Annotated in this window: 236 protein-coding genes and 1 tRNA gene; 154 read left to right on the top strand and 83 right to left on the bottom strand. The window is 39.7% G+C overall.

Annotation, left to right across the window (positions count from 1 at the left end; genetic code table 11):
- Positions 1–91: 91 nt before the first annotated feature.
- The 17 genes from WMZ97_RS04035 to WMZ97_RS03955 all read left to right on the top strand — a co-directional run bounded on the left by WMZ97_RS04035 (position 92) and on the right by WMZ97_RS03955 (position 18,280).
- The gene (locus tag WMZ97_RS04035) at positions 92–661 is read left to right on the top strand and encodes a class I SAM-dependent methyltransferase (RefSeq protein ID WP_343270773.1); all 570 of its coding nucleotides are present in this window, start codon (positions 92–94) and stop codon (positions 659–661) included.
- 21 nt (positions 662–682) lie between these two features.
- Positions 683–1,066, top strand: coding sequence for a DUF302 domain-containing protein (locus WMZ97_RS04030; RefSeq protein ID WP_343270772.1), 384 nt, complete (start codon positions 683–685; stop codon positions 1,064–1,066).
- A gap of 30 nt (positions 1,067–1,096) precedes the next feature.
- Positions 1,097–1,396 carry a rhodanese-like domain-containing protein gene (locus tag WMZ97_RS04025; protein WP_343270771.1) on the top strand — a complete coding sequence of 100 codons (300 nt, stop codon included), beginning with the start codon at positions 1,097–1,099 and terminating at the stop codon, positions 1,394–1,396.
- 146 nt (positions 1,397–1,542) lie between these two features.
- Complete coding sequence (locus WMZ97_RS04020) at positions 1,543–2,187, top strand: hypothetical protein (RefSeq protein WP_343270770.1); 645 nt, start codon at positions 1,543–1,545, stop codon at positions 2,185–2,187.
- 1 nt (position 2,188) lies between these two features.
- Positions 2,189–2,947, top strand: a complete 759-nt coding sequence (locus WMZ97_RS04015) for a cytochrome c biogenesis CcdA family protein (protein WP_343270769.1) — start codon at positions 2,189–2,191, stop codon at positions 2,945–2,947.
- 18 nt (positions 2,948–2,965) lie between these two features.
- The gene (locus tag WMZ97_RS04010) at positions 2,966–3,553 is read left to right on the top strand and encodes a TlpA family protein disulfide reductase (RefSeq protein WP_343270768.1); all 588 of its coding nucleotides are present in this window, start codon (positions 2,966–2,968) and stop codon (positions 3,551–3,553) included.
- A 22-nt stretch (positions 3,554–3,575) separates the two neighbouring features.
- The gene (locus tag WMZ97_RS04005; protein WP_343270767.1) at positions 3,576–4,223 is read left to right on the top strand and encodes a redoxin domain-containing protein; all 648 of its coding nucleotides are present in this window, start codon (positions 3,576–3,578) and stop codon (positions 4,221–4,223) included.
- 37 nt (positions 4,224–4,260) lie between these two features.
- A complete protein-coding gene (locus WMZ97_RS04000) occupies positions 4,261–4,944 on the top strand; it encodes a response regulator transcription factor (protein WP_343270766.1) in 684 nt (227 codons plus the stop codon).
- Entirely contained in the window at positions 4,937–6,022 is a 1,086-nt protein-coding gene (locus WMZ97_RS03995) for a sensor histidine kinase (RefSeq protein ID WP_343270798.1), read from the top strand. The genes WMZ97_RS04000 and WMZ97_RS03995 overlap by 8 nt, the downstream gene beginning before the upstream one ends.
- 338 nt (positions 6,023–6,360) lie before the next feature.
- Positions 6,361–7,563, top strand: a complete 1,203-nt coding sequence (locus WMZ97_RS03990) for a putative glycoside hydrolase (RefSeq protein WP_343270765.1) — start codon at positions 6,361–6,363, stop codon at positions 7,561–7,563.
- A gap of 406 nt (positions 7,564–7,969) precedes the next feature.
- Entirely contained in the window at positions 7,970–8,548 is a 579-nt protein-coding gene (locus WMZ97_RS03985) for a GNAT family N-acetyltransferase (protein WP_343270764.1), read from the top strand.
- A 266-nt stretch (positions 8,549–8,814) separates the two neighbouring features.
- The gene (gene spxA / locus WMZ97_RS03980; protein WP_343270763.1) at positions 8,815–9,210 is read left to right on the top strand and encodes a transcriptional regulator SpxA; all 396 of its coding nucleotides are present in this window, start codon (positions 8,815–8,817) and stop codon (positions 9,208–9,210) included.
- Between the two features lie 416 nt (positions 9,211–9,626).
- Positions 9,627–10,316, top strand: coding sequence for an adaptor protein MecA (gene mecA, locus WMZ97_RS03975; RefSeq protein WP_343270762.1), 690 nt, complete (start codon positions 9,627–9,629; stop codon positions 10,314–10,316).
- 557 nt (positions 10,317–10,873) lie between these two features.
- Positions 10,874–12,064 carry a competence protein CoiA gene (locus WMZ97_RS03970; protein WP_343270761.1) on the top strand — a complete coding sequence of 397 codons (1,191 nt, stop codon included), beginning with the start codon at positions 10,874–10,876 and terminating at the stop codon, positions 12,062–12,064.
- Between the two features lie 129 nt (positions 12,065–12,193).
- Entirely contained in the window at positions 12,194–14,032 is a 1,839-nt protein-coding gene (gene pepF / locus WMZ97_RS03965; RefSeq protein WP_343270760.1) for an oligoendopeptidase F, read from the top strand.
- A gap of 740 nt (positions 14,033–14,772) precedes the next feature.
- On the top strand, positions 14,773–16,224 hold the full coding sequence (locus tag WMZ97_RS03960; protein WP_343270759.1) for a DHA2 family efflux MFS transporter permease subunit: 1,452 nt from the start codon (positions 14,773–14,775) through the stop codon (positions 16,222–16,224).
- A gap of 592 nt (positions 16,225–16,816) precedes the next feature.
- Entirely contained in the window at positions 16,817–18,280 is a 1,464-nt protein-coding gene (locus WMZ97_RS03955) for a nicotinate phosphoribosyltransferase (protein WP_343270758.1), read from the top strand.
- 47 nt (positions 18,281–18,327) lie between these two features.
- On the opposite strand, the gene WMZ97_RS03950 is transcribed toward WMZ97_RS03955, so the two are convergent.
- From WMZ97_RS03950 to WMZ97_RS03940, 3 genes are all read right to left on the bottom strand, one after another.
- A complete protein-coding gene (locus WMZ97_RS03950) occupies positions 18,328–19,224 on the bottom strand; it encodes a ClpXP adapter SpxH family protein (protein ID WP_343270757.1) in 897 nt (298 codons plus the stop codon).
- A 426-nt stretch (positions 19,225–19,650) separates the two neighbouring features.
- Positions 19,651–20,031 carry a globin domain-containing protein gene (locus tag WMZ97_RS03945; protein ID WP_343270756.1) on the bottom strand — a complete coding sequence of 127 codons (381 nt, stop codon included), beginning with the start codon at positions 20,029–20,031 and terminating at the stop codon, positions 19,651–19,653.
- 89 nt (positions 20,032–20,120) lie between these two features.
- Positions 20,121–20,705, bottom strand: a complete 585-nt coding sequence (locus WMZ97_RS03940) for a CYTH domain-containing protein (RefSeq protein WP_343270755.1) — start codon at positions 20,703–20,705, stop codon at positions 20,121–20,123.
- A 177-nt stretch (positions 20,706–20,882) separates the two neighbouring features.
- Between WMZ97_RS03940 and WMZ97_RS03935 the strand changes: the two genes are divergently transcribed.
- Genes WMZ97_RS03935 through WMZ97_RS03925 form a run of 3 tightly spaced genes read left to right on the top strand, consistent with a single transcriptional unit; the run spans position 20,883 to position 23,249 of the window.
- Positions 20,883–21,491, top strand: a complete 609-nt coding sequence (locus WMZ97_RS03935; RefSeq protein ID WP_343270754.1) for a GTP pyrophosphokinase — start codon at positions 20,883–20,885, stop codon at positions 21,489–21,491.
- Positions 21,492–21,551: 60 nt separating this feature from the next.
- A complete protein-coding gene (locus WMZ97_RS03930) occupies positions 21,552–22,361 on the top strand; it encodes an NAD kinase (protein WP_343270753.1) in 810 nt (269 codons plus the stop codon).
- A gap of 12 nt (positions 22,362–22,373) precedes the next feature.
- A complete protein-coding gene (locus WMZ97_RS03925) occupies positions 22,374–23,249 on the top strand; it encodes an RluA family pseudouridine synthase (RefSeq protein WP_405027653.1) in 876 nt (291 codons plus the stop codon).
- On the opposite strand, the gene prpE is transcribed toward WMZ97_RS03925, so the two are convergent.
- Positions 23,239–23,982 (bottom strand): bis(5'-nucleosyl)-tetraphosphatase PrpE, encoded by a 744-nt coding sequence (prpE, locus tag WMZ97_RS03920; protein WP_343270751.1) that lies wholly within the window; start codon positions 23,980–23,982, stop codon positions 23,239–23,241. The two genes, WMZ97_RS03925 and prpE, sit on opposite strands and share 11 nt — an antisense overlap.
- A 1,028-nt stretch (positions 23,983–25,010) precedes the next feature.
- A complete protein-coding gene (locus tag WMZ97_RS03915) occupies positions 25,011–26,186 on the bottom strand; it encodes an FtsW/RodA/SpoVE family cell cycle protein (protein WP_343270750.1) in 1,176 nt (391 codons plus the stop codon).
- Positions 26,187–26,375: 189 nt separating this feature from the next.
- Between WMZ97_RS03915 and mgtE the strand changes: the two genes are divergently transcribed.
- Positions 26,376–27,734 (top strand): magnesium transporter, encoded by a 1,359-nt coding sequence (gene mgtE, locus WMZ97_RS03910; RefSeq protein ID WP_343270749.1) that lies wholly within the window; start codon positions 26,376–26,378, stop codon positions 27,732–27,734.
- 133 nt (positions 27,735–27,867) lie between these two features.
- Positions 27,868–28,395: a CotO family spore coat protein gene (locus tag WMZ97_RS03905; protein WP_343270748.1), complete on the top strand. Its 528-nt coding sequence runs from the start codon at positions 27,868–27,870 to the stop codon at positions 28,393–28,395.
- 132 nt (positions 28,396–28,527) lie between these two features.
- On the opposite strand, the gene WMZ97_RS03900 is transcribed toward WMZ97_RS03905, so the two are convergent.
- A complete protein-coding gene (locus tag WMZ97_RS03900; RefSeq protein WP_343270747.1) occupies positions 28,528–29,034 on the bottom strand; it encodes a CotY/CotZ family spore coat protein in 507 nt (168 codons plus the stop codon).
- Positions 29,035–29,248: 214 nt separating this feature from the next.
- On the opposite strand from WMZ97_RS03900, the gene WMZ97_RS03895 reads away from it, so the two are divergent.
- The 3 genes from WMZ97_RS03895 to WMZ97_RS03885 all read left to right on the top strand — a co-directional run bounded on the left by WMZ97_RS03895 (position 29,249) and on the right by WMZ97_RS03885 (position 30,153).
- A complete protein-coding gene (locus WMZ97_RS03895) occupies positions 29,249–29,494 on the top strand; it encodes a hypothetical protein (protein ID WP_343270746.1) in 246 nt (81 codons plus the stop codon).
- A 78-nt stretch (positions 29,495–29,572) separates the two neighbouring features.
- A complete protein-coding gene (locus WMZ97_RS03890; RefSeq protein ID WP_343270745.1) occupies positions 29,573–29,782 on the top strand; it encodes a hypothetical protein in 210 nt (69 codons plus the stop codon).
- 107 nt (positions 29,783–29,889) lie between these two features.
- Complete coding sequence (locus WMZ97_RS03885; protein ID WP_343270744.1) at positions 29,890–30,153, top strand: hypothetical protein; 264 nt, start codon at positions 29,890–29,892, stop codon at positions 30,151–30,153.
- A gap of 54 nt (positions 30,154–30,207) precedes the next feature.
- Here the strand turns inward: WMZ97_RS03885 and WMZ97_RS03880 are convergent, their stop codons facing one another.
- The 3 genes from WMZ97_RS03880 to WMZ97_RS03870 all read right to left on the bottom strand — a co-directional run bounded on the left by WMZ97_RS03880 (position 30,208) and on the right by WMZ97_RS03870 (position 32,013).
- The gene (locus WMZ97_RS03880; protein WP_343270743.1) at positions 30,208–30,645 is read right to left on the bottom strand and encodes a GNAT family N-acetyltransferase; all 438 of its coding nucleotides are present in this window, start codon (positions 30,643–30,645) and stop codon (positions 30,208–30,210) included.
- A complete protein-coding gene (locus WMZ97_RS03875; protein WP_343270742.1) occupies positions 30,642–31,157 on the bottom strand; it encodes a YjcG family protein in 516 nt (171 codons plus the stop codon). The genes WMZ97_RS03880 and WMZ97_RS03875 overlap by 4 nt, the downstream gene beginning before the upstream one ends.
- A gap of 130 nt (positions 31,158–31,287) precedes the next feature.
- Positions 31,288–32,013 carry an alpha/beta hydrolase gene (locus WMZ97_RS03870; RefSeq protein ID WP_343270741.1) on the bottom strand — a complete coding sequence of 242 codons (726 nt, stop codon included), beginning with the start codon at positions 32,011–32,013 and terminating at the stop codon, positions 31,288–31,290.
- Between the two features lie 162 nt (positions 32,014–32,175).
- Between WMZ97_RS03870 and WMZ97_RS03865 the strand changes: the two genes are divergently transcribed.
- The 3 genes from WMZ97_RS03865 (at position 32,176) to WMZ97_RS03855 (ending at position 34,115) form a co-directional block, all read left to right on the top strand.
- Positions 32,176–32,248: transfer RNA gene (locus WMZ97_RS03865), tRNA-Val, on the top strand.
- Positions 32,249–32,494: 246 nt separating this feature from the next.
- Positions 32,495–32,770, top strand: a complete 276-nt coding sequence (locus WMZ97_RS03860) for a hypothetical protein (RefSeq protein WP_343270740.1) — start codon at positions 32,495–32,497, stop codon at positions 32,768–32,770.
- Positions 32,771–33,278: 508 nt separating this feature from the next.
- Positions 33,279–34,115 (top strand): CPBP family intramembrane glutamic endopeptidase, encoded by an 837-nt coding sequence (locus tag WMZ97_RS03855; RefSeq protein WP_343270739.1) that lies wholly within the window; start codon positions 33,279–33,281, stop codon positions 34,113–34,115.
- 67 nt (positions 34,116–34,182) lie between these two features.
- On the opposite strand, the gene WMZ97_RS03850 is transcribed toward WMZ97_RS03855, so the two are convergent.
- Entirely contained in the window at positions 34,183–35,352 is a 1,170-nt protein-coding gene (locus WMZ97_RS03850; protein ID WP_343270738.1) for a YkvI family membrane protein, read from the bottom strand.
- 534 nt (positions 35,353–35,886) lie between these two features.
- On the opposite strand from WMZ97_RS03850, the gene WMZ97_RS03845 reads away from it, so the two are divergent.
- Both WMZ97_RS03845 and WMZ97_RS03840 read left to right on the top strand, forming a co-directional pair.
- Entirely contained in the window at positions 35,887–37,602 is a 1,716-nt protein-coding gene (locus WMZ97_RS03845; RefSeq protein WP_343270737.1) for an IS1634 family transposase, read from the top strand.
- 330 nt (positions 37,603–37,932) lie between these two features.
- On the top strand, positions 37,933–39,144 hold the full coding sequence (locus WMZ97_RS03840; protein WP_343270736.1) for a CynX/NimT family MFS transporter: 1,212 nt from the start codon (positions 37,933–37,935) through the stop codon (positions 39,142–39,144).
- A gap of 131 nt (positions 39,145–39,275) precedes the next feature.
- Here the strand turns inward: WMZ97_RS03840 and WMZ97_RS03835 are convergent, their stop codons facing one another.
- Positions 39,276–39,950, bottom strand: a complete 675-nt coding sequence (locus tag WMZ97_RS03835; protein WP_343270735.1) for a DUF421 domain-containing protein — start codon at positions 39,948–39,950, stop codon at positions 39,276–39,278.
- A 97-nt stretch (positions 39,951–40,047) separates the two neighbouring features.
- Here WMZ97_RS03835 and WMZ97_RS03830 point away from each other — a divergent pair, with 97 nt between their 5' ends.
- Positions 40,048–40,785, top strand: a complete 738-nt coding sequence (locus WMZ97_RS03830; RefSeq protein ID WP_343270734.1) for a CPBP family intramembrane glutamic endopeptidase — start codon at positions 40,048–40,050, stop codon at positions 40,783–40,785.
- A 91-nt stretch (positions 40,786–40,876) separates the two neighbouring features.
- Here WMZ97_RS03830 and WMZ97_RS21875 read toward each other — a convergent pair whose 3' ends face one another.
- The gene (locus WMZ97_RS21875; protein ID WP_405027651.1) at positions 40,877–41,191 is read right to left on the bottom strand and encodes a TIGR04104 family putative zinc finger protein; all 315 of its coding nucleotides are present in this window, start codon (positions 41,189–41,191) and stop codon (positions 40,877–40,879) included.
- A 249-nt stretch (positions 41,192–41,440) separates the two neighbouring features.
- Between WMZ97_RS21875 and WMZ97_RS03825 the strand changes: the two genes are divergently transcribed.
- Genes WMZ97_RS03825 through WMZ97_RS03815 form a run of 3 tightly spaced genes read left to right on the top strand, consistent with a single transcriptional unit; the run spans position 41,441 to position 44,321 of the window.
- Positions 41,441–42,157, top strand: coding sequence for a (Fe-S)-binding protein (locus WMZ97_RS03825; RefSeq protein WP_343270733.1), 717 nt, complete (start codon positions 41,441–41,443; stop codon positions 42,155–42,157).
- Positions 42,158–42,184: 27 nt separating this feature from the next.
- Entirely contained in the window at positions 42,185–43,603 is a 1,419-nt protein-coding gene (locus tag WMZ97_RS03820) for a LutB/LldF family L-lactate oxidation iron-sulfur protein (protein ID WP_343270732.1), read from the top strand.
- Between the two features lie 7 nt (positions 43,604–43,610).
- Positions 43,611–44,321, top strand: a complete 711-nt coding sequence (locus WMZ97_RS03815; protein ID WP_343270731.1) for a LutC/YkgG family protein — start codon at positions 43,611–43,613, stop codon at positions 44,319–44,321.
- Positions 44,322–44,382: 61 nt separating this feature from the next.
- Here WMZ97_RS03815 and WMZ97_RS03810 read toward each other — a convergent pair whose 3' ends face one another.
- A complete protein-coding gene (locus WMZ97_RS03810) occupies positions 44,383–44,673 on the bottom strand; it encodes a hypothetical protein (RefSeq protein ID WP_343270730.1) in 291 nt (96 codons plus the stop codon).
- A 272-nt stretch (positions 44,674–44,945) separates the two neighbouring features.
- On the opposite strand from WMZ97_RS03810, the gene WMZ97_RS03805 reads away from it, so the two are divergent.
- The 5 genes from WMZ97_RS03805 to WMZ97_RS03785 all read left to right on the top strand — a co-directional run bounded on the left by WMZ97_RS03805 (position 44,946) and on the right by WMZ97_RS03785 (position 48,562).
- Positions 44,946–45,740 (top strand): cytochrome c oxidase assembly protein, encoded by a 795-nt coding sequence (locus tag WMZ97_RS03805; RefSeq protein ID WP_343270729.1) that lies wholly within the window; start codon positions 44,946–44,948, stop codon positions 45,738–45,740.
- A 38-nt stretch (positions 45,741–45,778) separates the two neighbouring features.
- Positions 45,779–46,039, top strand: a complete 261-nt coding sequence (locus WMZ97_RS03800; protein WP_343270728.1) for a heavy-metal-associated domain-containing protein — start codon at positions 45,779–45,781, stop codon at positions 46,037–46,039.
- Positions 46,040–46,346: 307 nt separating this feature from the next.
- Positions 46,347–47,552 carry an MFS transporter gene (locus WMZ97_RS03795; RefSeq protein ID WP_343270727.1) on the top strand — a complete coding sequence of 402 codons (1,206 nt, stop codon included), beginning with the start codon at positions 46,347–46,349 and terminating at the stop codon, positions 47,550–47,552.
- A gap of 71 nt (positions 47,553–47,623) precedes the next feature.
- Positions 47,624–48,127 (top strand): metallophosphoesterase family protein, encoded by a 504-nt coding sequence (locus WMZ97_RS03790; protein WP_343270726.1) that lies wholly within the window; start codon positions 47,624–47,626, stop codon positions 48,125–48,127.
- A 117-nt stretch (positions 48,128–48,244) separates the two neighbouring features.
- Positions 48,245–48,562: a DUF3892 domain-containing protein gene (locus WMZ97_RS03785; protein WP_343270725.1), complete on the top strand. Its 318-nt coding sequence runs from the start codon at positions 48,245–48,247 to the stop codon at positions 48,560–48,562.
- Positions 48,563–48,712: 150 nt separating this feature from the next.
- Here the strand turns inward: WMZ97_RS03785 and WMZ97_RS03780 are convergent, their stop codons facing one another.
- Positions 48,713–49,093 (bottom strand): SLAP domain-containing protein, encoded by a 381-nt coding sequence (locus tag WMZ97_RS03780; protein WP_343270724.1) that lies wholly within the window; start codon positions 49,091–49,093, stop codon positions 48,713–48,715.
- A 103-nt stretch (positions 49,094–49,196) separates the two neighbouring features.
- Here WMZ97_RS03780 and WMZ97_RS03775 point away from each other — a divergent pair, with 103 nt between their 5' ends.
- On the top strand, positions 49,197–49,481 hold the full coding sequence (locus WMZ97_RS03775) for a lipase-like domain-containing protein (RefSeq protein ID WP_343270723.1): 285 nt from the start codon (positions 49,197–49,199) through the stop codon (positions 49,479–49,481).
- Here the strand turns inward: WMZ97_RS03775 and WMZ97_RS03770 are convergent.
- The 3 genes from WMZ97_RS03770 to WMZ97_RS03760 all read right to left on the bottom strand — a co-directional run bounded on the left by WMZ97_RS03770 (position 49,426) and on the right by WMZ97_RS03760 (position 51,672).
- Positions 49,426–49,710 (bottom strand): hypothetical protein, encoded by a 285-nt coding sequence (locus WMZ97_RS03770; protein WP_343270722.1) that lies wholly within the window; start codon positions 49,708–49,710, stop codon positions 49,426–49,428. The two genes, WMZ97_RS03775 and WMZ97_RS03770, sit on opposite strands and share 56 nt — an antisense overlap.
- A gap of 134 nt (positions 49,711–49,844) precedes the next feature.
- On the bottom strand, positions 49,845–50,828 hold the full coding sequence (gene guaC / locus WMZ97_RS03765) for a GMP reductase (protein WP_343270721.1): 984 nt from the start codon (positions 50,826–50,828) through the stop codon (positions 49,845–49,847).
- Positions 50,829–51,201: 373 nt separating this feature from the next.
- Positions 51,202–51,672, bottom strand: a complete 471-nt coding sequence (locus WMZ97_RS03760) for a hypothetical protein (RefSeq protein WP_343270720.1) — start codon at positions 51,670–51,672, stop codon at positions 51,202–51,204.
- A 150-nt stretch (positions 51,673–51,822) separates the two neighbouring features.
- Here WMZ97_RS03760 and WMZ97_RS03755 point away from each other — a divergent pair, with 150 nt between their 5' ends.
- The 6 genes from WMZ97_RS03755 (at position 51,823) to qoxD (ending at position 56,720) form a co-directional block, all read left to right on the top strand.
- Entirely contained in the window at positions 51,823–52,086 is a 264-nt protein-coding gene (locus WMZ97_RS03755; protein WP_343270719.1) for a YciI family protein, read from the top strand.
- Between the two features lie 87 nt (positions 52,087–52,173).
- Positions 52,174–52,326, top strand: coding sequence for a hypothetical protein (locus WMZ97_RS03750; RefSeq protein ID WP_343270718.1), 153 nt, complete (start codon positions 52,174–52,176; stop codon positions 52,324–52,326).
- 532 nt (positions 52,327–52,858) lie between these two features.
- Positions 52,859–53,815 carry a cytochrome aa3 quinol oxidase subunit II gene (gene qoxA, locus WMZ97_RS03745; protein ID WP_343270717.1) on the top strand — a complete coding sequence of 319 codons (957 nt, stop codon included), beginning with the start codon at positions 52,859–52,861 and terminating at the stop codon, positions 53,813–53,815.
- Positions 53,812–55,755 carry a cytochrome aa3 quinol oxidase subunit I gene (gene qoxB / locus WMZ97_RS03740; protein WP_343270716.1) on the top strand — a complete coding sequence of 648 codons (1,944 nt, stop codon included), beginning with the start codon at positions 53,812–53,814 and terminating at the stop codon, positions 55,753–55,755. Before qoxA ends, qoxB begins: the two co-directional genes overlap by 4 nt.
- Positions 55,748–56,353, top strand: coding sequence for a cytochrome aa3 quinol oxidase subunit III (gene qoxC / locus WMZ97_RS03735; protein ID WP_343270715.1), 606 nt, complete (start codon positions 55,748–55,750; stop codon positions 56,351–56,353). The genes qoxB and qoxC overlap by 8 nt, the downstream gene beginning before the upstream one ends.
- A 1-nt stretch (position 56,354) precedes the next feature.
- The gene (gene qoxD, locus WMZ97_RS03730) at positions 56,355–56,720 is read left to right on the top strand and encodes a cytochrome aa3 quinol oxidase subunit IV (RefSeq protein ID WP_343270714.1); all 366 of its coding nucleotides are present in this window, start codon (positions 56,355–56,357) and stop codon (positions 56,718–56,720) included.
- Positions 56,721–56,847: 127 nt separating this feature from the next.
- Here the strand turns inward: qoxD and WMZ97_RS03725 are convergent, their stop codons facing one another.
- Both WMZ97_RS03725 and WMZ97_RS03720 read right to left on the bottom strand, forming a co-directional pair.
- Complete coding sequence (locus WMZ97_RS03725) at positions 56,848–57,126, bottom strand: hypothetical protein (RefSeq protein ID WP_343270713.1); 279 nt, start codon at positions 57,124–57,126, stop codon at positions 56,848–56,850.
- A gap of 222 nt (positions 57,127–57,348) precedes the next feature.
- The gene (locus WMZ97_RS03720) at positions 57,349–58,935 is read right to left on the bottom strand and encodes a peptide chain release factor 3 (protein ID WP_343270712.1); all 1,587 of its coding nucleotides are present in this window, start codon (positions 58,933–58,935) and stop codon (positions 57,349–57,351) included.
- A 471-nt stretch (positions 58,936–59,406) separates the two neighbouring features.
- Here WMZ97_RS03720 and WMZ97_RS03715 point away from each other — a divergent pair, with 471 nt between their 5' ends.
- From WMZ97_RS03715 to WMZ97_RS03655, 13 genes are all read left to right on the top strand, one after another.
- Positions 59,407–60,885, top strand: a complete 1,479-nt coding sequence (locus tag WMZ97_RS03715; RefSeq protein ID WP_343270711.1) for a peptide MFS transporter — start codon at positions 59,407–59,409, stop codon at positions 60,883–60,885.
- A 332-nt stretch (positions 60,886–61,217) separates the two neighbouring features.
- Entirely contained in the window at positions 61,218–62,900 is a 1,683-nt protein-coding gene (locus WMZ97_RS03710) for a sigma-54 interaction domain-containing protein (RefSeq protein WP_343270710.1), read from the top strand.
- Positions 62,901–63,415: 515 nt separating this feature from the next.
- The gene (locus tag WMZ97_RS03705) at positions 63,416–64,315 is read left to right on the top strand and encodes an MBL fold metallo-hydrolase (protein ID WP_343270709.1); all 900 of its coding nucleotides are present in this window, start codon (positions 63,416–63,418) and stop codon (positions 64,313–64,315) included.
- A 244-nt stretch (positions 64,316–64,559) separates the two neighbouring features.
- Positions 64,560–65,726: an acyl-CoA dehydrogenase family protein gene (locus tag WMZ97_RS03700; protein WP_343270708.1), complete on the top strand. Its 1,167-nt coding sequence runs from the start codon at positions 64,560–64,562 to the stop codon at positions 65,724–65,726.
- Between the two features lie 67 nt (positions 65,727–65,793).
- Complete coding sequence (locus tag WMZ97_RS03695) at positions 65,794–66,933, top strand: acetyl-CoA acetyltransferase (RefSeq protein WP_343270707.1); 1,140 nt, start codon at positions 65,794–65,796, stop codon at positions 66,931–66,933.
- 4 nt (positions 66,934–66,937) lie between these two features.
- Entirely contained in the window at positions 66,938–67,336 is a 399-nt protein-coding gene (locus WMZ97_RS03690) for a Zn-ribbon domain-containing OB-fold protein (RefSeq protein WP_343270706.1), read from the top strand.
- Positions 67,337–67,487: 151 nt separating this feature from the next.
- Complete coding sequence (locus tag WMZ97_RS03685; RefSeq protein ID WP_343270797.1) at positions 67,488–68,684, top strand: MFS transporter; 1,197 nt, start codon at positions 67,488–67,490, stop codon at positions 68,682–68,684.
- 103 nt (positions 68,685–68,787) lie between these two features.
- Positions 68,788–70,338 carry a class I adenylate-forming enzyme family protein gene (locus tag WMZ97_RS03680; protein WP_343270705.1) on the top strand — a complete coding sequence of 517 codons (1,551 nt, stop codon included), beginning with the start codon at positions 68,788–68,790 and terminating at the stop codon, positions 70,336–70,338.
- Positions 70,339–70,377: 39 nt separating this feature from the next.
- Positions 70,378–71,721 (top strand): MFS transporter, encoded by a 1,344-nt coding sequence (locus WMZ97_RS03675; protein WP_343270704.1) that lies wholly within the window; start codon positions 70,378–70,380, stop codon positions 71,719–71,721.
- Between the two features lie 446 nt (positions 71,722–72,167).
- A complete protein-coding gene (locus tag WMZ97_RS03670; RefSeq protein ID WP_343270703.1) occupies positions 72,168–72,758 on the top strand; it encodes a TetR/AcrR family transcriptional regulator in 591 nt (196 codons plus the stop codon).
- A 60-nt stretch (positions 72,759–72,818) separates the two neighbouring features.
- Positions 72,819–73,805, top strand: coding sequence for an NAD(P)H-dependent flavin oxidoreductase (locus WMZ97_RS03665; protein ID WP_343270702.1), 987 nt, complete (start codon positions 72,819–72,821; stop codon positions 73,803–73,805).
- Between the two features lie 24 nt (positions 73,806–73,829).
- Positions 73,830–74,609, top strand: coding sequence for an enoyl-CoA hydratase/isomerase family protein (locus WMZ97_RS03660; RefSeq protein ID WP_343270701.1), 780 nt, complete (start codon positions 73,830–73,832; stop codon positions 74,607–74,609).
- A gap of 27 nt (positions 74,610–74,636) precedes the next feature.
- Positions 74,637–75,617: an MBL fold metallo-hydrolase gene (locus WMZ97_RS03655; protein ID WP_343270700.1), complete on the top strand. Its 981-nt coding sequence runs from the start codon at positions 74,637–74,639 to the stop codon at positions 75,615–75,617.
- 9 nt (positions 75,618–75,626) lie between these two features.
- Here WMZ97_RS03655 and WMZ97_RS03650 read toward each other — a convergent pair whose 3' ends face one another.
- Positions 75,627–76,496, bottom strand: a complete 870-nt coding sequence (locus WMZ97_RS03650; RefSeq protein WP_343270699.1) for a LysR family transcriptional regulator — start codon at positions 76,494–76,496, stop codon at positions 75,627–75,629.
- Positions 76,497–76,763: 267 nt separating this feature from the next.
- Between WMZ97_RS03650 and mmgD the strand changes: the two genes are divergently transcribed.
- The 5 genes from mmgD (at position 76,764) to WMZ97_RS03625 (ending at position 81,227) form a co-directional block, all read left to right on the top strand.
- Positions 76,764–77,897: a citrate synthase gene (gene mmgD / locus WMZ97_RS03645; RefSeq protein ID WP_343270698.1), complete on the top strand. Its 1,134-nt coding sequence runs from the start codon at positions 76,764–76,766 to the stop codon at positions 77,895–77,897.
- A 33-nt stretch (positions 77,898–77,930) separates the two neighbouring features.
- Positions 77,931–79,364, top strand: a complete 1,434-nt coding sequence (locus tag WMZ97_RS03640) for a bifunctional 2-methylcitrate dehydratase/aconitate hydratase (protein WP_343270697.1) — start codon at positions 77,931–77,933, stop codon at positions 79,362–79,364.
- 21 nt (positions 79,365–79,385) lie between these two features.
- A complete protein-coding gene (prpB, locus tag WMZ97_RS03635) occupies positions 79,386–80,291 on the top strand; it encodes a methylisocitrate lyase (protein ID WP_343270696.1) in 906 nt (301 codons plus the stop codon).
- Positions 80,292–80,498: 207 nt separating this feature from the next.
- The gene (locus tag WMZ97_RS03630; RefSeq protein ID WP_343270695.1) at positions 80,499–80,729 is read left to right on the top strand and encodes a YppG family protein; all 231 of its coding nucleotides are present in this window, start codon (positions 80,499–80,501) and stop codon (positions 80,727–80,729) included.
- Between the two features lie 54 nt (positions 80,730–80,783).
- Positions 80,784–81,227: a GNAT family N-acetyltransferase gene (locus tag WMZ97_RS03625; RefSeq protein ID WP_343270694.1), complete on the top strand. Its 444-nt coding sequence runs from the start codon at positions 80,784–80,786 to the stop codon at positions 81,225–81,227.
- A gap of 81 nt (positions 81,228–81,308) precedes the next feature.
- Here WMZ97_RS03625 and WMZ97_RS03620 read toward each other — a convergent pair whose 3' ends face one another.
- Positions 81,309–81,767, bottom strand: a complete 459-nt coding sequence (locus WMZ97_RS03620; RefSeq protein ID WP_343270693.1) for an Hsp20/alpha crystallin family protein — start codon at positions 81,765–81,767, stop codon at positions 81,309–81,311.
- 247 nt (positions 81,768–82,014) lie between these two features.
- Here WMZ97_RS03620 and ectA point away from each other — a divergent pair, with 247 nt between their 5' ends.
- From ectA to WMZ97_RS03605, 3 genes are read left to right on the top strand one after another with little or no spacing between them, the layout of a single operon-like run.
- On the top strand, positions 82,015–82,599 hold the full coding sequence (ectA, locus tag WMZ97_RS03615) for a diaminobutyrate acetyltransferase (protein WP_343270692.1): 585 nt from the start codon (positions 82,015–82,017) through the stop codon (positions 82,597–82,599).
- A 44-nt stretch (positions 82,600–82,643) separates the two neighbouring features.
- Positions 82,644–83,891, top strand: coding sequence for a diaminobutyrate--2-oxoglutarate transaminase (gene ectB, locus WMZ97_RS03610; protein ID WP_343270796.1), 1,248 nt, complete (start codon positions 82,644–82,646; stop codon positions 83,889–83,891).
- Positions 83,892–83,930: 39 nt separating this feature from the next.
- Positions 83,931–84,317: an ectoine synthase gene (locus tag WMZ97_RS03605; protein ID WP_343270691.1), complete on the top strand. Its 387-nt coding sequence runs from the start codon at positions 83,931–83,933 to the stop codon at positions 84,315–84,317.
- Between the two features lie 41 nt (positions 84,318–84,358).
- On the opposite strand, the gene WMZ97_RS03600 is transcribed toward WMZ97_RS03605, so the two are convergent.
- Positions 84,359–84,832, bottom strand: coding sequence for a hypothetical protein (locus tag WMZ97_RS03600; protein WP_343270690.1), 474 nt, complete (start codon positions 84,830–84,832; stop codon positions 84,359–84,361).
- Between the two features lie 6 nt (positions 84,833–84,838).
- Positions 84,839–85,627, bottom strand: coding sequence for a hypothetical protein (locus WMZ97_RS03595; protein ID WP_343270689.1), 789 nt, complete (start codon positions 85,625–85,627; stop codon positions 84,839–84,841).
- Positions 85,628–85,957: 330 nt separating this feature from the next.
- Here WMZ97_RS03595 and WMZ97_RS03590 point away from each other — a divergent pair, with 330 nt between their 5' ends.
- Together WMZ97_RS03590 and WMZ97_RS03585 are read left to right on the top strand one after the other, a co-directional pair.
- Positions 85,958–86,512 (top strand): CBO0543 family protein, encoded by a 555-nt coding sequence (locus WMZ97_RS03590; RefSeq protein ID WP_343270688.1) that lies wholly within the window; start codon positions 85,958–85,960, stop codon positions 86,510–86,512.
- A 127-nt stretch (positions 86,513–86,639) separates the two neighbouring features.
- Positions 86,640–87,236, top strand: a complete 597-nt coding sequence (locus WMZ97_RS03585; protein ID WP_343270687.1) for a DedA family protein — start codon at positions 86,640–86,642, stop codon at positions 87,234–87,236.
- Positions 87,237–87,430: 194 nt separating this feature from the next.
- On the opposite strand, the gene WMZ97_RS03580 is transcribed toward WMZ97_RS03585, so the two are convergent.
- The gene (locus WMZ97_RS03580; protein ID WP_343270686.1) at positions 87,431–88,210 is read right to left on the bottom strand and encodes a phosphatidylserine decarboxylase; all 780 of its coding nucleotides are present in this window, start codon (positions 88,208–88,210) and stop codon (positions 87,431–87,433) included.
- A 167-nt stretch (positions 88,211–88,377) separates the two neighbouring features.
- Between WMZ97_RS03580 and pssA the strand changes: the two genes are divergently transcribed.
- The gene (pssA, locus tag WMZ97_RS03575; protein WP_343270685.1) at positions 88,378–88,911 is read left to right on the top strand and encodes a CDP-diacylglycerol--serine O-phosphatidyltransferase; all 534 of its coding nucleotides are present in this window, start codon (positions 88,378–88,380) and stop codon (positions 88,909–88,911) included.
- Positions 88,912–89,178: 267 nt separating this feature from the next.
- Here pssA and WMZ97_RS03570 read toward each other — a convergent pair whose 3' ends face one another.
- Positions 89,179–90,042 carry an EamA family transporter gene (locus WMZ97_RS03570; RefSeq protein WP_343270684.1) on the bottom strand — a complete coding sequence of 288 codons (864 nt, stop codon included), beginning with the start codon at positions 90,040–90,042 and terminating at the stop codon, positions 89,179–89,181.
- Positions 90,043–90,161: 119 nt separating this feature from the next.
- Here WMZ97_RS03570 and WMZ97_RS03565 point away from each other — a divergent pair, with 119 nt between their 5' ends.
- On the top strand, positions 90,162–90,941 hold the full coding sequence (locus WMZ97_RS03565; RefSeq protein ID WP_343270683.1) for a 3-hydroxybutyrate dehydrogenase: 780 nt from the start codon (positions 90,162–90,164) through the stop codon (positions 90,939–90,941).
- A 223-nt stretch (positions 90,942–91,164) separates the two neighbouring features.
- Here the strand turns inward: WMZ97_RS03565 and WMZ97_RS03560 are convergent, their stop codons facing one another.
- Positions 91,165–91,581 (bottom strand): general stress protein, encoded by a 417-nt coding sequence (locus tag WMZ97_RS03560; protein ID WP_343270682.1) that lies wholly within the window; start codon positions 91,579–91,581, stop codon positions 91,165–91,167.
- Between the two features lie 142 nt (positions 91,582–91,723).
- Here WMZ97_RS03560 and WMZ97_RS03555 point away from each other — a divergent pair, with 142 nt between their 5' ends.
- Positions 91,724–92,518: an HAD family hydrolase gene (locus WMZ97_RS03555; protein ID WP_343270681.1), complete on the top strand. Its 795-nt coding sequence runs from the start codon at positions 91,724–91,726 to the stop codon at positions 92,516–92,518.
- Positions 92,519–92,602: 84 nt separating this feature from the next.
- Here WMZ97_RS03555 and WMZ97_RS03550 read toward each other — a convergent pair whose 3' ends face one another.
- Positions 92,603–93,187: a cupin domain-containing protein gene (locus WMZ97_RS03550; RefSeq protein ID WP_343270680.1), complete on the bottom strand. Its 585-nt coding sequence runs from the start codon at positions 93,185–93,187 to the stop codon at positions 92,603–92,605.
- A 143-nt stretch (positions 93,188–93,330) separates the two neighbouring features.
- A complete protein-coding gene (locus tag WMZ97_RS03545; RefSeq protein WP_343270679.1) occupies positions 93,331–94,632 on the bottom strand; it encodes a S8 family peptidase in 1,302 nt (433 codons plus the stop codon).
- A 314-nt stretch (positions 94,633–94,946) separates the two neighbouring features.
- Between WMZ97_RS03545 and WMZ97_RS03540 the strand changes: the two genes are divergently transcribed.
- On the top strand, positions 94,947–96,227 hold the full coding sequence (locus WMZ97_RS03540; protein ID WP_343270678.1) for a glycosyltransferase family 2 protein: 1,281 nt from the start codon (positions 94,947–94,949) through the stop codon (positions 96,225–96,227).
- Positions 96,228–96,495: 268 nt separating this feature from the next.
- On the opposite strand, the gene WMZ97_RS03535 is transcribed toward WMZ97_RS03540, so the two are convergent.
- The gene (locus WMZ97_RS03535; RefSeq protein WP_343270677.1) at positions 96,496–96,705 is read right to left on the bottom strand and encodes a hypothetical protein; all 210 of its coding nucleotides are present in this window, start codon (positions 96,703–96,705) and stop codon (positions 96,496–96,498) included.
- Positions 96,706–96,718: 13 nt separating this feature from the next.
- Positions 96,719–97,084 (bottom strand): DUF2642 domain-containing protein, encoded by a 366-nt coding sequence (locus WMZ97_RS03530; protein WP_343270676.1) that lies wholly within the window; start codon positions 97,082–97,084, stop codon positions 96,719–96,721.
- Positions 97,085–97,347: 263 nt separating this feature from the next.
- On the opposite strand from WMZ97_RS03530, the gene WMZ97_RS03525 reads away from it, so the two are divergent.
- The 7 genes from WMZ97_RS03525 to WMZ97_RS03495 all read left to right on the top strand — a co-directional run bounded on the left by WMZ97_RS03525 (position 97,348) and on the right by WMZ97_RS03495 (position 105,166).
- A complete protein-coding gene (locus WMZ97_RS03525; protein WP_343270675.1) occupies positions 97,348–97,575 on the top strand; it encodes a hypothetical protein in 228 nt (75 codons plus the stop codon).
- Positions 97,576–98,013: 438 nt separating this feature from the next.
- On the top strand, positions 98,014–98,415 hold the full coding sequence (locus WMZ97_RS03520; protein ID WP_343270795.1) for a spore coat protein: 402 nt from the start codon (positions 98,014–98,016) through the stop codon (positions 98,413–98,415).
- 365 nt (positions 98,416–98,780) lie between these two features.
- Positions 98,781–99,932, top strand: coding sequence for a sulfate adenylyltransferase (gene sat / locus WMZ97_RS03515; protein WP_343270674.1), 1,152 nt, complete (start codon positions 98,781–98,783; stop codon positions 99,930–99,932).
- Positions 99,933–99,989: 57 nt separating this feature from the next.
- A complete protein-coding gene (locus tag WMZ97_RS03510) occupies positions 99,990–101,768 on the top strand; it encodes an SLC13 family permease (RefSeq protein ID WP_343270673.1) in 1,779 nt (592 codons plus the stop codon).
- Positions 101,769–101,780: 12 nt separating this feature from the next.
- A complete protein-coding gene (cysC, locus tag WMZ97_RS03505; protein ID WP_343270672.1) occupies positions 101,781–102,383 on the top strand; it encodes an adenylyl-sulfate kinase in 603 nt (200 codons plus the stop codon).
- Positions 102,384–102,754: 371 nt separating this feature from the next.
- Entirely contained in the window at positions 102,755–103,732 is a 978-nt protein-coding gene (locus tag WMZ97_RS03500) for a nuclease-related domain-containing protein (protein ID WP_343270671.1), read from the top strand.
- A 441-nt stretch (positions 103,733–104,173) separates the two neighbouring features.
- Positions 104,174–105,166, top strand: a complete 993-nt coding sequence (locus WMZ97_RS03495; protein WP_343270670.1) for a polysaccharide biosynthesis protein — start codon at positions 104,174–104,176, stop codon at positions 105,164–105,166.
- Between the two features lie 79 nt (positions 105,167–105,245).
- Here WMZ97_RS03495 and WMZ97_RS03490 read toward each other — a convergent pair whose 3' ends face one another.
- The 3 genes from WMZ97_RS03490 to WMZ97_RS03480 form a co-directional block, all read right to left on the bottom strand.
- Positions 105,246–106,181, bottom strand: a complete 936-nt coding sequence (locus WMZ97_RS03490; RefSeq protein WP_343270669.1) for a glycosyltransferase — start codon at positions 106,179–106,181, stop codon at positions 105,246–105,248.
- Positions 106,182–106,245: 64 nt separating this feature from the next.
- Positions 106,246–106,983 carry a sulfotransferase domain-containing protein gene (locus WMZ97_RS03485; RefSeq protein ID WP_343270668.1) on the bottom strand — a complete coding sequence of 246 codons (738 nt, stop codon included), beginning with the start codon at positions 106,981–106,983 and terminating at the stop codon, positions 106,246–106,248.
- A 5-nt stretch (positions 106,984–106,988) separates the two neighbouring features.
- On the bottom strand, positions 106,989–108,131 hold the full coding sequence (locus WMZ97_RS03480; protein ID WP_343270667.1) for a polysaccharide biosynthesis C-terminal domain-containing protein: 1,143 nt from the start codon (positions 108,129–108,131) through the stop codon (positions 106,989–106,991).
- A 162-nt stretch (positions 108,132–108,293) separates the two neighbouring features.
- On the opposite strand from WMZ97_RS03480, the gene WMZ97_RS03475 reads away from it, so the two are divergent.
- Positions 108,294–109,394 carry a glycosyltransferase family 61 protein gene (locus tag WMZ97_RS03475; RefSeq protein ID WP_343270666.1) on the top strand — a complete coding sequence of 367 codons (1,101 nt, stop codon included), beginning with the start codon at positions 108,294–108,296 and terminating at the stop codon, positions 109,392–109,394.
- A gap of 230 nt (positions 109,395–109,624) precedes the next feature.
- Here WMZ97_RS03475 and WMZ97_RS03470 read toward each other — a convergent pair whose 3' ends face one another.
- The 3 genes from WMZ97_RS03470 to WMZ97_RS03460 all read right to left on the bottom strand — a co-directional run bounded on the left by WMZ97_RS03470 (position 109,625) and on the right by WMZ97_RS03460 (position 112,356).
- Complete coding sequence (locus WMZ97_RS03470; RefSeq protein WP_343270665.1) at positions 109,625–109,792, bottom strand: aspartyl-phosphate phosphatase Spo0E family protein; 168 nt, start codon at positions 109,790–109,792, stop codon at positions 109,625–109,627.
- 199 nt (positions 109,793–109,991) lie between these two features.
- Positions 109,992–111,524: a multicopper oxidase family protein gene (locus tag WMZ97_RS03465; protein WP_343270664.1), complete on the bottom strand. Its 1,533-nt coding sequence runs from the start codon at positions 111,522–111,524 to the stop codon at positions 109,992–109,994.
- A gap of 148 nt (positions 111,525–111,672) precedes the next feature.
- A complete protein-coding gene (locus tag WMZ97_RS03460) occupies positions 111,673–112,356 on the bottom strand; it encodes a hypothetical protein (RefSeq protein ID WP_343270663.1) in 684 nt (227 codons plus the stop codon).
- 312 nt (positions 112,357–112,668) lie between these two features.
- Between WMZ97_RS03460 and WMZ97_RS03455 the strand changes: the two genes are divergently transcribed.
- The 3 genes from WMZ97_RS03455 to dacB all read left to right on the top strand — a co-directional run bounded on the left by WMZ97_RS03455 (position 112,669) and on the right by dacB (position 117,135).
- Entirely contained in the window at positions 112,669–113,421 is a 753-nt protein-coding gene (locus tag WMZ97_RS03455; protein ID WP_343270662.1) for a gluconate 2-dehydrogenase subunit 3 family protein, read from the top strand.
- A 24-nt stretch (positions 113,422–113,445) separates the two neighbouring features.
- Complete coding sequence (locus WMZ97_RS03450) at positions 113,446–115,161, top strand: GMC family oxidoreductase (RefSeq protein WP_343270661.1); 1,716 nt, start codon at positions 113,446–113,448, stop codon at positions 115,159–115,161.
- Between the two features lie 573 nt (positions 115,162–115,734).
- Positions 115,735–117,135: a D-alanyl-D-alanine carboxypeptidase/D-alanyl-D-alanine endopeptidase gene (dacB, locus tag WMZ97_RS03445; protein WP_343270660.1), complete on the top strand. Its 1,401-nt coding sequence runs from the start codon at positions 115,735–115,737 to the stop codon at positions 117,133–117,135.
- 92 nt (positions 117,136–117,227) lie between these two features.
- Here dacB and WMZ97_RS03440 read toward each other — a convergent pair whose 3' ends face one another.
- Positions 117,228–117,542, bottom strand: coding sequence for a hypothetical protein (locus tag WMZ97_RS03440; RefSeq protein WP_343270659.1), 315 nt, complete (start codon positions 117,540–117,542; stop codon positions 117,228–117,230).
- 308 nt (positions 117,543–117,850) lie between these two features.
- Here WMZ97_RS03440 and WMZ97_RS03435 point away from each other — a divergent pair, with 308 nt between their 5' ends.
- Positions 117,851–118,489, top strand: a complete 639-nt coding sequence (locus WMZ97_RS03435) for a hypothetical protein (RefSeq protein WP_343270658.1) — start codon at positions 117,851–117,853, stop codon at positions 118,487–118,489.
- Between the two features lie 201 nt (positions 118,490–118,690).
- On the opposite strand, the gene WMZ97_RS03430 is transcribed toward WMZ97_RS03435, so the two are convergent.
- On the bottom strand, positions 118,691–118,870 hold the full coding sequence (locus WMZ97_RS03430; protein WP_343270657.1) for a hypothetical protein: 180 nt from the start codon (positions 118,868–118,870) through the stop codon (positions 118,691–118,693).
- A gap of 86 nt (positions 118,871–118,956) precedes the next feature.
- Here WMZ97_RS03430 and WMZ97_RS03425 point away from each other — a divergent pair, with 86 nt between their 5' ends.
- Positions 118,957–121,092 (top strand): type IA DNA topoisomerase, encoded by a 2,136-nt coding sequence (locus WMZ97_RS03425; protein ID WP_343270656.1) that lies wholly within the window; start codon positions 118,957–118,959, stop codon positions 121,090–121,092.
- A 181-nt stretch (positions 121,093–121,273) separates the two neighbouring features.
- Here WMZ97_RS03425 and uraA read toward each other — a convergent pair whose 3' ends face one another.
- Positions 121,274–122,554, bottom strand: a complete 1,281-nt coding sequence (uraA, locus tag WMZ97_RS03420) for a uracil permease (RefSeq protein ID WP_343270655.1) — start codon at positions 122,552–122,554, stop codon at positions 121,274–121,276.
- 565 nt (positions 122,555–123,119) lie between these two features.
- On the opposite strand from uraA, the gene WMZ97_RS03415 reads away from it, so the two are divergent.
- The 4 genes from WMZ97_RS03415 (at position 123,120) to WMZ97_RS03400 (ending at position 126,727) form a co-directional block, all read left to right on the top strand.
- Positions 123,120–123,710: a DeoR family transcriptional regulator gene (locus WMZ97_RS03415; RefSeq protein ID WP_343270654.1), complete on the top strand. Its 591-nt coding sequence runs from the start codon at positions 123,120–123,122 to the stop codon at positions 123,708–123,710.
- Between the two features lie 11 nt (positions 123,711–123,721).
- Positions 123,722–124,114 carry a FixH family protein gene (locus WMZ97_RS03410; protein ID WP_343270653.1) on the top strand — a complete coding sequence of 131 codons (393 nt, stop codon included), beginning with the start codon at positions 123,722–123,724 and terminating at the stop codon, positions 124,112–124,114.
- A 333-nt stretch (positions 124,115–124,447) separates the two neighbouring features.
- Positions 124,448–126,055: a copper resistance protein CopC gene (locus tag WMZ97_RS03405; RefSeq protein WP_343270652.1), complete on the top strand. Its 1,608-nt coding sequence runs from the start codon at positions 124,448–124,450 to the stop codon at positions 126,053–126,055.
- 39 nt (positions 126,056–126,094) lie between these two features.
- On the top strand, positions 126,095–126,727 hold the full coding sequence (locus WMZ97_RS03400) for a YcnI family copper-binding membrane protein (protein ID WP_343270651.1): 633 nt from the start codon (positions 126,095–126,097) through the stop codon (positions 126,725–126,727).
- 69 nt (positions 126,728–126,796) lie between these two features.
- Here the strand turns inward: WMZ97_RS03400 and WMZ97_RS03395 are convergent, their stop codons facing one another.
- Together WMZ97_RS03395 and WMZ97_RS03390 are read right to left on the bottom strand one after the other, a co-directional pair.
- Complete coding sequence (locus WMZ97_RS03395; RefSeq protein ID WP_343270650.1) at positions 126,797–127,747, bottom strand: cation diffusion facilitator family transporter; 951 nt, start codon at positions 127,745–127,747, stop codon at positions 126,797–126,799.
- 15 nt (positions 127,748–127,762) lie between these two features.
- The gene (locus WMZ97_RS03390) at positions 127,763–128,086 is read right to left on the bottom strand and encodes an ArsR/SmtB family transcription factor (protein ID WP_343270649.1); all 324 of its coding nucleotides are present in this window, start codon (positions 128,084–128,086) and stop codon (positions 127,763–127,765) included.
- A gap of 135 nt (positions 128,087–128,221) precedes the next feature.
- On the opposite strand from WMZ97_RS03390, the gene WMZ97_RS03385 reads away from it, so the two are divergent.
- On the top strand, positions 128,222–128,923 hold the full coding sequence (locus tag WMZ97_RS03385; RefSeq protein ID WP_343270648.1) for an SDR family oxidoreductase: 702 nt from the start codon (positions 128,222–128,224) through the stop codon (positions 128,921–128,923).
- A 24-nt stretch (positions 128,924–128,947) separates the two neighbouring features.
- Here the strand turns inward: WMZ97_RS03385 and WMZ97_RS03380 are convergent, their stop codons facing one another.
- Positions 128,948–129,619 carry a DNA-3-methyladenine glycosylase family protein gene (locus WMZ97_RS03380; RefSeq protein ID WP_343270647.1) on the bottom strand — a complete coding sequence of 224 codons (672 nt, stop codon included), beginning with the start codon at positions 129,617–129,619 and terminating at the stop codon, positions 128,948–128,950.
- Positions 129,620–129,818: 199 nt separating this feature from the next.
- Between WMZ97_RS03380 and WMZ97_RS03375 the strand changes: the two genes are divergently transcribed.
- From WMZ97_RS03375 to WMZ97_RS03360, 4 genes are all read left to right on the top strand, one after another.
- Positions 129,819–131,027, top strand: a complete 1,209-nt coding sequence (locus WMZ97_RS03375; RefSeq protein ID WP_343270646.1) for an NAD(P)/FAD-dependent oxidoreductase — start codon at positions 129,819–129,821, stop codon at positions 131,025–131,027.
- Between the two features lie 313 nt (positions 131,028–131,340).
- Positions 131,341–131,592, top strand: a complete 252-nt coding sequence (locus WMZ97_RS03370; protein ID WP_343270645.1) for a hypothetical protein — start codon at positions 131,341–131,343, stop codon at positions 131,590–131,592.
- Positions 131,593–131,693: 101 nt separating this feature from the next.
- Positions 131,694–132,545: a VanW family protein gene (locus WMZ97_RS03365; RefSeq protein ID WP_343270644.1), complete on the top strand. Its 852-nt coding sequence runs from the start codon at positions 131,694–131,696 to the stop codon at positions 132,543–132,545.
- Positions 132,546–132,700: 155 nt separating this feature from the next.
- Positions 132,701–133,819, top strand: a complete 1,119-nt coding sequence (locus tag WMZ97_RS03360; protein WP_343270643.1) for a tetratricopeptide repeat protein — start codon at positions 132,701–132,703, stop codon at positions 133,817–133,819.
- A 308-nt stretch (positions 133,820–134,127) separates the two neighbouring features.
- On the opposite strand, the gene WMZ97_RS03355 is transcribed toward WMZ97_RS03360, so the two are convergent.
- Positions 134,128–136,074 (bottom strand): aconitate hydratase, encoded by a 1,947-nt coding sequence (locus tag WMZ97_RS03355; protein ID WP_343270642.1) that lies wholly within the window; start codon positions 136,072–136,074, stop codon positions 134,128–134,130.
- 169 nt (positions 136,075–136,243) lie between these two features.
- Entirely contained in the window at positions 136,244–136,777 is a 534-nt protein-coding gene (locus WMZ97_RS03350) for a YceI family protein (RefSeq protein WP_343270794.1), read from the bottom strand.
- Between the two features lie 265 nt (positions 136,778–137,042).
- On the opposite strand from WMZ97_RS03350, the gene WMZ97_RS03345 reads away from it, so the two are divergent.
- The 10 genes from WMZ97_RS03345 (at position 137,043) to WMZ97_RS03300 (ending at position 146,119) form a co-directional block, all read left to right on the top strand.
- Entirely contained in the window at positions 137,043–138,023 is a 981-nt protein-coding gene (locus tag WMZ97_RS03345; protein WP_343270641.1) for a DUF2628 domain-containing protein, read from the top strand.
- Positions 138,024–138,044: 21 nt separating this feature from the next.
- Positions 138,045–138,500 carry a DUF6884 domain-containing protein gene (locus tag WMZ97_RS03340; protein WP_343270640.1) on the top strand — a complete coding sequence of 152 codons (456 nt, stop codon included), beginning with the start codon at positions 138,045–138,047 and terminating at the stop codon, positions 138,498–138,500.
- Between the two features lie 27 nt (positions 138,501–138,527).
- Positions 138,528–138,851 carry a hypothetical protein gene (locus WMZ97_RS03335; protein ID WP_343270639.1) on the top strand — a complete coding sequence of 108 codons (324 nt, stop codon included), beginning with the start codon at positions 138,528–138,530 and terminating at the stop codon, positions 138,849–138,851.
- Between the two features lie 35 nt (positions 138,852–138,886).
- Entirely contained in the window at positions 138,887–139,027 is a 141-nt protein-coding gene (locus WMZ97_RS03330; protein WP_343270799.1) for a hypothetical protein, read from the top strand.
- Positions 139,028–140,232: 1,205 nt separating this feature from the next.
- Positions 140,233–141,654 (top strand): hypothetical protein, encoded by a 1,422-nt coding sequence (locus WMZ97_RS03325; protein WP_343270638.1) that lies wholly within the window; start codon positions 140,233–140,235, stop codon positions 141,652–141,654.
- Positions 141,655–141,800: 146 nt separating this feature from the next.
- A complete protein-coding gene (locus tag WMZ97_RS03320) occupies positions 141,801–143,540 on the top strand; it encodes a carbon starvation CstA family protein (protein ID WP_343270793.1) in 1,740 nt (579 codons plus the stop codon).
- Between the two features lie 82 nt (positions 143,541–143,622).
- On the top strand, positions 143,623–143,880 hold the full coding sequence (locus tag WMZ97_RS03315) for a cory-CC-star protein (protein ID WP_343270637.1): 258 nt from the start codon (positions 143,623–143,625) through the stop codon (positions 143,878–143,880).
- 31 nt (positions 143,881–143,911) lie between these two features.
- Complete coding sequence (locus WMZ97_RS03310) at positions 143,912–144,826, top strand: ArsA family ATPase (RefSeq protein WP_343270636.1); 915 nt, start codon at positions 143,912–143,914, stop codon at positions 144,824–144,826.
- 65 nt (positions 144,827–144,891) lie between these two features.
- Positions 144,892–145,098, top strand: a complete 207-nt coding sequence (locus tag WMZ97_RS03305) for a glycerol-3-phosphate acyltransferase (protein WP_343270792.1) — start codon at positions 144,892–144,894, stop codon at positions 145,096–145,098.
- Between the two features lie 37 nt (positions 145,099–145,135).
- Positions 145,136–146,119: a zinc-binding dehydrogenase gene (locus WMZ97_RS03300; RefSeq protein ID WP_343270635.1), complete on the top strand. Its 984-nt coding sequence runs from the start codon at positions 145,136–145,138 to the stop codon at positions 146,117–146,119.
- A gap of 108 nt (positions 146,120–146,227) precedes the next feature.
- On the opposite strand, the gene WMZ97_RS03295 is transcribed toward WMZ97_RS03300, so the two are convergent.
- The gene (locus tag WMZ97_RS03295) at positions 146,228–146,734 is read right to left on the bottom strand and encodes a hypothetical protein (protein ID WP_343270634.1); all 507 of its coding nucleotides are present in this window, start codon (positions 146,732–146,734) and stop codon (positions 146,228–146,230) included.
- 33 nt (positions 146,735–146,767) lie between these two features.
- Positions 146,768–147,451, bottom strand: a complete 684-nt coding sequence (locus WMZ97_RS03290; RefSeq protein WP_343270633.1) for a CBO0543 family protein — start codon at positions 147,449–147,451, stop codon at positions 146,768–146,770.
- A gap of 177 nt (positions 147,452–147,628) precedes the next feature.
- Here WMZ97_RS03290 and WMZ97_RS03285 point away from each other — a divergent pair, with 177 nt between their 5' ends.
- Both WMZ97_RS03285 and WMZ97_RS03280 read left to right on the top strand, forming a co-directional pair.
- A complete protein-coding gene (locus tag WMZ97_RS03285; RefSeq protein WP_343270632.1) occupies positions 147,629–148,189 on the top strand; it encodes a CBO0543 family protein in 561 nt (186 codons plus the stop codon).
- Positions 148,190–148,417: 228 nt separating this feature from the next.
- Positions 148,418–148,546 carry a hypothetical protein gene (locus WMZ97_RS03280; protein ID WP_343270631.1) on the top strand — a complete coding sequence of 43 codons (129 nt, stop codon included), beginning with the start codon at positions 148,418–148,420 and terminating at the stop codon, positions 148,544–148,546.
- Positions 148,547–148,740: 194 nt separating this feature from the next.
- Here WMZ97_RS03280 and sda read toward each other — a convergent pair whose 3' ends face one another.
- The 10 genes from sda to WMZ97_RS03230 all read right to left on the bottom strand — a co-directional run bounded on the left by sda (position 148,741) and on the right by WMZ97_RS03230 (position 153,588).
- Complete coding sequence (gene sda / locus WMZ97_RS03275) at positions 148,741–148,896, bottom strand: sporulation histidine kinase inhibitor Sda (protein ID WP_343270630.1); 156 nt, start codon at positions 148,894–148,896, stop codon at positions 148,741–148,743.
- A 165-nt stretch (positions 148,897–149,061) separates the two neighbouring features.
- Positions 149,062–149,232: a hypothetical protein gene (locus WMZ97_RS03270; RefSeq protein WP_343270629.1), complete on the bottom strand. Its 171-nt coding sequence runs from the start codon at positions 149,230–149,232 to the stop codon at positions 149,062–149,064.
- A gap of 127 nt (positions 149,233–149,359) precedes the next feature.
- Positions 149,360–150,226: a DUF421 domain-containing protein gene (locus tag WMZ97_RS03265; protein WP_343270628.1), complete on the bottom strand. Its 867-nt coding sequence runs from the start codon at positions 150,224–150,226 to the stop codon at positions 149,360–149,362.
- 54 nt (positions 150,227–150,280) lie between these two features.
- The gene (locus tag WMZ97_RS03260; RefSeq protein WP_343270627.1) at positions 150,281–150,484 is read right to left on the bottom strand and encodes a DUF1657 domain-containing protein; all 204 of its coding nucleotides are present in this window, start codon (positions 150,482–150,484) and stop codon (positions 150,281–150,283) included.
- A 44-nt stretch (positions 150,485–150,528) separates the two neighbouring features.
- Entirely contained in the window at positions 150,529–150,879 is a 351-nt protein-coding gene (gene spoVAE, locus WMZ97_RS03255; RefSeq protein WP_343270626.1) for a stage V sporulation protein AE, read from the bottom strand.
- Positions 150,876–151,892, bottom strand: a complete 1,017-nt coding sequence (spoVAD, locus tag WMZ97_RS03250) for a stage V sporulation protein AD (RefSeq protein ID WP_343270625.1) — start codon at positions 151,890–151,892, stop codon at positions 150,876–150,878. The genes spoVAE and spoVAD overlap by 4 nt, the downstream gene beginning before the upstream one ends.
- Entirely contained in the window at positions 151,892–152,371 is a 480-nt protein-coding gene (gene spoVAC / locus WMZ97_RS03245; RefSeq protein ID WP_343270624.1) for a stage V sporulation protein AC, read from the bottom strand. The genes spoVAD and spoVAC overlap by 1 nt, the downstream gene beginning before the upstream one ends.
- Positions 152,372–152,438: 67 nt before the next feature.
- A complete protein-coding gene (locus WMZ97_RS03240; RefSeq protein ID WP_343270623.1) occupies positions 152,439–152,924 on the bottom strand; it encodes a hypothetical protein in 486 nt (161 codons plus the stop codon).
- 85 nt (positions 152,925–153,009) lie between these two features.
- Positions 153,010–153,213, bottom strand: coding sequence for a DUF1657 domain-containing protein (locus tag WMZ97_RS03235; RefSeq protein ID WP_343270622.1), 204 nt, complete (start codon positions 153,211–153,213; stop codon positions 153,010–153,012).
- Positions 153,214–153,438: 225 nt separating this feature from the next.
- Complete coding sequence (locus tag WMZ97_RS03230; RefSeq protein WP_343270621.1) at positions 153,439–153,588, bottom strand: hypothetical protein; 150 nt, start codon at positions 153,586–153,588, stop codon at positions 153,439–153,441.
- 284 nt (positions 153,589–153,872) lie between these two features.
- Here WMZ97_RS03230 and WMZ97_RS03225 point away from each other — a divergent pair, with 284 nt between their 5' ends.
- The 4 genes from WMZ97_RS03225 (at position 153,873) to WMZ97_RS03210 (ending at position 158,071) form a co-directional block, all read left to right on the top strand.
- Positions 153,873–155,135 carry a molybdopterin molybdotransferase MoeA gene (locus tag WMZ97_RS03225; protein ID WP_343270620.1) on the top strand — a complete coding sequence of 421 codons (1,263 nt, stop codon included), beginning with the start codon at positions 153,873–153,875 and terminating at the stop codon, positions 155,133–155,135.
- A 21-nt stretch (positions 155,136–155,156) separates the two neighbouring features.
- Complete coding sequence (moaA, locus tag WMZ97_RS03220) at positions 155,157–156,176, top strand: GTP 3',8-cyclase MoaA (protein ID WP_405027652.1); 1,020 nt, start codon at positions 155,157–155,159, stop codon at positions 156,174–156,176.
- Between the two features lie 30 nt (positions 156,177–156,206).
- Entirely contained in the window at positions 156,207–156,617 is a 411-nt protein-coding gene (locus WMZ97_RS03215; RefSeq protein ID WP_343270618.1) for a YwpF family protein, read from the top strand.
- Between the two features lie 194 nt (positions 156,618–156,811).
- A complete protein-coding gene (locus WMZ97_RS03210; protein ID WP_343270617.1) occupies positions 156,812–158,071 on the top strand; it encodes a cytochrome P450 in 1,260 nt (419 codons plus the stop codon).
- Positions 158,072–158,296: 225 nt separating this feature from the next.
- Here WMZ97_RS03210 and WMZ97_RS03205 read toward each other — a convergent pair whose 3' ends face one another.
- The 4 genes from WMZ97_RS03205 to WMZ97_RS03190 form a co-directional block, all read right to left on the bottom strand.
- Positions 158,297–158,923, bottom strand: coding sequence for a metal-dependent hydrolase (locus WMZ97_RS03205; RefSeq protein WP_343270616.1), 627 nt, complete (start codon positions 158,921–158,923; stop codon positions 158,297–158,299).
- A gap of 167 nt (positions 158,924–159,090) precedes the next feature.
- Positions 159,091–160,344: a CynX/NimT family MFS transporter gene (locus WMZ97_RS03200; RefSeq protein ID WP_343270615.1), complete on the bottom strand. Its 1,254-nt coding sequence runs from the start codon at positions 160,342–160,344 to the stop codon at positions 159,091–159,093.
- A 34-nt stretch (positions 160,345–160,378) separates the two neighbouring features.
- Positions 160,379–161,053, bottom strand: a complete 675-nt coding sequence (locus WMZ97_RS03195; protein ID WP_343270614.1) for a FadR/GntR family transcriptional regulator — start codon at positions 161,051–161,053, stop codon at positions 160,379–160,381.
- A gap of 307 nt (positions 161,054–161,360) precedes the next feature.
- Complete coding sequence (locus WMZ97_RS03190) at positions 161,361–162,584, bottom strand: MFS transporter (RefSeq protein WP_343270613.1); 1,224 nt, start codon at positions 162,582–162,584, stop codon at positions 161,361–161,363.
- Between the two features lie 291 nt (positions 162,585–162,875).
- Between WMZ97_RS03190 and WMZ97_RS03185 the strand changes: the two genes are divergently transcribed.
- The 8 genes from WMZ97_RS03185 (at position 162,876) to WMZ97_RS03150 (ending at position 169,900) form a co-directional block, all read left to right on the top strand.
- Positions 162,876–165,287, top strand: coding sequence for a Na+/H+ antiporter subunit A (locus tag WMZ97_RS03185; RefSeq protein ID WP_343270612.1), 2,412 nt, complete (start codon positions 162,876–162,878; stop codon positions 165,285–165,287).
- Positions 165,274–165,696 (top strand): Na(+)/H(+) antiporter subunit B, encoded by a 423-nt coding sequence (locus tag WMZ97_RS03180; RefSeq protein ID WP_343270611.1) that lies wholly within the window; start codon positions 165,274–165,276, stop codon positions 165,694–165,696. The genes WMZ97_RS03185 and WMZ97_RS03180 overlap by 14 nt, the downstream gene beginning before the upstream one ends.
- Positions 165,696–166,037, top strand: coding sequence for a Na(+)/H(+) antiporter subunit C (locus WMZ97_RS03175; protein ID WP_343270610.1), 342 nt, complete (start codon positions 165,696–165,698; stop codon positions 166,035–166,037). Before WMZ97_RS03180 ends, WMZ97_RS03175 begins: the two co-directional genes overlap by 1 nt.
- Positions 166,030–167,520 carry a Na+/H+ antiporter subunit D gene (locus tag WMZ97_RS03170; RefSeq protein ID WP_343270609.1) on the top strand — a complete coding sequence of 497 codons (1,491 nt, stop codon included), beginning with the start codon at positions 166,030–166,032 and terminating at the stop codon, positions 167,518–167,520. Before WMZ97_RS03175 ends, WMZ97_RS03170 begins: the two co-directional genes overlap by 8 nt.
- A 6-nt stretch (positions 167,521–167,526) precedes the next feature.
- Positions 167,527–168,009, top strand: coding sequence for a Na+/H+ antiporter subunit E (locus WMZ97_RS03165; protein ID WP_343270608.1), 483 nt, complete (start codon positions 167,527–167,529; stop codon positions 168,007–168,009).
- Positions 168,003–168,284: a monovalent cation/H+ antiporter complex subunit F gene (locus tag WMZ97_RS03160; RefSeq protein ID WP_343270607.1), complete on the top strand. Its 282-nt coding sequence runs from the start codon at positions 168,003–168,005 to the stop codon at positions 168,282–168,284. The genes WMZ97_RS03165 and WMZ97_RS03160 overlap by 7 nt, the downstream gene beginning before the upstream one ends.
- Positions 168,268–168,648, top strand: coding sequence for a monovalent cation/H(+) antiporter subunit G (gene mnhG, locus WMZ97_RS03155; RefSeq protein WP_343270606.1), 381 nt, complete (start codon positions 168,268–168,270; stop codon positions 168,646–168,648). The genes WMZ97_RS03160 and mnhG overlap by 17 nt, the downstream gene beginning before the upstream one ends.
- A gap of 202 nt (positions 168,649–168,850) precedes the next feature.
- A complete protein-coding gene (locus tag WMZ97_RS03150) occupies positions 168,851–169,900 on the top strand; it encodes a DUF1646 family protein (protein ID WP_343270605.1) in 1,050 nt (349 codons plus the stop codon).
- A 52-nt stretch (positions 169,901–169,952) separates the two neighbouring features.
- Here the strand turns inward: WMZ97_RS03150 and WMZ97_RS03145 are convergent, their stop codons facing one another.
- A complete protein-coding gene (locus WMZ97_RS03145; protein WP_343270604.1) occupies positions 169,953–170,795 on the bottom strand; it encodes an aldo/keto reductase in 843 nt (280 codons plus the stop codon).
- Positions 170,796–171,097: 302 nt separating this feature from the next.
- Between WMZ97_RS03145 and WMZ97_RS03140 the strand changes: the two genes are divergently transcribed.
- Positions 171,098–172,462: a TrkH family potassium uptake protein gene (locus WMZ97_RS03140; protein ID WP_343270603.1), complete on the top strand. Its 1,365-nt coding sequence runs from the start codon at positions 171,098–171,100 to the stop codon at positions 172,460–172,462.
- Positions 172,463–172,484: 22 nt separating this feature from the next.
- Positions 172,485–174,440: a sensor domain-containing protein gene (locus tag WMZ97_RS03135; protein ID WP_343270602.1), complete on the top strand. Its 1,956-nt coding sequence runs from the start codon at positions 172,485–172,487 to the stop codon at positions 174,438–174,440.
- 501 nt (positions 174,441–174,941) lie between these two features.
- Here WMZ97_RS03135 and WMZ97_RS03130 read toward each other — a convergent pair.
- On the bottom strand, positions 174,942–176,048 hold the full coding sequence (locus WMZ97_RS03130) for a M24 family metallopeptidase (protein WP_343270601.1): 1,107 nt from the start codon (positions 176,046–176,048) through the stop codon (positions 174,942–174,944).
- A gap of 233 nt (positions 176,049–176,281) precedes the next feature.
- Here WMZ97_RS03130 and rpoN point away from each other — a divergent pair, with 233 nt between their 5' ends.
- Entirely contained in the window at positions 176,282–177,586 is a 1,305-nt protein-coding gene (gene rpoN, locus WMZ97_RS03125) for an RNA polymerase factor sigma-54 (protein ID WP_343270600.1), read from the top strand.
- Between the two features lie 99 nt (positions 177,587–177,685).
- On the opposite strand, the gene WMZ97_RS03120 is transcribed toward rpoN, so the two are convergent.
- Both WMZ97_RS03120 and lepB read right to left on the bottom strand, forming a co-directional pair.
- Positions 177,686–177,871: a YjcZ family sporulation protein gene (locus WMZ97_RS03120; protein WP_343270599.1), complete on the bottom strand. Its 186-nt coding sequence runs from the start codon at positions 177,869–177,871 to the stop codon at positions 177,686–177,688.
- A 646-nt stretch (positions 177,872–178,517) separates the two neighbouring features.
- The gene (lepB, locus tag WMZ97_RS03115) at positions 178,518–179,051 is read right to left on the bottom strand and encodes a signal peptidase I (RefSeq protein WP_405027650.1); all 534 of its coding nucleotides are present in this window, start codon (positions 179,049–179,051) and stop codon (positions 178,518–178,520) included.
- 741 nt (positions 179,052–179,792) lie between these two features.
- On the opposite strand from lepB, the gene WMZ97_RS03110 reads away from it, so the two are divergent.
- Together WMZ97_RS03110 and WMZ97_RS03105 are read left to right on the top strand one after the other, a co-directional pair.
- Positions 179,793–179,969, top strand: a complete 177-nt coding sequence (locus WMZ97_RS03110) for an aspartyl-phosphate phosphatase Spo0E family protein (protein ID WP_343270597.1) — start codon at positions 179,793–179,795, stop codon at positions 179,967–179,969.
- Between the two features lie 397 nt (positions 179,970–180,366).
- The gene (locus WMZ97_RS03105; protein ID WP_343270596.1) at positions 180,367–180,525 is read left to right on the top strand and encodes an FbpB family small basic protein; all 159 of its coding nucleotides are present in this window, start codon (positions 180,367–180,369) and stop codon (positions 180,523–180,525) included.
- A gap of 288 nt (positions 180,526–180,813) precedes the next feature.
- On the opposite strand, the gene ric is transcribed toward WMZ97_RS03105, so the two are convergent.
- The 3 genes from ric to WMZ97_RS03090 form a co-directional block, all read right to left on the bottom strand.
- A complete protein-coding gene (gene ric / locus WMZ97_RS03100) occupies positions 180,814–181,506 on the bottom strand; it encodes an iron-sulfur cluster repair di-iron protein (protein WP_343270595.1) in 693 nt (230 codons plus the stop codon).
- A gap of 194 nt (positions 181,507–181,700) precedes the next feature.
- A complete protein-coding gene (locus tag WMZ97_RS03095) occupies positions 181,701–182,921 on the bottom strand; it encodes an MFS transporter (protein ID WP_405027649.1) in 1,221 nt (406 codons plus the stop codon).
- A gap of 182 nt (positions 182,922–183,103) precedes the next feature.
- Positions 183,104–183,919, bottom strand: a complete 816-nt coding sequence (locus tag WMZ97_RS03090) for a DMT family transporter (protein WP_343270593.1) — start codon at positions 183,917–183,919, stop codon at positions 183,104–183,106.
- 521 nt (positions 183,920–184,440) lie between these two features.
- Between WMZ97_RS03090 and WMZ97_RS03085 the strand changes: the two genes are divergently transcribed.
- The gene (locus tag WMZ97_RS03085; RefSeq protein WP_343270592.1) at positions 184,441–184,794 is read left to right on the top strand and encodes a hypothetical protein; all 354 of its coding nucleotides are present in this window, start codon (positions 184,441–184,443) and stop codon (positions 184,792–184,794) included.
- A gap of 46 nt (positions 184,795–184,840) precedes the next feature.
- On the opposite strand, the gene WMZ97_RS03080 is transcribed toward WMZ97_RS03085, so the two are convergent.
- The 5 genes from WMZ97_RS03080 to trhA form a co-directional block, all read right to left on the bottom strand.
- The gene (locus tag WMZ97_RS03080; RefSeq protein ID WP_343270591.1) at positions 184,841–185,056 is read right to left on the bottom strand and encodes a hypothetical protein; all 216 of its coding nucleotides are present in this window, start codon (positions 185,054–185,056) and stop codon (positions 184,841–184,843) included.
- 219 nt (positions 185,057–185,275) lie between these two features.
- Entirely contained in the window at positions 185,276–185,755 is a 480-nt protein-coding gene (locus WMZ97_RS03075) for a YkyB family protein (RefSeq protein WP_343270590.1), read from the bottom strand.
- A 152-nt stretch (positions 185,756–185,907) separates the two neighbouring features.
- Entirely contained in the window at positions 185,908–186,492 is a 585-nt protein-coding gene (locus WMZ97_RS03070; protein ID WP_343270589.1) for an SCO family protein, read from the bottom strand.
- A 98-nt stretch (positions 186,493–186,590) separates the two neighbouring features.
- Positions 186,591–187,448: a metallophosphoesterase gene (locus WMZ97_RS03065; RefSeq protein ID WP_343270588.1), complete on the bottom strand. Its 858-nt coding sequence runs from the start codon at positions 187,446–187,448 to the stop codon at positions 186,591–186,593.
- A gap of 282 nt (positions 187,449–187,730) precedes the next feature.
- Positions 187,731–188,366 carry a PAQR family membrane homeostasis protein TrhA gene (trhA, locus tag WMZ97_RS03060; protein WP_343270587.1) on the bottom strand — a complete coding sequence of 212 codons (636 nt, stop codon included), beginning with the start codon at positions 188,364–188,366 and terminating at the stop codon, positions 187,731–187,733.
- A gap of 230 nt (positions 188,367–188,596) precedes the next feature.
- Between trhA and cbpB the strand changes: the two genes are divergently transcribed.
- From cbpB to WMZ97_RS03045, 3 genes are all read left to right on the top strand, one after another.
- Positions 188,597–189,040, top strand: a complete 444-nt coding sequence (gene cbpB, locus WMZ97_RS03055; RefSeq protein WP_343270586.1) for a cyclic-di-AMP-binding protein CbpB — start codon at positions 188,597–188,599, stop codon at positions 189,038–189,040.
- Positions 189,041–189,108: 68 nt separating this feature from the next.
- Positions 189,109–190,605 (top strand): MDR family MFS transporter, encoded by a 1,497-nt coding sequence (locus WMZ97_RS03050; RefSeq protein WP_343270585.1) that lies wholly within the window; start codon positions 189,109–189,111, stop codon positions 190,603–190,605.
- A gap of 95 nt (positions 190,606–190,700) precedes the next feature.
- The gene (locus WMZ97_RS03045; protein WP_343270584.1) at positions 190,701–190,952 is read left to right on the top strand and encodes a YkuS family protein; all 252 of its coding nucleotides are present in this window, start codon (positions 190,701–190,703) and stop codon (positions 190,950–190,952) included.
- Between the two features lie 49 nt (positions 190,953–191,001).
- Here the strand turns inward: WMZ97_RS03045 and WMZ97_RS03040 are convergent, their stop codons facing one another.
- Positions 191,002–191,841, bottom strand: a complete 840-nt coding sequence (locus WMZ97_RS03040) for a mechanosensitive ion channel family protein (protein ID WP_343270583.1) — start codon at positions 191,839–191,841, stop codon at positions 191,002–191,004.
- A 302-nt stretch (positions 191,842–192,143) separates the two neighbouring features.
- Here WMZ97_RS03040 and WMZ97_RS03035 point away from each other — a divergent pair, with 302 nt between their 5' ends.
- The 5 genes from WMZ97_RS03035 to WMZ97_RS03015 all read left to right on the top strand — a co-directional run bounded on the left by WMZ97_RS03035 (position 192,144) and on the right by WMZ97_RS03015 (position 198,974).
- Positions 192,144–192,593: a TlpA family protein disulfide reductase gene (locus WMZ97_RS03035; protein WP_343270582.1), complete on the top strand. Its 450-nt coding sequence runs from the start codon at positions 192,144–192,146 to the stop codon at positions 192,591–192,593.
- Between the two features lie 187 nt (positions 192,594–192,780).
- Entirely contained in the window at positions 192,781–194,532 is a 1,752-nt protein-coding gene (locus WMZ97_RS03030) for an ABC transporter ATP-binding protein (RefSeq protein ID WP_343270581.1), read from the top strand.
- A gap of 16 nt (positions 194,533–194,548) precedes the next feature.
- Complete coding sequence (locus tag WMZ97_RS03025; RefSeq protein ID WP_343270580.1) at positions 194,549–196,390, top strand: ABC transporter ATP-binding protein; 1,842 nt, start codon at positions 194,549–194,551, stop codon at positions 196,388–196,390.
- A 102-nt stretch (positions 196,391–196,492) separates the two neighbouring features.
- Positions 196,493–197,158, top strand: a complete 666-nt coding sequence (locus tag WMZ97_RS03020) for a potassium channel family protein (protein ID WP_343270579.1) — start codon at positions 196,493–196,495, stop codon at positions 197,156–197,158.
- A 94-nt stretch (positions 197,159–197,252) separates the two neighbouring features.
- Positions 197,253–198,974: a pyruvate oxidase gene (locus WMZ97_RS03015; protein ID WP_343270578.1), complete on the top strand. Its 1,722-nt coding sequence runs from the start codon at positions 197,253–197,255 to the stop codon at positions 198,972–198,974.
- 764 nt (positions 198,975–199,738) lie between these two features.
- Here the strand turns inward: WMZ97_RS03015 and rnjA are convergent.
- From rnjA to def, 3 genes are all read right to left on the bottom strand, one after another.
- Positions 199,739–201,406: a ribonuclease J1 gene (gene rnjA, locus WMZ97_RS03010; RefSeq protein ID WP_343270577.1), complete on the bottom strand. Its 1,668-nt coding sequence runs from the start codon at positions 201,404–201,406 to the stop codon at positions 199,739–199,741.
- Positions 201,407–201,410: 4 nt separating this feature from the next.
- Positions 201,411–201,620 carry a DNA-dependent RNA polymerase subunit epsilon gene (locus WMZ97_RS03005; RefSeq protein WP_343270576.1) on the bottom strand — a complete coding sequence of 70 codons (210 nt, stop codon included), beginning with the start codon at positions 201,618–201,620 and terminating at the stop codon, positions 201,411–201,413.
- Positions 201,621–202,417: 797 nt separating this feature from the next.
- On the bottom strand, positions 202,418–202,969 hold the full coding sequence (gene def / locus WMZ97_RS03000; protein ID WP_343270575.1) for a peptide deformylase: 552 nt from the start codon (positions 202,967–202,969) through the stop codon (positions 202,418–202,420).
- A 233-nt stretch (positions 202,970–203,202) separates the two neighbouring features.
- Here def and WMZ97_RS02995 point away from each other — a divergent pair, with 233 nt between their 5' ends.
- The 5 genes from WMZ97_RS02995 (at position 203,203) to lpdA (ending at position 209,135) form a co-directional block, all read left to right on the top strand.
- Positions 203,203–203,901 (top strand): YkyA family protein, encoded by a 699-nt coding sequence (locus WMZ97_RS02995; protein WP_343270574.1) that lies wholly within the window; start codon positions 203,203–203,205, stop codon positions 203,899–203,901.
- A gap of 405 nt (positions 203,902–204,306) precedes the next feature.
- Positions 204,307–205,389, top strand: a complete 1,083-nt coding sequence (gene pdhA, locus WMZ97_RS02990) for a pyruvate dehydrogenase (acetyl-transferring) E1 component subunit alpha (RefSeq protein WP_343270573.1) — start codon at positions 204,307–204,309, stop codon at positions 205,387–205,389.
- Positions 205,390–205,392: 3 nt separating this feature from the next.
- Positions 205,393–206,370, top strand: a complete 978-nt coding sequence (locus WMZ97_RS02985; RefSeq protein WP_343270572.1) for an alpha-ketoacid dehydrogenase subunit beta — start codon at positions 205,393–205,395, stop codon at positions 206,368–206,370.
- Positions 206,371–206,394: 24 nt separating this feature from the next.
- On the top strand, positions 206,395–207,723 hold the full coding sequence (locus WMZ97_RS02980; protein WP_343270571.1) for a dihydrolipoamide acetyltransferase family protein: 1,329 nt from the start codon (positions 206,395–206,397) through the stop codon (positions 207,721–207,723).
- A gap of 5 nt (positions 207,724–207,728) precedes the next feature.
- Entirely contained in the window at positions 207,729–209,135 is a 1,407-nt protein-coding gene (lpdA, locus tag WMZ97_RS02975) for a dihydrolipoyl dehydrogenase (RefSeq protein ID WP_343270570.1), read from the top strand.
- A 303-nt stretch (positions 209,136–209,438) separates the two neighbouring features.
- Here the strand turns inward: lpdA and WMZ97_RS02970 are convergent, their stop codons facing one another.
- The gene (locus tag WMZ97_RS02970) at positions 209,439–210,965 is read right to left on the bottom strand and encodes a glycine betaine uptake BCCT transporter (RefSeq protein ID WP_343270569.1); all 1,527 of its coding nucleotides are present in this window, start codon (positions 210,963–210,965) and stop codon (positions 209,439–209,441) included.
- Between the two features lie 413 nt (positions 210,966–211,378).
- On the opposite strand from WMZ97_RS02970, the gene WMZ97_RS02965 reads away from it, so the two are divergent.
- The 4 genes from WMZ97_RS02965 to WMZ97_RS02950 all read left to right on the top strand — a co-directional run bounded on the left by WMZ97_RS02965 (position 211,379) and on the right by WMZ97_RS02950 (position 213,851).
- A complete protein-coding gene (locus WMZ97_RS02965) occupies positions 211,379–212,209 on the top strand; it encodes a polysaccharide deacetylase family protein (RefSeq protein ID WP_343270568.1) in 831 nt (276 codons plus the stop codon).
- 160 nt (positions 212,210–212,369) lie between these two features.
- Positions 212,370–212,477, top strand: a complete 108-nt coding sequence (locus tag WMZ97_RS02960) for a GapA-binding peptide SR1P (RefSeq protein ID WP_343270567.1) — start codon at positions 212,370–212,372, stop codon at positions 212,475–212,477.
- Between the two features lie 129 nt (positions 212,478–212,606).
- Positions 212,607–213,563, top strand: coding sequence for an NAD(P)H-dependent flavin oxidoreductase (locus WMZ97_RS02955; protein ID WP_343270566.1), 957 nt, complete (start codon positions 212,607–212,609; stop codon positions 213,561–213,563).
- A gap of 15 nt (positions 213,564–213,578) precedes the next feature.
- Entirely contained in the window at positions 213,579–213,851 is a 273-nt protein-coding gene (locus WMZ97_RS02950) for a UPF0223 family protein (protein ID WP_343270565.1), read from the top strand.
- 31 nt (positions 213,852–213,882) lie between these two features.
- Here the strand turns inward: WMZ97_RS02950 and WMZ97_RS02945 are convergent, their stop codons facing one another.
- On the bottom strand, positions 213,883–214,500 hold the full coding sequence (locus tag WMZ97_RS02945) for a DUF1054 domain-containing protein (RefSeq protein ID WP_343270564.1): 618 nt from the start codon (positions 214,498–214,500) through the stop codon (positions 213,883–213,885).
- Positions 214,501–214,714: 214 nt separating this feature from the next.
- On the opposite strand from WMZ97_RS02945, the gene WMZ97_RS02940 reads away from it, so the two are divergent.
- The gene (locus WMZ97_RS02940; protein ID WP_343270563.1) at positions 214,715–214,906 is read left to right on the top strand and encodes a hypothetical protein; all 192 of its coding nucleotides are present in this window, start codon (positions 214,715–214,717) and stop codon (positions 214,904–214,906) included.
- A gap of 149 nt (positions 214,907–215,055) precedes the next feature.
- On the top strand, positions 215,056–215,865 hold the full coding sequence (locus tag WMZ97_RS02935) for an inositol monophosphatase family protein (RefSeq protein WP_343270562.1): 810 nt from the start codon (positions 215,056–215,058) through the stop codon (positions 215,863–215,865).
- A gap of 7 nt (positions 215,866–215,872) precedes the next feature.
- Here the strand turns inward: WMZ97_RS02935 and WMZ97_RS02930 are convergent, their stop codons facing one another.
- Complete coding sequence (locus tag WMZ97_RS02930; protein WP_343270561.1) at positions 215,873–216,052, bottom strand: DUF5325 family protein; 180 nt, start codon at positions 216,050–216,052, stop codon at positions 215,873–215,875.
- 255 nt (positions 216,053–216,307) lie between these two features.
- Between WMZ97_RS02930 and WMZ97_RS02925 the strand changes: the two genes are divergently transcribed.
- On the top strand, positions 216,308–216,610 hold the full coding sequence (locus tag WMZ97_RS02925) for a YlaH-like family protein (RefSeq protein ID WP_343270560.1): 303 nt from the start codon (positions 216,308–216,310) through the stop codon (positions 216,608–216,610).
- Positions 216,611–216,704: 94 nt separating this feature from the next.
- Here WMZ97_RS02925 and WMZ97_RS02920 read toward each other — a convergent pair whose 3' ends face one another.
- The gene (locus tag WMZ97_RS02920; RefSeq protein WP_343270559.1) at positions 216,705–216,908 is read right to left on the bottom strand and encodes a YlaI family protein; all 204 of its coding nucleotides are present in this window, start codon (positions 216,906–216,908) and stop codon (positions 216,705–216,707) included.
- A gap of 251 nt (positions 216,909–217,159) precedes the next feature.
- Here WMZ97_RS02920 and WMZ97_RS02915 point away from each other — a divergent pair, with 251 nt between their 5' ends.
- Entirely contained in the window at positions 217,160–217,441 is a 282-nt protein-coding gene (locus WMZ97_RS02915) for a hypothetical protein (protein WP_343270558.1), read from the top strand.
- A 47-nt stretch (positions 217,442–217,488) separates the two neighbouring features.
- Here WMZ97_RS02915 and WMZ97_RS02910 read toward each other — a convergent pair whose 3' ends face one another.
- Positions 217,489–218,088: a YhcN/YlaJ family sporulation lipoprotein gene (locus WMZ97_RS02910; RefSeq protein WP_343270557.1), complete on the bottom strand. Its 600-nt coding sequence runs from the start codon at positions 218,086–218,088 to the stop codon at positions 217,489–217,491.
- A gap of 327 nt (positions 218,089–218,415) precedes the next feature.
- Positions 218,416–218,904, bottom strand: coding sequence for a hypothetical protein (locus WMZ97_RS02905; protein ID WP_343270556.1), 489 nt, complete (start codon positions 218,902–218,904; stop codon positions 218,416–218,418).
- A 154-nt stretch (positions 218,905–219,058) separates the two neighbouring features.
- On the opposite strand from WMZ97_RS02905, the gene WMZ97_RS02900 reads away from it, so the two are divergent.
- The 3 genes from WMZ97_RS02900 to pyc all read left to right on the top strand — a co-directional run bounded on the left by WMZ97_RS02900 (position 219,059) and on the right by pyc (position 224,150).
- The gene (locus tag WMZ97_RS02900) at positions 219,059–219,343 is read left to right on the top strand and encodes a YlaN family protein (RefSeq protein WP_343270555.1); all 285 of its coding nucleotides are present in this window, start codon (positions 219,059–219,061) and stop codon (positions 219,341–219,343) included.
- Between the two features lie 218 nt (positions 219,344–219,561).
- Positions 219,562–220,734, top strand: a complete 1,173-nt coding sequence (gene ftsW / locus WMZ97_RS02895; RefSeq protein WP_343270554.1) for a putative lipid II flippase FtsW — start codon at positions 219,562–219,564, stop codon at positions 220,732–220,734.
- Complete coding sequence (gene pyc / locus WMZ97_RS02890) at positions 220,722–224,150, top strand: pyruvate carboxylase (protein ID WP_343270553.1); 3,429 nt, start codon at positions 220,722–220,724, stop codon at positions 224,148–224,150. The genes ftsW and pyc overlap by 13 nt, the downstream gene beginning before the upstream one ends.
- A 40-nt stretch (positions 224,151–224,190) precedes the next feature.
- Here pyc and WMZ97_RS02885 read toward each other — a convergent pair whose 3' ends face one another.
- A complete protein-coding gene (locus WMZ97_RS02885; RefSeq protein ID WP_343270552.1) occupies positions 224,191–225,132 on the bottom strand; it encodes a COX15/CtaA family protein in 942 nt (313 codons plus the stop codon).
- Between the two features lie 569 nt (positions 225,133–225,701).
- Here WMZ97_RS02885 and cyoE point away from each other — a divergent pair.
- The 5 genes from cyoE (at position 225,702) to ctaF (ending at position 230,626) form a co-directional block, all read left to right on the top strand.
- Positions 225,702–226,643, top strand: a complete 942-nt coding sequence (cyoE, locus tag WMZ97_RS02880; protein WP_343270551.1) for a heme o synthase — start codon at positions 225,702–225,704, stop codon at positions 226,641–226,643.
- 77 nt (positions 226,644–226,720) lie between these two features.
- Complete coding sequence (gene coxB, locus WMZ97_RS02875; RefSeq protein WP_343270550.1) at positions 226,721–227,773, top strand: cytochrome c oxidase subunit II; 1,053 nt, start codon at positions 226,721–226,723, stop codon at positions 227,771–227,773.
- Positions 227,774–227,829: 56 nt separating this feature from the next.
- Positions 227,830–229,680 (top strand): cytochrome c oxidase subunit I, encoded by a 1,851-nt coding sequence (gene ctaD, locus WMZ97_RS02870; RefSeq protein WP_343270549.1) that lies wholly within the window; start codon positions 227,830–227,832, stop codon positions 229,678–229,680.
- Position 229,681: 1 nt separating this feature from the next.
- Positions 229,682–230,305, top strand: a complete 624-nt coding sequence (locus tag WMZ97_RS02865) for a cytochrome (ubi)quinol oxidase subunit III (protein WP_343270548.1) — start codon at positions 229,682–229,684, stop codon at positions 230,303–230,305.
- Positions 230,306–230,308: 3 nt separating this feature from the next.
- Complete coding sequence (ctaF, locus tag WMZ97_RS02860; protein WP_343270547.1) at positions 230,309–230,626, top strand: cytochrome c oxidase subunit IVB; 318 nt, start codon at positions 230,309–230,311, stop codon at positions 230,624–230,626.
- The last annotated feature ends 60 nt before the right edge of the window (positions 230,627–230,686 follow it).

Below are 230,686 nucleotides of genomic sequence, written 5' to 3'. Positions count from 1 at the left end.
GGGGTGCGATTTAATAACCAGGATAATGCAACCGATCAGCGCTGGACGATGGAGGCGCAGAAATTTATAATGGAAAGAAAGGGGGGCATGTATGAGTGATAAGCGATTTGATCCAAAGAAAGCAGCATCATTATTTAGGGATGAACGTAAAGAAATGTTACCGCCTGAAAAGATTATCAATCATTTACAAATAAATACACACGATAATGTGGCCGACCTTGGTGCAGGGAATGGCTATTTTGCTATCCCTATTGCCAAACGTACAAAGGGCAAGGTTTACGCAGTTGATGTCGAACCAAAAATGCTCGCGATGTTACAAGAAAACGCAACAAAAGAAGGTGTGGATAACATCGCGTATGTGGAGAGTAACCTGGATTATATTCAACTGGCTGATAATGCCGTAAATAAAATAATCATTGCTTTTGTCATGCATGAGGTACCTGATGTCAACCAGACCCTAAGTGAAATAAAACGGATTTTAGAACCAGATGGGCACATGCTTATACTTGATTGGGAAGCGGTTGAAACAGAATCCGGCCCACCGATTCATCATCGAATTTCATCCATTGAAATGAAAAAGATATTGGAGCAAAATGGTTTTACCGCTGTTTTTATCGACATTAATCCGGAAAATTACGGGGTACTGGCAGTCCCAAAATAAATGAGAAGGAGATGGATGATTATGTTTCATTATACAGTGGAAACAACAAAAACAATCCCGGAAGCTATTCAATCATTGGAAGACAGTTTAAAGCAAGAAAAATTTGGTGTGCTTTGGAAGTTGGATATCCAGGATACGTTAAAGTCAAAAGGGTTTGATTTTGATCCATCCTACCATATATTAGAGGTATGCAATCCGAACGAGGCGCATAATTTGTTAACGGAGAACAAATTGGTAGGGTACTTACTACCATGCAAAATAGTTGTCTATGATGATCAGGGCACGACAAAAATCGGAATGCCAAAGACAATAGCATTGATGCAGTTGACGGAAGACGAATCAGCTATCGAACAGGCAAAAAGCATCGAAAAACGATTGATTACATGCATTGATGCTGCGAAATAATGTCAATCTTTAAAAACGGAGGAAATGGAAATGAAAGAAATGACGACAAATGAATTAGCAGACAAAGTAAAAGCGAAAGAAGACATTGATATTATTGATGTGCGTGAAGATGAAGAGGTTGCACAGGGGAAAATACCCGGCGCACGTCATATTCCGTTAGGAGAACTACCTGACCGTCTTGTGGAACTTGATAAAGATAAACATCATTATCTGGTTTGCCGATCCGGTGGTCGAAGTGGCAGGGCGTGCCAATTTTTACAGGCAAAAGGCTATGACGTTACCAATGTAGCTGGCGGCATGCTCGATTGGAAAGATGAAGTGGAACTGTAACGGTTATATGGGGACAGTCTTCTATTACGCTAAGACGATAGCATGTAATAGGAGTCTGTCTTCATTTTTGTTCAATTTTCCACCTTTCATCAAATTTTCACATTCATGATGTAACGTATAAGGTAGGTTGAAATGGAGGAATGTGTATGGCAATAGCTAGTAAATTGATGACCATTGGCGTGGTTGTCTTCAGTTTGGCAATTGGCATTGTGACATTTTATATATTTAGTCAGGCGCCAAAGGATCAAAAAGGTCATTATATTGGGGAATTGGTTTCGCAAATGGTTAACTTTGTAATTTTTATGTGGATAGGAAAAGTCCTTTTGCATTTTTCTATTTTCGTTACCGATCCACTGGCAATATTAGCATACCCAAGTGATTCAAGCGCATTTTACTTTGCAGTTTTGTGCATTGCGTTTCTTCTGTTATATAAGTCCAGTAAACGCAAGATTGATATCTTAGGTGTGATTGGAGCCTTTTTACCAGTTTTTCTTATTGCATCCTTTACGTATTCGTTCATTCAACTTGTGTGGAACCATCATACATATGCATTTGGACAGCTTATACTACTAATGATTCTGGCTGCAGCATGGCTCGGCATGCCTGAACGTCTTTTGGTCAGGACACAAATCTTTCTTCTGTTAACAGGATGGACAGCAGGTGTGTTGCTTTTATATGTTTTTCAACCGTATGTAACTGTTTTTGGTTATATTGTGACGCCATGGTTTGTTGGTTTATTTTATATCATAAGTGTTGTGATCACTTTATGGAATCGGAAGGAGAGGGAATAACATGGGTGGAATTGAAACAGATACGATGTTGATTGTTGGCATGATGCTGGCGGTTGGTGCAGGTGCATTATCTTTTTTGTCACCATGCGTACTACCAATTTTCCCGGCATATTTATCGTATATTACTGGAGTGAGTGTGAAAGATTTGCAAGGCAAGCATGATGCAAAAATCCGGGGGAAATTACTAAGTCATGCTATCTTCTTCTTACTTGGGGTTTCTGTAGTATTTATCAGCTTGGGTGCGGGGGCATCGTTCTTAGGGAAATGGATACAGCAATTACTGATTGGTGAATCCGGTTTGTTTATTCAGCGGATTGCTGGTATTTTCATTATTGTGATGGGATTGTTTATTGGTGGGTGGCTAAATATCACTACCCTAATGAAAGAACGACGGTTTCACTATTCGAAAAAACCGGCTGGATATATCGGTACATTTTTTGTCGGGCTGGGGTTTGCGGCTGGATGGACGCCATGTATTGGACCTATATTTGGTTCAATACTTTTACTTGCAGCAAGCAATCCAGGCCAAGGAATGTTTTACACCATCATGTACGTTGTTGGTTTTGTTCTGCCATTTATTATTTTAACGTTCTTCCTTGGCTCCACAAGATGGATTGTTCGTCATAGCCAGGTGATTATGAAAATTGGGGCAGTAATTATGATTATTATGGGTCTCGTTTTGTTCTTTGGCCAAATGCCTCGTATTACGGAGTTTTTACTGGAGCTAGTGAAAGACACTTGGTTATCAAGATTAGGATAACAGCGGAGGGAAATATCTGTGAAGAAGTTAATTTTGATTATCATTATAGTAGGCATGGTCGGCTATGCTACCTATGAATTTATGAATTCCAGCTCGTCTAAAGAAGATATGGCCGATACGAACGGTGGCGCAATGATTACTTCGCCACCCGCCGATGAGGATAAAGCAAAGGAATCCGACCGTACCGGACTTTCTAAAGGAGATATGGCCCCTGATTTTGAATTGGAAACGTTGGATGGTAAGACGGTTCATTTATCTGACTTTAAGGGAGAGCGTGTACTGGTGAATTTTTGGGCAACCTGGTGTCCACCATGCCGGGCAGAAATCCCTGATTTAGAGAAACTTTATCAAAACAAGGATGTAACGATTTTAGCGACAAACTTAACGATGTCCGAGGAAAATGAGAATAAGGTTACCGATTTTGTAGATGAGTTTGGAATGTCTTTTCCCGTGTTAAAGGATTCTGATGGAGATGTTTCAGCAACCTATCAAGTGCAAGCATATCCGACCTCATACATGATTGATTCTAACGGTCGGATCCAGTTTATTCAACTTGGACCGATGAATTATGATCAAATGGTTCAAGAGTTAGAAAATATGAAGTAACTTTCATGAAAGAGGGGTATGAATGAAAAAAGCGATCATTATTGTTGTATTAGTTGGCATGTTTGGCTGGGCTGTGTACGATTTTGCGGGCCGGTCGAATGATACAACTAATTCAGAGCAAGAGCAAATAAATCATGAAGAAGAATCAGATCATACAAAGGCGGAGGATGATAACCATACCAACGGAGATGATGAGGGATCGGATTACAGAGTAGCGGACGATACGATCACCCCTGATAATGCGAAAGTTGGTTTGGAGCAAGGAGATGCTGCACCGGATTTTGAATTGCAAACACTAAACGGTGAAAAATCACGGCTGTCCGATTATCGTGGACAGCGCGTCTTGCTTAACTTTTGGGCGACTTGGTGCCCTCCATGCCGTGCTGAAATCCCTGATTTAGAGAAGTTTTATAAGAATAACGATGTGGTTGTCTTATCAGTTGATCTGACCGAAACCGAGTCAAATCTTGATGAAGTGAAAAACTTTGCTGACGAATTTGATATGACCTATCCGGTTCTGTTAGATGAGCATAGTAAAGTAGCTAGTGTGTATGGTATCCAGCCAATCCCTACATCGTACATGATTGACTCCGACGGTATTATCCAGAACAAGGCATTTGGTGCGCTAACCTACGACATGATGGTAGAAGGTTTGGAGAGGATGCAATAATGCCGGGTTTTTCGTACAATATGGGAGAGGTGATCAGGTGAAACAAACCATACTAGTTGTAGAAGATGATCGCATGATCCGGGAGCTTATTGTAATTTATTTAGAAAAAGCAGGTTTCGACGTGGTAGAAGCTGCTGATGGGGAATGTGCAAAAGAAATGTTTTTAACCCACCATCCATGCTTGTTAATACTGGATTTAATGCTGCCAAAAATAAGCGGTGAAATGCTTTGCAACTGGGTACGGGATCAAGAACGCAATGAAGTATCGATCATTATGGTATCAGCTAAAACGAATACAGCGGATAAAATTAATGGATTGAAGATTGGTGCGGATGATTACTTGACGAAACCATTTGACCCGGATGAGCTGGTTGCCCATGTTGAAGCAGTTTTGCGAAGGACGGGACAATATTGTCAAAAACTTGTCTCCAATGGGTTATGTATCAAACCGCGAAAAGGAGAAGTGGTGTTGTTTGATATGCCGCTTCATTTGACCAAGCATGAATTTAATCTGCTCTATTATTTTATGGAACATCCAAACACCGTCATCACCCGGGAAGATCTGATCCAACAACTCTATCCATATGTCGATAAAACGGTATTAGACCGAACGATAGATGCCCACATCAAGAAGCTCCGGCGAAAAATCGAGGATAACCCGGCTTCTCCTAAAAGGATTCAGACAGTTCGTGGAATGGGGTATAAATTTGTCCATGCATAAATTAAAAAAACGCTGGCTGCCAAGTAAGTTTTTATGGCGGTTAACATTAACAAATATTATTATTATCGCTTTTTTTATTGGGCTGAGCAGCTGGGCAATTTATAATACTGCCTGTTTTTTGGCTGATGGGATGGGGGCAATGAATCCTAATAAACAAAGCCAATTTGATTCGACTCTTTTTCAATATTTATGGATATTTAGTATATCAGCGATTTTTATTGGCAGTTTAATTCATTTCTATTTGACCAAGGAATTGATCCGTCCGATCCGTCAGCTCATCGAATCGACAAGGCGCATGAAGCAAGGTCAGTATCCTGATCCTATTCAGATAAAATATATGGATGAAACTGGCGAACTGGTTGGCCATTTTAATGATCTTGTTCAACAGTTGAAACATAATCAACAGCACCGGCAGAAGCTTGTATCTGATTTGTCGCATGAGATTCGCACGCCGCTGGCAAATTTAAATGGGTATTTAAGTGCCTTGAAAAATGGTGTGATTACTGGCGACCAACAGCTGTATCAATCTCTTTATGATGAAGTAACCAGGCTAACACACATGGTTGAACAACTTGATCAGCTGAAGGAATGGGACTACCGGGCACAACAAACATTTTCAGAAAAAGCATCAACCGATTTGGCTCTACTACTTGAGCAAACAGTGAACATGTTTCAATGGGCCTTGAAACGAGCCGGTATTAAGTGGGAAGTCCGAACCGTCAGCGGGATGGCAATGATTAATGACGAAGCAATCTCTCAGGTAATTAGTAACTTAATCGATAATTCGATTCGTTACTATGAGGGAAACGAGCCGATGGTGTTGAAGGGAGAACCGTATCAAACGGAATATAAGATTTCGGTCACAGGCCCCGGTAAAATAATCCCCGATGCAGACCAAGAACGAATCTTTGAACGTTTTTATCGTGTGGATTCGTCCCGCACGCGTGATACAGGTGGTACTGGACTCGGTCTTGCCATTGCTAAAGAAATTGTGGAACATCATAACGGTACCATTGGTATGCAATCAACCAGTCATGTTCATACATTTTGGTTTACCCTCCCTTTATCCTGCCGCTAATAAAGTGAAATGTCATTACGTTTAGTGGTTGGATGTTTTGTGTGTTTGGATTTTACAGGACTTTAATATGTAAACACGATTTAACAAACCATCATGGAAAACCCTCCCATGGTGTTATTTCCCTTCTCATAAATTCAATAATATAAGTATAAATGTGAAAATTTGTTGAAAGTTATTGTTAAGATAAAATTTTGGTTTGTCCTCAGAAAATTGGGGTGACGATTTAGGGTGCATAGCTTGCCAAAGCTTGACTAAAATCCTGAAAATCCATTCCAATTTACGGTAACTGTTCCTTATACTGGATATGATTATATGCTGAAAATAGGAGAATGATTTAAATGAGGAAAGGACATCTCATAGAACTCACATTTATTGGAATGCTCTTGTTTGGATTTGGGCTGCCACATACAAGCAGTGCTGAAGAGATGCAAACTGCTCATGCTCATGTCACCAATACAACCAGTATCCAACCGATTGATCCAAATAAACTTATCAATCGATTTATTTATAATGCCGGCTTTGATTTTACTTATCCCGATGCGGTTAGAGGTATTTATGTAACCGGACCGTCTGCTGGTGGAAGCAGGTTTAAATCCTTGGTCAAGTTGGTTGAAACTACGGATTTAAATACGATGGTCATCGATATCAAAGAAGACCATGGCAATATTACGTTTACCCCGGAAAAAGGATCGCCCTATGAAAAAGCAGCTAAAAATTACATTGACGATCCCAAGAAAATGCTGAAGTATCTGGAGGAAAAAGATATTTATCCCATCGCCAGGATTGTGGTGTTTAAAGATTCCGTTTTGGCAAAAGAGCACCCGGAATTATCATTCAAGGAAAATGGGAATGTTTGGACGAATGGCAAAGGGGAAGCGTTTGTCAATCCCTTTAAGAAAGAGGTATGGGAATACAATGTGGACCTTGCCAAACAGGCTTTAGCGTTTGGCTTTCAAGAAATACAATTTGATTATGTACGTTTCCCGGAAGGATTCGAGCATTATGATAAGAAGCTTCAATATAGTCAAGGGGAATATAAAAATCTTGATATGAAGAATGAAAAGCGTCGTGTCAAGGCTGTCACCGATTTTGTCAAATACGCAAAAAAAGAATTAGCGAACTACGATGCGAAGGTAGGAGTCGACATTTTTGGTTACTCAGCCACCATTGAAGAGGCGCCGGGAATTGGGCAGAACTTCACAAATATTGCCGACAATGTTGATGTCATATCGTCAATGATTTATCCAAGTCACTGGTCATCATATTTTGGCATTGACTTACCTGATAAGCATCCATATCAATTGGTTACATCATATGCGAAGGTAGAAAACGAGGTATTGGGCAAGCTGGCTAATCCGCCAATTTCAAGACCATGGATTCAAGATTTTGATGCACCTTGGCTTTATGATGGCGAACCAACCCATTATGGTAAAAGAGAGGTGGAAGCACAAATTAAGGCCTTGCAGGAAAATGGCATTAATGAATTTTTAGTCTGGAACGCGGGTAATTCGTACACAAAGAATGTGGATTATACGCCATAAAGGGCAACTTGATTTTTGGCGGGCGGGTTCCTTTCTCCTACTGAATCAAGAGGGCAAAGGCTAAAGTCGGAGGTCTGCGTTTTCGCTCCTTTTTGACCTGCATCCTGCATGACTTAACAGAATCGGGCCAAAAACATGACAGTTAACGCTTAATTATCTTTTTTGATTTTATCTCAACATCTTGAAGTAGGAGTGTTATTGCCCGATAAGCGAGGGATAAAAGTTATTTTACTGGTTAATGCAGCATGACGGCAGACGTAGTTTTAAAAAGTCGTTAATGGGTATACTATTGCAGGACATGAATTTTCCCCTGCATAATTATTCGTTTGTTTGGTCATTAGTAGTAAGTGGATTTAACAAATTGGCTAATCTTCGTTATAATAGATATATAAGAAAGGGTGGATTCATGAATTGGTATGAGAAGTTAAATAAATATTTTCCAATTGAGGAAATGAAATCGAAGGAACATATGGAATTGTTATTGCAGGAAAAGGCCGATGTGTATTATAAGGATGAAGGACCGTTCCATGTATTAATGTATGCCGAATTCGACACGTTTATTTTCATCGATTATCTGTGGGTTTCTGCTAAATCAAGAGGGCAGGGAATTGGACATAAGTTGATTGAAAAGCTGAAACAACAGAAGAAACCGATTATTTTGGAAGTGGAACCTGTTGATTATGAGGATTCCGATACCGAAAAGCGGCTCCGTTTTTATCAGCGGGAAGGATTTAACCATGCTCAATCAATTGGTTATAATCGTCGATCCCTGGCAACAAATGAAACCACACCAATGGAAATTTTATATTATTCTCCTGAGGGGGAAACAGAAGATATGATATATAAAGAAATGAAGCGAATGTATGAAGATATCCATACGTATAAGGATAAGGAGATATATGGAAAAGCATATCAGCCAGTGGATGAAGTATTAATTTATGATGAAGAGCGAGAATTCGACAATATATTTGATTCAATTGACTAGTGGGGACAGTATTTTAGTTTTGGCAGGTACCTAATTTCAAATACAATGTTTAATTGAAAATGATCTGGGGTATCTTATACATAAATATAAACATTTCGTGAACATTTGAATTGTAGCATATTTTTCTGACAAACCCCCTACCTTTCGCTTGACAATTGTAGTATACTGTACATATAGGTTTAATTAAACTTATTTTAATCTGATAAGTTATTCAATGTTTATGAAATAGCATGCATACATTTTTAAGAAATGAGGAGTGAAGTTTCATGGTAACACTTTATACCTCACCAAGTTGTACATCTTGCAGAAAAGCAAAATCATGGCTGGAGGAGCATGACATACCGTTTACGGAGCGAAACATTTTCTCAGAGCCATTATCATTGGATGAGATCAAAGAAATATTGCGTATGACTGAGGATGGAACGGATGAGATTATATCCACACGTTCAAAAGTTTTTCAGAAATTGGATGTCAATATTGATCAACTACCTATGAAAGATTTGTTTAAATTAATTCAATTAAATCCCGGACTGTTAAGGAGACCAATTATTTTGGATGAAAAGCGTCTCCAAGTTGGGTATAATGAAGATGAAATTCGTCGATTTTTACCACGAACAGTTCGTACCTTTCAATTACGTGAAGCCCAACGTATGGTAAATTGAATTATCGACAATCATAAAAGCGCAGATCCAGGTTTGTTGATCTGCGCTTTTATTCTCATTATAGACGGAGATAATAATGTCGCTCATTGGGAAGCGGCTTTTTCCTGTTTCAAAAAAATGCCAGTGACAAATGGGTTGAAATCGGTTATTATAATAAATTAATTCTAATTATAGGCATTTAAATTTTCAAAATGCACGGCTCTGTCATACAATGAAAATATAGATATAGATGAATGGTTCATGTAGTGTTGTACAGGGTAATAAGACAGTAACAAAGTGTCGGGTGAGGTGTCTCTTCCACCTAATAATTTGCCGCATTATCCATAGGTAAGCGATGCGAAGGAAGTAATGGAAAAACGAACCAGTTCGACGCCTTGAGCTCTGGATGTTTTTTCTTATAGAAGGGAGAGAAGGAAATGGAAATAGAGCGTATTAATGAAAATACGGTTAAATTCTATATTTCATATATTGATATTGAGGATCGCGGCTTTGAACGAGAGGAAATTTGGTATAATCGCGAACGCAGTGAACAATTATTTTGGCAAATGATGGATGAAGTGAATTATAAGGAAGATTTTAATGTGGATGGTCCACTGTGGATTCAGGTTCAAGCGCTTGAAAAAGGATTGGAAATTATCGTTACGAAGGCACAGGTCTCAAAAAGCGGTGACAGTATCGAACTTCCAGCCGAGAATGGTAAAACGATTGATTTATCAGCAGACGAGAAAATTGAAAATATACTGGATGAGAAGTTTGGAAAAAGCGGTAAGGAAGCAACAAAACAGGAACCCGAAGATGATGGCAACCTATCATTAATTGTCCGTTTTCGTGACTTTGAAGATGTTATCCAGCTCAGCCACTATTTCCAGGCTGCAGATGTCGGGATGGTGGAGAATAGCTTATACCACTATCATGATGCCTATTATTTATATATGGAATTTGACCAAGATGTGTTGGATGATGACGAACAAGAGGATTTGATTAGTCAGGTTCTTGAATTCGGCAATGATTCCGAGGTAACCGTTCATTTTCTGGAAGAATACGGAAAAGTAGTTTTCAAAAATGACACATTCAATCAGGTGAAATCATACTTCCCTGCCCACTAGTTCGTTGGGGTCAAATCATACAGAAAACCTGCAAAGACTTATTCTTTGCAGGTTTTATTTGCGAAAAGGGAATAACTTTAGTTGTCGCTATTTACTTAAACTGCGACGTAAAAAGGACGTTGATTTTTAAATACGAGTGCCGCTGCCGCCGTCCGGGATCGCTACGGGCGGATGCTTTCCACGGGCTCGCGATGAGTCTCCTCGATCGCAAAGAACGCTCACTGCGGGGTCTCATCGTCTTCGCTTTCCCGCTGGAGTCACCGCCCGTAGCGATCCCGGACTGGTTAGGCTATTTATAAAAAATTGCACACACCGTACCAGCGAAGTAAAAACACAGAGACTCCAGCCGCCCGCTAAAAAGCGTAGTGTTTTTCCGTAGTGGCAATTTAATCGCCATCTCATTTTACGTCGCAGTTTCCATCAACTACGAATCATTATAAAAAGATGTTGTCCGGATTTCTATTGCTAGGCAAAAATTCGTCAATTTTTTTAAAATGTTGCAGGATTTTATGACTTTGTGTCGAATGGAGTTATAGAGGGGGGGTGAATGTCGAAATATGTTACAAGCGAAAACAAATGATGGGAAGCTAATCACGCTTGCCACCCTGACAACGTCGGAAATTGCTGCATTAAAAACACGCAGGCAGTTCTATTGTCCGGTCTGCCAGGAACGAGTAGTTGTCAAAGCAGGTACAAAGATGGTTGCCCATTTTGCCCATCTTAAAAAAGAAAACTGTCCATCAAGTGAAGGAGGGGAAGGGGCCTATCATGCGAAAGGAAAGCTCATGCTGTTTGAATGGTTACAACGACTGCGGCTCGATGTTCAACTGGAAGCTTATCTGCCGGAAATCAAACAGCGGCCGGATTTGCTTATTACGATCGATCATAAACAAATAGCCGTGGAGTACCAATGTGCCAGAATTTCTGCCAAGGAGATACGCAAACGAAATATTGGCTATCAAAGACTTGGCATTCAGCCGATCTGGATTATTGGTGCAAATCATTTTCGCCGCCTGTCAAGGCATCATATCAAACTGGATCATTTCCAATGTCAGTTCCTTCATCAATTTACACCGCAATCTCCGTTAACCTGTTATTTCTTCTCACCAGACACACAAACATTGATTCGATTTCATGATATTTATATAACTGGAACACAGCAAGCCCTAGGAAAACTTCATTTCTGTAAACTGCGTAACATGAATTTTCTGGATCTGTTTTCTCAGGACCGGCTGTCGAAGCAGAAGCTTTATTCGCTGTGGGTGCGAGAAAAAAGCTATTTTCGTATGCGTCCACGAAATCAAATATCTAGGAAAGAACTGGCATGGCAGCAGTGGCTGTATCTGAAACGGACACATGCCGAATACTTGCCTTCCATCATTCATCTGCCGGTTTCAGCGCAATACCGCATGTATTCTCCGTTGTGGAATTGGCAAAGTCGTATTTGTCTAGAACTGCTGGAACCGTTACCAATTGGTGGACACATTTCCCACGTAACTTGTATGCATTTACTAAGGCAACATATAATATCTTCCGCTGATCTTCCGTTAACACATTCCGGTAGCGACCCCATACAGCAGTACCTCCTTCTTCTAACACAATTTCATCTTTTAAAACAAGAATCACTAGGTCATTTTACAAAACAGTCACACCTGAAATTTTACTCCAATGTAGAAGAAGCAATGAAAGGGGATAAAATGCTGCTGGACGTTCTGTCAGCAAAAAATACAGCCAAAATACAGGCATGAATCGGACAATATTCGTTATACTAATAGAGGAATTCACTTGTATGATGTTGAATTGGTTAAGTGGTGTCTTTAAAAGTGAGGAGAAATTGCAATTAGTCTCTGATTTTTTTAACATCTTCAATAAGGAAAATGAAGGAGGAAACACACGTGGCAAAAGCAACAAAAGCGTTACCGAAACGCAATGAGATTCCGGAAGAGCGAAAATGGAAGCTGGAGGATATTTTTGCAACGGACGACGATTGGGAACAGGAATTAAAACAACTGAAACAGGATATTCCAAAAATAACGGAGTTTCAAGGTAAGCTGGCAGAGTCTGCTCAAACCTTGTTTACCGTATTGAAAACGCAGGATGCCTTGTCGATGCGACTAGGAAAGTTATTTACATATGCCCATATGCGTTATGATGAGGATACTACCAATTCATTTTACCAGGCAATTAACCAAAAAGCGGAAAATGTACTAACCATCGCATCCAGTTCGATGAGTTATATTGTCCCGGAAATACTGGCAATTGATGAAGCAACGATACAGCAATTTTTGACAGAGAAAGAAGATTTGCAAGTATATAAACATACGCTGGACGAAATTTTGCGTCAACGTCCACATGTGTTAAGTCAAAAGGAAGAGGCTTTGCTTGCGGAGGCGGCGGAGCCAATGGACAATGCAACGCAGACGTTTAGCATGCTGAATAATGCGGATTTAACATTTCCGTCGATTACGAATGAGAAGGGTGAAGAGGTTGATTTAACGCATGGTCGATATGTTGGATTTTTAGAATCCAAGGATCGTCGTGTTCGAGAAGAAGCGTTTAAAAAGATGTATGAGACATACGGCAAGTTTATCCACACATTTGCTTCTACCTTAACCGGGACCGTTAAAACGAATAACTTTAGTGCAAAGGTCCGTCATTATGATTCGGCGAGACAAGAGGCACTGGACAGTAATAATATTGGGGAACAGGTGTATGAGAATTTGATTGAGGCTGTAAATGAAAAACTGCCGTTATTACACCGTTATGCAGCATTAAGGAAAAAGGTCCTTGGGCTTGATGAATTACACATGTATGATATGTATACACCGCTGATTCAAGATGTGGATATGGAGATTCCGTATGAAAAAGCTCAAGCCTATGTACTGGAAGGTTTGGCTCCACTCGGGGAAGAATATTTAAATATATTGAAAGAAGGCTACGAAAGCCGCTGGATTGATGTAGAAGAAAACAAAGGGAAACGCAGTGGTGCTTACTCCTCAGGTGCATATGGCACACACCCGTACATTTTATTGAATTGGCAGGATAGTGTCAACGACCTTTTTACACTGGCCCATGAATTAGGTCACTCGGTTCATAGTTATTATACAAGAAAATCGCAGCCTTTTCGCTATGGTAATTATTCCATTTTTGTTGCGGAGGTGGCATCAACGTGTAACGAGCAATTGTTGAATGAATATATGCTGAAATCCTTGGAGGATGAACAACAAAAGCTTTTCTTGTTAAATCACTTTTTGGAAGGTTTTCGCGGTACAGTCTTTCGTCAAACTATGTTTGCAGAATTTGAGCACGATATTCATGTCCGTATGCAAAATGGTGAGGCTCTAACGGCAGATAAGTTAACCGAAATATATTATGAATTAAACAAGAAATATTTTGGGGAAAATGTCGTCTCTGATAAAGAAATCGGGATGGAATGGGCTCGAATCCCCCATTTCTATATGGATTATTATGTCTACCAATATGCTACAGGGTATTCAGCAGCGACCGCGCTAGCTAATCAAATTTTATCCGGTGAAGATGGCGCAGTGGATCGTTATATCAATAAATTCCTAAAAGCAGGAAGCAGTGATTACCCAATTGAAGTATTGAAGCATGCTGGTGTGGACATGACCTCCAAACAGCCGATTTTAGATGCATTAGCAGTTTTTGAGGAGAAACTGACAGAGATGGAAAAGTTGCTTGATCATATGGAATAAAGAATAAGGTAGCCTGCACAGGATTATTCTAATAAACTGTTACAGTGTAACCTGCATCACATTAGTGGTGCGGGTTACACATATGCAAAGAGTCTATTCCCCTAACGTCGCATACCACGAAAAACATGTTTATGTGTAAAAGAAAAAATCGTTAAATAAAGGGATACGAACAGGGTAGGTAGGGAGATATAAATAGGAATTAATCGCATAAATCCTAACATATTAAGAAAAAAGGCGACAATCGTTAGAACTAAAAAGAAATAAGGTGTCATTTCTCTAATTGTCATCACCTCAAAAGTAGTATTGGTTCATTGTATGTTATCTAAGGAAAGGTTTATGAATGAATCTGTGACATTTTTGTGAATCAATGCACAAACTTCTTGAAAAGAGCTTGGACAGTTGCTATTATATAAATGTAAGATCAGTAACAAACAAAACCCCTTTGTTTGAACATGAACTTTCTCCCATCCCCCTTTGTAAGATACAAAGTGATGAAAATGAAGGATATGCGCTGCCCCGCATATCCTTCATTTTCTTTTTAGATGAATCATTATTCCAGATTAATTTCTTTTTTCCTGTGTTAGGATATAGCATGTTACTTTTTTTGTAGGAAGCGGAAACTGGAAATTTCATGTGCTACATTTGGAATGATTGTCATAGAACCCGTTAACAGTGGGATAAAAAGGTTTGTTGTGGAAAACATAAGGTAAATAAATATAAAAGGAGAAAGAAGGAGAAACATGGTTAATGATCAAGCAGCAGCACCATCCCCTCAAAATATTCAGAAAGCCCCAATCATGCTTGTATTAATTTCTGGGGCATTTGTCGCTATTTTAAATCAAACATTACTGGCAACAGCATTGCCTAAAATAATGCAGGATTTGCAGTTACAAGAGACGGTGGTGCAATGGCTGCAATCCATTTTTATGCTGGTAAACGGCATTATGATTCCGATTACTGCGTTTTTGATAGAACGATTTACGACGAGAAAGCTATTCTTGTTTGCGATGGGGATCTTTGGGCTCGGTACAATCATTTGTGCAATTGCACCTAATTTTTCATTTCTTATGGCAGGGCGGGTCGCTCAAGCTGCCGGTGCAGGAATTATTATGCCGCTGATGCAAACGATCCTATTTTTGATTTTCCCGATTGAAAAACGCGGAACGGCGATGGGAATGTTTGGCTTGGTTATTGCTTTTGCCCCGGCAATCGGCCCGACCTTATCGGGGTGGATGGTGGAGCAATTCCCATGGAGAAGTCTATTTTATATTGTGCTGCCGATTGTTATTCTTGATATTATTCTTGCTTATTTTGTACTTAAAAATGTCACTGAACAAAAAAAACCCAAGGTCGATGTTTTATCCATTACATTATCCACGCTAGGATTTGGTGGTCTGCTATATGGGTTCAGTACTGCGGGAAGTGAAGGTTGGTCCAGCATGCATGTGTTAATTTCCATGATCGTTGGTGCCATTGCGCTTGCGTTCTTTATCCTAAGACAGTTGAAATTGGCACAACCCATCCTTGAATTTCGTGTGTTTAAATACGCTACTTTCACCTTAACGACAGCACTTGGTATGGTTACCTTTATGGCCATGATTGGTGCCGCAGTTGTATTACCATTGCTCATGCAGACGATGCTTGGTTTTACTGCTTTTGAATCTGGGCTAGCGTTGTTACCAGGTGCCATCTTGATGGGGGTTATGAACCCGATCACAGGACGATTATTTGATAAGTTCGGAGCCAAATGGCTTGCTGTGACAGGTCTGACCATTTTAACTGTTACAACATTTATGTTTGCCGATTTATCGAGCGAGACGACTTTTGTCTACATTGCTACGGTAAATGGTATCCGGATGTTTGGTATATCTATGGTTATGATGCCGGTTACCACTGCAGGGTTGAACCAGCTGCCAGTGAATTTAATCCCGCATGGTACAGCGATGAATAATACAATGCGTCAAGTATCAGGGGCAATCGGAACAGCTCTTTTGGTCACCGTAATGGCTAACACCGCCATTCCTGAAGAAGGAGTGAATGGACTTGTCCATGGTGTAAATGTCTCATTTATTGTAGCGGGGATCTTTGCGGTCATCGCACTTATTATGGCTTTTTTTATTAAAAAAAAGAAGCCTTCTGCTAATGAGATACAGTCCGGTGCTAGTAAGAGAAAGCCTGTAACAGAAAGTTAACTTTAATTGTGCCACTAGACTCATTAGCATCCTCCAGGGCAACAATAAAAGGGACAGCAACTCCTTCATGAAAGGATTACTGTCCCTTTGATTTCATTAATGCGTGATCCAATATCAGTTAATAATGAATGTTCATGGCGATAATGACTCCAATAAAGAGAATGAGGGGTACAAACCACAAGATATCTCTGGTTTCCCTTTTTGCCACGTTACCTTTACCTTTCATTTCAAACATACCCCCTAAACCAAAAATATGTGAACGACTGGTTCAGCAAAGTATAATTTAACATGTTTTAGCTCCGATGACAACAGACAAAAAGCCATTTATTTAAATTCGAAATAATTTAATAATGATGATCTGAAGGATTAAGACTAGTTATTTCGGATGTGAATTTAACTTAATGTGCGTTATCAGCCTTACCTGTAAAATGATGGGATAAAAATTACTTGTTTTTTGTCATCGTGGGCGGTATGATTATTGGTAATATTTAAATCAAAAAATGTGTACAAAGTAGATGATTGGCCATAGGAGAATATTGAAACAAGCATACATAAACTTAACGTTTTTTCGCGTTTAGCAGGAGGTTTAACAATGACATACGAGGATGATGGGTTAGCACTTCATACGGATTTATACCAAATTAACATGGCAGAAACCTATTGGGGAGACAATATGCATAATCGAAGGGCAGTATTTGAACTGTATTTTCGTAAACTGCCATTTGACAATGGGTATGGTATATTTGCCGGACTGGAACGAATTATTGACTATATAAAAGGATTTCAATTCTATGAATCAGATTTAGCTTATTTGCGGGAATTAGGATACAGGGAAGATTTTATTGATTATTTACGAAGGATGCGTTTTAATGGAACCATAAAATCGCTTCGTGAAGGTGAAATTGTGTTTGGAAATGAACCCATCCTGAGAGTGGAAGCAAACCTTGCAGAAGCGCAGTTAATCGAAACAGCTTTGCTTAACATTGTGAACTATCAAACATTAATTGCAACAAAGGCATCACGTATGAAACAGATCGTTCAGGATCAGTCTATGATGGAATTTGGTACAAGAAGGGCACAGGAACTGGATGCTGCAATTTGGGGAACCCGTGCAGCTTTTATTGGTGGGTTCGATGCAACAAGTAATGTCAGAGCGGGGAAAATATTTGGAATCCCTGTTGCTGGTACACATGCTCATTCCATGGTACAAGCATACAGGGATGACTATCAGGCATTTAAAAAATATGCCGAGCGTCATCGGGACTGTGTGTTTCTGGTTGATACGTATGATACGTTACGATCCGGTGTGCCAAACGCCATCAAGGTGGCCAAGGAATTTGGTGATCGGATTAACTTTTTAGGCATTCGCTTGGACAGTGGTGATATGTCCTACTTATCAAAAGGTGCCAGAAAAATGCTGGATGAAGCCGGCTTTTTCGATGCCAAAATTTATGCCTCCAATAATTTGGATGAATCGACTATAATGAGCTTACAAGCCCAAGGGGCAAAAATCGATGTATGGGGTGTCGGGACAAAACTAATTACAGCTTATGATCAGCCTGCGTTAGGTGCTGTCTATAAATTGGTCGCAATTGAAAATGATAAAGGGAAAATGGATGATACGATTAAAATATCCGGAAATCCGGAAAAGGTTACGACCCCCGGTGAGAAAAAGCTTTATCGAATTATTAATACGACGAGTGACCATGCAGAAGGAGATTATATTACACTAGAGGAGGAAAATCCGAATGAGGAAGAAAGTCTAAACATGTTCCATCCCGTTCATACGTACGTCAGCAAGATCGTAACTGATTTTCATGCAGTTAACCTGCATCATGATATCTTTAAGGATGGGCGGTTAATTTATGATAACCCAAGTTTGCAGGAAATACAGACTTATGCAAAAGAACAATTGAAGTTGTTTTGGGACGAGCATAAACGAACCCATAATCCGGAAGACTATGCAGTGGACTTAAGTCAAAAAACCTGGGACAACAAGATGGATAATATCCGTCAGGTTCGGGAAAAAGTAAAAGAAATCGATGGGATCTTTTGAACAGTTTCAACTGTATAACAAATAAAAAATAACCCTTGGTAGAAGGGTTATTTTTTTATATACCGCCAAAACGTTCCATGCTTGGCAGGGATTTTTTGTACTTTTTGCTTTAATTGTAATTTCTTCAACTCTTTATCTGCTTTTGCAACTGACCAATCATAGACGACAGCAACTTCTTTATTGCCAACTACCTTAAATTTTGCTAAGAAGTCTTCTAATTCTGGTTTATCGGCAGGTACAGGATCTGACTGCAGCATCTGTCTCAATACTTTGACGTAGATTTCATATGGATAAAGACCGGAAATCTTGATGCCATGCTGCTCGATAACCTGGTTGAAAAATACAATAGTTGGGATATAATCAACTTCCATCTCCTGTGTTAATTTCATATCCCCTTGAAATGCTTTTTTAGCAGAAGAAGAATACAGATCATTTTTGAATTCATCCAGATCAAGATTGGCATCTCTGGCACAATCCATTAACACGTTTTCGTCGGAAATATCCTGTTTCATTAAAAATAAGTTCTCTTGTACTTTACGTAAAAATACTCTTCCTGCTTTCTTTCCCTGCAGCTCAGCGGCTTTAATTGCTAACGAGGCAATCCAGGGCGTGGATACTGGGTTTTCTATCCATAAATCCCCATCACAACTCATACCGGTACGACACGCTGTTTTTTCCCATATTTCTTTTAGCCGCTTCGGGGTATCGAAGCTATCCTTGTTTAAATGGTTTAAATGGCCGCTGACAATGGATGTAATGGTTAAATATGAACCATATTCAATGGTCAACTTTTTTAGATTCGGTTCAAGTGACCAGCACTCAGGACATAATGGATCAATAAAAACAAATATTTCAACAGGCTTTTGTATGCTGTCAGTAAATCTGTAATTAGCCGATGTGTTAGTCTTGTTTGAGCTTGGAAGCTCAGCATGTTCCCAACGCACATCGATTCTCCTTTCTATAAACATAAGAAGGTATAAAAACGGAGGCTCTATTCTATTTACACCTGCAAAGAGGAAGTTCGGTTAAAACCGCGACGTTTTGTCGTAATACGGAATTGGCTTACTTCCTGTAGCCTTCTGCCCGGTTTTAGCACCCAGCAGCTAGTGATAACACCCGTTCCTACGATGAATAATCATCGATTCCCCTGGATAAGGTAGGCCGACTCAGAACAGACTTTGTGTTCAACTGAGGTCTATTCTTATGAAGAGGGCATGTAACATATCTCCTACGTAGGTTAAGACCGCTGCTTTGCGCAGTAACACCGAACCATACGAAATGCTAGGGCGCGGCATATACGCGGGTCTGCAGAATAAGGTTCATGCCGACGTTAGCCGGCCTTCCTTTAACCGGATGCTTTTAGCCTTTGTTCATTCCGGTGTATTCATCATATGGTGTGCCGTCATGGTTAATTTCTCAAAAATGGCAGTTCGGTAGGGTTCGGCAATCGCTGCTTCGTCTAATGCCTCACTCATGCATTCCAGCCAGGCATCTTTGCGGGTAGGGGTGATTTCAAATGGCAAATGCCGCCTGCGCATCATTGGGTTACCACGCTCTTCAGAATAGAGTCTGGGCCCTCCGAAAAACTGAGTAAGGAATAACCGTTGTTTCCTGGCTGTTTCGGTTAAGTCATCAGGGAAAATCGGTATTAGTTTTGGATGCTTTCCAACACGTTTGTAGAAGGCTGATACTAATCGATCAATTGTATCAAATCCCCCAATTGCTTCGTAAATTGTTCCAACCTGTTTCATTGTCTGCTCACTTTCTTTTTATCTATAGTATACATATTGTAGCAACGGATCTCGTCCAAGAGCAATTAATCTGTTTGAAAGCGCTTTCCTCAGTTGTCTCGACAATTCGAAAGCGTGCTGAAGAAACGTTCAATTTTATTTGGGGTATCCCGCCTTATAATCTCTTGTTGTTCCAATATTTGATGGAATACATGCAATCCAATTTGTTCAGTAGGTGCCTCAATTTCTAGTTCATAGTCGGATGTGTTATTGTACAGACTGTGATCAAGAACGAGTAATACATCTTCAAATTCTGTTTCTCGTCTGTTAGTAGTTAATTTACCATAGTATACTAACGAAGGGACAGAGATATGCATGGCATTCAATCGCTGAAAGACATGCGATTTATTAAAATAAGTCCCGTTCATAATAGCATGTGCTTCTTGTCTGGTCAACGTATCATGTGTTTCCAGCAAACCATTTGGATGTGGTTCTTTTAGGGTCAGAACAAACTGATCCTTTTTCTCGCGGATTCGTAATGCACAGCCCCTTTCCTTTAAGGCAAAATCACCTGTCTCAAAGTAATAATTCGTTTGGGTGATGGCTTGTTCGGGAAAAGGATATCGGGCTAACAGTTGATAAAATTCCGCCTCGGATATTAAATTTTTAAATTCAATCTCAATTTCCTGGGACATTATAACCCTCCAGTTCATGATCTATGGATTATATTGATTATCGCTAATCACAAACAAATATGCAAAAGTTAGCTATTGGATCGTAATATGTTAAAATAAGAAAAGTGAGCAGGTTTGGCTCAAAAACATTGTATTGGTTAAATCAAGAAATGGAGAAGACTTCGGGTGGTGCGTACAATGAATTGGGAAATTATACTTGCACCTTATTCACAGGTTGTCGAGGAACTAAAGGTAAAATTAAAGGGAATGAGAGCACAGTTTGAACATGAAAAAAGACATTCACCAATTGAATTTATCACAGGTAGAGTAAAGCCAATCCCAAGCATATTGGAGAAAGCAAAACGAAAACAAATCAGGTTAGAGAACGTTCCGGGTGAAATGCAGGATATTGCAGGTGTTCGTGTCGTCTGCCAATTTGTTGATGATATTTACACCATTGTTAATATGATCCGATCACGGAATGATTTGACGATCATCGAGGAAAAAGATTATATTTCTAATAAGAAAGAGAGCGGATATCGTTCCTTCCATATGACGATTCAGTATCCGGTCGAAACGATCCATGGGGAAAAGATTGTCCTTGCAGAAATCCAAATTCGTACACTGGCCATGAATTTTTGGGCCACTAATGAACATTCCTTGAATTATAAATATGCAGGAAGGATCCCGTCTGACGTGAAAGCAAGACTAAAACGGGCGGCTGAAGCTGCATTTAAACTGGATGAGGAAATGTCCAAAATCAAAAATGAAGTTCAGGAAGCACAGGCTGCTTTTCATCGTAAATAGATGAAGCAGTAGACACGTTATACATAGGCGTATGTTATAGAAAAAAGGGGGGAGCGCATCATGAAATTTACCATTGTATCAAAAGGTGATGAACGATCAAATCGTATGAAGGCAACCATGAAGCAATATTTGACTGATTTTGATTTAATATATGATAAAGAAGAACCAGAACTGGCCATTTCGATTGGTGGAGACGGAACATTGCTGGAAGCATTTCATCGTTATGTACATAGGACAGACCGAACAGCATTTATCGGGATTCATACTGGGCATTTAGGCTTTTATGCGGATTGGGTCCCAAGTGAAGTAGAGAAGTTAATTATTGAAATCGCGAAGACGCCGTTTCAAGTAGTTGAGTATCCATTACTTGAAGTGATTATTCGGTCTAAAAGCGGTGGTACGGAAGAACGGCACCTTGCATTAAATGAGGCAACGATTAAAACATCAGATGGCTCGGTTGTATGTGATGTGGAAATTAAGGGAGAGCATTTTGAAACATTTCGTGGGGATGGTTTGTGCATTTCCACGCCGTCGGGGAGTACCGCTTATAACAAAGCATTAGGTGGTGCAATTATTCATCCGGCACTTGAGTCGATTCAGCTGACTGAGATGGCTTCAATTAACAATCGTGTATTCCGGACCATTGGTTCTCCGTTAATTTTACCCAAACATCACACCTGTTTGCTCAAGCCGATCGTGGACCGGAGTTTTTTGATAACGGTTGATCATATAACAGAGACGTATACCAACGTAAAATCAATCCAATGCCGTGTGGCTAAAGAAAAGGTACGGTTTGCCAGATTCCGGCCGTTTCCTTTTTGGCATCGGGTTCGCGAATCGTTTGTTAAAGACGAAGACAAGAAGGACTAGTAGGTGACAGGCTTGAAGTGGATAATTAAACAGAAACATGACGGCATGCTCCTTCGTGACTATTTACAACACGTTCAAGGGATATCGAGACGAATTTTAAAGGCTGTCAAATACGATGGAGGAAAAATACTAGTTGATGGTAAGCAGCAGTCGGTTCGCACACAAATAAAACAAGGGGAAGCGGTTCAGTTACTATTTCCTCCAGAAATAATTGGTAACGGCATGAAGGCGGAGTCGATGCCATTGCAGGTAATATATGAAGATGATGCAGTTCTGGTCATTGATAAACCATCAGGAGTGGCAACAATCCCATCGATGAATCAATCTTCCGGTACTATTGCGAATGGCGTTTTGGCACACTATCAGCGGCATAATCTGCCATATACCGTTCATGTTGTGACAAGGCTTGATCGTGATACGTCCGGATTACTTTTGATCGCCAAGCATCGCTATAGTCACTCCTTGTTATCCAGGTCGCAAAAAACGGGGGAGGTGAAGCGATGTTATCAGGCAATTGTAGAGGGAGAATTATCAGCAGATTACGGAACAATCAGCGAACCAATCGGCAGAAAAGAAGGATCGATTATCGAACGAACGGTGATTGAAAGTGGAAAGCCAGCCATGACACATTACCAGGTTATTCAGCAAAAAAAGGGGATGTCACTTGTTGATATCCATTTAGAAACAGGGAGGACTCACCAAATTCGTGTACACTTTTCCTATATTGGACATCCATTGGCTGGCGACAATTTATATGGTGGATCCAAGCGATTTATCACGCGCCAGGCACTTCATTGCCGCTGTATAGCATTCGTTCACCCATTTACCCATAATAACATGCATTTCGAATCTCCTCTCCCGGATGATATGGCTCAATTCAATCAGTAAATGATGTGAACTTTTCCTCCACAAGCGGCTGACTGGATGGAATGGTGATGGCTTCTTCCTCAGGCAGACGAAAAGCAGTTAACGCATTTCCGAAAACACAGCCTGTATCAATGTTGATCGTTTTATTTACCATCCGCGGCTTCATGACAGGTGTATGTCCATAAATGATCCAGCGCGTACCTTCGTAATCCCTTGCCCAGTCGAGCCGGACAGGTCGTCCCTGGTCATCTTGCTTGCCGGTTACGTCGCCGTATAAGACAAACGTTTTCACTTTTTTATCATGCCTGCCTATATAAGACTCTTTGATCCCGGCGTGAGCAATGACCGCATTTGCCTCCGGGATTTCTAAATAAAGCGGGGCTGTTTCATATAAGGTCATAAATTGACTGCTAATTGATTTCCGCTCATCTTCATCTAATCCCTGTAATTCCGCAACCGTAGTTTCTAGTCCATGTTTGAGCATCACATTATTGCCTAGAAAATAGCGGTAAAGCTTATTACAATGGTTTCCTGGCACATATTTTGCATTCCTTTTCTTTAGCACCATATCACATACCAAGCGGATAACTCCTACTGAATTAGGGCCGCGATCTGAAATATCTCCAACAAAAACAGGTACCCGTCCATCCGGATGATAAAAAGAGGCTGCTTGTTTTTGATAGCCCAGTTGATTTAGTAGCCTATGTAATTCGTCCAGACATCCATGTATGTCACCAATAATATCAATTTTCATACATTCACAACCTTTTGTTTTAACTATGCACACCCTTATGTCACCCTTATGTGTTTAGTATACGAAAAAATTGCATTTTGAAACAGACCCTTCTTGGCTAAATCTGCTTTATGTTTCAATAATACCCTTGATGGTCCTCATGAAACTAAAAGTGGCTGGGATATAATAAAATGACAAAGAAATTAAAAGTAAAATGAAAATATAACCTTTTTCGGGTAGATTTTAATATGTAGTTGATGGAAACTGCGACGTAAAATGAGATGGCGATTAAATTGCCACTACGGAAAAACACTGCGCTTTTTAGCGGGCGGCTGGAGTCTCTGTGTTTTTACTTCGCTGGTACGGTGTGTGCAATTTTTTATAAATAGCCTAACCAGTCCGGGATCGCTACGGGCGGTGACTCCAGCGGGAAAGCGAAGACGATGAGACCCCGCAGTGAGCGTTCTTTGCGATCGAGGAGACTCATCGCGAGCCCGTGGAAAGCATCCGCCCGTAGCGATCCCGGACGGCGGCAGCGGCACTCGTATTTAAAAATCAACGTCCTTTTTACGTCGCAGTTTATCTATAATTAGTACCAAAGTTTTGAAATGCAAATTAGGAAACTTCCCTTTTATTCGTATTTTTTCGAATGAGAGGTTTCCTATATTGGTACTTATAAACTTTTATCGCGACTCAAAATATCTAAAACCAATACATAAAAAAGCCGAACGAATTCCTATTGAAAGGACTTGGATCAACGTTCGGATTTTTCTATGAACTGCAATACTTTATTTATACGACACTCTTAACGGCAGTAAGGCTTCTACATTGAGATTTTGAGGTGAAATCAAAAAAAGATAAAGACAAAGACCCAGTTCTGTTCGATTCACAGAATGCAGTCACAAAGACGTGTTATTCAGACGCCTGACTTCTTAGCCTTTGTTCTCCCGTCTCAGTGGGGGAGAACAAAGGCTAAAGCCGTCACGTCATGCGACAGCGCCTGCACTAGCACGTCCAGTGCGTCGCCCCCCACTGAACGAAGTTTCACTTTACTCAAACATGTATTTTCTTGTCCGCGAATGGACATTGAGTACAATACCAATTGCCATCATATACGCTAATGTCGAGCTGCCGCCATAACTGAGAAACGGTAACGGTAAACCGGTAACAGGCAATAATTGAATAGACATACCAATGTTTTGGAAAATTTGATAGGCAAACATTCCAACCAATCCCGTAACAAGGTAGCTGCCATAATTATCGTTACTCAATAAGGCGATGTGGATTAAACGATAAATCAAAATAAAGAAGAGACAGACAACAAGACTTGCTCCGATAAAACCAAATTGCTCCGAGATAGCCGTGAAAATCATATCGGTGTGTCGTTCCGGAACATAAACTTCTAATTGACTGATCCCTTTGCCGAATAACTGACCGGACCCAATTGCTAGCATAGCCAGGATAAGCTGATAGCCGGAATCCGGGTATTGCTCGGGATCAATCCAGCCATAAATTCGGCTTGATACGTGACCAAAAACGGAATCCTCCAGAAAATCAGCAATAGAACCCGGGAAAAAGTACCAGATAGCAACTCCAGATGCTACGATCCCGATGGCAATAAACACAATGGAAAATATAATCCTCCAGCTAACGCCTGAGACAAGCACAATACTGGCTGTAATGAATGATAATACCAAAAAGCCTCCCAGGTCTGGTTCGGTTGCAATTAACAGCATAGGAGGTGCTGCAATGACAACGATTTTTAGCAACAGTAACAGATCACTTTTGGTGGTATGAATCTTGTATTTATCGTTATGTCGGGACGTAACGAATGAAATCGCTAAAACAAGAAATAATTTCATAAACTCGGAAGGCTGGATAGTACCGATCCCTGGAAATTTAAACCAGCTGACAGCATTATTAGCCTCGTGAATAAACGGTGCTGGAAATCGTAGCTTCAACATGAGTAACGACACAACACCAATTCCATATAATATCCATGTAATTTGTTTAAAACGGTCATAATCGAGCAACATAATGAACGCCACCAGCACACCGCCGGCAACGTACCAGGCAAATTGTTTTAACACAAAGTGCGAACCATCATAACTTGCGGGAAGTGATGGCACAATTGTATATATTGTAAATAAGCTGACACAACCTAATAGGATAATAATAAAAATTAATGTATAATCAATGTTTGTTCGGTTTGATAGACTGTTCATTCGGATTCCTTGCTTTCTGTTTTTTTCTTTGCGGGTTTATAAAAACTCCCTTATGACAGTTTACACGAAAAGCATCATTTTTTTAAGCTTTCTTATCGTATTTTGAAAAGTGAAATAATACAAACGTTTATACTGGTTGAAGCTGGGGAATTTATGATATAGTATTAGGCTCAGAAGGAAGTGATACATATGGAGAATCGTAACGAAACAGTCAACCAATGGGAGCAGTTAACACGGATGTTGGAAAATGAGCAAATTGACCAATTTCGGGCTGAGTTCCTGGATATGCATCCATACGATCAGGCACAATTTTTCATGGAGCAGGAAAAGGAACAGCGAATGCGTATTTACGCGTATTTATCCCCTGAAGAAATATCGGATATCATGGAAAATATCGAGTTGGAGGATACGGAGACATTTTTCAGCGAAATGGACCCCCGGTTTGCTGCCATGGTATTTGCCGAGATGGCGACAGATGACGCGGTTGATATTTTAAACGAAATGGAAAAAGATAAAGTCGCCAGCTTCTTAACGATTATGGATAAGGATGCGGCGGAAGAAATTAAACAGCTGTTGCATTATGAAGAAAAAACAGCTGGAAGTATTATGACCACCGAATTTATTGCATTATATAAAACGGAAACAACAAAACAGGCAATGCTTGATCTAAAACAGGAAGCGCCTGATGCAGAAACAATTTATTATTTATATGTTATCGATGAAGATAAGCGGTTGGTTGGGGTCTTGTCGTTACGTGATCTGATTGTTGCCGAAGAAGATACACTGATCGGTGATGTTATGAGCGAAAAAGTCGTATCAGTATCGGTTGGTCTCGATCAGGAAGATGTCGCCCAAATGATGCGTGATTATGACTTCCTTGCTGTACCTGTCGTTGATTTTCAGCATCATTTGCTTGGGATCATCACAGTTGACGATATTTTAGATGTTATGGATGAAGAAGCGAGTGATGATTATTCCAAACTTGCCGGGGTTCAGGATGTGGACCGACCAAGTGAAAATGCATTTATCTCTGCAAAAAAAAGACTGCCATGGTTAATTATTCTGCTGTTTTTAGGAATGTTAACAGCGAGTTTGATTAGCCAATTTGAGGATACATTGGAAAAGGTAGCAATTTTAGCAGCGTTCATACCTGTGATCGCAGGGATGTCGGGAAATACTGGGACACAAGCGCTTGCTGTTGCCGTACGAGGAATTGCCACAGGGGAATATGGCGAGACAGGTAAGGTGAAGCTTATCTTCAGAGAATTGGGAACAGGACTTATTACCGGAACAACCTGTGGGGTTTTGATTACGATCGTTATTTATTTATGGAAGGGGCAATTTTTTCTTGGCTTACTCGTTGGTATCTCCATCTTAATTACCTTAACCGTTGCCACGATAGCTGGTGCATTGGTGCCGATGTTAATGGATCGTTTAAAGGTGGATCCGGCTGTCGCATCGGGGCCATTTATTACAACCCTTAATGATTTAATCTCTACATTGATATATTTTGGATTAGCATCTGCGTTTATGAGTTTTTTGATTTGAGCGAGGAGTGATTCTTTCTGTAAGAGTCACTCTTTTTTGTATGCATTGTAAGGCCTCAGCTAAGGATTAACACGTTTTTAAAAATGGGTTCATATAATGAGTTGATAACACGTATAGAAGGAGAGAGTATGTGATGGTGAGAAAGCGCTATGCCAGAGATCCATTGTTTTATATTCAACAGCCGGAAATGAAAAAAACAGAAGCTCCCATGCAGGATAATTACACAACGCCAAAAAGAACCAAAATTGTTCCGCAACAACAAAATGAAACGAATGTAGCAAGTGTCATGCCTACAAGAGGAAATAACTTTCAACAATTTCAAAACCCCAAGCCAACAGAAAGGGAGCAACTAGAAGAAGCGGCAGCGAATTTACTGGAGGATGAGGATCAAAAGGATACGATAGAAGGATTGAATGAAATTGAAAATAACAACAATGGTCGACCCAGATTTAAAGATATGACTATTGAAGAAAAAATTGACTATTTTGTCAGTATGCCCCCACATATACCTAAATTGAAATGCGAAATAAAAACAGAAGAACGAACTTATCGAGGAATTGTGATCAGTCAAGAAGAAGAAGAAATTACACTGCGAACAGGTAGAAGAAATTTTACCATACCTATGAACACGATAACGGAAATACGCATGCTTGGATTGTAACATAGACTATGGAAAGCCTTTGTTTGTGTTACTACGTCCGTCAATTTTCACCGTTCAATTGGCAAACCGCTATTGAAATAATAAAAGAAGAAGAGGGGGTCCCCCTCTTCTTTTATTATTTCATTCATCTAATTAATATTTGCCTTCAGAAGGACTTACAACTGTATCAAATGCTGAAATTGCTGGCATACATGTTACATGGCAGAAGCAATTTACATCTACCGTAATGCAAATTCCTGTAGCACGAAGGTGACAAGTGTCCTGACAAACTGGATCAGATGGATTGCAGTCATCGTCATTAGGGTCTCTCAGTAGTTCAAGGATGGCACAACAGTTATCGTCAACTTTCTTCACGCGAAAATAGTAACTGCCTACTACTTCTCCAAAGTCACATGTTCCATTGTTATTACCTCTGAAAGCACCGAATCCTTTAAACGGTTTGCAACCATCATGACAGTACAGTAAAACAGGTACTGTATCCAAATCATTCGTTTCTTGTTCTCCTAGTAAATCATTGATGGATCTTTCACAACTGGTGTCACAGCAATTCTCTACGATGTCACTCTGTACATCCGCTATTTCTTTTAGAATATCGCACACACAGTTACCAGTTTCATATTCTTTTCCACAACAACCCATAAATTATTACTCCTTCCAAAAATGTGATTTTGACCTACCGTCCTTAATAGAATATGACATTGCCCTTCGTTGGTGTGGGCGGACAACTAATAGGCAAAAAGAAGATGAATTTGAGTTAAAACGGGCGAATATCCCGTACCTATGGTGAAGTGTCTACATAGACTGATAGCGACTAAATTTATAGGAAGTAAATAAAAGAAGGAGTGATCATTGCATGTCTGATAATAAAAAGGTTATCCATGTAAAGGATTTAGTAATTAAAGCAGATAATGTACATCTGGAGCCCGAGTACCACCGACCTCGTTTTGATCCATTCTTTGGCCGGATGGTTAATGATCGTCGTGCTTATGAGGAACCGGTCAAAAATGAGCAGGAAATCGATGAAGAAGTTGAACAAGTACACGATCAGGAACTTGAAGACGATAACAAGGAAAATCGAGCCCCATTTTCCTGGATTTAATGATATAGAAAGAAAGGCGGCTAAGGAAAGCTGTCTTTTCTTTTGGCTGAAGCTGGACAACCGGGAGGGAACGGGTTCATGTATGAAAGGTCACACATACCATGGTTAAAACATTTACGTGATATTGAAAAGCATTTGGGAAAAAACGAAAAATGGTTTCAACGTCCTGAGAAACGTATGAAAGAATTGGACGATAAATTGGAGAAATGGAACACCGAGTTTTTAGAGGGAATAGGGAACTTGGAATTGCTTATCGAAGAATTAGAGAAAAGGATGGAAGATGAATAAAGGGCATAAAAATGAAGAAAACGGGTATAGTTAATGGAAGGTGTTAGAAAAGTCAGTCACGAATTAGTATATATAACAAAACATATCGCTGCGTTGGAGGTGATTTGATGGGATATGTGTTACCGGTTTCGCCATTTCAATCCCAGGACTATCAAAAACGTGTCACCCGTGATAAACAGAATCGGTTTTATATTGAGCGTCCGTACAAAACCATCTTAGAATCACACTATCACGACATACGTAAAATGGATTCAAGGCACACGACAGTTGCAAAAAAGAGGAAAGAAGGCAATACCAAAGTTCCTGAACCGGCTGAACATGCCTATGCTGATTTCACGGGAAAAGGACGCTTTTTTAATGAAAGTATCTAGGAATGCTGAGTAATGCCAGCGACTGGCATGCATTTTTCCAATTAACAGACCGTCCTAATCAAGACGGTCTGTTAATTGTTTTATCATCGTTACATGGGGGATGCCAGCATCAAGGAATTCCCCGGATATAGTTTCGTAACCCAGCTGCTTATAAAAAATTTCTGCATGGGTTTGTGCATTTAATTTGGCTTTTTGATACCCGTTTTCTATTATTTCTGCTTCCATTTCTGCAATCAGTTGGGTTCCGTATGATTTTCCGCGTTGCTCTTTGACAACACAAATTCGCTCTAGCTTGCCATAATCGCCGGTAAAACGTAGTCTGCTTGCAGCAATGGCGGTATTGTCCTGTATGCCAATGAAATGGGTTGCTGCTTTATCGAAATGATCAATTTCTTCTTCGGGCGGCACGTGCTGTTCATGAACAAATACAGTGGTACGCACGTGAAATGCCTGTTTGATTTCTTGTTCACGCACAGCTCGTTTGACAATCACACATATTCCTTTCCGAACACAAATGATTCATATACGGTCCATGTGCCATTATCAAGTTGGTACAGTAATTGAAATCGGTCAATCGTATCCTCGATTTTGAAATTTTTCATCTTCAGACTGCCAAAAATATCGGAGTATTCTTCGTACTTTAATTTTTGGGCAATCGTAATGTGTGGAACAAAATTATACGAATCACTTGGAAATTTGTCACTCTGCATTTTTTCGTGTAAATTGATCAATTCCTGAATTGGGTCCACCTTTAAATAAATCGTGTTCGTCACGGGGGCAAAAGTGCTTACCTTGTTGATATTAATTTGGAATGGTTTTGTCTCGTTAGCAATATGCTTCAATTCTGTTATAAGTGGTTCCAACTCATCATTTGTCGCTTCAAAAGCTTCTTTTAGTGTCAGATGCGGTGGAATTAGGGCGTAATGTGGGTCGTAACGTTTTCTGTATGAGTTAACTTCGTCTTGGACAGGCTTAGATGGAAAGGTAACAATTCCGTATTTCATCGTAAAACCTCCTATTCGTATTTTATTTACTAGTACGATGACAAATTTACCCTATCATATGATTTAACCTTAATTATAACAAAATGAAACATAAATTGGAAAGCTTTTAGCAAAAATTTTAAGACAATTGTTATTCAGTAAACATCGTTGTCAATGCCCGTTTTAAATCTTTTTGCCATGGTTTCCATGTATGTGGGCCGTTCAGTTCGTGGTATACATAGCTTGAACCTTTCCCGGCTAAGAGCTGATGCAGTTTTCGATTCGGTGTGAGAAAATCCTCTTTTGAACCATCCGTGGTATGTACAATGGTCTCCTCCAAACCGATCGTATGATAAATATCGAGTAAATGAATATCGTTCGTGTTTTCGACAGCATTTTGCACCGATTCATTTACCAAAGGGGATTGCATAATGACGTTGCCAAACGTATTTGGATAACGGAGTGCTGTCATAAGTGCCAGCGTTCCAGCAAGCGAGTCACCCATTAATGTCCGTGACTGTCCCATATGATAAGATGGAAGTAAATCATCCAAAAATGGTACCGCTTCCTGAACTAAGAATTGGGTGTATGCTTTATTTTGTTTGCCGTCGGGATGATACTTTTCCCGCCGATCAAATTTATCTCGGTAATGAATTCCGATAAATACCGTATTCATAATCGCTTCACTATCTTGCAGTGTATCACTCAATGTTGCCACCCGGCCAAGCTGAAAATAGTCATCTCCATCCTGCATGATGCAAAGATGGTATTTGTATAAAGGGGAAAATGCCTCTGGATAATAGACTTTTAATGTCATCTTTTCATCTAAATATCTGCTTGGAATCGTATAATCTTTCATTGTTCCTTTTCTTGGCAAAACAAACACACCTCTCTTTTTAATGTATAAATTTTACCACGAAATATGTAACTTGGTCAGGTCTCATGTTTCGCTGTACTTGACTTAATCACCTTGAATGTTTTTATTGACAGATAGGACTTCATGATATATATTAAACGAGTCAGCAATTTTATATGAATCGATTCCGTAGCTCAGCTGGGAGAGCGCTACCTTGACAGGGTAGAGGTCGTTGGTTCGAGCCCAATCGGAATCATCGTTTAGAGTCTTTAGCTAACTAAGGACTCTTTAATTTTTTATTCCAAAGAATGAACATGAAGACAGGATGATTTATGCAAACATGAATTATACCGTATTACTTACTTAAGACCACGTACATAATTATTATTCGAAAACCCTTCCATAGTCTTATCCTATACTCTCTATACATAATTAAACTCATAATATCAGTGATCTTTGGAACAATATACTCCGATAAACAAAAAATATTGGAGGTGCATATATGGTACAACAGAACATACACCAGCAGTTACAATGGGCTAGTCGGCAAATAACAGAGGCTAGAAATGCAATTCATCAAGCTCAGGGGTCTGATGCTCAATTGCTTGAACAGGCGGAACAGCAATTACAACAAGCAGAAGACAGCTTACAGGACACACGTCTTCAAGCTGGAACAGAGGCAACAGAAAATCCGCAGTTTCAACAAGCTGCTGAGCAATTACATGATTTACGTCAGCAAGTTCAGGAAGCACAGCAGAATAATAATGATATTTTGTAGCGCGTTATTAGCAAAAGTTGCTAGGGGAAACCTTAGCAACTTTTAATTTGTCAGCGGGTAATAATACGTTTTCAAATAAACCAAAGCCTTGAACATTTAAATTTTTATCCCGCCTTAACGGGCAGTAAGACTTCTGCTGCAAGATGTTGAGGTGGAAAAGATAAGTGGGGGTCAACAGAATGTTCTAGTCATTAGCCTTTGTTCTCCTGTCACAGTAGGGGAGAAAAGGAAATCCCCACTGAATGAAGTTTCACTTTAAATTGTTAACGAATAAAATCCGTATTGCCAAGTAAAGAATTACTAGAGACATGATTCCGGGCTATCCCTCATCCTGGAGTTTGAGAATAAGATCATCTTTAAGATGGATGATATCTTTATTTAGTACGATATACTGGTTTTAAAAGTAAAGAACATATGAATGTTAGCAATTGGGATCTCATGTGTTGACTTTGTTTTTTTCACTTTATACGATTGCTGCAATATTAAATATTTCTTGGAGGGCATGCAAATGGTCATTGATAGATATCGACATCCGATTTTGTTCTATACCTTATCTCTTATCATTCCTTGGACATTATGGTTTATGGCTGCATACGTGAGTTATCTTGAACCGAGTAACAAGTTATATATGGTTACGGAAAGTTTATTCGGAATCATTGGTTTATTAAGTCCGATGGTCATTGCTTTCGTATTGATACTTTCAGATCCTGTCCTACGAAAAGATTTAAGAAAGAGGTTTTTCGGTTTCAGTCATATTAAACCAATTTATTTATTACTGACATGTTTTCTAATGTTAACAAGCATCCTGCTCGCACAAACCATTTCACTGCTTTTTGGTTATAGTACTTCACAATTTTCTTTTTCAACGCATTTTTCATTTACGGGAGGGATTTTTTCAGCCGGGTTTTTATTACTTATCGCTCCGATATTAGAGGAATTAGCTTGGCACTCATATGGTACAGACTGCCTTAGAAGACGATTTAGACTTTTTACGTTGTCTATGATATTTGCCGTCTTTTGGGCTTTTTGGCATCTCCCTTTGTCGTTTATTAAGGATTATTATCAAAATCAAGTAGTTGAGTCGGGTGTTATTTACTCGATAAACTTTATCGTCAGCCTTATCCCTTTCGTTATTCTGATGAACTGGCTATACTTTAAAACAAATCGGAACATTCTCGTTCCCATCATATTTCATTTTACCGCCGGTTTTTTTAACGAAATTTTTTTTACGCACCCGATGAGCAAGGTTATCCAAACTATTCTTTTACTTTTTTTATCTTTGGTAATCGTGTATAAAGAACGTGACTTATTTTTCAAATTGGAGTATGGTGAAAACAGAACTTAATAGATTGTTGAATCTGGAGATAAGTTGGCAAAACCCGACCATGTTATCATAGTCGGGCTCTAAAAAGTTAACTAATTTTATCGTTTATTTGTTCATTTGCTGGTGCCTTATGCCCTTTAAAAATACGGTAGAAGCCGATTACTAACAATGGAAGGCCAAACACAACCAGCATGCAATATCCCAGTATTGTATAACCTGTCGATACCAAATCGCTGATACCAACACCGGATAATATAGCAGACAGCACAAGAGCAATGATGGCTACTGTTCCGTCCATGCCTTTGGACATCGGTGTTTTGCCAACTTCCTTAAGATTATAATTCACCCGGTCGATAAAAGCGTGAATTAGTCCTGTGGCAGTTTCAATCAGGGTCCAGCCAACGACTACACCAAAAATAATAGCAACCCACAGGCCATAGCCACTCAGCATATGCAGCCATGGTACTTCCGCATTGAAGACCTTTTCGCTTGGATAATATCCCATTAAAGCCACATAGGTCAAGAACCAGGGAACAGTCATCAAAATACCGGCTACAGCTCCGGCAATGATCGTATCTTTCATGGACTTTTGTCTTCTAAGTGTAAATAATGCCGCTGGATAAACGGCAAGGTTATAACCAACATAAATAATTCCCGCCCAAATTACGGACCAAATCGTAAAGTTTCCCGCAAAACTAGTATCACCAGAAGCAAATACTTCCTTGATTTCACCTTTTGTGGATGAAATAACCAGGATGGCAAAGATAATGTATGCACCAAATAATGCGACGGTCCCGACTGTTTTAAACCGTTCAATCAATTTATCACCGTAAAAGTTCAAAAGACCTGCTAATATTGCAATAATCGCAACACCGACCCAGTAGTTTAATCCAAGAGTGCTATGCAAAATAGACCCGGTTGCTGCAATAACAATGGAGATCATTAAAATCGCCAGTAGAAAATAGATAATATCAAATAAAAACCATAAAGGACCTAAGAGTTGTTTAACCATGCTGCGGTAATCATATGCTCGGAACCTGCGGGCAATCTCGAACATGAGAAATGCCATTAGTGCAAACCCGACGATAATGAAAATACCTGCAATCCAGCCAAGTGCACCGAATTTTGCTCCATAGGCAACCACTTCTCGTCCTGTTGCGTAACCACCTCCAATTAATGTGGATTGGAGAACAATACCAGGTACAATATATCGCCCAAATGCGCCTTCAAAAAAACTGCTCTTTTCGTTGCTTGCCATTTCCTATCCCTCCGTTTCCTTTTTATAGCAATTCTATTTTAACTTATACTATTTTACCAAAATTGTAAATACACGTAATCAAAATCTTGTGTGAATGGAACAAAATTGGGTGTTTTAATTGGTTTATATTAAGCTGTATCGTGCAAGCATGTACCTATGAGGAAAATGGTTTTACATTATAATAAAATTAAATTAAAATTTAACTAACAGGATCGTTGCGGTGCTCAACTAAACTCTGCACATACATAATGATATGAAGCTTAATAAACATTGGGGGGGTCGTATTGGAGAAATGCATCGTCTCAGACGAAAACCAAAATAAATTAGCAAGCTGGTTGTTATTGATCGGAATTATCTTGATTGCGTCCAATTTACGGGCACCATTACGGGAGTTTGACACCTGAAAACTAAAAAAATGGACAAAAGCCTTGGTATGGCTTTATTTTTTTGTCAAATTTTCCATTTATTTCTTTCGTAACATTTCGTAACGTGTTATAATATAGGTAACTTGAGCTGTTTTGGGGGAGCGATTATATGCGCATTAAAGTGAGTCGTTCTAAAAATTCTACGTCTTATTTTGTGATTAAGGATATTTATCGAAACAAAAAAAGAACAACCAAAGTCGTTGAATCCTTAGGTAATCACGAAGAAATTTTAAATAGACATCCTGGCACAGATCCCTACACTTGGGCAAAAGAATATGCCAAAAAATTAACACTGGAAGAAAAGGAAAGTAACTACAAAATTATTGCGAAATACGATCCTGGCAAGCAAATAGGGCTAGATAAACAAACGCTTTTCAATATTGGTTATCTTTTTTTACAATCAATTTATCACGAGCTAAAACTGGATAAAGTTTGTCAGGAAGTTTCACAAAAATATGGATTTGAATATGATCTTAACGAGATCCTTTCGCGGCTTCTTTATATGCGCGTTCTGCATCCTACTTCCAAAAAAGGCACATTTGAACATACAAAAGATTTACTGGAACCCGCACATTTTCAGTCACATCAAATATACCGGGCTCTCAGCGTCCTAGAAGAACAATCTGATTTTATTGAGGAACAGGTTTATAAAAACAGCTTGAATGTAGTCGGGCGAAACACACAGGTTCTTTATTATGACTGCACAAACTTTTTCTTTGAGATTGAAGAAGAAGATGATTTTAGAGAATATGGCATTTCAAAAGAAAACCGCCCGAACCCAATCGTTCAAATGGGCTTATTTATGGATGGTTCCGGCCTCCCGCTCGCTTTCAGTATGACCCCCGGTAGTAAAAATGAACAACCAACATTGAAACCTTTGGAGAAACGCATTTTAAAAGACTTTAATCTTTCAAAGTTTGTCGTATGCACAGATGCCGGGCTTTCTTCGAATGGGAACCGAATATACAACACCTATGGGGAACGTGCATTTGTGACCACACAATCCATCAAAAAGCTGAAAAAGTTCTTGAAGGAGTGGGCTTTGGATTCCAAAGGCTGGCGATTACCTGGGAGTAATCAAGAAATTAATTTGGATGATATTCGCCATCTTGAACATGATACAAGGACGTACTACAAGGAGCGATGGATAAACGAAAATGATTTGGAACAAAAATTAATTGTTACCTATTCACCTGTTTACAGACGATATCAATCAGCCATTCGAGAAAAGCAAATTGACCGGGCAATCAAAAAAATAAAGAAGCCGGGATCTTTGAATAAACCCCATCAAAATGATCCGAAAAGGTTTATCAAGGCAACTCATGTGACGGAGGACGGCGAAATTGCAGACAAAACCCAGGCGTTTTTGAATCAAGAACAAATAGATAAGGAGTCGATGTATGATGGCTTTTATGCGGTATGTACCAATCTGGAATCTCCAATTGAGGAAATTATCAAGATTAACCAAGGGAGATGGGAAATTGAAGAGACATTCCGCATATTAAAAAGTGAATTCCGGGCCCGGCCTGTTTATTTACAAAAGGAAGGCCGAATAAAAGCACATTTTCTGACATGCTTCCTGTCTCTATTGACGTACCGTATTTTGGAGAAAAAACTAGATGAACGTTTTACCTGCCCTGAATTAGTGAGCACATTGAGGAATATGAATATGCGTGAATTAGATGGAGAAGGATACATACCTGTATTTACTCGAACAAAAATTACGGACGCATTACATGAAGCATTTGTCTTCAGGACTGATTTCGAAATAGTATCCCAAAAAAATATGAAAAAAATTATAAAGCAAACTAAAAAAGGGAAATAGTACGCAGTTCCAACCCCTAAAAAAACCGCCACAAATGTTGACTTCACAACGTTTTTGGCGGTTTTAAGTGTCAAAGATGAGATTTTAACTTATACTATTTTACCAAAATTGTAAATACACGTAATCAAAATCTTGTGTGAATGGAACAAAATTGGGTGTTTTAATTGGTTTATATTAAGCTGTATCGTGCAAGCATGTACCTATGAGGAAAATGGTTTTACATTATAATAAAATTAAATTAAAATTTAACTAACAGGATCGTTGCGGTGCTCAACTAAACTCTGCACATACATAATGATATGAAGCTTAATAAACATTGGGGGGGTCGTATTGGAGAAATGCATCGTCTCAGACGAAAACCAAAATAAATTAGCAAGCTGGTTGTTATTGATCGGAATTATCTTGATTGCGTCCAATTTACGGGCACCATTAACATCGGTAGGGTCTTTGCTGTCCTCTATTCGTGATGATCTGGCAATCAGTAATACATTGGCTGGAGCACTTACAACATTACCATTGCTTGCCTTTGCTATATTATCACCATTTGTATCCGTTATTGCTAATCGTGTAGGTATGGAGCGGACGATATTTTATTCATTCATTTTATTAACCACTGGCCTTGTAATACGGTCTTTATTCGGCGTAACCTTTTTATTTTCAGGTACCGTCATTGTAGGTATTGCGATCGCTTTTGGAAATGTATTACTGCCTGGGCTAATTAAGATGAAATTCCCATTTAAAATTGGATTGATGACTGGTCTTTATGCTGTATTTATGAATCTTTTTGGGGCGCTTGCTTCCGGGATAAGCTTGCCATTATCGAGGATATCCGGATTTGGGTGGAAAGGGTCACTCGCATGCTGGGGTTTTTTTTCAATTATTGCTTTACTGGTTTGGATTTCGCAACTTAAGAGTAAGGCTGACTCTCCTAAGGTACAAAGCCGATCGGAAGTGGTAAATAATAATGTCTGGAAATCATCTCTGGCATGGAACATTACGGTATATATGGGTACACAATCAATGGTTTTTTATACGATGGTTTCCTGGCTGCCGGAAATTTTGAAAGATAATGGATACACTTCTGATGTAGCGGGCTGGATGCTCTCCTTGATGCAATTTGCATTTATACCCTTTACATTCATCGTTCCGGTTATTGCGGAAAAAACGGCAGATCAGCGATTATTAACTGGAATCACTGGTGTACTGGTTATCATCGGTGCCATCGGACTATTTAGCGGTAATACCGTATTCATTACCATTGCAGTGATCTGTATTGGTTCTGCGTGCGGGGCAGCGTTTAGCTTGTCAATGATGTTCTTTAGTTTGCGTTCAAAGGATGGACAGGAAGCATCGAAAGTTTCCGGAATGGCCCAATCATTTGGGTATTTGATAGCAGCAGCGGGTCCGATATTACTGGGTGCCATGCATGATATAACTGCCGGCTGGTTTCTTCCGCTTGCAACAGTGGGGATTGTTGGTATTATTTTGATTGGAACAGGGATGAAGGCAGGAGCGGATAGAAAAATAGCGAGTGCTCGATAAGTATAGATTTGTAACGAATCGGATACAGAAATCGGCTGTTTCGCCGATTTCTGCCAATCCGGCTTGATTGCCTGCCGACCTTTTCTTATAAACAAGGAGCGGTAGAACATACTAATTAAACGATGTCTTGTTCAGCCTCCTTTTCCAACATCAATCGTTAATAAATGATTATCTTTTTCACGAACGGCAGCATAAAAAATGGCGTTTGGATTTCGGTGCCCCGCCGCTTGTAATTCTTTTTCAAGCCATTGTATGTCTTTGTCCAGATAATTCAGGTTTCGGTGTTGAACTTTTCCTTCGATAATAACAGCAATTGGCAGGCCATGGCTTTTTGCTTTTATCCCGAGTTGGCTAGCGGTTATCGGGGTGAATTCCTGCTTTGCAATAATACTGATTTCTCCATTTGGTTCAATGAAGGCAAATTCAACGAGGGTAATGTCTGGATAACCTTTTTCACGCAACATGGCTAATACAGCTGCTAATGTAAAACGGCTTCGTTTCAAATTTTCCCTGATTAATTTACCGTGGCTGATAATCTGTGTCGGCTTGCCAAGGAAAAGTTTATTGAGCACGTTGACAAGTGTGAGTTTGGATAAAACAATGTGCAATATACCGATGGCGATCAATCCACCAACTGCATAACTAACCTTATTATTTGCTAAAGGCCCCATTGCCAGCGTGATGACAAAGAACATCCCAGTTAGGTCATGGGGGGTTAATTGGGCGAAAGCAGATTTGCCCATCAACCGGATAAGGAAAATTGCCAATATGTACAGGATTATTGCTTTGCCAATAAATAAAAACACAAATAAACCTCCGTTTTCAATGGTATTTTCGCAATTAGTATATGTTAATTTGTCAGAAAGTATAGGGATCGTTCCTCAACCAAATGGAGAGATGTATATGGTTAAGTTAATGAAAGAAGAGCAAAATGTGCGCACGTTCAATGGTTCTACCTTCAAAGAACCTGTAGCAATGTTTATCGTCACATTTATTTTGTCGTTGCTTTTTTATAAATTTATAGTTGTGTTCGTACCTGAAAATTATGCGCGTATAGCCGCAGTTGGAAGTCATCTTCCTATGCTAATCATACCCTGGCTGTGGATTCGGTTTCGCATGCGGTCAAATATGGAAAAACTTGTTCTTTGGAAATGGACCGAAAAAAGTATAAAGCCATTGCTCTTGATTGCGGCCTGGCTGCTTCCGTTGCAAATCATAGGTAACCTTGATGTCATAGGTAATCCGCTGCCAATTTGGTATCAACATGGAGCGGGAACCATACTCCTTGAGTTGTTTTTTCAGGGTATCTTTGTTGGGTTTGCGGAAGAGATGCTGATGCGACCAGCGATCCATCGGACGTTATTAGTAAAATCAGGTGGTGGTTTTTACCTTTTTCGGAAGGTTTACATCTCTTTTCCGCTGATCATTACCTCGAGTTTATTTGCAGTTTTGCATATGGTAAACTTCATGAACCAGCCAATTGGACTCACCGTTTTCCAAGCTTTGTATGCGTTTATTATTGGAACCATTTTAGGATATTATTACGAACGCACCCGTAACTACATTGGTACGGCACTGTTACATAATGCGATTGATGTGATCCATGTTGTAGTGGTTCTTTTGGTGGCTTGGATGCTGTAATCGTATAGACAGGTTGGCAAAAATAGAACGTTGCCCTGGCAGGATGATCTTAAGGATTACACACTGAATTCTACCGCGGATGAGAAAACTTCTACTGATGTTTAACGATGCTCCCATAATCAGCATGATATCTCGTAACAAAAGGGTCCGAAAGAATGACTAAAATGGCAAATATAATAATAATGGATATCGTTAGCGGGTAAGAAATAGATATAGGAATGAACTTTCCGAATAAAACGATTAACAATGTCGATAATGCTACCCTTATCCTTGAGCCGATAGTAGGAGGATGTTTTGTTCCGCATGCTTTACAATAAATCGGCATATAACCGTGCATTAGTGATCTGAAAACGTTTCTCCACGAAAATTGCTTATTACAGATTTCACATTGTTGTAATAGAACCATGGTTAGCCTCCTTTGCATAGACAATTACTTTTTTCAAAAGTCTTGGTTTAGAATTCGTTTATTAACTACTTCTTCGCCAATTTTATATGTTTATTTTCACTCCTGTCAATAATGGCAATTATTGAGTTTGTCAGTTTCTTCTTTCGTATTCTATATATTTGCAGTAAACTGTAAGTATAAGATATTTACATATAAAGATAAAGTGGGGTTTTATTTCATTCAGTTATTTAACTCTTGGAGGTGAGCATATTGAAAGTTTCTTTTTTTATCACTTGCATGTGTGATATTATCACGCCGGAGGTAGGCAAACATGCTGTCGAGCTGCTGGAACGTCTGGGCTGTGCGGTTGATTTTCCAGCAGCACAGACCTGTTGTGGACAGCCGGCATTTAACAGCGGGTACTTAGAAGATGCCAAAGAATCTATGAAACAGATGATCCGTGCTTTCAAAGATTCCGAATATGTGGTTGGCCCGTCCGGTTCTTGTGTCGGCATGCTTCGGGAGTATCCAAAGGTTTTCAAAAACGATCCAGTGTGGGAACAGCCTGCCAGAGAGTTGGCGGATAAATCCTATGAACTGACGCAATTTATTGTGGATGTTTTAGGTGTAGAAGATGTAGGGGCGCGTTTTCATGCACGGGTAACCTATCATCCATCTTGCCATATGACCAGAATCCTTGGAGTTAAAGATGCTCCTTTGAAACTGCTAAAAAACGTAAACGACATGAACTTGATTGAACTGCCAATGAAAGAGGATTGCTGCGGGTTTGGCGGAACCTTTGCGGTGAAAAACTCGGTGATCTCGGGAGAAATGTCGAAAGAAAAATCAAGGCATGTATCAGAGACACGAGCAGAATATTTGGTTGGTGGCGATATGGCATGCCTCTTGAACATTGGCGGCAGGATGCAGCGGGAAGGCAAATATGTGCAAATCAAGCATATTGCCGAAATCTTAAATTCGCATTAATATGTTATCGGAACGGAGGGGAAAGCAATGGGGATTAAAATTAGTGATGCACCTTATGAGGAACGGATTAAAGAAGCGGTAGATAATGATTTTATGCGTAACGCCGTGGCCTCAGCACAAGGGCGTTTTCGGGATGGAAAGCAAAAGCGTGCTGATGAGCTTGGTGATTGGGAAGACTGGCGGACCCTAGGAGAAGAAATCCGCACACACACCTTGGAAAACATTGATTATTATTTGCAGGAATTAAGCGAAAATGTATCGAGGCGTGGCGGGCATGTATTTTTTGCAGAAACGAAGGAAGAGGCGAATGCCTACATCCAAGAGATAGTACGCAAGAAAAAAGCAAAAAAGGTAGTAAAATCAAAGTCCATGGTGACTGAAGAAATTAGTATGAATGAGGCGATAGAAGCAGCGGGCGCGGAAATTGTGGAATCTGACCTTGGCGAATGGATCCTGCAGCTTGAGGATGAACCACCGTCCCATATTGTTGCTCCGTCGATACATAAAGATAAAGAACAGATTCAGAAAACATTTGCGGAGAAAAAAGGCTATATCGGTTCAGATACACCGGAGGACCTTGGTTTATTTGCCCGGGAACAATTACGGGAGGAGTTTTTAGATGCGGATATTGGCATTACCGGTTGTAATTTTGCTGTAGCTGAGTCTGGGGCCATTACGTTTGTAACGAATGAAGGAAATGCCCGGATGGTTACTAGTTTACCAGATACGCAAATCTCAGTAATGGGCTTGGAACGCGTCGTACCAACTTGGGAAGAATTGGACGTCCTTGTTAGTCTCTTGACCCGATCAGCGGTTGGACAAAAGTTGACCAGCTATGTGACATCGATTACCGGGACTCGTTTAGAAGGGGAAACCGATGGCCCGGAAGAATATCATCTGGTAATCGTTGATAATGGCCGTTCGAAAATTTTAGGGTCAGAATTTCAGTCGGCCCTGCATTGTATTCGTTGTGCAGCCTGTATTAATGTTTGCCCGGTTTATCGTCATGTTGGCGGGCATGCGTATGGCTCGGTATATCCAGGGCCAATTGGTGCGGTGCTGACACCGTTGCTTGATGGGTATGAGGATCATAAAGAATTGCCGTATGCTTCATCATTGTGTGGCGCTTGTACGGAGGCTTGTCCGGTAAAAATACCGCTTCATGAACAATTGATCCGTCATCGTCAAATCATTGTAGAGGAAGAAGGCATGTCACCGGTTTCGGAACAAATTGCGATGAAAGGCTTCGCGAAATGGGGAGCCAGTCCAGCTGCTTATAAAATGAGTGCTGCGGCCGCTCGTCCAGCATTAAAGGCTTTTTCCAGACAGGAAACGATTAAGAATGGTCCTGGGCCGTTAAAAGGATGGACAGTGAATCGGGACTTCCCATTGCCAGCCAAACAAACATTTCGTTCCTGGTTCGATAAACAAAGAAAAACGAGGTGATGCATAAATGACGATTCAGCGACGTGATTCATTTTTAGACAATTTGGCAGCCCAGCTTGGCCGAAAGCGGAAAACAGAAGGTGTCGAGCGGCCTGACTGGAGTATCAAGCCGCAATATCAGGTGTTAAAAGACGCAACCCAAGATGAATTAGTAGGTGTCTTGGAAAAGCAATGTGAAGAGATTCATACTGATTTCGTTCGGACCGATAAAAAAGGGCTGGCTGATGTATTACAGGAAGCGGTTGAAAAATATCAGGCAAAATCAATTGTAACAGCAGGCGGAGAACGGGTTGCGGAATTCGGGCTTGATTCCATTTATCGTAAGTTATCGGAAAACGGAACAGCTATCCATTATTGGGACGAAGCAAATGGAGAGAAGAATAAGAAATTTGCAGAAAAGGCAGATATTGGAATTACGTTCAGTGACATTACGTTGGCAGAGTCCGGAACGGTGACATTGTTTAATGATAAGTATAATGGGCGTGCGATCAGTCTGTTGCCGAAATCCTATATTGCGATTATCCCGAAAAGTACGCTTGTACCAAGACTGACCCAGGCAACCGAAAGCATTCATCGGGAAAATAACAGGGGGGACCCTGTATCATCATGTGTATCATTTGTGACGGGGCCAAGCAATAGTGCAGATATTGAGATGAAGCTGATTGTCGGGGTGCATGGGCCGGTAGCGGCAACGTATATTGTGGTGGATGATCTGTGACTGTCGGAATAATTCCTAACGGTTGGTGTCAGCTTTCCTGGTTAATATTCCTAGCTTTTTTTCAAAAAGAGAGGGACCTCAGAATTGAGTCTGCCCTCGCACGTTTCGGGTGTGCCCTCGCACGTTTCGGGTGTGCCCTCGCACGTTTCGGGTGTGCCCTCGCACGTTTCGGGTGTGCCCTCGCACGTTTCGGGTGTGCCCTCGCACGTTTCGGGTGTGCCCTCGCACGTTTCGGGTGTGCCCTCGCACGTTTTGAGTCTGCCCTCGCACGTTTCGGGTCTGCCCTCGCACGTTTCAGGTGTGCCCTCGCACGTTTCGAGTCTCCTCCCGCACGTTTCAGGCCAGCACTCACCCGTTTCAGCCCGTTTTTTCCAAATAATTACGAATGGTACTTCTTCAGTAGCCTCCGAATCTGTTCGTTTTTGGAAGAATAAGATCAGTACCGAAATGAACGATTCATGGACTCCCACTTATCTTTTTACATTTCATGTTAGAAATTTGCAGTGGGAGTTTTACTGCCCGTTAGAAGTGATAAAATAATCCTTTCAACATATATATCCCGTTAATCGTCATATAAATAAACATGAGGAAGATTACAGATTAATATAACGAAAGGAGGTTCGTATGGACTTTGAACTGTTACTGCTGGAGGGGACATGGAATATTTCGTTATTGTTTTCCTTGTTGGGGATAGCTTTTATCTATGCTTGGATGTTACGGCGGTTTGCAACAATTAACGTGCATCGAAAGCAAGCCTTTCTTTTTTATGGCGCCCTCATAATTTTATATATGATTACGGGCAGTCCAATTGCTTCGATTGGTCATCTTTCATTCAGTTTACACATGATACAAATGAGCTTGTTGTATTTTATCATTCCTCCCATGTTAATGTTGGGTATTCCAGAACAACTAATAAAATCTATACGTATACCAAGCTGGAATAGTAGGTATCTTTCTTCTATTGGTTTGATTGGGTTTGCTAGTATGTTTTTTATGTATCATATTCCTTTTATGCTTCAGACATTTTCTCAATTTCCTTTCCTGCATCAAGTTTATTTTATTCTGTTGCTTTTCTTTTCTTTCTGTATGTGGTTTCCTATCACTTCGCCAGATCCGGCGCACCGTTATCCGAAAAAACAAATGAAGCGATATGCGTTCTGGAGTGGATTATTGATTATGCCAGCGTGTATATTGTTTATTATAATTGCATTATTCCAAGAGGTCGAAAACCCATTTGTCACCAACATCTCGAGCAATCTTTGTTTTCCTTCTCAAACAAATTCCTTTCATATTCTCCCTTTTCCGTTTAATACGAAATATGACCAATTCACAGCCGGTATCTTGATGATGGGAATGCATAAAACTGGTTTAATATTTGCTCTCCGACATAGTGAACCGCAAGATGGTGATGCATCTTAATTACCACCTTGTTCTAAGCTGTTCACAGCAAGCATAGAATGTATTATTATTGCCTAAAAGGGGTGAGCGCGATCGAAACAGTGTATTTGGATATTGAAGGGATGCATTGTATTAACTGCCCGATTAAAATCGAAAAAGCCGTTTCAAAAATGGAAGGTGTCATTGAAATTGATGTGAACTGGGAAAATGGAAAAGGTTGCGTAACATTTGATCAAAATTTGGTTGACATAGCGGATATTGTGGATCGAATTCATAGAATGGGGTTTGTTGCCAAAGTAGTTCAGGGTCAAACATTATAATAGGTGAACTTGATTCCGCGGGAGATGTATCTCGCGGAATTTTTATAGTTCGTTGAACAGAAACGGACCTTTGTCATGCAGTTGACCCCCACTTATCTTTTTAGTTTTACCTCAAAATCTTGAAGTGTGGGTCTTACTGCCTGTTAAGGCGGGATAAAAAAAGATATGTCGTAATTATAAGTATCCCAATCAAATATATCAACATGTTGTATATAATCTGGTATAATGGTATCTATTGTTGTTTTTTAGCGGACTGTGAGGTTTGCATAGACGCCCTTAGTTTTTTAGAGAGAAAGAAGGAATATAATTGAAACGAACGAAAGAAAAATTATGGACGTGGCAATATATACTTGCTGTTGGGCTTACTTTCTTATTCTTTTTAAGTCTCATGGCCTTATTAGGTGGTTTTCCTGTCTATGTGACAGAAGTTAGTAATAAGCCGGCAAGCGGTGGTTTGATGACGACTGCATTTATGTTTGCGGCGGTTGTATCACGACCAATTATGGGTATGATTATGCATAAGATTAATATGAAGAAGTGTTTGGTCCTATCGATTGTGTATACATTTTTTATGGTGTTTTTCTGTTTCTTTTCGGAATCGCTTCCTGCTTTAGTCGTTTGGAGAGCTCTGCAAGGGTTGGGATTTGGAGTCACAACAGTGCTATTGGCGACAGTCGTAACGAACGTGATTCCAAATCATCGTCTGGGTGAGGGAATCGGCTATTTTGGAATGGCAACCAGTATTGGCACGACCATTGGACCGATGGTCGCGCTCTTTTTTATTCATTCGGTATCCTTTTATGCGTTACTTATTTTTTCACTTATTCTTATTGTGGCTATTTTTGCGGGTGCATTATTGTTTAACCGGGAAGATATGGAAGGGGAGTATAATGACGAAGAGCCGAATACATCGTTGATGAGATCGGCTTTTGCTGGTAAAGCATTGATTCCATGCTTCATGTTGTTTCTTTTCTACATTACGTTTACGGGAAATGTTAATTTTCTGGATGGTCTAGGAAAATCTGTAGGCATGGAAAGCACATCGTTATTTTTCTTTATTCTTATGCTTATGCTGCTGATAACCCGGCCATTTTCTGGAAAAGTCTATGATCAAAAAGGACATAAAATTTTAATTTATCCTGCGGCAATTTGCGCGATCGTTGGTTTGATTATACTTGCCAATTTGCAGAATGTAAGTACACTTGTCATTGCAAGCATCTTCTATGGTTTGGCATATGGCATCATGCAACCGACATTGCAGGCGTGGGCGGTCAGCAGAGTCCATCCGCGTAACAAAGCAACAGCCAATGCCATGGCGTTAAGCTTTATGGATTTGGGACACGCAGTTGGGGCTGTACTGCTAGGGGCAGTTATTAGCAAGGTGGGCTATAGCTCGATGTATCAATTTACGGCGGTCCTTGGTGTTGTGCTTTTACTCGTTTATTTTGTATTTAACATGAAGGGTCGACGGATAAGGAATAAGCACCGGCATGCAACAAATTCCGCTCATTAAACCTTTAGAAGGTTCTTTCAATGATCCTATAATGTGGCAATACTGCTTTTAAAAAAGGGGGCGTCTCAGAAATGAAAATTGTGGTAACTTCAGATACCCATATGCCTTCTAAAGGAAACCAACTGCCAAACCGGCTTGTTCGGGAACTAGTCACGACCGATTTGATCATTCATGCGGGGGATTGGAGTTCTCTGGAAGTATATGACATGCTTGTGGCGTATGCTCCGGTGAAGGGTGTGTATGGTAATGTGGATGGGGAGAATATTAGGGAAAGGTTCCCAGTAAAAGAGTTGGTTACCATTGGAGGATATCGAATTGGTGTCGTTCATGGTCACGGTGAGAAAAAGACAACCGAAAAACGGGCATTGGAAGCATTTTCCGATGATGAAGTAGATGTGCTAATTTTTGGTCACTCCCATATTCCAATGCTGCGTTATTTTAAAAAGGTGCTGTTGCTGAATCCGGGATCACCAACGGATAAACGAGTGTTGCCGCATTATTCATTTGCGGTTCTTGAAGTAGATGAAGAAATACGTGCAGAATTGATTTTTTTCAGTAATAAGAATGAGAGATAATTATGTTGTATGAGGATCCAGGCTTAGAAATAGTTTAAACGGGAGCTGAAGAGAATACATAATATGAGTACCTCCTTATCATACTAAACACTAAACGTATAGGTGGAGGTGCTTTTCATGGATCATAAAGATTTTGAAGGAATTTATAATGAATATAAAAAGCAATCAGAAGACCAAGCTCGTATAAAAGCAGATGAAGCTGCAGTGAATTCCGCTCAGGAACAACTTGTTGCGGTGCGCAAGAATGATGATGGGGATATTATTGCTTTTAAAACGGCAAGCGGCAGGGAGCTTGATTATCTGACAGCGCTTGATGAAGCAAAAGCTGGTAAGTTAGCACATGTTGATGTGTTTCACAAATATGGCCGCGAGATCATTCGAAGTGAACCAGATGGGATAAAAGAAAATAACCTGGATAATCTGGATAGTTTTTAAGCAATTGGTACGCGGATACGACAAGCAATGAGCGGACTCATAAGAACGGCAAGAGTCTAAAAGCTGGTATAAATTTGTCTGGCAGTTTTCTTTAACATATTAAACAATCGAACTCACCGCCTTGATTTTAGGCAGTGAGTTTGATTGTTTTTACTCCATTTCGACGATGTAACAGTTTTTTACTGACACTTGCTTATTATAATTCCCCACAGGAAAGATAAACGTCCACGGCATACTAGTTTGGCCCTCTATTATGGGGGTGGGAAGAGAAAACGTGTGCATAGATACAGGTATATTATTTTCTATATACCGTATAGACTTTTGATGGAATGAAACAGGGTGGCTGCTAAAATTATGGATAAGCACTGTCACTAATAACGCATCTTTGTAGTTTTTCGCACGCCACAATACCGTAAAATGAAGTTTCTTCGCTGGCCATAAATAGGTCTCATAAAAAGCTTGTTCGATTTTGTCACGATCTCCCGCTGATATTGTCTTGTCCCAGGCTGATTCATACGTTAGCTTTTGCATTTCATTCGATATCCTCCCTAGCGTTATCCTTACATAATATACGTACTAGTGTATCACGCTTATCGGATCAAATAAAATCTATTAGTAGTATGTGCGTATTGATATGGGCTCGTATACGAGAAGCGGTCCAGAACCAGTAATTGATAGTGAATGGTGGCCAAATGATGGTCTTGTAAATGTCATTTCTGGTAAGTATCCAACCGGGGAACCGCATAAAGCTATTGATGAGGATATTAAAAAAGGGGAATGGAATTATCATCCTGTTCAACAAACCTGGGATCACCTGGATTTCATTGGACTAAGTGCAGCACATGCCATCGGTGTTAGAGAGATTAATAATTTCTATTTAGATATGGCGAGTGAGCTTCATGATTTACCTGAACAATAAGGGATAAGTATTTATTCCAAGGATGTATCATGAAAAAATAAAAAGAATCGTTGTCCTGTCGATGAGGATGACGATTCTTATGCTTTGTTCTGTATAGATAATCTTTCTTTGTTTTTGTCTTGCGGGTGTGTAAGTCAAGCTGTGCAAATGGACTACGATACATTTCCGGATTCAATCTTCCCTCCCGAACAGATTTTTCTCTCCTTTTACGTGCGTTGGATTTACTCACGGTATCACTCCTGAAAAATATTAATTAGTATTATAGTGAAAACGTATTTCTTTTTCAATGCAATACAATGAAAAAGAAAAAAACATACAAGCGACAAAGGGAAGACACAGCAGCGCTTGTATGTTTTTCTTATTTTAATATACTTTGTCACCGTTAAAAATTGAATTTTTAACTACAACATAATCAACCGTACGAATTGCATCCAATTTGGTTCCGCCAGCATAGGAAATGGACGATTGCAAATCTTGTTTCATCTCATTCAAGGTATCTTGCAGCGGACCTTTATAGTCTACGTACATCTTCTTGCCTTCCACGTTTTTCTTTTCCCCTTTTTGAAATTCAGACGCAGAACCAAAATATTCTTTATAGCGTTTCCCGTCATTTTCAACTGTTTCACCAGGCGATTCTTCGTGCCCGGCAAATAAAGAGCCGATCATAACCATGGATGCGCCAAAGCGGATGGACTTGGCAATATCGCCATGGGTACGAATTCCCCCATCAGCAATAATTGGCTTGCTTGCAGCTTTAGCACACCATTTCAAGGCCGCTAGTTGCCATCCCCCTGTGCCAAATCCGGTCTTAACTTTAGTAATACACACTTTCCCGGGCCCGATACCTACCTTTGTTGCGTCAGCACCAGCATGTTCCAACTCCCTAACCGCTTCCGGAGTCCCGACATTACCAGCGATGACAAAGCTTTCTGGTAGTAGCCGTTTGATATGCTGAATCATTTTAATGACAGCAGTGGAGTGCCCGTGTGCAATGTCGATTGTAATATATTCTGGTGTAAGTTTCTCATCCGCCAATTGCTGGATAAATGCATATTCATTTTCCTTTACACCGACGCTTATTGAGGCAAATAGTCCGCGTTCCTGCATATCTTTAATGAAGTCACGACGCTTTTCCGGTTCAAACCGGTGCATGACGTAAAAGTAGTTATTTTCAGCAAGGTATAAGGCAATTTTTTCATCAATAATGGTTTGCATATTAGCTGGAACTACAGGCAAGGCAAAGGAACGCCCGCCAAACGTTATTGTTGTATCACATTCCGAACGGCTTTCGACCAGACATTTCGCTGGAATTAATTGAATATCTTCATAATCAAATACATTTTCCATGATGAACACCCCTAAAAACGAATAATATGTTATTTTTAATAAAAAACGTTCGTCTATAAATAATATACTCAAATTATCTGCAGGTGTCAATTGGAGGGTAAAAATAGTAATTAACGTATGGTTAGCGAGTATTTTTACGGGGAAAAAATACTAGAACCAAAAACAGGCTATAAGCAAATGAAAAATTTCAGTGCTGACCTGGAAGAAGAAAGAGGCGATAAGCAGGTGGGAAAAATGTTGATTCATATTATAACGGATTAAATGCAGCTTATATTAAGGGTTAAAAATCGAAGAACGGATAGCGCTTTGAAGGAAATTTCTCCAAATCACAGGTGAATTGGCGAACCATCTAATTATGGTTCGCCAATTACAGTTAGAGCAATATATGGATAAAAATAATGAAAAATAGACTCATGCCTATATAGATATGCCATTTACGTTTACGAACTGACGGCCAAAATAAGCGTAACCATCCAGAAATAACCATCGCGGTTAGAAGCATACCAGCTATAAGGCCTGCTATCATTTTATGCCATTGAAGGTGCAGTCCATATCGGTGAATCACCATGATGGCATGAATCATCACAATAACGAATGCTGTTGTTCCTGTCCAGCGGTGGAATGGAACGATTTTTTTGGAGAAGTTGGCAAGTTTGATTTTAGTTTTTCGTTTTGGCGTGTTTCGAATGGTTGAAAACACCGCTTGCCGTGTCCAATTAAATAGGAAGAATAACAGTCCGATAAACCCGATAACAATATGTATATTTATTAAAAAACTACTTTTAGAAATTTGCCAGACCGCTACAAGGAGCAGCAACAAATTTGCAAAGAACCATTTACTCATAGAATCGCCTCTGGATTATATTCTAATATAAAATATAACGTAAAACATATGTTTAAGGAAATACATGTAACAAGATTATTGAAAATAAACAAATAACAGTGCATTTCCTGTATAATAAAACGACATACATAATGAGAGGATGAAACAAGTATGAAGTATTTTGCTGTTTTTTCACCAATGCTTGATGCAGAAAAAAGCGAGCATTACCGGCCGGATCATTTGAATTTTATCCAGAAGCAGTTAGATAATGGGCGCATCTTTGCTAAGGGGCGTTTTGCGGATGGAGCAGGTGGTCTGGTGATTTATCAAGCGAATGATTATGCGGAAGTGGAAGCTCTTGTTAAACAGGATCCATATGTTGTTAAAGGTGCGCGAGGATATGAGATTCATGAATGGGAAATGTCGCAGCAGTAATTTGCAGAACCTCATCGTTTATGACCAATAATATCCTTGAAAATGGGCAACCTACCGTAGACTACAGAAAATCAGGAGGGTCCATAGATGTCAGAGGATAATAAAAATCGCAATAAAGATAAAGGAAGACAAAATAATAGGACAAGACATGACAAAATTGGTAAAAACGATGCGGAATTTTCCGAGGATAGTGAGTTTCTTAATTTAGACGGTAAGAAAAATAAACGTAAACGAAAATAAAATTTGGTAACACAAGAAGGCTGCTCATTTAATGTTGCGGCCTTTTTATTTTTGTACAGAAAATAGGGGATAAGTGTAAAAGATAATCATTTCGGGTATTAGTAATGATCAGGGAGAGAAAAATGGTTGTGAATGTATAAGTCATTCATAATAATGATGCAATAGGGTTATTGCTTCGTTATATAACTATTTTTGGGAAGATCCTGCTCGACGGGGGTTTGAAAATTATATGAAAAAGTATTGATTATCATGCGAAAGTACATGGATTAACTTTTCATTTTATCCCGTCTTAACGGGCAGTAAGACCCCCACTTCGAGATTTTGAGGTGGAACTAATAAAAATAAGTCGGGATCGACTGCATGACAGTCTCGTTCTTAGCCATTGTTCTCCTGTCTCAGTGGGGGAGAAAGGGCAGGCTAACATCGTCACATCCTTATGCCTTCGCCCGTACCTGCACCAGCACGTCTGAGTGCGTCGAAAACCCCCACTGAATGCAGTTCACTTTATTAGCTTACCTTAGGAGTGTTACAAATGCGTGTGACTAAAATAAGCATGACCTTCATATTAATAGCAATTCTGTGTTTATTAAGCGGCTGTGATCAAATAGCAGTTTTTGATCCAAAAGGACCGGTTGCAGAAAGTCAGCGAAATCTAATTCTATACTCCTTGTATTTTATGGGAGGAATTATTCTTGTTGTGTACGTGGCGTTTACGATTATGGTGATCAAATATCGTAATCATAAAAATCGAACGGACAAAAGCTATGATGGGGATATGCATGGGAACAATCTGATTGAATCAATTTGGACGATTATCCCAATCCTCATTGTAACAGCTTTGGCTATTCCGACGATTAGCATCTTATTCGATTTAGAAAAACCCCCGGATGCCGAAGTAAAAGGCAATTCGAAAGATCCGTTAGTTGTCTATGCAACATCGGCAGACTGGAAATGGATTTTCAGTTATCCAGAAGAGGGGATTGAAACAGTAAATTACTTGCATATTCCTACTGATCGGCCGGTTGAATTCCGATTGTCTTCCACCGGATCGATGGCCGCCCTTTGGATACCAAGACTTGGCGGGCAAAAATACAATATGGCAGGGATGGAAACCTTATTGTATTTGCAAGCAGATGACCCGGGGACTTATGTAGGCCGAAATTCTAATTTCAATGGGGAGGGTTTTGCTGAGCAAACATTCAAGGTGCATGCTGAAGATGCTGCAACCTTTGATGATTGGGTGGAGGATAAACAGACAAACGCACCAAAATTAACCCAAAAAACATATGACAAATTAATTAAACCGGGCCTTAGCGATAAACATACGTTTTCATCCACCCATTTAGATTGGGTGAATCATGGAACGCATCCTGGAATGGATTATCAGATAAATCGTTATCGAAAGGCTTATGAAACACCACTTGAACTGGAACGTAAAGGTGTAAAAGAAAGTATAAAAAAAGAGGAGAAGAAAGTTGGTGAATCATGAAGCTCAGTGAATTATTCGTTACCGGTGAACCGCTGATTTACGGCGGGATGGTCGCCATTGTACTTGTCACGTCCGCGATTATCTTTATCCTAACCTATTTTAAAAAGTGGAAATGGTTATGGCGTGAATGGCTGACAACGGTAGATCATAAAAAAATTGGGATTATGTATATTTTAAGTGCATTGGCAATGTTATTTCGAGGAGGAATGGATGCGTTGATGATGCGCACCCAATTGGCTTTGCCGGATTGGAACTTTCTCAGTGCACAGCATTACAATGAAATTTTTACAACCCATGGAACAGTGATGATTATCTTTATGGCCATGCCATTTTTAATTGGCCTGATGAATATTGTTGTTCCATTGCAAATTGGGGCAAGAGACTTTGCTTTCCCGTTTGTCAATGCGATCAGCTTTTGGGCGTTCTTCTTTGGGGCCATGCTGTTTAATATATCGTTTGTAATTGGAGGGTCCCCTGACGCTGGGTGGACCAGTTATACACCATTGGCTGGAGCGGCAATGAGCCCAGGTCCGGGAGAAAACTTTTATTTACTAGGCCTGCAGCTTTCCGGTATCGGGACATTAGCAACCGGCATTAACTTAATGGTTACTATCCTGAAAATGCGGGCACCCGGCATGAAGATGTTTAAAATGCCGATCTTCACGTGGTCGTCATTGATAACATGTTTTATCATTATCTTTGCCTTTCCTATTCTGACAATCGCACTGGCACTGCTGACGATTGACCGGATTTTTGGGTCACAATTCTTTACCCTGACCGGTGAGGGCTTGCCAATGATGTGGGCAAACCTGTTTTGGATGTGGGGCCATCCAGAAGTGTACATTGTTGTCCTGCCGGCGTTTGGAATTTTTTCTGAAGTGATTGCAACGTTTGCTCATAAGCGGTTGTTTGGCTATAGTGCGATGGTATGGTCGATTATCCTTATCGCTGGACTGAGCTTTCTTGTATGGGTACACCATTTCTTTACAATGGGTGCAGGTGCATTTGTCAATTCGGTGTTTTCTGTTTCGACGATGCTTATTGCTGTACCAACAGGTGTGAAAATATTCAACTGGCTTGGAACGTTATATAAATCAAAAATTGAATTTTCGGTTGCGATGCTCTGGGCATTAGCGTTTATTCCAAGTTTTGTAATTGGCGGTGTCACAGGAGTTATGTTAGGGATGGCTGCTGCAGATTACCAATTCCATAATTCGTACTTCCTGATTGCACACTTTCATTATGTGCTGATTGCTGGAACGGTATTTGCCTGCTTTGCCGGCTTGACTTACTGGTATCCAAAAATGTTTGGCCTTAAATTGAATGAAAGGCTGGGAAAATGGGCTTTCTGGTTCTTCCTGATTGGTTTTCATGTTTGTTTCTTGCCGCAGTATTTTATTGGCTTAGATGGTATGCCAAGAAGGGTATTCTATATTATGCCGGAGTGGTTTTCACTTAACTTCATTTCTACCATTGGCGCATTTGGAATGGCAATTGGTTTTGCGGTTTTCGTTTATAACGTTTACTATAGTTTCAAATTCAGCCCGCGGGAGGAAACGGGTGATGCCTGGGGCGGACGGACACTGGAATGGGCGACACCAACACCGGTACCGCCGTACAATTTTGCTACATTGCCTCAGGTAAGCGAATTGGACGCTTATATGGAAATGAAAGAAAAAGGGGAGACAACCTTTGATCCGAAAAAGTTACATCCAATCCATATGCCAAGCAGTTCAGGCAAGCCATTTATTATGATGTTGATCCTGTTTTGTGCAAGCTTTGCGCTTGTCTTTGAGTGGGTCCCTATTGCTGCTGTGTTGTTAGCTGGAGGCTTTGTTATGATGATCATTCGGTCGTTTGACTATGATGAGGGTTATCACATCAGTGTCGATGAGATAAAACGTATAGAACAGAATAGGAGGGGATTAAAGCATGAGTGAGCAACACGTACAGTCAAAACCACTTGAATATCAAACGGAACAGGGGCAGTTAAATATTCTTGGGTTTTGGATTTTTCTTGCTGCTGAGCTTGCATTATTTGCAACCCTGTTTGCGACTTATGCGGTGCTATATGGTCGTACTGCAGGTGCCCCTGGTCCTGGTGAGCTGTTTGAACCAGCTGACACACTGATCATGACATTTTTACTGCTTACAAGTAGTTTTACATGTGGAATTGCTATTCATGAAATGCGACGCGGTGCGAAAAAGAGTTTGATGACCTGGCTCGTGGTTACATTAGTCCTGGGATTCGCATTTCTAGGCTTTGAAATAAATGAGTTTATGTCGTATGTAAGTGAAGGGGCAACATTACATTCCAGTGCCTACTGGTCAGCATTCTTTATCCTGGCTGGCACCCATGGGTTTCACGTAACCGTGGGTACAGTTTGGATGATTTTATTGCTAATCCAGTTGGGACAACGAGGTATTACGAAAATAACCAGTCGAAAAGTATTTATTATTGGGTTGTACTGGCACTTTTTGGACGTGGTCTGGATTTTCATTTTTACCAGCATTTATTTAATTGGGATGGTGGTGTGATATGGAACAAAAAACAAAACGAATCCCTGTACAGCATATTGTTGGTTTTGCTTTATCGTTAGCCTTGACGGTGACTGCTGCATGGGCAGCACTCGAATCTGATCTTCCAAAAGGTTGGGTTATTGCGGGCATTATGGCGCTTGCTGTGATTCAGGCAGCGATTCAACTTTTTATGTTTATGCATATGACGGAATTTGCAAGCGGCAATGGGCATGCACCGTGGAATATGATGTTTCACGGCTTTGTAATAGTCACGATTGTTGTCGCTGGATCCTTGTTTACGATGTCGTATGGTTTTGGACATCACCATGATCATGACGGCGATATGGATCAACACGAGCATATGGAGCATGAGCAACACCATTAGAAAATGTATAAGATGTGTAATAGCAGCAGGTTCGCTATTTACTGGGATTACCCTTTTCATCTCATTCTGTTTCGCTGTATAGTATTAATAAAAAAGCCTCTCTTGTTTAAAGAGAGGCTTATGCTTATTAGAAAGTTGTTGTTGGTTTGTTTGCTTTATCATATGTCCTGATAATGCGAATTAAGAACAACACCCATGCAACTTCGGCAATTATCATGCTAAGATAAAACATTATCCACATAATAGAGAATGCATGTGGCGCCGTATGGAATAGGGCCTCATAGTAATAAACCCACATTCCCACAATCATAACGGTTTGCACAACAGCAAGCATTTTCTTTTTCAAATGAATGAATAAGAATGGTGTGAGTGTCGCCAGCACCATAAACATTACGATAATACCCATCGGAAATCATCTCCTAGTTGATAGTGATTCCTGCAAACGTTTCCTATACATATATTGTAACAGATATGTCGAAAAAAAGACACAAAAAGTTCATAAATGGGTAAAAAAATGTAGTGGAAGTGGATGTTGAACTTGAACTGGACATAATAAAAATGGATGCACTATTAGCATCCATTTTTATTATTGGTAAAGCCCAGGGAATTATCCAGGTAGGCATGTTGTTTACTGCGTTTGTTCATATTTCTTTGTTTCAAATAGATCGATTAGCTCAACTTTCGGGTGTTTTTCCGTAAATAAACGTAAGGAAAATTCATTTTTAAATAAAACAACAAAATTTCCTTCCCGATCTTTGGTAAGCATGCTTCGTTCATCAAATAGCGATTCATCAGGCTTTTCAACTGTCAGCCAGCGCGGAATTCGTTCGCCGACGGACTCCAGCATTACTTCGGCATTATATTCGTTTTTCATCCGATATTTAAATACATCAAATTGCAGCTCGCCAACCGCCCCTAATATATTCGCATCGGTGTGATATCCTTTATATAATTGGATGGCGCCTTCCTGCACAAGCTGTTCGATGCCTTTCTTAAATTGCTTGGATTTCATTACGTTTTTCGCCGTTACTTTTTTAAACAAATCCGGTGGGAATTGTGGTAATTCATCATATTCAAAAGAATGTTTACCCTCAACTAATGTGTCTCCGATCCGATAGGCATTTGGATCGTAAATACCGATAATATCGCCTGCATATGCTTCTTCTACGGTTTCTCTGGACGAGGCGATAAATTGCTGCGTTTGTGAGAGTTTGATCGGTTTATTAGTACGAGCTAATTTGACGGTCATACCACGTTCAAATTTTCCAGAGCAGACTCGTAAAAATGCTACCCGGTCACGGTGGGCAGGATTCATGTTTGCTTGGATTTTGAAAATAAATCCGGAAAAGTCATTGTTTTCGGGTGCAATAACCCCTTCTGTTGATTTTCTTGGTGCTGGGCCAGGTGCCATGGAAATAAAGGTATCGATAAATGTTTGCACACCAAAAGGTGCTAATGCACTGCCGAAAAATACCGGAGTTTGTTCCCCGGCTAGAACAGCATCCAAAGAAAATGCATCACCGGCTTCGTCTAATAATTCCAGTTCTTCTTGCGCGGTGACGAATGCTTCCTGAGATACTAAATCGTGGTGGCTACCGTCACTTAATGCTGTGAACGGAATTGTTGTTTCTTCTTCATTTCCATTAAATTGCACAAACTGGCGCTTATCTCGATCAAAAATACCGAGAAATCGTTTGCCCATGCCGACCGGCCAATTCATTGGGCAGGTTTCAATATCTAATACGTCTTCGATTTCATCCATCAATGCGAATGGTTCCTTTCCTTCACGGTCAAGTTTATTAATAAACGTGAAGATCGGGATACCACGCATACGACAAACTTTAAATAATTTGATTGTTTGTGCTTCAATTCCTTTTGTGGCATCAATAATCATGACCACACTGTCAACTGCTGTCAATGTCCGGTACGTATCCTCACTAAAGTCCTCGTGACCGGGTGTATCCAGAATGTTTACTTCATATCCATGATAAGGGAAATTCATGACACTGGAAGTAACTGAAATGCCACGTTGTTTTTCTAACTCCATCCAGTCTGAAGTCGCAAATTTACCCGACTTCTTTCCCTTAACAGTTCCGGCAAAGCGAATTAAATTGCCATATAATAGTAGTTTTTCGGTTAATGTTGTTTTTCCCGCATCCGGGTGCGAAATTATCGCAAATGTCCGTCGTTTATTAACCTCATCATGCAGACTCATATAAAAATCCCTTCCATTCTATGGTTATGTTTCATGTTTATTCACTTTAAGCCTCCAGGGATTTTGCATTTTACATCGGAATAATGCTCCTTTTTGAAAGTTTTTTCGCACTATATATCATACCAACTATATATAGGAAGTCAACTGATGGGATGAGGGGACACAGTCATTGATTTCCATGCGAAGATCGTATGGATGGCGCATAATCCGAGATACTAAAAAGGTATCTCTACGTAAAGTTTGATATTCGTGTTAATGATGAGGAAGCGTTTCTTTGATTTGAAAGGATAGTTAACGACGAGGATAACAGCTGTATTTTTCACGAAATTCACGCTAAAATTACTTTTTTATCATGCATTGAAATCAAAAATAGAAACGAGTATTCTAATCGTATTGTATAAAATGTATAACTACAAAAAATAGAATTGTCGTATTATTCTAAGCAACATGTATAGAAATGAGGTTAAAAGGATGAAGAAAGAGGAAATATTAAATACGATCCCACAGCATGGGTTTTTTGGGCATCCCAAAGGACTTCTGACATTATTTTCGATTGAGTTTTGGGAACGTTTTTCTTATTATGGTATGCGCGCAGTGCTCCTATACTACATTTATTATGAGACAGCACATGGTGGGCTAGGATTAGATAAAACAACAGCAACATCGATCATGTCCATTTATGGTGCACTTGTTTATATGTCAACCATTGTTGGTGGATGGCTGGCAGACCGTATCCTTGGGAGTAGAGCAACTATTATATACGGTGGAATTCTAATTGCACTTGGTCATTTGGCATTGTCTGTACCAGGCAGTGTACCGGCACTATTTATATCGATGGCATTAATTATTTTAGGCTCAGGTATTTTAAAACCGAACTTATCTAACATTGTTGGTGATTTATACAAAAAAGAAGATTATCGGCGAGATGCTGGCTTCAGTATTTTTTACACCGGTGCAAATGCTGGTGCGTTACTTGCGCCGCTAATTGTCGGTACGATCGGTCAAACGTATAATTTCCATTATGGGTTTGCGATCGCTGCAATTGGGATGGTGATTGGTTTAATCTGGTATGCGTTCTCTTCACCAAAAACGTTAGGGGAAGCCGGCCGGTATGTACCTAATCCAATCTCTCCAGAGGAAAAGAAAAAATTAAGTCTACGCTTTTCTGTTGGTGGGGTAGTAATCCTAGCTGCTTTGATTACAACTATTTTAACAGGACTTTTAACGATTAATCGATTTATCAATGTGATTAGTATTCTGGGAGTTGTTATTCCAACTGTTTATTTTCTAGTGATGTATTTTAGTAAAAAGACAACACAAATAGAGAAATCACGATTACTGGCTTATATTCCATTATTTATTACGGCCATGATGTTCTGGTCGATTCAAGAACAAGGCTCAACTATATTTGCACGGATTGCAGATAGCCAAACGTATTTGGATTTTGGCTGGTTGCATATACAGTCAAGCTGGTTTCAATCGATTAATCCATTTTATATTGTATTTTTAGCACCATTATTTGCAGTTGCATGGACAAAACTGGGAAAACGGCAACCAGCAACACCTGTTAAATTTGCAATTGGCGTCATTTTGTCCGGTGTATCATTTCTCATCATGGTTATTCCGTTTATATCCGGGGCGGATAAGATCAACTCATTGTGGCTGGTATTAAGCTTTTTAATTGTAACGTTAGGCGAGTTGTTCTTATCCCCAGTTGGGGCCTCGGCAACGACTAAGCTTGCACCAGCAGCATTCGCTTCCCAAACGATGAGTGTATGGTATTTATCGAATGCTTCAGCCCAAGCAATCAATGCGCAGCTGGTACGGTTTTATCATGTTGATACGCAAGTCATTTATTTTTCAATTATTGGTATTGTTTCGGTGGTTCTTGGCGTTGTTTTATGGTTTTTTTCTGGTAAAATTCATAAGTTAATGCGTGGTGTTGATTGATTAAGATAATTTGATGACGAGCAGGGGAATGAAACCTCTGCTCGTATGTATCAGGGCATTCATTTTTTGTATTATGTTTATTCAATTAAAAAAACAGGATCTGTTTAAAAAGTGTTGTTATTTGTATCGTTAATTACTATAATATACATTAAGTAAAAATATTCCTTCAATTACACATCATAACTTCTACTTCATAATTTACATCATTAGTTACCCACTAAATGAAAGCGTTTTCAGTATAAATCTATTGTTATGAAAAATTTTTCGTAGAGCAATTAATTACGCATGATTATTAAACAATACAAAATAAATTTGTAAGGGGAGAAGAAAAAGTGAATAATCTTACTGTTTTTTTAGAGACGTTCCCACTACCCGCTGTTATTACAAATGATAATAATCAAATACAGGTATGTAATACTACTTTTTTAAAATTGGTTTCGTGCGACCCAGTAAGGAAAAATATGACAGATCAATTTGGTGAATGGCGGGTTTATGACGGTAACTTTATTTCTGTGAAATTAAGGGGCCAACCCTATACATTAATTCTTGACCGCATAAGAGTCCACGGTAAAGAATTAATGCTATATTTTGTTTCCAATGGCGGATTAACCCGGTTGATAGAAGAACGAAAGGATTTAGAAAGGCTGATTGATACAATTGTGGAGAATTCACTTGATGTGATATATATTACTGATCGTGATGGAAACACATTAAATGTTAGTTCTAGAATTGAAAACTTTTTTGGTTTTCCAAAGGAAGATTTTATCGGGAAAAATGTGATTGAATTTGTGAAAAATGGTAAATTCAATGAATCTATGACCTTAAGGGTACTAAAGAAAAGAAAAATAATAAATTCGATTGCCGGAATCGACTCGTTAAAGTTGAAAACAGCAATTCCCGTTGTTGATGAAACAGGGGAAATTTATAAAGTTGTTACATTCGTTCGTAATATTACTGAACTCAATAAAACATATAATGAACTGAATAATGCACGTAAGTTAAAAAAACGCTATAAAAAAGAATTAGATAATATAAAAAGGCACGATATTATTATAAAGAGTAAAAAATTGAGCGAAGTATATGAGACGGCAGATCGCATTGCAAATGTTGATGCTACAATTTTAATACTTGGTGAGACTGGGGTAGGAAAAGATCTATTAGCTAATTATATTTATAGAATGGGAGACCGATGTGAAAAAGGGAGATTAATTAAGGTTAATTGCGGTGCGATCCCCTATGATCTTTTGGAGTCTGAATTATTTGGTTATGAAGCGGGCGCCTTTACAGGTGCAAAGCAGACTGGAAAAACTGGTATGTTTGAATTGGCACATCAAGGCGTATTATTTTTAGATGAAGTGGGTGAGTTACCACTTGCATTACAAGTCAAATTGCTCCGGGTCATACAAGAAAAACAAATCCAACGAGTTGGTTCAACAAAATCGAAAAAAATTGATGTAAGATTAATTACCGCGACAAACCGTAATTTGAAAAACATGGTCGAGACAGGGGGATTTAGAGAGGATTTGTACTATCGACTAAATGTTGTACCAATTACTGTTCCTCCTTTACGCGAACGAAGAGAAGAAATATTACCTCTTGTTCAATCATTTATTCATAAAATGAATAAAAGGTATGAACTAAATAAATCGTTTAGTAAAGAATTAAAAGAATTTTTTTATCAATATGCGTGGCCAGGGAATGTTAGGGAGTTATCTAACTTGGTTGAAAGATTGATCCTTACTATACCGCATCATGTTATTGACAGAAAAGATCTACCGCAAGAATATCAGAGCATTGAATTAACTCCTGAATGCTTATTAAACGTTCACAATGGGGAGCAAGTCAAAAATCCAAGAATAAAACCATTACGAACCGCATTGGAAGAGGCAGAGCGTGATATTTTAGCTAGTGCAGTTAAAAAGTTTGATAGCACATATAAAATTGCAAAGGCGTTAGAGACTAGTCAGACGACAATTGTAAGGAAACTAAAAAAATATAACTTAAAGTTAGATTAATAATGTCCTTTAAAAACATTGTGTAATATTGAAGTATGATCAAGGAAATTCAGAGATGATGTTTATATTCATTATATTCCATGCAGAGTGGGAGATAGGCACATCCAGATCCCCTTTTTGAGCAATCCCCGCCATTTAGTTTAACTGAGTTAAATCTAACTTAATAAGTTATATGTGGTTTATAAAAAAAGTGATTTGGGTTGAATTGAGTTACTTATGACTTAATATTATTTTACTTAAATGTGAAGTAATATTTATTGGATACATAACCTGCATAAAAACCGTAATCAATAAGAAAATGAATTTTTACTCTCTTCTATTCACAATATTGGCATAATTATTGCAATATAAATGACGGATAGAAAACTTGGGAGGTGTTAATGTGTATCATTAATTTTACCGATTGGTGGGTTATTATTTAAAGGTCACTTAAGCATTAATAGACACATGGGGGAGGTTTTATTATTTCGGATATTCTCCAAATAAAAATAGCTACCGATGATAATATGGGAAGTGTGAACGTTTATGTTATAACCGGTGATCCCGTGACGCTGATAGATACAGGACTTCCAACAAACCAATCTTTTCAACAACTAAGAAGTGGTTTAGCATCGATAGGTTTTTCCCTCCAAGATATTGAGCAGGTAATTATTACACATATGCATGATGATCATATGGGCGGAATTACCCTGATTCAGAAAGAGACAAATGCCACTGTTTATGTACATGAACAAGCAAGGTTTGAAATTACAGGTGGGAATTCAGAATTTGTTCGAATGGAAAGTTATATTCGAAAATTTGTTGAAGGATGTGGCACAAGGAAAATTAATACATCCAAACGACGATATCATGAAAAACAATGGGAATGTGTAAATTATCTTAGGGATGGGGACGTTATAAATGCCGGGGGAAGAAATCTCGAAATAATTTATGTCCCAGGACATAGTCAGACTGATATTTGTTTGTGGGACCACAATTCTGGAGATGTCTTTGTCGGTGATTTTTTATTACAGCACACTAAAGTAAATGCATTTATTTCGCCACCGCCACCGGGGCAAAAAAGTCGTCCAAGACCATTGGCGCAATTAAGAAGGTCATTACTCAAGATCCGCAATTTTCCTTTTAAAACTATTTATCCAGGTCATGATAATCCATTTACTGACCATTGTCATGTTATTGACGAAAGGTTATCCAAACAAGAAGACAGATGCAGAAAAATTTATGAGGTGTTACAAGTAGGTCCAAGTAGTGTTTATGAGATTAGTAAAGTAATGTTTCCGTGGTTAAATGATGAATCCATATTTTTAGGTTTATCAGAGGTTCAAGGTCATTTAGATCTTATGCAGGACGGCTCTCAAGTTTGTTCGGAAATGGTCAGGGATGTAACATTTTATAAGTTAAATGATCACTCTTAAACTTAAACTAGAATGATTTTACATTTAAGTATGAAACAATATAAGGAAAACCAAATAAATATGATTTGAAAATGATTTCGATGAGTATCGTTTTTCCTGATATTACTATCTAGTGTCTTCTTACGGTAAGTAATTGACGATTAAGGGTTCTTCTTAGTAATGAATCTATAGATCTGTGATTGATCGATAAAAGAATAGGTTTGAAAAGTATAATCTAATATTTTTAACTAAGGAGTTGTATGGAATGGATTTCACATTGTCTGATGAACAAAGGATGGTACAAAAAACAGTTAGGGATTTTGTTAATAAGGAGTTGAAACCACTTGAACAAGAAGTATTGAAGAACGAGAGAGAAGGGAAGCCTGGGATTTCCAAGGGAAAAGGAGAAGAGTTGCAAAAAAAAGCAAAAGATATCGGATTTTGGGGCATCAATACACCTGAAGAATTTGGGGGAGCGAACCTAGGTGCTATGATGTCAGCATTAATCGCAATGGAAATGGGACGTACTTTTGTGCCCTTTAGCTTTGGTGGATCTGCAGATAACATTCTTTATGATTGTAATGAAAAGCAAAAGAAAAAATTTTTATTCCCGGTTATTAATGGCGAGAGAAGATCTTGTTTTGCTATAACAGAACCTGGAGCAGGTTCTGATGCAAGAAATATAAAAATGCCAGCTATAAAAGATAATGATCACTGGGTGTTAAATGGTGAAAAAGTTTTCATAACTAATGGAAATGAAGCGGATTTTGCCATGGTTTTTGCAGTAACTGATAAGGAAAAAGGAGCTAATGGAGGGGTTACTTGTTTCTTAGTTGATCGGGATATGGGTTGGCGATCTGAATATATTCATACAATGGGAGAATGGGGACCAGCGACACTTATTTTTGAAAATGTACGTGTACCAGAAGAAAATGTGTTAGGTGAAGTTGGGCAAGGTTTTAAACTTGGAATGAAATGGATCGGTCAAGGAAGATATATGATTCCAGCTCGTGCAATTGGTACTGCAGAAAGACTGCTTCAAATGGCGATTGATTATTCCCAAACGCGTGAAACATTTGGTAAGCCTATTGCAGAAAGGCAAGCTATACAATGGATGATTGCGGATTCTGCAGTAGAAATTGAGGCTGCTAAATGGATAGTATTACGCGCGGCTTGGATGGCGGAAAAAGGCATGGATGCTCGTCATCAGTCTTCTATGGCAAAATTAAATGGTGCTATTATGGCTAATGAAGTAGTTGACCGTGTATTGCAAATACATGGGGGTATGGGATATACGAAAGAATTACCAATTGAACGCTGGTATCGAGAATTGCGACTCACACGGATTTTTGAAGGAACAGATGAAATCCAGCGCCGCACGATTGCACGAAATCTATTAAAAGGGCATGTAAAAGTAGGAGAATTATTGTAATAATAACTACCTTTACACAATAAAGACCCATTAAATGTATAGAATATTACGTGAAAGGTGGGTATAAATGAATTCTGGAAAAACTGCTGCAATTGTTGGAGTTGCGGAATCAGACCTAGGGAAGACCCCAAATAAAAATGTTTTACAGCTTCAGGCACAAGCTGCTAAAGCAGCATTAGACGATGCTGGGTTAGGTAAGGACGACGTAGATGCCTTGTTTACTGCTGGTAATTGGGCTTGGGCGCCAAGTTTAATGTTAGCGGAGTACCTGGGGATTCAATCAAAATTCATGGACGCAACAAACATAGGAGGAGCATCATTTGAAACTCATGTAGGACACGCGATGGCTGGAATTGAGGCAGGTTTATTTAATGTTGCCCTAATTACGTATGGAAGTACTAATCGTACAAATCCAGTGAATGCATCATTTAATGCGCCTTTGACTACACAATATGAACAACCTTATGGATTACCAGGAACGGTAGGATCATACGCTTTAGCTGCAATGCGACATATGCACCAGTATGGTACAACTTCAGAGCAATTGGCGGAAATAGCAGTAGCAACTAGAAAATGGGCAACTTTAAACAAAAAGGCATACAAACGAGAGCCGATAGAAATATCTGACGTACTCCATTCGCGTTATATTGCTGAGCCTCTTCATTTATTGGATTGTTGTTTGGTTACAGATGGAGGTGGTGCAGTTATTGTGGCATCGAAAGAGGTGGCATCAACATTAAAAAAACGGCCTGTGTGGATATTGGGACATGGAGAAGCTAGTTCACATAATTCTATTGTAAACATGCCTGATTTTACGGTGACGAGCGCTTGTGAATCGGGACAAAGGGCGTTTGAAATGGCAGGTGTTTCACAATCAGAGATTGATATAGCGGAAATATACGACTCATTTACGATAACCGTCCTCCTAACACTTGAAGCCTTAGGATTTTGTGGATATGGGGAAGGTGGGGCATTTGTAAGTGGACAACGAACTGCACCTGGTGGTCCCTTCCCTATGAATACAAATGGTGGTGGACTTTCTTACTGTCACCCAGGCATGTACGGAATATTCCTGCTAATTGAAGCTGTAAGGCAATTAAGGGGTGAGTGTGAAAATAGTCAAGTAAGTAATGCCAAAATTGCATTAGTACATGGTACAGGAGGGGTATTATCCTCTACTTCGACTGTTATCTTGGGGAGGGATTAATAAAATGGCTCAAAAAATTCCGAAGCCTATACATGATGACGAATCTAAACCTTTTTGGGATGGCCTTAACAATAACGAATTGTTGATACAACACTGCAAATCATGTGATCACAATATTTTTTATCCACGGTCGCTTTGTCCGAACTGTTTTTCAGATCAAATTCATTGGTGCAAGTCCAGCGGGATTGGCAAGATTTATAGTTATACAGTAGTACACCAGGCTTTTGGTCTGTATAAAGATGAAGTTCCATACATTGTAGGGATTGTTGAGTTAGATGAAGGTGTAAGGATGATGACACGTATTATTGGCCAACGCAGTCAAATTAGGATTGATAATCGAGTGAAGGTAATGTTTAGACGAATAGAAGATGACTTTACGCTTCCATATTTTCAATTGGTCTAATAAAAGGTTAGCGATAGTTGTTAAGTAGGATGAACATTTTATAAAGACCTATTATTCATAGGTATATTTAAAATGGTAATATACGGAAGTCAAATTCTTCGTTTGACCTTTACACTTACACTTAGGAAGTGAAAGTAGATGAATTATATTGATGGATAAAAAAGTGTTTTTTTTGCTTGGATTCATCATGTTCTTAACGATGACGGGATATGGAATTGTCCTTCCTACATTACCTTTTATAGCGGATGATTTGAGATTGACATCGTTTCAAATGGGATCTTTAATAACTGGATGGGCAGCTTCTCAATTAATCTCTGCTCCAATTTGGGGGCGTTTTGCCGATAAAATGGGCAGAAAACCTGTACTGATATTTGGACTTTTTGGTTTTGGAATAGCTTTTCTTATTCTACTATTAGCCCAAAATTATTGGCAGTTGCTTTTGGCACGATTAATTGGAGCTGCTTTGAGTTCTGGTACGCACCCGGCCGTTTTTTCTATCGTAGCCGATTATTCAAATAAGCGGAATCGAAATATTTCCATAGCAAAAATGGGGGCGGTAAATGGTCTGGGTTTCCTGTGTGGGCCAGCAGTTGGTGGACTGTTTACACCTTTAGGGGTGACGGTGCCATTTATTGTGGCGGGTACCTTAGCGTTAGTAACTATACCTTTGGCGTCGATTTATATTAAAGAGCCCAAGCTAAAAGAAATTCAATTAAATGAAGATGACTCCACTTCTTTTTGGCGTTCGGTTTTAATGGTAACTAAAACAGGATATTGGGATTTATATGCAATTACGTTAGGCTTATCTTTGGCAGCATCCAGCTTTTTTGGTTTATTAGGCTATTTTATGATAGCACGGTTTAGTGCTAGCGCAATTTTTGTTAGTTTAGCTTTTAGTGCACAGGCGGGAACATCGGTAATTGTTCAGTTTTTCATTCTGCGGAAAATCTATGAACTCTGGGATGAAGAAAAGATATCAAAGATTGGTCTGGTCGTTGTTACTGTTGGCTATGGTTTGATTGCCCTGGCACCAGTTACATGGGTAGTAATTGCAGGGTGTTTATTTACTGGTTTTGGCCAGGCATGTGTGCGGCCAACAGTAATTTCACTCCTGTCTAAGCGGGAAGGGATGGGGCAAGGAATAACAATGGGATTGCAACAATCCATGGATAGTTTGGGAAGGATAATTGGCCCGCTATGGGGGGGATGGATATTTTCACTAATGATACCGGGACCATTTTTAACATCTGCACTCATAACATTGCTGCTGCTCGCGATATTGTTAGTAGTTAATTCAGATCACCGTTTAAACATGCCAAGAATTAGAGAAAAGAACTCTAGAATGTAAGTTTTAAGATTTAGTTTTGATAGGGAATGAACATAAAATAACCATGTTTTTCAAAAGTAATGTAAACGCTTTCCTTAAAAAGTGATTTTTGTGGAGGGATAAAATGCTTCTTACAGAGTTATTAGAAGAAAATATTACAGCATTTGGTGAGTATTCTTTTCTTTATTATGAAGAGAAATCCTACACAAACGTAGAGACACAAAGCATGGCTAGAAAAGTTTCTGGGTTAATAGGTTCACTCGGAATAAAAGCTGGTGAACGGATTCTCGTTTGCATGCCAAATTGTCCAGAAGTTATTTTTTCTTACCAGGGGATCTTACGCTCAGGATCAATCGTTATCCCTGTAATGTATCTGCTACATGAAAATGAAATCAATTATATTTTAAAAAACTCGGAAGCAAAGGCCATTATTACTTCTTCTTTTCTTTTAAGTAAAATGGTAAGAGCCACGGAGAATTTAAAAGAAAAACCTAAAATTATTTGCATTGACGCTCCACACGGAAATGACCTCGCTGAAAATAATGATGTGGAAATTATAGAGTGGGAAAAAGCCTTAATTAAAGTAGATATAAAAGAAGAAAGGCGTCCAGATTTAACAGACAATGATGTAGCAGTCATTTTATATACTTCCGGGACAACAGGGATACCAAAAGGAGTCATGTTAACACATAAGAATTTATATGCTAGCGCCTCAAATGGTTCATCTTTAAGAAATGGTGATAGGGGAACTACCCTGGGGGTATTACCGCTAGCACATATTTATGGCTTTGGAGTTATGAATGGTTTAATTATTCAAGGAAATTCCATCGTTATTTTTGCTAAATTTGATGCGGAAGAAGTATTTAAAGTGATAGAAAAATTTAAAGTAAAATCTTTTGCTGGTGTTCCCGCTATGGTACACGCAATGGTTAACAACCCGAATTCTAATAAGTATGATTTATCCTCTTTAGAGGTTGTTGGTTCAGGTTCTGCAGCATTACCAATTACGCTAAGAAAACAGTTTCAGGATAAATTTAATGCAGAGGTACATGATGCCTACGGGCTGTCAGAAGCATCACCGGGTGTTGCTGCACAACGTAATGGTATGCCAATTAAGGAGGGATCGGTTGGAATGCCAATACCGGGGGTTAAAATCAAAGTGGTAGACGCAGAAGGAATTGAATTACCAGCCGGAGAAGTTGGAGAACTTTTGGTTCAAGGTGATAATGTCACCCCTGGATACTTCCGTAATGATAAAGCAACTGGCGAAGCACTTATAGACGGTTGGCTTCACACCGGCGATATGGCAAAAATTGATGAAGATGGTTATTTATTTATTGTAGACCGTAAGAAGGATTTAATTATACGAGGCGGATTCAATATTTATCCACGTGATCTAGAAGAATTAATTGCAAAACACAGAGCTGTATCTGAAGTCGCAGTTATTGGTGTACCTTCTGAGAGAATGGGCGAAGAAATACTTGCGTGCGTTGTGAAGAAGGAAGGGGAAAGTGTTAGTGAGCAAGAATTGATAAATTATTGTCAGGTTCATCTTGCTAAATATAAGACTCCAAGAAAAGTAGTATTTGTACATGAACTTCCAAGAAATGGAGTAGGTAAAATCTTAAAGATACGTTTGAAAAAAGCATACCAGGATTATAAATTCTCTGTTTAATAAACTATTCGATGATTTACAAAAGAGGAGGTATATTTAATGGTTAGAAAACTCTTTTACGAACGTGAGCTTACATCTTACCCAATGGGGCGAAAAAGGGCTTGGTTTTTGTTTATCGTAATACTAGCTAACTTTATTGCAGCATATGAGGCACAGATTTCACCTGTTATTCCAATGCTTATGCAAGATCTTCAAATGGATCTTACAACATATGGCTTAATTGCAGCGGTTTCTGTGGTATTTGCTGGTGCTTCTGCCTTAATATTTGGACCATTAGCGGATCGCTATGGCCGAGTTAGATTTTTGGTGCCGAGCTTGCTATTGACAGGGGTAGTTGTCTTTAGCATGGTATTTGTTAAGTCAGTAATGGGATTGCTTTTGGTTCGAGTGATTTTGGGTATTGTGGAGGGGGCATCAATTAGTACAACAGCAGGATTGGTCCGGGATTTTTCACCAAGAATGGGTCGTGCCATGGCTTATGCATTATGGACATTTGGTCCTGTCGGTTCTAATTTTTTTGCTAATGGATTGGCAGGTTGGACGCTCCCGATTTTCGGTACATGGGAATCCCAATTTTATATACAAGGAATTATTGCGTTAGGTTCGGCAATTTTTATTATGTTATTTATTTCAGATTTATCTCCTCAATTACGTGAGCAGATTGTTACCGGGAAGGAGGACATCAAACAAATTAACAAAAAGATAATAACGAAAAGGCCAGAAGAACAAAAAAAGGGAGGGATGCTATCTGTCCCTCACATTGTAGCATTGAGTATTGGAATTTCTCTATTTTTAACAACATACGTAACGATTCAAGCATATGGTGCAACATTGTTAGAGCAAGGTTTCGATCTAAGCAATTCACAGGCAGCAGCGGTTGCAAAATATTTTTGGCTGTTTAACCTGTTTACATTAGTTATCGCTGGTTGGATTTCTGATAAGTTAATGCTTCGAAAAATTATATCTTTAATAGGAGCTATTGCTGCAGTTCTTTATATGTCATACTTTGCATCTTTATTTGGTTCAACAATTTCAGAGGGACACCTAATAATTTATACATCTCTTTTGGGAGGTCTTATAGGAATTGCTTACGGCCCTTGGATGGCACTGTTCTCAGAGAACGCTGAAGATATTAAAGCGTCTTTACAGGCTTCCGCATGGGGACTTTGGGGGTTTGCCGTAAGAGTTGTTGGTTTTTCTGTAACATTAATTGCACCAATAATTGTCGCAGCACATGGTTGGGGTACGTGGATGTGGATAGCCGCAGTTGCAGGGATGATCTATATTCCACTATTGTTTATGGGAAAAGGTCCTTGGTTTCGTAACCAAATAAATGATGTAACCACTGAGCCAGCCGTTACTCCCGTAGAATCAACAAAATAATCTATTGCATTATATTTCATAAGGAAAGGAATTAAATCGAAATTCACCAATTAGGAAGGAAAAAGACTTGGCAAATTTATCCCGTCTTAACGGGCAGTAAGACCCCCACTTCAAGATTTTGAAGTGAAACTAAAAAAGATAGGTGGGGGTCAACTGGATGACAAAGGTCCAATCCTGTTCTCGGCCTGCACGATACAGGTCACAAGGGCCTTGCAACTCAGGTGTTCTCGTTCTTAGCCTTTGTCCTCCTTCTGTCTCAGTGGGGATGAAAGTGCAGGCTAGGTACGCCAAGTCCTGGGGATACGCCTGCATTAGAACATGCTATTCGTCGAAAGCTTCCACTGAATGAAGCGACGCTTTATTTTAACTTGACATTCAAAAAATGAATAGTTAGAATAATGGTAACCGCCAGAAATTATAGTAAAACATCGGGGAAGTGTTTGGACTTGTCATTACGCGAACAAAAAGCTGCGAAGAAAAAAGAAGACATGATTAAATCCGCTGTAAGTATTATTAGTGAAAAAGGCTATCATGCCACGACGATGGAGGATATTGCTTCCAAGCTGCTGATGACCAAGGGATCTGTTTATTACTATTTTAAAGATAAACAGGATTTGTTATTTCAAAGTCAAAAGATGTTATTGGAACAAAGCATTGCACACATTGAGAAAATCAGCAATGAAGACTTACAAATAATAGAAAAGCTCCGTAAAACGATGCTGGTACATATTGAATATCTGATTACAGAAAGGACCGGTTTTGCCATGGGAGTGAAACCGGAGCAATTTTTCATAGGGGGGCAATTAGCAGAGATTCTGCGTTTGAGGAATCAATATAGTGAGTATATCGATGATTTGTTACATGTGGGGATCGAACAAGGTGTGTTTGCGGAGGTAGATATAAAGATTGTTCGCAATATTATATTAGGGGCAATGAATTGGGTGATCGAATGGTACTCGCCTCACGGTCAGAAGGATAAAAAGGGATTGGCTCAATCTATATCCATGTATTTGCTACGAATGCTTATTAAGCAGTAATAAAGTGAGACTTCATTCAGTGAGGATTTCGACGAATATAAAGGAAGGTGTGTAACAACCATGCAAATCAAAAACAAAATAGCACAAATGAAAGAATCAATGGAAATCCCAGTGATTATGGCGCCTATGTTTATCGTTAGTAACCCAAAAATGGTTATCAGCGCCTGCGCTTCAGGGATTGCCGGTACGTTCCCCGCTTTAAATGCCAGAGCGGGTGAGATCCTGGAGGAGTGGATGCAAGAGATTAATGCGGATTTGGATCAAATCAAGCAGCAACGTCCGGGGGAAAAAGTTGCTCCTTGGGGTATTAATTTTATTGTTCATCGGTCGAATAAACGGTATGTGGAAGATTTAAAATTAATTGAGAAGTATCAGCCGCCATTAGTTATTACATCATTGGGGGATCCTGGCCCGGTTGCTGAAATTGTGCATGCATATGATGGTGTTGTTTTCTCTGATGTGATTAACATAAGATTTGCCAAGAAAGCAATTGAAAAAGGTGCGGATGGACTCGTTCTAGTCGCAGCGGGGGCAGGGGGCCATGGTGGTACATATAATCCTATTTCGTTTGTGCATGAAGTACGGGGATTTTTTGACGGACCGCTTGCATTATCCGGCGGTATGACCAAAGGAGAAGATATTCTTGTAACTGAATTACTGGGAGCTGACTTTTCGTACATGGGGACACGGTTTATCCCCGCCAAAGAAAGTTCTGCACAAGGTGGTTATAAGGACATGATTGTGGACGCTTCGATTGAGGATATCGTTTATACCGATGCATTTAGCGGTGTGAATGCCAATTATTTGCTTCCGAGTATTACAGCTGCAGGACTCGACCCGGGCAATCTACAGAAAAAGGAAAAGGTTGATTTCTCTCAGCTGCGAAATAAAGAGGTAAAGGCATGGAAAGATGTTTGGGGTGCCGGCCAAGGTGTAGGTTCGATCAATACGAGCCAGTCTGTGGCGCAAATTGTGGAAGAATTGAAGACGGATTATGATGAAGCTATTGAAAAGGTATCAAGAAAAACATCGATACAAAAACAATAATGCAGGCACTAAGGAGGTGCACAGATGACGGAAGTTGTAGAGATAAAGAATGACAAGCAAATTTGCTATATTACCATGAACAGACCAGATAAGCGGAATGCTTTATCCGTTGAACTTGTTACGAAAACCATTCATGCTCTAAAGGAGGCGGAGAAAGATGATCACGTAAGAGCGATTATCCTGTCCGGAGCAGGAAAGGCATATTGCGCCGGCGGTGATATCGATGCTATGAGCAGCAGCAGTAATTCGGCGGATGCAATTACCTATATGGAAACAGCATCATCATTAACCAAAACAATTCTCCATTTGAATAAATATGTAATCAGTGCTGTTCATGGTTTTGCTGCTGGGGCAGGATTTAGTCTTGCATTGGCATCTGATTTCATCATTGCTGATAAACAAGCAAAATTCGTTGCCAGTTTTCGAAACATCGGGTTGGTTCCAGATTTGGGATTAATCAAATTGCTGGCAGAAAGCGTTCCATCGCCCATTGCTAAGGAGTGGGTCGCTTCGGGGAAACCAATTAGTGCCGATACACTTTATGAAAAAGGATTGATTAATCGGTTAGCAGAAGGTAAAAATATTGTCAAAGAAGCAGCTGAATTTGCGCAATTTATCGTAGAGGGGCCTCCATTTTCGAATAAGTTCGTAAAGTATCTATTTAATCATGCAGGCGAATTCTGCCATGAAGCAAGCTTGATGCAAGAAAACATGATTCAGTCATTAATGTTTCAGTCAGAAGATGCAAAGGAAGGAATTCAGGCCTTTTTGGAGAAGCGGCCGGCTCATTTTACTGGCAAATAGAAGTGAAGAGAAAGGAGAAATCAGTCAATGTCTAAACAGATCATTCAGACACAACAAGAAGTGCGGGATGTCTTGAAACCATTTAACTTAATCCCGGTTACACTGGACCTTCCGTTTCGTCTCAACCATGTCAATTGTTTTCTGGCTGAAGGGGAAAACGGCTGGACAGTCATTGATGCAGGACTACACAATCAGGAAACGAAAGCAAGATGGGACGAGGAATTGAAACAAAAAACGGTTACTGATATCATTATTACGCATTATCATCCGGATCATTTTGGTTATGCTGGCGGGTTGCAGGAAAAAACAGGTGCTATCGTGTCTATGACCAAGATAGATTATGATGCGGGTATCAACGCTTGGACGGAGAGCTTCCTGTCGCAACTTGATGGGAACTATAAGTTGGCTGGAGTTCCGGACGATGTGGCAGCAAATATGACGGAGAATACAGAAGAGTTTGTTGACCGCGTCACACCATATCCTGATGTCGACCATTACTTGGAAGAAGGAGAAAGGCTGCAAATCGGCGGCAATGAATATGAGGTAATCTTTACACCGGGACATTCGGATGGATTGGTCAGTTTTTATAATCAGGATAAAAACATACTTTTATCAACGGATCATATTTTACCAAAGATTACCCCGAATATTTCGTACTGGTTTCATGGTGACGCAAACCCATTGGCAAGTTATTTAAACTCATTAGAAAAAGTAAAAAAGCTGAATGCTGATCTGGTGGTCCCTTCACATGGTAAACCTTTTTATGGCGCCAATCAGCGCATCAATGAAATCGAGCAGCATCATGAGGAGCGATTGACGGCTGCGCTGGATGCTATTGTGGACGGGGCAAGTGTTTATGATGCCTGTCATAAGCTTTTTCAAAAAAGGCTTAATGTCCATGAAATGCGGTTTGCGGTGGGAGAAACACTTGCCCATCTGGAATATTTGCGTCATAAAGGTGAATGCAAACGTGAAATGCGAAATGGGTCGTATTGGTATTCCGTATGATATCATCTTTCATAAGGCTTTTACATCCAATTGGCGGATGAATTCAACAAATGCGCGGACAATATTCATCTGCAGGGAGTCTTCGTTATAGTACATCCATGTTTTACGGGTAATCGGTTCTCCGCCTGTATCATGGATTACTTTAACGACCAGCTCTGGATGTGACCGGACAACAAGATTAGCCAAAACAGCATACCCTAATCCATTGATAATCATTTCCTTGCAGGTTTCCACTTGATTAACCTGAATATTAATATTAGGGGTTTGATTATAATTCGTATACCACCAATCCTCCACAAGGCTCTTCATATTCTCGTCGGTATAGTAATCAATTCGCGGTAACTTCGGAAGTTCTTCCCACTTGAATTCCCATGGGGACGCAACACATATTGCCTCTTCATAAAGTAAGTCCTTTTTATCCTTCCAGGAATAGTCTCCCTTAATAAAGCTGACATGTACATCATGATTTAAAATCAATCGATGCATTTCACTGCTCCATCCAGTTACGACCTGGAATTCTACATCTGGATATTTTTGTTTGAATAAACGTAGCACTTTGGGCATTTTATTTAATCCGAAGAAATTTGATGCTCCGACCCGTAGCGTGCCTGCCACATGGCTTTTCATATTGTTGATGGTTTCTTCAATTTTTCGCTGTTCATCGAGCATTGTCTTGGCATGCAGGGCAAGTTTAACTCCTTCAGGGGTAAACGTAATTCCTCGTCGCTTTCGCATAATAAGCTGTACGCCATAATACGTTTCCAGTTTTTGAATTCTGGATGTCAACGTAGGCTGTGACAAAAATAATAGTTGAGATGCTTTGGTTATATTTTCAGTTGTGTACAGCGTCGTGAGCATTTTCCAATCCTGATAATTCATCGACAAACACCTCTTTCCAACTTAGTTCCTGCTTCAGTGTCCAGTGAACATTTTCAACTTTGTACGAAACAGCCGCTTATCAAATGGTATAGACATTAAAAAAATCTATAGCTGGTAATTATTATTATATATTTTCTTTATCTTCATTTCTACCTTATAATAGAATTATAGTAGAAATGAAAGAATGGCAGGTTACATGGGATCATTGTGTGTTTTTTGAAAGGGATTTCAATAACAGATTAGTGAGCAAAAAAGGAGGATATATTGATGAAGACGCAAGATGCATTTGTACCAGGCTTGGAAGGTGTTATTGCAGCAGAAACGGCCATCTCGTTACTAGATACAGAGCAGGAAAAAATAATTATCAGAGGGTATGACTTAATCGATTTATCCAAACGAAAAACGTACGCAGATATTGTCTATTTGTTGTTGGAAGGGACGCTACCGTCAGTTGAAGAACGCCTGGCATTGGAAGATAAATTAAAAGCGAATTATGATGTTCCGCAGACCGTAACCGATGTTTTACAATCCCTTCCAAAGGAAACACACCCGATGGATGGCCAGCGAACAGGCGTATCGGTATTGGCCGGATTTGATCCGACGATTCAGGATCGATCAGAGGAAGCAAATAAAAAGAGAGCGTATGAAATTCTTGGAAAACTGCCTGCCATCACGGTAAACAGTTATCGATTAATAACGAATCAAAAATTGATTGAACCAGATCAGGAATTAGACTACAGTGCCAACTTTTTGTATATGATTACTGGCAATAAGCCAACTGAAATGGAAGCTGCCATTTTTGATCGTTCCCTTTTATTATACAGCGAACATGAAATGCCGAACTCTACATTTGCAGCAAGGGTTATTGCTTCCACACAAGCAGACATGTATGGTGCACTAACAGGAGCTGTATCGTCATTGAAAGGAAGTTTGCATGGCGGGGCCAATGAAGCGGTCATGTATATGTTGAAGGAAGCAAATTCGGTTGAAGAATTTGAAGAGTTGCTACAAAAGAAATTGCAGCACAAAGAAAAAATCATGGGGTTTGGCCATCGTGTCTATATGAAAAAGATGGACCCTCGTGCCTTGATGATGAAAGAATCTTTGAAGCAGCTGTGTGAATTAAAAGGAGATTCCCTGCTACTGGATATGTGTGAAGCTGGAGAAAGCGTTATGGCAGAAGAAAAGGGGCTATATCCAAATCTGGATTACTATGCAGCCCCGGTTTATTGGATGCTGGGAATTCCGATTCCTTTATATACACCAATCTTCTTTAGCTCCCGAACTGCTGGTTTGTGTGCGCATATTACAGAGCAGCATGCCAATAATCGGCTATTTCGCCCGCGAGTTAAATACACCGGTGAGGGATCTATAAATGACGGTTGCTACACAGAACGATAAATGATGAAATGGACAATGGAAAGGAAGCTGACAATGGAAAAATTGCAAGAAAAAAAGACGACTGATTCGTTAATTGAAGAGATCACGGATTACGTATTAAATACACGAATAACGAGCAAGGAGGCATTCTCCACAGCACATTATATATTGATTGATACGTTAGGTTGTGGGATACTGGCACTGAACTATCCGGAATGTACAAAATTGCTGGGGCCAATTGTACCAGGTACAGTTGTGCCTTATGGAACCCGGGTTCCCGGAACGCCACATGTACTTGATCCAGTACAAGGGGCATTCAATATCGGCTCGATGATTCGCTGGCTAGATTATAATGATACATGGCTTGCTGCTGAATGGGGACATCCTTCAGATAATCTTGGTGGAATCCTAGCTACGGCGGATTATGTCAGCCAGCAGCGACTCAGTAAAGGGGAAGCACCTGTCACGGTTCAGGAAGTATTGGAAATGATGATTAAGGCACATGAAATTCAAGGAATCCTTGCTTTAGAGAACAGTTTGAATCGTGTTGGTCTTGACCATGTATTATATGTAAAAATAGCTACAGCTGCAGTTGTAACGAAGCTGCTAGGCGGGGGTCGGGATGAGATTTTTAATGCTGTTTCCAATGCTTGGATTGATAATTCCAGTCTGCGTACGTACCGTCATTTTCCAAATACGGGATCCCGAAAGTCATGGGCTGCCGGGGATGCAACAAGCCGTGGTGTACGTCTGGCAATGATGGCCATGCAAGGGGAGATGGGATATGAAACAGCGCTAAGTGCTCCCGGCTGGGGATTCCAGGATGTATTATTCGGTGAGCAGGAGCTTAAACTTGGCAAGCCACTTGGCAGCTATGTAATGGAGAATATATTATTTAAAGTGTCCTATCCAGCTGAATTTCATGCACAAACTGCCGCTGAAGCAGCTGTGCAACTGCACCCAGAGATAAAATCCCGGTTGGAGGATATTGATCAGGTAACCATTACAACGCATGAATCAGCAATCCGAATCATTGATAAAAAAGGTCCATTGTATAACCCGGCCGATCGGGATCATTGTATTCAATATATTACCGCAGTGGGTCTAATTAAAGGAAATGTAACGGCAGAGGATTATGAGGATGACGCAGCGGCTGATCCTAGGATCGATGCATTGCGTGATAAAATGGTTATCACGGAAAACAAAGCATATACAGAGGATTACTTAGATCCAGATAAACGTTCTATTGCGAATGCGGTACAGGTACATTTTAAAGACGGTACTTCAACGGAAAACATTGCAGTTGAATACCCATTAGGTCATCGTTTTCGTCGGGAAGAAGCGTTTCCGAAAGTGTTAACTAAATATGCTGCGAATCTAGCAACCCAGTATCCGGAAAAGAAACAAAAGAGAATAGTAGCTATCACCAGTGATTATCAAAACGTAGCACAAATGAACGTAAATGAATTTGTTGAGTTATTCTTATAAATGGCAGGAGGTATCGTGTAAATGGCATGGATAGTGGATCAATCATCCTCTCAAGAAGAATTAGCAGCACAATTTAAAGCATTGATTCAGGAGAAGGAAATTTTACAAATTCCAGGGGCCCATGATGGCATGGCCGCCCTAATGGCAAAAAAAGCAGGATTCTCCGCTCTGTATTTATCAGGAGGAGCATATACCGCAAGTCAGGGGTTGCCAGATCTTGGTATCGTTACGTCAACGGAAGTGGCCGATCGGGCAAAAGAGCTGGTACGGGCAGCCAACCTTCCAGTACTTGTTGATATTGATACCGGATTTGGCGGCGTCTTATATGTGGCCCGCACAGCAATGGAGATGCTGGAGGCTAATGTAGCAGCTGTGCAAATTGAGGATCAGCAGCTTCCGAAAAAATGTGGCCATTTGAATGGGAAACAGCTGGTGACAAAAGAGGAAATGGCCCAGAAAATTCAAGCGATCAAAAAGGTTGCCCCTTCATTGGTTGTTGTGGCTCGTACAGATGCCAAAGCTGTTGAGGGCATTGATGCAGCCATCGAACGGGCTAGAGTATACATCGAGGCTGGTGCTGATGCGATTTTCCCAGAAGCGCTGCAGACGCAAGAGGAGTTTCAGTTATGTGCACAAAAAATTGATGCACCGCTACTGGCAAATATGACGGAGTTTGGTAAGACGCCATATATTTCGGCACAAGAATTTCAGGATATGGGCTTCCAAATGGTTATTTATCCAGTTACCTCTTTGCGGGTGGCTGCCAAAGCCTATGAACGTATATTTGGCTTGATTATGGAAGAAGGTACACAAAAATCCGGACTTGACGATATGCAAACGCGAAAAGAGTTATATGAAACTATATCGTTACATGACTTTGAGGCACTTGATCAAAATATCGCCAAAACCGTTTTGCAAGATGATTAATGAATGATAATTAAGTGATATATATACAGTAAAGAGGAACCTTATTTCGATTGGGGTTCCTCTTTTTTGATGAAGTACTCTGTTTCGTATATTTGGCTATAATCATGTCTTCACCACCTTGTGTTTTTAAAGGGCATTCATCCTTTTCACTATTTGTGAATTTGGAATAGGATAACGTAGACGATAATATGAAGGAGGTGTTCGTATATGTTTCCTGTAAGACAACGACGACCGATGCCACCATCTCCGTTTGCCATGCCGCGAATGCAGCGACAGCAACAACAACCGAAGAATCGGTCAAATGTTTTAGCAATGTTCCAAACACCTGAAGGAAACGTTGATTTTGATAAGATTTCTACAACAGCTAAACAAGTTAATCAAATTTACCAGCAAGTCAGTCCAATGGTTAGCCCGCTAGTAACGAGATTCTTCAAATAAACAGCCATTACACAGTTACATTGAGATTAGCCATAAGCAAAGGATTTGATGTGAATGACAATCCAAAAGGCAACACTCCGGGATTTGCAAATTATCAAGCAGCACGCGCGCCAAGTAAGACGAGAGTCGATTGCAGATCATGATACACTATTGACAGCTAATCATAGATATTCTGTCGTATCAGCTACCATTAATAGCGGTGGATACTATTTGGTTGATAGTAATCAAAATAAAGTACGTGGATGGATCGGCATTGGACGAAATATTGATACTCTTTCAGGGGAAATAATAGGATTTATTTCAGAAATTTATATCCTTCCAGAATACCGGGAACAGGGAATTGCTGAAAAACTATGTAATCGGGCGCTTTGCGAATTAGAAGATGCGGGCTTGAAACAGGTGCAATTACAAGTTTATGTTGGAAATGCTGCGAAACAACTGTATCAAAAACTCGGATTTACAGATACCTCTGTATTAATGACAAAAAAGCTGGAATAAAAGCGTTTTTATTTCGCCAAAGGTTAAAACAACCAAAAAAAGCCGGTTCCGCCACATGGGAATCCGGCTTACTTCCTTTGTTTAGTTTTCATTATCAAAGATGTTGATAAACTTTCTGCTATCATTCTTCTTTGGGATGGAAATTTTCAGGATCCCATCTTTCAGAACGGCACTGGTATCTTTTTCGGAAATGGTGAAGGGCAATGTAATGAGACGCTCCAGCGTTTGGTACGACTCTTCCTTATGAACGCTCTGGCCAGTTTTATTTTTCCCTTCAAAACTGGATCGATTCTCGGCGATAATTCGTAATTGGTTACCAATGATTTCAAGTTGAATTTGATCCCGTTTATAGCCTGGCAATTCTGCCTCAACTACTACACTTGACTTGGTTTCATGGGTATGGACGCGAATGGAACGCCGGTTAACTAAAGAATTAAAGTTGTTAACGGAATCATTAAAAAAGGAATCGATTTGGTCCAGCAGATGATTGAATGGCTGCCGTTCAGATCGCTTTGACTGCTTATCGTTGTTCTCACTCAAGGCAACACTCACCTCACTTATGTTTAATTCACTAATAAACTATGCACAAAAACGCGAAAAGGGCTGGGCGATTTTAGGAGGCCAATTCCCAACTTGGTTAAATTCCGACTATTCGATACTATATGTTAGCAATTTATAAGGTAAGATCATTAAGTATCGATCATCACGATGGATCACGTTTAACCACGTTATATCACGTTTAATGCGTTTTGACGAAATATTGGCTGTCGTTTAAGCTATTAAACATGTGATTGTTTTTCACACATATCAATCTGGAGGTGGGAGCATTAGTAAAAGTGCAACGAAGGAATTAGTCAAGCCAACGGTAACAACAAAGAAATTTCGTTTTCGTAAACCTGAAAAAAATGATGGAGCGGCAGTTTGGGAGCTGGTGAAAAATACTGGTGTATTGGATTTGAACTCTTCCTATAGCTACCTGATGTGGTGTGAGATATTTTCAGAAACATCCATTGTGGTAGAGAAAGATGGAGATATTGTCGGTTTCATTTCCGGGTTTATCAATCCGAAAAATGTGAATCGCCTTTTTATCTGGCAAGTGGCTGTAGATGAATCCCAACGTGGTAATGGACTGGGAACCCGAATGTTATTTGAGTTATTGGAACGCGAGGGTTGTCGTGATATAGAGTATGTAGAAGCGACTGTTTCCCCGTCAAACATTCCATCACAGCATTTATTTTTAGGCCTTGCGAAGAAACTTGATACAGAATGCTCGATATCGAATTATTTTCTATCCATTGATTTCCCACGCACAGGACATGAAAATGAATTATTGTACAAGATTGGACCGCTTAAGGAAAAAATAAACGGATAAAAGGACTGATTAATTTGACAACAGCAGTATTAAGCGATACGAAAATGAAAACATTTGAAGAATTGGAATCTGCCGTACGAAGCTACAGCCGTGGTTGGCCGACTGTTTTTACGAAGGCCAAGGGATATATGCTGTGGGATATCGATGATAAAACGTATATTGATTTTTTTGCAGGAGCAGGGGCGTTAAATTATGGCCATAATAATGCCGCTATGCAAGAAAAATTAATTGATTATATTCAAAATGACGGAATCCTTCATAGTCTTGACATGGGTACAACACCAAGACAAGATTTTTTACAACGTTTTAAGGATGTCGTTCTTAGCCCGCGGGAATTGGACTACAAGATTATGTTTCCTGGACCAACCGGAACCAATACTGTTGAAAGTGCATTGAAAATAGCACGGAAGGTAACCGGTCGCGATACGGTAATTAGTTTTACAAATGCCTTTCATGGGATGACAATCGGTTCGCTGTCTGTGACAGGAAATTCATTTAAACGCCATGGTGCAGGAATCCCATTGCATCATTCCGTATCTATGCCATTCGATGAATATGTAGAAGATCAGGATTCTATTGCTTATTTGGAACGATTTTTGGAAGATAGCGGCAGTGGAGTCGCATTACCAGCAGCGATCATTTTGGAAACGGTGCAAGGAGAGGGTGGCATTAATGCTGCTCGCATGGAATGGTTGAAAAAAGTAGAGAATATTTGTAAGCGCTGGGATATTTTACTGATTGTTGACGATGTGCAGGCGGGATGCGGCAGAACGGGAACCTTCTTCAGTTTTGAGCCTGCAGGTATTAATCCGGATATTGTCTGTCTATCTAAATCAATTGGCGGTATAGGACTGCCAATGGCCATTACATTAATCAAACCGGAATATGACCAATGGGGGCCTGGAGAGCATAACGGAACGTTCCGTGGTAATAATATGGCATTTCTAGCCGCAACCGAAGCATTAACGTATTGGGAAACAGATGAATTTAGTGAAGCAATTATGGAAAAAGCAAGCATTTTACGTGATAAAATTAACGGAATCATCGAAAAATATCCTGAGTTAAACGGAGAAGCTCGCGGTAGAGGTTTGATGCAAGGAATTGCTATCGATAACACGGACGATCTCACTGGAAAAATTTGTGCCGAAGCATTTGAACGTGGACTGATTGTGGAAACATCCGGGCCAAATGATGAGGTTATAAAATTTTTACCACCATTGATTATTGATGAAGCAGGACTGGAAAAAGGTATGACCATTTTAGATGAAAGCATTAATTGCGTTTTACGGTAATATACTAGTTATGCAAACGATTAGAGAGGAGCTATGTACATGATTGTAAAATCACTAGAAGACATTATAGGAACAGAGGATGAGACGTCTGGAGAAAACTGGACGAGTCGCCGTTTTCTGCTAAAAAAAGATAATGTGGGTTTCAGTGTTAATGATACGGTCATCAAAGCGGGAACGGAAAATTACTTCTGGTATAAAAATCATATTGAGTCCGTATACCTGATTGAAGGGGAAGGAGAAATCGAAAAGGTAGAAACCGGGGAAGTATGGCAACTGAAACCTGGAACTATGTATACCCTAAACGAGAATGATAAACATATTCTTCGGGCTAGAACGCAAATGCGCATGGTATGTGTGTTTAACCCGCCATTAGTTGGTACTGAAACACACAATGAAGAAGGATATTATCCGTTGCTGACAGAATAAAAGACAAATAAAAAAAGAACCAGATGATTAGTCTGGTTCTTTTATTCCGCGTGTATTGGTTTAACCCAAGCTACTCCAAAAGCAAGATGATTCCAAAGAATTTCCTCTAATTCAGCGGCAAACCTTTCGTCGCATTCTACAATAAGAACAATTTCCGCATGTTTCCTTTTTAGCTGCCGCTCATTTTTATGTGACATCAGTAAAATGATTAATTTAATGATAAATCCGAGCACAAATCCAAATAATGCTGTGATTAACCCCCATAATATCGGCCCCCAAGCCAACCGCAATCCGATGCTGATACCAACAACTGAGAATGCAGTTGCAAGTGCCATGCCCATGTCGATCAGAGAAACCCCGTCCGCACGGTGAATGCTGTCAAATAAGTCGCGTGATTCTTCTCGATTATTTAATGGCACTGCAAAAATATTATCTTGGTGAATTCCACGCTTCTCAATTTGTTTGATGGCTATTTCCAAGTAAATCGTACTATCAAAAGTGGCAATGATCTGCATGTATATTCACTTCACTTTCTCTCCCTTTTTCAATTTGAAATGCGGACTTTGATAATTTTCATACAAATAGTTACGCTGTTCCAATTCGAAAAGCTTATTATTTTCAACCGTATTCATATAAGAATCATACAGCGAAAATCCGTAAACGGAAGGCAAAAATAAAAGCCACTCTGGTTTTATCAAGTTTGTTGACCGTTCTATTTCGCCAATAAATAAATAGGGAACAGCCTCCAGAAAGTGAGAGTAGTAAAAGAAGGTGATCGTCCATATAATGACAAAAAAAGCAACGCCGATTCGATGGATATATAATTGTCCAAGTCCAGGAACAAAAAGTGTCCACATTGCGGCCATTACGGGGTTACGTTTATCCAAATAGTTGATTTCCAGAGAACCAAGTGCAAAAGAATTGAAGCGATGATTCTCGCTATCCGCAAGAATGAAGACTTTGTTCATATCAGCGGTTGTGCGGTAACTATCCCAAATTCCGAATAAATAGACCGGCATATAAAGGAGAAGCCATTGAAAATCCAAAACTTGCATAGATTTGTCGAATTCCCCCTGAAACATATAGATAATGCCCAAATTAATATTGGCGTTCAGGTTAACGACAACTTCCCACATAAACAACAAAAATCCTCGAATATACTTGGATAACAGCAGATGTCCAAAGCCTGGAAAAGCTGCGCTCCACCAGCCAATAATATATGGATTTCTGAGGTGTAATTGCGTAGTGCCGAATATGCTTACATGGGCAAAGTATCTTCTTGCTGTATTATCATTGTTGTAATTATTCAATCCCAAAAACTCCCATGTGATAATTCATCGCAAGCATAGGTTGTCCCAATACATTAAAATTATCCTGCTCTTAACGGACAGTAAGACTCCCGCAGTAATATTTAAAGGTGAACCCAAAGAGGATAAGTTGGGGTTAACTGTCCTGCAGGTCCAATTCTGTTCTCAGTCTGCAGGACGCAGATCATAAAGGCGTTGTAACGCAGCTTTTGTTCCTCTATTGTCAGCGAAAAAAACATCCGCCTAATGAAGATTCACTTTATGCTCGAGGTATAGGGGAACGGTAAATGACAAAACCTATTGTTGTGCTTTCCATTAAGGTGGTGACAAAACGTGTTATTATCAAATATAGCTGATTTGTTGGAAATAGAAGAACACAATGTTGAATTAACCAAGCAATATTTTTTTGAAGACGTACTTTTCTCTTATCAGTGGTGGCTGCTCCTTGGCATCATGATAGCGTTGTGGTCGGTATGGTTTATATTGGTTGATAAACAGCGTATGCTATCCATTTTGTTAGCAGGGTGCATTTCAAGTCTGATTACGTTTGTCTTGGATGATACAGGCAGATCCCTTCATTTATGGTTTTATCCACATCAATTAACATATTTCTCATGGCAATTTTATCCTGTTGATTTAGCGGTTATTCCAGTATGTTATATGATTTTATATCAGTATATAGGGAGGTGGAAATGGTTTTTAACTACGCTTATACTACTTAGTTTATTTGCAGCTTTTCTCGTAGAACCGTTGTTTGTACTCTTGGATTTGTATGTACTCATTCATTGGGAGCATATTTATTCCTTTCCTTTTTATATATTGATTGGTGTCATTGTGAAATGGCTGACAGACAGGGTAACGAAAGGTTCAAATACATCGTACAGGTGAATGGAGAAAGCGCATTTGTAACTAGTTAAATTAAAAAAGAAAGGAAAAAGGTAGATTGATGTAGTATAATGGACATATTGTCGCTATAATTTAGACTTGATGGTAATGAAAGCAGGTATATTGTATCATGGAAACTTGGTATGAACTGGTTGGTCAATATGGATATATTGCCATCTTTCTTCTATTTACGCTGGGAATTGTTGGTCTCCCTGTGCCGGATGAAATTTTGTTGACTTATTTGGGATTTGTTACATCGACTGGTCAAATGCATCTTATTCTAACATTTGTTTCGGCTTTTGCTGGCGCATTGTGTGGCATATCGATCAGCTATGTACTAGGACTCAAACTAGGCGAACCGTTTTTGCTAAAGTTTGGACCCAAACTATTTATTAAAGAAAAAGCAATTACTCGAACAAATCAATTATTTCATAAATATGGCTCGCTGGTTCTGTTTATTTGCTATTTTATTCCGGGAGTACGTCATGTTGCTGCTTATTTGGCTGGTATCACCAGATTTTCATTTAAGAGATTCTCATTGTTCGCATATACTGGTGCATTCGTTTGGGTGGCGACATTTATCACAATTGGAAATAGATTAGGGGAAAACTGGCAGTTGATTACGAGGTATTTTAACGATTATATATGGCTGGTAGTGATATTGGTAACAGCAGCCGTGATCACAGGATTACTATACTATTTCATTCGTTGCAGGGAAAAGCGATGATAGATTTTAGCCACTCTTAATCGGGCAGTAGCACTCCTATTTCAATATTTTAAGATCAACTGCTCGTAAAGATCCGACTTGATTAGGGACGCAGAACACAGGTCACAAAGGTGTTGGAACGGGAGTGCGAGTTAGTCTCTTGTTCCCTATCATTAGCGGGGAAAAGTACCACTTTGATGGAACGGACCATTGGCTTAATTCCATTCGCCAATGGTTTGTCCCATCGCAACCTCGGTACCGGGGATAACGGCTGGTTGGAAATGGGAATTTTGTTCGATAAATAAAACAACGGTGGAACCAAAAGAAAAATAGCCGACTTCATCCGCTTTGTTGAACGTGTCTTGGGCATGCAGCAAATGAATACTATTAATATTTAATGCACCTATTTTGATCATTGCCATCCGACCAAATGCGGTAGACAGCTCTGAAATGATACGATAATTGGTAGAAAAAGGTGCTTTACCCCATCTTAATCCGAGGTTATTTACGGGAAAAGAAGTTCCCCCGAGTGCATAACGGTGAAGTAACTGCCCGTTAATGGGATAGTGAATCCGGTGATAATGCCTCGGTGAAAGATATAGAATATAAAAATATCCATTCTGATACGTTGATTCTTCGTTTTTTCCACCAAGAACGTCACTTACCGTATAATGCTGATTTTTGATAGTAAAACGCTGATCTTTGCCGGTTATTTTCCCCATATCACTCACAATGCCATCGACTGGGGCAATCAATGCGGATTCCGATAGATCAACAGGCCTGGTGTTCGTAATGAGACGCCGGGTGAAAAAGGCGTGTAAGCTTTTATAATGATGGATAGGAAGTTCAATCTCATCTTGATTAATTCCGTAAATCGTCAAAAATGGCCGAATAAGCGGTCGGCTTAATGAGGAACGTGTATACGTCTTTAATAATGTTGATGCGAGCTGGTTTCCGGTTAATTCAACAAAGCAGGTGAACAATTTTTTTAACATGGTTTTTCATTCCTTTTATAAAGGATGTTCAAAAAGTGTGGTAGAATAAAAAGAGTGTTTTTTGTTGTGGTATGTAAGCTGCTACATCGCCCCACACTGTAATTATTTTTATTTTATCTTTTGAACATGCACTTATCGTTTTTTTATGAATTTGGAGGAGGACATTTATGTTTTTGTCGCGACGTATTGATTATACTAAATCGAAAGCACATTTGGCTAATGGAATAACCCTAATGAATCTTAGCTTTGGTATTATTGCTATTATCTTAATTTCACGAGGTTTTGGTCATATGAGTCTGTTATTTATTGCATTAGCAGCCTTATTTGATCGCTTTGACGGAATGATCGCCCGTAAATTTGATGCCGTATCAGATTTTGGTAAAGAACTGGACTCGTTATGTGATCTGGTTTCGTTTGGTGTTGCACCAGCATTATTAATCTATCAAACTGTACTATACCAGATTCCGGGCGTGGGTTTGACCCTAACCGTTCTATATATTCTATGTGGTGCGATCCGTCTTGCCCGGTTTAATGTAAAAGAATTTGATGGAGCATTTTTCGGTATCCCGATAACGGCTGCCGGGCTTATCCTGATTCTGAGTGCACTATTGATTCCATTTTTACCGATATTATTTTTTGCCATACTGATTTCCATTCTAATGGTGTTAATGGTAAGCAACATTAGGATTACGAAATTTTGAGACAAGAAACGCCTGCACGACGTAAATTTATTTGACGAAGATATAGGAGAGGATGTTTTTAGTTGAACATTCTTATAATCGTTTCTGCTTGTGTTTTCATCTAAAGATTGTTGGAAGGAAATAGAGAAGTAGGCTAAAGAAAATCACGATAATCTACAGGCCGTTACGAAAAAGTTCAATCACGAACCAGGTTGTGATTGAACTTTTTTGTATATAACAAGTTTACTAGGAAACAAAAGGCGATCGTGATAACAGTTCTGGGTTGGATCAGTCAGAAAATGCCAGCACTATTATGCCGATAACCATCATACCCGAAGCGAAACCCCTTCGTATACCGAAGCCTTCGCGAAGCAAATAGGTGCCCATAATTGCACCAAACAGAATGCTGACTTCCCGGACTGGGGCGACGTGACTAACCGGAGTAAACATCATTGTTGTTAAAATGAGTATATATGCTAACGGGTTTAGGATGCCCACGCCGATTGCTTCTTTTCGATGCTTGCTCCAGTCTGTTTTCACTTGATTCCATTGCTTTTTTGCGACAGGGCTCAGCAACAAAAATTGTCCAAGAATCGTAGCATAATTTAATAATAAAGGTGAAACCAATACAATACTAACTGCTCCTTTATCGAGTAACGTGTACCCTGCAATCATCACACCAATCATTAGTCCATAGCTGATCGGGAGCATGGAGTCTATTTTCCGTATCATTTGAAACCCGCCAGAAAGAATGAAAACACTGACTACAATCAAGATAACCCCAACAACTCCCATAAAATGCAACTGTTCGTTAAACAAAAAAATGGCAAAAATTGCGACAAGTAAAGGTCCGGTTCCCCGGGCAATTGGATAAATGACGGATAGGTCACCAACCTTGTATCCTTTCTGCAATGTCACGGAATAGCCCAAATGGAGTATTACGCTGCCAACAATAAATAATAGCTCTGTCCAGCCAATTACGGTAGGCGAAACGATGAAGAAGATGATCATAACTGGCGCATAAATGACGGTGCTTACGGTCAAGTACAGCCAAACAAAAGTTGCGCCGCTATCCGATTTCTTTGCAAGAAAATTCCAGGTAGCGTGCATACATGCGGAGAGAATAATCGTGAAAAATGCGAATAAGGACATAGTAAAAAACCTCTTTTAATAAAGAATTAATGCTGAAAACATGGTTTCATTCTAGTATAATTAAACATAAAAAGAAAGGTCCAATTAGTTCGAATAGGAATGGGATGGAGGGTTTTTCTATGTTTGTTAATAACAAGGTTGTTTTCATAACAGGTGCTGCAAGCGGTATCGGATATCGTATTGGCGAGGAATTTGTAAAGGATGGCGCTAAAGTTATTTTTTCTGATGTTAATGAAGCAAAATTAAAGGAAGTAACGGAAAACTTTCACGGAAAAGGATACGAATGTCACGCTATCAAATGCGATGTAACAAATGAATCGGAACTAAACGCAGCGATCGATCAAACAGTCAGTCGATATGGCCGGCTTGATGTCCTGATCAATAACGCTGGCATGCAGCATATTGCACCAATTGAAGAATTTCCAACCGAAAAATTTGCCTTTATCACCAAATTGATGCTTGTCGCCCCGTTTATGGCAATAAAACATGCATTTCCCATTATGAAAAAACAAGGGTACGGTCGAATTATTAACATGGCATCAATTAACGGTGTGATTGGTTTTGCCGGAAAAGCTGCTTATAACAGTGCTAAGCATGGCTTAATTGGATTAACAAAAGTGGCTGCATTAGAAGGAGCAGAGGATGGCATCACCGTCAATGCGATGTGTCCCGGTTATGTCGATACCCCGCTTGTCAGAAATCAAATGGAAGATTTGGCAGCCAGCCGGAATGTCTCGGTGGAGAAAGTGTTAGAAGAAGTTCTTTATCCGCTAATTCCGCAAAAACGCTTGCTTGATGTTCAGGAAATTGCTGACTACGCATTATACTTGGCCAGTGACAGGGCAAAAGGTGTGACTGGACAGGCGGTGTTGTTGGATGGCGGATATACGGCGCAATAGTTGTGGTAAACGAAGCCTGCTGTTGTGCCAGTTTCGTTAGGGTATTTAAAGTGTCTATCTTCATGATTAAATTTCTTTTAATGATAGTTCAATAAGTTCCATTATTTTATCCCGCCTTAACGGGCAGTAAGACCCCCAATGAATGAAGTTTCACTTTATAACAAACATTGGGGAGGGAACCTAATAATAGGTTTCCCTTATGCTTTGTCAGTAAACAGATGGCTTACCCACGTTTAATAATCGGTACTTTTAGCACGGATGTCGTTTCAGTCACATCGTTGCCCCATCGTTTTTGATTATACACGATGATCAAAATGCTTCCGGATGCAATATCCGACGTATATCTATCAACCTGTCTAGTCGTGACACCCAAACTAATTAATTTTTCTTCCATATCTGTTGTGAGGTTGAGTTTGCGGGAGAAAATATTTTTCATCTTGTTGATGAGGGGATGTTTATTGTGATCAGAAATAGCGTTATTTCCTATTTGGGCATCGATCCGGTTCATTAAATTGCCCGTCATCTGTTCATTGGCAAAAACGAAGATGTTATCACTTTTGAATCCTTTTAAGCCCAACACATCAACCGTCTTTATAACGTCTTTTTCGGTGTAAAAGGGTCCATAAATTTCATAGGCCATGCTTTTCACCTCCCAAATACAGTTTTGTTTCATTTTATTTCGATGAAAGCCATTTCATGAGACTATTTTTTTAAAAAGTGAAAGGAATTGATGGAGTTGATGGCGAATATAATATGGTTAAGGTGAAAGGGGATATAAGTTAATGTTAAAAGCAATTTTATTTGATTTGGACGATACATTATTATGGGATAGTAAAAGCATCCAGGAGGCATTTCGGGCCACATGTAAACTGGCTGAAGATAACTATCAGGTGGATCCGGTTTTACTGGAAGAAAAGGTACGCAAAAACGCTCGTGCGTTATATGCTTCTTATGATACATATGAATTTACTAAGGAAATCGGTATTAATCCGTTCGAGGGACTATGGGGGAATTTTACTGATGAAGGGGAATCATTCCGTAAACTAAGCCAAATTGCTCCGACATACAGGAAAGATGCCTGGACAAAGGGGTTAGCAGAACTGGGAATTGATGATAAGCAGTTTGGTGAAAGACTTGCAGAAACGTTTCCCAAAATGCGCAAGAAAATGCCGTTTGTTTACGGGGATTCATTTACTGTACTCGAAGAATTGAAGGGGGAGTACCGTTTGTTGCTCTTGACAAATGGTTCACCGGATTTACAACAGACCAAACTTGATATGACACCAGAATTGGTTCCGTATTTTGATCATATCGTTGTATCAGGCGCTTTTGGTAAGGGGAAACCGGATCCGGCGATTTTTTCTTATGCATTGGAGATTTTAGAGGTTGCCCCCGATGAAGCGATCATGGTAGGAGATAATTTGATGACTGACATTCTGGGGGCTTCACGAACGGGAATGGAGTCGATCTGGGTAAACCGTTACGGTAAGCTGCTTCAAGATGTGGTGCCAACTTATGAGGTAGGTAAGCTGGCAGAGGTTTTATCAATTGTAGAGGAAAAAAAGATTAAAGCCTAGCTAGGAAATGGATGGATAGGTATAGCTATGCCCGTTGATTGACCAAAACAAATAAAAAAAGAAAAGATGAGACACCATTTGCCCTTAGTGTCTCAGTTTAGGGGTGTAGTGAAAACCCGGAAAGCGATTGCTTTTTTTACAGTTTTCGGGTGGGCCGATGATTACAGTTTCCGTAATGGGTTCTAAAGTATCTTTTACTTCGTTTTCATCCAGGCAGTAATTATGGGCCAAAACCTCTGGTGGGGTGAGACGTAATATATCTGACCCAAAGATGGTTTGCAGCATTGGTGTATCATGAATGGCAAGAAGATGGGTATCATCTGTTTTGGCCTCAGCGTAATGCCACCATCCCTGTGGAATGCTTGCCACTGTCCCAGGTGAGATGGTAACGTTGATAAGCTTATTGTTAAATGGATTAATTAGTGAAATAGTTGCGGAGCCAGTGATGCAATACGTAACTTCTGATGCATTTGGATGATAATGAGGTTCAACGGTATTTCCTTTGGTCAGGTAAATGTCAAGTAAATACGTATTTCCAATCGTGTTAAGACGATTAGCTCCAAGGGCATTGATATAGTTTTGACTATCTTTTTCAAACAGCGGGTTATTGCTTAAATCATAAGAATATTGAACGGTTGAAGCTGAAAAATCCATGTTGGAAATAGCCATGTTAACGTCCTCCATTCATTTGTGGATATCTATAATAGGCTATGCAATAGTTGCCAGGGGGTGTGTCACGTGGTTATTTCTTTCTGCAGGAAACAGCGGCAATGACTCTCACTAACGTGTCTTTACCGCTGTTTTTTGACCTGTTATGCTTCGCTAACTACAAGTTGATTTTGCGTATATTCTTTTGCCAGACTAACAGCACTTCTAGCATCAATGTATCCCCAAATGTCATCAAGTGTAGCTGGTGCTGTGGTTTGCAGAATACTTTTTACGTCATTTGGGCTAAGATAAGGATTAGCTTCCAGCATCAGAGCCACTACACCGGCACAGATTGGCGTTGCCATAGATGTACCTGATAACTGTATATAATTTTCATCCACAATTTGTTCCTGTGACTGGGTCGCCAGGGTAGAATCTGGGGCCAATAAGGAAATAATGTTTGTGCCTGGAGCGTATATATCCGGTTTGACAAAGGAATCAATGGTTGGCCCACGGCTGGAGTAATCTGCAATCGTATCATCTGATCTTGTTGGTGTGTTCTGGTCATCCGCTGACCCGACCGTAATGATGAATGGATCGATAGCTGGAGTAGAAATAGTTTTAGCCATGGGTCCTTCATTTCCTGCAGCAGCGCAGACAACAATACCATGATGCCAAGCCTTTTCAGCAGCTTGTGCTAAGGGGTCATCACGATAGGATTCAAATGCGTCAGCTCCTAATGAAAGAGAAATAATGCGGATATTGTATTTTGACTTGTTGTTGATACACCAGGCAATACCTTTTATGATGGTTGATAATTTACCCCCTCCATCCTGATCAAGCACTTTTACTCCAATTAAGGATGCTTTTGGGGCTGGACCAATGAATTTTCCACCGGATTGATCACCATTCCCGGCCACATCCCCGGCACAGTGTGTTCCATGTCCATTATCATCATACGCATCCGTTTCATTCTGAACAAAATCTTTAAAAGCGATAATTCGGTTTTCAGGCGAAGTTAAATCTTCATGAGGATAGATACCTGTATCAATCACCGCAACTGTTACCCCTTTTCCAGTCAGTCCAAGTTGTTCCTGTACCTTTTTTGCACCAATTTCCCTTGTTGCCACATCGAGCAGCGCTTTAACATCCCGATCATAAAAAATGCGGTCAACTGCCCCATGATCCTTTAACTTTCTGATCATTCTTGGTGTCAGCTGCCCGCTTAGTGTATTATCCAATCCGAGTTCATTGTTGACATTGTTGTTAGTTTCCGTATGGCATGTTTTGATGAAATCATCTTTTTCATCGAGCGGTGATTGCTGGTTGAAATAAACAATCACCGGGATGCTCTCGTTGCCGATTTCCTGAGGGTCCTCTTTTGTTTTGACATGTAATTGTTCCACGAGACCAGGATCCAATTTGCGACCAGCTTCTTCAAACCATAGACGTTTTTCATTACTCATTGTGTTTCCTCCTTTGATTTTAATTGTAAAATCTTTACCGAAAACAATGTGAAAAAACAATGCTGATCAGCTGATTAAAGGGATAACAGCTTATTTATATTTTACCAGGCTTGTCTAAAGATGGAAATATGCCAAAATTACCAATTTGTTGATAATTAATTCACCAAAAACTATATAGAAAGAATGATAGCGGGAGGAAAGTCCAATAATATAGCTGTGACTAACTGCTGAACATCTCTATTTTCGTTGTAATACAATACAGTAATGATGCAATTAGCAGCGCACACCTAATTCTAAAATAGGAGGAGGGGCTTATGGAGGATATAACAGCAATATTGCTTCATTATACCGATCAATCTGCTTTAGATAAAGCTTTAAACTCATTAAAACAATTGCCCACGAAGATAAAAATGGTTTATGTTTTCTTGGAAAATAACATACATTTGGTTAATCGGTATGACGATGTTCAATTTATTACGATTCATAATCAGGATCTCGGGGAGATGTTAAACCATTTAATTAAGCACTGTTCGAGTACTTATTTATTGTTCATGCAACATACGGACTATATTGCTCCTGGGTTAAGTGCAGAAACGTTAAAACTTCCAAAAGAAAAGATGGTTATTGCAACATGGCCTCACAATCGTCAAATTCATCAGCCTTTTCTTGTTCGTATATCTCTATTTCAAGGGAACCCGTTCGTACCAATTGACCAGTTACCATTCAAGGAAGCATTTTTGTCTGCATGGCTTTTTACGGTAGATCCTAAATCCATTACGTTGGAAAGGGATCTGATCAAACAAGGAAGGGAAAACCATACAGCTAATAACGTTGAGAAGCAAAAGATCATGCGAAAATATCAGCAAACAATTAGTGAATCTTCCCATCCAACTATTTCCGTCATGATCGCAAATTACAACATGGGCAGCTTTCTGGAAAAGACGATTTCTTCTTGTGTTATTCAACATGATTCACCTGAGCAGATACTGATTATTGATGATGGATCAACAGATGATTCTATGAAACGGCTTGAAAAGTGGAATAATAATCAGCAAATAAGTGTTTTCAGCAAAAATAATGGTGGGAAGGCAAAGGCGTTAAATGAATTATTACCACATGTTACGACAGATTTTGTACTTGAATTGGACGCAGATGATTGGTTGGATCCGGATGCTATTGGAGTAATAAGAAAGCATATCGCCGATCTTGCTGCCAATGTATCGGTTCTCTATGGAAATTTGCGAAAATGGAAGCAGCAGGAAGGAGAAAATGTACAGTTTAAAAGAGTATTGCAGGGTACGCCTGTAAACAATTGGAACCAATTACGAAATTATCATTTTCCGTTAGGGCCACGCGTATACCGAACGTCATTCTTAAAAAAGTATGGTGGATATCCAGTTATTTCGTTTGAAAATGGCAGACTTTATGAAGATATAAGTTTGTTAAGCAAATTAATTCAGAAAACGCAATTCTGTTATCGGAATTTTACTGTTTATAATGTACGTGAACACAAAGCAAGCATTACAAGAAAGAATCGAACCAAGTGGAATGAGTTTATTACGTTACTTGATGCGAACGAAAACAATCAGTTGTAGATAGATGAGTCCATAAACTTTTCCTATTTATGTCGTATAGTAGCAGTGGCATATACCAGATGTTTTAGTTCTCCATCTATTTACTGTTGTTTTTGTGGCGTTCAATAATAGCTTGGAGTGTAATAGCATATAACATTCTTTTTAAGACTATTTAAAGATGTTTGGTTCACCTTGAATTACCAAAATGGTTTCATGAAAACATGAAAGCAAGAACAATGAAAATGGGAAAACAAGAATTGATCTTGTTTTCCCATTAATAGTGAAAAGATTAGGCTGCTACGAGGAAACGAACAAAATTGATGGCAGATAAGGAAATATATACTTTGGTATTTCCATAACCACTGTTGATTTCGATCACAAGAACTAATTCCGGGGTTACAGTTGATAGTATGCCATCAATGAGATTGTTATCAGTTGCAACCTCAACCCTCGAACCTGCTCTATTAGCTAATTCAGCAGCAAACGTATTCTGAAACATTGATAAACCCTCCTTACATTTCACCGACGAATTCGATTTTATCTATGCGGACCAGGGTTTGATCCCCGTTACCTTCTACCAATACCACATAATCATCTTTAACTGCAATAAGTGTCCCCGTAACGGTGTCAAAAGGGGTGGTAATCTGTACCTGCTCGTTTAATAAATTCATTAGTACATCACGTATAGTTTTAGGGGTATCCGGTGGAGTTGGGATGGTTCCTCCGCCTGAACCACTTCCTCCAATATCGACATCAAAATCGACATTTAAGCCCGGTAAGTTCAACGAAAAATCGTTGCTTAGCCCACTATTGGAAATACTCTGTGACAATTGGTTGAGAAAATTCAGCAGCTCTCTTTGACGATTGGTAAGTGCCAACAGTACTCATCCTTTCTGTAATAAATTTATCTTTCTTTATTTACTATATTCTGTTGTTGTCCAACGGTAAGGGCATCTATTGAGGAAGTGTTGTAAATCCACCAATGTCTTGGACTAAAGATAGATAACTAGTTTCAATTTGCCAATGTTATTTCACCAAGGAAAAATAGGTGTCCAAATGTTAGCGGAAATAGACGATGGTTGATGTCACTTCATTATTCGGATGAATATCGTATATTAAAATGAAAGTGGAGGTGGAGGCAGTGAGTGAGTCTAAGGATGTCGGAAACTTCTCAAACCAAATTATTGATATGCTTGTTGATCATACGTTAAAAAAGCATGGAGCACAATTGGATGCGAATAAACTTGATACGAAAGATAAGGAAAGAATCAAGGATTTGGTGGAAAGTTTAAAACAAAGCGTTGACAGTTTAACCCACAGTAATGAGATTGAGGAGAGCGGCCAAAAAGAAGAGAAGGAAAGGGATTAATGCAATATCGCATCTTTCATCCATTCATTATAATTCCATATTTTTTAAAAAATACAATGAGAACAAACCCCTGGATTTCAACTATCCAGGGGTTTGTTTGCCTATTAGGGACGGTAGTCTATTAATTGATGACAGCATATGAAAATAGGTTTTTACTATAAGACAAACACCCTTACTATTCTTCATGTCATACATAACATGTAGTAAACCGCTAGAAGGAGGAGAGATATAATGCGTAATCAACAAAACTTTTTATTAGAAAGGCAAAGGGCTAAAAATAACCATAAGCTGAGTTTAAGTGATAATCAGTGTCACTATGAATCTTGCTGCCAGCAAAAATGTTGTAAGCATCATCCGTGTGGTGAGGAATCCTGTCAAAAATGTAAACCTGAACCTTGTTACTATCAGGAACCAAAATGGAGTGCTCTTGATCCGACAATGAATCATCCAATGCAATTTAATAATGATAGTACAGCAGACCAAGAGCAGACTTCTCAGGTGAAAAATATTCAAGAGTCAAATGAATGCATTGTCATTAAAGATTCATGTGATGTCGATGTTAAATCAACCGATACGCAGGCAGCTGTTAACATTCAAGTTGCCCTGCAGGCCGCAATTGCTTTAGTTATCAGCATTTCTATCGCCGACAGTAGTACAGAAGATGAAATTACCAATGATTTATTTGCTAAACTAAAATCCAGCCAGGTTAACAAGCAACAACTTTATATTGAAAATTCCCGTGGTGTCAATGTAACAACTACTGATACAGACATTGCTGTTAATGCACAAGTTTTATTGCAAGTATTAATCGCTTTGGTTATCCGGTTAGACGTATTGTAATGAAATAAACAATTCCAGCGGGTTAATTTACCCTAAACAATCCGATTACTCCTTTTTAAATAGAAGAGAAAACCCTGTTGCACTTTAGCTAACTGGGTTTTCTTATTCTTTTTTCAGCACTCTTTTAAAACTGCCAATCTTTTAACGATTTTGTAGGGTTGCCAAGTTGACTAGTAAGGGCTAAATGAGGAATAAGTTTGTGCCAACACAGAACCTCCATTAAGAAAAAATAAACTGGTTAATCATTTTGAAAGGTTGAAGTCTTTTGTGCTTCATGAATGACAGGAAATAGAGACGAAAGTGGTTACACATTATGCTATTTTTCAATATGGTAGTGTACGGAAAAAATTCAAGGGGGGAATTATATGGTCAATCAACCACATGGAGGAAAGTTAATCAACTGCGAATTAATTGGAGAAAAGAGAGATGAGGCAATCAAAAATGCTCAAAAGCTCTTATCCATAACAGTTAGTTCCTGGGTGATTTCTGATTTGGAACTGATTGGAATAGGTGGCTTTAGTCCGTTGACAGGATTTATGGTGCAAGCCGATTATGAGAATGTTGTGAAGCATACCCGTCTTACAAATGGCATGATCTGGAGTGTTCCAATTACGCTGCCGGTAACTGAAGAACAAGCTAAGGATTTTCACATTGGCGAACAAATTTCGATTAAAGGTAAGAATGGCATTATTTATGGGACGATTACCTTGGCTGAAAAATACACCTATGATAAAAAAAAGGAAGCGAAGCACATTTATGGCACAACTGACGCGACACATCCCGGTGTAAAGAAAGTCTATGAAAAAGGAAACATATACCTTGGCGGGAAGATTACGTTGCTTAACCGGCCCGATCATCACCAGTTTGCAACGTATTATAAAGATCCTGCGGAAACACGGATGATGTTTGAGGAACTGGGATGGAAAACAATCGTTGGTTTTCAGACCCGCAACCCGGTTCATCGTGCACATGAACACATTCAAAAAACAGCGCTTGAGTCTGTGGATGGTCTGCTATTGAACCCGCTCGTTGGTGAAACGAAATCCGATGATATTCCAGCGGAAATCCGGATGGAAAGCTATGAAACCATTTTAAAAAACTATTATGTCCAAGATCGAGTTCGCCTTGTCATCTATCCGGCAGCCATGCGCTATGCGGGACCAAAAGAGGCAATTCTGCATGCAATTGTTAGAAAAAACTATGGTTGCACACATTTCATTGTGGGACGTGATCATGCCGGTGTTGGTGATTACTATGGGACCTATGATGCTCAGGAGCTAATAGTACAATATGAAGAAGAGCTGGGCATTCAGATTTTTAAATTTGAGCATGCGTTTTACTGCAAAATCTGTGAAAATATGGCATCCGCAAAAACGTGTCCGCACAGTAAGGAAAATCATGTTCACTTAAGCGGCACAAAAGTACGTGAACTGCTCCGAAATGGGAAACGGCCGCCAAAAGAATTTTCACGCCCGGAGGTAGCAGATGTACTCATTAAAGGGATGCAAGGAAATTAAGCAAAGCGGTTCAAAAAGGGTCGCTCTATTTCTTTTTAAAGGAGATATAACTATGCCATGACACCAGCGATGATATTTGTTTTGATTTTACTGCTAACGATGTTTGCTGCGTTGATTTTTGAGGTTGCCCGGCCAGATATGGTCATCTTTTCAGTGTTAGTTATATTGCTGCTGTCTGGTATTTTGACGGTCGAAGAAGCACTGAGCGGTTTTTCTAATGAAGGAATGCTGACGGTAGCGTTACTGTTTATCATTGCCGGCGCTGTACAGAAGACCGGTTTTATTGATCAATTGATGGAAAAATGGCTTCAAAACAGCCGTACCCACACAGGTACGATGATGCGCTTTTTTGTACCGATATCAGCGTTCTCGGCTTTTTTAAACAATACGCCGATCGTCGTAACGTTTACTCCCATGATAAAAAAATGGTGTGAAACCCGGGGAATAGCTCCTTCTAAGTTTTTGATCCCATTATCTTATGCTACGATCTTGGGCGGGATGATCACATTGATGGGAACGTCTACGAATCTCGTTGTTCATGGTTTGATGCTGGACTTCGGACTAAAAGGCTTTTCGTTATTTACATTAACTATCGTTGGTGTACCGGTTGCATTGATCGGGCTCATTTATTTATTTACAATTGGGTATAGGTTATTACCGGATAACAAAGGATTCGGAGAAAGAATGAAGGAAGACTCCAAAGAATATATCGCTGAAATGCAAGTGACACAAAATTTCGCAAACCTCGATAGAAGTGTCGAGCAAGCTGGCCTGCGTGAATTGAAAGGTCTTTATCTGATTGAGATTATTCGTGGTGACGAACGGATTTCACCGGTTAGATCAACAACGGTGATTCAAACCGGAGATCGGCTGATTTTCACTGGCCTGATTTCAACCATTGCTGATTTGCAAAAGATAAAAGGTTTGGAGCTGGAAACCGGGACGAACATTACCCTTCATGATCTGAAAGATGGATCGACTAGTTTAGTGGACGCCGTTGTGTCGGATCAGTCCTCACTTTTGTCCAAGTCAATTAAACAGTCGAAATTCCGATCACGTTATGATGCGGGTGTTATGGCGGTGCACCGGAATAATGAACGGATCCGGAGTAAGGTCGGGGATATTGTTTTAAAACCCGGGGACTCGTTATTACTTGTGGCCGGTGGTGACTTTGTTGAAAAATATCAGCAATCAAATGACTTTTTTGTTGTGTCATCACTGGATACACCGCCTATCTTGAATCAAAGCACAAAAAAAGGATGGGTTTCCGTCTTCCTATTGCTCGCGATGATTGTGACGGTAACACTAGGATGGCTCAGTATGTTTAAGGCGATGGCATTGGCTATCTTCATCCTTTTAATAACAAAAATTATTACACCGCAGGAAGCCAAGAAATCTGTTCATTTTAATGTTCTATTGCTAATTGCCAGCTCGCTTGGGATTGGAACGGCCATGATGAAAACAGGTCTTGCAGAATGGATTGCGTCTGTCCTGCTGCGTTTTGGAGAACCGCTGGGATTAGTAGTTATATTGTTTTTAATTTATATCCTGACGAATGTGTTTACGGAGATTGTCACCAATAGCGCAGCAGCTGTCATTATGCTTCCGATCGGGATTGAAATCGCTCAAAGGCTTGCTGTTGATCCAAGAGGCATTGCTGTCTTGATTGCGATAGCTGCGTCGGCAAGTTTTATCACACCAATCGGTTACCAGACGAATTTAATCGTGTATGGTCCTGGCGGTTACAAGTTTACTGACTACGTAAAAGTTGGGTTTCCACTCAGTTTAATCGTGATGGTGACGTCTGTTTTGATTATTTATTATGTATGGTTTTAGGAGGAAGCACTTATGACTAAGTCAGAAAATATAAAATGGCATCATTCAAAGGTAACGAAGGAACATCGAAGAAATTTGAATCAACATAAGAGTGCCGTGGTCTGGTTTACCGGTTTGTCCGGTTCTGGCAAATCAACTATTTCGGTTGAGCTGGAAAAAGAACTGTATAATATGGGGGTTCGGACGTTTCGTTTGGATGGGGATAATATTCGCTATGGTCTGAATAAAAATCTTGGTTTCAACCCTGCAGATCGGAAAGAAAACATTCGCCGCATCGGAGAAGTATCCAAGCTAATGGTTGAAGCCGGATTGTTTACCTTGTCCGCATTTATTTCACCATACCGTAAAGATCGGGATGAAATACGCGAACTGCTTGATGAAGATGAATTTATTGAAGTGTTTGTCAACGCCAGTATAGAAACATGTGAATCGCGTGATCCGAAAGGCCTTTATAAAAAAGTGCGCGCGGGAGAAATTAAAGGATTTACTGGGATTGACGCACCATATGAGACACCGGTAGCTCCGGAGGTTACGGTAAATACGGATATACAGAGCATTGAAGAATCCGTTCAAACGATTTTATCCTATTTGATAACGAATGGGTACCTGAAATAATGATGAATGTAAGCTTAAAAGTGATGCTGGATATAGTAATAGCTGCCGGCCGGGTTTCTAGATACAGTGAATAATTGCATTGAATTGTGATAATCATGGGCAAGTGCTTTGCCCTATTTTTCCCCAGTATAACGAGAGGTGAACCGTCTGGTGGATAAAAGTGGTAACTTTAGTGATGCGCTATAGATAGTCGGATTTTCGCTATAGATAAAGCAAGAAGCGCTATAGATTGCCTAAGATTCGCTGGAGGTGGTAGTAAAATCGCTATAGATCATTCAATGAAATAAAATATTTTAATTTCATGCAGGAGACTTACATCATAACAGCGAATAAAAATTAATGGAGTTAAATATAAAAGGAGTGATTTATGGTTGCAACATCCAATAGTTGATAAATGTCGTGATGTCCCGATTGAAGTAATGAAGATGGAAACATTAAGTAACCGCTTGAAAGAACAGCATTATAAAAAGAAAGCAGTTGATCAAAAAGCAAAAAATCTTCGGGCAGGGCTTCATGGAGAAGAATCTTTAGATTTTATGTTAAGCTTTCTTCCTTCTGATTCCTTCCATATCCTTCACAATTTGCGTATCCGTGACCAGAGTGAATACTTCCAGATTGATAATCTTATTTCCTCTCCCAAATTTATCCTTATTAATGAAGTTAAAAATATAGCCGGGACAGTTACGTATGATGATTTCGGCCAAGCAGTCCGTGCCTCAAAAGACGGGGAAGAGGTGAATTTTGGCAATCATATTGAACAAGTAAATCTCCAGCATATTCGCCTATTGCATTGGATGCGGACACAGGGTCTTCCTCTTATACCAATTGAGAAACTAGTTATTTATAGTAATCCAGCCACCCTTTTAAAAAATCCAGCTAATAATCAGGCAGTGACAGAAATGGTGATTCATAAAGAGCAATTACTGACCAAAATAGATGAGTTGTCAATTAAACATCAATCAACTGCTTTGTCATCGGAACAGCTTGATCGCTTATCAGCCCTTTTAATAAAAGCCCATTCACCTAAAAACATTGATGTGATGAAAAAATTCAACATTAGTCGAAGTGATATACAATGCGGTGTTTTTTGCCCAACGTGTGGTGCACTTCCGATGACACGTATAAATGGAAGCTGGCAATGCTATCGGTGCAAATGCATTTCCAAAAATGCACACATGCCGGCACTTCAGGACTATTGTTTCCTATTTGGTAATCAAATTAGTAATCGTGCTGCACGAGAGTTTTTAAAAGTGGATTCGACACATGTGATGAAACGGATCTTACAGAAGGCAAAGTTCGCGTTTACAGGTAGGACGACGAAAAGGTTCTATCAGTTACCTTTTTACTAGAATATCAGATTGAAGCTATAGAATGCTGAATTGTCGCTGTAGAATGGACTGGAACCGCTATAGATTGTCCGAGGTTCGCTATAGATTGGAGCCAAAGCGCTATAGATGTAAATTGTTTATGCATACATAGCGTGAATTTGTTATCGATACTCCTTCCATAATCTGTCTGGCTGTTGCGGGTATGTGACAATATTTGGACGCACAGCAGTTGCCTCTTTTGCCGTTACTTAAACGTATATCATGTACAGTCTACTATTTTTTTCATAAATTAAAGTATAACCTATTTGAATGATGTCGGTATCAAACGGGGTCTGAACGAACTAATTCAAGGGCCTAATTGAGAAGCATTCCTGTCATCCAAATCATCAGTTATGCTTGAGATGTATCTACTTTCTGATGATATAAACAATAGGCTTTATAACTGGAGGGAGCTGTTTAAATGTGTTTCAAAATACAATAATATTGATTACCGGAGGGACAGGTTCCTGGGGATATGAACTCGTAAAAAAACTTCTGTTATTTCAACCAAAGGAAATAAGGATCTTTTCACGGAATGAATTTGCGCAGGTGAAAATGAAACGAATATTCTCAGATAATCCTAATTTAAACTTTATAATTGGTGACGTAAGGGATTTTGAAGCGGTGAACGAAGCGGCTAAAAATGTGGATTATATATTCCATCTTTCAGCACTTAAACATGTACCAATATGTGAAGACCAGCCCTCAGAAGCATTAAAAACCAATGTACATGGCACAGAGAATATTATCAAAGCAAGTTTAAGTCAAAAGGTTAAAAAGGTCATAGATGTTTCGACGGATAAAGCTGTCGAACCAATCAATTTTTACGGACTTACAAAAGCAATCGGTGAAAAACTGATTATTCAGGCCAATCAATTAAGCAATCATACACGTTTTGTCTGTATCCGTGGCGGCAATGTAATAGGGACAAATGGCAGTGTGATTCCGTTTTTTAAAGAACAGATCGCCATTCATCATACCGTTCCACTTACCTCCTGGGAAATGACTCGATTCTTTCTGACAGTTTCTCAAGCCATTGATCTTCTAATACACGCATCGGAACAAGCAATCGGCGGGGAGACATTTGTTATGAAAATGAAAGCTTGCCGGATTGTCGATTTAATTGCCGTTATGGAAAAACATTTTGCCACAAACGATATTGTCATTAACGAGGTGGGCATACGTCCAGGTGAGAAACTGCACGAGGTGCTGGTATCCAATGCCGAATCCAGAAACACGTATAAGTTTGATGACAATTATTATGTCATTTTGCCTGTTAATGCTTCAGAAAACGTAAAGAAACAGTATGAGAACTTACCAAGGGTTGTCTTTAAACGTTATCAATCGAATGATGAATTAATGTCATCTAGTGAGATCGAACAAATTCTTAAGAAGGGAAATATTCTCACATCATAACTACTATTTTAATACAGTAAATAACCAAAAAGTCCCTTACCATCATTATCATAATGGTAAGGGACTTTACATGATGTTACTATCTGTTCTGTAAATATTCCTGTATCTGCTGGACTAATTGCCTGGCCCGATGCGCGGTGGTATGCTGCGAATGAATGAAGTGATATCCTTCTTCCGTAATCCTTTCCCGCTCTGCCGTGTTTTTTAAATAGTAATCTGCTTTTTCTGGAAAATTTTCCTCGCTTATATCTACAAAATGCTTGCCTGGTATGAAACCAATTTCTTTAAGTTCCGGTAATACAGGAGCCATCAGTAATGTGTGGCATGCAGGCACTTCAAAATACTTAAATGTCACAACTTGTCGAACAGAACCGCATGCGAAAAATAGTTTGGCTTGATTAATGGTTTTGGCATAGTTTTCACCAATTAATGCTTTTTCTGCCTGTTTCGTTGTAAAATTCCTCCACCCTGGATGAGGACGATTAAAAAATCCAGGATTATTCGAATAATATTGTAAGATTTTTTCTCGTAATGGATAGATGTGCGGAAAGGAAACTTCCCCCAGCAACATGAAATCGATCGTTTTTTCTCTGCCGTAATCCCTAAAGATCGAGGTGTTGGCAAACTGGGGAAGCAAGTTTACCTGATCATGCCTTTGTTGAGGATAATAATGGTAAAAGTTATGCCGGCATATGACAAAGAATGTGCTGATATGATTTTTCGTAATGTACCTTCGCCGTTGCTCGACAAACCGGTGTGCATCGTTAACGATCAGTCCAACAGGTATTTGGATTTCGGATAACCCGGTAACTACAGGCGTAAACGTTTTGCCTACGTCATTCAGTATTAAAATATAATCTGGTTTTTCAGGGACTTTTCGCAGTATTTTATTTATGTTGCCGGATTTTCGATAAACTACTAGTTTTGTTAACTTTGCTAATTCATTTTCTAAATCGTAATAATTATTATTGGTAAAATGAGAAGTATCTGCTGCAATAAGTAATAACGTTAGCATTGGTTAAAAACTCCTCCCTAAATAAAAAACGCCTTCCGTAAACAGAAGGCTGAGAATGCATGCTTTAGTTGTACCCTAACCTTGTTAATGTTTTATGAAACGTTTGATTCATTTGCTCTTCCTGCGCTGTGCTTAATACGGATTTCCACTTATTAGCCTTTCCTTCCCTAACAAAAGGAAAGTTTGTATTCACCGACTGTGTATCACCCTTTAAATGGATTTGTTGCTTTTGTTCCAATGCCCTCATATTATCAAACGAGGACCAATTCACTGCTTCGGTGATTTCTTGTTCTGATCTGTCTAAATTCAAAAAGTTTATAATCCTTTTTGCTTCTTTAAAGGTATCTTCAAGAAGATCCTCGTATTTAACGAGCAAAAAACCATTTTCAACCTTTTCTTGATTATTAAGCCAGCTATCTATATTTGTACTCCACAATCCCGGTCCAATCCGTCCTTCTGTAAACGCTTGGAAAAACGTAGCAAAGTCACGGTTATCATTATAATACTTCTTAAAATGATAATAGTAGGAAATAACGACATCCCTTGGGTCTCGTACTAAATATATTACTTTCGGATAGGTGGGATTGAAGCTAGCATGACTCCAGACAAGATGCGGGGAAGGTAAGTTCTCGATTGGTTCCTTAGAGGCGTTTTGAATCAGTTCACCTTTTGTGGCCCAATCGATTTTTTTTCGATATAACAACATGGCAACGAGAAATAATAGGAAATTGTTTCCTGATTTCGGGTAGGCTACAAGACAAATATCGTCTTCTTTAATTTTGTATGTCTTGTCTGTTGACAAAGGTATCATCCTTTCTTTTTATCAGCTTCGTCTGGCTGAACTTTCAATGGAATGGTATCAGGATTAGTTGGATCAAAAAGTTCATTGGCCCAAAACAAAACAATTATTTCATCATCCGTTACATTTTCAATGGAATGGGTAAAGCCTGGAGGTATATCCACCATCTTGATAGTTTGATCTGAGACGGTATAAGAAATCAGTTCATCGGAATCGACCTTTCTTAATTGAATGTTTGCTGTACCTTTGATGACGCAAAATTTCTCTACTTTTGTATGGTGATAATGGTTACCCCTTATAACACCCTGTCGTGATGTTGACATGAAGATTTGACCGGCATGATCCGATTTGATTAATTCAATTAACTTTCCTCTTTCATCTTGATGTGCTGGTAAATCATATGAAAAATTATTGCTATCAAGATAAGATAGGAAGGTTGTATATAAATATTTAGTTAATTTGTCGGACAGATCTGGTATAACCAGTGATTTTCGTATATTTTTAATTTCATAAAGCTTATCGGCCAAATCTCCAACTGTTGTATAAAATGATTGGGTGATAGGATAATAGAATGTTTCTTTTGCTTTATTCTGGTTGAGACTATTTATAAAATGGTCTATAACATCATCAATATATACAAGTTCAAGGTGTTTTGCCGGATCATGGATTTCTATTTCCTTATCATGAGCGATTTCATGGCAAAAGGTAGCAACGACGGAGTTATAATGTGGTTTACACCACTTGCCAAAAACACCTGGAAGCCGGTAAATGTGTACATCTGCACCGGTTTCATTACTATAATGTTTCAGCACATCTTCGGCAGCTTTCTTACTTGAACCATATGCTGAATCAAATGCTGCTTGAGTAGAGGAAGAAAAGACAATTTTTGGGGTCTTTTGTTTCCTTCTTAAATAGTTGACGATTTGTTCTGTAAGCCCTCTATTAACTCTCGTAAACGCCTCATCCTGTTGGGGTCTATTCACTCCCGCCAGGTGATAGACGATGTCCGAATCGTCTAATTGTTGATAGAGCTGTGACAGGTTATCCCCGTGATGATACGGATGAACAACAACTTCTTTTTCTCTGTGCAATCTATCGATAAGGTTTTTACCGATAAATCCGCCTGCACCGGTCACTAATACGTTTTTCATATAATCCCCCCATTCTGTTCATCACACGTTTTTCCAGTAGTATAGCCGGGCAGTAGTTTAACACTGTTAATGCCTTTTCTACATATTATGGAGTACTTGAAGATATGTGCAAAAATAGGGCGCAGGTCAAGGATGATATTGTTGTAAAGGAGATGTCTATGTATGGAAGATATATGTATCCATACGAGGAATTGGATTGAAAAAACGACCCCAGCATCAGATGTACCAGATGTATATAAGGAATTTTATCCAAATGAAACGGTAAAATATACATTGCCAAAGGGAGATTCACCGCAATGGGTTGATTGGGTATATCCACCACAATTTGGGGAGAATCATACGTTTGATACAGCTTATGTTGCAAAGATAAAAAATGGGAGTATATGGATGTGTGAAAAAGGAGAAGGCATGGTCTATGCATTGACACCAGATAACAAGTGTTTACATGATATGGTCTTTCATTTATATTGGAGATATTTTAAAAAGGCGGCAGTTCATAAAATTCCTGCTGCTTCCACTTATCATGGCACTTTGGGCGTTCTAGCCTGGGCCGGGCACTCCAATTACTGGCATTGGTTACACGATACACTGGGGCGTTATCATTTACTGCGGCTCAGCGGTTTTAAGATTGATAAATATGTTCTGCCGCCTTTGACTATGCCATTTCAGCGGGAAACAGTTAAATTGCTTAGTATCCCTGAAGATAAAATCCTCCAGCTTACCCCGGGGATGCATCTGAAAGCCGATAATTTAATATTACCATCCGTTCCGTTTAACGCAGGGACATGTGTTAAGTGGACAGTTGAATTTCTCCGAGACTCACTTCTTCCATGGAAATCACAGAAGAGCACACCTGGCTTTGAACGTATTTATATTAGCCGAAAAGATGCTTCGTGGAGAAAGGTTACCAATGAAACAAATCTCATGAAGCTTTTGACCCGAAAAGGATTTAAACAAGTTACGTTAAGCTCCTTAACCGTACAGGAACAAATCGATATTTTTTCTTCGGCCAAAATTATCATAAGTCCGAATGGTGCAGGACTGGCAAATATTATGTTCTGTCGGCCGGGAACGAAAATTATTCAGTTATTTACGTCTACGTCAGATGAATTTATAAAAATTGGGCAGTATGTAGGTTTGGATTATCATTTTTTTAAATGCAGAGTTGCGAATCCTGTTTCCAAAGCCCATGAAGTCATTCAAAACCTTGTGGTTGATGAAAAGAAATTGTCGACAGTTTTGGAGAATGAAGGAATAAATTAAAAAAGGAAGGGCAGTGATATGTTTTATCCCGCCTTAACGGGCAGTTAGACCCCCTCATCAAGATTTTGAGGTGAAACGAAAAAATAAGTGGGGCTAAGCGTATGGCCAAAGACCCGATTCTGTTTTCAGCCTGCAGGTCAGAAATCACAAAGGTGTTGTAACTTAGACGCATGAGAACTTAGTCTTTGTCCCTCTGTTTTCAATGGAAAAAGCCCTACGTTGAATGAACCTTACGCAGCCTCCTTAAAATCTATATTTCTGTATAAATTCAATAAATAGTCTAGTTCCTGACTGCATTTAACTGTCGCTTTATTTGTAAATCCTATACTAAAAGCCAACTTAATCATTTCTTGCCTTTTCATTTCGATTGTTTGTTTTAAATTATTCTTTGTATACAATTTTAAATCCTCCACTTTTTTACTGATTACCATTCCGTATTATGCAGGACTTAAGAATTAATGTAAATGCTTTCGGCAAAGGAAGACAAAAAAAGAAGGATTTCGGCATTTTTCGTTGGAATACTAGTTAACGTGGGTATTTTAATTCAAAGGAAGCGCTTCAAAGCTACACCTATGATATAGTTTTGAAGCGCTTTTTTTACTCATTATCCGGATCAATCACCGTAAGTGGGCGCATCATGTCGTAATCCTCATGTTCCAAAATGTGACAGTGCCAGACGTAATCACCAGTATATGGGGCAAAACGGGCAATTAGTCGGGTGATTTGAGCAGATGGTGCAGCTACAGTGTCTTTCCACCCACGTTCGTTTGGTTTTGGCGGGGTAGCTGGTCCGGTATAGCGAATTTGCCCATTTTCATTATAAAGATCAAGATCAAATGGCTGGCGATCCAGAATTTGAAACTGAATCAGGTGGATATGGATAGGGTGGGTAAAGCCGGTAATATTCATCAATGACCAAATTTCCGTTGTTCCTAAAAGCGGTTTTTCTGTTGTTGGATCCATCCATTTTTTATTATCGAGCAAAAGTAATGGTCGCCCATATTCATCTGTTGAACCAACAAGTTTTAAATTACGAATGGTTGCAATTTTATTTTGCTTTAGTGAAGGAATATGCGTTAGATGATGTGGAATGGTCGTCGTATCTTTTTTGGAAAGTTTGTTCGTTACCTTAAATTGCATAACATCATCGGTTTTGTCATCGGGATCGGCATTGGGTCCAAGATCATTTTTTAGTGTTATGGTTTTCCCTTTGTATTTGGAAAAATCAATAATGAAATCCACTCGTTCTGCTGGTTCCATTGCGATTTTGTTTATGCTGACTGTTTTTTGCATCAGACCACCGTCCGAACCAATTTGATAAAAAGACTGGCCGGAATCAAGATACAATTGATAGGCCCTGGTGTTGGAAGCGTTTAATATCCGAAAACGATATTTCCGCGGCTCCACTTTTAAATATGGCCAGACCATACCGTTTACTACAATAGTATCCCCATTAAAGAAAGGTGTGATAGAAGGATTTGGAAGATTTTCAGCGGGGTTGGCGGGTTGATTTGGATAGAACAAGGACCCATCATCATTGAATGAGCGATCCTGAATCACGAGCGGGATTTCATATTTTCCTTTTGGCAGATTTAGTGATTTCTCCTTTTCATCACGGATGATATACATTCCGGCAAGTCCGGCGTACATGTTTAATCTGGTAATCCCCATAGCATGATCATGATACCATAGCGTCATCCCCCGCTGGTGATTTGGGTAGGTATAAACCTTCCGTTCGAAAAAAGGACCAACTTCTTTATATCCTTTGGTGAACCATGCTTCTGGATAGCCGTCACTGGCTGATTGAGTTTCACTGCCGTGTAAATGGGTGACGGTACGCACCTCGGGTTGGTGTGCAACATCATGAATCGATTTGTCCACTGGAAGCAGATGGTTATTTGGCAGGTTGTTGATCCATTTGACGTGTGTCGGATCCCCTTGATTCACATCAAATAAAGGTCCAGGAAATTGCCGATTATACCCCCATAACCGGGTCGGTTTCAAGTCCCGATGCAGCTTTTGCCTGAATTCTTCCATTTTTACTTCATAATAATCTCCGTCTTTGTATTTACGTTCCGGTTTTATCGTCTTCATGATCGGCAGGGGATCAACAAATTTTTCAAGATCCATGTGACTCATCTCCATCATTAGGTATTTATGATAGTAGATGAAACATGGTGAATGAGGGAAAGGGCAAATGTAACAGGTTGGGGTATATTTTTAGAGTCAGCCACTTCCAACGCTTTTAAAATATTTACGTGGTAAGGGCTGACTCCCATTATTTTGCCATATTCAATAAAGTTAACACATCGTTGGAAGCTGATGAATAAGATGATGACTTGATGTTTTTCTTAATTCGTTCAATCAAATCCACCGCTTTAGAGTCAGTGACAGTCAAAATTTTAACATTCCCATTAAACATATCATTCATTTCTTCTTTTGCCTGGTCAAGGTTATCGTAGCTTTTTTCCTTCGTGTTTTTTATTCCTTCAGGTTCTCCGTGACCGGACATTCCTCTGTTGGCGCTTAACAAATCATTTTGCATATTATCATATTCATGACTTGTTGTTTCAGCCGTATTTCGTGCCAATACTACCGAATCATCGATAACAAACACTTTAACTCCGGTAATACCCTGGCCTTTTAAAATGGATTCAAAATAAGACGATACACCACCTTCGTGAATGCCGGAACTGCCGATAGATCCGTAAATACTGTTACCCATTCCGGAATAGGTGGTGCCCTCCCTGTTTGTTGTGTGTGTCTTATCACTAATTTCACTTGGGATAATATCAGGATCATTTAAATGACTTTGATTGTGATCATTGACGTTTACGTTTTGCCCATTATTTAATTCATCAGCTCCAATAGCCTCATCGTTGTTATTCTGACAAGCAGAAACAATAAGGATTATGCTAAGGATGAATAGCAAGATTGGACCTTTTTGTAGTATTTTCATCATCCACCTCCATGTTGATATTACATATAGATTGCCCCGATTTTTTATATATATGAATGGTTAATTATCCCACACTTAACGGTCAGTAAGACTCCCACGTTATGGTTGAGGAGGAATTAACAAAGGGAAGTCAGTGTCAACAGCATGACAAAAATTCGATTCTGATAAGTCCTGCAGGAGGCAGGGTACAAAGACGTTGCCGTTTTAGCCTTTGATCCACTATTCTCAACGGGGAAAAAGCATCTCATTGAATGAAGTTTCACTTTATGGTGCATAATAAACTCGAAATATATGACGGGAAAGGAGGTTTTTTCGTTGACAGATGACAACCAGCACAAGAATAAGGAAAATGAAGCCTTGTCCAGAAGGAGATTTTTGCGAAATTCCGGGATAGCCGTTGGCGGATTGGCTGTTGGCGGTGTTATTGGTAATATGATTCCATGGCATGTAACCGATAAGGATGAAGAAAAGAAGACCGCTAGTCAAAAAGTGAAAAGCTACAACCATGCTTTGATGTATTTGACAAAGGCGGAGTTCGCAACGGTTGAGGCAGCAACAGAACGCATCTTTCCCAAGGACGATTTGGGACCCGGTGCAAAAGATTTAGGTGTAGGTTACTATATTGATCATCAATTAGCTGGATCATACGGATTTAATGCAAGAGATTACATGGAGCCGCCATTTTACCATGGGGAAAAAGTACAAGGATATCAAGGACGACTAAAACGACGAGAAATTTTTCGGATTGGTTTACGCGAATTGGAAAATCATAGCCAGGAAAAACATAAAAAAGCTTTTACCGAAATTACTGACGATCAGCGGGATGAAATTTTACAGGAATTTGAGTCAGATAAGGTGAAGTTAAGTACCGTTTCCCCCAGTGGATTCTTTGAATTACTAAGAGGAGTCACGCTAGAAGGTTTATATAGTGATCCATTATATGGAGGGAACATTGATATGGATGGATGGAAGATGCGCAATTATCCAGGGGATCAAATGGGCTACACGGATATTATTGAAAAAGATTTCCAGGAGATAAAACCTAGCAGTCTGAGGGATCACATGTAATTGTAGAAAAGAGGTGGATGAAAGATGGTAAAAAAGATGCCAAAAGTCGATGCTGTAGTTGTAGGTGTTGGTTGGGGCGGCGGTATTATTGCTTCCGAACTGACGAAAAAAGGACTTAAAGTGGTTGGACTTGAAAAAGGGCAGGAACGACATACCGAAGATTATTACATGGTGCATGATGAATTACGCTATGCAGTTCGTAAAGAATTAATGCAGGATTTATCCAAGGAGACGCTAACGTTTCGGAGTAATGAAAAAATGCGTGCACTGCCCATGCGCCAATACGGATCATTTCTGTTAGGAGAAGGGCTTGGCGGGGCAGGTGTCCATTGGAATGGACAGTTATTTCGTTTTCTTCCCTATGATTTTGAGATCCGCAGTCAAACTATTGATCGGTATGGCAAGGATAAAATACCGGCTGATATGACGATACAGGACTGGGGAATTACTTATGACGAATTAGAACCGTATTTCGACCAATTTGAGAAAATGGCCGGGATTTCCGGTGAAGAAAATCCCCTAGGTGGAAAACGTTCGGACAAGTACCCAACCGGACCAATGAAACATTCAAAACAGATGGAGTTATTTAAAAAGGCAACGGAAAAATTAAAATATCATCCATATACTATACCATCGGCAAATTTGTCTGAACCCTATACGAATCCAGATGGCATCGCCAGGGCTGCTTGTCAGTATTGTTCGTTCTGTGAGCGTTTTGGCTGTGAATATGGTGCAAAGGCTGACCCGGTTGTTACCGTTATCCCGGTAGCGAATAAAACAGGAAATTTTGATTTGCGAACGTTATCATGGGTGCGCCGGATTTTACATAAGGGTGGCAAAGCAACGGGTGTGCTTTATACCGATTTGACGACGGGAGAGGAAATCGAGCAACCTGCGGATATTGTTATCGTGACCTCTTATGTATTTAATAATGCTAAACTGTTACTCAACTCAGATATGGGTCGTCCATATGATCCCTCTACCGGTAAGGGAGTCATTGGAAAAAATTATGCCTACCAGGTTGTTAAGGGAGCCGCTACTGGCTATTTTAAAGATCAGGAATTTAACAACTTTGCTGGCGCCGGTGCATTGGGAATGACGATTGATGATTTTAACGGGGATAATTTTGATCATTCCGATTTGAACTTTATTCATGGTGGGTATCTTTCCTTGACACAAACAGGAGCCCGGCCAATTGAGAACAATCCAATTCCAAAAGGATCTTCAACCTGGGGAGCAGAGTTTAAGAAAAATTCGCTGGAGTATGCTAATAAGACATTATCCGTCAGTACAATGGGGGCAAGTATGCCGTTTAAACACCATTACCTTGATCTTGATCCAACATATAAAGATACATTTGGTGATCCACTGCTTCGGATGACATTCGACTTTGAGGATCAAGATAGCGAATTGGCAAAATTCACCGCTAACAAATGCAGCAAGATTATGAAGGAAATGGGTGCTGATCATATTGATTCCATGGATGAGTTAGGTCCCTATGATATCACTACGTATCAATCTACGCACAATACTGGCGGGGTAATTATGGGTGCAGATCCTGATACATCGGCAGTGAATAGTTATTTGCAAATGTGGGATATGGAGAATGTGTTTGTTGTGGGAGCTTCTGCATTTCCGCATAACGGGGGTTACAACCCGACTGGTACGGTTGGTGCACTTGCATATCGGGCAGCGGAAGGAATTTTGAAGTATAACAAGAATGGTGGTATGCTTGCTTAATACTTGCGGGTATAAACTAGGTTTTTAAACAGGCACTGAATAAGTCATCTCAAACAAGGGATGACTTATTCAATGATGTGTTGTGAAGCTTTATTAGGAGGATATTCACATCTCTATTTTTTTGATTCGCTTTCTGTTAAGCCTGTATGTTTAGCGATTAATTAAATCTTTATTCAACAGATTCTTGGCGATTTCAGCAGCCTTTTCTTTTCTCCAATTTTTTCACTCAATTCTAAACTTCTTTCAAATCCAAATGTATTTCGCTCCTTTGCGTGGTTTATTGTTTTCGGCGTTATCGCGTTTCTCTCTCAGGCAGCCATTTTATACGATTCGTTTCATTCATAACTGTGTATCTGTTAAGCTAAGCAATTTTCACATATGGGCACTGTCCCCAAAAAGGAATTTGAATGATAAATGTGGAAATACTTAGTAGAAGGTTTACTAAGATGGGGTGACAGATTGAAATATGTGAGATTCGGTGCTTGTGGGATTATTCTTATGACTTTGATGCTGCTTACATCACCTGCACTTTCAAACCATAAATCAGTATCGAAGGCAAAGGAGATGCGTGTCATGACCCAACAAACGAAAGGGCAACAAATGCCAGCATGGGGAGAAAAATTGAATGAATTTATCCGGGACGAGCCTATCCTGAGTGGTGCGTTGGTTGGAATCAGTGTCCGTTCTGCCAGGTCTGGTGATGTGTTGTACGAACATCTTGGAGACACAAGATTACGACCAGCATCCAATTTGAAATTATTGACCGCCGCATCTGCGCTGTCGGTGCTCGGGGAGGATTATACATTTCCAACCGAGTTACGATCGAACGGCCCGATTAAAGGAAATAAGCTTCATGGCAATCTTTATTTAAAGGGGAAAGGGGATCCTACCTTATTGCCTGAGGATTTTAATTCATTTGCTAAAAAGCTGCGGAAAATGGGTGTTAAAGCTATCACCGGAGATATTATCGGCGACGATTCCTGGTATGACAAGGTTCGTCTGTCACCAGATCTAATCTGGAGTGATGAACAATATTATTATGGTGCGCAAATTTCGGCTTTAACCGCTTCTCCAGATGATGATTATGATGCAGGGAGTGTTATTGTTGATGTTCAACCGGGGGATGCTGCAGGCAGAAAACCAGTCGTTTCAGTAACCCCTGATACAGATTATGTAAAAATGGTCAATAAAGCAAAAACGGTTGCAGCGGGAGAAGAAGAGGATATTACCATTGAACGGGGGCATGGAGCAAATGTGATCACCATTAAAGGGACGATGCCGGTTGGATCGGCGGACGTTAGAGAATGGATGGCGGTATGGGAGCCAACACAATATGCTTTAGATCTGTTTAAACAGGCATTGAAAAAGAATGGTATTTCGTGGACTGGTGATGTGAAAAGGGGGAAAATTCCAAGTGGAACAAAGAAGCTTTTTGCTCATCATTCTACCCCATTGTCCAAGTTACTTATCCCGTTTATGAAATTAAGTAACAATACGCATGCTGAAATACTAGTTAAAGAAATGGGACGAGTAGAATATGGGCAAGGGAACTGGGAAAAAGGATTAGCGGCCATGAAGGAGACGTTAACCGATATTGGCTTAAATCCAGACACTATGGTTATTCATGATGGTTCAGGAATCTCACATGTTGATTTGATCCCGCCTAATGAAATTACAAGATTATTATACCACGTGCAAAAGAAAGACTGGTTTGCTTCTTATTTTGATGCATTGCCAATTGCTGGGGAAGAAAAACGAATGACAGGTGGCACATTACGTAACCGGATGCAGGATTTACAAGGAAAGGTACACGCAAAAACAGGGACAATTGATGGAGTAAGTACGTTATCCGGTTATGTGGAAATAAGTGATGGCTCAATGCTTGTCTTCTCCATCATGTTGAATAATCTTCTGGATGAAGAGAAGGGGCCAGCGATAGAAGATAGGCTCATTGAAATTATCGCACAAAAATAGAAAATGTCAAAAAGGGAATCATAATTGATTCCCTTTTTTGCGCTAGTTTAGCGTTTTGTACCTGATATTTTCTGATACTAGAACCAAGCTATTTACTGAAAACTGTTATTGTCTTGCTGTTGTGTAGCTTGGGTTTGTGACTGTTCGGCTTGCTGTACTTGCTGCAGTGCTTGTTGTACTTGTTGCTGAGCTTGTTGTAATTGTGTGTTTTGCTGCGCTCCGGCACTTGCTTGTGCACTTTGCAACCCTTGCTGTGCTTGCTGCAATTGCTGCTGTGCTTGTTGCATTTGCTGCGGATTTGCACTAGCCTGTGCTTGTTGCACTGCTTGTTGTGCTGCCTGTGCCTGTTGCAAAGCCTGTTGCAATTGCTGATTCTGTTGTTGATTTTGATTTTGATCAGTCATCATATAACCTCCCACGATTTTTGGAGCATTTGCTCTCTTTATGTAGCCTTCCTGTTTTGTGGCAGGTTATGTATGATTTATAAAAGAAGATATGTTATCATTCATCAAATTACTGTCAGTAAATCGAAAAAAGGACAAAGAGCACCATTTCAGCTTAAATAGGATGCACTTTGTCTTAGGGATATTCATGAATGTAATTTTAAATCGTCATTAATTAGTTGGTTATAGACGAATGAACCAATTTACACATATTTGCACCCATTTTAGTTTGGAGTGAATAAAATAGGCAATATCTACAAAGGAGGATCGATATGGCTTATTTTAATTATAATCAATCGTTTACGGGATACCGTCAAGGACCAATGGTTTGTTTTCCCGTACAAAGTCAAGAAGGTGGCAATGAATCACAAGGACAAGGAGGCTTACAGGGGGAAATAACGATGCCAGATGGCTCTAAACAATCAGTTGTTTGTTATTATTCACAGTCTCCATCTGGTGATCAAGGTCAACAGGGTAATGGCCAGGGGAAATCAGGCGGTCAGGAGCAGCAAGGTAACGACGAAGGGCAAGGAGGTATGCCAACACCTCAAGACATCTTAGGTCAATTGGGGCAAGGAGGAAACCAGGGTCAGCAGCAAGGTGGCGACGAAGGGGAAGGAGGTATGCCAACGCCTCAAGATATACTAGGTCAACTGGGTCAGGGAGGAAACCAAGGGCAACAGCAAGGTGATCAAGGGCAGAATGGTATGCCTACGCCCCAAGACATCCTAGGTCAACTGGGTCAAGGAGGAAACCAAGGACAACAACAAGGAAATCAAGGGCAAGGAATGCCTGTACCTCAGGGCATGTTTGGTCCAGACGGGGGTCAAGGACAACGAATATATGGCCATCCACGAGCAGTTATACCTCATTATATGTGGATCCCAATAAGACATGGGTTTTACTGGTAGAGGATGAATAGGATCATTACAGGACAACAGCCGGATGAAAAGTAGATCCGGCTGTTCCATTGGTTTATTATACATTCAAAATGCATTTAAAAACGTAACGGGCTAATTATTTACTTTATTTCCACTGTCATAACAGATAAAAAAGGGGCAAGCAGTGAAATAAGCTTGTCCCACACAACATGTTATAGTAAGATAATGATGTTACGGTTCACTTGGGTCATATTCATCATAAATCATTCTGGTTACTTTTGTTGACTCATCTCGCTTGATTTCAGATTGGGTAGCATCTTCACCAAATGAATCCTCTTCATCCATTCCGGGAGCAACGACATCTTCATATTTCTCCGTTTGTTTATTCCTTTTAGGCTTTTCCTGATCCATAAGTATCCCTCCAGTTCCAGTCTTATTATTCTTTGCCAAATTCCTGCAGATTATGATAGTAATACGTAAAGAAGGTGGTGGTATACATGCAATTAATTTTAGCCGAAAAGCCGTCTGTTGCGAAAAACATTGCGGATGCATTAAATATTAAAAATAAATATGATGGGTATTTTGAAGGAACAAATTACATCATCACGTGGGCGTTTGGCCATTTGGTTCAACTCTATGATGCCAAAGACTATGACAGTAAAATGGCGCGATGGCAGCTGGATAATTTCCCATTTATTCCCGGGCAATTTAAATATAAAGTGAAAGGAGATCCAAAAAACCGGCAACACGTGGATCCTGGAGCGGCGAAGCAATTAAAGATTATTCACCGTTTAATGCAGCGGAACGATGTTGACATGTTTATTTCCGCATGTGATTACGATCGGGAGGGGCAGGTTATCGGTGATAGCATTATTTACCGGGCCAAACTGCAAAAGCCGGTATACCGTTTATTACTAAACGAATGGACGCGGGATGAGGTGCTTCAGGGACTCGAAACATTACAACCAAATGAAACACTAAGACCATTACTAAATGCCGGAGTATCCAGACAATGGGCGGATTGGGTGATTGGCATAAATTTGACGTCAGTTGCTACACTAAAATATCAGAAGGGGAGAGGGAAGGCGCTAAATATTGGCCGGGTACTCTTGCCCACGTTGAAAATCATTTATGACCGGGATAAGGAGATTGAAACCTTCAAGCCTGAGGACTATTTTAAGTTAAATGCTACATTTCAACTAGCAAACAACCAAGCATACGACGGAACATATATAGAGGAAAAACAGGAAAAATTTAAAGATAAAGTACATCTGGAACAAATCCAGCAACAGATTCAGGGCAAGCAGGGGATAATTACTGACAAACAAGTCGAAAAGAAAAAGGAATTTGCCCCATTATTATTTAATTTGTCTAATTTACAGGGATACATCACGAACAAATTTCAGGGCTGGACATCCGATAAGGTATTGAAAGTGGCTCAAGGCCTGTATGAGAAAAAATATATTACCTATCCACGGACTTCAAGTATTGCATTAGAGGAAAGTCTTGTTGACAAAACAGCGAAGGTTCTAAAAACGTTAATAGAAGATTTACCGTATAAAGATGAGATAAAATTTCACAAATCCAAGCGCGTTTTTAACAATACCAAAGTGGAAAGCCATAGTGCGATTACGCCAACGTATGTCAAACCAAAACGGTTATCCAGTGATGAACAAATCGTGTACACGGCTATTAAGAATCGTTTCATTATGCAGTTTATGCCAGTTGCCGAATATGAAGAAACGAGATTAACAACCAAAATAGAATCGGCTAACGGGTATTTTGCATCCAAGGGAAGAGTCCAGCTTGTTGAAGGATGGAAAAAGGTAGAGAACGTTCAATCGAAGGAAAATCTATTGCCACATGTGAACATAAATGAACAAGTAAGTTTGCTAGATGCTAAGGTTACTAGTCATGTCACCAAACCGCCAAAGCAGCATACCGAGAAAACGCTATTGCGTGTGATGGAAACGTGCGGGAAAAGTTTTGGAGATGAGGAAGTGGCCGAAATTTTAACTGGCTTTAGTATTGGTACTCCAGCAACAAGAGCGGAAACAATTAAAAAATTGAAGGATGTCGGTTATATTGCCGGGAAAGGAAAAAACTTGTCATGCACAATCTTAGGGCGAAAGCTTGTCGAGACATTTCCAGTGAAAGATCTGTTTGACCTGGAATTTACGGGACGGCTCGAAAAAACGTTGGCCGATATTCAAAAAGGGAAAGTGAAGAAACAGGACTTTCTGCAGGTTATCTTTGGGTTTACCAACGAATCGGTCACAACCATTAAAGCAGATCAGGATGTCGTTATTAATGAATTATCTTCGGCTCCAAAAACAGCTGAAGTGCTTGGTACATGTCCGGAATGTGGCGGTAAGATTATCGAGGGTAAAAAAGGATTTGGCTGCAGCAATTGGAAAAGTGGTTGTAAATTTGTGATTTGGAAAAATGATAAATACCTGCAAACGATGAAAAAGAAGCCAACAAAAACGATGGTCAAACAACTGCTAAAACAAAGGCGAGCATATGTAAAAGGATTAACCAGTAAGAAAGGGAAAAAGTTTAATGCCTACTTACAGTACGAGAAAAATCCGGATAATCCTTATTACAACTGGAGGATGGATTTTGAAAAATAGATTGTTTACCCCGCCTTAACGAACAGTAGGACCCCCACATCAAGAATTTGAGGTGGAATTAAAAAAGATAGGTGGGGGAGAAAGGCCCCCACCTAATGAAATTTCATTTTGTGATATTCACCTAAAGAGCAGTCCGTAGAAAAGGACGACTCTTTAGGTGAATTTCTCTGCTATTGAATGTTCACTCGTTTGACAGCTTTAACACATCAAACAATCGAAATAATAATCCAAGGATAATCGCCACAATCGTCGCTAATCCCATCCCGGTTAATTCTACCGATCCAAGTTTTACGGTAACACTGCTGATGCCAATGACGAGTACTACACAGGTCAGGATTAAATTTTGCGAACGGCTATAATCTACGTTTGCTTCCACTAACATACGAATACCGCTAGCGGCTATAATTCCAAATAGTAATAAAGAAATCCCTCCCATGACCGGGGAAGGTATAGATGATATGAGGGCAGCTAACTTACCGCAAAACGATAGAATTATAGAAAATACTGCCGCAAGACCGATAATCCATGTCGAGTACACACGTGTGATAGCCAAGACGCCAATGTTTTCACCATATGTTGTGTTTGGTGTCGAACCGATAAAGCTGGAAATAATCGTTGAAATCCCGTTTCCGAATAAGGAACGATCAAGACCAGGATCTTTTGTTAAATCGCTTTTGACAATGTTCCCAGTGACAAATAAATGGCCAATATGCTCTGGAATAATGACGAGTGCTGCCGGCAAAATAACGAAGATGGCTGACCAGTCAATCTTCATTTGATAAAAGGTCGGTTTGGAGATCCAGTGGGCTTCTGCAACTTTTGTAAAATCAACCAAGCCGAAAGCATAGGCAATGATGTATCCAGCAATAATTCCAATTAGAATCGGGATGATTTTTAAGAAACCACGTAATGTCACCCAGCAAATAATCGTAATGATTAGGGTTAATAATGCCACAATGGCAACTTTCGGATCCAATTTCCAGTCCGCACCGGCATCTGCTGGTGCAATCCATCCAGCCATTTCGGTTGCTGTTGGGACAAGTTCCAGACCAATAACGGCAACGATTGCTCCCATTGCAGCTGGTGGGAAAATGATATCTATCCAAGCTGTTCCAATAAATTTAACTAATAATCCCACAAGACATAGTATAATACCTACGATCAGGAACCCGCCAAGAACATAAGCGTAGCCAGCTCCACCAGCATAGTGGTTCAATACAACAAAAACGGGTGATATAAAAGCAAAGCTTGATCCGAGATAAGCGGGAATCTTCCCTCTTGTGATCAAAATGTAGATGATGGTTCCAACTCCATTCATTAATAGAATGGTCGCCGGGTCAACTCCAAATAAGACCGGTACCAGAACGTTGGATCCAAACATCGCGAATAAATGCTGAATACCTAGTGGTAAACTTTGCAAAAAAGGTAAACGCTCGTGAACTTGTACTTCTCTCTGTGTCATTCTTCTCTCTCCCTCTTTCTATTCGGTTTACCGGTTACCATGGGTATGAATGACGATAACAAAAACACCTTGCCTATTCCGGACAAGGTGTTAAAAGCAGATAAAATGAACGCAGATGATCCTCCATTTTATTCAACCAACAGATCTGAATCTGTTGCACCTTGTCAGCCTCACAGGACTGAATTAAAGGTAACCGTATAAACTTATTGAATATATTATTACAATATTGGATTGATCTGTCAATCACTTTTTTAAATAGAAGTTTCTACACTTGTTTCTGCTAATTTGATAAGAGAGTGGTAACGTATGTGATAGTTAATTGATTTTTGATAAAAATGATCCATTATTGTCACTCGTACGTTAACTTGATAAAAATGATAAATAGAAAGGTGCAAGGACCAAAATCCTGTTTGTAAATATGTAAGCAGTTATTCGATTACCATTCGAAAAAAATTCATGTTTCGTTCACACAATATCCATTGCTTCACAATGATGTTATTGGTACATTTATGTTGTTAGAGTTTGTTTGAAATTGTTACAAATTTTCATGGATGGAGGGGTGTGGGTGTTACCGATAGAACGGCAAAAACGAATTCAATCGCTAATAAAAGAGAAGCAATACTTGAAGATTGCAGAATTAAGTGAGTTGCTTGGGGTATCTGAAATGACGGTGCATCGCGATATCAAGCCGTTAATTGACGAAGGACGGGTAATAAAAACATTTGGCGGTATTACATTGGCGAATGAACAGCCAATGAACAGCGCTTATCCAAATTCTTGTGTATTCTGTAGCCGGCAATTAAGTGAACGATTAGTTTATCGGCTGATTCTTGTCAATCAGCAAATGGAAGAGGCATGCTGTGCGCACTGTGGTCTGTTGCGTCACCACCAACTGGGCGATGACGTAATGCAGGCAATATGCCCTGATTTCTTAACACAAACGATTATCAGTGCATCAAAAGCCTGGTATGTCATGGATTCGACCATTCAAATCGGCTGCTGTCAACCACAAGTTTTACCATTTGAGTGGAACGAACATGCCAAACGTTTTGTCACTGGCTTTGGTGGGGTCATTTACTCATTTCAGGAAGCGAAAGAGCATGTGTTTCAACGGATGACAGGAGATAATCCATCTCAATGTCACCATAGTGAATAGGAGGAAAACCGATGAAAAAGTTTGTTTTGATGATGGTGCTATTGGCTATGGTCATACTTGCAGCGTGCAGCAATGATGAAGACAGCAGTGATTCAGATGAGGTGAAGATGCTAGACCCAGATTTTTCAGTTCCGGCAACAGCAAAGGTTGGGGAACCAGTGGAATTTAAGGTAACGGTAACCTACGGTGGAGAAAAAGAAACGGATGCTGACAAGGTCGTTTTTGAATACTGGGAAAAGGATAAAGAGGACGACTCCACCAAGGTTGACGCAAAAAACAATCAGGACGGTACGTATACGGCCGAGATTACATTTGAAAAACCAGGCGAATACGAAATGTATTCCCACATTGATGCGGAAGGCCTGCATACGATGCCGAAAAAGTCTATGGTAGTTGAAAAGTAATCATGTGAAAGTATGTGAAAAGCGGATATATTGTCTATGGTTCACGCGGGAGCAGACAACTGTTATGGAATCTAACGCGAATATTCTTTATTCAGGGAATAAAGCGAGTGAACTCTATAAGCCATGTTAGGATGCTAGTTATATTTTTTAAAAATGATTTAATTCCACTCTAAGGGTTAGCGTTCAATCAAAAAAGATAAGTGGTAGTTAACCGCATGATAAAGGTCCGATTTTGTTCGAGCATGGCCTGGAACGTCTGTTTCTGCTAGAAACCCTACTTAATGAATTTTTACTTTATGGGAGGTGATTACAATCGATCGTACAAAAGGTGGTTTGTTACAAAGTAATGTGTTTAGTTGGTGCGTAAAGGTAGTAGCTTTATTTGTTGGAGTCTGGCTTGTCTTTTCCTATACCCCAACGGCGGAGGCACATTCAACGCTGCTGGAAAAAACGCCAGCTGAAAAAGTAGTGACAGACAAATCTCCGTCCACCTTAAAGTTGCGTTTTAATGAACCGATCGAAAAAGATTTGGCTACGGTAACTATTTATGATTGGAATGCAAAACCAGTCTTTACTGGTAACCCAGACGAAAAGGGACCAAAAAGAGCCCCGCTGCTTGAGTTTACGCTTCCAAAGCTAAAACAGGGAACGTATACGGTTCAATGGAATGTTGTATCATTGGATGGTCATCCGGTTGCCGGTTCTTATTCATTTGCTGTTGGTAAGGCGACAGCAGGTGGAGCGAAGTCAATCGCAGCTTCCGGGGATAAGGAAGGTCTTTTAATTGCCGCCCGTACAGTTGGGGAAGGCTTGTTACTATTGGGGGCGGGTCTGTTTTGGTTTGGCTGGTTGGCTGAAAGACGTCATTTCCCAAGCCTTGAGGTACTTGTTAAGCGGGGGAGACGTATCGGCGCCATTGTTCTTGTTTTGGGAACGATTGCTGAACTGGCGGCCTATGCAACTTCATTGCCACCAGGTTTGATTCAAACAGTATTCAAAGGGCGGTGGGATTTATTACTTGACTTTCCGTTTGTGCTCATGTTGTTTGCTCAATTGGTTGCTTTAATTATGTTGCTAATACCAGGAATGGTTTATGGCTGGCGTTTGTTTATGTGGTTTGCTCTGGCTATCATACCAGCTTTTGGCGGGCATGTCTGGGGTATGGAAAGCCCGGCGCTTGCTGTTATTCCGCGAATTGTTCACCTGTTGTCACTGGCGTTTTGGCTTGGTGCACTTGCGTATGTTATATTACTTGTCCGTTGGCAAAAAAAACATAGTCAAGATATTGCATGGAGAGAATTCCGGCCATTTTTTGTCAACAAAATGATGGTCGCTTCCATTCTGGTTGTTATTTCTGGCGTGATCATGGTATTTCTCCAAACCGGTTGGACGGCTGTCATTACCGACTGGATGAGATGGAGTACGTTATTACTATTTAAAATCATCCTGACAATGCTCATGATTTGTTTGGCATTATACCAAACACTTAAATGGAAAAAACGGAAGAACTTCACCACATCACGACATGTTCGTGTGGAATGGATTGCTGGTTTGATTATCATCTTATTGGGTGTGTGGATGAGTCAAACTGCATACCCGGTTGCGGTCAAACCCTATGATACAACGTTGAAGGATGGTCAGGCAAAAGCAGAAGTATATATTGGTAAGTTACAGATGGGCGATCAAAAAATGACGGTAGACATTCCTGAGGTAAATGGTGACGTACCGGATGCAGTAATGGTTGAAGCTTCGATGCCGGATCATGGAATGACATCTGGACCGCTAGAAGCCAAAAAGGGGAAGTCTGGTAAATATCAAGTAGAATTGCCATTATCTATGTCGGGAACGTGGCGTCTGGATATCCGTGCAACATATCAAGGTGGTGAAAAAATCGAGTGGACGGACGATGACATATTTGTTGCAGGAACTGGTAATGGGTAACAAGTAAATGAATTCATATTATTATTGGAGGTTTTACAAATGATGAACAAGAAAAAATGGTTTGTGCCGTTAATGGCAATTTTCTTCTTGCTAGTTGCGGCACCTATTGCAGAAGCACATGTAACCGTACATCCTGGGGAAAGTTCGACTAATGCGTATGAGAAATACACCGTAAGGATTCCAGTGGAAAAAGATGCGAATACTACAAAGGTTGAATTGGTCGTTCCAGAAGGGGTAAATCTTGTTTCCGTATTGCCGATGGAAGGATGGAAATACAAACTGGATAAAGATGAAAATGATATGATCTCAAAAGTTACGTGGACGGCAAAGGATAAAGGAATTGGACCAAATGAATTTATCGAGTTTGCGTTTATCGGTGCAAATCCTGATGAGCCTGGAGAATTTAGCTGGGAAGCGCATCAGACCTATGACGATGGTTCGGTTGTAGATTGGGACGGCCCGCCAGATGCTGATGAACCAGCTTCGGTAACAAAGGTTGTCAAAGGTGATGCTGTTGCAGAACATGACGATAATGCAACAGCGGATACAAAGGAATCGGATGAATCCGATGATAGCAGTTCTACATCTGGAACCGGTGGCTGGCTGCCGACGACTCTTGCAGTAGTAGCGATACTGCTTGCATTAATCAGTCTTTTCCGTAAACGGGTATAAATGAAATTTTGGTTATTATTTGATTTCATCTCCATATAATGAATAAAGGTGACAGTTCCATAGGAACTGTCACCTTTCATGCTGATGTTCATGGTGGTGCATCTCGTGATGATAATTACACATGAGCGATTCCTTGTGTGGATGCGTATCGTTTTCCAATTGGATGGTAACATGGCCAATTTCTTTAGCCTTTAACTTGTGTTCAATCGCTCTTAGTAATGTCTGGCTTTCCTGAACGGTTAGATAACCATTAACGACTGCGTGACAGGACAAAGCATTCTGCCCGCTGGTAATACTCCAAACGTGCAAATCATGAATGCTGTTAATACCTTGTACGTTCTCTATCGTCGCAATAATGTCATTCAGTTCAATGTTCTTTGGTGTGCCTTCCATGAGAACATGGGCCGCATCCTTGGCAACACGAAAACCACTGATTAAGATGAGCACTGCGACAAGAATGCTTGCAAGCGGGTCGGCCCACTGCCATTGGAAGAACATAATCAAAAGTGCTGCAATAATCGCGCCAACAGATCCGAGCAAATCACCCAGGACGTGCAGAAATGCGGCACGTAAATTTAAATTCTCCTCTGTATCGCCACGCATCAATATCCAGGCAACAAGAACATTTACCAAAAGACCGATAACGGCAATAATTAGCATGCCTGTAGATGCAACACCAGCAGGAGAAGAGAACCGCTGATAGGCCTCATAGAACACATAAATCGCGATAACAACTAGTGTAGCGCCATTGAACAATGCAGCTAATATTTCAAAACGCTTATAACCGTATGTTTTGCTATAGTTGGCCATTTTTTCACCCATGATGAAGGCGAGAACTCCGACACCTAGTGAGATTGCATCGCTTAGCATATGTCCGGCATCCGATAATAATGCCAGACTATTGGTAAGATATCCGCCAATTGCTTCCATAATCATGTAGGCAGCAGTAATGATAAAACTGATCGTTAATGCTTTTTTATTGGCACCATGTGTATGATCATGGCTGTGGTCATGTCCCATTGTCAAACCTCCAATCTAATTGTGAGAAGCATGTTCAATGGTTTGTTTGAGTATATCCATTACATGTTCATCGTCGTGGGAATAGTACAATGTTGTTCCTTCTCTTTGGAAGGTTACAAGTCGCAAATTCTTCAAAAAGCGCAGCTGGTGGGATACGGTTGACTGTCTTAGGTGCAGACTGCTGGCAATCTCGTTAACCGAGTATGGTTTATGAAACAGCAAATGGAGGATGCGAATCCGTGTGGGATCACCCAATGCTTTGAATGTCTGCGATACAATGAATAATGTTTCTTCATCAAGATCAATATATTTTTCTTTTCCCACTTTCGATTTATCCATAGCATTCCCTCACTTTTGTCTTTTAAAATCAATATATGAATATATTCTCATATAATGATGTTGTATGCAAGTTACTTCCCTTTGTCAAAGCTAAATAACATAATAGAAATTGTAATGAAGAATGGAGGTAATATAATGAACAATCTAAATGAGAAAACAGCAATCGTGACTGGAGCGAGCAGTGGAATCGGTGCGGCGACTGCTAAATATCTGGCAAATGAAGGGGTCAATGTTGTGTTAGCTGCACGACGTCAGGATAAATTGGAGCGCATCGTGAAATTAATCAATGAACAGGGTAAAGCACAAGCGATCCCGGTTGTGACCGACGTATCCAACCAAGGTGATGTCAGCGCCCTTGTTGCAAAAGCAAAGGACACATTTGGGAACATTGATATCTACGTTAATAATGCTGGGGCTGTTTTGTCAGGGAGCTTACGAGCTGGTGATGTGGAGGCTTGGGAAACAATGATTGACGTAAACATAAAAGGCGTATTGTATGGTATCCATGCTGTATTGCCGAACATGCTTAAACGCTCGGAAGGTCATATTATTAACATTTCTTCCGTTTCCGGTCACGAAGTCACAAAAACGAGTGCGGTCTATAGTGCAACTAAATATGCTGTACGAGCACTGTCCATGAGTATGGAAAAAGAATTGGCAAAGACTGGCGTACGGGTTACGAATATTTCCCCAGGAATGGTAAATACTGAAATTTTCTCAGGTGACGCAGCTGAGCGAAAGCCATTGGAACCTGATGATATTGCCCGGGCAATTGTATATGCGCTGAAACAGCCTAACTATGTGAATGTGAACGAAATCATAGTGCGTCCTGTTTAATGGAGACGGTCCCTCATCAATGGATTAAGGTGATGAGGGAGTGTCCACGATAGCGTTAATCGCGGGATAACGTTTTTCAAAATTAAGGTGAACAACTTCCCATAAATAAAACGAGGCGATGGAAAAGTGAGGATCCCATAAAGCTGCCTTGTCCACCAAAATTTGTCTACGATAGGTCTTGTCCACTTGGTAAAGCCACTTTGCGCCACGTTGGATTCCAATATCATCGAGCGATAACACGTTCATTCTTCCAAGAGAAAAGATTAAAAACATTTCAGCAGTCCATTTACCTATCCCTTTAATACTCGTGAGTTTTTTTAAGATTTGGCTGTTATCTTGGGTTTCTATCGCTGTAAGATCAAGTTCTGTGTTTTCAACCTTTTGTGCAAGATCACGTAAATAGATAATTTTCCTTCCAGATAAACCGATGGACCGAAGCGTTGAATCATCAGCTGATAGCAATTTTTCAGCAGTAATGTGGTGATTCATTTGTGTATCAAGCCGATCATAGATAGCATTGGCCGCTGCAACGGAAATCTGCTGTCCAATCATTGACCGTACCAATGATTGAAAATAGTTTGGCCGTAATTCAATTTCCAAATCGCCGATAATGGTGATTAATTTCCCTATGGTGGGATCCTTTTGGCATAGATCAGCAACTGCTGGGTCGTTGGCTGTAATCCGTAGTTTTTCCATCGTCATCCTCCATTCGAAACGGGACTAAAATATGTTGAATTCACAAGCATATCAACTGGATCGTTATTCCTATTTATTAGCATATAATTTTATTAGCTTAAATACAAAAACTTTGATATGATGGATTATATTGTTACATATATAGTTTGTAATTATATATTCTATTGCAAATATATGAAAATGAAAGGTGGACATGTATATGAACAAACCAAAAATTGTTGTCCTTGGTGCAGGCTATGCGGGTATGATGACAACAAAAAAATTAACGCAAAATCTTGGGGTTGACGAAGCAGAGATTGTTCTCGTCAATAAACACAATTATCATTATGAAACGACCTGGTTACATGAAGTAGCTGCGGGAACTATTAATCATAACCAAGCGCGTTTTATGATCAGCGATGTGCTTAATCCAAACCGTGTGCGTTTAATTTATGATGCTGTGGTTGAAGTGAAACAGGATGAAAATCTTGTTGTACTGGAAAACAGTGAAATATCCTATGATTACTTGGTAATTTCACTTGGCTTTGTAACCAATACGTTCGGAATTAAGGGTATGGAAGAAAACGCTTTCTTTATTCAGGATATTGATTCTTGCCAATTGATCCGCGAGCACATGGAATACCAATTCGCTCAATATAAGAATGGAGAAGAACAAAATGAGGATAGCTTAACCATCCTGGTTGGCGGTGGCGGATTCACTGGTATTGAATATGCTGGTGAACTTGTTGAACGTGTACCACAACTATGCAAGAAATATGATATTGACCGCAGCAAGGTTCGCATCATTAATGTGGAAGCTATGCCATCTATTATGCCTGGCTTTGATAAAGACTTGGTTGCCTACGCGAAAAAGTCATTGCAGGAGCGTGGCGTGGAATTTCGTGAGGGTACCGCTATTAAGGAATGCAAAAAAGATTGCTTTATTGTTGGCGATGACAATGAGGAAATCAAAGCAGGTACAATCGTTTGGACAGGTGGGGTTACTGGGAACCCGATCCTCGCAAAATCCGGTTTTGAGCTTACGAAAGGTAAAGTAACAGTAAATGGTGATTTACGTGCTCCTGGTACAGATAACATTTTCATTATTGGGGACTGTGCATGGGTTATGAATGAGAAAGAAGGACGTCCATTCCCGCCTACTGCACAAGCAGCAATACAACATGGAACAACTTGTGCCAACAATATAAAAGCCCTGCTTCACAATGAACCGTTAACTAACTTTGAGTTCGATGATAAAGGAACAGTTGCATCACTTGGAGTAACCGATGCCATGGGAACTGTATTCTCAGGTACAAAATTATTTGGTAAATCTGCTGCAACAATGAAGAAGGTAGTTGATAATCGTTCATTGTTCTTGCAAGGCGGAGTAAAATTACTTCTTAAAAAAGGGAAGGTACGTCCATTTTAAGTAGTCACGCCGTTGGAAGAAGAACCATAAAGGGGAGGTCAAAATAATGAAAAAAGGTACATTATATTTTCTTTTAGCTGCAATGGCGTCCATCGTTGGATATGCCTTAGCGAGCCGAAGTATGGAAAATTCACGTGATTTTCGCTAATTAATATAAATATCACCACTTTAAAGAACTTCTTACCACGGTAAGGAGTTCTTTTAAAATTAAAGCATAACATTGGTATTTTTTTGGCAAAAGAGGCATGATAGGTTTGGGGATAAAAGATACATTGCTCAAGTTTAAAAACCAATAATATAAGGGGAGATTGGCATGAGTATTGGGCTTATTGTGTTTCTGGTTGTATTGTGTCTTGCTGCATTATTAGGAACTATGTTGGCATTTAAACAGGAAGAAAAGAAAATGAAAAAGTATGAGGAAGAAGGCGATAGTGTAGAAGCCCAGTTGAAGCGATCGCATGATTATGAAACAAGCTCGTTGAAATCAAATATTCCTCTACAGATTGTCATATACAGTGTCACGATTATCGGTTCCTTAATCGTCTTTGCTTTTTATGTCTTTTAATAGTTTGTTGATTGCTTCACATACATCGGATCCAATACCCGGTGTATTTTTTTCATGAAATTGCTGCTTTGTCCAATACTATATACAGGAGGTTGAGACACATGAAGTCTTTAACGTTATCATTTCTGTTAGTAATGGTACCAATGGCAGCAATACCAAATGAATTGGCAATAACCGATCATGATAAAGTTTTGACAACTGTTACACGGGACCATTTTACGATTCCATTTATGGATGGTCCATTCATTGATAAGAAGAAACTGGAACTGCTCGTGGATAATCTGGAGGAGAAGGTGTATCAAAAACCCGTAGATGCACAAATCGATGACCAAGGTCAAATTATTGCAGAGCGCCCGGGTTATGCACTTGATAAGGATAAATTTCTTGAGCAGTTTCAATCGTTTGTTTATGAAGGAAAGCCCACGAAGGTAAAGGTATTGAAAAGGCCTGTTCATCCACGAGTGGATAGTGAACTACTCGCGACAATACGTGAAAAGAAAATTGGAAGTTATTCGACCCGGTTTCGGCAAAGTAATAAGGAACGTTCAAACAATATTCAATTGGCGGCAGAAGCGATCAATAATTATGTATTGTTTCCCAATGAGACATTCTCTTTTAATAAAGTGGTCGGAAAGCGGACGAAGGAAAAAGGATATATGCGGGCGCCGGTTATCGTAAAAGGAGAATTAGCGGAGGATATTGGTGGAGGAATCTGTCAGGTATCATCCACATTATACAATGCAGTTGATCTTGCTGGGATAGAAATTGTCGAACGTTACTCGCACAGTCGCAGTGTTCCATACGTTCCGCCAGGCCGGGATGCGACGGTTAGCTGGTATGGGCCGGATTTTGTGTTTACAAACAAAGCACATCAGCCGATCTTAATTCGGGCTAAGGCGAGTCATGGAAACATGATGATCAACGTTTATTCAGCTGATACTCCAAACCAGTAGTATTAGCTTCATACATAAAACGGGATTATCTTCTTTCTTTCATACCAATTAATGATTATTTGATGACAATAACGGTGAATTTACAGCAACATCATCCTTTTTTCGTTAAAATATGATTAGAAGGGTTATTATGTTAGATATAGGAGATGTTGTTATTGGCAAATATAGATATTTTAAATTTGGAAGAGCAATTTGAACAGGTGAAAAATCAGACAAATCAAGCCGATTTACTTGTATTGCTAGAGGAAATTAAACGGAATCATTTTCCGAATGTATTATCTAAATCAGCCCAATATCGGGAAAAATATCGGGACGACAACCAGCTTGTCAAGTTATTATTGCTGATTGAAGCAGTTAGTCATGCTCAAATCGGCGAGTATAAACAAGCGACAGCAATTATGGAAGGCTTATATGCAAAAGCGGATGATTTAACCGGCAGTGAATTGGTCGTATTTGGGGAGCTCGCCTTTATGAGTGATTATAAACTTGCCAGGCGAATTCTTTCTGATGCAGTGAAACGAATGGAGGAGGCAGAACCGGATCGGATTAAACTTGCTCGAGGGTACTTAGTGTTAGGCGAATCAGAGGAGAAATTAGAGAAATTCACCCGGGCGATTAAATATTATAAACAAGGGTTGACCTATTTTCAGGATGATGATATCCGTGATCAGTATATGATGTTATATTTACATTTTAAAATCGGCATGCTTTATTCAACCAAAGATGAGCATGAGCAGGCAATTGAATATTTGGAAAAAGCTGTGGAGTTAGCCGATGAACATGTTGAGATGAAAATCAATAGCCTGGTAAGTTTGGCAAAAATTTATGGCAGCAAAAATGAGGAGGAAGAAGCCTTCCGATACTTGCAAGAAGCAATGCCATTGATTGCAGGATCAAAGCTCGAGGGAAGTCTTGTACATGCGGAAGCGTTAATTGAAATGGCCTTTTATTACTTTAATAACGCACAACTGGATGAAGCCGTTCCATATTATGAACAGGCAATCGACATGTATAAAAAATCTTTCGAGAAGTCTTCCCGGAAGTTGGGAATGGTGTACATGCAGTATGCGTATTGCTTAGAGCATAAGGAAAAGGAGGATAAACATCGAGCTGGTATGAACTATGAGCGTGCGATTGAGCAGCTGGAAAAAACAAAGGATCGGGAGCTGCTGGAAAACGCATATGCAGATGTCATTGCATTTTTCGATGCAACAAACAACAACAAGAAAAAGCGTTTTTTTGAAGAGAAATATGTAAAAATGATCAATGGTTAAGATCTGGTACATGTGGATAACTGATTAGGTCGATGATTGATTATTATCGGTTGATGTACGTACATTTAGGTTGATGTTTTCACATTTTTAGCTGATGCTGGCATAATAAGGTCGATAATTATACGTATGTGGTTGAAGTTTACGAAAATAGGTTGATATGCAAAAACTCTGGGTCGATGCAACCATTCTGCACTAGCACTTGTAAATAAAAAGCTGGCATCCATATTCGGATACCAGTTTTTCTGTTTGCAATAAAGCGAAAGTTCATTCAGTAGGGTCTTGCTTCCCGTTAAGGCGGATAAAACGCATCAACTTTGTTTCATTCGAATCCAGTTTATCAAACCGCCTTGCAACACCAGGTCCACCTGTCGCTCGGATAATGAATGCCTTACCTTAATCGGTTTATCTTTTCCTTTCACAGATACATGAAATTCCTGCTGTTGTTGAATCGTGCTGCGTAAGTTTCGTAGTTCAAGTACATTCTCCTGGGCGAGCTGTTGATAATCTTCTTCATTTGTAAACGTTAATGGCAGTATCCCAAAGTTAATGAGGTTTTGCCAGTGGATACGGGCATAGTCCTTTGCAATGACAACGCGGAGTCCCAGGTATCTGGGGGCAAGTGCCGCATGTTCGCGACTTGACCCTTGGCCATAATTATAACCGCCGATGATAGCGTGTCCGCCTTTTTCTTTTGCAACCATACTGCGCTCATAATAGGTTGGATCGATTTGTTCATACGTAAATTTACTAATTTCCGGCAGATTACTACGAAATGGAAGAACTCGTGCACCTCCAGCAAGTATTTCATCCGTTGAAATGTTGTCTCCAACATGTAATAAAATGGGAAGGTCCAGCTGATCAGGTAATGCATCCATTTCGGGAATGGAAACAATATTAGGACCCTTCACTAAAGAAACCCGCTGTGCTTCGTTATAAGGGAGCGGGTTCGCCATCAAGCGGTCATCCACCGAAGCGGTCGTTGGTTCGTTTACTTTTGGGTAGTCAAAATCCAGTGTTCTAGGATCTGTAATTCTTCCGGTAAGTGCGGATGCTGCTGTTGTTTCCGGACTTGCCAGATAGACACTATCTTCTTTCGTTCCCGACCGTCCGGGGAAATTTCTTGGTGTGGTTCGTAAACTATTATGTCCTGATGCAGGTGCCTGTCCCATGCCAATGCAGCCATTGCAGCCAGCTTGATGCAAACGTGCCCCAGCTTGCAGCAAGCTGGCAATATGAAGCTCTTTTACTAGATTTGTCAGCATTTGTCTGGAGGTTGGATTAATGTCAAATGACATCCCAGGAGCAATTTTTCTTTCTTTCACGATCTCAGCGGCGATGGCAAAATCACGATATCCCGGGTTTGCCGATGATCCAATATATGATTGATAGATTGGTGTTTCCTCCAGTTCCCTGACTTTGACGACGTTTCCGGGACTGGAGGGCTTTGCAACCATTGGCTCCAATTCAGAAAGATTTATGGTATCATGTAAGTCATAGATAGCATCAGAGTCTGCAGATAGCTCGACCCAGTCAACTTCTCGATTTTGCTGCTTAAGGAAGTTTTTGATCGCTTCATCTGACGGAAATACAGTTGCGGTCGCTCCAAGCTCGGCGCCCATATTCGCAATCACATGCCGATCCATGGCGGAGAGGTGCTGTAATCCGGGTCCATAGTATTCAAAGATTTTACCAACACCACCTTTTACATCGTACCGACGCAGCATCTCCAGGATGACGTCTTTTGCACTGACCCAATCAGGGAGCTCACCAGTAAGTTCGACACCGAAAATTTCCGGCATCTTAATATAAATGGCTTCTCCAGCTATTGCCATGGCAACATCGATACCCCCAGCACCAATGGCCAGCATTCCCATAGCGCCATTTGCACACGTATGACTATCTGCCCCTAGTAATGTTTTTCCAGGTTTAGCCAAACGTTGCATGTGAACAGGGTGACTAACTCCATTTCCTGGACGGCTGTAATGAATCCCAAAGCGCTGTGCAGCACTTTCCAAAAACAAGTGATCATCCGGATTTTTATTGTCTACTTGAATTAGGTTATGGTCTACATATTGAGCCGATATTTGCGTTTTTGCATAGTCCAGCCCCATTGCTTCCAGTTCCAGCATCACCATTGTACCTGTGGCATCCTGTGTTAGTGTTTGATCAATTTTTAACCCAATTTCTTCGCCTTTTGTAAGTGCACCAGATACTAAATGATCTTTAATAAGTTTCTGTGCAACATTTAACCCCACGGTATGTATCCTCCTTTGAATTAAATTGCTTTGTTTTATGGCTATTCCTCAAATTGCACGTATTTAAACAAATGCATAGGGACACAGGAAAAGGAATTAAGAAGAATTCAACCGCTTTATTCATCAAAAATGAGCAGGAAATTAAATTCTCTGCTCATTTTTGATGAAATTATTCTTTATGTGCTTCAATTTCGATATTAATTTTGACCTTGTCACCAACTAGTACACCGCCAGTTTCAAGGGCAGCATTCCATGTTAAACCAAAGTCTCTGCGGTTGATTTCTGTGCTCCCGCTAAATCCCGCAACAGTATCACCGCTCATTGGATCCTTGTGTTGTCCTTCAAATTCTACGGCAACGGTTACCGGTTTTGTTGTGCCCCGAATGGTTAAGTCACCAGTAACATCATACTGATCTTCAGACTTTTTGGTGATGCTGGTAGCCCGAAACGTCATTTCAGGATGATTTTCTGTATCAAAGAAATCTGCAGAGCGCAGGTGATCATCACGATCAGATTTCCGTGTATCAATACTATTGACATCGATAATAAATTCAATTTCTGAATCGGTTAAATCTTCCGGGTCTGCTGTAATATTTGCTTTGAAATCGTTAAAAACACCTTTGGCTTTTGAGATCATCATATGTTTTACGACGAATTCCAACGAACTGTGAACAGGATCAACTATCCATTTTGTTTTTGCCATCATACATACCTCCTAAGTAAGTGTTATTTTGTATTTTGGTTACTTTTCATTACTAAGTATAAAATGATAAATTTGGATTGTCAATCGATTAATCCCACTTTTAATGGTACGTAATACTTACTTTATCTTCTTGTATTCCCGACATGGCCTGACCATAAACAAAACGATGCCAGTTATCACAAAAAAGCACTGGAAAATGCTATAATGAAAATAATGTAAACGAAAATGGTAGTTGGATGGAAAAATAAAGGGAGGGGTCGTTTTCGTGTATTGTACGAACTGCGGGGCAGAGATAGACAACGATGCAAATTTTTGCGCGAATTGTGGACACGTAAAAGTTGAACCTGTTTCGGCAACGCAAATGACAACAGAACCTACATCAGGCGGGCCTGATAATGAGAACGTGAGCAAGGTTGATAAGGATGAACAAGATTTTGTTGGGAATAACTATGATTTTTATTTCAAGAAATGGGGGCAAATGCGCACAAAGAATAACACATTCTCCCGAAATTGGGCAGCTTTCTTTTTAGGCATTTTTTGGCTTGGTTACCGAAAAATGTACCGTGAAGTATTTTTTATTGCACTTATTTTTTTAGGAATTGATTTCGTATTATATCTGGTTGGTTATCAATATTCGGCGGATGAATTTTATGATCCAATTGATCGCGGAATTAATCTTGGCTTAATGGTAGTTTTAGGCTTTTATGGAAACTACTTTTATCAGAAACATGTCAGGAAAAAAGTTTCATTGATTCAAAGTAAAGGGCTGCCAGACGAAGTAAAACAGATGGAACTGAAACGACAAGGAGGTGCCAGTTTCCTTGGCTGTTTATGGGCAGTTGGGATTCTCGCTATTGTTTATGTGATTCCGACAGCTTTCATTCCCATGAATTTCGATGCGGTAGGAGCAATCCAGAACAGCGCGTTTGATGAGCACCCTGATGAAACGGTTGAAGAGTTATTCATGGATGTGTTTGACGATGGGTCCTGGAAAGAAGTAACAAATGATTCTGATACGTCGGTGGTAAGGTATACAGGAGAGAAACAGATTGATAACAGTCAACATGATATTGAGATTGAATTTGTTACCGCAAATGATGAAGATATTTTTACTGTTGAACGGATTTTCGTGGATGACGAGGAATTGACTGCCGCGGAAATGAATAGCTTTCTTGACTATGTCTTTCATGGAGGACTTCAAGGTGGTGATTCCTTTGAACAGGATGATCCTGGATATATGTGGTAACAGAGGAATTGAGGGGTTGTGATGAAACAACTAAGTATTATTCCATGCGGGATAAAAAAAGTTTGGGATAAATATCCAGACACCGGTGCAGTTTCTGCAAGCAAGGCATACATTGGAACGTTCCATACCTTATGTCGCCGCTATGCGCGCACCTTTACTGATAATTATGTAATCTTATCGGCAAAGCATGGATTTTTATTTGCAGATGATATAGTTGACGGTCCATATGACGTTACCTTTAATCAAAAAAGTAATGAAATTATAACTATGGAACGCTTGCGAGAACAAGTCAGAGAAAAAGAGCTTGATCAGTATGACGAATTAATTGTATTAACAGGGAAAAAGTATAAAAAGGTAGTTTATGCCAGTTTTGGTGAGTCATTTCCGGCAGTATTTCCACTATTGAAATATAGGGGGATTGGCTATATGCAACAGGTGTTAAAGCAAGCAGTAATAGAAGGTAAAGCTATTCACTAGTTTAAAAGGTAAGGAGAATGAATACGTATGAGTCGTACCGCAATGATGCTGCTTATTTTAATCATTTATACTGTCTATGCGGCATGGAAGCACCGGACTGTGTGGCGCAGACTGACCGTCATACAAACTTTTAAAGTTGTCATAACGTTTATCATCATGTGCGCGATTGGTGGAACTTTCTTATATTTGAGCAGTCGTACCTTGACGGATGTAGTCCCCAATGAAATGATCAGCATTATTATCGAGTTTATTGTTGCCATTATTATGATAGGTTTTGGTGTTGTCATTTTTAATATTATTGTATCCCGGATAACCAATGGCATTTTACCTGTTAACCAAACGTCGAAATAGTGTATCTTGGAAAATATCATCCTGGGGGAATGAGTGTGCGAGAACTAATTGGACAATGTCAATCGTGCGGTAAAAATGTTTATTGTGAAAACGGTTTTTTTGATGGCGAACAAATAAATGGAACACTGCTATGTAACACATGCGCGAAAGATCAGGAGAAAAGCGACCAAGCTTAATTGGTCGTTTTTTTATTGGGACAATCAATTTTGTCACGCTCGTGAATCGGTTGGCAGGACGGGTCGCGAATGGAAAAGTGAATTGCCGATAAAAGTCGTGAAACCGCCGTTAACTGGTGTAATGGTAAATTTGTAAGACGAGCAGGGGTTAGGCGACTGGTTTTCTTTTGCTTATTCGTTTTTCTTCATACCCAGTCCAGGTTAGTCCTGAACCGAAGTGAGTCAAGTTTTTGGTAAGTTTCTCTCAACCTTTGTATAGACTGCTATAATCTTGACCGCGGCCCGAATACACTCCGCTTTCCGTGGGTGACCCGTGAGCCTCGGGCCAACACGATGTTGGTCATGAAGGCGTTGCGACAGGACGTCGCGCACTTAGCCTTCTATCCTTGCTTGTGACGCACTCCAGGGTCTCACTCTGGCCACGGTTCCCACAAGAGTCTACGTGTATTCGGGCCGCTCAGCGTATGAAATGGATATCTGCTTCAACTGTAAAGCTTAATTTTGAAGCTCGCCCTTTCCATACACAGAATCCCTTTTAATGCCTTGACATGGAGCCTCTGTGGGCATGGTTCGTTGTGAAAGGGGAAACTAGGGCAAATACTGTTTCCCTTCTCATACAGGCTACCAAGTTCATCACCCCATGTAAAGGCGTGGCAGCATATCGGATGATTCATATGCTACTTCATGAGCGATTCATTAAGATTGCAGTTGTGAAAATCTATTGTATCAAAGGTGAGAGTTCCTTTGTTGTATAATGCAAGGGAAATAAAGACTTTGGTTTCTCTGATAGTGGGATTCCGCTAGCGGAATCCCACTATCAGAATATTCCAGCCCCTATCTTCCTTCCCGTAAACATTTTACTCATACCATGGAAATATCGACCCATGAATGGCAACATCAACCGAATTTAAGGAAATATCGACCCATGAATGGCAACATCAACCGAATCTAAGGAAATATCGACCCATGAATGGCAACATCAACTGAATCTAAGGAAATATCGACCCATGAACGAGAGCATCAACCGAATCCGGGAAAACATCGACCCTTGAACGGCAGCATCAACCGATTCTGAGGAAACATCGACCCTTGAACAGCAACATCAACCGCATTCGAGGAAACATCGACCTACCTCACTTTCTTTCACCTGCGTATAGCGGGGTGCATAGGCTATAGCACATGCGAGGAAAGAAAGGAAGGTTTCCATGGAGTTAACAATGGCACACTGGTTATACGGGATATTCACGTTGCTTATTATTTTGACGATGATATGTAAACGTGGTGTAGTACTTCCAACGCTACTGGGAACATTTATCATTGCCGCAGTATATAACGGAAGTATCATTGATGGTTTTACAGCAATATTTAATGCAAATCTGGTTGCTGCAAAAGAATTGTTCAGCATTTTCCTGATCATTACATTTATGATCGCGCTATTACATTCGTTACATGATCTTGGTGCAGATCGGCGGATGGTGCAACCAATTCAGAAGATGATGATTAATGGGCATGTATCTTTCTTTGTTCTGGTGGTGATCACCTATGTCATTTCCCTGTTTTTCTGGCCAACACCAGCTGTACCATTAATTTGTGCTCTACTTGTTCCTGCAGCCATCCGTGCGGGGTTGCCAGCCATTACGGCTGCAGTTGCGATCGCCATAGCGGGCCAGGGAATGGCGCTGTCTTCCGATTACATTGTGCAGGTAGCACCGGGGTTATCCGCAAAATCAGCAGGAATCGAAGCCGGTACCGTTGCTGATCAGGCATTGGTATTATCACTGATTACTGGTGGGGTTGCTTTAGCTGTTGTCTACTTGTTTCATCGGAAAAAGTTCCGTAACAAAGACAGCGAATGGATTGACAAAGAGTTGAACGCATTACAAATCGATACGAATTCTGTCAATAAACCTCGTGCTGTTCATTTATCAGTCTGGAGTAAATTATTTGCCGTTCTGGTTCCAACAGCATTAATTTGTGTTGTCATTTATATGATTTATGTGAAGCTTTCTTCTGGAAGGATGAGCGGCCTGGAAGGGGGAGATGGAGCGGCATTCATTGGTGGCGTTGCCGTCATCCTTTTGCTTTTAGCAACGGTTGCCTTTGGCCGGCAGCATGCACTGGATTATATTAGTAATCATATAACCGATGGCTTTGTCTTTGCCTTTAAAGCTATGGGCCCAGTTATTCCAATTGCCGGTTTCTTCTTCCTTGGCAGTGCCGACTTTTCCGGGAGTATTTTAGGAATAGAGGAAAATGCGCCGTCATTCTTATTTGACCTCGTGGAATCATCCCAGGAATTTTTACCGCACAGTGCATGGTTGACGGCATTCAGTGTGTTGATTATCGGGATCATTACTGGATTAGATGGTTCGGGATTTTCTGGCTTACCGTTAACAGGTGCACTTGCTGCATCATTGCATCAAAGCGGGCTAGATACTGGAACACTCGCAGCCATTGGGCAAATGGGTGCCATCTGGACTGGTGGTGGAACCATTGTCGCTTGGTCCTCACTCATTGCCATTGCTGGTTTTTGTGGTGTTTCCGTCATGGAGCTGGTTCGTAAAAACTTCCTGCCGGTTATTCTAGGATTGATCATTTCGACCATCATAGCTGTGCTTATTTTGTAATCTTGTCGAGACAAGGGGGCCTTGTCGCCTTGTCTCTCTAAAAAATAGTTAATTAACATAGAGTCAACTACTAAAATTCAGTTTGCTTACATATTAGTAGAATAGGCTCTTTTTTAATTGTTCATCCAAGGAGGTTGGTGAAAAAGATGAATGGAATCCTGGTTGCGGTCATTGGAATGGTTGTATTTGCTTTAGGCTATCGGTATTATTCAAAGTTTGTGGCAGAAAAGATTTTTCGGCTTGACCCGGACTATGTCACACCTGCGCACAAGTATGAAGATGGGGTTGATTACGTTCCGACAAATAAGTTTGTCCTCTGGGGGCATCATTTTACATCTGTTGCTGGTGCAGCGCCGATACTTGGTCCGGCAATTGCTGTTTATTGGGGGTGGGTACCGGCATTTCTATGGGTGATTTTAGGAACGGTGTTTGCTGCCGGTGTCCACGACTTTGGGACGCTGGTCTTGTCTGTTCGTAACAAAGGACAATCCATTGGGACACTTGCTAATAAGTTGATTGGCCAGCGCGCGAAGATCTTATTTTTATTTATTATTCTTATCCTTGTGTTAATGATTAATGCTGTATTTGCTTGGGTTATTGCTAACTTGTTTATTTCATTCCCGGCAAGTGTACTGCCGATTTTTATTCAAATTCCATTGGCGGTGTGGATTGGCTATGCTGTGTATAAACGAAAACAAAAAATGCTTGTTCCATCGTTAATTGCACTTGCTGTTATGTATTTTGCAGCAATCGTGGCAAGTAAGGTTGATTTTTTGCAAATTGATCTCGTGCAGTATATGGGCGGCGAAAGTGGAACAGGATTGTTTGGCATGGGAGCAGTTTCTACAGCGTTTTTTGTTTGGATTATTATTTTAATGATTTACGTGTATATTGCTTCCACCTTGCCAGTCTGGAAGTTGCTTCAGCCGCGGGATTTTATTAATTCGCACCAACTGGTTGTGGGACTCGCCATCCTTTATTTAGGACTTCTTTTCACCCACCCAACCGTAACAGCACCGGCAACCAATGCAACGTCGGATGTGTCCTGGTTCCCATTGTTATTCATTACAATTGCTTGTGGAGCAATTTCCGGTTTTCATGGGCTTGTTTCATCCGGAACATCATCGAAACAATTAAGTAAGGAACCGCATGCCCGGTTTGTGGGTTATTTTGGTGCAGTTGGGGAAGGGATACTGGCATTAGTATCGATTATTGCGGTTGTTACTTTTTTCGCCAACAAAAGTGAGTTTTTAGCAACGTATACAAGTTTTACGAAAGCCAACGAAATTGGTCTGAACGTATTTGTTGAGGGTGCAAGTAAGCTTGCCAATGGCTTGATGATTCCATCGGATGTCTCCACAACAATTGTCTCCATCATCGTGGTAAGTTTTGCTGCCACAACCTTGGATACGTCGGTTCGGCTGATGCGCTATATTATTGCCGAGCTTGGTGCCGAATACAAAATGCCCGCCCTGACCAAGGCTCACGTTGCAACAACAGTCGCTGTCGTTTCCAGTGCAGCTTTAGTGTTACTGCCGCACGGACCAAAAGGATTCGGATCTGGAGGTTACCTATTATGGCCTTTATTCGGAACATCCAATCAGTTGTTAGCCGGGATAAGTTTGTTACTGATTTCGATTTGGCTCAAACGTCAAGGTAGAAATTATGCTATCACACTGATTCCGATGATCTTTGTGATGTTTATGACACTATATGCAATGTTCCAACAAGTCGTCTTCCAGTGGTCTTGGTTTGGGTCTGAATCAAATACATTATTATTTGTTTTCGGTGCAATTATCTTTGTTTTTGCTATTTGGATCACGTTGACAGCATTTGCAACCCTGACAGGCAAAAAGAATGAACCTTTAAATCCTACTTCAAAATAAAATAAGAAGCATGATTGGAACGGGAAAGGGCCATGTAATAACTGGTCCTTTTCCGATAAGAAGAAAGAAGGGGTATGAAATTGTGTTTGAACAGTTAAAACGACTAGCTGTATTTTACGAAGAGGTGCTCAGTATGCCGCATCGCCAGGAAATTGCCCGGGAACTGCGGAATGAGGATGATTTATTTCTACTATTGCTTTATTCCGAGATGATCGGCATTCCGAATCCGGTCTATTATTATACACTGGAGCTGTATCCCTACATGATAGAAAAATTTCACGATTGGCATTTGCGGATGGGCATGGAGAAATCCCCAATGAGCGGAATTCGTTGTTGTTAAATGAATATGTCGAATTTAAGGAGTCTTTGTGATGCAAGAATTTGAGAAAAATATTATTTTTGTTGGCGGAAAAGGTGGAGTGGGAAAATCGACATCGGCCGCCGCCATTGCTTGGAAAGCTGCCAAAGAAGGATATAAAACATTGCTTGTTTCAACCGATCCCGCTCATAATTTGGGGGATATTTTTGATCAAAAAATAGGTGGCAAACAAACCTGGATTACAAATCAGCTTGCGGCATTGGAAATTGACCCGGAAACGGAGACAAACAACTATATCAAGGGAGTCAAGGAAAATATCAAAGGCGTTGTCCATTCCGGAATGATGGAGGAGGTTCATCGGCAGCTTGATACGGCAAAAGCGTCACCGGGTGCGGATGAAGCTGCGTTATTTGATAAGCTGATAACGATCATTTTGGAAGATAGCAGCAAGTTTGATAAACTTGTTTTCGATACAGCACCAACCGGACATACGATTCGCCTTTTATCGTTACCTGAACTAATGGGAATTTGGATTAAAGGGATGTTGGAGAAGCGTCAGAAAACAAATGAAAATTATACCCAGTTATTACATGATGGAGAACCGGTAGAGGATCCAATTTATGAGGTGCTGAAAACGAGGCAGAAGCGTTTTTCAAAAGCACGCGAGATATTATTGGATGGGAAGAGGACAGGGTTTATTTTTGTGTTAAATCCGGAACGATTGCCGATTTTGGAAACGAGAAAGGCGATCCAATTGCTTGATAAATATCATTTGCATGTGCGAACATTGATCGTGAATAAGGTTTTGCCGAGCGATGCGGACGGTGCCTTTTTATCGCAGCGAAAAGAGCATGAGAAGCAATATCTAAAGATGATTAAGGATACCTTTTTGGATAAGTATCTGCTGTATGTCCCGTTATTCACCCACGATATAACGAGTAAAGAACAACTGGAGAATTTTTTGTGAAAGCATTCTTGTGTGTCGAGCGATAACAAAGGGGGGAGAAAATTCTGCAGACCGTTGTCTTGTTAATGATATCCTGTTTGTTTAGGTGTGTGAATGGGGCTTATTATGTTGCAAGGCGAATGGCACAACAAGACATTCGTGAGCTGGGAAGTTCTAATACCGGTGCACGTAATGCTGGCCGGGTCTCTGGTGGGACAGCATTTGTGTACACGGTGTTTATTGACGCTGGATGTTTTAGTCGCGCATTGACAGGTAAAAAGTTAATATTGTAGTATGATACCTTATACATAGAAAGGATGGTCGCAAAAAATGAAAGCTTTTGTTCATGAAGCTGGAGATCTAATTGTTAAAGATATTGCTGAACCTCAAGCTGGTGATGGAGAAGTTATTGTGCGTATTCGCGTTGCGGGGCTAAACCATCGTGATTTATTCATCTCAACACGCAGGGGAGAGGAGGCCAAGACTTTGGTGCTTGGATCAGATGGTGCTGGTGTGATTGAATCGGTCGGCGCTGGAGTTAGTCAACTTTCTGCGGGTGATAATGTAATCATCAATCCGGCATTGCGCTGGGAAGCGAATAGTGTGGCGCCGCCGGCATCATTTGATATTTTAGGAATGCCTGATGATGGTACGTTTGCAGAGAAAATTGTTCTATCAGCAGACCAGGTGGAAAAAATGCCACAGCACTTGTCATTCGAGGAAGCGGGGGTATTGGCGTTATCGGCTTTAACCGGCTATAGGGCAATGTTTACGAAGGGTGAGCTTAAAGCAGGGCAGACCGTGTTTATCCCTGGTGCAGGAAGTGGCGTGGCGACATATCTCATTTCGTTTGCTAAAGCATTAGGAGCCCGGGTGATTGTTACCTCCCGCAGTGAAGAAAAACGGGAAGCCGCCAAGAAATTGGGTGCAGACATTACCCTTGATACTGCAAGCGATTGGACCGATGAATTAAAAAACGAAACAGTGGATCTGGTTATTGACAGTGTTGGTGCTGCAACCTTTAATCGATCATTGGAGCTATTGAAAAAAGGTGGACGAATCGTGGTCTTTGGCTCGTCAACGGAGGATATGGTTCAGTTGAATTTGCGTGACTTTTTTTATGGTCAGTATCAGTTCATTGGTTCAACGATGGGCAGCAGGGAAGAACTAAGGGAAATGCTGAATTTTATCGCGGAACACGAGATTCATCCGATAGTGGACCGGTCATTCTCTTTAGATGAAGCACAACACGCAATGGATTATCTAGAACAAGGAAAACAGTTTGGTAAAGTAGCTATTCGGATTAGTAAATAATGCGCGTGCAGGTTTGCTTCCATTTGAGAGCGAGAGCCAATTTTATCTTTTCATGTTAGATACACATCGATTGTAAAATAAGGTGTGGGTAAAAGCCCGTCCCATGCCTTATTTAAATCGTTTGAGCAGGAGTTCAAGCATATGACCGATGAAGGCTCCGATTAATCCAATGGCAATTCCACTGAAAATTGGGGTGTTGAAAATAGGTGAGTATTTAGTCAGGAAGCCATCATACCAGTTGATGCCCATATTCATTCCGGTGACCATCCCAATGAAAAAGCCAGTCAAGTAAACCCGTTCCCATCTCTTTTTACCCGAGGAATGGCGATTTAATGAATGAGCGCTGTTAAATGCCTGCCATAGGGCGAAGCAAAAAACGGACGGATAAAATAATCCCCATTCATAATTAACGACTTGGCTTGCCAGGGTAAAATCACCTTTGAATGAATAAAAAAGAGCCAGGTTTAAATTGGTTTTCACATTTAAGATGATTTCCCAGGTCATTAGTATGATACCTAAAAGGAAATCTCTGTTGTATAATTGCCCGAATCCGGGTAAGGCTAATGACCATAGTAAAGCTGCAATCGGTGATTTATTGTTATTGTTTCTTTCCATTTTTAACCTTCTTTATCTCTGTATTAAGGTAAATCATCGAAATCGTTTTCGTTTTGTTTTACCGTAAGCTTTCCCCGCCCAAAAAGAGAGACCTGCTAAAATTGGCAGTGCGGGCAGTAATAAAAGCTTGTTATAGCTGCTTCCTGTTGCCTGATCCGGGGTTGTTTCATCTTCTACCTGAACAAATAATTCCACAAACCATTTAAATACAAGGGCCATCGTTATATAGATCGGCAAAGAAATGATATATTGCCATCGGTATGTAATATACATATCCAGCCATTCGAAAGTGGGTTCCCCAACAAAGGTATAAAAACAGGACGCAAGAATATTTGCGATTGTAAACCCCTTCCAACCCGGAAAAAACTGATAAATTAACATGTACATAACAGGCAGGTACACAAAATCTACTGGAAAATAAGGAGGATTAATCGGAATCAGCTTAACAGGATATCCCCAAAACCCCATAGTGAAGCCGATGGTATCCAGGATACCCGCTGTTAAACTTATCAATGCACCAAACAGGACGATTTGCCGGGCCCGTGCCTTATCCAGAATGAACAACCAAATCAGGATGGGGACAGTAGATAGGCCAACTAATAGCCACCATTTGCCTGTCAGGAAGTTATATTCAAACCAATATTTAATCGTTAAATCGCTTAACGTTTCCTGTGTTTTTGTGATACTTTCATATGGAATATCTCCTCCCTTCGTCATTGTTGCACTCCTTTTTGCTCGTATGTTTAGTAAGCTTTATTACTTTATCCAATAGTCATTCGTTTTATCCCGCCTTAAGGGCAATAGGACACACTTTAGGAGTTTATTTTCTTCTCGCATAAACTGAATCGATTTGGATAAGAATAGGGATAATTTACTCATGTGGGGATGAATATAGTGCAAAATAGCAAGCAAATAAAGGGTGCGGATGTATTTTATGATGAGTTCCATCAGCTGCACAAGGGATTCGGTTCGTACTGGCAAGAAGGGATGTTTTTGCACTGGGAGTGGTGGATTTCCGCCTTATTGGCCGTTGGTGCATGGGTTTTCTGGATCTTTTATCGAAAAAAAGACAGTACCAGCCGGTTGTTATACGCAGGGTTAATTTCAATCAGTATCGGGATATGTTTTGATTATGTGGGTGAAGCACTTGGATTATGGCACTATGCTGTAAAAATATTGCCGACATTTCCTGCTTTTGTGCCATTTCATTTTTGTTTGTTGCCTGTTGTTATCATGTTCCTGATCCAGACGAAGCCTCATATTGCACCGTGGAAGAAAGGAGTCGTATTTAGCCTGCTTACCTCGTATGTGGGTGAGCCCATTTTTGTATGGGCAGGAATTTACGTAATGACTGGCTGGCATTACATTTATTCGTTACCGCTTTATTTTCTGCTCTTTTTGTTTTGTGACGCGATGGCAAAGCGCACATCATTTCAACCAGTATCAAATAATTAATTTATAGGGGTACTATAAGCGCCCCATTGGTTAGTGGGTGCACAAATGCCGGCCCTCAAGTGAGATGGTGGCAAGGGGGAAGACTGTTTTTACCTTGTAGGTAGTCAATAAACAACAGCTTTTACAAACGAATTGAAAGCATTTTAGCAAGTATCATATGTTTTTGATCCATAACCTGTTAAAATAATACAATAGAGAGATAATGTTGCAACAGGGAGGAAGATCAATATGGACCGTTTCCGTACGTTAGTCAATGAATTGGAGCAAAAATTGGGCCGAGAATTATCTGATAAGGAAATCAGGTGGGTTTTATGGATCATTAATCAAGAAAAAGGAAAAAGGATGGAACGTTTATGATGGTCTTGTTCTTGATGGACAGTAACACGATGATTAAAACGGGCAGTAATTGCAAAAACACTATTTAATCTGCCCACCTCCTTAATCTCCTATGGAACTCCTTTTATAACCTTCCCATTTCTAGCAACATCATTTGGACTTCTGCAATGATTTTAACCTATGGCATCCCCTCTTTTCGTTTGCTTTATTTTTGTTCAGGCTTGTGAACTATTCTGATATGGGATCATTAATCCGCGATCAGTTATTTCTTGTTCAATTAAAGTACAGAAATCTTGATCCAGATTTAATTCCATCGCCTTGATAAAAGCCTCAACTAATAAATCATTGGACATACCTTTTAGGCTTTCCATTTGGAAGACATCCTCCTAACTCTTCAACAGTGAAGTAATGGTGTATGATTAACAAGATATTTCCAAAATGAGAGAAAGGAGATGGACATTAATTTATCGTAATATAGGTGATGATGAATATACAAGAATCGACAGACAATGTAAAACCCTTCCAGGTAATATCACCTAGGAGGGCTGCTTTTTTTCAAGCGTACGGTAATAAGTGAAAATAATTTTATCTAAATCAGAGCGCAATTTGCTGTTCGGGCGATATTGCATCATGTCCAGCATCTCACCTAATTCATATTTGTCCAGCTCAATCCACAGTTTTTCGTTTTCCATACGGCTAAATTTCATCTAATGTAACCCCCTATATATCTTTTTTAGTATCACTTACCACTTTTCATCAACCGGTAAACCTCTTTAAAATAATCCAACCAGTTTTATTTAAAGATATAAAAAGAATGAACAAGACAAAATCGTCTCATTCATTCAGATATGGTGTAATCGTGGTGAGCGTTTGTTCCAATTTCTTACTGTTACGTTGATACAATTGTTTTGCTTGTTCATTTTCAGTTTGCAAAGCGAATAGCTCTAAATCGGCCTGGCATTTTTTTAATGTTGCAAGCAGCAGTGGCTTCTCACTGGGGCTTGGTATAGCAAGCTTGTCATCATATAAGTCAACCGTCAGCTGTCCATCACTATCCACCTCGCCAAGGAAGACATTCTCAATGCTGACATTTAATTTATCCAATTCCGTCTCGAGCCAATTTACATTTAAAGAAAGGTTTGTTAAGGGCTCAAGCAATATCTCGCCATCCATAATGACCGTCTCTGCCTGTTTATCGGGAGGGACCTTTAAACCAAGGATTTTAGCCGTAATTGGCCGATTTTCCTTTTTGGGGAGGACGCTTAACGTACCAGAGGGTTCAAGGACAGCAAATTCCACATCTGCTGCTCGGAAAACATTTTTATCCCGTAAACTTTCTTGTAGATCATCAATACTAAATCGTTCTTTCTTTAAATTTTCCTCCATAATTTTTCCATTTTGAATCAGAACAGTACTTTTTCCTTGGACAATATTGCGCAGTGTTTTACTTTTGAGGGAGAAAAATTCGATTGAAAATGGAATAATAAACCACAAGAATGCGGACATTGCCCCATAAATAAGATTAGAATTTAATTCGGTTGCATGGACGGCAATAATATCCCCGATAACGATTCCAGTTATATATTCAAATACGTTCATTTCCGATAGCTGTTTTTTTCCTAACCCCTTTGTGATAAGAAAAAGGGCAACAATCGTGATTAATGTTCTGACAATAATCTCTAATGGGTCCGGTAATGGCATAATACATGTTCCTTTCTTGTATGAGCTTAACGAACATCCGTAATGATTTGAATGTCAGGATTTGTATTGTGGTTCTTCCATTCCTAATCGTGTTATCTGCTGTTGCAAATCATCTTTTATTTCGCCAACGATTTTTTTCGTGTTTTCAAAAACCGCTTTTGTTTCTTGATCTTTTGTTTTATTTGCTAATATCTCCAGCGCAGCTTCTGCACCTTTAATGGAGGAATAACAGCCCTTAACCTGTGAACCTACTGTCATAACAATCATCCCTTCTGCGTTGTTTGTTCACTTTGGATAAACATTTACCCTTTTGGTTTAAAGATCAGCGCACCAATCATTCCAAAAATAATGGCTGCCGATATACCGGAGCTGGTTACCTCAAACATTCCGGTCAGAACGCCAATTATTCCGTGGGCTTCTGCCTCAGCCATCGCCCCATGGACAAGTGAATTTCCAAAACTCAATATTGGTACGGTCGCACCAGCGCCTGCAAAGTTGATCAATGGTTCATATAATCCAAATCCATCTAATAACGCGCCGGCCACAACCATGATACTTAATGTATGACCAGGGGAGAGTTTAAACACGTCAAACATGATTTGTCCAATGACGCAAAACGCTCCTCCTATGACAAATGCCCATAAAAAGATCATGATTCATCACTCCCATTTTCTATTGATACAGCGTGGGCAATGCATGGAATTGACTGCTTTTGTTGTACGCTGAAAGGGGAGTGGAGGGAACCTGTAGCGACAACTAATATACGCCTAAATTCGCCATCTCGCATCCGGTTCATAAAGTGTCCATAGGTAACAACCGATGAACAAGCAGCACCACTGGCACCCGCTTGAACTGGTTGATCTTCCCGGTAAATCGTTAGTCCGCAATCGACGTATTTTTGATCCTCTAGTTGTAATCCGGACTGCTTTAACAGGTCTAATGATACTTGTCGGCCGACATGTCCTAAATCACCGGTAATGATAAGGTCATAATAGGATGGATCAATATTGCGTTCCTTAAAATGAGCCATTATCGTATCCACAGCAGCTGGAGCCATCGCACCACCCATATTAAAGGGATCTGTCATCCCCATATCAACAACTTTTCCAATAGTTGCAGATGTTACTGTTGGGCCAGATCCACTTTTTGCCACTAAAGCAACTCCAGCACCAGTTACAGTCCACTGAGCAGTGGGAGGCTTTTGTCCGCCGTATTCGGTCGGATAGCGAAACTGTCTTTCTGTTGCCGAGTTGTGGCTGGCAGTTCCGCTAAGAACATAATTTGCACCATTACTGTTGATAAGAAGTGCAGATAAGGCCAGGCTTTCCATTGAGGTCGCACAAGCATTAAACAAGCCAAAATATGGTGCATTGATTGTTTTTGCTGCAAAACTGGTAGGTGTAATTTGGTTAATCAAATCGCCGCTAAGGAAAAACTCAACCTGTTCCTTTTCAATGGGGCTGTTTTTAATGGCAAACTGGCATGCTTCTTCCAGCATTTTTTGTTGAGCTTGTTCAAAAGACTTTTGTTTTAACCAAGTGTCCTCATGGAGGAGGTCAAAGTCTTTTGGGATTTTTCCTTCTGCTTCAAATGGCCCGCCGACCGTTCCAGTCGAGAGAATAACGGGTTTATTTTCAAATATCCAGGTTCGATGTCCCGTTAGCATTATAATCCACCCCATTGTATAAAAATGGTTTTAATCAAGGCGATAACAAATGCAGCAAACACTCCAAACAGAATTACTGATCCTGCCAATTTAAACATGTTGCCTCCGACTCCAAGGACAAAACCTTCTGAACGATGTTCAATCGCGGCTGCAATGACAGAATTACCAAATCCGGTCACCGGAATAGCCGATCCCGCACCGGCAAATTGACCAATTCGATCGTAAATACCAAATCCAGTTAACAGCATCGTAATAAAAATAAGCGTTGCGGTAGTTGGGTTTCCGGCAGTTTGTTCAGTGAAGTCAAAGTAGTAAATATAGAAAGTTGCAATAAGCTGGCCGATAAAACAGATAAACCCACCTACGAAAAATGCTTTAATACAGTTTTTTAAGATCGGACGTTTTACTTCACGCGCCTGCTGGAATGATTGATATTTCTGTGATGCAGGAGGTGAATTTTTCTTTTTCTTATCTGCCATATTGATCACCCTTTTCTTCAAAAATTAGCTATTTCACATTAATGCCGTACCCCTAACTCATTTATGGTCAGGTTTTCTCTCTGCTTAGATGCAGAATATGCTTCACTTGTTTTTCCAGTTTGGTATTGGAGATCTGATTATGGTTGATAGCATTCTCAAGTTCGTCCAGTTCAATCCACATTTTCTGATCTGTTGATACGTTAGTCTGAAACTTTGGAAATTTTTCTTTCAATGTTTTTGCATATTTTTTTTGCAACTTTTCTAGCTGAAATCGCTTGTTGTGGTGTACTTGAATAGCCGTAATGAGGTATTTAGACGTATTAACGGCTTTAATGGATTTAATTTCTTCATATTTACTTAACCTTTTTTTTGCCTCATTAGCCGCATCCTGATCGATAAAATCATCGGAAGCTGTCTTCGTATACTTTGTAAATTCTACATTTTCATCGTTATTCGCCGATTCATTACTAGGGTTGACAGGATTATTTTGTGAACATCCGAATAGAATAAAAAGAAAGGTCGTTAAAATAGTGACACGTTTTATTACCTTCAATTCTCATCACCTCTTATGTAAAACCAGGGCTTCATGAAAACAAGCCCTGGAATTTGACAGTGTTTTTAAGCGGATTAACTAGTGATTACTGTTTATATTGTGGTTCTTCCTGCTCGATTTGTTGAACACGTGGCTCCACGGTCTGTAATAGCGTTTGGGTTTGCTGTGCAGCGTTTTGATAAAGCTGTTTTGCTTGTTTGTTTTCTGTTTGCAATGCGAATTGTTCAAAGCTTGCTTGAGCACTTTTTAATCCAGCAATGGTTTGTTTCACCTGAGAAGCGACAGTCACGTAAATTCCTCCTTTTTTTAAGAACCATCACTAGTTATGATTGTTTTTTTTACGGTAAATATACGCTTTATTTTTTCTTAGAGAAGTTAATTATTGTATTGGGAAATGAACTGAGAAAGGTTGAGGCTATGGAGAAACTAAAAAAAATAAACAGACAAAATCGTCATTCTGAAAAAATTAAAAGCATCGTCTGCGCTGACGATGCTTTTAAATGGAAATGTTGTTTTAAAATAGCGGAAGAATATAATGAATTAAAAACCACAAGACGCCAAAGAAGATGATCAAATAAGTGAGATATTTGATGAAGGCAACCCCAACTTTGCTGGAATCAGATTTCTTTTCTTTTCGCTCAACCTCTACATCATTATCTTTCATGCCATCACCTCCACTCTATGTTGTGTATGTTATTCCATACCCGGTCATACATGAATGAAACAACAAGGAAATGTGATTTTAATCATATTTTTGTTTTCGAATACGCGTTATAATAGTCATAGTCTAAACATGCAGTTGACTCCCGCTTATCTTTTTGTTTTCACCTCAACCTTGAAGTGGGACGATATTGGCTGTTAAGCGCAGGGAAATTGAATTCATATTCAATAATGGATATTTTTGTTACACTAAATGAAGATAACATTTGACGGAAGGGTTTGATATAGATGGTGGAAAGAAGAAAACCAATTCCAGTTGGAGAAGCTGTAGATCGTGTTATGCAATATGGAAAACAGGGAGAAACAGAAGTAATTCCCCTGGAGAGTTGTGATAACAGGAGACTTGCTGAACCAATTATTGCCAAGCATCCCGTGCCTCCATTTGATAAATCACCCTATGATGGGTTTGCATTACGGTCTATTGATACAAAAGAGGGTTCAAGGAATCATCCGTTAGAATTGGAAGTAGTGGAACATATTGGTGCAGGGCAAGTCCCAAGCAAAGCGTTAGAACCCGGGCAGGCAACAAGGATCATGACCGGTGCTAAGATTCCCAATGGGGCTGATTGCGTTGCCATGTTTGAGGTTTGCCAGACATATGAAGCGAACGGTAAAAACTTTATGTCGATTAAACGTAAATTAAACGCTGGTACAAATATCATTTCCCAAGGATCAGAGGTTGCCGAAAAAGAAATAATGGTTGAAGCCGGAACAATGATCAATCCGGGCGTTAAAGCATTACTCGCTACGTTTGGATACAGTAGCATCAAGGTGGTTAAAAAACCGGTTGTCGGTGTTATTGCAACGGGAACGGAATTATTGGACGTTGATGAAGAATTACGGCCGGGTAAGATCCGCAATTCCAACGCTTATATGATCATGTCCCAGATCAAACGTGCAGGGGGTGAGTGCCGTTATTTTGGTAAACTTGCCGATGAATTTGATTCCAGCTATGAAACAATTGCCAAGGCACTAGATCAGGTAGATATGCTAATTACCACTGGTGGCGTTTCTGTTGGTGACTTTGATTTGATGCCGGCGATTTATGAGAAGTTAGGTGCAGACGTGCTTTTTAATAAAATTGCGATGCGGCCTGGCAGTGTGACCACTGTTGCGGTTCATGACGGAAGAATCTTATATGGTCTGTCCGGTAATCCGTCCGCTTGTTATGTTGGCTTCGAATTATATACGAGGCCAATCGTGCAACAGTATTTAGGAAACACAAAGCCGTATTTAAAACGGGTAACCGCAACATTACAGGAGGATTTTCCAAAACCAAACCCATTTACCCGATTTGTGCGCAGTTATCTTACATATGAGGATTCGATATTTGGGGTTAAACCAGCAGGAATGGACAAATCCAATGTCGTGTCTTCATTAGCATTTACGAATGCACTAATGGTATTGCCAGGCGGAACAAGAGGCTATACAGCAGGAACAGCCGTTGATGTATTGCTGCTCAACGATACAGAGGGTCAAGCAGACTTTTAAAAGGAGTGTCATAAATAAATGGTGGAACAAACAGCACCAATCACCGATGTGTTTGACAGGGCATTAAGGGATTTACGTATTTCTGTGATTGATAAATGTAATTTTCGGTGTACGTATTGTATGCCTAAGGAGATTTTTGGCGATGATTATGCCTTTTTGCCCGAAAGTGAATTATTGAACTTTGAGGAAATTATCCGGGTTGCGACGTCATTTGCAAACCTTGGAGTCGAGAAAATTCGTATTACAGGTGGGGAACCACTACTAAGAAAGAATCTCGATCAATTAATTGCCAAACTAATTGCTATTGACGGAATTACGGATATTGCGCTTACCACAAACGGAATTCTGCTGCCAAAACGAGCAGCTAAATTAAAAGAAGCAGGTCTTAAGCGTGTTAATATTAGTCTTGATGCGATTGAGGATGAGGTATTTACGAAAATTAATGGCCGTGGGGTTCCCATTCGCCCTGTATTGCGTGGAATAGAGGCTGCCCAGCAAGCAGGGTTGACTGTTAAAATAAATATGGTTGTTAAAAAGGGTATGAATGAAAATCAAATTTTGCCAATGGCGCGCTATTTTAAAGGTAAAGACATTATTTTACGATATATTGAGTTTATGGATGTTGGCAACCATAACGGCTGGGATTTGAACAATGTCATCTCTAAAAAGCAGATAATTGATCAAATTCATCAGGAAATGCCATTGGAAGCAGCGGAAGAAAACTACTATGGTGAGGTTGCTTCTCGGTTTCGCTACAAGGACGGAGAAGGTGAAATAGGGGTTATTTCCTCCGTTACGGATTCATTTTGTGGCACCTGTACTCGAATTCGCCTGTCAGCAGATGGAAAATTATATACGTGTCTGTTTGCATCGAATGGGTATGATTTACGGTCCAGGTTACGAGCGGGACTAACAGATGATGAATTACAAACGAATTTATCGAAACTTTGGCAGCGCAGAAGGGATCGTTATTCAGACGAAAGGGCAGAAAAGAAACATGAAAACCGTAAGAAAATAGAGATGTCATATATTGGTGGCTAGGTGACAAGAATATGGGAAGGGACTGGATGGATGAAAACATTTAAATTGAAGAAGCTTGAGATTCTTGAAAGTGTTGATGAAGACATCATCCTGCATGAAATCCCGTTACAAGATGGCTTAATTATTAATAAAGAGGATGAGCATGACCATTGGCTGATTGAGGCATTTTTAGAGAATACGTATCAAACGTTTTTTCAGGAATTAGCCGATAAGAAGGATCAGATCATGCTTCAGGTTAAAATTACCAAGGAAAGCAATGCACCAGCGACCTTTATTACATCGATTATTGGTATCAACGAGATTGGTGATTACATCAATACGCTATTTCTCGGGACGATTGTCGACAGGCAAAAGGGAATGGTAAAGGAACTATTACGCAAGCTTGTAGAAGAGGGATATCAGGGGGAATCCTTAATAACTAAATTTAAGGAAATGATATAGGAGCCGGACGTGGCTTGACTGATTTATCTAGTTATCCACTACCGCAACATTTTATAATTTCCTAGACGACAGCAATGCCTGGATGACGACAAAACGTTGGAATTCAGGCATTTTTAAGTGTTCATTTTTTGAATAGGGAATCTAAAATGGTAAAGCCTAACGTGGATACTATGTCTGAAATGGAGTGACAGCATATGCCATATCGAGAGCAGATTCCGGTTGATAAAGGGTTAGATAACACGATATCTTTTTTATTAGAGGGATATCTTTATATATCAAATCGAACGAAGCGCTATCATCGGAATATGTTTGCGACACGTTTGCTTGGGGGGAAACAAGTAGTTTGTATGCTTGGTGAGGAGGCCGCCAAAGTATTTTATGATGAAGAAAGGTTTAAACGGCAGGGTGCTGCCCCAAAACGGTTGCTACAAACGTTATTTGGTGAGGATGGGGTCCAAACGCTGGATAATGACACACACCGGCTTCGCAAAGGACTTTTTATGTCGTTGATGACAGCGGAACGTTTACAGGATATTGCTGCGATTGTAAAAGCCCAATGGAATGTTTCCTTGAAAAAATGGGGTAACATGAACAAGATAGAGCTATATGACGAGGCAAAGGAAATAATGACATGGTCAGCTTGTAGCTGGGCTGGCGTACCACTAACGGATTCAGTATTGAACGATATGACCGCTTGGTTAAGTTCAATGTTTGAAGCTGGAGGTGTTGTAGGCCCTAGACATTGGCGTGGAAAAGTGGGGCGTAATCAGGCGGAACAGTGGGTGGAACGGCTGATTACGGATGTTCGAAATGGTCAGCTGGAGGTTGCTGAGGGAAAGGCATTGTCGAAAATCGCCTTGTATCTGGACCGCAATGGGGATCTTTTGGAACCGAAAATTGCTGCTGTGGAATTAATTAACATTTTACGACCGATCGTTGCCATTTCGGTTTATGTTGCATTTTGCGCATTGGCTTTATATGAACATCCACAGGCCAAGGAACAGTTGGTAAATGGAACGGATGATGATTATCGTATGTTTGTCCAGGAGGTCCGTCGTTATTATCCTTTTTTCCCAACTGCGATCGCTAAAGCTCGTAAAGATTTCTTGTGGAATGGCCATGATTTTCGAAAAGGGACTCTTGTTTTGTTAGATCTTTACGGAACAAACCATGATGCGAACCATTGGAAAAGACCACATGAATTTAAGCCGGAACGATTTAAGAATAGGAAGGGAACTCCATTTGATTTCATTCCTCAGGGTGGGGGCGATTACTATAAAAATCATCGTTGTCCCGGAGAATGGTTGACGATTAATGTGATGCAAGCGTGCTTAGATATGCTGGTGAACCAGATGGATTATCACGTGCCTAAACAGAATTTGCGGTTTAGTATGACCAGATTTCCGAGCCTGCCAAAGAGTCGATTTATCATGATGGAGGTTAGGGCTAAGTAAGTCGGTTGGATGGAATTTTGAGATAATAGGGTTTTTGAAAGTCACAATAAGCCAAAGTAACTAGGAAAAGGATTTTTATCAAGTGTATGAAGGGTATGAACCCAGCAAAGTAGCTGAAAAAAGGCGCTTCATCAAAAGAATGAAGAGCCAAATGAAATCAAATACCGATAACAAGAGCAGTTCAGTGTGTTATTAAACAGCACGAACGCTCTAGTTTTATTTTGATTATAATTCTTTTGCTGAAAAAGGGAGGAATAACTTGATGCCACGTCGGTTAAACGGCAGCAATTTGCTATCTGCTATTAAATGACTGATGTAACCGGCAAGACAGGTATGATAAACACCGTTCAGCCCAACGGAGACTTCCAATTTAGCTGCAATCATGCCAAAGAAAATAACTCCCAGTATCGAGTGAGTGTAACTTCGATGGGAAACAAAGGAGGCGATGAGAATAAAAATACCTAATAACCATAACCATGATTCTTGCAGTGAAAGTCCTGCTGCGATTACTCCAACCGCAGACATGGTTAACATATGCCGCTGTCTAATGGACGATGATAGAATGATGATGCCTAAACCAATCCCAGCGCTGATATACTTCTCTGTATCCACTCCTTCATAAAAACTATAAAAGATCATTAGCATTCCGATAAATTGAGCAATTCGCCGAATTACCTTATGTGAGAACGTGATTTTTCCACTAAGCTTACCATCGATGTCAAGATCAGGCATCAATGCCGAGATACCGCCTAACCCGACGAATATAAGCGTTGACGATGGAGATGTTTGCAATGTGTTTGCTATGATAAATCCCGCTGCTCCTCCAATTGTCGCGTGTGCTGTGCCATTCATTGTTGTATCACCTCTATTGCTTTTTCAGTGGACTCCACTGAATGAAGTTTCACTTTAACGTGATAAGCACTGATACTATATTGTACAACAAAATGTATGTTCTGTTTAGAGGTGAACTGAAAAAAGAATAGAATCTATGAAAAGATCCTATTCCTATTCGAAAAACGTTATCCTGCATAAACCGAATCAGCTCTTTTTGCTGCTTGATCACCCGTAATTAGTTTTTTCTTACCAGATTCAACCCCAACTAATAAAATGACTGCTGCAATGACAAGTAACATAATAAGTGGAATTTGCCATCCGTTCGTGGTATCATGCAAGGCCCCAAAAAGCGTTGGTCCGACTGCAGCTAGTAAATAACCAAATGATTGGGCCATCCCGGACATTTCAGACGCTTGTTTGCCATCGTGCGTGCGAAGACTGAAAAACATCATTGACAGACTAAACGCACTGCCACCAGCAATTCCAATTAGAATGACCGAAATAACAAGTATTGGTTTACTGCTAAGAAACAATCCGCCGATTCCTGCGATAAATAAGATGGCTGTTGCCGCTGCAAGTATTTTTTGATTAGTCATTTTTTCGGCAATAACTGGGACGATAAAGGTTATTGGGATTAAAGCAATCTGCATTAGGAATAACATCCATCCAGCGGCTCCGGAGCTGTATCCATTGGATTGCAATATTTCCGGTAGCCAGGTAATCAGTGTATAAAAAATCAATGATTGCAATCCCATAAACAGGGTAATGTTCCATGCTAAAGGAGAGCGCCAGATATTGCTCTTTTCTTTTGGTGCTGGCTCGTTTGCCCGCAATGTTTCTGACTGGTCTGGTTTCCGTAATTGAGGGATCCAAATAAGTAAAGCAATACATGTAAGGATTGCCCAAATTGCAAGAGCTCCTTTCCACCCGACACTTCCAGCAGATGAGATTGGTACACTTAAACCGGAACCTAATGCACCAAACAGGTTCATAAAAACAGCGTATACCCCGGTCATTAAACCAATTTTAAACGGGAATTTCATTTTGATAAATCCTGGCAGCAACACATTACCAAATGCAATAGCGATTCCAATGATTATGGTCCCCGTAAACAAAGAGATGGAACCAAAGAACGACCGTATTAGCATTCCACAGGTCAATAGAATTAAAGAAATGAAAATGGTCCATTCCATCCCAATTCGATTTGCTATTTTTGGAGCAAACGGGGAGAGTAGAGCAAACGCCAGCAATGGTAAGGTGGTAATCGTACCTGCCAACGCGTTACTAATTCCTAAATCATCCCGAATAAACGAAATTAAGGAGCCGACCGATGTTAAAGGAACCCGTAAATTGGAACCAATTAAAATAATGCCAATGAATAATAGCCATGATGTAGGTTGGCCTTTTGTATTTTCTAACGTTGTTATAGTTTTACTCAATGTTCTACCCCCGTATGTTATATAAATGAAAAATCTACTGTAATCTTTTCTTAAAATCGTCCATGTATGCATCCACGTATAAAGCAGCCCCTTCGACATCACGATCGCGAATGGCTCTTACTAATTCGTAGTGTATCTCTTTCTCGTAATCAAAAGGTGTATCCATGATCATAATATCTCGAATAGAGGAGTATATTGGATCGGTCATGTATTCATATAAGTCCTGCAATAATTGATTATTGGTTGATCTAACAATTGCTTTGTGAAATGTAATGTCCGCTTGAACAAATTTCTCTATATCCCCATTGTCAGCAACGGTCTGACACTGCTCAATACATGCCTGAAGATTGGCTAGATCTTCCTCTTTCCGCTGTGTTGCAGCAATCTGGGCAGCTTCTCTTTCCAGAGCCAATCGTACTTCCAATGTCTCAATTAAACTTGACTTTTTAATACGTCGATTGATCGCTGCTCCTAAAGCACTCGAAGAACAGACAACGGTTCCGCTTCCTTGTTTTGTCTCTAATAAACCGGCATGAACCAATGCATGAATAGCTTCCCTTAATGTATTGCGGCTGACGTCAAATTCCTCCATTAGCTCCATTTCGGGTGGAAGCTTTTTGCCGATGGGCCACTGGCCACTTTCAATCAGATCTTCCATTTGTGCAACAACCTGATCCACTAATGATACACGATTTGTTTTCTTGAGCAATTTTTACACTCCAAATTTGTAGGATGATTGGAACATTGGATATATTAACATGTTTGAAACGGATTGTAAAGTTGTGGAGAGTCAGTTGAAAAATGTTTTATAAAGTGAAACTTCATTTAGCGGGGGTTCTTACTGCCCGTTAAGGCGGGATAAATTAATAGATTTCCTGCGTGATCAAGAGGGTAAAGTCAGGAAAGACGGAGAAGTAGGAAGGGAAGCAAAACGGGAATTGGCGAACAAGGAAAGAAGACGTTTGATTAGGAAGAGCACCATCAGCTTAAATGCGAGATGTTCTTTTAGCGCTGTATCAGGCGTACCATTCCCGGACCTTCTCATCACTTGGTAGCAAAAACGCCAGTAAACCCAACAAAGGCAATGTGGTTATGACGATGAGCGTTGGTGTTAAGCCGAAGATGTCAATTAGGCTGCCAAGAGCCACAGAACCTATTGCACCCATGCCAAATGACAGTCCAACAATTAAACCGGACATTGTACCAATTTTGCCTGGTACAAGCTCCTGTGCATAGACCACCGCGACAGAAAAACTGGATAATAACATAAAGCCAATTAAAGCCAAACAAATAATAGAACCTGCTGCACCTAGGTATGGTAATGCCAATGAAAATGGAGCAGGGCCAAGTAATGAAACTAAAATGACGGTCCGTTTTCCGAACCGATCTGCTAATGGGCCGCCAAAGAAGGTACCGAGCGCTCCCATAAATAAAAAGGTAAATATGTAGATTTGCGCTTTTGCAATCGTAAGACCATAGTTTTCAATGGCATAGAATGCATAAAAGTTTGAGATAGCACTGACGTACCATTGCCGGGCAAATACAACAAAGACAAGTACGATCAGGGCGGATTTAATGCTCTTTGATACGTGTTTATTTAATTGCTTTTGGGTTACTTTTTCCTTTTTTCTTACAGCAGGTTTAATTTTGGCTGCATACCATTTGGCGATATGGATCAGAAATAATACAGCCAATGCGGCAATAAACGTAAACCAGATTGCGCCAAATTGGCCTAACGGAACAAGCACCAATGCCGTGATAACCGGTGCAAGTGCTTGGCCACCATTGCCACCAACCTGGAATATCGATTGGGATAACCCGCGCCGTGGCCCCGCTGCCAAATAGGCTACACGTGAGCCTTCCGGATGAAAAACGGCAGACCCTAAGCCGATAAACAACACACTGATTAATATAGTTGGAAAATTGGGTGCAAGCGCTAATCCAAGCATTCCAAGCATACTGCTTGCCAGTCCAACCGGTAAAGCATATGGCATCGGACGTTTATCTGTATACATCCCAATTACCGGCTGCATGACGGATGCCACCATATTTAACGTAAAGGTAATGAGGCCAAGCTGAGTAAAGGATAGTCCAAGGGAGCCTTCCAAAATCGGAAACATCGCTGGAATAACAGCTTGCAATGAATCATTTAGTAGATGACAAATACCAATAATCAGTAAAATAGAATATACCGTTTTATTGTCCGAGACAGTTTTGATGCTTGATTGAGATTTTTCCATAATCGATCCTTTCATCTAACAAAAACTTAATTAAGATAAGTACAGTTTGCCTTAATTTTAAAAGTTTTTCTAGTATTATAACTTGGCTCATAAAATAAAGCCAAACCGAAAAGAATGGAAATTCCTGCCTGTTTTAAATAAACGTTTACATTTTTCATCCATTATGTTAAACTCACTTCAGTTGAATATGAGGAAATACTTGGGGGAGTCTGTCACCAAGGGGTTAAATATGCCCTTGGTTGATGGCTCCCCCATGTTTTTTAAGAATTAAAATGAAAGGAGCATGTTTTAGTGGACTTTGTATTATTGATATTTTTACCTGTTTTTGCTGCAATCTTTGTGCCATTCTTATTTAAAAAACTGAAAAGTATACATACTGGATGGTTTGTTCTAATCATTCCGATTATCTTATTTGTGTATTACGCAGGATTTCTTCAGACAACAATGAATGGAGAACATGCCATTTCTACATTGCAATGGATTCCAGCGCTAGGGATTTCATTTGTGGCGTATATTGATGGATTGAGTCTTTTGTTCTCATTGTTAATCACAGGTATCGGGGCATTAGTGGTGCTTTATTCCATCTTTTACCTGAATAAAGACCGAGAGAAGTTAAATAATTTCTATGTTTATTTACTTATGTTTATGACAGCCATGTTGGGCATTGTTCAATCAGATAATATGATCACCCTATATTTATTCTGGGAATTGACCTCTATTTCTTCATTTTTACTTATTGGCTATTGGTACACAAGGGACGGATCACGATTCGGAGCTTTAAAATCGATGTTAATCACGGTTTTTGGCGGACTAATGATGCTGGGAGGATTTATTCTTTTAGGAATCATGGGAGATACGTTTTCGATTAGAGAACTGATTGCCAATGCATCGAGTATCGTTGATCAAGAATTTTTCGTACTGGCGCTTATTCTTATTTTATTTGGGGCTTTTACTAAATCTGCTCAATTCCCATTCTATATCTGGTTGCCAGATGCAATGGAAGCACCTACGCCTGTCAGTGCTTATCTCCATTCCGCGACAATGGTTAAGGCCGGATTATATCTGGTTGCGCGCTTTACACCTCTATTCGCCGTTTCAGAAGTGTGGATTTGGCTCGTAACCGGTGTCGGTGTGCTAACGCTTTTCTGGGGGTCATTTTTCGCTGTGAAGCAGACTGATTTAAAAGCCATTCTCGCCTTTTCAACCGTCAGTCAGTTAGGGTTGATTATGTCGCTGCTTGGAGCAGCTGGAATCAGCTATCATGTTGATATTCATTCAACGATTTTTCACGTTGCCGGGTTTGCGGCTATTTTTCATCTTGTGAATCATGCTGTTTTTAAAGGCAGCTTGTTTATGGTTGCCGGGATTGTCGATCATGAAACAGGGACGCGGGATATTCGAAAGCTTGGTGGCCTGATGGGCATCATGCCGATTAGCTTTACAATCGCGTTTATTGGTTCGATGTCGATGGCAGGGATACCTCTATTCGGCGGATTTCTTAGTAAAGAATTATTTCTTACTTCAATGATTGCGCTAGGAGATTTTGATTTATTCCATTTTTCAACATGGGGGCCTATACTTGCGTTTATCGCCTGGATAGCCAGTGTGTTTACGTTTGTTTATAGTTTTTATTTTGTTTTTAAGACTTTTACTGGAAAACGAAATAGCGAATCACTCCCCGAGAGACCACATGAGGCACCGGTGGGGATGTTAATTGCTCCGGCAATTCTGGCAGTAATGGTAGTTGTGCTTTTCTTTATTCCGAATATCATTGGAGATCTTTTGGTGAAGCCTGCAGTCGTTGGTATACAGTCAGGTTTATATAATCATCCATCTGACGTGCCTGTTCATGTATCGGCTTGGCATGGGTGGACGCCTGAACTCACCATGACAATTGGCATTATTGGTTTAGGGTTGATTTCTTTTCTTACAATAAAAAGATGGCAAAAGTTCTATCATCTACAGTCAAAATCCTTTTCATTGAATGCCGGATACAATGCACTATTGGGGTTAGCGGAAAAAGGGATGAACCGACTGTCTCGTCTTTATATGACAGGGATTCTTAGAACGTATCTGGTGTATATGTTCGTATCAATTGTGGCAATTACGCTAATTACGTTAGTCATCAAACATGCGTTTAAAGTGGATTTGACCAGTTTAACTCCCGTAAATGCTTATGGAATATTGATCGGTATTCTGCTCGTACTTTCTGTTGGGATGGTGTTAATTGCAAGGACAAGAATGTTTTCGATCATTGCACTTGGAGCAGTTGGCTACACTGTCGCTTTGTTCTTTGTGATTTATAAAGCACCTGATCTTGCACTAACACAGCTTGTCATTGAAACGATTACCGTTGCTTTATTTTTACTAGCGTTTTATCATTTACCGAAATTGAATAGACATGGGGAAAGTAACGGTTTTCGATTGGGTAATTTTATTATTGCCTTGAGTGTGGGGGTAACGATGACACTGCTCACACTGTCTGCCTATTCGCAAAAGCTGATTCCTTCTATTTCTCATTTTTATGAAGAAACGGTTCATCGTGAAGCTGGGGGAGGGAATATTGTAAACGTCATACTGGTGGATTATCGTGGTTTTGATACATTGTTTGAAATTGCTGTGCTGTCCATTGCCGGAATTGGCGTGTATAGCTTGATTCGCCTGCGATTGTCGCGAAAGGAGCGTGCAGATGAAAACAAATAATGTGGTTTTACAAACCTCAGCAAAGGTTATATTTTTTATCATTCTCTTATTTTCGATTTACATCTTCTTTGCCGGACATCATTCCCCTGGTGGAGGATTTGTCGGCGGACTGCTCACTGCAGGGGCAATTGTCCTTCTATTAATTGCGTATGATTTAAAAACAGTTCAGAAGATATTACCTGTTAATTTCGTCATTGTCATTGCCATTGGTTTACTTCTATCACTTGGTATGGCATCAGGATCGCTTTTGTTTAATGTTCCGTTTTTTACACATGCTTTTGGTGACTTTTATATCCCGATTATTGGTGAGACCGCATTGCATACCGCAACAATCTTTGATGCGGGGGTTTATCTTGTTGTGGTAGGGTCAACCATGATGATTATTCAAACGATAGGGGGGGATTCATAATGGAACTAATGATGGCCATCATTGTTGGCGTTCTGTTCACTGCTGCCATTTACTTAATTCTATCCAAAAGCCTGCTGCGGATTATATTTGGTACAACCTTGCTGAGTCATGGAGCACACCTCCTCCTTTTAACAATGGGAGGGCTGGGTGGTTCCGCACCGCCAGTACTGGCAGACGGAACTGGGGATTATGTGGACCCTTTGCCACAAGCGCTCATTCTTACAGCAATTGTCATTAGTTTTGGTGTAACAGCGTTCATTCTTGTCCTCGCTTATAAAACATATGCGAAACATCAAACAGACAATATGGATCTAATGAGAGGAAATGATGAACATGATTAATTTATTAATACTTCCAATCATTTTACCGTTCTTTTTCGCTATCCTTTTATTATTTTTCAAGGACAAGATCAGGGTCCAACGATGGATGATATTAATCGGATTGGTTGTCAGCTTAGTCGCTGCATTAAGCCTTGTTTGGAAAGTCAAAACAGTTGGTATCCAAACCGTTACATTAGGAAGCTGGCCAGCTCCATTCGGCATTTCGCTTGTTTCTGATATGCTGTCAGCAATTTTGGTCACAACTTCGATCCTTATCACTTTGTTTGTTGTACTATATAGCTTTACGGCGATAGGGGTTGAACGTGAACGCTTTTTTTACTATCCATCGATCTTATTTATGTTAACAGGTGTTAATGGCGCATTTACCACTGGTGATATTTTCAATATGTTCGTTTTCTTTGAAGTATTACTGATGGCATCCTATCTGTTAATTGCACTTGGCGGGGAAAAAAGGCAGTTGCGTGAGTCCATCAAATACATGCTTGTTAATGTTGTTTCATCTGCGCTCTTTGTTGTTACAGTCGGTTTGTTGTATTCGGTAATAGGAAGTTTGAACATGGCTGACATTTCCGTGAAGATTGCAGAAGTAGACCAGCCTGGTATTATTACCGTAATCGCTATTTTATTCTTGCTTGTATTTGGAATTAAGGGGGCAATATTCCCGCTTTACTTTTGGATGCCAGGTTCTTATACGGCACCGCCAATGCCAGTAGTAGCGTTGTTTGGAGCGTTGCTGACAAAGGTAGGTGTCTATGGCATTATGCGAACCTATACATTGTTTTTCATTCATGACCTATCGTTTACGCATGAGATTTTATTAGTACTATCTGTGTTAACCATTATCGTTGGCTGTATTGGGGCATTGGCTTATTTTGATTTGAAACAGATTATCATTTACAATATTGTGATTGCTGTTGGCGTTATCTTGTTCGGTGTGGCACAAATGAATGATAGTGGGATGATTGGTGCGATCTACTATTTGATTCACGATATTCTGATTAAAGGGGCACTGTTTTTATTGATAGGCATTATTATTAGGGTGACGGGAACTTCGAATTTGCGACAGATGGGTGGATTAATGAAAACGCACGCTTTCCTGGGTTGGATGTATCTCATCGCAGCATTTGGACTTGTCGGTATTCCACCGCTTAGCGGGTTCCCCGGAAAATTATTGATTGTCAAGGGCGGGTTTGAGGCAGGAAACACATGGATGACGCTGCTTGTACTTATTTCCGGGATCATTGTGCTCCTGTCTTCCATTCGAATCTTCATCTATGCATTTTGGGGCGAACCTGTAGCTTTATCGGCCTTGCCAAAAACGGATCACCGTACTTATCGTAATGTGATGATCCCGACTGCCATACTTGTTGCCGTGTCCATTGTTTATGGCATTGGTGCTGAATCGGTTATCACGTATATGACCGATGCTTCAGACATTTTATTAAATCCGTCTGCTTATATTGACGCGGTTTTAAAGGAGTAGGTGACGATGGCTTTTCAAATATTACTAAACGTTTTTATTGCAGTTGTGTGGATGTTTTTGGATTCATCCATCAAACCGGAGACATTTATCGTTGGATATATAATCGGTGCATTACTCATCTTTGTCATGCGGCGTTATTTCAGAGCAAGGTTTTATTTAGGGTGGGTGTGGGCATCCATTAAACTCATTTTTATTTTCTTGAAAGAGCTTGCGATGTCGAATTGGAATGTTTTGCGGATTGTGCTTCAACCAAAAATTTCGATTCAACCAGTTATTTTTGAGTTCCCAATCGAATTGAAACGGGATTGGGAAATTACACTTCTTGCAAATTTAATTACATTAACACCAGGAACACTCGTCATCCATGTCTCTGATGATCAGACCAAACTTTATATTCATGCGATTGATGCAGATAATGTTGATGATGCGATTGCTTCAATTAAACAATCATTTGAAAAGGCGATTAAGGAGGTGAGCCATTCGTGGTAACGTTTATTTGGGTATCCTTGTTATTGGTTATTGCTTCGATTATTGGATTGTTGTTCCGCATTTTTCGCAGCCCATCACTTCCTGACCGGCTCATTGCATTAGATGCTATCAGTGTTACGTTTATCTCATCTACTGCATTATTATCAGTTTTATTCGGGACCAAATTTTTCATGGAAGTTATCTTGCTGCTTGCCATTATCTCGTTTATCGGGACGATTGCCTTTGCGAAATTCATAGAGAAAGGAACGATAGTTGAATATGATCGTCATAGCTAATACACTTATCATAGTCTTGATCTCCACCGGCGTTATTTTCACTGTTGTTGCTGCGATTGGGATTCTTCGCCTGCCCGACGTCTATACAAGATCACATGCAGCAACGAAAAGTGTGACATTTGGTGTGCTATGTACATTGATAGGGGTTTTCCTTTATTTTTGGCTGATTGAAGGTCACTTTAATGTGACACTTCTTTTAGGAATTGTTTTTATTTTTGCTACGGCGCCAATTGGGGGACATTTGATGGCACGAGCTGCATATTTATCAGGTGTAAAACCTAGCAGCTTGACCATAAAGGATGATTTGAAAGAGGTTATAGAGAAGGGGAAGCGGGAAGATAGGGATTCGGTTGAAGGAAAGTAACGATATGCTTTTACTTTCTAATAGGTGTTTCATGCAAAGTCTGTCACAGCAGGGTATAGGTATTTGTACCCTTTGTGGGAGGCTTTTTTGTGCGAGTAATATTGTAACAATTATAAAGTGATACCTTGCATGTTATACATGGCAAATCAATAGAATAAAGTAAACAAGCCTATAATCATGGTCGAGTAAAGGAGGAGACGCTTTGATTGCTGGCCTAATCATTATATTAGTATTTGTATTACTTTTGCCTTTTACGCCAATTGTGGAACGAAATTTGGAAGAATTTTTGTTTGTGATGGGTGTGTTGTCCGTGTTTGTCAGTCAAGTCTTAAGTAAGGAATTGATAGAGGAGGCAATGAGAGAACCGGTCAACATAACATTGGCGGTATTGGTGGCTGGTTTACTTTTTCGATGGTTTCGGATCCCAATCGAAAAGGGGGTATTGGGAATGAGCCAGGCCATTCCGTATCGCTTATTCATTGCCTTATTCGTGATTATTCTTGGACTCATTTCCAGTTTCATTACAGCAATTGTTGCGGCCATTATTTTGGTTGCGATTATTGGTGTATTACGGTTGGACAAAAAGTCGGAAATTCGCCTGGTTGTGCTAGCATGTTTTGCCATTGGTATGGGAGCTGCCCTCACGCCGCTTGGTGAGCCACTTTCGACCATTGTAGCAAACAAGTTGGACGAGGATTTTATGTACTTATTAAATTTGGTAGGTGTCTATGTGGTCCCTGGTGTTGTTGTCTTTGGTATATTCGCTGCTATTATGGTGAATCCAATGGAGAAACCAGGAAGACTGCGGGCAGGAAAAACAGCGGAGGACAGGGAAGAGTCATTCTCCGCATCGCAGGCTGAATCATACGGAGAAATTATAATACGCAGTCTGAAAATATATATATTTGTCATGGCGTTAACATTTCTTGGTGCTGGATTCCAACCGTTAATTGAGCGGTACTTACTTGACTTAAACTCGTTGGCTTTGTATTGGATCAACATGATCTCCGCAGTGCTGGATAACGCTACCCTCGCTGCCGCAGAGATTAGTCCGTCAATGGAGAGCACAACCATTAGAAATATATTACTTGGCCTCCTTGTTAGTGGGGGAATGCTTATCCCGGGAAACATCCCGAACATTATTGCAACTGGAAAACTTGGAATTACTAGTAAGCAATATGCGAAATTTGCTTTGCCAGTTGGTTTGATTACCATGGCTATTTATTTTGCTGTCATTCTCGTAGTCGGTTAATTGTAGGGTGGGTAACGAAAAAAAGCGCACCTTTCAGTGGTGCGCTTTCATTTTAAAACTCTTCATATATGGCTGGGTCCTGATCCTGCAATCTACCATCAGGGCGAGTTAATTCTGCAATTTTGTTCATTTCTGTTTCATTTAGTGAGAAGTCAAAAATAGATATATTTTCTAACTGTCTGTCAGGTGTGGCAGATTTCGGAATGGGAATGGATCCGAGTTGGTAATGCCAGCGTAAGATTACTTGTGAAATCGTTTTGTTATGATCATTAGCAATCGTTTTGAGCGTACTATTTTGCCAAATTTCATTTGTTCTCGCTAATGGACTCCACGATTCGGTTTTTACGTTATTTTTCTCATGCCAGGTACGCTGTTGTTCCTGGTTGAAAAACGGGTGCAGTTCGACTTGATTTATGCTTGGCATCACGCCGGTTTCTTTTTCCAACCGCTCCAGATGCTCGGGTAAGAAGTTACATACACCAATGGAGCGAATAAGACCCCATTTTTTTGCATCAATCAATGCTTGCCAGGCCTCCACGTAGTTATCCTGCATAGGGTTGGGCCAGTGAATGAGATATAGATCATAGTAAGTCAGGTTTGCTCGATATAATGATTCCTGGATGCTCCAAACAGCCTTATCATATGTATGATAGCGACCTGGAAGCTTCGAGGTAATCCTTAATTCTTCTCTTGGAATAGCACTGCGTCTGACTGCAGCGCCGACAGTTCCTTCGTTTTCGTAGTTATAAGCCGTGTCAATCAGCCGATAGCCGATATCCAATGCGCTGGTTATCGCATTGGCACCTGCATTACCATTCAGGCTATATGTACCAAAGCCGATCACTGGCAGCGTAAGACCATCGTGCAATGTTATCTCCGGTACGGAACTCCCCATGAGATCCCTCCTCTTTCTTATAAAGATACAAAGGTATAAAAATTAGGCTCTATTTTACACATTCCAAAATATCTCCGGCTCCAGCGCTAAAGCCAGGCAAACTTCACACTTCTCCACGCAGATCATAGTCAACATCGGTTTCTTTGTCCGGGCGCTTGCGCCTTTGTTCTTATCTTAACATATGGGGAAGAGTTGTGGACAGTCCCCATTTATGTCACCACTATTCATAATGAATGCAGCCTGTTATAATGGGTTTAAGTTTTTTGCAGAATAACCGATATATGATAAGGAGTAGCAGTATAATGTTTTCTAGACGTCCATTAATTCACTTAATAAATAAGCTGTCACCTGTACAACTTATCTTAATCTTTTATTTTATTGCTGTAATCGTTTCAACTATTGTGCTTGCCATACCAGTGGGGCATCAGGATGGTACGGATATCCCGTTGATAGATGTTTTATTTACAGCTGTTAGTGCACTTAGTGTTACCGGTCTTAGTACCATAAGCATTGCGGATACGTTTAGCACAACAGGAATCATTTTCCTTTGCCTTGTCTTGCAACTGGGCGGAGTTGGTGTGATGGCGATTGGCACATTCATTTGGCTGCTGTTAGGGAAAAAAATTGGCTTGAAAGAGCGCCGACTCATCATGACTGATCAGAATCAGACAACATTTGAAGGTATGGTTCGGTTAGTTAAGCAAATTCTACTAGTTATTTTAACGATTGAATTCATTGGGTTTGCTATTTTGGGGACATACTTCCTGCAATATTTTCCCACGGCTGGTGAAGCATATCTGAATGGGTTATTTGGGTCGATCAGCGCAACGACAAATGGTGGTTTTGACATTACTGGAAATTCATTGATTCCGTTCAAAGATGATTACTTTGTTCAGTTTATCAATATGCTTCTTATTATTTTTGGTGCGATTGGCTATCCAGTATTAATAGAAACAAAGGCATATTTGTTCTCGAAGTCTGGTAGTCATCAACGCTTTCGATTTTCACTATTTACCAAAGTTACCACAATTACATTTTTTGTGTTAATTGTGATTGGTACGATTTTCATTGCATTATTTGATGCAAATCATTATTTTAGTGGTAAATCATGGCACGAAATATTATTTTATGCTATGTTCCAGTCGGTTACTACCAGAAGTGGTGGATTATCAACACTGGATGTAAGCCAATTAACCGAACAAAACCATCTGTTTATGTCCTTTTTAATGTTTATTGGAGCATCGCCCAGCAGCGCGGGTGGCGGGATTCGTACCACTACATTTGCGCTGGTGATTATTTTTCTGATCACGTTTGCCAGGGGCGGAAATAGTATTCGGTTGTTCCGACGTGAAATTCACGAAGAAGATTTATTAAAGGCAGTAACGGTGACCTTAATGGCAATTATTTTCGTATATGGTTCCGTCCTCCTCTTATCTGTTTTGGAGCCTTTTTCATTGTCCACACTTTTATTTGAGGTGACATCTGCTTTTGGAACGGTTGGGCTATCGCTGGGCATCACGAGTAAATTAACCTTAGTTAGTAAAATTGTCCTCATGATTCTTATGTTTATCGGCAGAATTGGTATTATCACATTTTTACTGACATTTAAGAAAAATAAGGGTTCAGGTAACTATCATTATCCAAAAGAAAAAATTATCATTGGATAACAAATTGGTTAAGGAGGAACACATGAGTAAAATTGCAGAATTTATACATCATCAGTTATTACCACACTTACAGGAAGCACTTTTGTTTGTTGATGAAGAGGGTGAAATACTGGATGGGAACGACGCTGCATATTCTCTTCTAATGATTGAAAAAGAGAAAAGACAACAACGAATAAACGACTACCTGGACTTTTCATTATTACAAAAAAAAGATCAAATGCACTTACTAATGGAACAGCGAAATCAGTTTGGGAAGCTTTTGGAGGTAAGCTCCATCCGCTCGGATAATGGTGTTTATTGTTTAATTTTAAAATCGCTTTCCCTTCAGGATAAAACGGCGGTGGTGAAAAAGTATATTAATCAGTTGATCTATGCCAGTGCAGAAGGTATGGTGATGTACGACGATCAGCGAATCATTGATTGTGATCTTACATTTGCCAATATGTTTGGTTATGAACCAGAAGCGATCAAACAATTACATATATCTCAGCTGCTAGATAGCAAAAGTGCATATCAATTAACCCAGATTATTCATCGAAATCCAGAAAAACCATATGAATTAACCGCATTAAGAAAAGATGGCTCCGTGTTTTATATTGAGCTCATGGGACATCCCTATAATAATCAGGGGGATATTATTCGGGTTGCTATTGTAAAGGACATTTCTGATCGAATTAAAAATGAAAAACGCATGGAATATATGGCTTATTATGACGAGTTAACGGACTTGCCTAATCGAAACTTTTTCAATAAAGTGTTAACGGAAGCAATTGATCAGGCTAAGAATCATAGAGAACGTCTCGCAGTTTATTTTATTGATTTGAATTATTTTAAAGAGATTAATGATACATTGGGATATGCTTTTGGCGATAAGCTGCTGCAGGCATGTGGCGAACGCTTTAAAGCTTTTTTACAAATGGACACGTTTATCGCCCGGATGAGCGGGGATGAATTCTTAATTCTTAAGCGTGATATGAAAGGAACGGAATCGGCAACAACCCTTGCAGAAAGTCTTATTGCTGAATTTGAGAAGCCAATAAAAATAGATGGATATGAAGTTTTTATTTCGATTAGCATTGGCATCAGCATTTACCCCGAAAATGGGAAAACAACAAATGATCTGATTAAACATGCCGATTCCGCCATGTATGTGATTAAAGAACGGCACTGCAATAATTATAAGCTGTTTGATTCATCTATATCAGAAGATTTTAAGGCTATGTTTACAATGGAAACAGAACTTCGCCAAGCATTAAAAAATGGTCAGTTTGAGCTTCATTATCAGCCGCAAAAAAATCTGAAAACAGGTAAAATTGTCGGTTTCGAGGCGTTATTACGATGGAAGCATCCAAGAAGAGGCTATATCCCGCCAGACGAATTCATTCCACTTGCTGAAAAAACAGGGTTAATCATTGGGATCGGTGATTGGGTGCTAGAGAAGGCGTGCAGACAAAATAAAGCATGGCAAGATGCGGGCTTTGAATCGGTGATTGTCAGTGTTAATTTATCCGTAAAACAGTTCAATCAAACGATACTTGTTGAAAAAATTGAAGAGATTTTAAAGAAAACCGGATTGAACCCTAATTACTTGGAACTTGAGATAACAGAAAGTATGGCCATGTCAAATGAAATTTTTATTCTTGAAATGCTGAACCGGTTAAGAGGGTTAGGAGTGCAGGTTTCCATCGATGATTTTGGTACTGGCTATTCCTCGTTAAAATATTTGAGTATCTTCCCAATTACAAAGTTGAAAATTGATAAAATGTTTATGGATGACAACCAGAAACAAAATCAAGCTATTGTCAAATCAATCATTCGCATGTCCCATTCATTGGATATGAAAGTGATTGCAGAAGGGGTCGAAACAATTGAACAGTTGACCTTCCTTGAGCAAGAGAAATGTGATGAAATGCAGGGCTTTTATTTTAGTAAGCCTCTGCCACCACAGGAGATGGCACGGTTGCTGTCAAAAGTTTGATGGAGATGGATATAAAGGAAAGTAGCCGGACTAAACGTGTTGGAGTTGTAGGGAAATGCGAACGACTTACATGTCTTCAATTGCAAAAAATTCTAGGTTCTAACTATAGAAAACCCTTGGGGCTAACCATGTAATGGGCTAATTGTTTTTGATAGCGTAAAACACCGTACTACCGGATTGAACAGATCCCTTCATAACGTTGATGAAATCGCGAAGGTGGGGAATTTTTATCCTTCGCGGCCTCATCGCTTTGGTGGAGCCCTTTTTCCAGGCATTTTAGCTTCGTGCCGTCCTTTTCAAACTAATATTCCTTCGCTAGCTGGACGGATTCCTCAGCACGCCTAGCCAGAAATCGATATTTATGTCGATCGCATTTTATATCAACTACGAATTAAGTTTCACCTGGAAAGGTAACGTTGTAAACTTCTCATCCCGTAATGGTCTTAAGTGTAGAAAGGCTCTGTTATGCCTCCATCCCATCCCATTATTGATTTCACTAGGTTAGAGGATTTGCAGATCCCTTTGAAATCCAGTCAACACTTCACCTTTTCCCTGTTCATTTATATACACATTATCCTCAATTCGTACGCCACCATAATTAGGTATGTAAATTCCAGGTTCGATGGTAAAGAATAATCCATTTTCAGCAATTTGTTCATTATTTTCATGGATGGATGGTTCTTCATGAACTTCAATACCAAGACCATGCCCAACACGATTATTGAAATATTTCCCGTAACCGTTCTCCTTAATCACATTCCTTGCAGCGATATCAAAAGTCTTAAGTGGTACATCTGCTTTTACTGCCTGGATGCCTGCGAGGGCCGATTGTCTGACAATTTCGTATATTTCCTTTTGCCTCTCGGATGCGTCGCCGATAATAAACGTTCTAGTAATGTCAGAACAGTATCCTTCTGTGATGCGAACCCCCATGTCGATTAACAGGAAATCCCCTTTTTGAAAGGCCCGGTTTCCAGGTGTTCCATGTGGCAATGCCGTCTTTTCACCAGATAACACGATTGTCGAGAATGACGGACCTTCTGCACCAAACTGTTTCATTAGATATTCCAATTCGGCTGCAAATTCTAACTCTGACATCCCGGTTGTAACTTTTTTAATTCCCTCCGTCATTACTTTTTCTATAATAGTAATCGCCTTTTTTGTATATGCGAGTTCGCTTCTTGATTTTTTCAATCGTTGGTTATTAACAAATGGCTGAATGTCTTCGTATTGAGCGTTGGGAAATATTGATGCTAAGCACTGATGTTGAAACATACTAACCTGTTTCATTTCCAAACCAAAACGCACAATATTTCCACCAAGTTTTTCTTGGAGTTTGGCGTATGGATCCTCTTCGTCAGAGATTGGGACAATGTCTTTAATGAACGAATTTTCCTGGGCAATCTCTTTGTCCAAGGCTGGGGCGAACAGGATAGTTTGGTCGTTGAGAATATCAACAACCAAAGCCATAAACCGCTCATGTGGATCAGAATTGAAACCGGTATAGTAAAAAACATTTGCAGGTGTAGTAATCATAGCGATATCCAAGCTGTTTTCTTTTACGTTATTTACTAACTCGGTTAATCTTGTTTGGTAGTTAATGGTCATTAAATATTCCTCCTTCATTTCTAGTGTATCATGCCTGATTGATAACAGTTAAAAATTACAGGTTGTTCATAACATGAATCAATTTTTCCATAATTATAATAAGTATGTTAAAATAAAAGGAATAGAAATCACTACAATTTTAAGTAACCTATCGATTAATTTACGGAATCGTATTATAATGAATATGAAAGCGGATACAAAAGGAAAAAAGTTTTAAGGGGAGGACGAATGGAATGGAGCTTGTTCTTCAACAGAAACAAACGTTAAATCTTGTCATGACAACTGAATTGCGACAGGCCATACAGCTGTTGCAGTATTCCACCTATGAATTGTATCAGTTCTTGCAGGACCAGCAATTAGAAAACCCATTAATCGAACTGGAGGAAAAAGTCCCAGATAACCCATATCCTAAAAAATCTAATTATCGAAATACAGATGAAACCAATCCATTTGACTATATTCCGGCACGGGAACAAGGCATGCGTGAGCAATTACTTGATCAAATGCAATGGCTTAACATTACACAAGCGGAACGCGAACTATTACATTATTTAATTCTTAACTTGGATGAGAATGGCTATTTATCGGTTGATCCAGCGGAAACTTCCGAGAATTTTTCGATTACAATCACCGAGATTAATCGTGGCATAGAACAACTTCAACAGTTAGAGCCAATTGGAGTGGGGGCACGAAACTTAAAAGAGTGCCTTTTGCTACAGGCAAGGTGTTATTATCCGGATGAGCCATTGTTGGAATGCCTGATTATGGATTACCTGGAGGATTTGGCAAATAGAAAGTGGCATAATATAGCCAGATCCTTAAACATATCCTTAGCCAATGTCAAGGAAATGCATGATATGATTCAGGAATTCGACCCAAAGCCATGTGCTCGGATTACCAATTTTTCGGCAGATTATTTGCATCCTGATATTGTCGTCGAACAAAAGGGCGATGGCTTTTCTGTTTACTTGAATGACGGGTATGTACCACGAATTCAAATGAACTCGCAGTATGCGGAGTATTTAACAGGTAAAACTGATGTAACGGGCTATATGCAACATAAGTATAAAAGTTATCAATGGCTTGTTAACAGTTTGGAACAGCGCCGTTCGACAATCTTAAAAATTGTCGATGTGGTGATTAAGAAACAACATGATTTTTTGAAAAATGGGTTTGCTGCACTTCAACCGCTTACGTTGAAAGAGGTGGCGGAGGAAATTGATATGCATGAATCAACGGTTTCCAGGGCAACAATGAATAAAGTCATACAGACGCCTCAAGGTGCGTATGATATTCGTCGATTATTCGCTTCAAAGCTAACCGCGGATAATGGTGATTCGGCTTCACAAGCGACGGTGAAATTATTATTAAAGGATATCGTAGAAAAGGAAAGTAAACGAAAGCCGTATTCGGATCAAAAGATTGCTGATTATTTTAAGACTAAAAAAGGGATTACCATCTCACGGCGAACAGTGGCAAAATATCGAGAAGAATTAAAGATTCCAGCGTCGAGCAAACGAAAAGAAATCGAAGTATGAAAGCTATCTGTCCATATTGTTAATGAAAAGGACAGTGAAAAAAGATTAGTTTATATAAAACGCTTGTGCTAAGCGCATTAGCACAAGCTGAAATTGGTTTTAGCAGTAGAATGCTGTTCCAACAATTATTAGAAGAATGAATAGAACTACAATTAACGCGAAGCCACAGCCACCGCCATATCCAGCTCCACCGTAGCCGTAACCGCCGCCGCAGCCATAACCACCGCTGAAGCCGCCACCGTAGCCGCCGCCGAAGCCACCGCAGCCGCCATATCCGAATGACATAGAAATTCACCTCCTGGACGTTTCAATATACTATATGTATCATCGACTAAAATGTATAGACGTTTTCATCAGTTCTGAAAAGATGAAAAGGAAATTAATTTTATACGCTTAACGGTTCGTAAGACTCCCATCCTACTGCAAGGTATTGAGGTAAAGCAACAAAGCGTTACAACCTGATATTGCAAACTTAGTCTTTGTTCCTCTGAATTAGCGTATGAAAAGTAAGCCTGCGGAATGAAGTTTTACTTTATTTTTTGCGGAAAAATTGGTATGCTAATAGGGAGATGGTCTGTTCATTGCCCACTTTTATTGGTTATGTAAGCCATAAGCGAACATGGGAAGCGCGGTGCATGATGGATAGCCTTTAACGTAAACGTACAAGCTATTTTCTATAAAGACAAATGCACCATTGTTACACTTATTTTTCCGGTTGATTTCAATTACATAGAGGGGGTACATGCTCATGTGGGAAACAGTGTTTGGAATTATATGTTTCGTACTTGTGTTATTAAATATTGGCTACTGCATCTTTGACAACGAGTAAAATTGAAATAGGTCAGTCACATGTTTGTGTCTGACCTATTTTGCTGATAAGATTGGGTAACTCCCGAACAAATCTTAGGTTATCAAGCCACTTTTTAGAACATTACTTCGTTTTTTTCCACTCATCAAACGGATATATGACAAAGGCAGACTTACCGATAATGGTATCTCTGTTAATAAAACCTAAACCGTTTCTACTGTCCATACTTATGGCGCGATTGTCCCCCATTACAAAATAGCTATCGTCTGGTACTTGAATAGGACCGAAGCTCCCTGTGTGATTGGCGGCATCCTTGCTTACAAATGATTTATTTAATTTCTTTCCATTGATGTACAATTGATGTTCTTCCATTTCAACTGTCTCTCCAGGTAATGCGATAACCCTTTTTACATAATTTTTATCAGGACGTTTAATAATGACGATATCTCCACGTTTTGGCTCGCCAAATAGGTAGACGAATTTATTGATGATGACACGTTCGCCATCTTCTAATGTAGGGACCATGCTTTCACCTTCAACAATGGAGGTCGCAAATACAAAAACTTTTAAAAACAATGCAAGTAATATCGCGATGAATATGGCTTTACCCCATTCGACCCATTCATTTTTCTTTTTTGGTTCTGCCAATGGAAACATCCTTTCTTTGGTGTACATTCCTATTATAGAGGATGTACGAAAACTCACCAAATGATAAGCAGTATTTCTGGCTAAATAGCATGCTGTTCTGGCAACTTTTGAATATGTATTATTCCCGCATTAACGGCTATAAAACTCCTATTTCAAGGAGGTTAAAAATTCAAATAAGGTAAATGGGGATTTGTATAAGTCTTAAGGAAACATGTTAAAGGCGCAGTAACTGGAATGCTGTAAATTCAGCCTTTGTTTTTCATTCAGTGAAACCTTCACCGATTGAAGTTTCACTATATATGTTAACATATAAATTAACAGGGGCACGAGAAAAATGGTCAGGCACCTCAGAAAATAGGCAAGTGATGATTGTAAGTGGACGTTAACATCCTTTTTTAAAAAATAATGGTTAAAAAAATTATAAAATCACAATAACTTGTCAATATTTGTTTTAATATGCTAAAGTAAAATGGTTGATCATTAAATGAAATCGATTAGTACAATTTTGGAGAAAAGAACAGATTTCCACTGTTACTATCGATCATCAGCTTGAGAACAGATGAAAAGTGTACAAATGTTCTTGTCAGTAAGTTAATTATAATGTATGATATAAGAACAAATGTTTTGGAAAAAGTGGGGAAATACCCTAGCATTTGTAAAAAGTGCAGACAAGCTGGACAATTAAGTGTTAGAATTACACATTCCCGCGATCGAAATGTTGAAAGGTTCAATTGAGGAGGTAAATTAACCATGGACGAAAAGATGTTACTTAAAAATATTGAATCATTGCGAAAAGAAATGACAACAGCTGCTATAACAAAAGGCCTTACAAGTATGGAAGTAATCGCCCTGAGCCAGGAATTGGATCAATTACTAAATTTGTATGACCAAATGAAACAGCATCAAAAGGAAAAGGTGAAACAATAACAACAGCAAAAATGCAACGCTGCTGAATAACCTCATGAACGGTCAGTTATTAAGATTTTATAATTACTCCGTTTAAGAAAGGCCTCAGGGACAATAACCTCATGCTTTCACCCAAGTAAAAATAAAGTCTGTGGGTACGAAGACAATTTTTTCCGTTTTCATATTTAATTCCACTAAGCTGAATAAACTGAAAATGCAGGGAATTTTTTGATGTTCATCCGCCTCTGCATGTATTACCATTTTGGGTTTCATTAGTGGTAACCAGGTAATTATATCCAAAGTTATTTGTATTTTTCGGTTTTTTAATAAAAATGTTACAAAAAGTTCACACAATTTTGATTTGCGACGCAGAAAATGAGGTATACTAGTAGTAACAATAAGTAAGGAGTGTAATAAAATGAGACCGAAGACACAGACATTTGAACAGCTTGTCAAACAGAACAAGCAAGAACTATGGGAGGATGAAAGAAGATTAAATCAGATTGAGGTGCGCTTGGAAAAAAAGCGGGAAAAATTAGTTTCTGCTAAACAACAAAAACGTTTAATACATGACTAAAAACAGCGGATTTAGAATGCAGTGTGAATGTAACCATTGATTTTAAATTTTTCATTGTATTGTACCTGTCATACTGATAAGGAAGCTCTCATGCTTCTCTTTATAGACAATAAAAAAGACAGATGTGACGTTATTTATCACATCTGTCTTTTCCGTTGGTTTATGATTCTTTCATGCTCACCAAGCAGTATGATATCCACTACAAGGTTTAAGAAAGATATCAAAACAAAGTTCTTATTACCATTCGGGAAATTGTCCCCTTTGGAATGATAAGGTTTTTAAACTTTATTATAGGTTTTTAAACAGTATATTATTTTCTAAATGAATATGCTGATAGGTATCTGATTCTAAATCTGCTAGCCTGGCATACGTAATACGATAGGAATTGCAGGCATCTAGAGGTACTCTAAAGCCATTGGTGATTTCGTTCATACGTTTCAATAAATTTCCACAAGTTTCATGCTCCTCGCCGAGGCCGCCGTTTGCCTCACGAATCTGATCTAGCAGTTCCGGACTAGGATAGTTCTCATATTCTTTTATTAATGGAAATACCTCATTTTCCTCTTTGAACATATGCTCTTCCATTTCCATTTTAAATTCATGATACAATCGGTACAGTTCCTGAAGGTGACTATGCTTTGCACCGTGCACCCGCAAAATTTTAGTTACAAATTTTCCTAGTGCTGGCAGCTCTTCGTTTAAATAGCCGTGATGTTGGCTGATAATATGATCAATTAGCTCAGATGGGGGAATGGCATCCCAATTTATAACCGTATGCTCTGCCTGTTTCCACATGGTGAAGGCTTCATTTAATTCCGTTAAAATAGCTGTTTCATCTAAATTTCGTTTGGTAAATGTTTCTGTTAACGGTTTGTCACCGCCACAACAGAAATCAATACGACGCTTTTTGAACAAGTCACTTGCTTTCGGAAATTGTTTGACTATCTCAGCTGGTGTCTGTTCAGCCGTAAATGGTTGCATTACTATTTCCTCCTTTTGTGGTTATGCTTACATGATAAAGCTTTTTGTTTTTTGATGTCGTGATGGAAATCACATGTAATGAAGAAATAAAAGCCCACCATTCCATTAGCCCGAGAACCGGATGATTGGAAATGATGGGTAATAATGTAAATATATATGGCTTCCTGACTTAGGCTCTGTATCGTTTCATTTACCTATTTCAACTTGTCCTCTACTGGGTGGTTTTTTGGCCGAATGGACAGTAGGGCAAGCAGCGATGCCAATATACAAATCCCGGCAGTAGATAGAAAGAGTACTTGGTGCGACAGCTTGATGATGATAGCGAATAACGGGGGACCTAAGGCAACACCAATAAAGCGCATACTGCTATAGATCGAACTGATCGACCCTCGATGTTCTTTTTCAATACCGCTCGTAATAAATGCGTCCAGACAGGGAAGGGCCAGACCAATCCCAATCCCGCCGAAAACTAATCCACTGATCAGCAGGTCGACATGTTCCGAGAAACTAATGATAAAGACGGCACATGATAACAATAAGCATCCGGAAAAAGAGAGCCATTTCATTAACGTTTTATTCTGGCCAATTTTCTTGCCAGTAATAAAGGATGCCGTTGACAATGCAAGTAAAGGGACTGCAAGAATAATCCCTTTGATGATCCCTGTTATATGATAATTATCTTCGAGTAATGTGGATAAATAAAATAAAACGCCAAACAAGACATACATTAAGATACATCCAATCGCAAATATGGCAAATAACCATCTGCCTTTTTCGGCAAAAATACGCTTAATATTATGCAGAAATTCATGAAATGGCATGGGCTCCTCTTGTTTTTTCGGTGCTTTTAATAAAAAGAAAACGAGAACCAATGAAACACAGCTAAATACAGGGATAGCCAAAAGTGGGGCATACCAGGTAATCATCCCTAATAATGCACCGATAATTGGACTAAAAACTTTACCAGTCGTATTGGATGTTTCAACCACACCTAAACTAGCACTCACTTTATGCTCATCTTTAAACATATCTCCGACTAACGGCAAGACAACAGGGAACGCACCAGAAGCACCGATTCCTTGAATGAAACGTCCGATTAGAATCCAATAGTAGGATTGATCAAACAGCATGGCTGCAAGTCCACTAATTAGTCCGCCAATAGCAGTAATGATTAAACTGGGAATGATCACCTTTTTTCGACCAAATCGATCGGAAAGATATCCTGTTATCGGGATAAGAATGATGGCTATCACGGAGTATACAGAAATAATAAAGCTTGTTTGTAACGAACTTATTTTCAATTTGGATTCCATCACTGGTAACAATGGGATTAACATAGAATTTCCTAATGTCATCACCAATGGGACTGACGCGATCGAAAGTAAATCCAGTTTTCTTTTCTCTTCCACATCCATTTCCCCTTCATAACATGATTTAGCTTAGTATTTTCTAATCATGAGGGAAAATACATTTGAAAAGGAAAATAATCTATCACATTAATTGGCAACATATTGTTCTTTTGCCTTAGACTGCACTGTTTTTGGTGTTGCATATAGTTGTAGCAATATAACAGCACCAATAATACATCCCATCCCGATCATTTGAAAAAATGAGAAAGATTCATGAAAATAAAAATACCAATTAATGACGCGACAACCGGTTCCATTGTTGTTAATATCGATGCCTTTGACACTTCCGTTTGATTCAGTCCGTATGTATAAATAATATACGCTATGGCAGTTGGCAGAAATCCTAAGCCAAATGCATAGTATAAAACAGATGGTGTGGCCAGCAGGGTGATTTTTTCACCGTATGGAAAAAAAGGCAGTAATGCGATACTGGCAATAACAAAGGTATAAGTAGTAATGCTTAGGCCAGAGTATTTCTTTAAAGCAAATTTACTAAAAATGCTATATAAAGCGTAGCCAATTGCTGACCCTATTCCAAACAAAAGGCTGGCTACCGGAGTAACGGACGGTTGAATCGGGATTAGGCCTACAACAAAGCAAGTGCCCAATAAAGTCAGTATTAAAGCAAGTACCTTCATTCTTGTTAATGACTCTTTAAAAATAAAAAACGATAATTTTGTAACAAAAGCTGGTGCCGTATAAAGTAATGCGGTGGCAATCGGAATAGTGGACAGGTCAATGGCTGTAAACATACAATAATTAAAAAATATGATACTTATAATTCCGGTTCCGATAAAGTATTTGATATCGGATAAAGAATAAAGCTTTAATTTTTTTGCATCTTTTAGTAGCATGAATACGATAAGCAGGAACGCAGAGGACCATACACGCAATGTGACGACTTCCATGGGTGTAAAGCCGAATGTATATAAATGTTTAACGTACCAGCCAATGGTCCCCCATAGGGCAGCACCAATCATGATAAATAAGAATGCTTTGTTCATGTTATCTTTCCCCTTTATCCCGCTTTTACGTGCAGTAAGACTCCCACTTCAAGATGTCAAGGTGAAACGAAAAAAGATAAGTGGGGTCAACTGCATGACAAAGGTCCGGTTCTGTTCTCAGCCTGCACGATGCAGGTCATAAAGGCATTGCAACTCAGACGTTCTCGTTCTTAGCCTTTGTTCTCCCGTTTCATTGGGGAAAAAAGGGCAGGCTAAAACCGTCACTCATGTGACAACGCCTGCACTAGTACGTCTGAGTGCGTCGAAAAACCCCACTGAATGAAGTTTCTTTTTATTTTCATTATAACAAGTAATTTGTATTACACATATCAGAAGTTTAACAGTTGCGGGAAAATATTTCGATTCTAGTTGTTTTTCGAGCACCGTTTCCTAGTCTTTATCCATAGACATAAGCTGGTAGATTATTACCCGTTTTAAAACATTTTTCCTTCGTTTGTATACATTCCTGCTTGTTCGTTAAAACTGTTTACTATTAATCGTTAGGAAGGGGAGTTGATCTGATGCTTTTCGCAGGGGTTCAATGGATTAATAAGGGTCAATTACTCACACTTGGATTAACTGAAAAACAACTTTATTTTATCATTATATTGATCGGTGTGTTTGCCAGCTATTATATTATTCAACCAGTTGTCTATTGGTTTGTCACCCTGCAATCGACTAAAGTGCTAAGTTATATGATAGCCAGCTTAGTAATGATGATTTGTGTACTTGTTTTCGATGGACAGCAGTCAGATGACAACGTGCATCAATTAATTAAAATAACCTTGCAATGCTTGGCCGCTTTTGGTGGTGTCTTGTTCGTTATTCAATTAGTTTCAACAATTGCAAACAAGTCAAACAAAAAAAGTGTATGATAATCATACACTTTTTTGTTTGACAGGTTCGGTCGATCGACAACTATTACGATTTCTGTGCACTCATTGATTGCTGCATGGCAGATAACCATTCAAAGGCAAGTTTATCCTGTGCCATTGGGGATAGCTGATCAATAGGAGCATGCTCCATAACAAGTGCTTTTTCCTCATCTGTCAGTGTTTCATATTTGTCTTTTAACGTATGCGTTTTATCAACATAATTACCGAGTTCATACAAAAAGTCTTTCAATTCTGTTCGCATATTATTCCTCCTTACTATACCATTCCTTTTTAAGAAGGAATTAAAACATATAATATTCTGAATTAGTATGCACTGGGTTACCACAAAAAGTTTTTGCTCGTTCCTAACGTTTATATGGTGTCACTTCTTATGTAGTCTTATTCTAATGTTAAGGCAGGCAAACCTTTTCGCAGACAGTAATCCGTTTATATGCATTTTCAAGGTGCATTGTTTTATTCATCAATAATTCCGGTGCGCTTTTTTGGGCGGCCATTCCATCTTTCCGAGGGAGGACTGGGTATAGTATGATGAGGTATACTGTTTTTTGCGGTTTGTTACCGGCATTTTTCTGGGCTTCCAATCGATAAAACGATAGATAATTCTTTTTGCTTGTGAAAGTGACATTTTTGTTCGAGGATTACGAAAGTCCTGATCGAGTGTACCAAGATGCTCCAATTCTTTGAAGTCTTCTTTTGCAGGGGGTACATGAAAATAGTAGTCATCAACTTTAACAAGTAATGTTGAATGCTGATTACTGAATTTTGGATGGTCAGAAAAATGAAGTCCAACTTTTTTTGCCTGTTTGTCACGCAGAAGTCGTTTGATGGCTTCTTTTTTAATAAAATATAAATGCTGTGGTTCAGGAGCCGTTTTGGCATGACGATTGATAGTATAAAGCGCTTTGGCAATGTCACATAATGGGATCGATTGATCAACCATCACTTTCCCTCCTTTGATAAGCTTGTCTTTATCGTACAGCAAAGCCTGTCTATTTTCAAGGTATAATGGAAGAAAATTAGCAATGAATAAAGTATGAATAAAAATGCCAGGCGAAACAATACTGAATTGTCTAGCGCCTGGCATAGCAAAAGTTATTGGAAATCTTGAATATCTTGCACGATTTTCTTCATCTCATCTGGTTTTCTGCCGTCATATGATTTAATAGCATTTCCTTCAGGAGAGACAAGGTAAAACCTGGATGAATGTGTATATTGATCGGAATCTGGTATCTTGTCTAATGCAGCTTTAAATGACTTGATGGACAATTTTTTAATTGTGTCAAAATCATACCCGGTGAGTAAGTGCCAGTTATCAAAATTAAGGGCTCCCCGTTCTTTGGCATATGTTTTTAATAGCTCGGGTGTGTCTTGTTTTGGATCGACACTAAAGGAGACTAATTGCACATCATTCATATCCGCATCATCCAATTGCTGCTGTAAACGTGCCATATTCGCTGTCATTGGTGGACATACCGTTTCACAATTGGTAAAAACAAAATCTGCGACCCAGAATTTTCCTTCTAAGTCACTATTACTCAATTTATTACCATCCTGATCGGTAAATGAAAAATCATTGATCGTGTAGGAAAAATCTCCTTCGTATTTCTCCCCGCAAGCAGACAGTAACATCAAGATAGCCACAATTGGTATTATTTGTATGAATCGCTTTCGTATCATTTGGATGCCCCCAGTTTTCATCAAATTGTCCTTTAGTTTAGCATGTATTTACTGTAAAGACCATGGATAAAATGTTACGGTTTGTCCAATATCCATTTTTAAACAGATGCCTCCATTTTTTTTAATGTATAAATGTTGTATTCCGGTTTGCATAAGAATCGGTATGGGAGTCGGGTAGTTCCGACCCCTTTGCTCACATATAAGGTTAGGTCATCAAATGTATACTTACCTTGAATGTACTTTTCCGCATAGGCTGGGGTATAAAGATCTCCGATGAACGGTAAGCGAACCTGCCCGCCGTGGCTATGTCCGGAAAGCTGGACATCGATGGGGTGTTGAACAGCCGTATCCGCAAAATCTGGTTCATGAGCAAGCAGGATGGTAAACAGTTCCGTATTCGCTTGTTTTAATGTTTTCGTTAAATCAGGTTTACCCAGCATTAGATCATCAATCCCGGCAAGAATAATCCGGTCATCATCTTTTTTAAGCGTGACATGACTGTTTTGCAACAATTGAAAACCTGATTTTTTCATTGTATTTTTGACAATGTTGGTTCCATAGCCGCCATGATCATGATTTCCATAAATCCAATACTTGCCTTCTGGTGCTGATAATGCACGTAAACTATCAATGAGCTGCTGATTCCATTGATATGTGTTTGGCCGATCAACAAGATCCCCAGTGAAAACAATTAAATCGGGTTTTTGATCATTTATTTGGCTAACAAGATCCGCAAATTGCTCCAATGTATATTGAAAACCGATGTGTGTATCCGAAAATTGAATAATCTTATACTTATCAAAGGAATTTGGGATTTTTGCAGATGCAATGGTTTCACTATCGGTATAAAGCATCCTTGGTTCAATATCCCGGGCATAATAATACGTGCCGCCACTCACACCAATAACGGCAAGCACGCTCCCGACAATTCTTTTTAAAAATGATCTTCTGTTCATTATTGGTCAGACCTTTCCATAGTAAAAAACTTCCCCTTTTGTGCGTGATGTCTTATTAAAGAATTATAGCACGGGATAGTTGATTATTTATATACTTTTTTCGAATGACCAAATGAATGAAATTGAGTTAAACTTTTGACATATTATTGTGGAAGGAATAAGATAATAATAAAGTGATATAAAGCGCTTACAAGAAGGCGTGTTTAAAGCCCCGGAGAATTAAACCGAGGTTTCCCTTGAAACAAAATACGTGTTGTTCGGGCAAGGATAACATGCATTTTTTTAAATGACATAATAAAATATAGAGAAAAAGTGAAAAGCTGATCCAGCAATAACAAAAAGGTGCCAGACTGCATGGTGGTAAGGAAAGCTGCGCCAAACATAAAAAATTGCACCGACAGTATAAAATAGCCCGCCAATTATCAGCAGCAAGATACCATCCTCATGCATAGTCGCCGTTAATGGGTTCCACACGAACACAACAAGCCATCCCATCGCGATGTAAAAAAGAGTAGATAACATTAGGAACTTTTTCACAAAAAATATTTTAAAGACGATTCCACATATGGCAATTCCCCATACTGTACTAAATAGTATCCAGCCAATCTCATTTCGAAGCAGGACTAATAATAAAGGGGTATAGGTTCCCGCAATAAACAGGTAGATGGAGGAATGATCAAATATTTGAAATACGTCTTTGTATTTTCCTTCTGGCAGGCTATGTACAATGGTTGATGTTAAGTACATGAGCAGCATAGTCACACCGAAGATAGTCCCGGAGACGATTTGCCATGGGCCACCACTAAGTGATGCATACACGATTAACAACACTAAACCGGCAATACTCAATAATGCTCCGATTCCATGTGTGATTGCGTGGGCTATTTCCTCCTGCTTTGTATAGGTATGTGTCGTCATTAATCTCGTCCTTCCGTCCTTGAATTTCTATATGTCTTCTCACTATTATACTACAGTATGGCTTTTTTATAAAATCGATATGGAATCCAATTAAATTGTTGCTCATTCTTCTGATGTGGCTGGCAAATATATGTCATAAAATGAGATGGGAGATGAGTTTTGTACGTGAGATATGGTAAACTATAAAAGAGATAAAAATGCTTTTTTTATCATGTGAAGGGGCGTTTTAGATGCGAATGATAGAAGATAAACACTTGGCAGATATTGTTATTGAAGATATCATGATTCCCTCCGAAAAAGTAGCACATGTTCAAGTGAATAATCCTTTGGAGCATGCATTACTGGTGCTTGTAAAGTCTGGTTATTCCGCTGTTCCTGTATTAGATTCTGATTATAAGTTAATGGGAACCATTGGTAAAACAATTATATTAAATCAAATTTTAGGGCTGGAACGATTTGAGTTTGAAAAATTATCCGATTTGCTTGTTCATGAATTTATGAATACAGATATCCCTCATCTCACAAAGGATATGACGTTTATGGATGGGTTAAACACGTTAATTAATCATCCATTTGTATGTGTTGCTGATAAGCAAGGTTATTTTGACGGGATTGTGACTAGACGAGCAATTTTGAAACAATTAAAGCGGGATCACTATACAAAGAATGAATAATTGAAACCATTGGTGTTGATGTATACAAAGACATGCAGCAGATTTCAGGTAAAAGATGGGGAATTTATATGGAATATAGTGCAGAAGAGGAAGCAAAAAGGAGAAAACGGCCGCTTATCTTAGCGTCAGTTATGCTTGGAATGTTTCTGGCTGCGATTGAAGCGACGATTGTCGCTACTGCCATGCCAAGTATCGTAGCTGATCTGGGTGGCTTTTCTTTATATAGCTGGGTATTCTCAGCATATTTATTGACCAATGCAGCAACCGTATTAATTTTTGGAAAACTGGCAGATATTTATGGCAGGAAACCAGTTTTTATTATTGGGGTTGCCTTGTTTTTGATTGGTTCTACACTGTCCGGCTTCAGCATCTCGATGACGATGTTAATTATCGCTCGGTTTATTCAAGGATTTGGAGCCGGTGCGTTAATGCCTGTTGCAACAACCATTGTTGGTGATATTTATAACAAACAGGAGCGGGCCAAAATTCAAGGGTATTTATCAAGTGTCTGGGGAATATCAGCAGTTATTGGTCCGTTGTTTGGCGGCTTTTTTGTGGATATTTTAAGCTGGCGCTACGTGTTTTGGATGAATATCCCATTAGGATTACTTGCGATGCTGGGAATTATTTTCTTTTTACACGAAAATGTTGAAAAACAAAAGCGCTCCATTGATTATGCCGGAGCCTTCTGGATTGTGCTAGCTGTCAGTACATTAATGGTTATCCTTGTGGAAGGCGGGGTAGGGATTAAATGGAAGTCGACGATGATGGCTGGATTGATGCTCATTTCAGCCATCGGGTTCCTCTGCTTTTTTATGCAGGAACGTCGGGCAAACGATCCGATGATGCCGTTCGTCATTTGGAAATACCGGATTATCACTACAGCTAATTTAACCTCACTTACAACAGGGATGATTATGATTGGTGTATCCAGTTATTTACCGGCCTTTGTTCAAGGGGTAATGGACAAGTCAGCAACAGTAGCCGGGTTTACACTGACGACTATGTCAATAGGCTGGCCAATTGCATCGACGATAGCAGGAAGACTATTGCTGAAAATTGGGTACCGCAACACTTCGTTAATTGGCGGGGTATCCTTGGTTATTGGAGGAATGATCTTCTTTTTGCTGTCACCTGATCGGGGCCCGGTTTGGGCAGGAACAGGCTCGTTCTTTATTGGAACAGGGATGGGGTTAACTAGCACAGCATTTATTGTAGCTATCCAGAGTACGGTTGACTGGAAAACAAGAGGAATTGCTACAGCTGCTAACATGTTTATGCGGACCCTTGGGAGTGCGTTAGGTGCAGCTTTGTTAGGTGGCATATTAAATGGAAAAATCCACTCGTATATTGAAGAAAAAGGGTTAGCAGACCGTGTTTCTGTTGATACCGCTAACAGCTTACTTGATTCGGATTTAAATACATCGATGTCAGCAGATACCAGGAGTATTTTGCAAGAAGGGCTAACAACTGGTTTACATATGGTATATTTTGGGTTGCTATTGTTGGCTGTTATTAGCATACTGATTATCTGTTTTATGCCAAAAAAGACAGATGAGCTATAGCTATTGCCATCACACTTGTTTTCACTTTTCGATGCATATGTTTCTCGTTTATCGGAAACCCTATGAAAGATATTTCCATAGAGGAGGCAGTGATTATGGCACGTATCGGTGTGGAACAAGCATTAACCGATGTGAAAGAAGCACTAATGGAAAAGGGATATGAGGTCGTTGATTTAAAAACAAGTGAAGATGCAGCGCATTGTGATTGCTGTGTGATTACCGGCCAGGATGAAAACGTGATGGGGATGCAAACGACCACTACCACAGGATCGGTTATTGATGCCCGTGGTTATAACGCAGAAGATATTTGCCAGATGGTAGAACAAAAACTACAAGAGATGAAATAAAATCGTACCCAGCTTTGGAATGACCTAAGCTGGGTACGATTCGTTTCTATTATTGCTCTTCTGCGATGCTTACTTGTTGCGGGAATGGAACCTGCAAGTTTGCCTGGTCAAATTCTTCCTTGATTCGTTTCCGCATATCTCGTTCACAGCCCCATTGCATGAAATTTTCTGTCATGCCTTCAACCCGTAACACAAAATTGTTAGGATCGAGACTTTGCACACCTAGGAGTGTCGGTCCTTCTTTAAATCGCTCATCGTCTGCAAACTCTGTACAAATGTTTTCCAATACAGTGACTGCTTCATGCAAATTCTCATTATATTTTACGGTTACATAAACTTGAGCGCGCATGTTTCCTCGTGAATGATTGGCCACTCCAACAATTTCCCGGTTAGGTACAAAGTACAACGTTCCATCAAAGTCGCGAATCTTCGTTGTACGTAAACCTACTTCTTCCACAACTCCATCATATCCACCTGCAGTAACATAATCGTCAATTTCAATTTGACGTTCCAGCAGAATGAAAAATCCGGTCACAATATCGCTAACAAGTCCCTGGGCGCCAAATCCGACAGCCAGGCCGATAATTCCAGCGCCAGCAAGAAGCGGGCCAATCGGGATCGATAATATAGCAAACAACATGACGATAAAAACAAAAATCATTGCATAGCGAAAAATATTTAATAATAATTTTTCCAGTGTTTTTACGCGTCCAGGGGATAATTTATCACTGTTCCCTGCTTTTTGCAGTGCTTTGGAAATGATTTTCTTCCCAATTGGAACAAAAATAACAAAGGCAATGATTAATACTAGAATATGCAATATAATTGGGACAATCAGACTAAAAATGCCACTTATGTCCAATTTGAACCCATCTTCAAAGATTTTCATGCAGATAGTCTCCTTTCTGTGATTCGTTGCTAGTGTTATGCCACATGTTCATCGCCAATGAAGCATGGTCCTTCATGCAATTATACCCTTCTTGAAAAAAATAAAACTTCTTCTTTGTATTATAGTTATGTGTAAATAAGAATAAAAAACTTCCATTTTTGTGAAGCAGCGGCTAAACTGATATGTTTTATTTTAGAAGTGTGGCGTCCCAATATTAGATCACAATTTTCGTTTGATCGTATACCTAACATGCACCCAAATTCATCCAAAGCATAATAATACGATGGGAGGAGGAATTATACATGAAATTAAGAGATCAAATGCCTGAACTGGAGGGTGAAACAAAATGGTTTAATAGTAATCCGATCCAGAAAAGTGATTTAATTGGCAATAGACCAACGCTGATTCATTTTTGGTCAGTAAGTTGTGGTTTATGTAAGGAAGCAATGCCTAATGTGAATAAGTTGCGCGATGACTATAAAAATGATTTGAACGTTATCGCTGTTCATAAGCCTCGCACAAAAAAGGATTTGGATCTGGATCAAATGAAAGAAGTAGCCGATGAGCATAACATTACGCAACCAATTTTCGTGGATAATGGGCGTAAATTATCCGATGCGTTTGACAACAAATATGTACCAGCATACTATGTGTTCGACGAAGAAGGAAAACTGCGCCACTTTCAGACAGGCGACGGCGGGATGAAAATGTTGCGCAAACGTGTTGATCGCCTCTTGGGTAATACGTATTAGAAATAAATATACTTTATGAAAAAACCGCATCATGTTTGGTGCGGTTTTTTGCGTGTTTTTCAAGCAGATCTAAAGACGAATTATTAACTAAACAACAAAAAAATAAAAAATTGCGGTAAAAGTATAGCAATTTACTTCGGAACCCGTTATATTAGAAGGTACGAAAATAACGTGAGGAGGGAAAACATTGGATACATTCAAGAAACTTAAGCAGTTTTATTGGCCTTATCGAAAGTATTTTTTTACATCGCTTTTTTTTCTGTTGTTTGTCACGGCGATAACGGTCGTGTATCCAATCATATTGCAAAAGACAATTGATGAAGTGGTTCTGAAGGATCATTATGCATTGATTCCATACTTGGCCATTGTCTTTTTTGTTGTCATGATTGTAAAAGGAATCGCAACTTATTTTCATCAGTATCTGGGAGAACTGTTCGGAATTACATCTGTTTACACATTAAGAAGTGCTTTATATGAGAAATTACAGGTGCTATCATTCAAATACTACGATAATGCAAAAACAGGAGATTTGATGTCCAGGCTGACTGCGGACGTGGAAGGGTTTCGTTTTTTTCTCTCTGTCGGTTTTGCGGAATTATTAAGAATTACTTTATTAATTGTCTTCAGTTTAGCGGTGATGTTTTATTATTCAATACCGCTTGCATTGGTAACGATGGCAGCGATGCCTTTCTTGGCGGTTGTTGTATTTCAATTTGAGAAACGTGCCCATCCTGCGTTTAAAGGTATCCGTAAATCTCTTGGACGGTTAAACACCAGGGTTCAAGAAAATATTAGTGGAATGAATACCGTGAAATCGCTGTCACGCGAAGATTTTGAAATTGACAGGTTTTCATCAAGTAATAATCATTACCGGCAAAACTATTTACGTACTTCCGAAATTTGGGCAAGGTTTTTTCCACTCATGGAATTTATTGGGGATATTTGTGCGGTAGCGCTGCTGGCTTATGGTGGATATTTAGTAATGAATGACACGATTGCGCTGGGGGAGCTTGTTGCGTTTTTTAGTCTGGTGTGGTATATCCTCGGGCCGCTTATGAATCTGGGGTTTGTTATTAATCTATTTTCCCAATCAAAGGCATCCGGGGAGCGACTGCTGGAAATACTGGAAGCAAAAGAAGATATCGTAGAATGTGATTTAGCATTGAATAACAAGATTAAGGGACATGTTACCTTTAACGACGTTAGTTTGACATATATTGAAAATGGGGATGCGGCTTTGAAGCATATTAGCTTTGATGCACCGCCCGGGAAGGTGATTGGCCTAATTGGTGCCACTGGTTCGGGGAAGACGAGCGTAACGCAGCTAATCACCCGTTTTTATGAGCCGGAAGCAGGAGAGGTGTTTATCGATAAAAAGCCGGTAGCTGACTACCAACTAAAGGCATTACGAAGACATATAGGGTTTGTCTTACAGGAATCGTTTTTATTTTCGACCAGTATTCGTGAAAATATTGCATATGGTAATCCGGATATTAATGACGAACAAATTATTGATGCGGCCAAGCGAGCGCAAGCCCATGATTTTATCATGAGCATGCCTGATGGATATGACACGATGCTGGGTGAACGCGGGATGGGTTTATCAGGTGGCCAGAAACAGCGGATCGCGATTGCGCGGGCGATTTGTATTAACCCGAGCATTCTTGTATTGGATGATGCGACATCTGCGGTGGATATGGATACCGAGTTTAAAATCCAGCAAGCACTAAAAGAAGTGATGCAGGGAAGAACCACGTTTATCATTGCCCATCGAATTTCCTCATTAAAGCATGCTGATGAGATCCTGGTTTTGGCAGACGGTCAAATAGTTGAACGGGGAACGCATAATCAATTGGTAATAAATAATGGGCCATACCAACGTATTTATGATATACAGTATCAGGATCGTGATGCTATCATGCAGGCGGCACACTTATAAAAAGGGGGGATTAAAAATGGCTCAAGCAGAAAAAACTGGAAAGAAAAACCGTCATTTAAATCGCTTCTACTATACTGTCGACCTGGCAGTTGAAAAACCGTTTAACTGGCAGCAAATGTGGCGATTACTCGTTTATTTGAAACCGTACGCAAAATCATATCTGCCTGGGGCAATTATTGCCATGTTTGTTTCGACGGCAGTGCGATTGGCCGTTCCGATATTGATCGGGAAGGTGGCCATTGATATTGCAATCGCGAATAAAAATACGAGCTTGTTGACATATTTAGTCGTTACTATTGGTATTCTTTATTTACTAAACTATGTTGGTAATATTTATCGAATTAAATGGGTGAATATTCTTGGGCAAAATGTAATCTATGACTTGCGTAAGGCACTTTTTTCCCATGTGCAACGCTTATCCCACCGGTTTTTTGATACTCGGTCGGCAGGGTCCATACTTGTTAGGATCATGAACGATATCAATTCGTTACAGGAGTTATTCACCAATGGTATTATTAATTTGCTGATGGATGTTATCACATTGGTTGGGATTATCGTGATATTGTTCGTTCTTAGTCCCAAATTGGCTTTGGCCATTATGGTGGTAATTCCGCTTATGTTCTATATCTCAACTAAATTACGCCGTACCATTCGCCGGGCATGGCAGAACACAAGAATTCAGCAATCCCGGTTGAATTCACACTTGAACGAGAGTATTCAGGGAATCCGGATTACGCAGTCCTTTTCCCAAGAAAAAGAAAATGCAGCATTCTTTGACGGCATCAACACGGATAATTTTGAAAGCTGGCGAATTGCTACGAAAAAGAGTGCTATGTTTCGTCCGTTTGTTGAATTAAGTAATGCGCTTGGAACGATTATTTTAATTACGTATGGGGCGTACTTAATACTCCAAGGACCAAATGCTGGAGGTATTGAAATTGGTACGTTTGTGTCGTTCGCTTTTTTTCTGGGGATGTTCTGGGATCCGATTTCCCGTCTCGGGCAAATGTATAATCAACTGCTGATGGCCATGGCTGCATCAGAGCGTATTTTTGAGTTTTTGGATGAACAGCCAAATGTGGAGGAAAAGGAACGTGCCATTCCACTTAATGACATGAAAGGACATATTGAATTTGAGCATGTTCGTTTTTCTTATGATGATGATCGAGTAGCATTACATGACATATCACTTGACATTAAGCAGGGGGAAACAATTGCCCTTGTTGGCCATACGGGAAGTGGAAAGTCAACAATTGCTAATTTGATCAGCCGCTTTTATGATCCGACAAATGGAGCGGTTCGAATCGATGGGCATGACTTGCGAGATATGCAACTGGACAGTTTACGGCAGCAAATTAGTGTCGTTTTACAAGATACGTTTATTTTTTCTGGAACGATTATGGAGAATATCCGTTTTGGTCGACCTGATGCCACAGACGAAGAAGTGATTGAAGCGGCAAAGGTTGTTGGTGCAGATGAATTTATTCAGCGATTAGCAGAGACTTATCAAACGGAGGTAGAAGAGCGCGGTAATATCCTTTCTGCTGGTGAGCGTCAGCTATTATCTTTTGCTAGAGCCCTTCTAGCAAATCCGAGGATATTAATTCTTGATGAGGCAACGGCAAGTATTGATACCCAGACAGAGATGAAAATCCAGGCTGCGCTACAACGGCTGCTAAAAGGGCGCACAGCCATCATTATTGCCCATCGACTTTCGACCATTCGTGAGTCGGATACGATCTTTGTACTGCAGCAAGGAGAAATCTTGGAGCATGGTAATCACACTGAGCTGATGAAGCAACGCGGCGAGTACTTCGAATTAGTCAAATCACAATTTCAAATGCTTGATGCGATATGATATAAAAATTGAAAAGGCATGACTATAAAAAATCGTAATCAAGTGAAATCTATTGTATGATAGATAACGTAAAAAACGAAATGGATGATGGAGGAAACGGGTATGAAACGTGATTTTGCGGTAATTGGTCTTGGCCGCTTTGGTGGCAGTATTTGTCGGGAACTAAGTATGGAAGGCATGGAAGTACTCGCCATTGATATTGATGAGGATAAGGTAAATGAATTTAAAAATATTGCTTCCCATGCAGTCATTGCCGATTCTACTGATGAAGCAACTTTGAAAGATTTAGGAATCAAGAATATTGACCATGTCATTGTGGCAATCGGAGATAATATTCAGGCAAGTATTTTGACCACTGTTGTCCTAACTGACTTTAATATCAAGAAAATTACGGTGAAAGCTCAAAATGATTATCATGAAAAGATTTTAAATAAAATTGGAGCGGATCAAGTTGTTCATCCTGAGCGTGATATGGGGAAACGAATTGCCCATAATATTATTTCTAACAATATTCTTGATTATTTGGAGTTGTCCGATGAACATAGTATTGTCGAGGTAAAGGTTGGTTCCAGAATGCTTGGGAAGTCTTTAATTGATTTGGACATCAGGGCAAATTATGGATGTAACGTTGTCGCGATTAAAAAGGGGAGTAAGATTAATGTTTCCCCTAGCGCAGACGATAAACTCGAATCAGATGATATTTTAATCGTCATTGGTGCCGATAATGACCTTTCCAGATTTGAAAAGCACCTGGTAGCGGACGATTGAAGAATGCTAAAACCTGCGTCATGGATGATGCAGGTTTTTTTGCACGCTTTTTAGGCTATAGACTAGAGAGAATAGTTTAGGAAGGATGCATAATATGTTTGAAAAACGAACCGGAGAAATTATCACCGATTTATTGCAACATTGGAAGGTAAATCATATTTTCGGAATGCCTGGTGATTCGATTAATGAATTGATTGACGATTTGCGAAAGAAACAGGATGCGCTCTCGTTTATTCAAATAAGACATGAGGAAGTAGGGGCATTAGCGGCGAGTGCCTATGCCAAATTAACCGGAAAACTGGGGGTGTGCTTATCCATCGCTGGGCCAGGGGCAGTCCATCTTTTAAATGGGTTATACGATGCAAAACAGGACGGCGCGCCTGTCCTTGCTATTGTGGGACAAGTAAAAAGCAATCAAGTCGGCACGGACGCCTTTCAGGAAATTAATTTAGAACGGCTGTTTGATGATGTGGCAGTGTTTAATGAACAAGCGGAGTCAGCGGAACAATTGCCTGACTTAGTAAATATGGCGATACGGACGGCCTATGTCAAAAATGGTGTTTCTGTATTAATTATTCCTGATGATTTGGCTGCTGTGAAGCAGAAACATTCCCAACCGATAACCGCACCGGTACTTGTTCAACCAGCGATTATACCCGAGCAAAGGGTAATTACAAATGCTGCACAGCTGATTAACGAAGCTAAGAAACCAGTTATTCTAGCAGGCAGAGGGGCAGCACATTCGCGGGAGGAACTGGCCACGTTTGCCGAGACGATTCAAGCACCTGTTGTTTTGAGTTTACTAGGAAAAGGGACAATACCGGATTATCATGAATTAAATCTGGGACAGCATGGACAAATTGGTACAAAACCGGCTTATGAGGCAATAATGGAAACCGATCTCTTATTATTGATTGGAACAAGCTTTCCATATCGTGACTTTTTACCAGACCATGTGAAGGCTGTCCAAATCGAAATACGACCGGACAAAATAGGTAATTATTATCCCGTTACCGAGGGGTTATGTGGAGATGCGAAAAAGATATTGCCACAGCTTACGGATATGGTTATGCCGAAAGAAAATAGTGCATTCCTAAAAAAATACCAGGATAAAATGAAGAATTGGCATATCCACATGCAACAGGAGAAAAGACAGGAAACTGATCCGATTGTTGCACCACAGGTGATGTATGCACTTGAACAGGTAACCAATAAAGATGCAGTTATTTCCTGCGACGTTGGTAATGTTACTGTTTGGACAACACGTTATTTTCCATTTGTTCATCAAAAATTTGTTATCTCTGGGAGACTTGCCACCATGGGGTCTGGGCTACCTGGGGCAATTGCTGCAAAGCTAGCCTATCCAAATAAGCAAGTTGTTGGGATTTGCGGAGATGGCGGTTTTGGTATGGTCATGCACGATTTTGTCACCGCGGTAAAATATAATTTACCAATTAAAATAGTAGTCTTGAACAATCGTAAAATAGGGATGATTCAATATGAGCAGGAGGAAATGGGGAACCTGACTTACGAAACCGATTTGGGAGAAGTTGAATTTGCCGAGTTTGCCAAAAGCTGTGGCGGAGATGGTTTCCGAATTGAAACGTATGAAGAAATGGCAACAAAAATGCAGCAAGCCTTCTTGTCTGACAAGCCGGCAATTATTGACGTGGCAATCAAGGATCAAGCACCACTTCCAGGAAAAATTACGTACGACCAGGCCCTTCATTATGGAAAATATTTAGTGAAGGAGTTTTTTAATAATGGCAAGGTTGATTTTCCAAGTCCAGCAACATCTGTTAAACGGTTATTATAAAAACTGCGAAGAGCTTGTGTCTTATCGTATGATAGAAGTGACTGGATATAATGGAAAATTTCTACCCTAAAGATGAAGGAATATAGGATGTGAATTTTAAAATATTATTTTTCTGCTGAAGTATAATTCGAAGTTGATGGAAACTGCGACGTAAAATGAGATGGCGATTAAATTGCCACTACGGAAAAACACTACGCTTTTTAGCAGGCGGCTGGAGTCTCTGTGTTTTTACTTCGCTGGTACGGTGTGTGCAATTTTTTATCCCGCCTTAACGGGCAGTAAGACCCCCACTTCAAGATTTTAAGGTGGAACTAAAAAAGATAAGTGGGGGTCAACAGCCCGTAAAGGCCCGATTCTGTTCAACTAACATTCAGTGGGGGAGAAAGGGAAACCCCCACTGAATGAAGTTTCACTTTATAAATAGCCTAACTAGTCCGGGATCGCTACGGGCGGTGACTCCAGCGGGAAAGCTCATCGCGAGCCCGCTAAAAAGCATCCGCCCGTAGCGATCCCGGACGGTGGGAGCGGCACTCGTATTTAAAAATCAACGTCTTATTTATGTCGCAGTATATCTATACTAAGTAGTAAAGATTTCTTATACTTGATCAAAGTACTTCATTGCTATAACTCTATACACGCTTAAATACAACAAAGAAAAATCCGAACGAATACAAAAATTCCCATTGAGGAACTTGAATTTTCGTTCGGATTTTTAAACTAAAAACATGTTGTCCAGCTTTTTTATTAAAGCTGTTACTATTACTTTACACTTCCATAATAATCGGCAATATCATCGGACGGCGTTTTGTTTTGTCGTAAAGGAATGGTGCAATGGTGTCGGTTATTTCATTTTTGATTTCTGACCATTGTGTTGTCCTTCGCTCCATTACTTTAGCGAGGTGGGCAGAAACCAGTTTTTGCGCCTCGTTAATGAGGTCTTCTGATTCCCTCATGTAAACAAAACCTCGTGAAATAATATCAGGACCAGATGAAATTTTGAATTCCTTCATATTAATGCTCACAACGACGATAACCAGACCCTCTTCAGACAGAATGCGTCGATCGCGCAGTACGATGTTGCCAATATCGCCAATCCCACTTCCATCAACATAGATCGAACCAGAAGGTATTTTACCGGCAACCATAGCATTATCTTTCCCTAATGCTAATACATCGCCATTATCCATTAGGAATATATTTGCTGGATCAACCCCGCAGGCTTCAGCTAGCTTTGAGTGCTCTTTCTGCATGCGGAATTCACCATGAATTGGCATGAAATATTTTGGCTTAATCAGGCGGAGCATTAGTTTTTGCTCTTCTTGACTACCGTGACCAGATGTATGGATGTTTGTAAGCTTTCCATGGATAACATCTGCTCCGGCACGATATAATTTATTAATGGTTCGACTTACACTGATCGTATTTCCAGGGATTGGAGATGATGAAAATACAACCGTATCACCAGGTATAATTTGGATCTGACGATGTGTACCATTTGCGATTCGCGATAGAGCCGCCATCGCTTCACCTTGAGAGCCTGTACATAGAATCGTCACTTCATTGGCTGGAAGCCGGTTAATTTGATTGGCATCAACGAATGTATCCTTTGGTGCACTAATGTAACCTAATTCCTGACCGATTGTGATAGAGGATTCCATACTGCGGCCAAACACAGCAATTTTTCGGTTATGCTTTACGGCAGATTCTACTACTTGCTGCAGACGATAAATATTAGATGCAAACGTTGCAAAAATCAACCGTCCTTCTGCTTTATCAAATACATCACTGATGGTTTCACCAACGATTCGCTCGGACATCGTAAATCCGGGAATTTCACTATTTGTACTATCGGAAAGCAAGCATAGGACACCTTCTTTTCCAATTTCAGCCATTTTAGCTAAATTGGCTGGTTCGCCAACAGGGGTGAAATCAAATTTAAAGTCCCCTGTATGAACGATGTTTCCTGGAGGTGTTTTGACTACAATACCATAGGAATCAGGAATACTGTGTGTTGTGCGGAAAAAACTGACTGACGTTTTGCGGAATTTAATGCAATCGTCTTCTCCAATAGTATTCAATTTAGCGTTTCTTAATAGACCATGCTCGTCTAATTTATTTCTGATTAAACCGATCGCAAGTTTACCAGCGTAAATGGGCACATTTAACTCACGTAATAAAAAAGGAATTCCACCAATATGGTCTTCATGTCCGTGAGTTACGAATAATCCTTTAATTTTGTCCTGATTTTGGACCAGGTAGGTATAATCGGGAATAACATAGTCAATTCCAAGTAATTCGTCCTCGGGAAACTTGATCCCGGCATCAATTAAAATAATTTCATCTTGAAATTGCACACCATATGTGTTTTTCCCAATTTCACCCAGTCCACCTAATGCGAATACTGCTGTTTGGTCATTTTTAACAAATTTCATCGTCTTAAGCAGTCTCCACAGCAAAATCTTTGGATTGTTTTTCATATTCTAAATGTGCTTGGTCCAGTTTTTGGATATGTTCAATGTTTAATTTGCGATCAACAAGTTTATCCCGTACTTCCCGTTCTGTTTCTGCTTCGACAAATAATGTCTTTGTGCGTTCCCTAACAGGTATTTCGCTAGGGTCTTCTTGATAAAATACTTTAAAAACCATTTCATCTCTCCTAACACTTTCTAATTTTTTATTTTTAATGAAATACATCATCAAGTAAGACAATAGAAAAAACAGCTGGCTATTACCATCCTTACAGTAAATAACAAGCAAAAGTTCATCCGATTGTCCGCTTTATTTAATACAATTCCGCAGCATGGTTGATTCCTTTATGGTAAAACAGTCGTAACGTAAGGCATTGCTTTTTTGATAGTAAACAAAGTATAAGCATATAAGCCGTCAACCGGGCGCTTTTTACTTTGTATTTATTACGTGATTTTCGTTAATGTACGATTGGTCCATCATTGGTAGTCTTCTTCACAAGTAGTTGGTACACGTCCTTGGCCTAAAATATCCTTCAAGCGTTTTTTTAGCTTTTCTTTTAGGCGTTTCAACATGATACGTTGCATCTCCTTTCCAATAATAAGAAAAGCAAACATATTCTACCGATCCAATCCCTCTTATTTATAGTATAGTACGGTTTGCCAGATAATGAAATAAAAACACGCTATTTATGTGAAAAAAATTTGATCTTCTTTTTGCAGAATACAGGATTAATGAAGATCCGACGATACATTTCTAGTTTTTATTTTTTGCTAAAAAAGTTTTTTTATACGGGGGAATGATGAAAAAAGGTGCTGCTATGAAATCGATAAGGTGAAGAGTAAGGTTTGTTTTCATTTTTAAGAAAAGTTTGTATGGGGGGATTGCTTACTTTAAATACAGGGGAATCTATGTACAAAACATCTTCTTTTTTGTGTTTTGTACATAAATTTCTCCAGTAAAAAGCAATTTTTTGATTAATCAACAGGCTTGGCGTTTTCCGGGGTGATATATGGATTTTCTTTGTTAATGTGATCATAGAACATAATACCATTTAGATGATCAATCTCATGCTGGAAAACAATTGCAGCATAGTCCCGTAAGCGAAGTTTTAATTCTTTCCCATTTAAATCGGTTGCTTTAACGGTAACGCGCGCATACCTTGGAACATATCCTTCCACATTCCGATCCACCGACAAGCATCCTTCACCGGTCGTTAAATATGCTTTTTCTACGGAATGACTAATAATCTTGGGGTTAAATAACCCGTACGTATACCATTTTCCCCGAACATCTTCAAAGTGAATGGCGACCATGCGCTTCGTTACACCGACTTGCGGTGCTGCCAGCCCGACACCAGGACGTAAATTGTACTGATCGCAGACCTTCTCATCCTGGCTGTTTTTTAGAAATTGCAGCATATCTTCCAATAATGTGAGTTCTTGCTCAGTCGCCGGGAGAGCAACCTCTTCGCATACTTTTCGTAAAGCTGGATGACCTTCCCGTACGACATCTTTCATGGTTAACATTTATATGACACTCCTCATCTGTTGTACTTGCTTGAGCATCGTGCAATAAGACTTTCGATACATTTCATTATAAAACATATGTTACCGGAATCAATTTTTATTTTAGCATAAGTAGACGTATTCGGTCATAAATTTGCTGTAGGATAAGACGTTTTTTACTATGTCATTGTGGTTATTCCATATGATATACTTGGATGTATCTATATAGTTAACAAAGAGGAGGGGACGCTCACGTGTTATTAAAAAGAACAAGGGGCATCATCTTTTTATTATTTATTGTCATGTTGTCGGCGTGTGGAGCTTCGTCAACAGAAGATAAAATGTATGATCACTTGGAAGAAGCAGTTACATTGGAAGATTCATTTGAAGAACAACAAGATCCGATTGTTGATTTGGAACAAAAAGAGCAATCGTTATATGGGGAAATTATTGAATTGGGTATGGATGATTTAGACAAAGTCAAAGAACTTTCCGATCAAGCATTAGAAACAATCGATGAACGTGCTGATAAAACAGCAAAAGAAAAGGAAAGTATGGAGGCATCCAAAGAAGAATTTGAGAAGGTAAACGATTTAATGGACAAGCTTGACGATAAGCAAACGCAAGCACAGGCAAAAAAAATGTATGACATGATGATGAAACGATATAAAGCTTATGACACGTTATATACATCGTATAATCATTCACTCGAGTTGGAAAAGCAACTGTATGAAATGTTACCAGATGAGGATATCGAACAGGAGAAGCTCACGGAACATATTTCAAAACTTAATGACAGCTATCAGGATGTATTGGAAGCTAATAAAGCATTTAATACGGACACAACGGAGTATAACGAGCTTAAAAAGGAATTTTATCAAGCGGCAGATTTGGACGTGGAGTATCAATCAGATGAAAAACAAGCGAATAAAAAGAATGACAAAAAGAGCTGATAGTAACAGCTCTTTTTTGTTGTCTAGGAGATTATAAAGTTTTATCTTGTTAGGACTTCATCTGTTGTAAGTTGCTATAATACAATGATACAGATTTGAACAACAACTATAACAGGTGTACCATTATTGTCCACTAAAAAAGAAAAGGCATACATAAATTATGGAATAATAAACAAAGTGATTGACCCCGCGGAGCAAATAAGCTACACTCATACTAGATTAAGTATTGTACCAGTTATTCTTGAAAAGGTAATGTAACAGTTTTGGAATTAGATAAACACAGATTAAACATAAATAAATACGGGTACAAGAATAAAAGCGAAATGGTACAGATTTTTTCTGGTTTTGGGAAGACTAGTTATGAAAAATATTAAACGGTTTAAAGAAAGGAAGAGGTGAACTATTTTGAAACACGTACTTGAGAGTGTTGAAAGTCAGTTCGAAATGTTCCAGATTCTTGATGAAAATGGCAAGGTAGTAAATAAAGAGGACGTGCCCGATCTTTCCGATGATGATCTGAAAGAACTTATGCGTCGAATGGTTTATACCCGTATTCTGGATCAGCGTTCCATGGCTTTAAATAGACAAGGACGGCTAGGTTTTTATGCGCCAACTGCCGGTCAAGAGGCCTCGCAGCTTGGCAGTCACTATGCTTTGGAGAAAGAAGACTTCGTATTACCTGGATACCGTGACGTACCGCAGCTTATTTGGCATGGGCTGCCACTATATCAAGCATTCTTATTTTCTAAAGGACATTTTCACGGGAACCAATTCCCAGAAGGTGTGAATGCAACAAGTCCTCAGATTATAATCGGTGCCCAGTATACGCAAGCAGCGGGTGTTGCGCTTGGGATGAAAAAACGGGGCAGTAAATCTGTCGCCATCACATATACTGGTGACGGTGGAACCTCACAAGGGGATTTCTATGAGGCATTGAACTTTGCCGGTGCTTTTGGTGCCCCAGCAATTTTTGTTGTACAAAATAACCGCTTTGCTATATCTGTACCTGTCGATAAGCAAACAAAGGCAAAAACACTTGCACAAAAAGCCGTTGCTGCAGGGATCGAGGGAATTCAGGTCGACGGAATGGACGTGCTGGCTGTTTATGCAGCGACGAAACATGCTCGTGAACGTGCGATCAATGGTGAAGGACCAATGTTAATTGAAACATTAACCTATCGTTTTGGACCACATACAACAGCGGGAGATGACCCAACTCGTTATCGGACGGAAGAATTGGATAATGAATGGGAGAAGAAAGATCCACTTGTTCGCTTCCGCAAATATTTGGAAGGCAAAAAACTATGGTCTGAAGAACAGGAAAATAAAGTGATTGAGGAAGCGAAAGAAGATATTAAACAAGCAATTAAAAAAGCGGACGGATATCCTAAACAAAAAGTAACAGATTTGATTTCGCACATGTTTGAAGAACTTCCTGCGAATCTTCAAGAACAAATGGAAGAATATAAAGAGAAGGAGTCGAAGTAAATCATGGCACAAATGACAATGATTCAAGCAATCACCGACGCATTGCGCACGGAATTAAAAAATGATGAAAATGTGCTCGTATATGGTGAAGATGTCGGTCAAAATGGTGGCGTATTTCGTGCTACAGAAGGATTGCAAAAGGAATTCGGCGAAGATCGTGTATTTGATACACCATTAGCTGAATCAGCGATCGGTGGTCTTTCGATTGGTTTAGCATTACAGGGATATCGTCCAGTACCAGAAATTCAATTCTTCGGCTTTATTTATGAAACAATGGACGCTGTTAATGGACAAATGGCCCGGTTACGCTATCGTTCCGGTGATACGCTGAATGCGCCAATCACTATTCGTTCACCGTTTGGCGGTGGGGTACACACACCTGAATTGCACGCAGATTCACTAGAAGGCTTAATTGCTCAGCAGCCAGGTATTAAAGTAGTCATTCCATCAACACCAAAAGATGCTAAGGGATTATTGCTTGCGTCTATCCGTGACAATGATCCAGTCGTATTCTTAGAGCATATGAAATTATATCGCTCGTTCCGTGATGAAGTACCTGAAGAAGAATATACCATTGATCTTGGTAAAGCAGATGTGAAACGGGAAGGATCCGATGTAACAATCATTGCTTATGGGGCAATGGTCCATTCTGCATTAAAGGCTGCTGATGAATTGGAAAAGAATGATATTGATGCGGAGGTAATTGATTTACGGACGATTTCTCCAGTTGATATGGATACCATTATTGCTTCCGTTGAAAAAACAAACCGGGTGGTCTTTGTTCAAGAAGCGCAACGACAGGCAGGTATTGCCTCAAATGTAATTTCAGAAATCCAGGAACGGGCTATTCTGCATTTGGAAGCTCCTATTTTACGGGTTACAGCCCCAGATACGGTTTATGCTTTTTCGCAAGCAGAAGAAGTTTGGCTCCCGGATCATAAGGATATCGTGGAAAAGGTGAATCAAGTCATCAATTTTTAATTTAGAGATTGGAGGTTGAAACAAATGGCATATGAATTTAAACTGCCGGACATCGGTGAAGGCATTCATGAAGGAGAAATTGCCAAATGGTTTGTCAAAGATGGCGATGAAGTAAAAGAAGATGATGTACTTTGTGAAGTGCAAAATGATAAATCTGTTGTAGAAATTCCTTCCCCGGTTGATGGAACCGTAAAATCGGTTCATGTTGGCGAAGGAGAGGTTGCAGTCGTTGGTGATACACTGATTACGTTTGATGCAGAAGGATATGAGGACACAGACGAATCAAGTGCTGACGATACTGACGATGGCAAAGACAAGCAGGAAGAAAAAGAATCCAAATCACAAACAAAACAAGAGCAGCCAGAAGAAAACGAAGCTGAAAAAGCAGATAAGAAGAATCAGAAAAAAACAGACACGGGAGATAATAATCAACGTGTAATTGCTATGCCATCTGTCCGTAAATACGCACGTGAGAATGATGTAAACATTCAACAAGTAACTGGATCCGGCAAAAACGGACGGGTACTAAAAGAAGATATAGACGATTATCTGAATGGCGAACAGACATCAACGGATGAAACAACTGAACAAAAAGGTCAAGATCAGGAACAAACCGAAACACCAAAAGAGTCAGCCGTTCCAAAAGGCGACTATCCGGAAACGCGTGAAAAAATGAGCGGAATCCGCAAGTCTATCGCCAAAGCAATGGTTAATTCAAAAACAAAAGCACCACATGTTACCTTGATGGATGATATTGACGTAACCGAGCTGGTAGCACATCGGAAGAAATTTAAAGCTGTTGCAGCAGAACAAGACATTAAATTAACGTATTTGCCATATGTTGCCAAAGCACTTGTGTCAGCGTTGAAAAAATATCCAATTTTAAATGCAGCGGTTGATGATGATACCGATGAGATTATTCATAAACATTACTACAACATTGGTATTGCTGCTGATACGGATAAAGGGTTACTTGTACCTGTCGTCAAAGATGCCGATCGAAAATCCATTTTCGCGATTTCTCAGGAGATTAATGAATTGGCAGATAAAGCAAGAAGTGGTAAACTAACTCCGGACGAAATGAAAGGAGCATCAAGCACCATTACGAACATTGGTTCCGCGGGCGGTCAGTGGTTTACGCCAGTATTAAATTACCCTGAAGCAGCTATATTAGGAATTGGGCGTATTGCTGAGAAGCCAGTTGTTCGGAATGGAGAAATAGTTGTCGCTCCGGTTCTTGCATTATCGTTAAGCTTTGACCATCGCATCGTGGATGGTGCAACAGCTCAATTAGCAATGAACCAAATCAAACGATTGCTGAATGATCCACAATTAATCATGATGGAGGCGTAAAAACAATGGTAGTAGGAGATTTTCCGGTAGAAGTTGACACATTAGTAGTTGGAGCTGGTCCTGGCGGTTACGTTGCCGCAATTCGGGCCGCTCAAATGGGGCAGAAAGTGACAATTGCTGAAAAGGGTGAATTGGGCGGTGTATGCTTGAATGTTGGGTGTATCCCATCCAAAGCATTAATTCAAGCGGGTCATCTAACCGAACAAGCACACGGCAATGAAGAGTTAGGAATTACAACCGAGAAGGTTTCCGTTGACTTTTCCAAAGTACAGAAATGGAAAGGAAAGGTAGTCAACAAGCTTACATCTGGCGTGGAAGGTTTATTAAAAGGCAATAAAGTGGACATTGTCAAGGGTGAAGTGTATTTTGTTGATGAAAATACGGCTAAGATTATGGACGACAAGCAGTCGCAAACATACAAGTTTACCAATTGTATTATTGCCACTGGTTCGAGACCAATTGAAATTCCTGGCTTTGCCTTCTCGGATCGGGTGTTGGATTCCACAGGTGCTTTAAATCTAAAAGAAATTCCGAAAAAGCTGGTCGTTATCGGTGGCGGCTATATTGGAACTGAATTAGGATCGGCTTATGCAAACTTTGGTTCTGAAGTCATCGTGCTGGAAGGTACCAAAGATATTTTAGGCGGCTTTGAAAAACAATCATCCCAGGTTGTTAAAAAGCGGCTCAAAAAGAAAAATGTTACCATTATTACGGAGGCAATGGCCAAGGGTGCGGAAGAAACAAACGATGGTGTGAAAGTAACATATGAAGCAAATGGGAAAGAGGAAACGATTGACGCGGATTATGTGCTTGTTACCGTTGGACGTAAACCAAACACCCAGGAAATTGGCTTGGAGCAAGTTGGTATCGAAGTAAACGATAGAGGCTTGATTAACGTCGATAAACAATGTCGGACTAATGTATCTAATATTTATGCAATTGGCGATATTGTTCCAGGGATGCCACTTGCCCATAAAGCCTCATATGAAGGAAAAATTGCAGCTGAGGCAATCAGTGGTGAAAAGTCTGAAGTTGATTATATTGGAATGCCTGCGGTTGTCTTCTCTGATCCAGAACTGGCAACGGTTGGACACAATGAGGAATCAGCAAAAGAAGCAGGCTATAATGTAAAAACATCGAAGTTTCCGTTTGCAGCTAATGGCCGGGCTCTATCGTTAAATGATAGTGATGGATACTTAAAATTAGTTACCCGCAAGGAAGATGGACTTGTAATTGGAGCGCAAGTTGCTGGACCAAATGCCAGTGACGTTATCGCTGAAATTGGTTTGGCAATCGAAGCAGGCATGACAGCAGAAGATATCGCGCTTACGGTTCACGCACATCCAAGTTTGGGTGAAGCTACCATGGAGGCCGCTGAAAAAGCGTTAGGAATGCCAATTCATACGATGTAACACAATAAAATGTTTATACAAAAACGCAGTTGGGCTGGTCTATAGCTCTACTGCGTTTTTGTAATGTCCAAAAGAGGTGAATGGATAAGAGAGTTATCGTCACGTTGCCATTTTAAGGTATAAAATTTCGTCGTGCTAAAAAACTCCGTTGCTAAATTGTGTAACGATCTTATCACACATTCACGTAATCAGAAACGTGCTTTTTCAGTGCGGAGCTAAAACGTTGTAGGTTTCTACTGTAAAAAGAGAAATCCAGACGAATACAAGAAACTTGAATCATCGTTTGGATTTCTCTTATCTGAGTTATTTATTTCGTTTTAATTCGTATTGCCTGGCTTCTTCTTTAAATGACTTAACTAAAGATATGATAATAAAGATCATAATAATCGCAAACGGTAATCCGACAATAATGGATGCGGTTTGCAATGCGGTCAAGCCGCCTTGCCATAAAAGGATAGCAGCTGCCCCTGATTGAATAAGTCCCCAGACAAACTTGACAACATTTGGGGGATACAGACTTCCGCCGGTCGTTTGCATACCCAGAACAAATGTCGCTGAATCCGCTGATGTAACAAAAAAAGTGCAAATAAGCAAAATCGCGATAATCGATATAAATGTTCCAATCGGAAAGTGGTCCAACACCGCAAACAGTGCTGCTTCCTCACCAATATCGTTGATGGAAGACATGATATCCACATTGTCAAACATTTCTAAGTGAATGGCTGATCCACCAAGTGTTGCAAACCATATTGCCCCAAAAATAGTAGGAACAAGCAGTACTCCAGAGACAAATTCCCGAATGGTTCTGCCCCTTGAAACTCGTGCAATAAAGGTACCGACAAAAGGAGCCCAAGCAATCCACCATGCCCAATAAAAGATGGTCCATCCATTGATCCAATCACTTCCGCCGCCAGCATCAAATGGTGTCATCCGAAAGCTCATACTTGGTAAATTCTGAATATAGCTACCGAATGATGTCGTAAAGAATTCCATAATAAATTTAGTCGGGCCAGCAAATAGCATAAATACCATTAGCGCAATGGCTAGAACGATATTTGTATTACTTAAATATTTAATACCTTTATTTAATCCGGTCATCGCCGAAATCAAATAAAGAATCGTAACCAATAGAATAATCACGAATTGCATCGTAATTGACTGATTAAAACCGAAAACGTAATGGAGTCCACCACTAATTTGAATGGCACCTTGTCCAAGTGATGTCGCGACGCCAAAAACAGTCGCAAATACAGCGATAAAGTCAATAAATGTGCCAAGCGGTCCTTTGACAAGGTCACCAAAAACAGGCTGTAAAATTGCACTAATCAAACCTGGTGCCTGCTTTCGAAATTTGAAATAAGCCAGTGCCAAACCTAATGTTGCATAAACCGCCCATGGATGAAGTCCCCAATGGAAAAAACTATATTGCATAGCGGTTTTGGCTGCTTCTGCAGTTTGTCCATCTCCATATGGCGGTTCATGAAAATGAGACATTGGTTCTGCCGCTCCCCAGAAGACTAGACCAATTCCCATTCCGGCGCTAAATAACATGGCAAACCAGGTAATATAGGAGTATTCCGGTTTATCACCTGGTTTACCAAGCTTTATCTTGCCATACTTGGAAAAAATGAGGTAGAGCGAAAACACAACGAATGCAGTCATGCTTAACAAATAAAACCAGCCGAATTTATCGACAAAAAATGTTTGAATGTTTGTTGTTACGTCACCCAAATTCGCATGTGGCAGGACATCCTTCGGAATAATTCCCCATACGATAAAAATAATAGCAACGATTGCAGAAATCCAAAAGACGCGTGTAACTTTATTCATTATCATAATTCCTTTCTTTCACGTGTAGTGTTAAAAATTTGTTATGTATCGAAAAGTTCTCTCGCCCAAATCCAAAACAATCTCTATCTTACTGTTTACTAATTCAAAAGATATAAACTTGGAAAATAGAGGGCCAATTTTAAATTATATACCCCATTTTTTCTGAACACAAACAAAAAACATTGTTATTTCAGATTGAAATGTTTGTACAGTATATTATGATTGAATTTTTTACTGGTTAGAAGCAGAAACAAGTTTGTTTATAAAATAATCGGGAATTGCAAATTAAATTCATTTTGGCACGTAGAAGGTATGGGAGGTACAAGTTATAATTTGTTGATTAAAAAACAAACTACTTTTAAGTACATGATTTGAGTATTTACAATAATATTGCATGAAAGGGCGTTAAACGAATGAAAAAAATGATTCTATGCTGCTTAATGTTCGTAGTTACAATGACCGCCTGTAGCGATCCTACGGCAGGAGAACAACCAAAAAATCAAGAGACAGATAGTTCAAAAACGGTAACAACAAATAAAAAACAAGATGACTTAGATCAACACAAAGAAAAAAAACAAAATAAGGAAGAAGAAAAAGATCCGTCAATTGAAGCTAAATATAAAGTTTCTGATGCATGGTCGATTGTTCCAATAGCAGATGATGCAGACGAAAAAGTGGTATTGCTGACGTTTGACGATGCACCTGATGAATATGCAATGGATATTGCCAAGACCTTAAAAAAAATGAATGCACGTGCTATCTTTTTTGTGAATGGGCATTTTCTTGATTCTCCAGCGAAGAAAAAAGAGTTAAAGCAAATTCATGATATGGGATTTATGATCGGAAACCATACCGATACACATGCCTACTTGCCCGATTTATCAAAAAAAGAACAAAAAGCTGAAATTGTTCGTGTAGATAAGCAGGTAGAAGATATTATTGGTGAAAAACCAAAATTCTTTCGCGCGCCAAATGGAGCTAATACAGATTATTCCAAAAAGGTTGTTAAAGATGAGGGAATGGTGTTAATGAATTGGTCGTATGGATACGATTGGAATAAAGAGTACATGTCCAAGGATGCCATTACGGATATCATGCTACATACGGAGCTATTGACAGATGGTGCCAATTTATTAATGCATGATCGAAAATGGACAGCTGCAGCAATTGAAGACATTGTCACTGGATTACGTGACAAAGGCTACAAAATGGTCGATCCTAAATTAATTAAAACAAGATCATAAAGTGAAACTTCATTAAGAGTGGGAAAAGGAGAAGGAATAGCCAGTTAATGTTTGTAACTGGCTACTTCTAATGTGACACACTAAATAAAGGTTGAAATTTATATTGTGTCATACTATAATAACATTATAATATCTAAATTAACAAAAGGAGCTGGACCAGATGGGCACGATCGTATGTCAAGATTGTCAAAAGGTTATTGAACACTTCGATAATGAAAAAGTAACCACCCTCTATGGAACATGTCCAAATTGTAAAAGCAGTAAGTAGAATGCGATAAAATAAAATGTAAGGGTTGTCAATTGATTGTTGGCAGCCCTTTTTGTTATTTCAAAGTAGCCAAAACGAAGCGTAACATGATAGCATGAAAGGAATAAATACATAGAAGGGGGAACATGCATGAAGTGGAATACGCGAATAACTGAATTATTAAATATTGATTATCCAATTATTCAAGGGGGGTTGGCATATCTTGCATATGCCGATCTAGCCGCGGCGGTTTCGAATGCTGGAGGGTTGGGTCAGATTACTGCTATGAGTCTCAACAGTCCCGATGAATTAAAAGCAGAGATCAAACGATTACGAACATTGACGGACAAACCATTTGGAGTAAACTTTGCCATTGGACAGCATGGTCGACCTTTTGAACACATGGTTCAGGTTGCAATTGATGAACAAGTACCGGTTATTTCGGTAACAGGTGGAAATCCTAAGGGTGTACTAGATATGGTTAATACGCATGCAATTAAAAAACTTGTTCTGGTTGCTGCCAGAAGACAAGCCGAAAAAGCAGAAGAATTAGGTGCAGATGCTGTAATGGTTGTTGGACAGGAAGGTGGAGGTCATCTTGGACGTGGAGATACTGGAACACTCGTATTGACTCCGCAAGTGGTTGACCATGTGTCAATACCGGTTATTGCATCAGGCGGAATTGGTGATGGCCGTGGACTAATGGCGGCATTGGCGCTTGGAGCAGATGGTGTTGAGATGGGTACGCGATTTATTGCAACAAAAGAGTGCGTGGATGCCCACCCTGGTTATAAGCAAGCATTATTGGATGCGGATGAGAATGCAACAACGGTTATCAAACGTACGTTAGGCATGCCAGCCAGAGCCTTGAAAAATGAGTGGACCACCCGTATTCTTGAACTGGAAGCAAAACAAGCTACATACAAAGATATGAAGGAACTAATTAGCGGTGAAGCAAATAAACGGTATATTTACGAAGGGGATGCAACAGCTGGCTTTGGCTGGGCAGGTCAAATTTCTGCCCGCATTGATTCCATTCCAACGGTAAAGGAATTAATTACAGATTTGCTAACAGAGGCTGAAACGATTCGAAGTAAATGGAAGTAACTGGAGGAAGACAACGTGAATTATCATTATCCGATTGATGAAACATGGACACAAGTAGAAATTACCGATATAATCAATTTTTTCAACATGATTGAGAAAGCTTATGAAAATAGTGTGAAAACGGAAAATGTGTTATTAGCATATAAACGATTTAAACAGATTGTTCCATCAAAAAGCGAAGAAAAACAGCTTTTTGCCCAATTTCAGAAGGCTTCTGGATATGAAAGTTATCAGGTTGTTAAAAAAGCGAAAGAAACAAACGGTCTGATAAAAATGGGGAAAGGGTAGCTCTACCGAAAGCTGCCCTTTCTATATCAGCTCATTTCAATGATAATTGATAAATAGGAACAAGGACATCCACTACTGATTTTAATTCCTGTAAAAACTTTGGTCCGTCCGTTATAATAGGATCCTGTGCAGCAAATTGTTTCCCAAATAATAGTTCGGCACTTTTGACACGCTTAAAACGGTCTAATACCTTATCAAGCTCCACATCATTTACTGTTTCATCGGATTTTTTCATATGGTTCATGGAAATGTTAAAGTCCCTGGGCAGCATTTCTTGCAAATCGCCTTCATGCTGCAAAAATACCCTAGCCATTTCTTCTTTATTTGGCAGTTCATAAATGTATGCCAACCACACAAATACACGATCATCCCATAGTCCAACCTGGAAATGAGGATGCTTTTTATAGCCCCGTTTGTTATTGGCAACCGCAAGCCATGTATCATTAGGCGGATTAACCGTTCTTCTGGCATGCTTGGCAATGTGCAAAAACATTTCATTGCCTAACAAAGTTTGTAAATAATCAACTAATTCACTGCCGATTTCTTGAAACTTTGGTTGAATATTACTTTGAATTGCCTCCATTCGTCCATCTAACCCCTCGATCTGAAAAGCCCCAAAATCCTGCGACGTAAAGCCGTTAAATGCCATTATATTTCATCCTTTCCTTAAGCAAGGCGTCTATTAAAGTATTGTAGATTATAGTTATTATTAAGTAAAACGGAATTTCAGTCAAGTGATACCGTTTAAAACCAACGAAATTGGGTATAGTTAATAAAGAAGATTGATAATTGAGAAAGAAAATCTTGAACGATTTTGTCATTTTATCATATAAATAATAAAAGCCTGAAGGGGTGTAAGTAGCATGAAATACGTGATGGAAGTATTAAGACAGAAAGAAGCAAAAGAAAAATTGCCTGTCATTCGTATGGAAATTGATTACGAGCTTGTAACACTCCATGATGCATTACAAGCAAAAGATACTGTTCAAATCATAAAGACAAAAGAACGATTGGAACAATTGCGACGCCAATTACTTGAAATCGAAAGTGACTGATATCTCCAATGATAGCTGGCACCTGTGTAGAAAAGGATCTGTATAGGTGTCTTTTTGTATGATTAGATGTTGGTGTATTACCGTTTTTGATGACTAGCTAGCTAAGATTTGTTAGTATAGTACTAATCAACACATTGGAGGATTCGTATATGGATGAGGCTTTGCGTGAACGTATTTTTAAACAGGCTCGCGCCTGGATATACCAGGCAGGCAAGACAATTCGAGAACGAATCAATGATCCATTAATCATTCATACCAAATCAAACCCGAATGATTTAGTAACGCAAATGGATAAAGAGACAGAGCAATTTTTTGCATCCTCTATTAGGGAGGCATTTCCAGATCATTTATTGTTGAGTGAAGAAGGATATGGTGATGAATTAACATCATTGGATGGAATCGTTTGGATTATTGATCCGATTGATGGAACAATGAATTTTGTCCATCAGAAACGAAACTTTGCGATTTCTATTGGTATTTATCATCAGGGCATTGGTGAAATTGGCCTTATTTATAATGTGATGGAGGATGTGCTTTATAGCGCGAAACGAGGGGAAGGCGCATATAAAAACGACGTTCGACTGCCCAAACTTACTGAAAATGTTGCATTGACCGAAGCGATACTAAGTCTTAATCATTTTTGGCTGTGTGAGAATCGTCTGGTAGATGAGCACCAAATGCAGAAACTGGTAAAAACGGTTCGCGGTATACGAACATATGGATCAGCTGCGTTAGAGTTTGCATTTGTGGCAGAAGGGATTATTGATGGCTATTTAACACTAAGTCTTGCTCCATGGGATTATGCTGCAGGAATGGTTCTTGTGAATGAAGTTGGAGGAATGACAACGGATACCGCCGGAGAACCGGTTAATATGTTAGAAAGGAATTCCGTTTTTACAGGAAATCCCGCTATCCGGCAACCAATACTGGAAGGTTTTATAAAAAGAGGAAAAAAGTGACTGCATCTTAATGCGAGTCACTTCTTTTGCGTTTAATTGTCAGGCCAAGTCCCATGATTGCAAATCCCAATATCATGAACAATAAGACATACCAAATATTTTGATAAGAAATTGCTATACCAACAGCAACAAACATGGCAATTACTAGTATGGCCAGCAATAGCATCGGAAAGTTAATTTTCTGCATTATTTTCACCCCTACTTGTAGTGGACAGAATGACAAATATGTTGCCATCCCTTTGCAGACTGGAAAAATTATATTATTTTCAATCTGTACGACGATCTTAGTATAAATCATTTCACGGCATTTTTGAAATAATACGTTGTTGAATTTCGTTCACATATTTGACTGGCATGTGCCGAAAAGATCTAGTATTATATGATAGGAAAGAGTTTTGAATTGCCAAGTCTATGGAACATGCATTGATAATGGGGGATTTTGATGGATAGTGTTATTTTCGACTATGTTAAAAATACGTTTGGCGATGATCATATTTACGTGACGCTGTATGTGCTTAACCTGATTTTTGGCGCCATTGCCTTTAAACTTGGTTTTGCTAGAAAATTACCGGTTTTAAAAACAGTTTTCGTTTATGTGATGCTTGCTATAGGTACATATATTATAACGATATTTAGTATTTTTAAAATGCCAATGACAGAAAGCTTAATTATTATCTCCATCGTTATGGGAGTTTATCGTTTTCGTCTGCATCAGCAGCGGAAGGCACGGGCAGAAAAGAAGTAAAGCAAAAAAACTCCCGTATGCAGGAGTTTTTTTGCTTATAAACTGTAGGCTCTATTTTGCTTATATCAATAAAAAGAAAGTTTGGTAATTTGTTCTAAATCAAATCACTTTTACGTTTCTTTTCTCGATATAAGTGGAAATTTCCTGTCTGATGTCTTTCTTTTGTTTTTGTATCGATTCGCTGATAGCAAGATTGGCATAAATACATATAAATTCTTCTGTTTCGCAGTCGTTTTGCTTTAAGCGAATAGTCATCAATTGCTTCTATATTGTCACAAATAACACATTTTACTTGCATCGATTTTCACCTCGAATCAGAATCTAATTGCCATCAGTTCTATTACTTATACTTGCTGGAAATGAATATTCCAACTTCTCGTTTGGTAAATTAACTATAACACATGATATCCCTTGTATAAAGATGTATATGATTTATCCCGCCTTAACGGGCATTAAGACCCCCACTGAATGAAGTTTCACTTTAACGGATGTTTGATAAATAAATATAGGGGAATATAAGCTAGTAAACAAGGCGAAAGGACGATTAAAATGAAAAAACGTTATATTATTTCTGCGGTTGGAGCCGCTGCGGGTGCTGGAACAGCAGGATATTTACTGTTGGATAAAGAAAAAAGAAATAAAATGCAGGAAAAGGCTAAATCTGTTATCGACAAGTTTAAAGAAGATGGGGTTAGTACACTTGATGAGGCGGGGATACCGGATCAGACAGACAACAACGACCAAGCACAATTTGAAAATGCAAAAATGGTTTCTGAAGGTTCTCAGTTTGGGGTCAATTATTACAATGAGGCTAAGGCGGATGAAGAATAATGAAAGAAGGTGCTTCTACAATGGAAGCACCTTTTTTCATTACAGGATTATCGATTACCCTGCTCGTTTGATTGATCACGCTGGATATCGTCCAATTTATTTTGTTCTTCATTTGGGATAACCTTTTTATTCTGATCAGGTTCCTGTGGCTGATTTTCACGAATTGGAAAATCCGGCATATACCTTCCAACGATAGCAGATAATTCATCAACAACCCCGTGTACTGGATGCCCTTGACCAATCTTGTCACTCATATTCTGCAGTCGCTGTGTGACATCGGCATCAGCCACAACAACAGCAGTTTTCCCATATGGATCGTGTCGTAACCCTTCTGTCACTGAATATTTAATCGTGCCGACCCGTGAACGGTCCAAGTCTTTATCGACATCAATTCCTACAACCGCATAGGGGCCTGCTACAACAGCTGCTGCATTATTTACATTTGGTACGTTACTAGCAAGATCGGCAAGATGATCCGCTATTTCTTTATTGGATGCATTGTCTTGTTTAACAGGGTGTGAATTCTTTACCTGTGTAAATTGGTTTCCATGTTCCTTTTCTGGTAAAGATGTTTCATCATTTTGTTGTTGACATCCCGTTAGGATAATAATACTGGAAATGAGGAATATAAATATGCGCAGATACATGTCTTCTCCTCCTTCAAAAATAACGTTTGTTGCCTTATTTTGAGCAGGAGAAGATTATTTATACCAAAAAGCTGCTCACCTATGAAATGGCAAACAGCTTGATCGGTGTTTATCACATTCTAAATGGGCAATCATACTACCGCCTCAGATTTTGAAAAAAAATAAAAAAAAATGGGAGTTAACTGCACGACAAAGGTCCGATTTTGTTCTCAGCCTGCACGATGCAGGTCACAAAGGCGTTGCAACTCAGACGCCTGAGATCTTAGCCTTTGTTCTCCTGTCTCAGTGGGGGAGAAAAGGAAAACCCCCACTGAATGAAGTTTCACTTTATTCAATTACTATTTTTTTAATGTTTTTAATTGGGTTCGTTTCATTGGAGCCATCATGATAGAAGAAGTGTACCGGCCCGTCTTCTTTTAATGGTTTTCCATTGATCGCAAATAAAAATAAACCATTTGTAAAATCTTCCAGTGTTATTGAAATATCTCCGGTGGTCGTAACCAGGATAGCACGAGAGGCATCCACCGCACTTTCTGCATTTTCTGCAAAGTCCTTGATTGGCATCACATAGGAGTTTTTTAAAATCTTCTCTCCTTCTCTGCGGGAGATGCCTGGATTGACAGGCGGTTTGCTAAATTGTGATGATATCGCACGATCAAAGCGTTCGGAAGCTTGCTTAAGTTCATCATCGTCGTTTTTGTTTTTTGTTTTTTCTACAAAGGCATCCTCAAGTAAAATTTTCCTTTCATCAAATATCCACACAGTTGGATCTAGTGTAATTGGATAGGCAACATTCCCTGTTATTGGTATAATCATGTCATTACCACCTCTTTAAAATATGTACATTTTCAGAATAGCAGACGTCGGGAAAAATTTCATCCGAAAGATTTAGACTAAGTTTTATTTGCAATTTATGGTTTGAAACGATAATATAATAAAGAAGAAAGTCTTTTAGGTGGAGGGGATATTATTGTTATCAGAGGTGACTGTGAATCATCGTGAAAAAGCCTATGCCCTTCTTAAGGCCGATGCTGATAAAATTTTGAAGCTTATTGAAGTTCAAATTGAAAATTTAATGACGCCAAAGTGTCCCTTGTATGAAGAGGTTTTAGATACACAAATGTTCGGTTTGTCCCGGGAAATAGATTTTGCTGTACGGTTAAACTTAATTGATGAGAATGCAGGGAAGGCGCTTCTCGAAAATCTCGAAAGACAGCTGAATATATTGCATGAGGCTGCGCAAAAATCAGTGTAGGCGTCTGCATCACTAATTTGGCTTACTGCAGTAAAAACTTTGCCGACATACCATGGCAAGGTTTTTTTATTATAAATATTTAAGGTTATACTGATTTAAAAAAAGAATAACTCAAAAGTTCTTATATGATAAAACAGGTTACACTATTCAAAAAATTGTGTTATACTAATTAAAAATATACGTTTCTTTTGCTAAATACATAGTTGGGGAGAAGTACGATGATAAAGTTATTTAAAAATAATGATTTCACTCTAATGATTACACCACTCGTACTAAGTGCTTTCGGGATGGTCATGATTTATAGTGCAAGTATGGTCACCGCTGTCGTTCAGGGACAGGAAAGCACGTTTTATTTACTAAAGCAGTTTCAATGGTTTGTTGTTGGCGCGATCTGTTTTGTGTTTTGCAGTGTGTTTCCATACAAGTATTATCAAAAGCTTATGAAGATTATTATGTTATTTATTATTGCATTGTTAATTGGTGTGCTATTTTTTGGGACAGTTGTAAATAATGCACAATCATGGTTTAGTTTTGGATTTATCAGCCTGCAGCCAGCGGAATTTGCCAAATTGGGACTAATTATGTATTTAGCCTCGGTTTATTCTAAAAAACAATCTTATATTCAGGAATTCAATAAAGGGGTATTACCTCCTCTCATTTTAACTGGGGCCGTACTGGGTCTTATTGTATTGCAGCCAGATATAGGAACCGCTGCGATTATTTTTCTTATCGCATGCTCGGTTATTTTTAGCTCTGGTATTAAATTCAAGCATTTATTTGTACTGATTGCTATTGGTCTATTAATTATTTTAATTGCCGTGCCAAACATGGTTACGGATGTGCGGATTGCTAGATTCACAGGAGCTTATCAGCCATTTGAGCATCCGGATGATGATGGATATCATCTCATCCAGTCCTATCTCGCAATTGGTGTTGGCGGATTAACTGGCGAAGGGTTGGGAAATAGTGTACAAAAGCTTGGCTATTTAACCGAGGCACATACGGATTTTATCATGGCAATCATTGCAGAAGAATTAGGCTTTGTAGGTGTTATTCTAGTAATTGGGCTATTGTCCATTATTGTTATAAGAGGGATCTTTATATCGAGAAAGTGTGATGATAGCTTCGGGGCGTTGCTGGCCATCGGAATTTCTTCGATGGTCGGCATTCAATCATTTATTAATTTGGGGGCGATAAGCGGATTACTCCCAATTACTGGTGTACCATTGCCATTTATTAGTTATGGTGGTTCTTCCCTATTGATCATGTTGATCTCGATGGGAATTTTAAATAATATTGCTAGAAGTGTTAAGCAAAAGGAACAGCAGCCTGTTCCAGTTAAAGAAATGCCACAAAATGTTAATAAAGGAGGAAGATCATGGCTGATGTGAAGCAAATCAATAAAGTACTAGTCGCAAATCGTGGGGAAATAGCGATTCGGGTTTTTCGGGCTTGTACGGAGCTGAATATTCGAACCGTTGCGGTTTATTCCAAAGAAGACACTGGTTCCTATCATCGGTATAAAGCGGATGAGGCGTATCTGGTTGGTGAAGATAAGAAACCAATCGACGCCTATTTGGATATCGAAGGAATTATTGAAATTGCCAAGGATGTTGGTGTTGACGCGATTCATCCTGGGTATGGTTTTTTATCCGAAAACATTCAATTCGCTAAACGCTGCGAACAGGAAGGTATTATTTTTATTGGGCCGACCAGTGAACATTTGAGCATGTTCGGTGATAAGGTCCGTGCAAGAGAACAGGCAGTTAATGCTGGGCTGCCCGTTATACCTGGCAGTGATGGACCGGTTATGTCTGTTGAGGAAGTAGAAGCTTTCGGCGATAAATATGGCTATCCGATTATTATTAAGGCATCACTTGGTGGCGGGGGACGAGGAATGCGGATTGTCCGCAGCAATAGTGCCTTACATGAGGCATATGATCGTGCCAAGTCTGAAGCAAGAGCGGCATTTGGCAGTGATGAAGTATACGTGGAGAAATTAATCGAAAATCCAAAGCATATTGAGGTTCAAATCATTGGAGATGATGAAGGAAATATTGTTCATTTGTTTGAACGTGACTGCTCGGTCCAGCGCAGGCATCAAAAAGTGGTAGAGATCGCTCCTAGTGTGTCATTGAATGAAGAACTGCGTATGGATATTTGCCAAGCCGCTGTTAAGTTAATGAAAAATGTTGACTATTTAAATGCTGGAACAGTGGAATTTTTGGTAACGGATAATGAATTTTTCTTTATTGAAGTGAATCCACGGGTACAGGTTGAACATACCATCACAGAAATGATCACTGGCGTGGATATCGTTCAGACACAAATCAAAGTAGCGGAAGGACTATCTCTTCACAGCGATTCGATCGGTATCGGTCAACAAGAGAACCTGACTACAAATGGTTACGCGATTCAGTCACGGGTAACAACAGAGGATCCGTTAAATAATTTTATGCCTGATACGGGTAAGATTATGGCATACCGGTCTGGTGGCGGTTTTGGCGTGCGTCTGGATGCCGGGAATGGTTTTCAGGGGGCGGTCATTTCCCCATATTACGACTCACTGCTCGTAAAATTATCCACTTGGGCATTAACTTTTGAACAAGCAGCACAGAAAATGGTCCGTAACCTAAAAGAATTTCGGATTCGCGGCATTAAGACCAATATTCCATTTTTGGAAAATGTAATTCAGCATAAGCAATTCTTGTCAGGTGAATACAGCACAACCTTTATTGACCAGTCACCAGAATTATTTGTATTTCCAAAACGAAAAGACCGCGGCACAAAAATGCTAACCTATATTGGAAAGACAACCATCAATGGGCCAAAGAAGAAACCGGTGTTTTCGAAAGTGCCCATTCCTAAGACCCACCCAACCGAAAAAATACCAGCAGGAACGAAACAAATTTTGGATGAGCGTGGACCAGAAGGACTGGCAACCTGGTTAAAGGAACAAAAAGAGGTATTATATACAGATACGACATTCCGTGATGCCCATCAGTCGTTACTGGCGACCCGTGTACGTACGAAAGATCTAGTACAAATTGCGGAGCCAACAGCACGATTATTACCGGAGCTTTTTTCACTGGAAATGTGGGGAGGCGCTACATTTGATGTATCTTACCGCTTCCTGAAAGAAAATCCATGGCATCGCCTGTTAACGCTCAGAGAGAGAATTCCGAATGTTCTGTTCCAAATGTTGTTGCGGGCAAGTAATGCAGTTGGATATAAAAACTATCCAGATAATGTTATACAGGAATTTGTTGATAAGAGTGCTTCTGCTGGAATTGACGTTTTTAGAATATTTGATAGTTTGAATTGGCTGGAAGGAATGCGGCCGGCAATCCAGGCAGTTCGTGATAGTAACAAAATTGCCGAAGCGACAATGTGCTATACCGGGGATATACTTGATCCTAATCGAACGAAATATGATTTAACGTATTATAAAAATTTAGCCAAGGAACTTCAAGAATCTGGTGCACATATTTTGGGAATCAAAGACATGGCCGGATTGTTAAAACCGGAAGCGGCCTATCAATTAATTTCCACATTAAAAGAAACGGTGGATATTCCAATTCATTTGCACACCCATGATACAAGCGGAAATGGTGTCTTCACCTATGCACGAGCAACCGAAGCGGGTGTTGATGCGGTGGATGTTGCTTGTGGGGCCATGGCTGGTTTAACGTCACAACCAAGTGCGCAAACACTTTATCATGCATTGGAAGGTACAACTCGGCAGCCGCGCATTAATATAGGTTCTTATGAAAAGCTTTCTCAATATTGGGATGGCATCAGGGAGTATTATCAGGACTTTGAAAGTGGCATGAAGTCCCCACACACCGAAGTTTACTTTCATGAAATGCCTGGTGGGCAGTACAGCAACCTAAGACAACAGGCAAAAGCTGTCGGGTTGGAGGAACGCTGGAATGAAGTAAAGGTCATGTTTCGTAAGGTAAATGAAATGTTTGGTGATATTGTCAAAGTGACACCATCATCTAAAATTGTCGGTGATATGGCGTTATTCATGGTACAAAATAATTTGACTGAAGATGACATTTATGAACGTGGGGAATCTATTGATTTTCCAGATTCGGTGATTGAATTTGCTCAAGGTTTTATCGGTCAGCCATACCAAGGAATTCCGCAAGAATTACAACGGATTATTTTAAAAGGGAAAGAAGCGATCACAAAAAGACCTGGAGAATTACTTGAACCAGTAGATTTTACCCAATTACGGGATGATCTGTTTAAAACATTAGATCGTCAGGTAACCAGCTTTGATTTGATTTCATATGCATTATATCCAAAAGTGTTTATGGACTTTCATAAATTCGCAGAAACGTATGGAGATATGTCGGTACTTGATACACCAACATTTTTCTATGGTATGCGTTTAGGTGAAGAAATTGAAGTGGAAATTGAGCAGGGGAAAACGTTAATAGTCAAATTAGTTTCTATTTCACAAGCGCAACCAGATGGCACCAGGGTTGTTTATTTTGAACTAAATGGCCAATCAAGGGAAGTGGTTGTCAAGGATGAAAATGTCCAGTCCCAACTTGAAGTGAAGCAAAAAGTGGACACCGGTAATGAAAAACAAATCGGTGCAACGATGCCTGGTACCGTTGTGAAAGTTGTCTGTGGAAAAGGGGAAAAGGTGAAAAAAGGTGACCATTTAATCATTACAGAAGCAATGAAAATGGAAACAACTGTACAAGCTCCGTTCGCCGGTACGATCAAAGATATATATGTGAAAAACGGAGAAGCGATTGCGGTAAACGATTTATTAATTGAATTTGAATAGAGCTTGATATGTATATATCAGGTAAACAAGCAGCAGATTATTATCTGCTGCTTGTTTCATCTTCCGCTTTATGTTCGTTTTCATATTTGGCACAACGGGTGGCAAGTAAAGCGAAATAACTCAACATGGAAAAGTACAGGGATATAACAAACGCATGTAATAAAGAAATTCCTAGGTTTAGCCGTGTGAAAATAATCATGGCACCGAAGAAGACCTGTAACACGATCAGTGACATGGTAGCAACCCATCCCCAAAACATCACTCGGTTTGACCGATAATATTTAATTACCCGTATGAATAATACGAGTGTCCAAATAAACAGGATACCGGCAAGCAGTCGGTGGCCCATTTGAATCCACTGGACAAAATTCAATGGGGAGAAGATTTCTGTATTACGGCAAAAAGGCCAATCTCCACATACTAAACTGGCGTGTGCATGCCGGACAAGGGCGCCTGTATAGACGACGGCTAATGTATAAACCGTAATTGCATATATTTCCAGACGGTGTCGCTTTGTGATGTGTAATGATGCTGTGTCAAATTTCTTATCAACTTCGAATATTAACAACATCAGTAAGAATATGGATGTGAATGAGATAAGGGAAATACCGAAATGTGTAGCTAATACAAAATCAGATTGATTCCAAATTACTGCCGCAGCGCCAATTAAGGCCTGAAGAATCAGAAATAAACTGGACATAAAAGCAAGAAACTTTACTTCCCTAATGTGCCCAAGGTATTTCCACGACAAAAATGATAACAATAGAACAACTACACCCATAATACCGGATATAAGTCTGTGACTAAGTTCAATTACTAACTCTGGTGTGATATCACTTGGTACAAATTTACCGTGACACAGTGGCCAGCTTGCTCCGCATCCCATGCCTGAGTCCGTTTTCGTTACTAAGGCACCACCGATTAAAACAAAGACCATTCCGAGTGCGGAAACGACAGATAGCCATTTTAGTATTCTTACCATACATTAATGCCTCACTTCTAAGATAAAAATATATATACGTTTATAGTAATACTTTTCCATTAAGAATCGCAATGTTTAATGGATAAATAACACACAATTGTCATCTTATCATGATTAAATACTGTTTTCACTATGAAAAAAGAAAAAACTCTTGCAAAATGTAGCGTTGTTTGCTAGAAATATTGTAGGGGATATTTGTTAAGATTTCCATCACTATGCCTGGTTTCAGGGGAAAACTACATAATTTTAGTTTTAACCAATGAAGGCGTCATGCCTTTTATTTTATTTTTATCCCTAGTTCACAAATCTGTCACATTTTGCGAATGCTAAAAAGGGAGGAAGCTATGTAGTGAGATAGAATGTAATTCAATTCCATGGTACAATTAGGATAATAGTTAGGATACTTTAGGGAATATTAGTTCATAGAGCATGTTCAAAACTGTAAAATGGATGTATCGAATGTAATATTTACCGTTTTGCATTTTTAACAAGTTCAAAAAGCTGCTGCTTTCTAATGGTACTCTATATATTGAGCCTTTTTGTTGGGAGTTTGAAGGGGGGATATGGTATTGAATAAAGCGGAAACGACAACTTCACAAATAATGGGCAACTTGGCTGACACCAGAGAAGCGGATTCATCATTTTTCGCCGATTTAAAGGCGCTTGTGAAACTGGGTATTGTAAATTCGAATTTGATTACAACGTTTACTGGATTTTGGCTGGCGCTTCATTTTACAGGTACAACCTTTATTGATAATTGGCAAGTTTTTTTGTTGACCATGGCTGGAACTGCACTTGTAATTGCCGGTGGATGTATCATGAATAATTGGTATGATGTTGATATTGACCCAGTTATGAGCCGTACAAAAACCAGGCCGACGGTAACCGGATCCATCCCATTAAATCAGGTGCTATTATTGGGCATTGCTTCTACAACCTTAGGTATTGTTTTGTTGCTTTTCACAACGTTTACGGCCGCGCTTTTTGCTTTTTTTGGCTGGCTGGTATATGTCGTTTTTTATACGATGTGGACAAAACGCAAGTATACCCTGAATACAGTTGTAGGAAGCTTTTCTGGTGCAATGCCGCCATTAATTGGCTGGGCAGCTATTGATCCGAACTTTCATATTGCAGCTGTCGTGTTGTTTTTGATTATGTTTATTTGGCAAACACCACATTTTCTTGCATTAGCAATGAAAAAATGTAAAGAATATAAAGCTGCAGGTATCCCAATGCTGCCGGTTGTTCATGGTTTTGCATTTACAAAGCGGCAAATGGTTGTGTATACAGCATGTCTATTGCCACTTCCATTTTATTTATCTTCACTTGGAACGACTTTTTTAGTGATCGCTACATTACTTAATGTCGGCTGGCTTGTACTGGGCATTGGTGGATTTTTTATGAAGAGTGATCTTAAATGGGCAAATTTAATGTTCATCTATTCATTGAATTATTTAACCATCATGTTTTTACTGATGGTAATCGTCACATTGGATTTCCCCTTTAGTTAGTAAGTAATTGTTATGTCAATGTCCTTAAGTAACTAAAATATAAGGAAGACTTAAAAGAGAAAGAGAGGTATGAATACATGAAAGGTTGGATGGGAAAATTCCGGGCGTTAAGTTTGTTAGGCTTACTGGCACTCGTTTTAACGGGATGTGGCAGGGAAAATTTAACCGCTTTAAAACCTAAAGGGTATGGTGCACAGACATCATATGATTTAATTATCCTGACAACAGTTGTGATGTCATTTGTACTGTTGGTTGTTGCAATAGTGTATATTACCGTATTAGTTCGTTTCCGTAAGAAAAAAGGCAATGAAGATTTTATACCAAAGCAGGTAGAAGGGAATAAAACATTAGAGACAATCTGGACGATTATCCCTATTATCCTGTTAATTATCATTGCGATCCCAACAACGATTGCAACATTTGATCTTGCAAGTACAAAAGGTGCCAAAGATCAAGTGAATGTTGAAGTTACCGGAAACCAGTATTGGTGGCATTTTAATTACAAAGGTGAAGATATACAGACTAGTCAGGATTTATATATTCCAACTGGTGAAAAGGTGTATCTGAATATGAAATCGTCTGATGTTATTCATTCATTCTGGGTGCCAAGTATCGCAGGTAAAATGGATGTGAACCCGGAAAATGAGAATACAATGTATATTCAAGTTGACGAAGAGGGTGTTTACTGGGGTAAATGTGCGGAGTTTTGCGGACCTTCCCACTCATTGATGGACTTTAAAATTATTGCTGTTAGTCCGGATAAATATGATCAATGGGTAAAAGACATGCAAAATGTGGATGCTGATGCGGTTGCAAAAGGTGACACAGCGAAAGAAGGGCAAGAGTTATTTGAAAAGAATAACTGTATGGGCTGTCACGCTGTAGGCTCATCACCGGTTCAAGTAGGGCCTAACTTGACTGACTTTGGTAACCGTACAAAAGTAGCCGGAGTAATAGACCACACGAAAGAAAATGTTGTCGATTGGATTATGGATCCGGAATCAATTAAACCTGGAAACAAAATGACAGGTAATTATCCTAAGCTTTCTAAGGATGATGCAGGTAAAATTGCGGATTATTTGATGCAATTAAAACCTTCGAAAGTTACGCCTGAAAGCGCCGGAGATTAATGATCAGCACAACAGATTTTTAAAGGGATGGAAGATGTATAAGGGAGGTTAAAGTAGTGAGTATTGCAGCTACTCAGAAAAGGGGCTTTGGCGCTGTACTATGGGATTATTTAACGACTGTCGACCATAAGAAAATTGCACATTTATATTTGTTTGGCGGTGGATTGTTTTTCCTTCTTGGCGGAATCGAAGCCTTAATCATTCGTATTCAATTGATTAAACCGGATAATGATTTTGTTAGCGCCGGTTTTTACAATGAAGTTATTACCATGCATGGAACAACCATGATATTTTTAGCGGCCATGCCGTTAATATTTGCCCTGATGAATGCGGTTCTGCCGCTGCAAATAGGTGCGCGGGATGTTGCTTTTCCATTTTTAAATTCTTTAGGTTTTTGGTTATTTATGTTAGGTGGAGTACTCCTTAACTGTAGCTGGTTTTTGGGTGGCGCACCTGATGCCGGCTGGACTGGATATGCACCATTATCAACAACTTCACCCGGTCATGGCGTTGACTTTTATGTTATGGGATTGCAGATTGCTGGTGCAGGAACGTTAATTGGTGGGATAAACTTCCTTGTGACCGTTGTTAATATGCGTGCACCTGGAATGACATATATGCGGATGCCACTGTTTACCTGGGCATCATTTATTGCAAGTGTATTAATTCTGTTTGCATTCCCAGCCTTAACAGTTGGTTTGTTTTTACTTATGTTTGACCGGATGTTTGATACAGCGTTTTTCGATGTATCATTAGGCGGGAACACTATTATCTGGCAGCATTTATTCTGGATATTTGGACACCCGGAAGTTTACATTTTAATTCTTCCATTGTTTGGTGTATTTAGTGATGTATTCTCAAACTTTTCTAAAAAGCGCCTGTTCGGTTATACGGCGATGGTTTTTGCAACAATGCTGATCGCTTTCTTAGGCTTCATGGTTTGGGCTCACCATATGTTTACAGTTGGTTTAGGACCGGTAGCGAACTCAATTTTCTCCATTGCAACCATGGCAATTGCAGTTCCTACAGGGATTAAAATCTTTAACTGGCTGGCAACATTATGGGGCGGGAATATTACTATTAACTCGGCAATGCTCTGGGGCCTTGCGTTTATCCCGTCGTTTACCATTGGCGGTATGACAGGGGTAATGGTGGCAACTGTTGCTGCTGACTATCAATACCATGATACGTACTTTGTTATTGCTCACTTTCACTATGTTATTGTTGGTGGTACAATATTTGGTATTTTTAGTGGCTTGCATTATTGGTGGCCGAAAATGTTCGGTCGTATTCTCCATGAAGGATTGGGTAAATTAACATTTTGGACCTTCTTTATCGGGTTCCATTTAACATTCTTTATCCAGCACTTCCTTGGTTTAATGGGTATGCCTCGTCGTTATTGGGTGTTCCATGCCGGAGATCATCTGGAGACAGGTAACTTGATCAGCTCAATTGGTGCCTTCTTTATGGCGTTTGCCGTTATCGTGTTCATCATTAATGTGATTGTGACAGCACGTGGTCCAAAAGCTCCCGACGATCCTTGGGATGGCCGTACACTAGAGTGGGCCACCGCGTCACCACCAGCACATTACAATTTTAAACAAACGCCGCTAGTTCGCGGACTTGACCCATTATGGGTTGAAAAATCAGAAGGTAAGGGTGCAATGACACCTGCAGAACCTCTAGGTGATATTCATATGCCAAACGGTTCGATCTTACCATTCTTATTTTCATTAGGTTTATTTATCGCTGGATTTGGTTTTATCTACCAAACAGATAATAAAGCGTGGTTAGTTGTGCTTATTGGCGGTATTGCATTTTCATTAACAATGATGGTGATCAGATCCATGAAAGATGATCTTGGATATCATATAACGAAAGAAGAACTTGAAAGGGAGGCTGACTAACATGAGTCATGATCATTCCTTAAAACCAGAAACAATGCCACATGATCCAGAAAAAGCCACCCTCGAAGGAAAAAATAAATTTATTGGATTTTGGTTCTTCCTAGGTGGTGAAACAGTACTCTTTGCCAGTCTGTTTGGAACGTATTTAGCGTTACACAACTCAACAGCTGATGGCCCATCCGGTCACGATTTATTTGGCCTGGGACTTGTATTTGTCATGACAATGCTCTTACTGACAAGTTCATTAACGAGTGTTTACGCCATTTATCATATGAAGAATAATGATTATGCAAAAATGTCACTTTGGTTTGTTATTACCATTATTCTTGGATTCGGGTTTGTTGGCTGTGAGATTTATGAGTTCACCCACTATATTACGGAATATGGTTTTTCATTCCGTTCGTCAGCCTTTGGTTCGTCATTCTACGCACTTCTAGGCTTTCATGGCGGACACGTAACGTTCGGTCTATTCTGGGCAATTTCCTTGTTAATCCGCAACGCGAAACGTGGATTGAACTTGTATAATGCTCCAAAGTTTTATATTTGGAGTCTGTATTGGCATTTTATCGATGTTGTTTGGGTTTTCATTTTTACCGTAGTATATCTAATGGGAAAGGTGGCTTAATCCATGACGGAAAATACTGGTTCAAAACTTGATTCGTTTCATAAACAAAAGAACAAGGAAGAAATGCGACAACAATTAATCAGCTTTGCGCTCATGATAGCATTTACCCTTCTCGCTTTCGTCGTTGTTCTAACAGAAATGGATAAGTTTGTTGCGATTCCTATCCTGATTACACTAGCAGTTATTCAGGTTGGATTTCAATTTTACTATTTTATGCATATGAAGCATGAAGGTCATGCCATGCCTGCTGTAATGATTTATGGCGGCCTTTGGGTAGCTATTATGGCAACCGCAACCTTTACCGCGATAATTTGGTGGTAACCGCGTGGAACGAAAGACTAGGATACGCTCCTAGTCTTTTGTTTTTCCTATCATGTGTAG

The sequence above is a fragment of the Lentibacillus songyuanensis genome, from assembly GCF_039548255.1.
Taxonomy (GTDB): Bacteria; Bacillota; Bacilli; order Bacillales; family Amphibacillaceae; genus Lentibacillus_C; species Lentibacillus_C songyuanensis.
The sequence above is the reverse complement of the archived record's forward strand: the minus strand, read 5'-3'. Positions and strand labels throughout refer to the sequence as shown.

What these genes read in the sequence shown, in the direction of transcription:
- WMZ97_RS04035 (WP_343270773.1), top strand. Translation starts at nt 92, where the DNA reads ATGAGTGATAAGCGATTTGATCCAAAGAAAGCAGCATCATTATTTAGG.
- WMZ97_RS04030 (WP_343270772.1), top strand. Translation starts at nt 683, where the DNA reads ATGTTTCATTATACAGTGGAAACAACAAAAACAATCCCGGAAGCTATT.
- WMZ97_RS04025 (WP_343270771.1), top strand. Translation starts at nt 1,097, where the DNA reads ATGAAAGAAATGACGACAAATGAATTAGCAGACAAAGTAAAAGCGAAA.
- WMZ97_RS04020 (WP_343270770.1), top strand. Translation starts at nt 1,543, where the DNA reads ATGGCAATAGCTAGTAAATTGATGACCATTGGCGTGGTTGTCTTCAGT.
- WMZ97_RS04015 (WP_343270769.1), top strand. Translation starts at nt 2,189, where the DNA reads ATGGGTGGAATTGAAACAGATACGATGTTGATTGTTGGCATGATGCTG.
- WMZ97_RS04005 (WP_343270767.1), top strand. Translation starts at nt 3,576, where the DNA reads ATGAAAAAAGCGATCATTATTGTTGTATTAGTTGGCATGTTTGGCTGG.
- WMZ97_RS03995 (WP_343270798.1), top strand. Translation starts at nt 4,937, where the DNA reads ATGCATAAATTAAAAAAACGCTGGCTGCCAAGTAAGTTTTTATGGCGG.
- WMZ97_RS03990 (WP_343270765.1), top strand. Translation starts at nt 6,361, where the DNA reads ATGAGGAAAGGACATCTCATAGAACTCACATTTATTGGAATGCTCTTG.
- WMZ97_RS03985 (WP_343270764.1), top strand. Translation starts at nt 7,970, where the DNA reads ATGAATTGGTATGAGAAGTTAAATAAATATTTTCCAATTGAGGAAATG.
- spxA (WP_343270763.1), top strand. Translation starts at nt 8,815, where the DNA reads ATGGTAACACTTTATACCTCACCAAGTTGTACATCTTGCAGAAAAGCA.
- mecA (WP_343270762.1), top strand. Translation starts at nt 9,627, where the DNA reads ATGGAAATAGAGCGTATTAATGAAAATACGGTTAAATTCTATATTTCA.
- WMZ97_RS03970 (WP_343270761.1), top strand. Translation starts at nt 10,874, where the DNA reads ATGTTACAAGCGAAAACAAATGATGGGAAGCTAATCACGCTTGCCACC.
- pepF (WP_343270760.1), top strand. Translation starts at nt 12,194, where the DNA reads ATGAAGGAGGAAACACACGTGGCAAAAGCAACAAAAGCGTTACCGAAA.
- WMZ97_RS03960 (WP_343270759.1), top strand. Translation starts at nt 14,773, where the DNA reads ATGGTTAATGATCAAGCAGCAGCACCATCCCCTCAAAATATTCAGAAA.
- WMZ97_RS03955 (WP_343270758.1), top strand. Translation starts at nt 16,817, where the DNA reads ATGACATACGAGGATGATGGGTTAGCACTTCATACGGATTTATACCAA.
- WMZ97_RS03945 (WP_343270756.1), bottom strand. Translation starts at nt 20,031, where the DNA reads ATGAAACAGGTTGGAACAATTTACGAAGCAATTGGGGGATTTGATACA.
- WMZ97_RS03940 (WP_343270755.1), bottom strand. Translation starts at nt 20,705, where the DNA reads ATGTCCCAGGAAATTGAGATTGAATTTAAAAATTTAATATCCGAGGCG.
- WMZ97_RS03935 (WP_343270754.1), top strand. Translation starts at nt 20,883, where the DNA reads ATGAATTGGGAAATTATACTTGCACCTTATTCACAGGTTGTCGAGGAA.
- WMZ97_RS03930 (WP_343270753.1), top strand. Translation starts at nt 21,552, where the DNA reads ATGAAATTTACCATTGTATCAAAAGGTGATGAACGATCAAATCGTATG.
- prpE (WP_343270751.1), bottom strand. Translation starts at nt 23,982, where the DNA reads ATGAAAATTGATATTATTGGTGACATACATGGATGTCTGGACGAATTA.
- WMZ97_RS03915 (WP_343270750.1), bottom strand. Translation starts at nt 26,186, where the DNA reads ATGAACAGTCTATCAAACCGAACAAACATTGATTATACATTAATTTTT.
- mgtE (WP_343270749.1), top strand. Translation starts at nt 26,376, where the DNA reads ATGGAGAATCGTAACGAAACAGTCAACCAATGGGAGCAGTTAACACGG.
- WMZ97_RS03905 (WP_343270748.1), top strand. Translation starts at nt 27,868, where the DNA reads ATGGTGAGAAAGCGCTATGCCAGAGATCCATTGTTTTATATTCAACAG.
- WMZ97_RS03900 (WP_343270747.1), bottom strand. Translation starts at nt 29,034, where the DNA reads ATGGGTTGTTGTGGAAAAGAATATGAAACTGGTAACTGTGTGTGCGAT.
- WMZ97_RS03895 (WP_343270746.1), top strand. Translation starts at nt 29,249, where the DNA reads ATGTCTGATAATAAAAAGGTTATCCATGTAAAGGATTTAGTAATTAAA.
- WMZ97_RS03890 (WP_343270745.1), top strand. Translation starts at nt 29,573, where the DNA reads ATGTATGAAAGGTCACACATACCATGGTTAAAACATTTACGTGATATT.
- WMZ97_RS03885 (WP_343270744.1), top strand. Translation starts at nt 29,890, where the DNA reads ATGGGATATGTGTTACCGGTTTCGCCATTTCAATCCCAGGACTATCAA.
- WMZ97_RS03875 (WP_343270742.1), bottom strand. Translation starts at nt 31,157, where the DNA reads ATGAAATACGGAATTGTTACCTTTCCATCTAAGCCTGTCCAAGACGAA.
- WMZ97_RS03860 (WP_343270740.1), top strand. Translation starts at nt 32,495, where the DNA reads ATGGTACAACAGAACATACACCAGCAGTTACAATGGGCTAGTCGGCAA.
- WMZ97_RS03855 (WP_343270739.1), top strand. Translation starts at nt 33,279, where the DNA reads ATGGTCATTGATAGATATCGACATCCGATTTTGTTCTATACCTTATCT.
- WMZ97_RS03850 (WP_343270738.1), bottom strand. Translation starts at nt 35,352, where the DNA reads ATGGCAAGCAACGAAAAGAGCAGTTTTTTTGAAGGCGCATTTGGGCGA.
- WMZ97_RS03845 (WP_343270737.1), top strand. Translation starts at nt 35,887, where the DNA reads ATGCGCATTAAAGTGAGTCGTTCTAAAAATTCTACGTCTTATTTTGTG.
- WMZ97_RS03830 (WP_343270734.1), top strand. Translation starts at nt 40,048, where the DNA reads ATGGTTAAGTTAATGAAAGAAGAGCAAAATGTGCGCACGTTCAATGGT.
- WMZ97_RS21875 (WP_405027651.1), bottom strand. Translation starts at nt 41,191, where the DNA reads ATGGTTCTATTACAACAATGTGAAATCTGTAATAAGCAATTTTCGTGG.
- WMZ97_RS03820 (WP_343270732.1), top strand. Translation starts at nt 42,185, where the DNA reads ATGGGGATTAAAATTAGTGATGCACCTTATGAGGAACGGATTAAAGAA.
- WMZ97_RS03815 (WP_343270731.1), top strand. Translation starts at nt 43,611, where the DNA reads ATGACGATTCAGCGACGTGATTCATTTTTAGACAATTTGGCAGCCCAG.
- WMZ97_RS03805 (WP_343270729.1), top strand. Translation starts at nt 44,946, where the DNA reads ATGGACTTTGAACTGTTACTGCTGGAGGGGACATGGAATATTTCGTTA.
- WMZ97_RS03800 (WP_343270728.1), top strand. Translation starts at nt 45,779, where the DNA reads ATGTATTATTATTGCCTAAAAGGGGTGAGCGCGATCGAAACAGTGTAT.
- WMZ97_RS03790 (WP_343270726.1), top strand. Translation starts at nt 47,624, where the DNA reads ATGAAAATTGTGGTAACTTCAGATACCCATATGCCTTCTAAAGGAAAC.
- WMZ97_RS03785 (WP_343270725.1), top strand. Translation starts at nt 48,245, where the DNA reads ATGGATCATAAAGATTTTGAAGGAATTTATAATGAATATAAAAAGCAA.
- WMZ97_RS03780 (WP_343270724.1), bottom strand. Translation starts at nt 49,093, where the DNA reads ATGCAAAAGCTAACGTATGAATCAGCCTGGGACAAGACAATATCAGCG.
- WMZ97_RS03775 (WP_343270723.1), top strand. Translation starts at nt 49,197, where the DNA reads ATGGGCTCGTATACGAGAAGCGGTCCAGAACCAGTAATTGATAGTGAA.
- guaC (WP_343270721.1), bottom strand. Translation starts at nt 50,828, where the DNA reads ATGGAAAATGTATTTGATTATGAAGATATTCAATTAATTCCAGCGAAA.
- WMZ97_RS03760 (WP_343270720.1), bottom strand. Translation starts at nt 51,672, where the DNA reads ATGAGTAAATGGTTCTTTGCAAATTTGTTGCTGCTCCTTGTAGCGGTC.
- WMZ97_RS03755 (WP_343270719.1), top strand. Translation starts at nt 51,823, where the DNA reads ATGAAGTATTTTGCTGTTTTTTCACCAATGCTTGATGCAGAAAAAAGC.
- WMZ97_RS03750 (WP_343270718.1), top strand. Translation starts at nt 52,174, where the DNA reads ATGTCAGAGGATAATAAAAATCGCAATAAAGATAAAGGAAGACAAAAT.
- qoxA (WP_343270717.1), top strand. Translation starts at nt 52,859, where the DNA reads ATGCGTGTGACTAAAATAAGCATGACCTTCATATTAATAGCAATTCTG.
- qoxB (WP_343270716.1), top strand. Translation starts at nt 53,812, where the DNA reads ATGAAGCTCAGTGAATTATTCGTTACCGGTGAACCGCTGATTTACGGC.
- qoxC (WP_343270715.1), top strand. Translation starts at nt 55,748, where the DNA reads ATGAGTGAGCAACACGTACAGTCAAAACCACTTGAATATCAAACGGAA.
- qoxD (WP_343270714.1), top strand. Translation starts at nt 56,355, where the DNA reads ATGGAACAAAAAACAAAACGAATCCCTGTACAGCATATTGTTGGTTTT.
- WMZ97_RS03725 (WP_343270713.1), bottom strand. Translation starts at nt 57,126, where the DNA reads ATGGGTATTATCGTAATGTTTATGGTGCTGGCGACACTCACACCATTC.
- WMZ97_RS03720 (WP_343270712.1), bottom strand. Translation starts at nt 58,935, where the DNA reads ATGAGTCTGCATGATGAGGTTAATAAACGACGGACATTTGCGATAATT.
- WMZ97_RS03715 (WP_343270711.1), top strand. Translation starts at nt 59,407, where the DNA reads ATGAAGAAAGAGGAAATATTAAATACGATCCCACAGCATGGGTTTTTT.
- WMZ97_RS03700 (WP_343270708.1), top strand. Translation starts at nt 64,560, where the DNA reads ATGGATTTCACATTGTCTGATGAACAAAGGATGGTACAAAAAACAGTT.
- WMZ97_RS03695 (WP_343270707.1), top strand. Translation starts at nt 65,794, where the DNA reads ATGAATTCTGGAAAAACTGCTGCAATTGTTGGAGTTGCGGAATCAGAC.
- WMZ97_RS03690 (WP_343270706.1), top strand. Translation starts at nt 66,938, where the DNA reads ATGGCTCAAAAAATTCCGAAGCCTATACATGATGACGAATCTAAACCT.
- WMZ97_RS03685 (WP_343270797.1), top strand. Translation starts at nt 67,488, where the DNA reads ATGGATAAAAAAGTGTTTTTTTTGCTTGGATTCATCATGTTCTTAACG.
- WMZ97_RS03680 (WP_343270705.1), top strand. Translation starts at nt 68,788, where the DNA reads ATGCTTCTTACAGAGTTATTAGAAGAAAATATTACAGCATTTGGTGAG.
- WMZ97_RS03675 (WP_343270704.1), top strand. Translation starts at nt 70,378, where the DNA reads ATGGTTAGAAAACTCTTTTACGAACGTGAGCTTACATCTTACCCAATG.
- WMZ97_RS03665 (WP_343270702.1), top strand. Translation starts at nt 72,819, where the DNA reads ATGCAAATCAAAAACAAAATAGCACAAATGAAAGAATCAATGGAAATC.
- WMZ97_RS03660 (WP_343270701.1), top strand. Translation starts at nt 73,830, where the DNA reads ATGACGGAAGTTGTAGAGATAAAGAATGACAAGCAAATTTGCTATATT.
- WMZ97_RS03655 (WP_343270700.1), top strand. Translation starts at nt 74,637, where the DNA reads ATGTCTAAACAGATCATTCAGACACAACAAGAAGTGCGGGATGTCTTG.
- WMZ97_RS03650 (WP_343270699.1), bottom strand. Translation starts at nt 76,496, where the DNA reads ATGAATTATCAGGATTGGAAAATGCTCACGACGCTGTACACAACTGAA.
- mmgD (WP_343270698.1), top strand. Translation starts at nt 76,764, where the DNA reads ATGAAGACGCAAGATGCATTTGTACCAGGCTTGGAAGGTGTTATTGCA.
- WMZ97_RS03640 (WP_343270697.1), top strand. Translation starts at nt 77,931, where the DNA reads ATGGAAAAATTGCAAGAAAAAAAGACGACTGATTCGTTAATTGAAGAG.
- prpB (WP_343270696.1), top strand. Translation starts at nt 79,386, where the DNA reads ATGGCATGGATAGTGGATCAATCATCCTCTCAAGAAGAATTAGCAGCA.
- WMZ97_RS03630 (WP_343270695.1), top strand. Translation starts at nt 80,499, where the DNA reads ATGTTTCCTGTAAGACAACGACGACCGATGCCACCATCTCCGTTTGCC.
- WMZ97_RS03625 (WP_343270694.1), top strand. Translation starts at nt 80,784, where the DNA reads ATGACAATCCAAAAGGCAACACTCCGGGATTTGCAAATTATCAAGCAG.
- ectB (WP_343270796.1), top strand. Translation starts at nt 82,644, where the DNA reads ATGAAAACATTTGAAGAATTGGAATCTGCCGTACGAAGCTACAGCCGT.
- WMZ97_RS03605 (WP_343270691.1), top strand. Translation starts at nt 83,931, where the DNA reads ATGATTGTAAAATCACTAGAAGACATTATAGGAACAGAGGATGAGACG.
- WMZ97_RS03600 (WP_343270690.1), bottom strand. Translation starts at nt 84,832, where the DNA reads ATGCAGATCATTGCCACTTTTGATAGTACGATTTACTTGGAAATAGCC.
- WMZ97_RS03585 (WP_343270687.1), top strand. Translation starts at nt 86,640, where the DNA reads ATGGAAACTTGGTATGAACTGGTTGGTCAATATGGATATATTGCCATC.
- WMZ97_RS03580 (WP_343270686.1), bottom strand. Translation starts at nt 88,210, where the DNA reads ATGTTAAAAAAATTGTTCACCTGCTTTGTTGAATTAACCGGAAACCAG.
- pssA (WP_343270685.1), top strand. Translation starts at nt 88,378, where the DNA reads ATGTTTTTGTCGCGACGTATTGATTATACTAAATCGAAAGCACATTTG.
- WMZ97_RS03570 (WP_343270684.1), bottom strand. Translation starts at nt 90,042, where the DNA reads ATGTCCTTATTCGCATTTTTCACGATTATTCTCTCCGCATGTATGCAC.
- WMZ97_RS03565 (WP_343270683.1), top strand. Translation starts at nt 90,162, where the DNA reads ATGTTTGTTAATAACAAGGTTGTTTTCATAACAGGTGCTGCAAGCGGT.
- WMZ97_RS03560 (WP_343270682.1), bottom strand. Translation starts at nt 91,581, where the DNA reads ATGGCCTATGAAATTTATGGACCCTTTTACACCGAAAAAGACGTTATA.
- WMZ97_RS03555 (WP_343270681.1), top strand. Translation starts at nt 91,724, where the DNA reads ATGTTAAAAGCAATTTTATTTGATTTGGACGATACATTATTATGGGAT.
- WMZ97_RS03550 (WP_343270680.1), bottom strand. Translation starts at nt 93,187, where the DNA reads ATGGCTATTTCCAACATGGATTTTTCAGCTTCAACCGTTCAATATTCT.
- WMZ97_RS03545 (WP_343270679.1), bottom strand. Translation starts at nt 94,632, where the DNA reads ATGAGTAATGAAAAACGTCTATGGTTTGAAGAAGCTGGTCGCAAATTG.
- WMZ97_RS03540 (WP_343270678.1), top strand. Translation starts at nt 94,947, where the DNA reads ATGGAGGATATAACAGCAATATTGCTTCATTATACCGATCAATCTGCT.
- WMZ97_RS03535 (WP_343270677.1), bottom strand. Translation starts at nt 96,705, where the DNA reads ATGTTTCAGAATACGTTTGCTGCTGAATTAGCTAATAGAGCAGGTTCG.
- WMZ97_RS03520 (WP_343270795.1), top strand. Translation starts at nt 98,014, where the DNA reads ATGAATCATCCAATGCAATTTAATAATGATAGTACAGCAGACCAAGAG.
- sat (WP_343270674.1), top strand. Translation starts at nt 98,781, where the DNA reads ATGGTCAATCAACCACATGGAGGAAAGTTAATCAACTGCGAATTAATT.
- WMZ97_RS03510 (WP_343270673.1), top strand. Translation starts at nt 99,990, where the DNA reads ATGACACCAGCGATGATATTTGTTTTGATTTTACTGCTAACGATGTTT.
- cysC (WP_343270672.1), top strand. Translation starts at nt 101,781, where the DNA reads ATGACTAAGTCAGAAAATATAAAATGGCATCATTCAAAGGTAACGAAG.
- WMZ97_RS03490 (WP_343270669.1), bottom strand. Translation starts at nt 106,181, where the DNA reads ATGCTAACGTTATTACTTATTGCAGCAGATACTTCTCATTTTACCAAT.
- WMZ97_RS03480 (WP_343270667.1), bottom strand. Translation starts at nt 108,131, where the DNA reads ATGAAAAACGTATTAGTGACCGGTGCAGGCGGATTTATCGGTAAAAAC.
- WMZ97_RS03475 (WP_343270666.1), top strand. Translation starts at nt 108,294, where the DNA reads ATGGAAGATATATGTATCCATACGAGGAATTGGATTGAAAAAACGACC.
- WMZ97_RS03465 (WP_343270664.1), bottom strand. Translation starts at nt 111,524, where the DNA reads ATGGATCTTGAAAAATTTGTTGATCCCCTGCCGATCATGAAGACGATA.
- WMZ97_RS03460 (WP_343270663.1), bottom strand. Translation starts at nt 112,356, where the DNA reads ATGATGAAAATACTACAAAAAGGTCCAATCTTGCTATTCATCCTTAGC.
- WMZ97_RS03450 (WP_343270661.1), top strand. Translation starts at nt 113,446, where the DNA reads ATGGTAAAAAAGATGCCAAAAGTCGATGCTGTAGTTGTAGGTGTTGGT.
- dacB (WP_343270660.1), top strand. Translation starts at nt 115,735, where the DNA reads ATGACCCAACAAACGAAAGGGCAACAAATGCCAGCATGGGGAGAAAAA.
- WMZ97_RS03440 (WP_343270659.1), bottom strand. Translation starts at nt 117,542, where the DNA reads ATGATGACTGATCAAAATCAAAATCAACAACAGAATCAGCAATTGCAA.
- WMZ97_RS03435 (WP_343270658.1), top strand. Translation starts at nt 117,851, where the DNA reads ATGGCTTATTTTAATTATAATCAATCGTTTACGGGATACCGTCAAGGA.
- WMZ97_RS03430 (WP_343270657.1), bottom strand. Translation starts at nt 118,870, where the DNA reads ATGGATCAGGAAAAGCCTAAAAGGAATAAACAAACGGAGAAATATGAA.
- WMZ97_RS03425 (WP_343270656.1), top strand. Translation starts at nt 118,957, where the DNA reads ATGCAATTAATTTTAGCCGAAAAGCCGTCTGTTGCGAAAAACATTGCG.
- uraA (WP_343270655.1), bottom strand. Translation starts at nt 122,554, where the DNA reads ATGACACAGAGAGAAGTACAAGTTCACGAGCGTTTACCTTTTTTGCAA.
- WMZ97_RS03410 (WP_343270653.1), top strand. Translation starts at nt 123,722, where the DNA reads ATGAAAAAGTTTGTTTTGATGATGGTGCTATTGGCTATGGTCATACTT.
- WMZ97_RS03400 (WP_343270651.1), top strand. Translation starts at nt 126,095, where the DNA reads ATGATGAACAAGAAAAAATGGTTTGTGCCGTTAATGGCAATTTTCTTC.
- WMZ97_RS03395 (WP_343270650.1), bottom strand. Translation starts at nt 127,747, where the DNA reads ATGGGACATGACCACAGCCATGATCATACACATGGTGCCAATAAAAAA.
- WMZ97_RS03390 (WP_343270649.1), bottom strand. Translation starts at nt 128,086, where the DNA reads ATGGATAAATCGAAAGTGGGAAAAGAAAAATATATTGATCTTGATGAA.
- WMZ97_RS03385 (WP_343270648.1), top strand. Translation starts at nt 128,222, where the DNA reads ATGAACAATCTAAATGAGAAAACAGCAATCGTGACTGGAGCGAGCAGT.
- WMZ97_RS03380 (WP_343270647.1), bottom strand. Translation starts at nt 129,619, where the DNA reads ATGGAAAAACTACGGATTACAGCCAACGACCCAGCAGTTGCTGATCTA.
- WMZ97_RS03375 (WP_343270646.1), top strand. Translation starts at nt 129,819, where the DNA reads ATGAACAAACCAAAAATTGTTGTCCTTGGTGCAGGCTATGCGGGTATG.
- WMZ97_RS03370 (WP_343270645.1), top strand. Translation starts at nt 131,341, where the DNA reads ATGAGTATTGGGCTTATTGTGTTTCTGGTTGTATTGTGTCTTGCTGCA.
- WMZ97_RS03365 (WP_343270644.1), top strand. Translation starts at nt 131,694, where the DNA reads ATGAAGTCTTTAACGTTATCATTTCTGTTAGTAATGGTACCAATGGCA.
- WMZ97_RS03350 (WP_343270794.1), bottom strand. Translation starts at nt 136,777, where the DNA reads ATGGCAAAAACAAAATGGATAGTTGATCCTGTTCACAGTTCGTTGGAA.
- WMZ97_RS03340 (WP_343270640.1), top strand. Translation starts at nt 138,045, where the DNA reads ATGAAACAACTAAGTATTATTCCATGCGGGATAAAAAAAGTTTGGGAT.
- WMZ97_RS03335 (WP_343270639.1), top strand. Translation starts at nt 138,528, where the DNA reads ATGAGTCGTACCGCAATGATGCTGCTTATTTTAATCATTTATACTGTC.
- WMZ97_RS03325 (WP_343270638.1), top strand. Translation starts at nt 140,233, where the DNA reads ATGGAGTTAACAATGGCACACTGGTTATACGGGATATTCACGTTGCTT.
- WMZ97_RS03320 (WP_343270793.1), top strand. Translation starts at nt 141,801, where the DNA reads ATGAATGGAATCCTGGTTGCGGTCATTGGAATGGTTGTATTTGCTTTA.
- WMZ97_RS03310 (WP_343270636.1), top strand. Translation starts at nt 143,912, where the DNA reads ATGCAAGAATTTGAGAAAAATATTATTTTTGTTGGCGGAAAAGGTGGA.
- WMZ97_RS03305 (WP_343270792.1), top strand. Translation starts at nt 144,892, where the DNA reads ATGATATCCTGTTTGTTTAGGTGTGTGAATGGGGCTTATTATGTTGCA.
- WMZ97_RS03300 (WP_343270635.1), top strand. Translation starts at nt 145,136, where the DNA reads ATGAAAGCTTTTGTTCATGAAGCTGGAGATCTAATTGTTAAAGATATT.
- WMZ97_RS03295 (WP_343270634.1), bottom strand. Translation starts at nt 146,734, where the DNA reads ATGGAAAGAAACAATAACAATAAATCACCGATTGCAGCTTTACTATGG.
- WMZ97_RS03290 (WP_343270633.1), bottom strand. Translation starts at nt 147,451, where the DNA reads ATGACGAAGGGAGGAGATATTCCATATGAAAGTATCACAAAAACACAG.
- WMZ97_RS03280 (WP_343270631.1), top strand. Translation starts at nt 148,418, where the DNA reads ATGGACCGTTTCCGTACGTTAGTCAATGAATTGGAGCAAAAATTGGGC.
- sda (WP_343270630.1), bottom strand. Translation starts at nt 148,896, where the DNA reads ATGGAAAGCCTAAAAGGTATGTCCAATGATTTATTAGTTGAGGCTTTT.
- WMZ97_RS03270 (WP_343270629.1), bottom strand. Translation starts at nt 149,232, where the DNA reads ATGAAATTTAGCCGTATGGAAAACGAAAAACTGTGGATTGAGCTGGAC.
- WMZ97_RS03265 (WP_343270628.1), bottom strand. Translation starts at nt 150,226, where the DNA reads ATGCCATTACCGGACCCATTAGAGATTATTGTCAGAACATTAATCACG.
- WMZ97_RS03260 (WP_343270627.1), bottom strand. Translation starts at nt 150,484, where the DNA reads ATGACAGTAGGTTCACAGGTTAAGGGCTGTTATTCCTCCATTAAAGGT.
- spoVAE (WP_343270626.1), bottom strand. Translation starts at nt 150,879, where the DNA reads ATGATCTTTTTATGGGCATTTGTCATAGGAGGAGCGTTTTGCGTCATT.
- spoVAD (WP_343270625.1), bottom strand. Translation starts at nt 151,892, where the DNA reads ATGCTAACGGGACATCGAACCTGGATATTTGAAAATAAACCCGTTATT.
- spoVAC (WP_343270624.1), bottom strand. Translation starts at nt 152,371, where the DNA reads ATGGCAGATAAGAAAAAGAAAAATTCACCTCCTGCATCACAGAAATAT.
- WMZ97_RS03230 (WP_343270621.1), bottom strand. Translation starts at nt 153,588, where the DNA reads ATGAAAGATAATGATGTAGAGGTTGAGCGAAAAGAAAAGAAATCTGAT.
- WMZ97_RS03225 (WP_343270620.1), top strand. Translation starts at nt 153,873, where the DNA reads ATGGTGGAAAGAAGAAAACCAATTCCAGTTGGAGAAGCTGTAGATCGT.
- WMZ97_RS03215 (WP_343270618.1), top strand. Translation starts at nt 156,207, where the DNA reads ATGAAAACATTTAAATTGAAGAAGCTTGAGATTCTTGAAAGTGTTGAT.
- WMZ97_RS03210 (WP_343270617.1), top strand. Translation starts at nt 156,812, where the DNA reads ATGCCATATCGAGAGCAGATTCCGGTTGATAAAGGGTTAGATAACACG.
- WMZ97_RS03205 (WP_343270616.1), bottom strand. Translation starts at nt 158,923, where the DNA reads ATGAATGGCACAGCACACGCGACAATTGGAGGAGCAGCGGGATTTATC.
- WMZ97_RS03190 (WP_343270613.1), bottom strand. Translation starts at nt 162,584, where the DNA reads ATGGAAAAATCTCAATCAAGCATCAAAACTGTCTCGGACAATAAAACG.
- WMZ97_RS03180 (WP_343270611.1), top strand. Translation starts at nt 165,274, where the DNA reads ATGAAAACAAATAATGTGGTTTTACAAACCTCAGCAAAGGTTATATTT.
- WMZ97_RS03175 (WP_343270610.1), top strand. Translation starts at nt 165,696, where the DNA reads ATGGAACTAATGATGGCCATCATTGTTGGCGTTCTGTTCACTGCTGCC.
- WMZ97_RS03170 (WP_343270609.1), top strand. Translation starts at nt 166,030, where the DNA reads ATGATTAATTTATTAATACTTCCAATCATTTTACCGTTCTTTTTCGCT.
- WMZ97_RS03165 (WP_343270608.1), top strand. Translation starts at nt 167,527, where the DNA reads ATGGCTTTTCAAATATTACTAAACGTTTTTATTGCAGTTGTGTGGATG.
- mnhG (WP_343270606.1), top strand. Translation starts at nt 168,268, where the DNA reads ATGATCGTCATAGCTAATACACTTATCATAGTCTTGATCTCCACCGGC.
- WMZ97_RS03145 (WP_343270604.1), bottom strand. Translation starts at nt 170,795, where the DNA reads ATGGGGAGTTCCGTACCGGAGATAACATTGCACGATGGTCTTACGCTG.
- WMZ97_RS03140 (WP_343270603.1), top strand. Translation starts at nt 171,098, where the DNA reads ATGTTTTCTAGACGTCCATTAATTCACTTAATAAATAAGCTGTCACCT.
- WMZ97_RS03135 (WP_343270602.1), top strand. Translation starts at nt 172,485, where the DNA reads ATGAGTAAAATTGCAGAATTTATACATCATCAGTTATTACCACACTTA.
- WMZ97_RS03130 (WP_343270601.1), bottom strand. Translation starts at nt 176,048, where the DNA reads ATGACCATTAACTACCAAACAAGATTAACCGAGTTAGTAAATAACGTA.
- rpoN (WP_343270600.1), top strand. Translation starts at nt 176,282, where the DNA reads ATGGAGCTTGTTCTTCAACAGAAACAAACGTTAAATCTTGTCATGACA.
- WMZ97_RS03120 (WP_343270599.1), bottom strand. Translation starts at nt 177,871, where the DNA reads ATGTCATTCGGATATGGCGGCTGCGGTGGCTTCGGCGGCGGCTACGGT.
- lepB (WP_405027650.1), bottom strand. Translation starts at nt 179,051, where the DNA reads ATGTTTCCATTGGCAGAACCAAAAAAGAAAAATGAATGGGTCGAATGG.
- WMZ97_RS03110 (WP_343270597.1), top strand. Translation starts at nt 179,793, where the DNA reads ATGGACGAAAAGATGTTACTTAAAAATATTGAATCATTGCGAAAAGAA.
- WMZ97_RS03105 (WP_343270596.1), top strand. Translation starts at nt 180,367, where the DNA reads ATGAGACCGAAGACACAGACATTTGAACAGCTTGTCAAACAGAACAAG.
- ric (WP_343270595.1), bottom strand. Translation starts at nt 181,506, where the DNA reads ATGCAACCATTTACGGCTGAACAGACACCAGCTGAGATAGTCAAACAA.
- WMZ97_RS03095 (WP_405027649.1), bottom strand. Translation starts at nt 182,921, where the DNA reads ATGGATGTGGAAGAGAAAAGAAAACTGGATTTACTTTCGATCGCGTCA.
- WMZ97_RS03090 (WP_343270593.1), bottom strand. Translation starts at nt 183,919, where the DNA reads ATGAACAAAGCATTCTTATTTATCATGATTGGTGCTGCCCTATGGGGG.
- WMZ97_RS03085 (WP_343270592.1), top strand. Translation starts at nt 184,441, where the DNA reads ATGCTTTTCGCAGGGGTTCAATGGATTAATAAGGGTCAATTACTCACA.
- WMZ97_RS03080 (WP_343270591.1), bottom strand. Translation starts at nt 185,056, where the DNA reads ATGCGAACAGAATTGAAAGACTTTTTGTATGAACTCGGTAATTATGTT.
- WMZ97_RS03075 (WP_343270590.1), bottom strand. Translation starts at nt 185,755, where the DNA reads ATGGTTGATCAATCGATCCCATTATGTGACATTGCCAAAGCGCTTTAT.
- WMZ97_RS03070 (WP_343270589.1), bottom strand. Translation starts at nt 186,492, where the DNA reads ATGATACGAAAGCGATTCATACAAATAATACCAATTGTGGCTATCTTG.
- WMZ97_RS03065 (WP_343270588.1), bottom strand. Translation starts at nt 187,448, where the DNA reads ATGAACAGAAGATCATTTTTAAAAAGAATTGTCGGGAGCGTGCTTGCC.
- trhA (WP_343270587.1), bottom strand. Translation starts at nt 188,366, where the DNA reads ATGACGACACATACCTATACAAAGCAGGAGGAAATAGCCCACGCAATC.
- cbpB (WP_343270586.1), top strand. Translation starts at nt 188,597, where the DNA reads ATGCGAATGATAGAAGATAAACACTTGGCAGATATTGTTATTGAAGAT.
- WMZ97_RS03050 (WP_343270585.1), top strand. Translation starts at nt 189,109, where the DNA reads ATGGAATATAGTGCAGAAGAGGAAGCAAAAAGGAGAAAACGGCCGCTT.
- WMZ97_RS03045 (WP_343270584.1), top strand. Translation starts at nt 190,701, where the DNA reads ATGGCACGTATCGGTGTGGAACAAGCATTAACCGATGTGAAAGAAGCA.
- WMZ97_RS03040 (WP_343270583.1), bottom strand. Translation starts at nt 191,841, where the DNA reads ATGAAAATCTTTGAAGATGGGTTCAAATTGGACATAAGTGGCATTTTT.
- WMZ97_RS03035 (WP_343270582.1), top strand. Translation starts at nt 192,144, where the DNA reads ATGAAATTAAGAGATCAAATGCCTGAACTGGAGGGTGAAACAAAATGG.
- WMZ97_RS03025 (WP_343270580.1), top strand. Translation starts at nt 194,549, where the DNA reads ATGGCTCAAGCAGAAAAAACTGGAAAGAAAAACCGTCATTTAAATCGC.
- WMZ97_RS03020 (WP_343270579.1), top strand. Translation starts at nt 196,493, where the DNA reads ATGAAACGTGATTTTGCGGTAATTGGTCTTGGCCGCTTTGGTGGCAGT.
- WMZ97_RS03015 (WP_343270578.1), top strand. Translation starts at nt 197,253, where the DNA reads ATGTTTGAAAAACGAACCGGAGAAATTATCACCGATTTATTGCAACAT.
- rnjA (WP_343270577.1), bottom strand. Translation starts at nt 201,406, where the DNA reads ATGAAATTTGTTAAAAATGACCAAACAGCAGTATTCGCATTAGGTGGA.
- WMZ97_RS03005 (WP_343270576.1), bottom strand. Translation starts at nt 201,620, where the DNA reads ATGGTTTTTAAAGTATTTTATCAAGAAGACCCTAGCGAAATACCTGTT.
- def (WP_343270575.1), bottom strand. Translation starts at nt 202,969, where the DNA reads ATGTTAACCATGAAAGATGTCGTACGGGAAGGTCATCCAGCTTTACGA.
- WMZ97_RS02985 (WP_343270572.1), top strand. Translation starts at nt 205,393, where the DNA reads ATGGCACAAATGACAATGATTCAAGCAATCACCGACGCATTGCGCACG.
- WMZ97_RS02980 (WP_343270571.1), top strand. Translation starts at nt 206,395, where the DNA reads ATGGCATATGAATTTAAACTGCCGGACATCGGTGAAGGCATTCATGAA.
- lpdA (WP_343270570.1), top strand. Translation starts at nt 207,729, where the DNA reads ATGGTAGTAGGAGATTTTCCGGTAGAAGTTGACACATTAGTAGTTGGA.
- WMZ97_RS02970 (WP_343270569.1), bottom strand. Translation starts at nt 210,965, where the DNA reads ATGAATAAAGTTACACGCGTCTTTTGGATTTCTGCAATCGTTGCTATT.
- WMZ97_RS02965 (WP_343270568.1), top strand. Translation starts at nt 211,379, where the DNA reads ATGAAAAAAATGATTCTATGCTGCTTAATGTTCGTAGTTACAATGACC.
- WMZ97_RS02960 (WP_343270567.1), top strand. Translation starts at nt 212,370, where the DNA reads ATGGGCACGATCGTATGTCAAGATTGTCAAAAGGTTATTGAACACTTC.
- WMZ97_RS02955 (WP_343270566.1), top strand. Translation starts at nt 212,607, where the DNA reads ATGAAGTGGAATACGCGAATAACTGAATTATTAAATATTGATTATCCA.
- WMZ97_RS02945 (WP_343270564.1), bottom strand. Translation starts at nt 214,500, where the DNA reads ATGGCATTTAACGGCTTTACGTCGCAGGATTTTGGGGCTTTTCAGATC.
- WMZ97_RS02940 (WP_343270563.1), top strand. Translation starts at nt 214,715, where the DNA reads ATGAAATACGTGATGGAAGTATTAAGACAGAAAGAAGCAAAAGAAAAA.
- WMZ97_RS02935 (WP_343270562.1), top strand. Translation starts at nt 215,056, where the DNA reads ATGGATGAGGCTTTGCGTGAACGTATTTTTAAACAGGCTCGCGCCTGG.
- WMZ97_RS02930 (WP_343270561.1), bottom strand. Translation starts at nt 216,052, where the DNA reads ATGCAGAAAATTAACTTTCCGATGCTATTGCTGGCCATACTAGTAATT.
- WMZ97_RS02925 (WP_343270560.1), top strand. Translation starts at nt 216,308, where the DNA reads ATGGATAGTGTTATTTTCGACTATGTTAAAAATACGTTTGGCGATGAT.
- WMZ97_RS02920 (WP_343270559.1), bottom strand. Translation starts at nt 216,908, where the DNA reads ATGCAAGTAAAATGTGTTATTTGTGACAATATAGAAGCAATTGATGAC.
- WMZ97_RS02915 (WP_343270558.1), top strand. Translation starts at nt 217,160, where the DNA reads ATGAAAAAACGTTATATTATTTCTGCGGTTGGAGCCGCTGCGGGTGCT.
- WMZ97_RS02910 (WP_343270557.1), bottom strand. Translation starts at nt 218,088, where the DNA reads ATGTATCTGCGCATATTTATATTCCTCATTTCCAGTATTATTATCCTA.
- WMZ97_RS02905 (WP_343270556.1), bottom strand. Translation starts at nt 218,904, where the DNA reads ATGATTATACCAATAACAGGGAATGTTGCCTATCCAATTACACTAGAT.
- ftsW (WP_343270554.1), top strand. Translation starts at nt 219,562, where the DNA reads ATGATAAAGTTATTTAAAAATAATGATTTCACTCTAATGATTACACCA.
- pyc (WP_343270553.1), top strand. Translation starts at nt 220,722, where the DNA reads ATGGCTGATGTGAAGCAAATCAATAAAGTACTAGTCGCAAATCGTGGG.
- WMZ97_RS02885 (WP_343270552.1), bottom strand. Translation starts at nt 225,132, where the DNA reads ATGGTAAGAATACTAAAATGGCTATCTGTCGTTTCCGCACTCGGAATG.
- coxB (WP_343270550.1), top strand. Translation starts at nt 226,721, where the DNA reads ATGAAAGGTTGGATGGGAAAATTCCGGGCGTTAAGTTTGTTAGGCTTA.
- WMZ97_RS02865 (WP_343270548.1), top strand. Translation starts at nt 229,682, where the DNA reads ATGAGTCATGATCATTCCTTAAAACCAGAAACAATGCCACATGATCCA.
- ctaF (WP_343270547.1), top strand. Translation starts at nt 230,309, where the DNA reads ATGACGGAAAATACTGGTTCAAAACTTGATTCGTTTCATAAACAAAAG.